The 230,686-nt window shown below is 55.4% G+C and carries 187 protein-coding genes (2 of these 187 only partly in view); 60 read left to right on the top strand and 127 right to left on the bottom strand.

Translation table 11 applies throughout. The features are described 5' to 3' along the window. A protein-coding gene (locus N5923_RS19845) for a glycoside hydrolase family 10 protein (protein WP_267141848.1) crosses the window boundary here: on the top strand, positions 1–292 show its 3' end. The gene continues 977 nt to the left of window position 1, outside the view; only the last 292 of its 1,269 coding nucleotides appear in the window; its start codon lies beyond the left edge, outside the window; its stop codon occupies positions 290–292. A 71-nt stretch (positions 293–363) separates the two neighbouring features. On the opposite strand, the gene N5923_RS19840 is transcribed toward N5923_RS19845, so the two are convergent. The 6 genes from N5923_RS19840 to N5923_RS19815 form a co-directional block, all read right to left on the bottom strand. After that, on the bottom strand, positions 364–1,068 hold the full coding sequence (locus N5923_RS19840) for an oligogalacturonate-specific porin KdgM family protein (RefSeq protein ID WP_267141849.1): 705 nt from the start codon (positions 1,066–1,068) through the stop codon (positions 364–366). A 191-nt stretch (positions 1,069–1,259) separates the two neighbouring features. Then, positions 1,260–2,549, bottom strand: a complete 1,290-nt coding sequence (locus tag N5923_RS19835; RefSeq protein WP_267141850.1) for an ABC transporter substrate-binding protein — start codon at positions 2,547–2,549, stop codon at positions 1,260–1,262. Positions 2,550–2,564: 15 nt separating this feature from the next. After that, positions 2,565–3,692: an ABC transporter ATP-binding protein gene (locus tag N5923_RS19830; RefSeq protein WP_267141851.1), complete on the bottom strand. Its 1,128-nt coding sequence runs from the start codon at positions 3,690–3,692 to the stop codon at positions 2,565–2,567. Between the two features lie 13 nt (positions 3,693–3,705). Next, a complete protein-coding gene (locus tag N5923_RS19825) occupies positions 3,706–4,614 on the bottom strand; it encodes a carbohydrate ABC transporter permease (protein ID WP_267141852.1) in 909 nt (302 codons plus the stop codon). Beyond that, positions 4,607–5,497: a carbohydrate ABC transporter permease gene (locus tag N5923_RS19820; protein WP_267141853.1), complete on the bottom strand. Its 891-nt coding sequence runs from the start codon at positions 5,495–5,497 to the stop codon at positions 4,607–4,609. The genes N5923_RS19825 and N5923_RS19820 overlap by 8 nt, the downstream gene beginning before the upstream one ends. Before the next feature lie 715 nt (positions 5,498–6,212). After that, positions 6,213–6,971, bottom strand: a complete 759-nt coding sequence (locus tag N5923_RS19815; RefSeq protein WP_267141854.1) for a hypothetical protein — start codon at positions 6,969–6,971, stop codon at positions 6,213–6,215. A 142-nt stretch (positions 6,972–7,113) separates the two neighbouring features. On the opposite strand from N5923_RS19815, the gene N5923_RS19810 reads away from it, so the two are divergent. Together N5923_RS19810 and N5923_RS19805 are read left to right on the top strand one after the other, a co-directional pair. Further along, positions 7,114–8,130 carry a lipoate--protein ligase A gene (locus tag N5923_RS19810; protein ID WP_267141855.1) on the top strand — a complete coding sequence of 339 codons (1,017 nt, stop codon included), beginning with the start codon at positions 7,114–7,116 and terminating at the stop codon, positions 8,128–8,130. A gap of 145 nt (positions 8,131–8,275) precedes the next feature. Further along, positions 8,276–8,989, top strand: a complete 714-nt coding sequence (locus N5923_RS19805) for an SDR family oxidoreductase (RefSeq protein WP_267141856.1) — start codon at positions 8,276–8,278, stop codon at positions 8,987–8,989. 130 nt (positions 8,990–9,119) lie between these two features. On the opposite strand, the gene N5923_RS19800 is transcribed toward N5923_RS19805, so the two are convergent. The 7 genes from N5923_RS19800 to ssuD all read right to left on the bottom strand — a co-directional run bounded on the left by N5923_RS19800 (position 9,120) and on the right by ssuD (position 16,997). After that, the gene (locus tag N5923_RS19800) at positions 9,120–9,770 is read right to left on the bottom strand and encodes a methionine ABC transporter permease (RefSeq protein ID WP_267141857.1); all 651 of its coding nucleotides are present in this window, start codon (positions 9,768–9,770) and stop codon (positions 9,120–9,122) included. After that, the gene (locus N5923_RS19795) at positions 9,754–10,854 is read right to left on the bottom strand and encodes a methionine ABC transporter ATP-binding protein (protein ID WP_267141858.1); all 1,101 of its coding nucleotides are present in this window, start codon (positions 10,852–10,854) and stop codon (positions 9,754–9,756) included. Before N5923_RS19795 ends, N5923_RS19800 begins: the two co-directional genes overlap by 17 nt. A 2-nt stretch (positions 10,855–10,856) precedes the next feature. Continuing rightward, positions 10,857–11,657: a MetQ/NlpA family ABC transporter substrate-binding protein gene (locus tag N5923_RS19790; protein ID WP_267141859.1), complete on the bottom strand. Its 801-nt coding sequence runs from the start codon at positions 11,655–11,657 to the stop codon at positions 10,857–10,859. A gap of 9 nt (positions 11,658–11,666) precedes the next feature. Then, positions 11,667–13,043 (bottom strand): LLM class flavin-dependent oxidoreductase, encoded by a 1,377-nt coding sequence (locus tag N5923_RS19785; protein ID WP_267141860.1) that lies wholly within the window; start codon positions 13,041–13,043, stop codon positions 11,667–11,669. Next, positions 13,040–14,248: an SfnB family sulfur acquisition oxidoreductase gene (locus N5923_RS19780; RefSeq protein WP_267141861.1), complete on the bottom strand. Its 1,209-nt coding sequence runs from the start codon at positions 14,246–14,248 to the stop codon at positions 13,040–13,042. Before N5923_RS19780 ends, N5923_RS19785 begins: the two co-directional genes overlap by 4 nt. Before the next feature lie 10 nt (positions 14,249–14,258). Further along, positions 14,259–15,467: an SfnB family sulfur acquisition oxidoreductase gene (locus tag N5923_RS19775; RefSeq protein ID WP_267141862.1), complete on the bottom strand. Its 1,209-nt coding sequence runs from the start codon at positions 15,465–15,467 to the stop codon at positions 14,259–14,261. A 357-nt stretch (positions 15,468–15,824) separates the two neighbouring features. After that, positions 15,825–16,997: an FMNH2-dependent alkanesulfonate monooxygenase gene (gene ssuD / locus N5923_RS19765; protein WP_267141863.1), complete on the bottom strand. Its 1,173-nt coding sequence runs from the start codon at positions 16,995–16,997 to the stop codon at positions 15,825–15,827. Between the two features lie 278 nt (positions 16,998–17,275). Between ssuD and N5923_RS19760 the strand changes: the two genes are divergently transcribed. Both N5923_RS19760 and N5923_RS19755 read left to right on the top strand, forming a co-directional pair. Next, positions 17,276–19,165, top strand: coding sequence for an aliphatic sulfonate ABC transporter substrate-binding protein (locus N5923_RS19760; protein WP_267141864.1), 1,890 nt, complete (start codon positions 17,276–17,278; stop codon positions 19,163–19,165). 118 nt (positions 19,166–19,283) lie between these two features. Beyond that, positions 19,284–20,207, top strand: coding sequence for a sulfonate ABC transporter substrate-binding protein (locus N5923_RS19755; RefSeq protein ID WP_267141876.1), 924 nt, complete (start codon positions 19,284–19,286; stop codon positions 20,205–20,207). A 103-nt stretch (positions 20,208–20,310) separates the two neighbouring features. On the opposite strand, the gene N5923_RS19750 is transcribed toward N5923_RS19755, so the two are convergent. The 7 genes from N5923_RS19750 to N5923_RS19720 are packed head-to-tail and all read right to left on the bottom strand — an operon-like array spanning position 20,311 to position 28,541. Further along, entirely contained in the window at positions 20,311–21,921 is a 1,611-nt protein-coding gene (locus tag N5923_RS19750) for a dipeptide ABC transporter ATP-binding protein (protein WP_267141865.1), read from the bottom strand. Beyond that, positions 21,918–22,751, bottom strand: a complete 834-nt coding sequence (locus N5923_RS19745; RefSeq protein WP_267141866.1) for an ABC transporter permease — start codon at positions 22,749–22,751, stop codon at positions 21,918–21,920. Before N5923_RS19745 ends, N5923_RS19750 begins: the two co-directional genes overlap by 4 nt. Beyond that, positions 22,748–23,731, bottom strand: coding sequence for an ABC transporter permease (locus N5923_RS19740; protein WP_267141867.1), 984 nt, complete (start codon positions 23,729–23,731; stop codon positions 22,748–22,750). Before N5923_RS19740 ends, N5923_RS19745 begins: the two co-directional genes overlap by 4 nt. 4 nt (positions 23,732–23,735) lie before the next feature. Then, the gene (locus tag N5923_RS19735) at positions 23,736–25,328 is read right to left on the bottom strand and encodes an ABC transporter substrate-binding protein (RefSeq protein WP_267141868.1); all 1,593 of its coding nucleotides are present in this window, start codon (positions 25,326–25,328) and stop codon (positions 23,736–23,738) included. Continuing rightward, positions 25,325–26,668 (bottom strand): LLM class flavin-dependent oxidoreductase, encoded by a 1,344-nt coding sequence (locus N5923_RS19730; RefSeq protein ID WP_267141869.1) that lies wholly within the window; start codon positions 26,666–26,668, stop codon positions 25,325–25,327. The genes N5923_RS19735 and N5923_RS19730 overlap by 4 nt, the downstream gene beginning before the upstream one ends. A gap of 13 nt (positions 26,669–26,681) precedes the next feature. Then, positions 26,682–27,731, bottom strand: coding sequence for a PLP-dependent cysteine synthase family protein (locus tag N5923_RS19725; RefSeq protein WP_267141870.1), 1,050 nt, complete (start codon positions 27,729–27,731; stop codon positions 26,682–26,684). An 18-nt stretch (positions 27,732–27,749) separates the two neighbouring features. Continuing rightward, entirely contained in the window at positions 27,750–28,541 is a 792-nt protein-coding gene (locus N5923_RS19720; RefSeq protein WP_267141871.1) for an ABC transporter ATP-binding protein, read from the bottom strand. A 195-nt stretch (positions 28,542–28,736) separates the two neighbouring features. Between N5923_RS19720 and N5923_RS19715 the strand changes: the two genes are divergently transcribed. From N5923_RS19715 to N5923_RS19700, 4 genes are all read left to right on the top strand, one after another. Beyond that, positions 28,737–29,774: an ABC transporter substrate-binding protein gene (locus tag N5923_RS19715; RefSeq protein WP_267141872.1), complete on the top strand. Its 1,038-nt coding sequence runs from the start codon at positions 28,737–28,739 to the stop codon at positions 29,772–29,774. A 12-nt stretch (positions 29,775–29,786) separates the two neighbouring features. Then, positions 29,787–30,800: an ABC transporter permease gene (locus N5923_RS19710; protein ID WP_267145261.1), complete on the top strand. Its 1,014-nt coding sequence runs from the start codon at positions 29,787–29,789 to the stop codon at positions 30,798–30,800. 266 nt (positions 30,801–31,066) lie between these two features. Then, positions 31,067–33,031, top strand: a complete 1,965-nt coding sequence (locus tag N5923_RS19705) for a methyl-accepting chemotaxis protein (RefSeq protein WP_267140571.1) — start codon at positions 31,067–31,069, stop codon at positions 33,029–33,031. 105 nt (positions 33,032–33,136) lie between these two features. Next, positions 33,137–33,490: a hypothetical protein gene (locus tag N5923_RS19700; protein WP_267140570.1), complete on the top strand. Its 354-nt coding sequence runs from the start codon at positions 33,137–33,139 to the stop codon at positions 33,488–33,490. Between the two features lie 35 nt (positions 33,491–33,525). On the opposite strand, the gene N5923_RS19695 is transcribed toward N5923_RS19700, so the two are convergent. Further along, positions 33,526–34,767 carry an MFS transporter gene (locus N5923_RS19695; protein WP_267140569.1) on the bottom strand — a complete coding sequence of 414 codons (1,242 nt, stop codon included), beginning with the start codon at positions 34,765–34,767 and terminating at the stop codon, positions 33,526–33,528. Positions 34,768–35,045: 278 nt separating this feature from the next. Here N5923_RS19695 and N5923_RS19690 point away from each other — a divergent pair, with 278 nt between their 5' ends. After that, positions 35,046–36,887 (top strand): methyl-accepting chemotaxis protein, encoded by a 1,842-nt coding sequence (locus tag N5923_RS19690; protein ID WP_267140568.1) that lies wholly within the window; start codon positions 35,046–35,048, stop codon positions 36,885–36,887. Positions 36,888–37,000: 113 nt separating this feature from the next. Here the strand turns inward: N5923_RS19690 and N5923_RS19685 are convergent, their stop codons facing one another. The 15 genes from N5923_RS19685 to N5923_RS19615 form a co-directional block, all read right to left on the bottom strand. Next, positions 37,001–37,342, bottom strand: a complete 342-nt coding sequence (locus N5923_RS19685; protein ID WP_267144679.1) for a helix-turn-helix domain-containing protein — start codon at positions 37,340–37,342, stop codon at positions 37,001–37,003. Next, a complete protein-coding gene (locus tag N5923_RS19680; RefSeq protein ID WP_267144680.1) occupies positions 37,323–37,703 on the bottom strand; it encodes a type II toxin-antitoxin system RelE/ParE family toxin in 381 nt (126 codons plus the stop codon). The genes N5923_RS19685 and N5923_RS19680 overlap by 20 nt, the downstream gene beginning before the upstream one ends. 115 nt (positions 37,704–37,818) lie before the next feature. After that, a complete protein-coding gene (locus tag N5923_RS19675; RefSeq protein ID WP_267144681.1) occupies positions 37,819–40,941 on the bottom strand; it encodes an efflux RND transporter permease subunit in 3,123 nt (1,040 codons plus the stop codon). Beyond that, the gene (locus N5923_RS19670; RefSeq protein WP_267144682.1) at positions 40,941–42,203 is read right to left on the bottom strand and encodes an efflux RND transporter periplasmic adaptor subunit; all 1,263 of its coding nucleotides are present in this window, start codon (positions 42,201–42,203) and stop codon (positions 40,941–40,943) included. The genes N5923_RS19675 and N5923_RS19670 overlap by 1 nt, the downstream gene beginning before the upstream one ends. Continuing rightward, a complete protein-coding gene (locus N5923_RS19665; RefSeq protein ID WP_267144683.1) occupies positions 42,200–43,435 on the bottom strand; it encodes a TolC family protein in 1,236 nt (411 codons plus the stop codon). Before N5923_RS19665 ends, N5923_RS19670 begins: the two co-directional genes overlap by 4 nt. 57 nt (positions 43,436–43,492) lie before the next feature. After that, on the bottom strand, positions 43,493–43,882 hold the full coding sequence (locus N5923_RS19660) for a hypothetical protein (RefSeq protein ID WP_267144684.1): 390 nt from the start codon (positions 43,880–43,882) through the stop codon (positions 43,493–43,495). Positions 43,883–44,082: 200 nt separating this feature from the next. Further along, positions 44,083–45,393, bottom strand: coding sequence for an aspartate aminotransferase family protein (locus N5923_RS19655; RefSeq protein WP_267144685.1), 1,311 nt, complete (start codon positions 45,391–45,393; stop codon positions 44,083–44,085). A 1-nt stretch (position 45,394) separates the two neighbouring features. Next, positions 45,395–46,468: a phosphotransferase gene (locus N5923_RS19650; RefSeq protein ID WP_267144686.1), complete on the bottom strand. Its 1,074-nt coding sequence runs from the start codon at positions 46,466–46,468 to the stop codon at positions 45,395–45,397. 75 nt (positions 46,469–46,543) lie between these two features. Further along, positions 46,544–47,971 carry an amidase gene (locus N5923_RS19645; protein ID WP_267144687.1) on the bottom strand — a complete coding sequence of 476 codons (1,428 nt, stop codon included), beginning with the start codon at positions 47,969–47,971 and terminating at the stop codon, positions 46,544–46,546. Between the two features lie 15 nt (positions 47,972–47,986). Then, positions 47,987–49,333 (bottom strand): aspartate aminotransferase family protein, encoded by a 1,347-nt coding sequence (locus N5923_RS19640; RefSeq protein WP_267144688.1) that lies wholly within the window; start codon positions 49,331–49,333, stop codon positions 47,987–47,989. Between the two features lie 32 nt (positions 49,334–49,365). Continuing rightward, the gene (locus N5923_RS19635; RefSeq protein ID WP_267145124.1) at positions 49,366–51,036 is read right to left on the bottom strand and encodes an ABC transporter ATP-binding protein; all 1,671 of its coding nucleotides are present in this window, start codon (positions 51,034–51,036) and stop codon (positions 49,366–49,368) included. A 2-nt stretch (positions 51,037–51,038) separates the two neighbouring features. Next, positions 51,039–51,881 carry an ABC transporter permease gene (locus N5923_RS19630; RefSeq protein WP_267144689.1) on the bottom strand — a complete coding sequence of 281 codons (843 nt, stop codon included), beginning with the start codon at positions 51,879–51,881 and terminating at the stop codon, positions 51,039–51,041. Continuing rightward, entirely contained in the window at positions 51,878–52,849 is a 972-nt protein-coding gene (locus tag N5923_RS19625; protein ID WP_267144690.1) for an ABC transporter permease, read from the bottom strand. The genes N5923_RS19630 and N5923_RS19625 overlap by 4 nt, the downstream gene beginning before the upstream one ends. A gap of 44 nt (positions 52,850–52,893) precedes the next feature. Continuing rightward, positions 52,894–54,441 carry an ABC transporter substrate-binding protein gene (locus N5923_RS19620; RefSeq protein ID WP_267144691.1) on the bottom strand — a complete coding sequence of 516 codons (1,548 nt, stop codon included), beginning with the start codon at positions 54,439–54,441 and terminating at the stop codon, positions 52,894–52,896. 148 nt (positions 54,442–54,589) lie between these two features. Then, positions 54,590–56,071 carry an NAD-dependent succinate-semialdehyde dehydrogenase gene (locus N5923_RS19615; RefSeq protein WP_267144692.1) on the bottom strand — a complete coding sequence of 494 codons (1,482 nt, stop codon included), beginning with the start codon at positions 56,069–56,071 and terminating at the stop codon, positions 54,590–54,592. A gap of 91 nt (positions 56,072–56,162) precedes the next feature. Here N5923_RS19615 and N5923_RS19610 point away from each other — a divergent pair, with 91 nt between their 5' ends. Beyond that, positions 56,163–56,825, top strand: coding sequence for a TetR/AcrR family transcriptional regulator (locus tag N5923_RS19610; protein ID WP_267144693.1), 663 nt, complete (start codon positions 56,163–56,165; stop codon positions 56,823–56,825). 507 nt (positions 56,826–57,332) lie between these two features. On the opposite strand, the gene N5923_RS19605 is transcribed toward N5923_RS19610, so the two are convergent. Beyond that, on the bottom strand, positions 57,333–57,491 hold the full coding sequence (locus tag N5923_RS19605) for a hypothetical protein (protein ID WP_267144694.1): 159 nt from the start codon (positions 57,489–57,491) through the stop codon (positions 57,333–57,335). Positions 57,492–57,576: 85 nt separating this feature from the next. After that, positions 57,577–58,551, bottom strand: coding sequence for a LysR family transcriptional regulator (locus tag N5923_RS19600; RefSeq protein ID WP_267144695.1), 975 nt, complete (start codon positions 58,549–58,551; stop codon positions 57,577–57,579). A 96-nt stretch (positions 58,552–58,647) separates the two neighbouring features. Here N5923_RS19600 and N5923_RS19595 point away from each other — a divergent pair, with 96 nt between their 5' ends. Continuing rightward, positions 58,648–59,862, top strand: a complete 1,215-nt coding sequence (locus tag N5923_RS19595) for an MFS transporter (RefSeq protein WP_267144696.1) — start codon at positions 58,648–58,650, stop codon at positions 59,860–59,862. A gap of 28 nt (positions 59,863–59,890) precedes the next feature. Here N5923_RS19595 and N5923_RS19590 read toward each other — a convergent pair whose 3' ends face one another. After that, positions 59,891–60,292: a winged helix-turn-helix transcriptional regulator gene (locus tag N5923_RS19590; RefSeq protein ID WP_267144697.1), complete on the bottom strand. Its 402-nt coding sequence runs from the start codon at positions 60,290–60,292 to the stop codon at positions 59,891–59,893. 148 nt (positions 60,293–60,440) lie between these two features. Between N5923_RS19590 and N5923_RS19585 the strand changes: the two genes are divergently transcribed. Then, the gene (locus tag N5923_RS19585; protein ID WP_267144698.1) at positions 60,441–60,818 is read left to right on the top strand and encodes a cupin domain-containing protein; all 378 of its coding nucleotides are present in this window, start codon (positions 60,441–60,443) and stop codon (positions 60,816–60,818) included. 8 nt (positions 60,819–60,826) lie between these two features. Here N5923_RS19585 and N5923_RS19580 read toward each other — a convergent pair whose 3' ends face one another. The 3 genes from N5923_RS19580 to N5923_RS19570 are packed head-to-tail and all read right to left on the bottom strand — an operon-like array spanning position 60,827 to position 62,976. After that, positions 60,827–61,810: a saccharopine dehydrogenase family protein gene (locus N5923_RS19580; RefSeq protein WP_267144699.1), complete on the bottom strand. Its 984-nt coding sequence runs from the start codon at positions 61,808–61,810 to the stop codon at positions 60,827–60,829. Further along, entirely contained in the window at positions 61,807–62,208 is a 402-nt protein-coding gene (locus N5923_RS19575) for a VOC family protein (protein ID WP_267144700.1), read from the bottom strand. The genes N5923_RS19580 and N5923_RS19575 overlap by 4 nt, the downstream gene beginning before the upstream one ends. 15 nt (positions 62,209–62,223) lie before the next feature. Then, on the bottom strand, positions 62,224–62,976 hold the full coding sequence (locus N5923_RS19570; RefSeq protein ID WP_267144701.1) for an SDR family NAD(P)-dependent oxidoreductase: 753 nt from the start codon (positions 62,974–62,976) through the stop codon (positions 62,224–62,226). A gap of 136 nt (positions 62,977–63,112) precedes the next feature. On the opposite strand from N5923_RS19570, the gene N5923_RS19565 reads away from it, so the two are divergent. Both N5923_RS19565 and N5923_RS19560 read left to right on the top strand, forming a co-directional pair. Beyond that, positions 63,113–64,033, top strand: a complete 921-nt coding sequence (locus N5923_RS19565) for an AraC family transcriptional regulator (RefSeq protein WP_267144702.1) — start codon at positions 63,113–63,115, stop codon at positions 64,031–64,033. 387 nt (positions 64,034–64,420) lie between these two features. Then, positions 64,421–65,221, top strand: coding sequence for a MetQ/NlpA family ABC transporter substrate-binding protein (locus N5923_RS19560; protein WP_267144703.1), 801 nt, complete (start codon positions 64,421–64,423; stop codon positions 65,219–65,221). A gap of 36 nt (positions 65,222–65,257) precedes the next feature. Here N5923_RS19560 and N5923_RS19555 read toward each other — a convergent pair whose 3' ends face one another. Then, positions 65,258–66,688: a DNA cytosine methyltransferase gene (locus N5923_RS19555; RefSeq protein WP_267144704.1), complete on the bottom strand. Its 1,431-nt coding sequence runs from the start codon at positions 66,686–66,688 to the stop codon at positions 65,258–65,260. A 312-nt stretch (positions 66,689–67,000) separates the two neighbouring features. Between N5923_RS19555 and N5923_RS19550 the strand changes: the two genes are divergently transcribed. Genes N5923_RS19550 through N5923_RS19540 form a run of 3 tightly spaced genes read left to right on the top strand, consistent with a single transcriptional unit; the run spans position 67,001 to position 69,273 of the window. Beyond that, the gene (locus N5923_RS19550) at positions 67,001–68,068 is read left to right on the top strand and encodes a phosphotransferase (protein WP_267144705.1); all 1,068 of its coding nucleotides are present in this window, start codon (positions 67,001–67,003) and stop codon (positions 68,066–68,068) included. Positions 68,069–68,087: 19 nt separating this feature from the next. Continuing rightward, entirely contained in the window at positions 68,088–68,582 is a 495-nt protein-coding gene (locus tag N5923_RS19545; RefSeq protein WP_267144706.1) for an aminotransferase class III-fold pyridoxal phosphate-dependent enzyme, read from the top strand. 22 nt (positions 68,583–68,604) lie between these two features. Further along, on the top strand, positions 68,605–69,273 hold the full coding sequence (locus tag N5923_RS19540; RefSeq protein WP_267144707.1) for a GntR family transcriptional regulator: 669 nt from the start codon (positions 68,605–68,607) through the stop codon (positions 69,271–69,273). On the opposite strand, the gene N5923_RS19535 is transcribed toward N5923_RS19540, so the two are convergent. Next, positions 69,270–70,133 (bottom strand): LysR family transcriptional regulator, encoded by an 864-nt coding sequence (locus tag N5923_RS19535; RefSeq protein ID WP_267144708.1) that lies wholly within the window; start codon positions 70,131–70,133, stop codon positions 69,270–69,272. The genes N5923_RS19540 and N5923_RS19535 overlap by 4 nt on opposite strands. 94 nt (positions 70,134–70,227) lie before the next feature. Between N5923_RS19535 and N5923_RS19530 the strand changes: the two genes are divergently transcribed. Beyond that, the gene (locus tag N5923_RS19530) at positions 70,228–71,217 is read left to right on the top strand and encodes a nitrilase family protein (RefSeq protein WP_267144709.1); all 990 of its coding nucleotides are present in this window, start codon (positions 70,228–70,230) and stop codon (positions 71,215–71,217) included. Between the two features lie 44 nt (positions 71,218–71,261). Here N5923_RS19530 and N5923_RS19525 read toward each other — a convergent pair whose 3' ends face one another. The 5 genes from N5923_RS19525 to N5923_RS19505 are packed head-to-tail and all read right to left on the bottom strand — an operon-like array spanning position 71,262 to position 78,275. Further along, positions 71,262–73,283: a CocE/NonD family hydrolase gene (locus N5923_RS19525; RefSeq protein WP_267144710.1), complete on the bottom strand. Its 2,022-nt coding sequence runs from the start codon at positions 73,281–73,283 to the stop codon at positions 71,262–71,264. Beyond that, entirely contained in the window at positions 73,280–74,905 is a 1,626-nt protein-coding gene (locus N5923_RS19520; RefSeq protein WP_267144711.1) for an ABC transporter ATP-binding protein, read from the bottom strand. The genes N5923_RS19525 and N5923_RS19520 overlap by 4 nt, the downstream gene beginning before the upstream one ends. Then, positions 74,905–75,732, bottom strand: a complete 828-nt coding sequence (locus N5923_RS19515) for an ABC transporter permease (RefSeq protein WP_267144712.1) — start codon at positions 75,730–75,732, stop codon at positions 74,905–74,907. The genes N5923_RS19520 and N5923_RS19515 overlap by 1 nt, the downstream gene beginning before the upstream one ends. A 3-nt stretch (positions 75,733–75,735) precedes the next feature. Next, complete coding sequence (locus N5923_RS19510; protein ID WP_267144713.1) at positions 75,736–76,683, bottom strand: ABC transporter permease; 948 nt, start codon at positions 76,681–76,683, stop codon at positions 75,736–75,738. Next, positions 76,683–78,275: an ABC transporter substrate-binding protein gene (locus N5923_RS19505; protein ID WP_267144714.1), complete on the bottom strand. Its 1,593-nt coding sequence runs from the start codon at positions 78,273–78,275 to the stop codon at positions 76,683–76,685. Before N5923_RS19505 ends, N5923_RS19510 begins: the two co-directional genes overlap by 1 nt. Positions 78,276–78,473: 198 nt before the next feature. Here N5923_RS19505 and N5923_RS19500 point away from each other — a divergent pair, with 198 nt between their 5' ends. Then, positions 78,474–78,740, top strand: a complete 267-nt coding sequence (locus N5923_RS19500) for a CBU_0592 family membrane protein (RefSeq protein WP_017802364.1) — start codon at positions 78,474–78,476, stop codon at positions 78,738–78,740. 115 nt (positions 78,741–78,855) lie between these two features. On the opposite strand, the gene N5923_RS19495 is transcribed toward N5923_RS19500, so the two are convergent. Beyond that, positions 78,856–79,755 carry a LysR substrate-binding domain-containing protein gene (locus N5923_RS19495; protein WP_267144715.1) on the bottom strand — a complete coding sequence of 300 codons (900 nt, stop codon included), beginning with the start codon at positions 79,753–79,755 and terminating at the stop codon, positions 78,856–78,858. 87 nt (positions 79,756–79,842) lie between these two features. Then, positions 79,843–80,370 (bottom strand): PadR family transcriptional regulator, encoded by a 528-nt coding sequence (locus N5923_RS19490; RefSeq protein WP_267144716.1) that lies wholly within the window; start codon positions 80,368–80,370, stop codon positions 79,843–79,845. Positions 80,371–80,635: 265 nt separating this feature from the next. Between N5923_RS19490 and N5923_RS19485 the strand changes: the two genes are divergently transcribed. Next, positions 80,636–81,424 (top strand): siderophore-interacting protein, encoded by a 789-nt coding sequence (locus N5923_RS19485; protein ID WP_267144717.1) that lies wholly within the window; start codon positions 80,636–80,638, stop codon positions 81,422–81,424. A gap of 370 nt (positions 81,425–81,794) precedes the next feature. Here the strand turns inward: N5923_RS19485 and N5923_RS19480 are convergent, their stop codons facing one another. Beyond that, positions 81,795–81,980, bottom strand: coding sequence for a hypothetical protein (locus tag N5923_RS19480; protein ID WP_267144718.1), 186 nt, complete (start codon positions 81,978–81,980; stop codon positions 81,795–81,797). 194 nt (positions 81,981–82,174) lie between these two features. Here N5923_RS19480 and N5923_RS19475 point away from each other — a divergent pair, with 194 nt between their 5' ends. Further along, entirely contained in the window at positions 82,175–82,900 is a 726-nt protein-coding gene (locus N5923_RS19475; RefSeq protein WP_267144719.1) for a metallophosphoesterase, read from the top strand. Between the two features lie 72 nt (positions 82,901–82,972). Here N5923_RS19475 and N5923_RS19470 read toward each other — a convergent pair whose 3' ends face one another. From N5923_RS19470 to N5923_RS19460, 3 genes are all read right to left on the bottom strand, one after another. Beyond that, positions 82,973–84,619, bottom strand: coding sequence for a methyl-accepting chemotaxis protein (locus N5923_RS19470; protein ID WP_267144720.1), 1,647 nt, complete (start codon positions 84,617–84,619; stop codon positions 82,973–82,975). A 297-nt stretch (positions 84,620–84,916) separates the two neighbouring features. After that, positions 84,917–87,304, bottom strand: coding sequence for a membrane-bound PQQ-dependent dehydrogenase, glucose/quinate/shikimate family (locus tag N5923_RS19465; protein WP_267144721.1), 2,388 nt, complete (start codon positions 87,302–87,304; stop codon positions 84,917–84,919). A 218-nt stretch (positions 87,305–87,522) separates the two neighbouring features. Continuing rightward, positions 87,523–88,119 carry an NAD(P)H-dependent oxidoreductase gene (locus N5923_RS19460; RefSeq protein ID WP_267144722.1) on the bottom strand — a complete coding sequence of 199 codons (597 nt, stop codon included), beginning with the start codon at positions 88,117–88,119 and terminating at the stop codon, positions 87,523–87,525. A gap of 93 nt (positions 88,120–88,212) precedes the next feature. Here N5923_RS19460 and N5923_RS19455 point away from each other — a divergent pair, with 93 nt between their 5' ends. Then, entirely contained in the window at positions 88,213–88,839 is a 627-nt protein-coding gene (locus N5923_RS19455) for a TetR/AcrR family transcriptional regulator (protein ID WP_267144723.1), read from the top strand. A 12-nt stretch (positions 88,840–88,851) separates the two neighbouring features. Here N5923_RS19455 and N5923_RS19450 read toward each other — a convergent pair whose 3' ends face one another. From N5923_RS19450 to N5923_RS19350, 21 genes are all read right to left on the bottom strand, one after another. Then, positions 88,852–89,631, bottom strand: a complete 780-nt coding sequence (locus tag N5923_RS19450; RefSeq protein ID WP_267144724.1) for an ABC transporter ATP-binding protein — start codon at positions 89,629–89,631, stop codon at positions 88,852–88,854. Positions 89,632–89,643: 12 nt separating this feature from the next. Beyond that, entirely contained in the window at positions 89,644–90,675 is a 1,032-nt protein-coding gene (locus N5923_RS19445; protein ID WP_267144725.1) for a FecCD family ABC transporter permease, read from the bottom strand. Beyond that, positions 90,675–91,658, bottom strand: a complete 984-nt coding sequence (locus N5923_RS19440) for a FecCD family ABC transporter permease (RefSeq protein ID WP_267144726.1) — start codon at positions 91,656–91,658, stop codon at positions 90,675–90,677. Before N5923_RS19440 ends, N5923_RS19445 begins: the two co-directional genes overlap by 1 nt. Then, positions 91,655–92,569, bottom strand: coding sequence for an ABC transporter substrate-binding protein (locus tag N5923_RS19435; RefSeq protein ID WP_267144727.1), 915 nt, complete (start codon positions 92,567–92,569; stop codon positions 91,655–91,657). The genes N5923_RS19440 and N5923_RS19435 overlap by 4 nt, the downstream gene beginning before the upstream one ends. After that, positions 92,569–94,638, bottom strand: coding sequence for a TonB-dependent receptor (locus tag N5923_RS19430; RefSeq protein WP_267144728.1), 2,070 nt, complete (start codon positions 94,636–94,638; stop codon positions 92,569–92,571). The genes N5923_RS19435 and N5923_RS19430 overlap by 1 nt, the downstream gene beginning before the upstream one ends. A 343-nt stretch (positions 94,639–94,981) precedes the next feature. After that, positions 94,982–96,001 carry an ABC transporter substrate-binding protein gene (locus N5923_RS19425; RefSeq protein WP_267144729.1) on the bottom strand — a complete coding sequence of 340 codons (1,020 nt, stop codon included), beginning with the start codon at positions 95,999–96,001 and terminating at the stop codon, positions 94,982–94,984. 10 nt (positions 96,002–96,011) lie between these two features. Beyond that, on the bottom strand, positions 96,012–98,066 hold the full coding sequence (locus N5923_RS19420) for a TonB-dependent receptor (RefSeq protein WP_267144730.1): 2,055 nt from the start codon (positions 98,064–98,066) through the stop codon (positions 96,012–96,014). A 187-nt stretch (positions 98,067–98,253) separates the two neighbouring features. Then, positions 98,254–100,626: a pyrroloquinoline quinone biosynthesis protein PqqF gene (gene pqqF, locus N5923_RS19415; RefSeq protein ID WP_267145260.1), complete on the bottom strand. Its 2,373-nt coding sequence runs from the start codon at positions 100,624–100,626 to the stop codon at positions 98,254–98,256. Then, positions 100,626–101,768, bottom strand: a complete 1,143-nt coding sequence (gene pqqE / locus N5923_RS19410; protein ID WP_267144732.1) for a pyrroloquinoline quinone biosynthesis protein PqqE — start codon at positions 101,766–101,768, stop codon at positions 100,626–100,628. The genes pqqF and pqqE overlap by 1 nt, the downstream gene beginning before the upstream one ends. Beyond that, on the bottom strand, positions 101,755–102,012 hold the full coding sequence (pqqD, locus tag N5923_RS19405) for a pyrroloquinoline quinone biosynthesis peptide chaperone PqqD (RefSeq protein ID WP_267145125.1): 258 nt from the start codon (positions 102,010–102,012) through the stop codon (positions 101,755–101,757). Before pqqD ends, pqqE begins: the two co-directional genes overlap by 14 nt. 26 nt (positions 102,013–102,038) lie before the next feature. Beyond that, on the bottom strand, positions 102,039–102,803 hold the full coding sequence (pqqC, locus tag N5923_RS19400; RefSeq protein ID WP_267144733.1) for a pyrroloquinoline-quinone synthase PqqC: 765 nt from the start codon (positions 102,801–102,803) through the stop codon (positions 102,039–102,041). A 10-nt stretch (positions 102,804–102,813) separates the two neighbouring features. Continuing rightward, on the bottom strand, positions 102,814–103,725 hold the full coding sequence (gene pqqB / locus N5923_RS19395; RefSeq protein ID WP_267144734.1) for a pyrroloquinoline quinone biosynthesis protein PqqB: 912 nt from the start codon (positions 103,723–103,725) through the stop codon (positions 102,814–102,816). Positions 103,726–103,782: 57 nt separating this feature from the next. Further along, on the bottom strand, positions 103,783–103,860 hold the full coding sequence (pqqA, locus tag N5923_RS19390; protein ID WP_038328232.1) for a pyrroloquinoline quinone precursor peptide PqqA: 78 nt from the start codon (positions 103,858–103,860) through the stop codon (positions 103,783–103,785). Positions 103,861–104,020: 160 nt separating this feature from the next. Continuing rightward, positions 104,021–105,067 (bottom strand): dipeptidase, encoded by a 1,047-nt coding sequence (locus tag N5923_RS19385; protein WP_267144735.1) that lies wholly within the window; start codon positions 105,065–105,067, stop codon positions 104,021–104,023. 123 nt (positions 105,068–105,190) lie between these two features. Further along, positions 105,191–105,454: a hypothetical protein gene (locus N5923_RS19380; protein WP_267145259.1), complete on the bottom strand. Its 264-nt coding sequence runs from the start codon at positions 105,452–105,454 to the stop codon at positions 105,191–105,193. Positions 105,455–105,528: 74 nt separating this feature from the next. Then, positions 105,529–107,031 (bottom strand): DHA2 family efflux MFS transporter permease subunit, encoded by a 1,503-nt coding sequence (locus tag N5923_RS19375; protein ID WP_267144737.1) that lies wholly within the window; start codon positions 107,029–107,031, stop codon positions 105,529–105,531. Next, positions 107,012–108,049 carry an HlyD family secretion protein gene (locus N5923_RS19370; RefSeq protein WP_267144738.1) on the bottom strand — a complete coding sequence of 346 codons (1,038 nt, stop codon included), beginning with the start codon at positions 108,047–108,049 and terminating at the stop codon, positions 107,012–107,014. Before N5923_RS19370 ends, N5923_RS19375 begins: the two co-directional genes overlap by 20 nt. Further along, entirely contained in the window at positions 108,046–109,764 is a 1,719-nt protein-coding gene (locus N5923_RS19365) for an ABC transporter ATP-binding protein (protein WP_267144739.1), read from the bottom strand. The genes N5923_RS19370 and N5923_RS19365 overlap by 4 nt, the downstream gene beginning before the upstream one ends. After that, a complete protein-coding gene (locus N5923_RS19360) occupies positions 109,751–111,508 on the bottom strand; it encodes an ABC transporter ATP-binding protein (protein ID WP_267144740.1) in 1,758 nt (585 codons plus the stop codon). The genes N5923_RS19365 and N5923_RS19360 overlap by 14 nt, the downstream gene beginning before the upstream one ends. A 17-nt stretch (positions 111,509–111,525) precedes the next feature. Then, positions 111,526–111,927: a hypothetical protein gene (locus N5923_RS19355; RefSeq protein WP_267144741.1), complete on the bottom strand. Its 402-nt coding sequence runs from the start codon at positions 111,925–111,927 to the stop codon at positions 111,526–111,528. Further along, entirely contained in the window at positions 111,928–117,357 is a 5,430-nt protein-coding gene (locus N5923_RS19350) for a non-ribosomal peptide synthetase (protein WP_267144742.1), read from the bottom strand. A 287-nt stretch (positions 117,358–117,644) separates the two neighbouring features. Between N5923_RS19350 and N5923_RS19345 the strand changes: the two genes are divergently transcribed. The 4 genes from N5923_RS19345 to N5923_RS19330 are packed head-to-tail and all read left to right on the top strand — an operon-like array spanning position 117,645 to position 139,599. After that, positions 117,645–130,034, top strand: a complete 12,390-nt coding sequence (locus N5923_RS19345; protein ID WP_267144743.1) for a non-ribosomal peptide synthetase/type I polyketide synthase — start codon at positions 117,645–117,647, stop codon at positions 130,032–130,034. A 22-nt stretch (positions 130,035–130,056) separates the two neighbouring features. After that, entirely contained in the window at positions 130,057–136,137 is a 6,081-nt protein-coding gene (locus N5923_RS19340; RefSeq protein ID WP_267144744.1) for an SDR family NAD(P)-dependent oxidoreductase, read from the top strand. Then, positions 136,134–137,270: a Gfo/Idh/MocA family oxidoreductase gene (locus tag N5923_RS19335; protein WP_267144745.1), complete on the top strand. Its 1,137-nt coding sequence runs from the start codon at positions 136,134–136,136 to the stop codon at positions 137,268–137,270. The genes N5923_RS19340 and N5923_RS19335 overlap by 4 nt, the downstream gene beginning before the upstream one ends. Beyond that, complete coding sequence (locus N5923_RS19330; protein ID WP_267144746.1) at positions 137,257–139,599, top strand: alpha/beta fold hydrolase; 2,343 nt, start codon at positions 137,257–137,259, stop codon at positions 139,597–139,599. The genes N5923_RS19335 and N5923_RS19330 overlap by 14 nt, the downstream gene beginning before the upstream one ends. Here N5923_RS19330 and N5923_RS19325 read toward each other — a convergent pair. Next, the gene (locus N5923_RS19325) at positions 139,586–140,461 is read right to left on the bottom strand and encodes an AraC family transcriptional regulator (RefSeq protein ID WP_267144747.1); all 876 of its coding nucleotides are present in this window, start codon (positions 140,459–140,461) and stop codon (positions 139,586–139,588) included. The two genes, N5923_RS19330 and N5923_RS19325, sit on opposite strands and share 14 nt — an antisense overlap. Before the next feature lie 122 nt (positions 140,462–140,583). Between N5923_RS19325 and N5923_RS19320 the strand changes: the two genes are divergently transcribed. Then, entirely contained in the window at positions 140,584–142,614 is a 2,031-nt protein-coding gene (locus N5923_RS19320; protein ID WP_267144748.1) for a TonB-dependent siderophore receptor, read from the top strand. 85 nt (positions 142,615–142,699) lie between these two features. On the opposite strand, the gene N5923_RS19315 is transcribed toward N5923_RS19320, so the two are convergent. Beyond that, a complete protein-coding gene (locus N5923_RS19315; protein ID WP_267144749.1) occupies positions 142,700–143,635 on the bottom strand; it encodes a CAAX protease in 936 nt (311 codons plus the stop codon). A 430-nt stretch (positions 143,636–144,065) separates the two neighbouring features. Here N5923_RS19315 and N5923_RS19310 point away from each other — a divergent pair, with 430 nt between their 5' ends. The 9 genes from N5923_RS19310 (at position 144,066) to N5923_RS19270 (ending at position 153,684) form a co-directional block, all read left to right on the top strand. Then, positions 144,066–145,712, top strand: coding sequence for a TIGR04028 family ABC transporter substrate-binding protein (locus N5923_RS19310; protein ID WP_267144750.1), 1,647 nt, complete (start codon positions 144,066–144,068; stop codon positions 145,710–145,712). Positions 145,713–145,727: 15 nt separating this feature from the next. Further along, positions 145,728–146,672, top strand: a complete 945-nt coding sequence (locus N5923_RS19305; RefSeq protein WP_267144751.1) for an ABC transporter permease — start codon at positions 145,728–145,730, stop codon at positions 146,670–146,672. After that, positions 146,669–147,523 (top strand): ABC transporter permease, encoded by an 855-nt coding sequence (locus tag N5923_RS19300; protein ID WP_267144752.1) that lies wholly within the window; start codon positions 146,669–146,671, stop codon positions 147,521–147,523. Before N5923_RS19305 ends, N5923_RS19300 begins: the two co-directional genes overlap by 4 nt. Then, complete coding sequence (locus N5923_RS19295; protein WP_267144753.1) at positions 147,520–149,151, top strand: dipeptide ABC transporter ATP-binding protein; 1,632 nt, start codon at positions 147,520–147,522, stop codon at positions 149,149–149,151. The genes N5923_RS19300 and N5923_RS19295 overlap by 4 nt, the downstream gene beginning before the upstream one ends. Next, the gene (locus N5923_RS19290; protein WP_267144754.1) at positions 149,148–150,179 is read left to right on the top strand and encodes a putative FMN-dependent luciferase-like monooxygenase; all 1,032 of its coding nucleotides are present in this window, start codon (positions 149,148–149,150) and stop codon (positions 150,177–150,179) included. The genes N5923_RS19295 and N5923_RS19290 overlap by 4 nt, the downstream gene beginning before the upstream one ends. Further along, positions 150,176–151,285 carry an alkylhydroperoxidase domain protein gene (locus N5923_RS19285; protein ID WP_267144755.1) on the top strand — a complete coding sequence of 370 codons (1,110 nt, stop codon included), beginning with the start codon at positions 150,176–150,178 and terminating at the stop codon, positions 151,283–151,285. Before N5923_RS19290 ends, N5923_RS19285 begins: the two co-directional genes overlap by 4 nt. Continuing rightward, positions 151,282–152,124 carry a VOC family protein gene (locus N5923_RS19280; protein WP_267144756.1) on the top strand — a complete coding sequence of 281 codons (843 nt, stop codon included), beginning with the start codon at positions 151,282–151,284 and terminating at the stop codon, positions 152,122–152,124. Before N5923_RS19285 ends, N5923_RS19280 begins: the two co-directional genes overlap by 4 nt. A gap of 412 nt (positions 152,125–152,536) precedes the next feature. Next, complete coding sequence (locus tag N5923_RS19275; protein ID WP_267144757.1) at positions 152,537–153,370, top strand: RNase A-like domain-containing protein; 834 nt, start codon at positions 152,537–152,539, stop codon at positions 153,368–153,370. Between the two features lie 2 nt (positions 153,371–153,372). Next, on the top strand, positions 153,373–153,684 hold the full coding sequence (locus tag N5923_RS19270; protein WP_267144758.1) for a contact-dependent growth inhibition system immunity protein: 312 nt from the start codon (positions 153,373–153,375) through the stop codon (positions 153,682–153,684). A 56-nt stretch (positions 153,685–153,740) separates the two neighbouring features. On the opposite strand, the gene N5923_RS19265 is transcribed toward N5923_RS19270, so the two are convergent. The 10 genes from N5923_RS19265 to N5923_RS19220 form a co-directional block, all read right to left on the bottom strand. Continuing rightward, complete coding sequence (locus N5923_RS19265; RefSeq protein WP_267144759.1) at positions 153,741–155,294, bottom strand: class I adenylate-forming enzyme family protein; 1,554 nt, start codon at positions 155,292–155,294, stop codon at positions 153,741–153,743. A gap of 15 nt (positions 155,295–155,309) precedes the next feature. Then, positions 155,310–156,251: an ABC transporter ATP-binding protein gene (locus N5923_RS19260; protein WP_267144760.1), complete on the bottom strand. Its 942-nt coding sequence runs from the start codon at positions 156,249–156,251 to the stop codon at positions 155,310–155,312. Next, positions 156,248–157,261, bottom strand: a complete 1,014-nt coding sequence (locus tag N5923_RS19255; protein ID WP_267144761.1) for an ABC transporter ATP-binding protein — start codon at positions 157,259–157,261, stop codon at positions 156,248–156,250. The genes N5923_RS19260 and N5923_RS19255 overlap by 4 nt, the downstream gene beginning before the upstream one ends. Further along, complete coding sequence (locus N5923_RS19250) at positions 157,258–158,136, bottom strand: ABC transporter permease (protein ID WP_267144762.1); 879 nt, start codon at positions 158,134–158,136, stop codon at positions 157,258–157,260. The genes N5923_RS19255 and N5923_RS19250 overlap by 4 nt, the downstream gene beginning before the upstream one ends. A gap of 2 nt (positions 158,137–158,138) precedes the next feature. After that, positions 158,139–159,104, bottom strand: a complete 966-nt coding sequence (locus tag N5923_RS19245) for an ABC transporter permease (RefSeq protein WP_267144763.1) — start codon at positions 159,102–159,104, stop codon at positions 158,139–158,141. 3 nt (positions 159,105–159,107) lie between these two features. Beyond that, positions 159,108–160,748, bottom strand: coding sequence for an ABC transporter substrate-binding protein (locus N5923_RS19240; protein WP_267144764.1), 1,641 nt, complete (start codon positions 160,746–160,748; stop codon positions 159,108–159,110). After that, on the bottom strand, positions 160,745–161,182 hold the full coding sequence (locus N5923_RS19235) for a PaaI family thioesterase (protein WP_267144765.1): 438 nt from the start codon (positions 161,180–161,182) through the stop codon (positions 160,745–160,747). Before N5923_RS19235 ends, N5923_RS19240 begins: the two co-directional genes overlap by 4 nt. Continuing rightward, entirely contained in the window at positions 161,179–162,192 is a 1,014-nt protein-coding gene (locus N5923_RS19230; protein ID WP_267144766.1) for a quinone oxidoreductase family protein, read from the bottom strand. The genes N5923_RS19235 and N5923_RS19230 overlap by 4 nt, the downstream gene beginning before the upstream one ends. A gap of 52 nt (positions 162,193–162,244) precedes the next feature. After that, positions 162,245–162,778, bottom strand: coding sequence for an OsmC family protein (locus N5923_RS19225; RefSeq protein ID WP_267144767.1), 534 nt, complete (start codon positions 162,776–162,778; stop codon positions 162,245–162,247). 354 nt (positions 162,779–163,132) lie between these two features. Next, entirely contained in the window at positions 163,133–163,579 is a 447-nt protein-coding gene (locus N5923_RS19220; RefSeq protein WP_267144768.1) for a hypothetical protein, read from the bottom strand. 275 nt (positions 163,580–163,854) lie between these two features. On the opposite strand from N5923_RS19220, the gene N5923_RS19215 reads away from it, so the two are divergent. After that, the gene (locus tag N5923_RS19215) at positions 163,855–164,490 is read left to right on the top strand and encodes a two component system response regulator (protein ID WP_267144769.1); all 636 of its coding nucleotides are present in this window, start codon (positions 163,855–163,857) and stop codon (positions 164,488–164,490) included. A 36-nt stretch (positions 164,491–164,526) separates the two neighbouring features. On the opposite strand, the gene N5923_RS19210 is transcribed toward N5923_RS19215, so the two are convergent. Beyond that, a complete protein-coding gene (locus N5923_RS19210) occupies positions 164,527–165,837 on the bottom strand; it encodes a PQQ-dependent sugar dehydrogenase (RefSeq protein WP_267144770.1) in 1,311 nt (436 codons plus the stop codon). 9 nt (positions 165,838–165,846) lie between these two features. Continuing rightward, positions 165,847–166,272 carry a DUF2231 domain-containing protein gene (locus tag N5923_RS19205; protein ID WP_267144771.1) on the bottom strand — a complete coding sequence of 142 codons (426 nt, stop codon included), beginning with the start codon at positions 166,270–166,272 and terminating at the stop codon, positions 165,847–165,849. 189 nt (positions 166,273–166,461) lie between these two features. Here N5923_RS19205 and N5923_RS19200 point away from each other — a divergent pair, with 189 nt between their 5' ends. Then, positions 166,462–166,887 (top strand): nucleotide triphosphate diphosphatase NUDT15, encoded by a 426-nt coding sequence (locus N5923_RS19200; protein ID WP_267144772.1) that lies wholly within the window; start codon positions 166,462–166,464, stop codon positions 166,885–166,887. A gap of 4 nt (positions 166,888–166,891) precedes the next feature. On the opposite strand, the gene N5923_RS19195 is transcribed toward N5923_RS19200, so the two are convergent. Both N5923_RS19195 and N5923_RS19190 read right to left on the bottom strand, forming a co-directional pair. After that, a complete protein-coding gene (locus tag N5923_RS19195) occupies positions 166,892–168,247 on the bottom strand; it encodes a hypothetical protein (protein ID WP_267144773.1) in 1,356 nt (451 codons plus the stop codon). A gap of 230 nt (positions 168,248–168,477) precedes the next feature. Continuing rightward, positions 168,478–169,542, bottom strand: coding sequence for an SDR family oxidoreductase (locus N5923_RS19190; RefSeq protein ID WP_267144774.1), 1,065 nt, complete (start codon positions 169,540–169,542; stop codon positions 168,478–168,480). Positions 169,543–169,641: 99 nt separating this feature from the next. Here N5923_RS19190 and N5923_RS19185 point away from each other — a divergent pair, with 99 nt between their 5' ends. Then, positions 169,642–170,547, top strand: coding sequence for a LysR family transcriptional regulator (locus N5923_RS19185; RefSeq protein ID WP_267144775.1), 906 nt, complete (start codon positions 169,642–169,644; stop codon positions 170,545–170,547). Here N5923_RS19185 and N5923_RS19180 read toward each other — a convergent pair. Further along, on the bottom strand, positions 170,544–171,110 hold the full coding sequence (locus tag N5923_RS19180; protein ID WP_267145126.1) for a helix-turn-helix domain-containing protein: 567 nt from the start codon (positions 171,108–171,110) through the stop codon (positions 170,544–170,546). The genes N5923_RS19185 and N5923_RS19180 overlap by 4 nt on opposite strands. Positions 171,111–171,208: 98 nt before the next feature. Here N5923_RS19180 and N5923_RS19175 point away from each other — a divergent pair, with 98 nt between their 5' ends. Together N5923_RS19175 and N5923_RS19170 are read left to right on the top strand one after the other, a co-directional pair. After that, a complete protein-coding gene (locus N5923_RS19175; protein WP_267144776.1) occupies positions 171,209–172,387 on the top strand; it encodes a benzoate/H(+) symporter BenE family transporter in 1,179 nt (392 codons plus the stop codon). Positions 172,388–172,560: 173 nt separating this feature from the next. Beyond that, entirely contained in the window at positions 172,561–174,504 is a 1,944-nt protein-coding gene (locus N5923_RS19170) for a sigma-54-dependent Fis family transcriptional regulator (RefSeq protein ID WP_267144777.1), read from the top strand. Between the two features lie 34 nt (positions 174,505–174,538). Here N5923_RS19170 and N5923_RS19165 read toward each other — a convergent pair whose 3' ends face one another. Both N5923_RS19165 and N5923_RS19160 read right to left on the bottom strand, forming a co-directional pair. Next, positions 174,539–175,594, bottom strand: coding sequence for a 2,3-butanediol dehydrogenase (locus N5923_RS19165; protein ID WP_267144778.1), 1,056 nt, complete (start codon positions 175,592–175,594; stop codon positions 174,539–174,541). Positions 175,595–176,104: 510 nt separating this feature from the next. Continuing rightward, a complete protein-coding gene (locus N5923_RS19160; protein ID WP_267144779.1) occupies positions 176,105–176,455 on the bottom strand; it encodes a DUF1428 domain-containing protein in 351 nt (116 codons plus the stop codon). A gap of 210 nt (positions 176,456–176,665) precedes the next feature. On the opposite strand from N5923_RS19160, the gene N5923_RS19155 reads away from it, so the two are divergent. Genes N5923_RS19155 through N5923_RS19145 form a run of 3 tightly spaced genes read left to right on the top strand, consistent with a single transcriptional unit; the run spans position 176,666 to position 183,389 of the window. Next, positions 176,666–177,991, top strand: coding sequence for an SrfA family protein (locus tag N5923_RS19155; RefSeq protein ID WP_267144780.1), 1,326 nt, complete (start codon positions 176,666–176,668; stop codon positions 177,989–177,991). A 2-nt stretch (positions 177,992–177,993) separates the two neighbouring features. Continuing rightward, positions 177,994–180,978, top strand: coding sequence for a virulence factor SrfB (locus tag N5923_RS19150; protein ID WP_267144781.1), 2,985 nt, complete (start codon positions 177,994–177,996; stop codon positions 180,976–180,978). Then, complete coding sequence (locus tag N5923_RS19145; protein ID WP_267144782.1) at positions 180,975–183,389, top strand: virulence factor SrfC family protein; 2,415 nt, start codon at positions 180,975–180,977, stop codon at positions 183,387–183,389. The genes N5923_RS19150 and N5923_RS19145 overlap by 4 nt, the downstream gene beginning before the upstream one ends. A 25-nt stretch (positions 183,390–183,414) precedes the next feature. On the opposite strand, the gene N5923_RS19140 is transcribed toward N5923_RS19145, so the two are convergent. From N5923_RS19140 to N5923_RS19130, 3 genes are all read right to left on the bottom strand, one after another. Then, positions 183,415–183,687, bottom strand: a complete 273-nt coding sequence (locus N5923_RS19140; protein WP_267144783.1) for a barstar family protein — start codon at positions 183,685–183,687, stop codon at positions 183,415–183,417. Positions 183,688–183,690: 3 nt separating this feature from the next. Next, complete coding sequence (locus tag N5923_RS19135; RefSeq protein ID WP_267144784.1) at positions 183,691–184,155, bottom strand: ribonuclease domain-containing protein; 465 nt, start codon at positions 184,153–184,155, stop codon at positions 183,691–183,693. 146 nt (positions 184,156–184,301) lie between these two features. Then, complete coding sequence (locus tag N5923_RS19130; RefSeq protein WP_267144785.1) at positions 184,302–184,658, bottom strand: helix-turn-helix domain-containing protein; 357 nt, start codon at positions 184,656–184,658, stop codon at positions 184,302–184,304. A gap of 307 nt (positions 184,659–184,965) precedes the next feature. Between N5923_RS19130 and N5923_RS19125 the strand changes: the two genes are divergently transcribed. Together N5923_RS19125 and oqxB are read left to right on the top strand one after the other, a co-directional pair. Next, positions 184,966–186,153 (top strand): efflux RND transporter periplasmic adaptor subunit, encoded by a 1,188-nt coding sequence (locus N5923_RS19125; protein WP_267144786.1) that lies wholly within the window; start codon positions 184,966–184,968, stop codon positions 186,151–186,153. 23 nt (positions 186,154–186,176) lie between these two features. Beyond that, on the top strand, positions 186,177–189,329 hold the full coding sequence (oqxB, locus tag N5923_RS19120) for a multidrug efflux RND transporter permease subunit OqxB (RefSeq protein WP_267144787.1): 3,153 nt from the start codon (positions 186,177–186,179) through the stop codon (positions 189,327–189,329). 58 nt (positions 189,330–189,387) lie between these two features. Here oqxB and N5923_RS19115 read toward each other — a convergent pair whose 3' ends face one another. The 3 genes from N5923_RS19115 to N5923_RS19105 all read right to left on the bottom strand — a co-directional run bounded on the left by N5923_RS19115 (position 189,388) and on the right by N5923_RS19105 (position 190,855). Continuing rightward, positions 189,388–189,579: a hypothetical protein gene (locus N5923_RS19115; RefSeq protein WP_267144788.1), complete on the bottom strand. Its 192-nt coding sequence runs from the start codon at positions 189,577–189,579 to the stop codon at positions 189,388–189,390. After that, positions 189,554–190,084 (bottom strand): hypothetical protein, encoded by a 531-nt coding sequence (locus N5923_RS19110; protein ID WP_267144789.1) that lies wholly within the window; start codon positions 190,082–190,084, stop codon positions 189,554–189,556. Before N5923_RS19110 ends, N5923_RS19115 begins: the two co-directional genes overlap by 26 nt. A 279-nt stretch (positions 190,085–190,363) precedes the next feature. Continuing rightward, complete coding sequence (locus tag N5923_RS19105; protein WP_267144790.1) at positions 190,364–190,855, bottom strand: RrF2 family transcriptional regulator; 492 nt, start codon at positions 190,853–190,855, stop codon at positions 190,364–190,366. Between the two features lie 338 nt (positions 190,856–191,193). Here N5923_RS19105 and N5923_RS19100 point away from each other — a divergent pair, with 338 nt between their 5' ends. Further along, positions 191,194–191,475 carry a hypothetical protein gene (locus N5923_RS19100; RefSeq protein ID WP_267144791.1) on the top strand — a complete coding sequence of 94 codons (282 nt, stop codon included), beginning with the start codon at positions 191,194–191,196 and terminating at the stop codon, positions 191,473–191,475. A gap of 4 nt (positions 191,476–191,479) precedes the next feature. On the opposite strand, the gene N5923_RS19095 is transcribed toward N5923_RS19100, so the two are convergent. Next, positions 191,480–192,103: a glutathione S-transferase family protein gene (locus N5923_RS19095; RefSeq protein WP_267144792.1), complete on the bottom strand. Its 624-nt coding sequence runs from the start codon at positions 192,101–192,103 to the stop codon at positions 191,480–191,482. Positions 192,104–192,286: 183 nt separating this feature from the next. Between N5923_RS19095 and N5923_RS19090 the strand changes: the two genes are divergently transcribed. After that, entirely contained in the window at positions 192,287–192,976 is a 690-nt protein-coding gene (locus N5923_RS19090; RefSeq protein WP_267144793.1) for a DJ-1/PfpI family protein, read from the top strand. 22 nt (positions 192,977–192,998) lie between these two features. Here the strand turns inward: N5923_RS19090 and N5923_RS19085 are convergent, their stop codons facing one another. Beyond that, positions 192,999–194,111: a hypothetical protein gene (locus N5923_RS19085; RefSeq protein ID WP_267144794.1), complete on the bottom strand. Its 1,113-nt coding sequence runs from the start codon at positions 194,109–194,111 to the stop codon at positions 192,999–193,001. A gap of 318 nt (positions 194,112–194,429) precedes the next feature. On the opposite strand from N5923_RS19085, the gene N5923_RS19080 reads away from it, so the two are divergent. Continuing rightward, on the top strand, positions 194,430–195,095 hold the full coding sequence (locus N5923_RS19080) for a DUF1345 domain-containing protein (protein ID WP_267145258.1): 666 nt from the start codon (positions 194,430–194,432) through the stop codon (positions 195,093–195,095). A gap of 56 nt (positions 195,096–195,151) precedes the next feature. Here N5923_RS19080 and N5923_RS19075 read toward each other — a convergent pair whose 3' ends face one another. Further along, a complete protein-coding gene (locus tag N5923_RS19075) occupies positions 195,152–196,006 on the bottom strand; it encodes a helix-turn-helix transcriptional regulator (protein WP_267144796.1) in 855 nt (284 codons plus the stop codon). Positions 196,007–196,124: 118 nt separating this feature from the next. On the opposite strand from N5923_RS19075, the gene N5923_RS19070 reads away from it, so the two are divergent. The 3 genes from N5923_RS19070 to N5923_RS19060 all read left to right on the top strand — a co-directional run bounded on the left by N5923_RS19070 (position 196,125) and on the right by N5923_RS19060 (position 199,993). Then, a complete protein-coding gene (locus tag N5923_RS19070) occupies positions 196,125–197,537 on the top strand; it encodes an MFS transporter (RefSeq protein ID WP_267145127.1) in 1,413 nt (470 codons plus the stop codon). A 529-nt stretch (positions 197,538–198,066) separates the two neighbouring features. Next, the gene (gene cybB, locus N5923_RS19065; protein ID WP_267144797.1) at positions 198,067–198,603 is read left to right on the top strand and encodes a cytochrome b561; all 537 of its coding nucleotides are present in this window, start codon (positions 198,067–198,069) and stop codon (positions 198,601–198,603) included. Positions 198,604–198,808: 205 nt separating this feature from the next. Further along, on the top strand, positions 198,809–199,993 hold the full coding sequence (locus N5923_RS19060; protein WP_267144798.1) for a sugar transporter: 1,185 nt from the start codon (positions 198,809–198,811) through the stop codon (positions 199,991–199,993). Between the two features lie 62 nt (positions 199,994–200,055). Here N5923_RS19060 and bhsA (N5923_RS19055) read toward each other — a convergent pair whose 3' ends face one another. After that, positions 200,056–200,313, bottom strand: a complete 258-nt coding sequence (gene bhsA / locus N5923_RS19055) for a multiple stress resistance protein BhsA (RefSeq protein ID WP_267144799.1) — start codon at positions 200,311–200,313, stop codon at positions 200,056–200,058. Positions 200,314–200,352: 39 nt separating this feature from the next. Then, positions 200,353–200,610: a multiple stress resistance protein BhsA gene (gene bhsA / locus N5923_RS19050; RefSeq protein ID WP_267144800.1), complete on the bottom strand. Its 258-nt coding sequence runs from the start codon at positions 200,608–200,610 to the stop codon at positions 200,353–200,355. A 317-nt stretch (positions 200,611–200,927) separates the two neighbouring features. On the opposite strand from bhsA (N5923_RS19050), the gene N5923_RS19045 reads away from it, so the two are divergent. Next, entirely contained in the window at positions 200,928–201,572 is a 645-nt protein-coding gene (locus N5923_RS19045) for a TetR/AcrR family transcriptional regulator (protein WP_267144801.1), read from the top strand. Positions 201,573–201,622: 50 nt separating this feature from the next. Here the strand turns inward: N5923_RS19045 and N5923_RS19040 are convergent, their stop codons facing one another. From N5923_RS19040 to rhaB, 5 genes are all read right to left on the bottom strand, one after another. Beyond that, the gene (locus N5923_RS19040; RefSeq protein WP_267144802.1) at positions 201,623–202,456 is read right to left on the bottom strand and encodes an SET domain-containing protein-lysine N-methyltransferase; all 834 of its coding nucleotides are present in this window, start codon (positions 202,454–202,456) and stop codon (positions 201,623–201,625) included. 161 nt (positions 202,457–202,617) lie between these two features. After that, entirely contained in the window at positions 202,618–202,932 is a 315-nt protein-coding gene (rhaM, locus tag N5923_RS19035) for an L-rhamnose mutarotase (RefSeq protein WP_267144803.1), read from the bottom strand. Beyond that, positions 202,922–203,764 (bottom strand): rhamnulose-1-phosphate aldolase, encoded by an 843-nt coding sequence (gene rhaD, locus N5923_RS19030; RefSeq protein WP_267144804.1) that lies wholly within the window; start codon positions 203,762–203,764, stop codon positions 202,922–202,924. Before rhaD ends, rhaM begins: the two co-directional genes overlap by 11 nt. A gap of 9 nt (positions 203,765–203,773) precedes the next feature. Further along, a complete protein-coding gene (locus N5923_RS19025) occupies positions 203,774–205,030 on the bottom strand; it encodes an L-rhamnose isomerase (RefSeq protein ID WP_267144805.1) in 1,257 nt (418 codons plus the stop codon). After that, a complete protein-coding gene (gene rhaB / locus N5923_RS19020) occupies positions 205,027–206,499 on the bottom strand; it encodes a rhamnulokinase (RefSeq protein ID WP_267145128.1) in 1,473 nt (490 codons plus the stop codon). The genes N5923_RS19025 and rhaB overlap by 4 nt, the downstream gene beginning before the upstream one ends. Positions 206,500–206,798: 299 nt before the next feature. Here rhaB and rhaS point away from each other — a divergent pair, with 299 nt between their 5' ends. Next, positions 206,799–207,623 carry an HTH-type transcriptional activator RhaS gene (gene rhaS / locus N5923_RS19015; protein ID WP_267144806.1) on the top strand — a complete coding sequence of 275 codons (825 nt, stop codon included), beginning with the start codon at positions 206,799–206,801 and terminating at the stop codon, positions 207,621–207,623. Positions 207,624–207,635: 12 nt separating this feature from the next. Further along, positions 207,636–208,496 (top strand): HTH-type transcriptional activator RhaR, encoded by an 861-nt coding sequence (gene rhaR / locus N5923_RS19010; RefSeq protein ID WP_267144807.1) that lies wholly within the window; start codon positions 207,636–207,638, stop codon positions 208,494–208,496. A gap of 28 nt (positions 208,497–208,524) precedes the next feature. On the opposite strand, the gene N5923_RS19005 is transcribed toward rhaR, so the two are convergent. From N5923_RS19005 to N5923_RS18960, 10 genes are all read right to left on the bottom strand, one after another. Next, the gene (locus tag N5923_RS19005; RefSeq protein ID WP_267144808.1) at positions 208,525–208,806 is read right to left on the bottom strand and encodes a type II toxin-antitoxin system RelE/ParE family toxin; all 282 of its coding nucleotides are present in this window, start codon (positions 208,804–208,806) and stop codon (positions 208,525–208,527) included. Positions 208,807–208,809: 3 nt separating this feature from the next. Beyond that, positions 208,810–209,073, bottom strand: coding sequence for an antitoxin of toxin-antitoxin stability system (locus tag N5923_RS19000; protein ID WP_267144809.1), 264 nt, complete (start codon positions 209,071–209,073; stop codon positions 208,810–208,812). 135 nt (positions 209,074–209,208) lie between these two features. Next, positions 209,209–210,135, bottom strand: coding sequence for a LacI family DNA-binding transcriptional regulator (locus N5923_RS18995; protein WP_267144810.1), 927 nt, complete (start codon positions 210,133–210,135; stop codon positions 209,209–209,211). A gap of 140 nt (positions 210,136–210,275) precedes the next feature. Continuing rightward, positions 210,276–211,661, bottom strand: a complete 1,386-nt coding sequence (locus tag N5923_RS18990; RefSeq protein WP_267144811.1) for a glycoside hydrolase family 1 protein — start codon at positions 211,659–211,661, stop codon at positions 210,276–210,278. 15 nt (positions 211,662–211,676) lie between these two features. Continuing rightward, a complete protein-coding gene (locus N5923_RS18985) occupies positions 211,677–213,005 on the bottom strand; it encodes a PTS sugar transporter subunit IIC (RefSeq protein ID WP_267144812.1) in 1,329 nt (442 codons plus the stop codon). Then, the gene (locus N5923_RS18980; protein ID WP_267144813.1) at positions 213,005–213,325 is read right to left on the bottom strand and encodes a PTS sugar transporter subunit IIB; all 321 of its coding nucleotides are present in this window, start codon (positions 213,323–213,325) and stop codon (positions 213,005–213,007) included. Before N5923_RS18980 ends, N5923_RS18985 begins: the two co-directional genes overlap by 1 nt. A gap of 192 nt (positions 213,326–213,517) precedes the next feature. Further along, the gene (locus tag N5923_RS18975; RefSeq protein WP_267144814.1) at positions 213,518–215,101 is read right to left on the bottom strand and encodes an amino acid adenylation domain-containing protein; all 1,584 of its coding nucleotides are present in this window, start codon (positions 215,099–215,101) and stop codon (positions 213,518–213,520) included. A gap of 157 nt (positions 215,102–215,258) precedes the next feature. Then, positions 215,259–216,986: a sensor domain-containing diguanylate cyclase gene (locus N5923_RS18970; RefSeq protein ID WP_267144815.1), complete on the bottom strand. Its 1,728-nt coding sequence runs from the start codon at positions 216,984–216,986 to the stop codon at positions 215,259–215,261. A gap of 256 nt (positions 216,987–217,242) precedes the next feature. Further along, positions 217,243–218,520 carry an MFS transporter gene (locus tag N5923_RS18965; protein WP_267144816.1) on the bottom strand — a complete coding sequence of 426 codons (1,278 nt, stop codon included), beginning with the start codon at positions 218,518–218,520 and terminating at the stop codon, positions 217,243–217,245. Continuing rightward, a complete protein-coding gene (locus N5923_RS18960; protein WP_267144817.1) occupies positions 218,517–219,947 on the bottom strand; it encodes a M20 family metallopeptidase in 1,431 nt (476 codons plus the stop codon). Before N5923_RS18960 ends, N5923_RS18965 begins: the two co-directional genes overlap by 4 nt. Before the next feature lie 152 nt (positions 219,948–220,099). Between N5923_RS18960 and N5923_RS18955 the strand changes: the two genes are divergently transcribed. Then, positions 220,100–221,023, top strand: coding sequence for a LysR family transcriptional regulator (locus tag N5923_RS18955; RefSeq protein ID WP_267144818.1), 924 nt, complete (start codon positions 220,100–220,102; stop codon positions 221,021–221,023). A 56-nt stretch (positions 221,024–221,079) separates the two neighbouring features. Here N5923_RS18955 and N5923_RS18950 read toward each other — a convergent pair whose 3' ends face one another. After that, entirely contained in the window at positions 221,080–221,802 is a 723-nt protein-coding gene (locus N5923_RS18950) for a LuxR family transcriptional regulator (RefSeq protein WP_267144819.1), read from the bottom strand. Positions 221,803–222,453: 651 nt separating this feature from the next. Here N5923_RS18950 and N5923_RS18945 point away from each other — a divergent pair. After that, positions 222,454–223,107 carry an acyl-homoserine-lactone synthase gene (locus tag N5923_RS18945; RefSeq protein ID WP_267144820.1) on the top strand — a complete coding sequence of 218 codons (654 nt, stop codon included), beginning with the start codon at positions 222,454–222,456 and terminating at the stop codon, positions 223,105–223,107. On the opposite strand, the gene N5923_RS18940 is transcribed toward N5923_RS18945, so the two are convergent. Then, a complete protein-coding gene (locus tag N5923_RS18940; RefSeq protein WP_267144821.1) occupies positions 223,085–223,822 on the bottom strand; it encodes a LuxR family transcriptional regulator in 738 nt (245 codons plus the stop codon). The two genes, N5923_RS18945 and N5923_RS18940, sit on opposite strands and share 23 nt — an antisense overlap. 381 nt (positions 223,823–224,203) lie before the next feature. Beyond that, the gene (locus N5923_RS18935) at positions 224,204–225,796 is read right to left on the bottom strand and encodes an ABC transporter substrate-binding protein (RefSeq protein ID WP_267144822.1); all 1,593 of its coding nucleotides are present in this window, start codon (positions 225,794–225,796) and stop codon (positions 224,204–224,206) included. A 126-nt stretch (positions 225,797–225,922) separates the two neighbouring features. Here N5923_RS18935 and pepT point away from each other — a divergent pair, with 126 nt between their 5' ends. Then, the gene (gene pepT / locus N5923_RS18930; RefSeq protein ID WP_267144823.1) at positions 225,923–227,161 is read left to right on the top strand and encodes a peptidase T; all 1,239 of its coding nucleotides are present in this window, start codon (positions 225,923–225,925) and stop codon (positions 227,159–227,161) included. Positions 227,162–227,263: 102 nt separating this feature from the next. On the opposite strand, the gene N5923_RS18925 is transcribed toward pepT, so the two are convergent. Continuing rightward, on the bottom strand, positions 227,264–228,040 hold the full coding sequence (locus N5923_RS18925) for an ABC transporter substrate-binding protein (RefSeq protein WP_267144824.1): 777 nt from the start codon (positions 228,038–228,040) through the stop codon (positions 227,264–227,266). A 24-nt stretch (positions 228,041–228,064) separates the two neighbouring features. After that, the gene (locus N5923_RS18920; protein ID WP_267144825.1) at positions 228,065–229,234 is read right to left on the bottom strand and encodes a methionine aminotransferase; all 1,170 of its coding nucleotides are present in this window, start codon (positions 229,232–229,234) and stop codon (positions 228,065–228,067) included. 127 nt (positions 229,235–229,361) lie between these two features. Between N5923_RS18920 and N5923_RS18915 the strand changes: the two genes are divergently transcribed. After that, positions 229,362–230,237, top strand: coding sequence for a LysR substrate-binding domain-containing protein (locus N5923_RS18915; protein ID WP_267144826.1), 876 nt, complete (start codon positions 229,362–229,364; stop codon positions 230,235–230,237). Here N5923_RS18915 and N5923_RS18910 read toward each other — a convergent pair. Then, positions 230,202–230,686, bottom strand: the end of a protein-coding gene (locus N5923_RS18910; protein ID WP_267144827.1) for a methyl-accepting chemotaxis protein. Its footprint extends 1,186 nt past the window's final position; the window shows 485 of its 1,671 coding nt (coding positions 1,187–1,671); its start codon lies beyond the right edge, outside the window; the stop codon is at positions 230,202–230,204. The genes N5923_RS18915 and N5923_RS18910 overlap by 36 nt on opposite strands.

Raw genomic sequence — 230,686 nt, 5'->3', positions numbered from 1 at the left:
CTTCTCCCGGAAAGCGGCCCGTTATGATGTGCTGGCAAAATGGTGGGCGGAAGTGGTGAAACCGACCAGTACGCGTCTGTATATCGGCGTGGCACTGTATAAAGTGGGTGAATCGTCAAAAAATGAACCAGACTGGACGGTAAATGGCGGCGTACCGGAACTGAAAAAACAGCTCGATTTAAATGAGTCCGAACCCAATATTAACGGCACGATTCTGTTCAGAGAGAACTACCTTAATCAACCGCAGACACAGGACGCGGTCAGTTACCTCAGAAGTCGCTGGGGTGGCTGACGAAAAGGGAAAGCTGCCGCGGCACAGGCTTTCCCCATAGATAACAATCAGTGATAACTTACACTGCCGGATCAGAAATTATAGGCCACACCGACGCGAAAACGACTCTGCCGCTCATCAGTGGTGCTGCTGCCAGCAACATTGGCGACCTGCACATAGGGCGTCCAGTTTTTATCCCATTTATAGGCCAGTTTAATATCATGCGACCACTCTTCCTTTTCATTGTTGGATAAGATCACATCCTCAGACTTTTTATATTCCAGCTCATATTCCACCGTATAGCTTTCGAGGAATTTATAGCCCAATACCATGGTCAGCGTATGCCCGTTTTCATCAGTTTTGGTTTCAGCTGGCTGGTTGCGTTTAAAGTATGGACGATAGCGCAATGAGGCTGACAGATCGTCGGTAATATTGACTTTGCCACGTAAATAGGGGCGATAGTTATTTGAATCAGAGGACGACTCCAGCGAGAAACCTGGTTCCAGCGAGAAGGTATTATTGAATTTATACAGATAACTGGCGACCACTTCGGTACCGTTACTGACATGCTCATGGAATGGCTTATTTGGCGTGGTATCAGAGCTGTGCTGACCCCATTTCCCTTCCAGAGATAAACCAAAACCATTGGCAAAACGGTTAGAAAGCAGCAATCGATCTTTATGGTCAGATTTACTGGTATCTTTCATTTCATGCCGATAGTCAATCGTTGTTGCGACTGCATTAAAACTGATTACCGAGGCCACTGCTATTGCCAAAATTTTTAATGTAGATTTCATTTTAATGTCCCAGAGTTATTAACAGGTAAAAAAATTGTACAAATCCCCTGATCGCCAAAGGAAAACTCTGGCGATCTTTTTATCGATGAGCTATTTACATTGCGATGCATTTTTTGCGGGGGTTGTTAAACTAAACCACAGAATTAGTCTGCCGCCGTCTCTGTTTTATTTCTGTTTATATTTTTATGATACTAACGCATGGCTCTTTTCAGTATTCTGTCTCCCTGTTGATTAAAATATTTCGCTGCTTCAGCAACCGTTTTATGGCCGTAATCGATTGACTGCAACACATCGCCAAACAGCGCCACCATCTGCGGGTCATCGAAATAAGGCGAAGTTTTCATCTCATGCGGCAGCTCTGACGCCAGCAGCAAGCCGGATACCGCAGGATCGTCATGATTAATCACCCCATTTTCCCGCAGCTGTTTCACCGCCGCGGCGCTTAATGGCACCCCGCGCTCCAGACCGAGCGCATCAACGCCCTCTTTGCTGTTTAGCAAAAAGTTAATTAACAGCGCACTCTCCTCAGGATATTTGGTGGATTTACCTATCGACAGCATCTGAGCCGGTTTAAAGAACAGTCCCGCATCTTTAGCACCGGTCAGCATAGGATAAGGCCCCAGCTCCAGTTTTGCCGGTTTGGTCAGGTTATCGGAGTATTTGGTAATGGTGGAGTTCCACATATAGGTTCCGCCCCATTCGCCATTAATCCACGGCTTCATCTCATACATATTGCTTTTACCAAATGAGGCGTAATATTTGGTTGATGGCATCACATGATTATCGACCATGGTTTTATACAGGGTGAAAAATTCAACCCACTGCTGCTGGCTCCAGGCGAACTTTTTACTGCTTTCATCGATGACTGGCGCATTATATTTTTGCGTCATATAAGAGCGCAGCAGCGACAGCGTATCCTGATGCTCAAGGATAATCGGATAATACTGATCGCCAAGTTTTTCTTTAAACACCTTACCCGCGGCGTTTAGTTCATCCCAGTTGGTGGGGTATTTTAATCCGGCACGGATCCAGGTCTGGTCATTAAAATAGAACACCCGGGCGGTAACCGAGATCGGAATACCGTTCAGCTTGCCATTTACCGTGGTTTGCTGCAGCTCTTTCGGGTCAAACTGGTTCAGGTCCAGCTGATCTTTCACCTTATAAAGATCATAAAAACCATTGCCGTCTTTGGAGAATATCGGCAACCAGTTCCAGTTGGTTTGCATGACATCGGGTTCAGTATTACCGGCTATCTGAGTGGTCAGGCGGGAGAGGTGGCCATCCCAGCCGGTATATTCGGCTTTAACATGGATATTCGGGTGCTGCTTATGGAATTCTTCCAGCGCTTTAAGCGTCACCTGATGACGTCCATTGCCGCCCCACCATGACATGCGTATATTGACGTCGTCCTGCGCATAGGACTGACAGGATAATATCGCCAGAGTCGAGGCAATCAATGTGCTGAGGATTGCTGTTTTCATAAGGTACTGCTCCTGTTAAAGAGAGATGTTATTTTCTGTTTTTGCATCAAAAATATGGCATTTATCCATATCAAAACGAAAATAGACCGTCTGGTGCAGTCCCCTGGCGATAATGTTTCGCGCTTCATCGGACGGCATACGGCTGGTCAGTTCAAAATCATCGACCTTGATAGTCATAAAAAACTCATGACCCATATTCTCAACGCGTACCAGCTCGCCCTGCGAATGATTACCGCTGAAAGGCGTCAGGGAAATATGGATAAATTCCGGGCGCACGCCAAAGAACACCGGCTGTCCGACACAGGCAGAGACCTTGCTCTGCTGTTGCGGGCTTAAGATCAGGGTGTAATGCCCTACCGTCAGACCGATTTCGCCATCACTGCTGGTCAGCGTGCTGGGCTGGATATTCATCTCCGGCGAACCAATAAAACCGGCGACAAACATATTGTTCGGATAGTGATAAAGATTGTCCGGGGTATCGACCTGCATAATATGCCCCAGCTTCATTACGCAAATTCTGTCGCCCATCGTCATCGCTTCCGTCTGGTCATGAGTAACATAGACGGTGGTCGCCGGTTTGCCGCTGTTCTTCAGATGCTTATGCAGATCGGAAATGCGGACACGCATCGACGCGCGTAGCTTGGCGTCGAGGTTGGAAAGCGGCTCATCAAACAGAAACACATCCGGCTTTTTGACGATAGCGCGCCCTACCGCCACACGCTGCGCCTGTCCACCCGACAGCTGGCGTGGCAGACGATCAAGCAGCTCATCCAGTTCGAGGATTTTTGCGGCTTCAGCAACCTGGGCTTCAATTTCATTTTTCGGCAGTCGGTTTAATTTCAGGCCAAACGCCAGATTTTCACGCACCGTCATATGCGGATATAACGCGTAGTTCTGAAATACCATCGCGATGCCGCGTGATTTTGGCGCCAGATTATTGACCACCCGTTCACCAATCCGCACTTCGCCTTCACTGATGGTCTCCAGCCCCGCCAGCATCCGTAAAGTGGTGGATTTGGCACAGCCGGAAGGGCCGACAATCACCATAAATTCACCATCGCGAATAGTTAAATCGATACCATGTACCGCTTTAAATCCGTTGGAATAGACTTTGCCCAATTTACTAAAAATCACTTCAGCCATGATATATCCTCAATTAACCTTTTATGCCGCTGCTGGTGATGCCCTGAACGAAATAGCGTTGGGCAAGGAAAAACACGATGACCGACGGCATGATTGAGATACTGGCCATCGCCAGAATTTCATTCCACGGCGCGCCTTCAGTGACATCAATCGACATTTTCAGCGCCAGTGCTATCGGGTATTTATCCACGCTGTAGACATAGATCAGCGGACCAATAAAATCGTTCATCGACCACATAAACTGGAACAGCGCCACTGAGATCAGCGCCGGCTTGAGTATCGGCACCACCACATACCACAATACCTGGAATGAGTTACAGCCATCGATTTGCGCCGCTTCCTCCATATCGCGCGGTACACCGCGTAAGAACTGAATCAGCATAAAGACAAAGAAGCCCTGCGTGGCAAAGGCTAGCGGCAGATACAGCGGTAAGTAACTGTTCAGCATGCCCATTTCGCGGAACATAATATATTGTGGGATCAGCAGTACGGTACTCGGCAGCAACATGGTGGTAATCAAGGTGGCAAACCAGAATTTCTTCCACGGAATATCAAAGCGCGCAAAGCCGTAGGCCACGACTGTCGAGGAAATTACCGTCAGTAATACCTTCGGGATCACATATTTAAAGGTATTCACCATATAGTGACCAAAATTGTATTCGGTCCCGGTTTTCCAGCCGTTAACGAAGCCCTCGCGGGTGGCATGTTCCGGCCACAGTCCGAGAGTGGTAAAGATCTCATTATTCGGTTTAAATGCGGCGGAAAACATCCACAGCAACGGATAGAGCATCAGTAAACCGACAATGATCAGGATGGTATAACGGATCGCTGCATTAACTTTCTCTTTACGCAGCGTGCGGTTAATTTCCCTTCCCGCAGTCGTATCACTATTTACCGGTTTATGATTATGGATATCAGTCATTTTTCCCTCCTTTATCGGCGGAGTAAAATACCCAGTATTTCGACGATTTAAAGGCAACAGAGGCAAAAACGGCGACCACCAGGAACAGTATCCATGCCAGTGCGGCGCCATATCCCATATCGAAATATTTAAACGCGGTATCATAGATATAGAGTGAGAACAGATAGGTGTAATGGGTCGGGCCGCCACCGGTAATAATATAAGGCGCGGTAAACTCCTGAAACGCCTGCGTCGTCTGCATAATAAAATTAAAGAAAATCACCGGGGTGATCAGCGGCACCGTGACTTTTAAAAACATCTGCCATTTTGAGGCGCCATCGATCATCGCCGCTTCATACTGCGATTGCGGAACGTTCTGCAATGCCGCAAGGAAAATCACCATTGCTGAACCAAACTGCCATACCCGCAGCAAAGTAACGGATGTCAGCGCCAGCGCCGGTTCTCCCAGCCAGTTAATCGGGTCAAAACCCAGTACGCCGATAAAACCATTCAGCAGCCCATCGATGGCAAATAAGGCGCGCCATAACACCGCGATAGCCACGCTGCTGCCAAGAATTGACGGGATATAAAACGCCGTGCGGAATAAACCTATGCCGCGCAGCTTAAAGTTCAGGACAAAAGCGATTCCCAGCGCAAACGCCAGTTTTAACGGAATAGTCAGAAGAACATAGGCAAATGTCACCCACATCGATTTCCAGAATAAATCATCTTCTAACAACATATGACGATAATTCTCTACCCCGTTAAATACTGGCGGATTCATCAGGTCATAGTCGGTAAAACTTAGAAAAAACGATGATACAAAGGGGAAAGCTGTAAACACTATCAGTCCTAGAATATAGGGCGATATCCAGGCTAACCCGAGCATTCTGTTCTCATTCATCATGCTTACCTGTGTTGACTACATCAGAAATAAATTAATGACATTTAAAAAATGAATGTTATTAGCCTCACATTCATCACTGCCTCCGTTAATTTTGGCGAAATAACCCCCGGCGGTGCTGATAAGCAGAGATAAGCGTTATCGCTGCGGCAGCGCCGTCTTTAATAAATGTTTGCTAAGGAAAAAGTGTTTAGCAGTCGCACCGACCACCTTGCTACTATAAGCGAGCTGTATCACAAACCAGAGATTGTCGCCCCCTGTCAGCCCCACCCTCAACTTTTTCTCCGGGTAAACCAAAACAATGTTTCAGTATATTAGAGCCAGTTTTTGGTGCAGTCATCGACCATTTGATGAAACTGTGATCGATATCGAAACGTTGTTTTAAAATAATCAACTTAACGTTTCATTTACAACTAGCGTTCTAACTATTTGATATAGATCGCAAATTATTGATATGGAATTGCGCATACTGCGAGCCGACTGCCCCTGCGCCTGGCCGCTACCCACGGTGTCCGCCCGCTGCTCTTATCGCTAAGCCGGCCGTATTTACAGCTTTAGTGGTGTGATTCTTAGATAATTAAAAACTTATTTTAACAATTTAAAATATTTTGAATTATCACAAAAAATGATATCTGCCCTGAGGCATAACAAAAAAGGAGCTGGCTTTACGCCAGCTCCTTTGTTTATCTGCTGCAGAGTTTTGATCACGGATCTGTTAACCCTGAGGCGTTTCTGACGTCTCAGCAGATTCGGTTGTTCCGGTGGCCTGGGTTTGTGCTACCTGTGGCTGAGTGGTGGCTGCCTGAGTTTCAGTGGTAGCTGCCGGGGCTTCGGTTGTGGCTGCCTGAGTTTCAGTGGTAGCGGCCGGGGCTTCGGTTGTAGTTGCCTGAGTTTCAGTGGTAACTGCCGGGGCTTCGGTTGTAGTTGCCTGAGTTTCAGTGGTAACTGCCGGGGCTTCGGTTGTGGTTGCCTGCGTCTCAGTAGTGGCTGCCGGGGTCGCGGTTGTGGCCGCCGGAGTCTCCACCTTCGCTGTCTCCGCCTCTGCGACTTGCGGCTGTGGCTCAACGTTGGCGACCGGTGCCTGAGGTAACGGCTCGTCAGGCAACTGGGTAAAGTTCGGCTTGCTCTTGGTTACGGTATAGGCGACATGTTTGGCAGTATTGCCCGAGGTGGTGATCTCCACTGGCGCAATGGTGACACGGCCAATAATCGAACGCGCATAGCCTCCAACCTTATGCTTACCGGCTGGCACATGCAGCTGCATGCTTTCGCCATAAGGCAGCGCACCAGCATCATTGCCATCAACGGTAACAAATACGGTTGCGCCATCTGCGGTGCGGGCGGGAACATGCGTTACGTTAAGCACCGTCGCGCCAGACGCAAAATCGGTCGAAGGTTCGTTGACTGAGTGTTTTGCGCATCCTGTAAGCGCAAAAGCAGCCGCAATGGCGGCAAGAGTGAAACGGTTAATCATAACGCGGTACTTCCTCTGATGCTTTTTGTGATCTTACGCGTAATATAACGGATATCGATATTGAGATGAACGTATCAGATGAGATCTCGGAAGAATCTCTGGTATTGCCTGACGCCGCGTTCATATGGAAATGGAGTCAATAATGTCCTCACTACGTTTGCTGCTGTCTGAATCGTACGATCCCTGGTTTAATCTGGCTGTTGAAGAGTGCATTTTTCGTCAGATGCCCGCGACTCAGCGGGTGCTGTTTTTGTGGCGCAACGCGGAAACGGTGGTGATTGGCCGCGCGCAGAACCCGTGGAAAGAGTGCAATACGCGGCGGATGGCGGAAGATAATGTCAGACTGGCGCGCCGCAGCAGCGGGGGTGGTGCGGTGTTTCACGATTTGGGAAACTGCTGTTTTACCTTTATGGCCGGAAAACCCGAGTACGATAAAAGCGTTTCCACCGGCATTATTCTGCAGGCGCTGGAAAACCTGGGTATTGCCGCGGAAGCCTCTGGTCGCAACGACCTGGTGGTAAATACCGCCGACGGCCTGCGCAAAATTTCCGGCTCCGCCTACCGCGAAACCCCGGACCGCGGTTTCCATCATGGCACCATCCTGTTGAATGCCGATCTTTCCCGGCTGGCTGATTACCTTAACCCGGATGTAAAAAAGCTGCAGGCCAAAGGTATCACCTCAGTGCGTTCACGCGTGGCAAACCTTGAGGAGCTGAAAGCGGGCGTCAGTTATGAAAGTATCTGCGCGGCGGTGACTGACGCATTCTTTGCCCATTTTAATTCGCGTTGTGAACCTGAGCGCATCTCACCGGAAGCGCTGCCTGACCTGCCCGGTTTTAGCCAGCAGTTTGCCAGACAGAGCAGCTGGGAATGGAACTTTGGCAATGCGCCGGATTTCTCGCACCTGCTGGATACGCGTTTTAGCTGGGGCGGCGTGGAGATTCACTTTGATGTCGAGCGCGGAACCATCAGCCGCTGTCAGATTTTTAGCGACAGCCTGAATCCCGCCCCACTGGAAGCGCTGGCATCAAGACTACAAGGTGCAGCCTATCGCCCGGAAGTGCTGGCGCAGCATGTCCGGCAGTTAATCACCGAATTCCCGCAGCAGCAAAGCGACTTGCAGGAGCTTGAGCGTTGGATTCGTGCAGGTGTGAGTTGATATTCAGGGGCGGGCAGCATTACACGGTAGAGATCAAGTCATGTAATCCCATGTTTTAACTAAGCTAAGCGCGATAACTTAGTCGTTATCCCCGTAACGCAGTGATAGCGTGGTTATCCCTGTAACCCTCTGAAGGAGTAGAACAATGGGTCTCTCTTCCGCATTACCTGTCGCGGTTGTCACCGGTGGAACCAGCGGTATCGGTCTCGCCATCGTCCATGATTTAGCGCGTGACCATTATGTCTATGCGCTGGGTCGTAATAAAGAGGCGCTGGAGCAACTGCAGCTGCTGGAAAACGTCGAAGCGGTCGACATTAATCTGCTTGATTTCGCTGCCCAGCAACGTTTTATCGACTCGCTGCCAACGATTAATGCCCTGATCCACTCCGCTGCTATCTCGGAGCGCGCACGAGTGGATAGCGCCAGCGCAGAACTCTGGCAAAAACAGTTCTCAATTAATCTGTTTGCACCTGCCGAACTGACGCGGCTGGCATTGCCTGCGTTGCGCGAAACCCAGGGACAGGTGGTATTTATTAATTCCGGCTCAGGCACTCAGGCATTAGCCGGACATACCGTCTATTCCGCCAGCAAATTTGCGCTTAATGCGCTGGCTCACGGCTTACGCGGCGAAGAGAGTGCTAATGGAGTACGTGTCGCCACGGTATCTCCCGGCCCTACTGATACGCCGATGAATCAAAAAAGTCGTGAACGCGCCGGTGACTTTGCCGCCATCGATCCGCTGGAATACAGCCTTCCCGTCTCGGTTGCCGCTGCGGTGCGGCTGGTGATTAATGCCAGTGAAGAAACCCAGATCACTGATATCAATGTCAGACCGCGCCATGATAAGGCGAAGCGCTAAGAGATGATGGCTGTGCTGCGGGAATTGTGACAATGGTGATTTTACGGGCGGCGAGAACGCCGCCCCTACCTAATCCGGTGAATTTTTGTAGGGGCGGCGTTCTCGCCGCCCATGCAGATGCAGATGCAGGCTAACGATGATTCAGACGCCGTGACAGACGATCGCCAAATAGCTGCAACAGTGTAACCAGCGCCACCAGCACCACAATCACGGTAATCATCACCTGGGTATCAAAACGCTGATAGCCGTAACGATAAGCCAGATCGCCGAGTCCTCCTGCACCAATCGCCCCCGCCATCGCCGAAGCATTAATCATGGTGACCAGCGTAATGGTAAAGCCGCTGACAATTCCCGGGCGCGCTTCCGGCAGCAGTACATGCCAGATAATATGTCGCCGATGGAAACCCATCGCCTGCGCCGCCTCCACCAGCCCTTTATCCACTTCACGCAGGCTGACCTCGGCAATACGGGCAAAAAACGGCGTGGCGGCCAGCGTTAGCGGGACTATCGCCGCCCAGACCCCGTAAGTGGTGCCGACAATCATCCGTGTAAACGGGATCAGCGCCACCATCAGGATCAGAAACGGGATCGAGCGAAACAGATTCACCAGCCAGCCGAGCAGGCGATTCAGCTGCGGACTGGCAAACAGATTTTCCCGGTCGGTAATCACCAGAATCACCGCCAGAGGCAGCCCCAGCAGCAGTGCCGCCAGTGATGAAATACCGACCATCATTAACGTATCCAGCAATCCCTGCCATAAACGGTCAATCTGCAGTGACATAGCCCAGTACCTCCACGCGATCGGCTAATGCTGCCGGAATAATATCTGCCTGAAAGGGCTGTTGACCCGCTGCCGTCAGCAGCAGCAGCTGACCAATCTGTCGATCCTGTACCCACTCCAGCGCACTCTGCACCAGCGTAATATCGCTGCCGAGCAAGTCGCTTAGCTGCGCCAGCTGCGGCACCGCACCCTGTCCGGTATAGCTCAGGCAGATCAGTGGCCTGGCGTCGGCCGCTGCGGGTTGCGCCGTCAGCCGGTTTTTCAGCGGTTCGGGCAGGCTGTTATGCTGCGGATTCAGCAACAACTGGGTGGTTTCATGCTGCGGATCGCCATAAACCTGCCATACCGGCCCGCATTCAATCACCCTTCCCTGTTCCAGCACCGCCACCTGATGACAGAGGTCGTGAATTACCTGCATTTCATGAGTAATCAGCACAATGGTAATCCCCTGCTGGCGATTGATATCGCGCAGCAGCGCGAGGATGGCGCGCGTGGTTTCCGGATCCAGCGCCGAGGTCGCTTCGTCGCACAGCAACAGTTTTGGCTCATGCACCAGCGCGCGGGCAATCCCTACCCGCTGCTTCTGTCCGCCGGAAAGCTGGGCCGGATAGGCGTGCTGACGATCTTCCAGTCCCACCAGCGCCAGCAGCTCATCCACCTTGCGCTGTCGCTGTGCGGGCGCGATCCCCGCCACCCGCATCGGTAAATCGATATTCTCGCGCACGGTTTTCGCCGACAGCAGATTAAAGTGCTGAAAGATCATACCGGTGCCGCGCCGCCACACCACCAGCTCCGTAGATGACAGGCTGCCGATATCCACACCGTCCACCACCACGCTGCCGCTGCCCGGACTCTCCAGCCGGTTCAGACAGCGGATCAGCGACGACTTGCCCGCGCCGCTGCGGCCGATAATGCCGAAGATCTCGCCACGGGCAATCTGCAAATTGATATTCTGCAGCGCATCGACCTGCTGACCGGCATAGCGTTTGTACAACCCGCTGATGGCGATATGCACCGGTCCCGGTTCCGCCAGGCTCAGTTCCGCGCTGCGTTCCTGCACTTCAGGCCACGGCAAACTCACCATGGTTACTGACTCCAGCCCGGCTGATACAGTTTGCCGTAGAATTTATCGAGGCTGGCGCGCACCACCGGTGAGTGCTGATAGATATCGACAAATTTCTTCAGGCGCGGATCGTTCTGATGACCGTCACGGATCACAAACTGAATCACATATTCCGGGTGTTCCAGCCCGTCAAACAGCAGAGCGTTATTCGGGTCAATCACCCCCGAAGAGCGAAGATAGTGCGGATAACCCTGCGCCAGATCCACTTCCTCCAGCGAACGCGACAGCTGTACTGCTTCCACTTCAATAATCTTCAGCTTTTTCGGGTTATCAATAATGTCATCAACGGTGGATTTAAGCCCGGCTCCCGGCTTCAGTTTAATCAGCCCGGCTTTTTGCAGTAACAGCAGGCCGCGTCCGCCGTTAATCGGGTCATTGGCAATCGCCACCGTGCCGCCTTGCGGGATCTGATCCAGGCTGCTGTGCTTTTTCGAATAGAGTCCGACGTTATTGATAATCGCCGGGGCATACTTCACCAGATGGAATCCCCCCTGCTGATTGGCATTATCGAGAAACGGCTGATGCTGGAACAGATTGACGTCAATATCGCCATTTTCCAGACTGACATTAGGCGCCGTCCAGTCGGTAAACTCGATAAGGTCGACATTCAGCCCCTGCTTCTTCGCTTCGGCCACGGCGGTTTCCAGTGGCGGCGCAAACGCTGAAGTGGTGCCGACTTTTAACGGCCCCTGATAATCCGCCGCGGTGGCGACAGCTGAAGCAATGAGCATTCCGGCCAGTAATAAATGTTTGCTTAAAGACATCGTAATTCCTTAGAGGTATTTTCCTGAGGTGTGGTCAGCGACGCGCCAGCGGGCAGCCGGATGGCGTGACGGTAACCGGTCATGATTAAACAATTTTTTTCGCAGTGAACCGGACTGGTAAGCAGTTTTATAGCGGCCGCGCTGTTGCAGTTCCGGCACCACCAAATCAATAAAGTCGATATAGCTTTGCGGATTAACAATGCGCGTCAGATTAAAGCCATCAATCCCGGCTTCATCGATCCAGTTAATTAAGGCTTCGGCCACCTGCGCCGGATTGCCGACAATCAGCGCGTAACGCCCTCCCAGCGCATGCTGCTCCAGCAGCTGACGGCGGGTCCAGCCGTTATAGGCCTGACTTACCGACTCAATCGCCCGGGTGGCGCCGCTGTGAATCGGCTCGTCCAGCCCGAACTGCGCCAGATCGATACCGGTAGAGCTGGAAAAGTGGGCGATTCCGGCTTCCGGGCTGGCGTAACGCAGATATTCCTGATGCTTCTCGCGCGCCTGTTGCTCGGTTGGCGCGACAATCACCGAGACGCCCATAAAGATCTTCAGATCCTCTGGCTGACGTCCGGCATCGCGCGCGGCCTGCCGCAGCTTGTCGGCCTGCGCACGCATCGCCTGCGGCGTACTGCCATTTACAAAGGTGCACTCCGCATGACGGGCGGCAAAGCGGATACCGCGCGCAGAACTGCCCGCCTGAAACAGCAATGGCGTGCGCTGCGGAGACGGTGACGACAGGTGATACCCTTCGACCTGATAAAACTCACCATGATGGCGCACCGGATGAATTTTGCTGGCATCGGCATAGCGCCGCTGCTGACGATCGGCAAGCACCGCATCGTCCTGCCAGCTCCCTTCCCATAGCTTATAGCTGACATCAAGAAACTCATCGGCCTGATCGTAGCGCTGGTCATGTCCCGGCAGCTGGGTCTGTCCGACGGCGCGCGCGGCGCTGTCGAGATAGCCGGTAACAATATTCCAGCCCACCCGTCCTTTAGTCAGATGGTCGAGGGTGGAAAAACGGCGCGCAAAGGGATATGGCGCTTCATAGCTAAGGTTGGCGGTAAGACCAAAGCCAAGATGTTCGGTGACGCTGGCCATTGCTGATACCAGCATCAGCGGATCGTTGACCGGCAGCTGGATCGACTCGCTGGCGGTTAAGCCAATGCCCTGCTGGTAGACATCGTAAACCCCGAGAATATCGGCGATAAACAGGCCATCAAACATACCACGCTCCAGGGTGCGCGCCAGATCCAGCCAGTAATTTAAATCGTTAAACTCTGTGGAGCGGTCCAGCGGATGAGTCCACATGCCGTGATGAATATGGCCGACGCAGTTCATATTAAAGGCGTTCAGCAGGATCGGCTTGCCAGGCTGGCTCATAATGTCCCCCTGCGTGGCGGCAGCACGCCGTTAAGCACATAGTTGCCAATTACCGGATACTTCCAGCGCACCGGATCGTGCAGCGTATGGGTACGGGCATTACGCCAGTGGCGGTCGAGATTATGTTCGCGCAGTGCCGAGCGGGTACCGGAGAGTTCGAACAGCAAATTAGCGGCTTCCAGCGCCACTTCCGTGGTCCAGGCGCGTGCACTGGCTACCTGCACAGATGCCTCTGCCACATGGCTGGCATCAGGATGGCGCTGGGCGGCATCAATGGTTTCCCCCGCCTCTTCCAGCAGCGCATCCCCGGCCTGTAAACGCGCCGCCAGTTGCCCGACCCGATCAATAGTCAGTGGATCCTCGCTGGCGCGATCGACGCCGGAATCCGGCCATGGCCGCGCACGGGTATTAATAAAGTTAAGCATATCGCTGAACGCCGCACGGGCGATGCCCTGATCGATAGCGGCATGCATAATCTGCGCAAACGGCCCGACGGTGCTCGGGCGTTCAAAGGCGCTCTGAAACGGCACGATATCGTCAGCCGTCACGCGTACACGATCAAAAATCACCGTTCCGCTGCCGGTGGTGCGCTGACCAAAGCCTGACCAGTCATCAATAACCGTGACGTTGGCCTGATGACGCGGCACAAACACCAGCTGCTCCTTACCTTCGGCATCACGGGCGGCGGTGGGAATACGGTCAGCAAACAGCGCGCCCGTGGCATAAAACTTTTTGCCCTGTAGCAGATAGCCGTCGCCATCAGGCAAAACCGAGGTGGTACGGTAATGGGCGGCGGCAGAACTAAACTCGGCCAGCGCATTGCCCAGATGGATGCCCTCCAGCACCTCCTGATAGAAACGGCGCTGCTGGGCATCACTGCCGTTCACGCGCAGTACTTCCAGCGCATAGAAATGGTTTTGCGGGATCTGACCAATGGCGGCATCCGCTTCACTGAGGATCGCTATCACCTGCGCCAGCACCGCGGTCGGCACCGCCACGCCACCAAAGTCCTCCGGCACGGTAATGGCGCCAAGGCCGGAAGCAAACAGCGCCTCCAGCTGTTTAAACGGCAGCTGACGCAGACGGTCACGCTGAGCGGACTCAACCCGAAACGCCTGCGCCAGTTCGCGGGCGACGTTCAGCGCCTGCTCCGGCGAGGTAATCACGCTGGCCGGGGTTCTGGCTTTCACCTTGCTGTGGCTCATAGAGGCATCCTTAAATCCAGGCATGACGCGCCGGGAAAATTCCGTTGAGGTAGTAGTTACCGATGGCGTGGTATTTCCAGCGCACCGGATCATGCAGCGTATGGGTGCGGGCATTACGCCAGTGGCGATCAAGACCGTGTTCACTGAGCGTTGCGCGGCTGCCACCCCACTCCAGCAGCTTCTCACTGGCTTTCAGCGCTACCTGGGTAGTCAGCACTTTCGCTTCGGCGACGGCAATCGAGGCGCGCGCGGCGCTTTCCGCATTCAGGCTGGCGACATCGATACCATCAAGGGTGCGGGCGGCACGACGCAGCAGCGCATCGGCGGCGCTCAGCTCAACGTATACCCGGCCAATATCGGCCTGCAGATGGGGATCGTCGGCATTGCGCTCCACCCCGGCATCAATCCACGGGCGTGAATGCTGGCGGACAAATTCACAGGCTTCGTCAAAAGCGCCGCGCGCGATGCCGGCATCAATCGCCGCCTGAATCAGTTGTGAAACCGGACCACGCAGCGAAGGTTTATCCACTGCCGGCAATGGGATCACCAGTCCGGCATCAACGGCGACCTCCTGTAAGCGTACGGTGCCGCTGGCAGTGGTGCGCTGGCCGATACCGGACCAGTCATCGATAATATCCAGCCCTGGCGCGAGACGTGGCACAAAGGTCATGACCGCCTGTCCGCGATCGTCAATCGCGCTGGTGACCACAATGTGGGCAAACAGTGCGCCGGTGGAGTAAAACTTCTCGCCGCTCAGCCGTAAGCCCTGTTCGGTGCTGTGCAGGCGTGCCAGCACTTCACGGCTATGGCGGGTATTTTTCTCCGGGCCGCCATTACCCAGGCGCTGCCCCTCCACTACTGCGGTAAATAGCGTCTGTTGCTGCTGCGGCGAGCCTTCATCGAGCAAAAACTGGATAATGCCGAAGTGGTTTTGCGGGATTTGCCCCAGCGAAGGGTCGGCGGCGGAGATAATTCGGAACACTTCCGCCACCGTGCGATAACTCAGTCCACCGCCACCAAAGGCGCGCGGCACCGAGATACTGCCGAGGCCCGAGCGGCTGAATAACGACAACGCTTCCAGCGGATAGAGGCGTTCGCGGTCGCGAATCACCGCTTCGCTAAGCGCCAGCCCGGCGACCGTATGCGCAGCACGGATCGCCTGCTCATCGCTAAAAATAACCTGTGCGGGTTCGGGTAAAATACTGGCAATATGACTCATCTGTTTCCCTTAATTAACAGGCAGGCAAAACCCGTTATGGCGCAGGCCATTAACCGGGAAAGCTTATTAATTTAATTGATGATAATAATAAACAGCGCGCCTGTCTTATGACATATATGGCATTACATGGCTGTAATATTGCTAAGGCGATATTAATGTCAGTCGATAAATTTCGCCACATTATCAGTACGATAAATGGAAATATTATATCCGGATAATAATCTGCTGACGTATATTATGCGCGCCAGCAGCTTATTAATTTATCCGCCGTTGCCTGTTTGCCAGATAAAGGTTGGCTGATTACCATTAACTTCCCAGTCAGTGACATTCCGCGTTTAATAAATCATCCGCTTCTGTTCAGCTGGCACTGGTGTGATTAACCGGACGACGATCGCCACCAATCGTTTCGCCAAATGGCCCGGTATTGACTGTGCGCTGCCGCCTGGCGGCATTGGCGGCCAGCGGCAGCAACGGCATCACCAGTTCGGCGAAGCGATGCGCTTCTTCCAGGTGTGGATAGCCGGAGAAAATAAAGTTCTCAATCCCCAGCGCCTGATATTCGCGAATACGTTCCGCCACCTGCTGCGGATTACCGACCAGCGCAGTGCCCGCGCCGCCGCGCACCAGGCCGACGCCCGCCCACAGATTGGGGGCGATACGCAGTCCGTCGCGCGAACCGCCATGCAGCGCACTCATGCGCGCCTGGCCGGTGGAGTCCATTCGTGCAAAAATCTTCTGCGCAGCGGCAATGGTGTCGTCATCAAGATGTGCAATCAGCCGGTCTGCTGCGGCCCACGCCTCTTCTTCGGTTTCACGCACGATAACATGCAGACGAATACCATAACTTAGTGTTCGGCCACGTTCTTCGGCGCGTTTTCGCACCACTGCAATTTTTTCCGCTACCTGCGCTACCGGCTCGCCCCAGGTGAGATAGGTATCGATCTGATCGGCGGCCACGTCGATCGCTTCGTCAGACGAACCACCAAAGTAGAGCGGCGGGCCATCTTCCTGCACCGGCGGAAACAGCACTTCCGCTCCTTCGACGCGGATATGCTCGCCGTTAAAATCCACCTTTTCGCCTTTTAGCAGACGCGAATAGACCTCAAGAAATTCGCGCGTTACCTGGTAACGCTCAGCGTGGCTGAGAAAGATGCCATCGCCTTTGTTTTCGACCGGATCACCGCCGGTGACCACATTGATCAGCAGACGACCTTCCGACAGACGATCCAGCGTCGCCGCCATTCGCGCGGCCAGGCTGGGTGGCTGCAATCCGGGACGTACTGCCACCAGATAACGTAATTTTTTGGTAATGGGCGCCAGTGCGGATGCCACCAGCCAGGAGTCTTCGCAGCTTTTACCGGTCGGGATCAGCACGCCGTAGTAGCCAAGGTTGTCCGCCGCCAGTGCAACCTGTTGTAAATAAGGCAGATCCACCGCACGACCACCTTCAGTGGTGCCAAGGTAGCGTCCGTCGCCATGGGTCGGCAGAAACCAGAAGAGGTTAATGTTTTCCTGTGCTGTCTCGCTCATTATCATTTTCCTATATAACGATATATGAATTTATTGGATGGAAAGTAAATCTTTGGTTATAACACTGATAGCAGGAAGTATGCCAGTTGTGAAGTGTGTTTTTTATTGTTAAATATCAATATGATAATTAATAAACTCACTGCCTGGTTTGCTGCAAATGCAGCAGTTGTTGCGCGTGTTGTGCTGCATTTGCAGCAGAAAACCGCGCTGCTCCCTCTCGTCGCTGCCGCCGTCTGGCGCTATTGTGGCGTCAGGTTTTTTTCCATGCAGGTAACGCAATGCAGAATCATGGCCCCACCTTAATCGACCCGGCGTCGATCGCCTTTCAGAGCGTGCTGGATCGGCTGGCGCCAACCGATGCCACCGTGCTGATTGTGGGTGAAACCGGCACCGGCAAAGAGGTGGTGGCGCGCTATCTGCATCATCACAGCCCACGCCGCCAGCAGCCGTTTCTGGCGGTGAACTGTGGCGCGCTGACCGAAAGCCTTGCCGAATCGGAACTGTTTGGCCATGAAAAAGGTGCTTTCACCGGCGCAGCGGAACGTCATCAGGGCTGGTTTGAGGCGGCGGAAGGCGGCACCCTGCTGCTGGATGAGATCGGCGAGCTGAGTTTGCCGTTGCAGGTGAAACTGCTGCGCGTATTACAGGAGCGCGAGGTGACACGCGTTGGATCGCACCGTCCGGTGAAAGTTAACGTGCGGGTGATTGCCGCCACCCATGTCGATCTGGCCCATGCGATTCGTGAACGCCGTTTCCGCGAAGACCTCTATTACCGGCTCAATGTGGCGGCGGTCACCCTGCCGCCACTGCGTCAGCGGCGGGAAGATATTCCGCTGCTGGCCGATCACTTTCTGACGCTGTATGCACGCCGTCTTGGCCGTCCGCAGTTGCGGCTCAGCGAAGATACGCTGGCTACGCTGATGACGTACCCGTGGCCGGGGAATATCCGTGAGCTGGAGAACACGCTGCATAATGCGGTATTGCTGAGCAAAGAGCCGCTGATCACCCCGCGCCAGCTACGGCTCAGTGCGGTGAGTCATGAACGGCTGGCGGCAGGTGATGATGCGCTGGATAACTTTATGCGTCAGCAGCTGCAGAGCAACGACGGCCAGACCTGGCAACGTATCACTGGTGCGCTGGTGCGCAATGCCTTTGAACTGAGTCACGGCAATCAACTGCAGGCGGCGACGCTGCTGGGGATCAGCCGTAACACGCTGCGCACTCAGCTCGGTCATCTGGGGCTGATTAAACCGCGTCGCAGTCTGGCGGGCAGTGTTCCGAGAAGTTCCGGCGACACGGCGCTGCATGAACGTGAGTTGCGCATCGGTTATCAGAAATTTGGCAATCTGGGCATTCTGAAAGCGCGTCAGTCACTGGAAGCTGAATTTGCCGATCGCGGCATTAGCGTACTGTGGAGCGAGTTTCCTGCCGGTCCTCAGCTGCTGCATGCGCTGGCCAATCGCGAGATTGATTTTGGTACTACCGGCGAAGTGCCACCGATATTTTCGCAGGCTGATAAAAATATGCTGTTGTATGTCGCGTGGGAACCCGCCGCACCGCAAAGCGTGGCGCTGCTGGTGGCCAGTAACAGCCCGCTGCATACCATTGCCGATCTGCGCGGCAAGCGGATCGCGGTGAATAAAGGATCAAATGTGCATTATCTGCTGGTGCAGATCCTTGATGAGGCTGGCATGACGCTGGAGGATGTGCGCGTGGTCTATGCGCCACCAAAATATCCGCTGACCCCCAGCGATCACCATGCGGTGGATGCGTGGATGATGTGGGATCCGTTACTCAGCGATGCTGAGCATGGCGATCAGCTGCGGGTGATCGCCAACGGTGTCGGGCGGGTTAATAATCATCAGTTCTATCTTGCTCACCGTGAGTTCGCCGCGCACTCCGGCGATCTGCTGCATGCGCTGCTGGCGGCGCTCGAGCAGACCGGCCGCTATATCGACGCGCATCGTGCCGAGGCCGCCGCGCTGCTGTCTGCGGAACTGGGACTGGCCACTGATTCTCTGTCACATGCGCTGGCGCGCCGCAGTCATCAGACCCGGCGTATGGATCTGACCATTATCCGCCAGCAGCAGGCGATTGCTGACCGTTTCTATGCGCTCGGTTTATTACCGCGGGCGATTAAGATCCGGGATGCAGTGTGGCTGGAATAATTTTTTTAGCTAAGGATATGATTTTTACTCGTTAAGCGCTTTTGGCCCGGTTTGCTATGTTGCGCAGATAACACCGATAACTCAGGGAATCACAATGAAAAAATTACTCATCAGCGGCATGGTGGCCGCGGCTATGCTTGGCTCACTGCATAATGCACTGGCGGAAACCGCGCCGAAAACTGTCAATATCGGCTATCAGAAAGCCAATATTTTCGCCCTGCTGAAATACCGCGGTACCCTTGATGCACAGTTCAAAAAACAGGGGATTGCCGTGCGCTGGGTCGAATTCCCGGCTGGCCCGCAGATGCTGGAAGGATTAAATATTGGCAGTATCGATCTGGCGGCGACCGGCGATGCGCCGCCGACTTTTGCCCAGGCTGCGCAGGCCGAACTGGTCTATCTCGCTCACTCGCCTGCTAACCCGAAAACCGAAGCGATTGTGGTGCCGGAGAATTCGCCAATTAAAAGCGTCGCCGATCTGAAAGGCAAACGGGTGGCGCTGAATAAAGGCTCGGATGTCAACTATCTGCTGGTCAGTGCGCTGGAAGATGCCGGACTCAGTTATAAAGATATTACCCCGGTCTATTTGCCGCCCGCCGATGCGCGCGCCGCTTTCCAGCGTGGTGCGGTGGATGCATGGGTGATCTGGGATCCTTACTACGCCGAAGTGGAAACCAACGCGAAAGCCAGACTGGTGAAAAATGCCGAAGGGTTAGTGCCGCATTACACCTTCTATCTTGCCAGTCGCAAGTTTGCTGATACTTATCCGCAGACCGCAAAACAGGTGGTGGATGAGCTGGGTACGCTAAGCGACTGGGCGAATAAAAACCCGCAAGCGGCGGCGAAAATCCTGTCGGATTCTACCGGTTTGCCACAACCTGTCTGGCAACGGGCACTGGCCAGAATGCCCTATGGCGCCGAGCGGATGACACCGGAAGTATTTAAGCAACAGCAGGCGCTGGCGGATAAATTTAGCCAAATCGGGCTGCTGCCGGTGAAAGTGGACGTCAGCAGCGCGACCTGGTCGCTGGATAAGAAGTAATAAAAACGGAGCCGCTGGCCTAATCATCGCTAATGCAAATGGATAACGCCTGTGACAGGCAACCGCAGGCGGACCATAGCACTGGCGATGAAGATTAGCCTCCCTAAGCACTCCGATACAATGCCATTTTCTGCCCAAATGTCCCCGGAATATGCGCCAGTAACTGGCGGGTATAGGCGGAAGAAGGCGTGGTGAAAATGGATGCCACCTCCCCCTGCTCAACCACTTTGCCCTGCTGCATAATCACCACATAATCTGATATCTGCCGTACCACCGCCAGGTCATGCGAAATAAACAGATAAGTCAGGCCATGTTCACGCTGTAAGCGATCGAGCAGGGCCAGGATCTGCGCCTGCACCGCCACATCCAGCGCGGAAACCGGCTCATCAAGAATCAGCAATTCAGGTGAGATGGCCAGCGCGCGCGCAATCGCCACTCGCTGGCGCTGGCCGCCGGAAAGCGCTGAAGGCCGCACGGTGAGCAAATTAACCGGTAACTCCACGGCCGCCAGCAGTTCCGCTGCGCGCTCACGCTGAGTCTGCTTATTGCCGAGACGAAACGCCCGTAACGGCTCGGTGATAATCGCTTCGAGGGTCATCTTCGGGTTTAACGACGCATAAGGGTTCTGATACACCATCTGCACCCGGCGGCGAAATTCTGCGCTGCGGCCAGCGGATAACAGCGTGCCATCAAACTCGATCTGTCCGCCATCCGGGTGTTCCAGTCCGGCGAGCATGCGTACCGTGGTCGATTTCCCCGATCCCGACTCGCCTGCCAGACTGGTGGTGCCGCCGCGTATTAGCGGAAAAGAGACCTGATCTACCGCGTTAAAGGTTGCGCCACCGGCTAAAACAAACTGTTTGCTTAGCTCTTTTACCTGCATCAGCGGCAACCCCGCATCGGGCGGCTGGCGGTAAGGCACGGTTAAAAAGGCCGGTGATGCTTCCAGCAGCAGACGGGTATAAGGATGACGGGTCTGACGCAGCAGACTGGCAGGCGTGCCGCTCTCGACCAGCTGGCCTTCATGCATCACCAGCACCCGGTCTGCCCGCTCAAGCGCCACATTCAGATCGTGGGTGATCAGAATCAGCGCAATATTTTTATTCGCCACTACCGCCGCCAGCGCATCCAGCACCTGTTTCTGCACGCTGACATCCAGCGCGCTGGTCGGTTCGTCGGCGATAATCAGTTGTGGCTGATGGCACATCGCCATCGCCAGCAGCACCCGCTGGCGCATCCCGCCGGAGAGCTGATGCGGATAGCTGGCCAGCACGCGCTGGCTGTCATTTAATCCGACCTCGGCCAGTAACGCGGGCAGACGCGCGGCGGCGATTTTTTTTGGCACATTATGCAGCGTCAGCGCTTCCTGCATCTGTTTCGCAATGGTCTGGATAGGATTAAGCGCCTGCGCCGGATCCTGCGGCACAAAACCGATATCCAGCCCGCGCAGCTGTTGCCACTGCCGCTGGCTGGCGTTTTCCAGCGCCTGACCATTAAACGCAATACTTCCTGCCCGCCGTAGCGCCTGACGGCTGAGTAAGCCCACCAGAGCCGCCGCAGTGGTTGATTTTCCAGAACCCGATCCACCGACCAGCGCCACCACCTCGCCGGGATTAACCCTGAAGCTGAGGGATTTCACCGCCTGCACGGCGCCGCCCTGCTTATGGCGGTAATCGATAGTCAGTTGATCAACCGCTAACAGCGCTGTGGTCATAAATCCTCCGCATAATCCTGAATAAATCCGGCTACCCGGTTGGTAGCCAGTACGGCCAGCACGATCATCATTCCTGGCAGCGTGGTGTACCACCAGGCGGCGGCGATATAGTTACGCCCTTCGGCAATCAGCAGTCCCCATTCCGGCTGCGGTGGCGGTGCGCCAAAACCAAGAAAACTCAGCGCCGAGACGGATAACAACGCAAAGCCCAGCTCCAGCGCCGCCAGCGACAGTACCGGCGCCAGCGCATGCGGCAGGATATGCTGGCGAATAATCGCCAGATGGCTGACGCCGCTGGCTCGGGCAGCTTCAACAAACAGATGGGTGCGGCTGCGCAGCACTTCACCACGTGACAGACGGGCAAAGGTGGCTACCGAAGAGAGACCCACCGCCACCGCAATATGCAGGGTGCCAAATCCCAGCACGGTGATAATCGCCATCGCCAGCAGCAAATTAGGCACCGCCATTAAAATATCGATAATGCGCATAAACAGGCTGTCGACCCTGCCGCCGATATAACCGGCCAGCACGCCAATTAACGAGCCGAGAAAAAAAGCGATAGCCACGGAAAAAATGGTTGCCTGTAGCGTCAGTGCGGTGCCATGCACGCTGCGGCTGTAAATATCGCGGCCGAGATGGTCGGTGCCAAACCAGTGGGCGGCAGAGGGAGCCTGTAACGCCTGTAAGGCCTCCCCGGCCAGCGGATCCTGATGGCTGAACCAGCCAGGAAACAGCGCCCATAACGCCACCATCAGCAACAGCGCAATACTCAGCCACAGGGTCAGCGCCAGTGGCCGACGCGGAGGTTTATCCAGCAACAGCAGGCTCATCGTTTTTCTCCTGCGCCAATGCGCGGATCCAGCAGTGGATAGAGCGCATCAGTGATAAAGTTGACCAGCACAAACACCACCGCCGTAGTCAGTACTACCCCCTGAACCACCGGAATATCCTGCGCAGAAACCGCCCCTTCGGCCAGCCGCCCGATGCCTTCACGGGAAAAGATGGTTTCAGTAATCACCGAGCCAGCCAGTAAATTGCCGAAAATCATGCCGGAGAGTGTCAGTAACGGGATCGCCGCATTCGGCAGCACATGGCGCCACAGCAGATGGGTATTGCCCGCGCCCTTCAGACGCAGTGCATCAATAAACGGCCGCCGCCACACTTCTGACAACGAGCGGTTCATCACCTGCGCAATCATCGCGGCGGTCGGCACCGCCAGCGCCAGCGTCGGTAACACCAGCGACTGCCAGCCCTGATTGCCCATCGCCGGAAACCATGGCAGGCTGAAGGAGAAAGCCTGCAACAACAGCAGCCCCAGCCAGAAGGTCGGTAAGGCGGCGCCGAGGGAAGGCAGCGCCAGCAGCGCCGATTTCACCCGCCCCGACGCCAGCAGACTAACGCCCGCCGCCAGTCCGCCGCCAATAATCAGTGCAGCCATCAGCGCACAGAGCGCCAGCAACAGCGTCGATGGCAGCGCCTGCCAGATTAGAGAGGTGACGTTGTCACCACTGATAATTGACTGCCCAAGATTGAGATGCAGCAGATCCCAGAACGCCAGCCCGTACTGCTGATAAACCGGTAAATCAAGATGATACTGCGCCTTTAGCGCCGCCACCTGCGCCGGATCAACCATACTCTGCTCGCCCTGATTCAGCATAATGGTGACCGGATCTGACGGCAGAATATACAGTACGGCAAAGGTCAGGCTCCACGCCGCCCACAACACGATAATGCCCTGCAATGCGCGCCGCCACACTCTGGCGATACCATAACGTGGCAGGCGGCCTGCTGACAGGGTGGCATCGACCATCAGATCACTCCTTTGGCTTCAGCCAGGTATCATACAGCTGGAAACGCGACGAGGCGTCGAAATGGAAACCCTGAACGTGCTGACCGGTGGCAATCACCGTCGCCAGCTCGACCAGCGGAATCGCATTACCCTGACCGATCAACAAATCCGCTGCCTGAGTAACATATTGCTGACGCTCGGTCTTATCGAGCGTTTCACTGGACTGCAACAACAGCTTGTCGACCTCCTGCGGCTGACGATGGTTAACATTGCGCCCTCTGGCATCAAAAACGGTGCGTAACACATCCGGGTCGGAACGGGTCAGATTATAAAACTCCACCGCCAGACTGCCGCTGGCCTGACGCGCGGATACCTGACTGATCGGCGCTTTTTCCAGCTGCATATCGATGCCCACCTTTTTCAGCTGCTGCTGCACCACCTCGATAAACGGCGCCGACTGCCAGTAGCTGATGCGGAAACTGAGTCGCTGACCGTCTTTGCTGCGAATACCATCCGCCCCCTTCTGCCAGCCATTCTCCTCCAGCAGCTTTTCGGCGGCCTGCGGGTCATATTTCAGTTCGCTGCTGCGGTCCTGATACAGCGGTGTGGTCTTCGCCAGTACCGAGGTCGCTGCGGACTGGTAGCGCGACAGCACCGGCTTGAGCGCCGGACGATCGATCGCCAGATTCAGCGCCTGACGCAGCGGCAACGAAGCCAGCAGCGGCGTCGACTGATTCGGGAACAGGCTGTAGACCAGCCCCGGATTGGTGCGTGCAATCAGGTTAATATTCTTCGCCAGCAGCAGCGCTTCATCCTGCGGTGTGACGCCAACATTCACGTCCAGCTGACCGGAAATCAGGCTGCCAAAACGCACGCCACTCTCCGGGATCACCCGATACTCGACACTCTCCAGATAGCTTTCGCCCTGATGGCTGGCCAGCGAGGAAGGCCACTGATAGCCATCACGTCGTGCCAGATCCACTTTCTGGTTATGCACAAACGACTTCAGCACAAAGGGACCGGTGCCGACCAGTTCCCCCTGGCAGCGCGCTTCGGCGCTGGCCGCCACCGTTTTGCCGGCAAAAAAGCCGAGGCTCATGGTGGAGGTCGCCTGTAAAAATTGCGCGTTGGGCTGACTGAAAGTCACCACCACGGTGTGATCGTCCGGGGTGTCGATCTGCTTCAGCCCTTTAAGATAAGTTGATGCCAGCGAGGCGCGGGCGCCGAGCTTAACAATCGCCTGAAAGTTATCTTTCACTGCCTGCGCATTAAACGGCGTACCGTCACTGAAACTGACGCCATCACGCAGGGTAAAGGTAAAGCGGCGATTGCCCTCCTCTGACTGCCATTTGGTGGCCAGCCATGGCACGATTTCACCGCTTTGCGGATCCTGATCGGTCAGTGAATCAGTCAGCTGGCGGCCAATATTCAGTGAGTTGTTATTGCCTGCCTGCTGCGGGTCAATGCAGTTTGGATCGGTATCAATCGCGATCAGCAGTTTGCCGCCGGATTGTGGCGTGGCCTGCGCCTGCGCCGGGGATTTGTCGCTGGCCTCAGGTTGATCGCAACCGGTCAGCGTTGCGGCAATCAGCAGGGCCAGCGTTGCAGTACGCATCATTTGCCGACCAGCACGGCAGTACGGCGTACTGGCTGCTCCTGCGCCGCATAGCGATTGGTTTTAAACGGAATATTAAGCCGTCCACGCAATGTGGTTTCGGTTGAAGGCCGCCAGTAACCGCGTGCGGCGAGGATCGGCAGCACATGCTCGGTAATATCCGCCAGCGCCTCGACCAGTACCGGTCCGCTGATAATAAAGCCGCTGGCGCCACCCTCTTCGACCCAGCGGATAAAGGTGTCGGCCACCTGCTCCGGGGTGCCGAAGAACTCGCCGCGCGGCAGCGTGGTTTCAAAGGCAATCTGGCGCAGCGTCAGTTGCTGCTCTCTGGCGCGCCGTTTAATGCTGTCGGTGGTGGAGCGGAAAGTATTTTGCCCCAGATCGCCGAGTTCCGGGAACGGGCCATCCAGCGGGTACTGGCTGAAATCATGGTGGTCAAAGAAGCGTCCCAGATAGGCCAGCGCATCATCCACTGACAGCAACGACAACAGATGCTGGTATTTCGCTTCGGCTTCTTCCGCCGTTTTACCGACGATCGGGCTGATTCCGGGGAAGATCCCCACCGCTTCACGGCCATTTTTCGCCACTTCCGCCTGCAGTTTAGCGGTATAGCTCTGCGCCTCTTCCAGCGTGCGGGCATTGGTAAACACCGCATCGGCTGATTTTCCCGCCAGGCCAATACCGGTATCAGAAGCGCCCGCCTGGAAGATCACTGGTTGTCCCTGCGCCGAACGCTGGATATTTAACGGCCCTTCCACCGCAAAGAATTTGCCCTGATGGTTCAGTTTGTGCAGCTTCGCCGCATCAAAGAACACCCCGCTGTCGCGGTCGCGTACAAAGGCGTCATCTTCCCAGGAATCCCACAATCCCTGCACTACGCCGATATACTCTTCGGCGATTTGATAACGCAGCGCATGCTCCGGGTGCTCTTTACCGAAATTACGCGACGATCCGGCCAGCGGTGAAGTGACCACATTCCAGCCCGCGCGGCCATTACTGATGTTATCCAGTGAAGCGAGCTGGCGGGCAACGGTAAAGGGATCGCTGTAAGAGGTGGAGATGGTGCCGGCGAGGCCAATACGGTCAGTGACCGCCGCCAGCGCCGACAGCAGCGCAATCGGCTCAAAGCGGTTCAGGAAATGCGGCAGTGACTTTTCATTGATATGCAGACCATCGGCGACAAACAGAAAATCAAACTGCGCCGATTCGGCGCGTTGCGCCAGTTCGGTGAAATAACGGAAGTTAACGCTGGCATCGGCCGGGGCTTTGCGGTGGCGCCATGAATTCATATGACCGCCCGCACCATGCAACATCAGACCGAGTTTAATATTGGCTTTGCTCATCGGGTTTCCTTACTTAAAGAGTGGGTTCTGCCGCCAGCTGGCGTAGCAGAGCGGCGGCCTTGATCTGGCCAATGCTTTGTTGTGGATCGAACAGTCCGGTGGAGAGGTAGGTCAGGCCGCTGTCGGCAAGGATCACTACCATGCGTTTGCCGGCATTTTCCGGGCGGCGGGCGATTTCACGCGCGGCATACAGCACCGCGCCGGAAGACTCACCCACCAGGATGCCGTCTGTCGCCGCCACTTCGCGCGCGGTCTGGATCGCCTGCCAGCTCTCGACGGCAAATGCCTCATCACAGAGCGTACGGTCCAGCGTCAGTGGCACCCGCTCCGGCAATACGCTGCTAAACGCATGCACCCCGGTGATTTCACGCGTCTCCGGGTTATCGTTATCAGGAATCGAGAACTCGCCCGGCTCCACGCCAATCAGCCGGATGGCCGGATTTTGCTGCTTCAGATAGCGCCCGACCCCCGACAACGTGCCGCCGGTGCCCACCGAGGCGATCAGCAGATCCAGCTGGCCGTCGGTCTGCTGCCAGATCTCCGGGCCGGTACTGTTGAAATGGGCGGCGGGATTGGCCGGGTTTTCCAGCTGACAGGTAAAGCAGATATTGGCTTCTTTCAGAATCACATTGTCCGCCAGCCAGCGCGCAGCGGCGACAAAATCGCCATCACTGTCGGCCATCACCTGCTCGAAACCCGGCACCTGACTGAAGGGAATAATTTCCGCACCAAAGGCGTTAAGGATGGCGAAGCGTTCAGCGCTGAGTTTGTCATGCAGGTAGACGCGAAACTTATAGCCTTTCGCCGCCGCAATCGCCGCGAGGCCAATACCGGTATTGCCGCTGGTGGTATCAACCAGCGTCATGCCTGGCTTTAATTTGCCGCTGCGCTCGGCCTCTTCAATCATCGCCAGCGCAATGCGATCTTTAATACTGTGATTGGGATTGAAATATTCCAGTTTGGCAACCAGCTCCGCATTCAGCTGAAATTGCTGGCTGAAGCGGCTCAGCCTTAATAGCGGCGTCTGACCAACCAGCTCAGTGATGCCGTTGTGAATTGTCATAGGATGCTCCGGAGTCTGTCAGGCGGTGGGGGCTTCTGCCCCAAGCAGATGCAGCGCCCGGGTGCGCAGCTGGATCAGCCGGGGATCGTCACGACGTCGCGGCCAGGGCAGCGTGACATCGATAGTTTCAATAATCCGTGCCGGGCGTGGGCTGAATATCACCACCCGACTGGCCATTAACAGCGCCTCTTCGACATCGTGGGTCACCATCAGCGTGCTGAACTGCTGTTCGCGCCATAGCGCCACTAACTCCTGCTGCATACGGATCCGCGTCAGGGAGTCGAGTTTGCCCAGCGGTTCATCAAGGATCAGCAGACGTGGATGATTGACCAGCGCCCTTGCCAGCGCCGCGCGTTGCGCCATGCCGCCAGACAGCTGATGCGGCCAGGCACTGGCAAACTGCGTCAGGCCGACTTTTGCGAGGATATCGTCAACCCGCTTGCGCCCTTCGCTGGTCAGTTTGCTGCGCGTCTCCAGCCCGAGGGCGACATTGCGCCACACGCTGCGCCACGGATAAAGCGTCGGATCCTGAAACACCACCACCCGACTGGGGTCCGGCCCCTGCAACGGCGCGCCGTCCTCAATAATCTCCCCGCTGCCGGGGCCTTCCAGACCGGCGACCAGCCGTAACAGCGTTGATTTGCCACAGCCCGATGGCCCCAGCAACGCAACGAACTCACCCGGCTCAACCGTCAGAGAAACATCATCCAGCACCGGCAGCGTTTTGCCCTGCAGATAAAACGCATGGCTGACATTATTAATATTGAGCGCCAGTCCGGTGGCGGGATTTATCGTTTCGGCCAGTGACATTATTCATCCTTTATTTGGCGGAGTTCTGGCTTAAATATTCCGCTTTAAATCCTGAAGGTAAATAAACAATTACGGCATAGTTAATCTGCAATCCGTATAAGCCGGGAGTGGAAATATTAATGCACTATTGTTATTTCCCCGCCAGATTGAAGCCTGTAACAGTTAAGGAATAATTCATCCAGCAGGGAGATCATCATGGCCGGGTATTCCGACTTTTCACGTCGTTCTTTTATACAAAAAATGGGGTTAATGGGCGCAGGACTAAGCCTCTCTTCCGCGCTGCCGGTCTGGGCGGCTGCACCTGACGGTCAGCTGACCACGGTAAAACTCGCCTGGGGGCAGACGGCAGTCTGTCAGGCACCGATTTCCGTGGCGCTGAAACAGGGGTTCTTTAAAAAATATGGCCTGAATGTGGAGCCGGTAAATTTTAGCGGCCCGACCGATGCGCTGTTGCAGGCGATCGCCACCGGTCAGGCCGATGGCGGCATTGGTATGGCGCTGCGCTGGCTGAAGCCGCTGGAACAGGGTTTTGATGTCGATCTGACCGTTGGCACCCATGGCGGCTGTATGCGTCTGCTGGCGCCAAAAGATTCCGGCATTAACAGTGTGCGCGACCTGGTGGGCAAAAGCGTGGCGGTGACTGACCAGGCCAGTCCGATCCGTAACTTCTTCGCTATTCAGTTAGCCAAACTCGGCATCGATCCGGATAAGCAGGTGAACTGGGTACAGTATCCGGCCGATCTGTTTGGTGAAGCGCTGCGTAAAGGTGAAGTGCAGGCGCTGGCTACCGACGATCCGCAAGGCTGGCTGATTAAACATCATGATGGTCTGGTCGAAGTTGATAACAATCTGAAGGGCGAATACGCCAACCTCACCTGCTGTGTGCTCGGCCTGCGCGGCTCGCTGGTGCGTGATAATCCCAAAGTCGCCCAGGCGATCAGTCAGGCGATTGTGGATGCGCAGCAGTGGACTGCCGACCATCCGGCGGAAACTGCCAAAATCTTCGCACCTTTTGTGCCGGGCCAGGTGCCGATCGACGATATCACCGCCATGCTCAGCGAACATACGCATCACCATCACTCCACCGGTGAGCAGCTGCGCAAAGAGGTGGCGCTGTATGTCAACGAACTGAAAATTATTAACGTCATCCGCCCTGATACTGATGCCCTGCGCTTTGCCGAGCACTATGTGCCGGATCTGTTACCGGCCACTCAGCATCATCATATGGCCTGATAAGGAGGCGTGATGTCCAGTGATACGCTTGAACGTCTGAATCCGGCCACCCGTCGCGCGACTGCTGCCCTGACGCCTGCGCTGCTGCTGGCGGTGGTTGCCTGGTGGGCGCTGGCGGCGCTAATGATTGTCTGGCCGGATAAACCGGTGGGCTTTGCGCCGCCGCGCTTTGTCAGCGAAACTCATCAGCTGTTTATTCTGCTCGCCGCGGCGCTAACTGTCGCAGCGCTGATCGGCAGAGTGCTGAGCTGGCGTCTGCTGCTGGAGCCATTGCAGCAGGCAGCGCGCTGGTTAGTTGCACTGGCGCTGCTGATTGGCCTGTGGGAAACAGTGACCGCCAAACTGGCGCTGCTGCCGGTGCCGTTCTTTGCGCCGCCGCGGGCGCTGGTTGAGGCTTATGCCACCGACTGGTTCCGTCTCGGCGACAGCGTGCTGAACTCGTTGCGCCTGCTGGCGCTGGGCTTTCTGTTTGGCAGTATCAGCGGTTTTGTTACCGGGGTGGCGATTGGCTGGTCACGCGGACTGGGCTACTGGGTGCATCCGGTGCTGCGCTTCCTCGGGCCGGTTCCCTCTACCGCCCTGTTGCCGCTGTCGCTCTATTTCTTTCCTTCCAGCTTCTCCGCCGCTATTTTCCTGATCGCGCTGGCGACCTGGTTCCCGGTGACAGTGCTGACCTGGTCTGGCGTCAGCAGCGTCGATAACCGCTATTACGATGTGGCCCGCACCCTTGGCGCCAGCAATCTGTTTCTGATTCTGCGCGTCGCGGTGCCCGCTTCATTACCGCATGTGTTCGTCGGTCTGTTTATGGGACTCGGCGCCTCATTTTCGGTGCTGGTCGCCGCAGAAATGATGGGGGTAAAGTCCGGGCTGGGCTGGTATCTGCAGTGGGCTCAGGGATGGGCGGCCTATGCCAATATGTATGGCGCGCTGATTGTGATGGCGCTGCTGTTCTCGTCACTGATTACACTGCTGTTTGCGGTACGGGATCGGCTGCTGAAATGGCAGCAAAACGCGGTTAAATGGTAGTTTCTGATGCCGGGTGGAACATCCACCCGCTTTTTTAGCTTCTGTCAACATTCTCTCTCCCCTCCCGCCCTCCCTGCGTTTTTGATTGACGCTTCCTGTTACAACAATCGTTAAAGCTTTTTGCCACGCGGGCGATAACGCTGAAATAAGCAATTTAATGTCCCCAATATCGTAGCAAATCGCGTAAGGCTCAGGGTTTCAGCCCTCCTGTTATCCATCAGACTATTTCGCTGTTAATTAACTCGATACAAAACAAAGGTATAATTATGTCTTTATTAATGGCGATAAAAAATATTTTGCCAGCTTCGCTGACGCGCAGCAAAAATCGCCCCGCCAATGGCATCTATGATTGCCAGAATCTGCCGGATTCATTGTCGGCAGCGGGCCTGAGTAATAAAGCATCCGGTATTCTGATGACCTTTGTTCCTCCTTATGGCGATTTTGCACGCGTCAGCCAGGCATGGCAGCGTTTTACTTCTGCTGATTTAACCGTGCTCACGCTGTCGTCTAACGGCGCGCTGAGCAGCAGTGGTCGTGATACCACTTATTGTGATGGTGCCGGTCAGCAAGGCAGCTGGCTGTTTCTACCGGACAGCCTGATAGCGCAGCACGAAGTACATATTGTCGATCTGCATGTTCGCGATACCCACAGCGCAGCCGATCGCATCCAGGCGATTCAGCGCGAACTGCAAACCCTGCAACTGCGGATGCCGCTGTCATCGGATCGCTCTTTTGCCATGATCTACTGTGATGGCCTGTCAGCTTCCGAGGGCTTCCTGATGCAGGCCTGGTATAACAGCGGTCGCTTCCCCTGCCTGGCGATTGGCGGGTCTGCGGGGGGTAAGATTGAGTTTGATGGCACCTGGATGAGCGTCGGCGGGAAAATCCTGCAGGGCAAAGCGGTCATTGTCTTTTGCCAGATGGCGGCGGGTAAATCCTTTGCGCCGTTTAAAAGCCAGAACTTTACGCCACGGGATACCAGCTGGCTGATTGCCGAAGCCGATCCGGTGGCGCGTAGCGTGACCTCGGTGTTTAATCAGCAGGGACAGCAGCAGCCGTTTACCGCTGCGCTGGCGGAATATCTCGGCTGTGATCAGCAGCAGCTGACGGAACGTCTGCAGGGATTAACCTTTGGCGTTAAAGTCGGTGCGGAATATTTTATTCGCTCGATTGCCAAAATCGAAGGTGGCTGCGTCCAGTTTTACTGCGATCTGGAGTTTGGCGACCGCCTGTATCTGCTGGAAGAAAACGATTTTAAACAAAGTACTTATCAGGACTGGCAACGCTTTATCGCCCGGCGCGGCAAACCCGCGGCGATTCTGATGAATGACTGTATTCTGCGCCGCGTCGGTAATGACGGCCAGCTGCATAACGCGCACTTCTTTAAAGGTCTGCCCGCCGCCGGTTTCTCTAGCTTTGGTGAAATCCTTGGCGTGCCGATTAACCAGACACTGTCGGCGCTGGTGTTTTTCGATCACGATGTGAAAGCGATGGTCAATTTCCCGGTGGAGTACGCCGGTTATGCCGGACACTACGCCCAGCGCGCCCTGCGTCGATGGGAGACGCTGAATGCGTTTCAGACCCGCGTGCTGAATCGCATTGTCTCCTATCAGCAGGAGCTGGCGCCGCTGATGGAGGCGCTGCCGATGCTGGAAAGCGCGACGCAGAGTCAGAATGAAACCCTTGGCATGGCGGAAAACAGTATTCGCTCAATCAGTGATATCGCCATCCAGAGCCAGCAGGCGCAGAACCGCCTGGTGGAAGGGCTGGACGATCTGGAGAATATTTCGGCTGGTATTAATGATATTACCAGTGGCATCAGCAATATCGCCTTCCAGACCAACCTGCTGTCGCTGAATGCGGCGGTCGAAGCAGCACGCGCTGGTGAGGCCGGACGTGGTTTTGCGGTGGTGGCGGCAGAAGTGCGTCGGCTGGCGCACTCCTCGAAAGAGCAGGCGGATGCCACCGCAGGCAATATCAGTGAGGCGGTAAGTACCATTTCCCGCATCCGCACGGTTGCCAGCGATACGGTGCAGACGGCAACCAATATGGCGCAGCACAGTATTTCCGCTGCTGATGCGATTGCCGCAATGGGGCATAAAACCAACAGCGAGCGGGAAAGTATCGCCAGGCATCTGGGCAGCCTGCGCACGCTGACTGCCGGTATGGATGCGATGCAGGACGCCGTAGCGCAGTTAACGGTATTGCAGCAACTTTCCGGTGGGAAATAGTGCGCAGTCACGCCCTTGTTTAAGGGCGTGACTTTCTGCCCTAAAGCTTCCGCAATGCAGGCCGATAGTCAGTTAATTCCCGACTATTATGATGCGCCGAGGTTTATGATGAAATTCATCTGTATCACTCTTTTGACCGCCAGCTGTGCGTTGCTCACAGCCTGCGGATCCAGCAGCAAACAACCTGACAGCTTTGCATATGTAAATCGTGCGGCGACGCAATGCACCACGCAATTACAGATCGAAAATCAGTATGTCACCGGTAAAAAAACGCTGGCGCCGATTTTTTATGTAAACCGTCAGTTTAGCCAGACAGCGGAAAACAGAGCCGCTGAGTCCCATGTTCGCGCCATTCCTTATTTCGAAGCCAGCGCTTTGGATAAAGGCTCGCCTGGCAGCGCCTGGCGTACCTGTATGGCGCGTCGTGATGCGAAAATGGCTTCGGCATCGGTGAGCTAATGCTGTCTTCAGGCCGCAACGATGCGGCCTGAAGACTATTCAGCCACCGTTTCACTCTCCAGACGCTGACGACGGCGCAAATGGGGAAATAGCTTCATCCAGACCGCAACCACTACCAGTGTACCCACCCCGCCCAATACCGCCGCGGGCACCGCGCCCATTAATGCCGCCAGCAGACCCGACTCAAACTCACCCAGCTGGTTAGAGGTATTAATAAAGATGCCATTCACCGCATTGACGCGTCCGCGCATATCATCGGGTGTATCCAGCTGTACCAGTGCGCCGCGGATTACCATACTAATCATATCGAATCCGCCCAGCGCCGCCAGCGCCAGCATCGACAGCCACAGCTGGTTCGACAGCGCAAAGATTAATGTCGCAACGCCAAATCCGGCCACCGAGCCAAACATAATCATGCCGACATTTTTTTCCAGCTTGTTACGGCTTAGCCAGATGCCAACCAGCAACGCGCCGACTGAGGGTGCGCCGCGTAACATACCCAGCCCCCATGGACCGGTATGCAAAATATCTTTAGCGAAAATCGGCAGCAGCGCGGTGGCGCCGCCCAACAGCACGGCAAACAGATCGAGCGAAATCACGCCCAGCACATCGCGGCGCGCGCGAATAAAACCGATGCCGGCAAACAGGGTTTTTAAGCTGGCAGGCAGACGTGGTTGCGGTGGCCGCTCGTAACGAATACGGCTGACCATAATTATCGACAGCAGATAAAACGCCGCGGCCACGCCATATACCACATCTGGTCCGGCAACATATAAAAAGCCGCCAATGGTCGGGCCAACGATAACCGCCGCCTGCCCCCCGACTGCATTAGCTGCCGTGGCGCGCGCCAGAATACCTGGCGGAACCAGCGAAGGCAGCATCGACTGCATCGCCGGTCCCTCCAGCGCTTTCGCCAGCGCAATCAGAAACACCAGACCCCAGAGCGCATTTTTATCTGACCACTGAAAAACCGTCAGCAGGATCAGCGCGACCAGTGCGCCCCATTCGAGGATCTGCCCGCATAACACGATGCGGCGGCGATCGTACTGATCCGCCAGATGACCGGCCGGTAACGCCAGCAGCACCGAAGGGAGAAATTGCATTAAACCAATCATACCCAGCGCCATCGCGCTGTTGGTCAGGGCGTAAATTTGCCAGCTGACCGCCACTGAAAACATCTGAAAGCCAAATGAAGAGCAGGTGCGCGCCAGCCAGAAAGCGACAAACGCGCGGTGTCGCAGCAACGAACTGTCCGTTGCTGTTGCCAGTAAACCCATATGCCATCCCTATAATTTTTATTGTCCGGCGGTATTGCGCCAGCGTCGGCAGTAAGCCAGACGATTATTGACGACCTGAGGTCGTTATTTATTTCTTGCCGCCTACAGGTTGCGTGATTTTGTGCAGAGTGACAACGACAAAGTGTGCGCTATATCTCATTACCGCCCAAATTAACCCGCTGATCTGGCTAAATTAAACCGTAATTCTGCCGATAACCAACTCGGTCGATTACGTATTCACTCCTTCATCCACAACGGGTAACGCAGGGGAATAAATAATGATAACAAGTCTGGTATCCCGATTACGCAATAGCAGAATTTCTTATAAGCTTTCTCTCGGCTTTGGCGTAGTTCTGCTGCTGGTGGCGCTGGCTACGGCGCTCAGTGTTGTAAGATTTAACGCCATTCGCCATATTTATGAAAAAACCAACCTGGTCTATGACATCAATATTGAGGTGTTTCAGGCCAAAATTAACCGGCTGAAATATCTGTATAACGGCGATGAGAAGTCCGGTAAGGTCATGTCCGGTTTTGTTACCCACGCCTCGCAGTTAACCCAACAGGCTAATCAGCTCGACTGGGCTGGCGAACAGAAGCAGATTATTAACGATATTGCCGCCCATCTCGACAGCTTTCAGAGCAGCATCACCGCGATGACCGCCGCCACACAAAAATTAGCCGCCCTGCGCACTCAGCTTAATAGCAACAACAGTAAAGATCTCTCCGCCAGTTATACGCTGCTTATTGGCTCACCGCTTGCCGACCAGGCGATCACCAGTGCGCTGTTTACGCAACTGCTGGCTATCAGCCAGATCCGTGAAGAAGCTTATGTCCTGACCTTTAGCGCCAGTGATGCGTTACGCCAGTCATTAAACAGCCATTTTGCCAGCGCGCAGAGTGCGATGGCGGACCTGATGGCGCAACTGCCGGTTGAAAGCCAGCGTGCACTACAAAGCCTGTGGAATGATGCCGTCAGCTACAAGCAGCTAAGTGAGGAGTATCAGGCCAGTTATGCGCAGTTACGGGCCGCAGAAGATTCAGTCAAAACCGCAGGCGATAAGAGCAGCGCCTCGATTAAGCAAATTATGACGCTGGTCAAAGCCGAAGATGACAGCCTGACCTTTGGTTCTGCACGCATTATGTTAATGATGGGCGCGCTGGCGATCCTGTTTGGCATTCTGGTGGCCTGGTCGATTATCCGCCAGATTACCCGACCGGTGAGGCAGAATCTGGCGCTGGCAGAGCGTATCGCCAGTGGCGATCTCAGTTCTGAATTCCATACCGACCGTGATGACGAATTAGGCCAGTTAACGGCGGCGATGGGACGGATGAACCAGCGTCTGCGCACGGTGATTGGCGATGTGCGTGACAGCGTGATCACCGTGGCGCACGCTTCCAGCAGTATCAACAGCGGCAATACCGACCTGTCGACCCGAACTGAACAGCAGGCCGCGGCGGTAGTAGAGACGGCGGCCAGCATGGAGCAACTGACCTCGACGGTCAAAAACAACGCCGATAACGCCCGTCATGCCAGCCAGATTGCCGCTCAGGCATCAAAAACCGCCATTGATGGCGGTGCTGCAGTGCGCGATGTGGTGAAAACCATGGGTGATATCTCTGCCAGTTCAAAGAAAATTGCTGATATCACCGCGGTGATTAACAGCATCGCATTCCAGACCAATATTCTGGCGCTGAATGCCGCCGTGGAGGCCGCCCGTGCGGGCGAACAGGGACGCGGTTTTGCCGTGGTGGCCAGTGAAGTGCGTAATCTGTCGCAGCGCAGTTCGCAGGCGGCGAAAGATATCGCTCAGCTGATCAGCGAATCGGAGTCGCGCATTGATAACGGTAACCTGCAGGTGGCCCGTGCCGGCGACACTATGGAAAATGTGGTCAGCGCAATTACGCGGGTTAACGATATTATGGGTGAGATTTCATCCGCGTCCGAAGAGCAGAGCCGGGGCATTGAGCAGATCGCCCGCGCGGTCAGCGAACTGGATACCACCACGCAGCAGAATGCCTCACTGGTGTCAGCCTCTTCGATTTCAGCTAACGCGCTGGAGGAACAGGCGGTATTGCTGGAGAATCTGGTGAATCATTTCCGTCTGGAAAGGCGTGCATAACTTGCGACACGGGCGGCGAAAACGCCGCCCCTACATACTCCTGTGATTTTTCCGTAGGGGCGGCGTTTTCGCCGCCCGTAAAAACCACTAATTTCATTTGGCACTCAGAACATTCAACCCGCCACATTCGCCAGAGTTAAATGTCCGGTCTGGAACAGAGTAGGCTTAATAACAATCTCAATATCACAGCCTAACCGGTTCAGACAATCCATCAGTTTACGCTCGGACAAATTAGCGAAATCGCCGCGAAACAGGTTAGAGACTTTAGCCTGACTGATCCCCATTCGTTTACCGGCCTCTGCCTGAGTTAAATTCAGCCGCCGGATGGACTTGATAATTTCAATGGCGAGGCCCGATTTGATTTTATGTTTTTCTGCATCGCGAAAGCCCAGGTCGGCAAACACATTACCGGAACCCTGTTCTACCGGGATATCGTTAATGATTTTCTCTTTCATTTCTTATCTCCAGAGCCATTTGTGCAGCCACTTTCAATCGTTTGCGGATGAGCTCCATATCTTCTTTCGGTGTCACAATACCCTGCTTACTTTTTTTCTGAAAAGCATGCAAAACGAATACAGCCTCGGCAAATTTCACTGTATACACCGCACGATATGTGCCACCTGCATTGTCTTCCACGACTTCCAGTACGCCCGCGCTACCAAATCCTTTCAATACTTTGGCGTCGTCATGCTTTTCACCCCGCTGGGCGAAATCCAGTGCAAAGCCAAAGAAGCGCTGCACCCCCTTCGGCAGTGACAACAAATCCTTTTTACTGCTACCAATCCACAGCAGCGGTCTTTCTCCATATGTCTCCATCCCTGATATACCTTTTCTGGTATTGACCAGATCAATATACCGTAAAGGGTATAAATAGCAATACTAAAGTCAGCAGGTACGGGCAGCAAACAGGCTGCCCTGACAAAAAACATCACTATTTCCGCGCCCGATGGCTGAGCAGATACACCGCCGGGATCACCAGCATCGACAGCAGTGGCGCACTGACCATACCGCCAATCATCGGCGCTGCGATGCGCTGCATCACCTCGGATCCACTGCCGCCGCCCCACATAATCGGTAACAGCCCGGCCATAATGGTGGCGACAGTCATCGCTTTTGGCCGTACACGCAGCACCGCTCCGCGATGGATAGCCCGATGCAGCGCCTCTGACGATAACGGCTGACCATTTTTCTGCTCTCCGGCAATCGCCTGGTTAAGGTACAGCAGCATAATAACGCCAAACTCCGCCGCCACACCGGACAGCGCAATAAAGCCCACCGCCGCCGCCACCGACAGGTTATAGCCCAGCAGATATAACAGCCAGACGCCGCCAATCAGCGCAAAAGGTAAGGTGGCCATAATCAGCAATGCATCCCTGATGCTGGAGAACGTCACATACAGCAGGAGAAAGATAATTGCCAGCGTCAGCGGCACCACCACCTGCAGTGTTGCCGTCGCACGTTCCAGATATTCAAACTGCCCTGACCAGCTAAGCGACACCCCTTGCGGCAGTTTCACCTGCTGCTCAACCGCGTTCTGCATCTCTGTCACCGCAGATTTCAGATCACGCCCGCGCAGGTCAACATAGATCCAGTCGGAAAGACGGGCGTTCTCACTTTTTAGCATCGGCGGGCCGTCGCTGATACTGATGTCCGCCAGCTGTTGCAGGGTGACCTGAGCACCGCTGGCGGTGAATACCGGCAACTCGCGCAATTTATCCAGTGAATCTCTGATCTCACGCGGATATCTGACGCTAATCGGATAGCGTTCCCGTCCCTCCAGCGTTTCACCAATATTGTCACCCCCAATCACCGCCGCGACGATCGATTGCAGCTCAGCGACCGGCACGCCATAGCGCGCCGCTTTGCGCCGATCAATATCGATATCAATATAGCGCCCACCCGCCAGCCGTTCGGCCAGTGCCGACGTCACGCCGGGTACTTTTTTCACTACCAGCTCGATCTGCTGCGCCACCTGCTCTATCGCGGCAATATTATTACCGTTCACCTTAATGCCGACCGGACTCTTAATCCCGGTAGCCAGCATATCCAGCCGGTTTCTGATCGGCGGTACCCAGACATTGGCGATACCCGGCACGCTGACAATGCTGTCGAGTTCGCTGACCAGCTTGTCCATGGTCATACCGTCACGCCATTGATCGCGCGGTTTAAAACGGATGGTGGTTTCCAGCATGGTCAGCGGCGCAGGATCGGTGGCACTGTCAGCGCGACCCGCTTTGCCGAATACTGAAGCCACTTCCGGCACCGTTTTGATTAGCCGGTCAGTCTGCTGCAACAGGCGCGATGCTTCCCTGACTGAGATGCCGGGCAATGTCGACGGCATATACAGCAGGTCGCCCTCGTCCAGCGCGGGCATAAATTCGCTGCCAAGCTGACTGAGTGGCCAGGCGGTGGCGGTAAGTAACAGGCTGGCAATCAGCAGCGTGATTTTCGGCCACGCCAGCACCCGCGTTAATAGCGGCTGATAGACGCGGATAAGTACGCGATTTAACGGATTGCTCTGCTCGGCGGGGATCTTGCCGCGAATAAAATAGCCCATCAGCACCGGCACCAGCGTAATTCCCAGCCCGGCGGCGACGGCCATCGCCCAGCTTTTGGTAAACGCCAGCGGCGCGAACATTTTTCCTTCCTGCGCCTCAAGGGAAAATACCGGTATAAACGACAGCGTAATAATCAGCAGGCAACAGAACAGCGCAGGCCCAACTTCCACCGCCGCTTTTTCCGTCATTTGCCAGTATTGCGCCGCGCTGGGTGTGCTGTCGGGATGTTTATGCCGCCACTGTTCCAGCACTTTATGCATATTCTCAATCATCACAATGGCGGCATCGACCATCGCACCAATAGCGATGGCGATGCCGCCCAGCGACATAATATTGGCGTTGACGCCCTGATAATGCATCACAATAAAAGCGCCAAGAATGCCGAGCGGTAGCGAAATAATCGCCACCAATGCCGAGCGAAAATGGAACAGAAACAGCGCACAGATCAGCGCCACCACCACAAATTCCTCAAGCAATTTGTGTGACAGTGTCACTATGGCCCGTTCAATCAGCTGCGAGCGGTCATACACTTCGACAATTTCCACCCCGGCAGGCAGTGATTTCTGCAACTGGCTTAGCCTGGCTTTCACCGCATTGATGGTTTCCAGCGCATTTTTACCACTGCGCATCACAATAATGCCGCCAGCCACTTCGCCTTCACCATTCAGTTCCGCGACGCCGCGCCGCATTTCCGGCCCGATGCGGATTGTCGCCACATCCGAAAGTAAAATCGGGATGCCGTCGCGCGTGTCAATCAGCACATTATTGAAATCCTCAGTGCTGCGCAGATAGCCGGCGCTTCTGACCATATATTCCGCTTCGCCCAGCTCCAGCACCGAACCGCCACCACTCTGATTGGCATTCTGCACGGCGGTGATCACCTGCTGATGCGTGATATTACGCGCACGCAGTCGATCCGGATCGAGGATCAGCTGATACTGTTTCACCATGCCGCCAACGCTGGCAACTTCCGCCACATTGGCTACGGTTTTCAGCTCATATTTCAGCATCCAGTCCTGAATCGCGCGCAGATCCGCCAGGCCGTGTTTGCCGCTTTTGTCGGTCAACACATACTCATATACCCAGCCGACGCCGGTGGCATCCGGCCCGAGGGAAGCACGGGCTTCAGCTGGCAGTATCGCCTGCGCCTGGCTGAGATATTCCAGCACCCGCGAGCGCGCCCAGTAAGGATCGGTGCCGTCGGCAAACAGCACATAAACCCAGGCATCACCAAACATCGAATAACCGCGCACGGTTTTCGCCCCGGGCACCGACAGCATGGTGCTGGTCAGCGGCCAGGTGACCTGATCCTCAACCAGCTGCGGGGCTTTGCCAGGATAACTGACGCGGATAATCACCTGCACATCCGACAGGTCCGGCAGCGCATCCAGCGGCGCTTTCTGTAGCGACCAGATCCCCCATGCCGCCATAAACAGCGCCGCCAGCAACACCATTAGTCGATTACGCAGCGACCAGCGAATAACGGAAGCAATCATCAGTGATGCTCCTTATGCTGCGCTGCATCTGCTGGCGCTGAAGCGGATTCTGGCGCCTGCATCTGCGCTAACCCGCTGCGCAGACTGGCTTCTGAATCGATCAAAAATTGCCCGGACGTCACCACCCGCTGGCCAGGCTGTAATCCACTGCTGATTTCCGTCCAGCCATGCTGTGAACGGCCAGTGGTTACCGCTACCGGCCTGAAAAAGCCATTATCCTCTGCCAGCAGCACACGGTTATCGCTACCACTGCTGATCAGCGCTTCCTGCGGAATCGCGATAACCTGCTGCGGCGCAGCATCCGCCGCAATGGTGGCGGAGAGCGTCATACCTGGTTTCAGCTGCAAATCGTGGTTACTTAGCGTGACTCTGGCCTGCAATGTGCGGCTGCTGCTGTCGAGACTGGGCAGCAGCTCAGTGACTTCGCCGTAAAACTGCTTACCCGGCCAGCCGTCGGCGCTGACGGTGACCAGACGGCCTGTTTTCACGTTGTCGGCGTTGCTGGCGGGATAGTCGATAACAATCCATAACTGATCGAGGCTGGCGAGTTCAAACAGCGCCTGCATACTGGCAACCTGCGCGCCTTTGCGCACCTCCAGCTTACTGATATAGCCATTTTCCGGCGCGCGGATCACCACACGCGGCTGTGGTTTGCCGCTGCGCTCAACTTCACGAATAATCTCCTGCGGCATAAACAGCAGTGCCAGACGCTGGCGCGCAGCAGCGTTAAGCGCACTGTCTCGCAGCTGGCGCACCGCCAGATACTCCTGCTGTGCGGCGGCCCACTCCGGGATCCATAAACGCGCCAGCGGCTGGCCTTTATGAACACTTTGCTGTGGCGCGCTGACATACAGTTCTTCTATCAGCCCGCCAGCGCGGGCGGCAATAATCTGCATATTGCGCTGATTGTTCTGTACCGTGGCAAAGGCGTGAGTCTGCACATCTAACGTTTTTTGTATGACTTCAGCGGTTCTGACACCAAGGTTTTGTTGCTGTCGGGCAGTTATCGTCACCCCGCTCTGCTCCGCGTCCGCCTCGGCATAACGCGGCACCAGATCCATATCCATAAATGGCGATTTGCCCGGTTTAGTAAAATGCTGATCCGGGCTCATCGGATCGTACCAGTAGAGCACTCGCTTTTCGGCAGCCGGGCTTTGTGGCACGGCCGCAGGCTGCACGGCTTTGCCGGCAAAATAGCCAGCCGCTATCGCGCCAGTAAGCAGCAGTGCGCCAGCGATAATGTTGGTCTGTGTTTTCATCATGATACGTCCTGCGGGTTGAGATAGCGGATAGCAGCCCACAGCATGGCCATCTCTTTTTCCGCACTGATTTTGTCGATTTCGCTGCTCAGTAATGCCCTGCGCGCGTCGAGTACCGCCGCCAGATCGGATTTCCCGGCCAGATACTGTGCGTTAAGGATGCGTACCCGGCTCTGTTGCAGCGGGATGATGGTTTCGGCCTGTCGCCGCCATAGCGAATGTGCCGCCTGATATTGCGCCAGCAGCGTATCCAGTTGCGCCTGATGCGCGCGCCGCTGAAGCGTCAGGGCATCGTTCGCCTGCCAGGCGCGGGCGACATCGGCGGCATACGCTTTATCCTGACGACGAGCGGTAAAGATTGGCAGATCTACCGTCACCATGACGCCAGCCATATCGTCGTAGTTATCGGCGCGCCTGGCGTAATACAGCTCGACACCGATATCCGGAATCGCCGCCACCGCTGACTGCGCTGTTTTTGCCTGCGCGGTTTCGCTTTCGCGCCGCGCCTGGATAATTTCCGGGTGGCTGTCGATGCGCTGTTGCAGGCTCTGCTCGCTGGCGGGCAGCTGTTGATAACGTGGCAGTTCGCCGCTTACGCCTTCGACCTGCTGCCCGGTCAGCTGGCGCAGTTTGTATCGCGCCATCGCCACATCACGCGCCGCGTTATCCTGTTGATCCTGCATCGCCGACAGTGTCAGTCGGCTGTCCAGCAGATTGCTGGCGTCAGTATTGCCTGCACTGTTGCGGATAGCGATCTGCCGGCTGCTTTCCGTCACCAGCCGGTTTACCGCGGCATAGCCCTGCAGTGACAGCGCTAATGCCAGCCATGCCTGGGCGGTTTCCCGTTGCAGACTGGCGACAATCACCGCCTGACCGGCAGCGGTTTGCTGCGCTTCGGCGCGAATCACCGCCGATTTTTTCTCGCGTTTCGTGCTGCTGATATAATCCTGCATAACGCCCACGCGCTGCATAGTCATACCTTCGCGCGTCAGGCGATGCGCATTGCTGCCGCCCAGTGGCAGATTTTCAATGCCGAATTTAAGTTGAGGATCGGGCAGTTCCATGGCGGAATCGGCCATGTTATTCAGGGCGTTGACCTGATGATGATTCGCGGACAGTTCGGCTGAAAAGCGTTGCGCCAGCCTGAGGGATTGTTCCAGTGACAGATCCGCAGACCAGACCACCGGCGCAACCACGGCAAAAAGTATCCCGAACAGGATTTTTGCGTGATGCATAGATTATCTCCAGAAAAAGTAAGTTGGTTAAAAACTGCTTAACTCACTGATTTCTGGTTATTCTCTGAAACGACAGAAGCGTATTTCGGCGGGCGGGCCGGTGACCGGCGGACGCAGCCAGTCGAAGTGGAATTTTTTTGCCACCACATCGCTCACCGCCAGCCGTAGCCCCGGATCGGCAGCAATCGCCACCACATGCAGTGAAGCATGGTCATCCTGCAACGGATCGGGCGCGCAGTGTTTATCACACAGTGACGCCTGCGCCAGCATCTGCTGACTGTGCTGCTGGCTGGCACCGGGCATGCAGCTAAAAGCCAGGCTGCACTCATGGGACGCCAGCGCTAACTGGGCGCTAAAAAACAGCCAGCACGATACGCAAAGCAGTATCAGTCGTCGCTGCTTTCTGCGTATCAGTGATATGCCAATATTGATTAAGCGCCTGAACATGCTTATTCACCTGCTTAAAACACCGGTGAATTATAGACACAATAATTTTTTGAAATAAAGACGAAGGCCGGTAATTATTTATAAATTTAGGGTTTAAAAACAACAACCTGAGTCGCGATAATTTTTTACATTAGCGCCTGAATGTTAATATCAGACGCCAGAATAACGCAGCTGGTTTACTTTATTTTAATAAACAGCGGCTAATTTAACTTATCCAGTACCTCATCCAGCACGCGCAGGAAAATATCGGCGTGTTCGCGGTTAAACGGTAACGGCGGACGGATTTTGATAATATTGGCGGCCGGGCCTGCGCTACTGACCAGCACCCCATTCTCACGCATCAGATTCACCACTGCGCTGGCTATTTCACCATCCGGTGTTTGCTGGCCGTCATCCTGCACCAGTTCAAGGCCGAGGAACAGTCCGGCGCCACGTACATCACCGATCACGCGGTACTTCTGTTGCAGGCTGCGCATTCCGGCCAGCATATACTCGCCGGTGCGGGCAGCGTTCTCCATCAGCTGCTCTTCTTCGATGATATCCAGCACCGCAGCCGCCGCGGCAATCGAGATATGGTTGGCGCCGAAGGTATTAAAGTAGCGCGCGCTTTCACCGAATTTACGCTGTATCTCCTCTTTAAACAGCGTGGCGGCAATCGGCAGACCATTGCCCATCGGCTTACCGATCACCACCATATCCGGCACAATGCCGTGGCGCTGGAAGCCCCACATATGCGAGCCGGTTCGCCCAAAACCGGGCTGCACTTCGTCGGCGATATAGAGCGCACCGTGGCGGTGCACTACCTCAAGAGTTTGCTGCAAAAACCCTGCCGGTTCGGCAAAAATGCCGTCGCTGGAAAAGATGCCATCGGCAATAAAAGCCGCAGGCTTGATGCCGTGACGGCGCAGATAAGCAAAAGCGTCAGCGACATCGGCCGCCAGCTGTTTACCCACATCCCCACCTGCTGCCCGGTAGCTGTCAGGCGCGGGCACGGTGACCACATGCTGGCCCAGCGCCACATTTTCGCCCAGCGAGGGGGAAATCTCCGCCGCTGCCGCCGTTACGCCATGATAGGCGTTTGCCGTAATTACAATACCGCTGCCGCCAGTGTGACTGCGGGCGATGCGCAACGCCAGATCCACCGCTTCACTGCCGGTACAGGTGTACATAATACGGTTGATTGCCGCCGGAAAGGTCGCCAGCAGACGTTCAGAATAGTTAAGCACCTGCTCGCCGAGATAGCGGGTATGGGTATTCAGCTGCGCCGCCTGCGCGGAGATCGCCGCCACCACTTTCGGGTGGCAGTGTCCGACCGATGGCACATTGTTATAGGCATCAAGCAGTGCATTGCCGGCATCATCATACAGCCAGACGCCTTCTGCCCGTACCGGGTGCAGCGGCTGCTGGTAAAACAGACGATAAGACGGACCGAGCAGCGCCTGACGGCGTGCGACCAGCTCGCGGGTTTTCGCCGATGGCTCACCAGCGGTGACAGTAATGGTTTGCTTCATCTTAGTTTGCTCCTGTGCAGGCTGCGGTAAAACGCGCAAGGATCGCTTGCGGGGCAATTGCTTCAAGTTGCGCCAGCTGGTTCCCGACCAGCTGATTATGCCGGGTCAGACGCGCATGGTGCTCGGGAAACAGCGTGGCGCGCCACTGCGTAATGGTTAAGCGCATCACCATGCGCATCACAATGGCCGGATACAGCAGACCGATCTCGGTGGCGCTCAGGGTTCTCAGGCTGGCGTAGCCCGCCAGAAAATCGCAGATATCACTCAGCGCATTTTCACCCGGCCCAATCTGATAGGAGGCGGCGATGGCGACATCAAACAGCACCGGCGCATGCACCATATCGCCGAAATCGATAATGCCGCTGATCTGTTCCGGCTGTTCAGCGTCAGTGAGAATGTTTTCTACATTGAAATCGTTATGGATCACCTGCACTGGCAACGTCGCCATCACTGGCAACACCTGCTGTTCAAAGCGTTCAATCGCGCACTCAAGGCTGTGACGTGAAGCGGCATCGCCAAAGGAAGGCAGTAACTCACGCATCGCACTGGCATGTGACATATCCCAGGTAATACGGTGATGCGCCGCCGGATGGTGAAAACTTTGCAGGGCATTTTGCAGCCGCGCCAGCATCACGCCGACGTTGTAGCGTTGCGCTGCCGAGGGTGGTGCCCGGCGCTGTGCAATGCCGGGCAGGAAAGTGACTAAACGCACGCTGCGCTGCTGGCCTGATTCATCGGTAATCAGATGATTGGCGTCACCCTCCAGCGTGGCGATCACCCGCTGCACAGGAATACCGTTATCCACCTGCGCCACATGCTGTAAGGCGGCGCTGTGCATCGCCGAAACCGCCGGATCTTCCGCCGGGCTGAGAATTTTCAGCAGGTATTCGCTGCCCTGTTGCAGGGTTAAACGGTAATTGGAATCCTTCTCCCCCCATAACCATTCAGCACGGCCATCAAGACCATAGACTCTGCGGGCAATCGCCTCGGCTTCAGCGGCCTGCACAATCGCCGCACTGGTTGTCAGCTCGGCTCCCATCGCCGCGCCCCGGTCCGGGGTTGTCGCTGCTGTCATTGGGCTATCTCCTGTTATTTTTAGCACGAGTCTGGCCGTCCCTTAGCAAAAAAGGGATCGTGCCAGACCGGGAAATTAGTTGTGCAGCGGCGTGCTGATAAAGGCTTCCGGCCAGGCCGCCTGATACGCGGCAGCCAGTTTCAGCACAATATCGTCACGATAACGTGCGCCGACAAATTGCAGACCAATCGGTAAGCCGGATTGATCGAATCCGCAGGAGACAGAGACCGCAGGTTGCCCTGTCATATTAAAAGGATAGGTAAACGGCGACCAGTCAGACCAGTCCTTCCCTTCCACGCCGCCCGGGAAATCCACACCCGCTTCGAGGGCGGTTAGCGGCATGGTCGGTAGCATCAGCGCGTCATATTTCTCGTGGAACAGCGCCATGGTGACCTTCAGATCGGCGCGCACCTGTTCGGCGGCGATATAGTCGCGGGTGCCCAGCGCCTTCGCCTTTTCACAGATGGTCAGCAGACCCGGATCCATTAAGCTTTTCTGCTGCTCCGTCAGATTTAGCTGTTCAAGGGTATAAGCCTCGGCGGCATACCATAGCGCCAGCATCGCATCCTGCGGATCGCTAAAGCCCGGATCGACCTCTTCAACAATCGCCCCCATTTCACTCAGGCGATGCGCCGCGCGTTCCACTGCCGCCGCCACATCCGGCTGCACGCGGGCAAAGCCGAGATTGCGGCTGTAGCCGATACGCATCCCTTTTACCGATGCGTTTTTAATCGCCGCCACCCAGTCGGGTACCTGATCCGGGCAGGAGCCATAACGGGCTGATGGCGTTGGTCCGGTGGTGGCATTCAGAAACAGCGCCGCATCTTCAACGGTACGGGTTAACGGCCCGCGGTGCGCCAGCTCCATCAGGGGCGTAACGGTATCCGCCGGGATCCAGCCGTAGGTCGGTTTAATGCCAAAGATGCCGCAAAACGACGCCGGAATGCGGATCGATCCCGCGCCATCCGAACCTTCGTGCAGCACCCCCATATTCAGCGCCGCCGCCACTGCCGCGCCGCCGGAAGAGCCGCCGGAGGCGCGATCGGTACGCCACGGATTCAGCGTATTACCAAACGCCGGGCCATGAGTCACCCCTTTCCAGCCAAACTCCGGTGAGGCGGTAGTACCCAGAATGGTGACGCCAGCAGCGCGCAGGCGCTGCATAATCAGAAACTCTTTCTCCGCCGGTTGCGTCGAACCGAGCGCCGAGCCACGTCGCCACGGGATGCCCTTCACCGGCGTTAACTCTTTAATGGTGGTCGGCGCGCCATCCAGCGGACTTAACTGCTGGTCTTTATGCCAGCGCGCTTCGGACGCTTTCGCCTCTGCCAGCGCCAGCTCCGGCACCACATACGCAAAGGCGTTTACCTGCGGGTTAAAACGTTCAATACGATCCAGTGCGGCCTGGGCGGCCTCTACCGGCGAGGCTTTACCACTGGCAAACAGAGCCGACAGCTCGGCGGCGGTCATTTCACCCAGATCGGTTTTTCCACTTGTGCTCATAACGGGCTGCTCCTGTTAGTGTGATTCAGCAAGACGATTAAGCGCGCGGCCAACGCCGTCGAACATCTCGCTAATCTGTTGTTCAGTGATAATCAATGGCGGGCAAAAACAGATCGCCTCGCCGATATTGCGTACCATCACCCCTTCTGCCTGGCAGGCTGTTTTCAGCGCGGCGGCGGCCATACCGGCTCCGCCGGACCAGGGGTTGAGTTCCAGCGCGCCAATCAAACCGACGCCACGTGACGAATGCGCCAGTGGATGTTCGGCAAGGGCGCTGAGTCCGGCGAGGAAATGGCGCTCCATACGCGCCGCATGGCCCACCAGATCGCGTTCGAGAATAATATTGATATTTTCCAGCCCGACAGCGGTGGCCACCGGATGACCGGAAGCAGTAAAGCCATGGCCAAAGGTACCCTGTCGCACGGATTCATCAGCAATCGGCTGATAGACGGCGTCATTCAGCAGCACCGCTGACAGCGGCATATAGGAGGAGGAGATCTGCTTGGAGAGCACCATCATATCCGGTTCGATGCCCCAGGTTTCACAGGCGAACAGTTTGCCGGTGCGGCCAAAACCGGTAATCACCTCATCGGCGACAAACAGGATGTCGTATTTACGCAGAATCGCCTGCACGCCCTGCCAGTAACCCACAGGCGGCATCAGCACCCCGCCCGCGCCCATTACCGGTTCGCCCCAGAAGGCGGCAATGGTGTCGGCGCCCTCTTCGAGGATCAGGTTCTCCAGGTCGTTCAGCATGCGTACGGTAAAGCTGGCCTCACTCTCCCCCGGCTCAGCAAAATGCACATATGACGGGCAGGAGGTGTGGATCATGCGATCCAGCGGTAAATCGAAACTCTGATGGTTGCGAGCGATGCCGGTAATCGAAGCGGCGGCAATGGTGACGCCGTGGTAGCCCTTGATACGTCCGATGATTTTCTTTTTTGCCGGTTTACCCAGCGCATTCGAACGATACCAGACCATCTTGCAGGCAAGGTCATTGGCTTCCGAGCCGGAAGAGGTGAAATGCACTTTAGACATTGGCACCGGCGCCAGGCTGATCAGCAGTTCAGCCAGATCGACCGACGGACCGTGGGTTTTGTCATTAAAAGTATGATAATACGGCAGTAAGGCCATCTGCTTTGCCGCCGCTGCCACCAGGCGTGGCTCGCTAAAGCCCAGCGCTACTGACCACAGGCCCGCCATCGCTTCGATATAACGTTTACCCTGATTATCGGTGACATAGATACCGTCACCGCTCTCGATAACCAGACCGCCGGTCTGTTCGTACTGGCGTAAATCCGTATTCTGGTGCATCTGAAAAGCGATATCGCGACCTTCAATCGAATCTGCGGAAAATGTCATTAATTACTACTCCGGGTTGAGAATTGTGCCAGTCAGCTGGCCATCAGCGCTTCTTTGGCGCGTCCGGGGATCGCCGCAATCAGTTTTTGCGTATAGGGATGGGTCGGCGCATTAAAGATATTGCTGCCGCTGCCCAGCTCAACCACCTGTCCCTGCTGCATCACCATCACCCGGTCACAGATTTGTGCCGCTACCCGCAGGTCGTGGGTAATAAACACCAGCGAAAGATTCAGTTCGGCTTTCAGCCGCGCCAGCAGCTCCAGTACCTGCGCCTGAATGGAAACATCCAGCGCGGAGACCGCTTCGTCGGCAATAATAATTTCCGGATCCAGCGCCAGCGCGCGGGCTATACCGATACGCTGCCGCTGACCACCGGAAAATTCATGCGGAAAACGGTTTGCGCCACGTGCATCAAGTCCTACCATCTCCATCAGTTCGGCGGCGCGCTTCATCGCCAGCTTCGGGTCTTCACCGTAAGCTATCGGCCCCGAGGCGATAATACGGCCCACTTTTTCGCGCGGATTCAGTGACGAAAAGGGATCCTGGAAGATCATCTGAATACGGCGTCGCACTGCGCGCAGCGTGTCGCCTTTCAGGTGCGCCATATCGTTGTCGTTCAGCAACACCCGGCCGCTGTCCGGATCCTGTAGCCGCACCAGACAACGCCCTACCGAGGATTTGCCGGAACCGCTTTCGCCGACAATGCCCAGCGTTTCGCCGCGCCCCAGCGTAAAGCTGACATCCCTGACCGCATGGACCGACTTCGCTTTGGCAAATATGCCGTCTTTGATGTGATAAGTTTTATTCAGCTGTTCGACCCTGAGGATGGTTTCGCGCTCGACGCTCTGCGTAACGCCGCTGGCCGGACGCGGGATCGCGGCAATCAGCTTTTTGGTATAGGGATGGCCGGGCGACAACAGCACCTCATCGGCGGTACCCTGCTCGACGATGCGCCCCAGCTGCATTACGGTGACAAAATCGGCAATTTCCGCCACCACGCCAAAGTCATGGGTGATAAACATCACCGCCATATTGCGCTTTAGCTGCAGATCACGGATTAAGTGCAGGATCTGCGCCTGGGTAGTGACGTCCAGCGCGGTAGTCGGCTCATCGGCGACTAATACCTGCGGTTCCAGCGCCAGCGCCATTGCAATCACCACCCGCTGACGCTGGCCGCCGGATAACTGGAAGGGATAAGAGACCGCCGCGCGTTGCGGATCCGGCAGCCCGACTTCGGTTAGCAGCTCAAGCGCTTTCTGTTTGCGCTGTTTCGCCGTCAGCAGGCCGTGAGCCTCGAATACCTCTTCGATTTGCGCCGAGATTTTCATTAACGGATTCAGCGCTGACATCGGCTCCTGGAAAATCATCGCCACCCGACGGCCACGTACCGCGTACATCGCCTCCGCTGGCAGCGTCAGCAGGTCGGCCTGCTCGAGCAGAATACGCCCCTGCGCCACCCGCACCGTATCCGGCAGCAGGCCCATTAGCGCATTGGCTGACATCGACTTGCCAGAGCCACTTTCGCCGACCACGCATAGCATTTCACCGGGATGGATTTTAAAGCTGACGCGATCGACGGCGTACAGGCGGTCAGCGCCTTCGGGTAACGCGATACTCAGGCGGTCAATATGCACAACCGGCGTGCCGCGATCGGTGAGTGCGCCGGGATGCATCACCGGCTCATTAGCGTGTTGGATGCTCATCATTATTTCCGCCCTTTACGTGTCAGTCGTGGATTCAGCGCGTCGTTCAGCCCTTCGCCGACCAGATTCAGGGCTAATACCGTCAGCAGAATGGCGATGCCCGGAAACACGCTGATCCACCAGGCCTGGCGGATAACAGTGCGGCCAGCGCCGATGATATAGCCCCACGACATAATGTTGCGGTCGCCAAGACCAAGGAACGACAGCGCGCTTTCAATCAGAATCGCCGCCGCCACCATCATTGAAGCCAGCACAATAATCGGTGAAAGCGTATTAGGCAGGATCTGACGCCAGATAATGGTGCGACTGGTCTGCCCGGAGAGGATTGCCGCCTCGATAAACTCACGTGAACGCAACGACATCACTTCGCCGCGCAGCAGGCGCGCTACCGGCGGCCACGAGACAATGGCGATCGCAATCACAATTGAGGTAATGGATGGCTGGAAGATCGCTACCAGCACTATCGCCAGCGCAAAGCTCGGCACACTCTGGAAGAACTCGGTAAAGCGCATCAGCACATCATCGACCCAGCCGCCGAAGTAACCCGCCATCGCGCCAACCGGAATACCGATGAGCAGCGAAACCACGGTGGAGATCAGCCCGATTAACAGCGAAACGCGTGCGCCATAGGCCAGACCGGCCGCCAGATCGCGCCCCAGCGGATCGGTGCCGAGAAAGTACTGTCCGACGGTAAAGGGCGGCAGAAACGGTCGCTGCACCATCGCCCACGGCGACTTTTCATACAGAAACGGCGCGGCGATGGATAACACAATCACCAGCAGCAGAATAAGCAGGCCAATCACCGCGCCGCGGTTTTGCGAAAAACGTTGCCAGAAATCTTTCATGAAGCCACCCGGATTCGAGGATCAACCAGCCGGTAAAGGATGTCGGTGATCAGATTGAAAAACAGCACAATCGCCGCGGAAACCACAAACACGCCAAGCAGCAGGTTGTAGTCACGCTGGGTCAGCGCATCAAACATCAGGCGGCCAATACCTGGCCAGGCGAATACCGTCTCAATCAGCACCCCGCCGCCGACCAGCTGGCCGGCCTGCAATCCGGCCAGCGTGACTACCGGTAGCATCGCATTACGCAATATGTGACGGCGCTGAATCTGCCCCGGACGCAGTCCTTTGGCTTTGGCGGTTTTAACAAAGTCCATCTGATTGACCTCCAGCATCGATGCGCGCGTCATACGGGCATATACCGCCATAAAGAACAGGCCAAGGGTGCCCGCCGGTAAAATCAGATGCTTCAGCACGTCAGTCGCATACGCCAGACCGGTGAAATCACTGCCAACGGTGCTGTAGCCAAAACCCGGCAACCAGTTCAGCTGGACGGAAAACAGCAGCACCGCCATCAGCGCCAGCCAGAACAGCGGCGTGGCATAGAAAATCAGCGCGACAAACGAGATCAGCGAATCTGACCAGCGCCCCTGACGCGCCGAGGCCACGCTGCCGCCAAGGATCCCCAGTCCGAGGGAAATCACAAAGGCGGTAAACGACAGCAATAAAGTGGCCGGCAGCCGATCGAGAATCAGCTGCAACACCGGCAGGCCCTGACGATACGAAAAGCCAAGATCCAGATGAATAACCGACGACAGATAGATAAACAGCTGCATATACAGCGGCTGATTAAGCCCAAAGCGTTCCCGCAGCTGATCGAGGAACAGCTGATCGCTGTCCCCGGCTTCACCGGCCATTACCATCGCCGGATCGCCCGGCGCCATATGGATCAGGAAAAAATTTAAGATGGTAATACAGATAAGTATCATCACTGCTTTCAGGAGCCGAACAGCAATAAATCGGATCATGAGTGTCTCCGGCGTTAATAATTATAAAAAAACAGTCAGCCGCGTTATTGCTTAATCCAGGTGTCACGCAGTGAATCGGAGAGACCGTTAGCGGTAGTGATTAAGTCCTGATATTTACAGTTGTAAATGGTCGGGAATCCCAGATCCAGTAACCAGGCAACCGGTACATCGTCACGTAATTTCGCCTGAACCTGCGTATACAGTTTCTGACGTTCTGAAGAGGGAAATGCCATCGCTGCCTGTTTAAATAACTGATCAACTTCCGGGTCAGAATAACCTTCAACATTATTCCATGGATTGCCTTTGGCGATTTGCGCAGAGATATAGTTACGCTCTACGCCAATTGCCGGATCGCCATTCTGGAACATATAAGTAAAGGCAATATCATAATCCCATGACGAGACACGCTGATTCCAGCCCGCCACATCAGCCGATTCAATGGTCACCGGAATACCGACTTCCGCCAGATTCTGTTTTACCGCTTCTGCCCAGCGCTGCCAGGTTTCGCCATAAGGCAGAGGCAGCAGACGTAATGTTTTACCGTTATAACCAATCTCTTTTAACAGTGCTTTGGCCTTTGCCGGGTTATGCTCATATTTCGCGCCGACATCCGCATAAAACGGTAATTTGGCGGAGAACGGACCGGTCGCCACTTTGCCATAACCGTTCCATAATGCATCTTTGGCAAAATCCCGATCCAGCGCATACATAATTGCCTGGCGGAATTTAACGTTATTCATCGGTGCGACACGATTATTGAGCCACAGAAAAGAGAGTGGAGAAGTATATTCCCAGCCCTTTTCAGTGGTACAGGTGTCAGCCAGGGCGGATAAGCGTGGAATATCGTAGTTTTCCACTGACCCACCGGGCAAAATATCTACCGTGCCGGTTTCATAGGAAACTGCGCGCGAAGCACCATCCGGGATAATATGGTATAACACCGCGTCAAGATATGGCCGACCTTTCAGATAGTAGTCAGGGTTTTTTACCAGTTTAATAAAGTTACCGCGTTGCCACTCTGCGAATTTAAACGGACCGGTGCCAATCGGTTTTTCATTTGCCGGATTGGTCGTATAGTCGGTATCCTTATAAATATGTTCAGGCACAATGGGCATCGCACTGAAGCTGAAACTGCGGATAAACGGCTCATACGGATGTTTTAGCTTGATTATGATAGTGTTAGCATCTGGAGCAGTAACGCTGCTGACATGTTCCATGGTGCTGCGATGGCGCGGCTGGGTTTTCATCAGAAAATCATTAAGCGTAAACAGCACATCTTCCGAGGTCATAGGCTGACCATCGTGGAATAACACATGCTCCTGCAAATGAAAGGTATAAGTTAATCCATCCGCTGAAATTTCCCAGGATTTCGCCAGTGAAGGTTGCGGTTGCAAGTTACCGTCATAGCGCAATAAACCTTCATAAATATTGCCACCAACCAGTTGGCTGGGGCTATTTGTCGTCACCCCCAGCATTAATCCTGTGGGTTCAGGTTGCACAATCAGATTTGCCGTTCCGCCGGACTGAGGGGCAGCATTAACACCACTGGCAAGCATAACCGAAATAAATAACGCCGAGAAAACACTTTTCATAAAGCGGCCCTTATTAGTTGCTTTGGATTTTTAATGGCTTCCTGAAACAAATAATAGTGTATTGCTGTTTTACTTAATTAAGTAATATTAAAAACCTATATTACTCATTTAATGAAAGTGATTTCTTATGGCGTTTAATTCAATCAGGTTACCATACCTGTGCGGCAATAAATTTTGTCACCAGATACTCTTCTAATCCTTCAATTCCCCCTTCACGCCCAAAGCCGGAATCTTTTATCCCGCCAAACGGTGCGTCCGGCAAGGCTATTGGCTGGCCATTCACTGAAATCATTCCTGATTCAATAGCATCAGTCAGTCTGCGGGTGCGTGAATAAGAGGTAGTATATAAATACGCTGCCAGTCCATAAGGTAGACGATTAGCTTCCGCAATCGCTTCTTCTTCCTGATTAAAACTATTAATAATCGCAACCGGGCCAAAAGGTTCTTCATTCATAATGCGTGCAGATAAAGGAACATTACACAGAATAGTGGGCGCAAAGAAATAACCGTCTCGTTCAATTCTTTTACCGCCACTGACTAAGGTTGCGCCTTTTTCCACTGCATCTTCGACCAGTGCAGTGATTGCCTGCAGATGACGCTGGTGAATTAATGGCCCCATATCCGTCTCCTGATGCAAACCATTCCCCACGCTGATATTTTCTGTTGCGGTTTTAAATGCCGCGGTAAATTCAGTGAAAATGCTTTTTTCTACCAGAATTCGGGTGGGAGAAACACATACCTGACCTGAATTGCGATATTTCGCGGGAACCAGAGAAGCGATAACTTTATTTACTGGCGCATCAGCAAATACCAGCACCGGTGCATGGCCGCCCAGTTCCATGGTGGAGTACTTCAGATGATTACCAGCGGCCGAGGCCAGCAGACGGCCAACGGGCACCGAGCCGGTAAATGACACTTTGCGAATTTGCGGCCGGGCAATAAGAACTTCCGAAATCATCGCCGGATTGCCATACAGCAGTTGTAACACTGGCGCTGGCACACCGGCATCAATAAACGCCTGCAGCAGGTCTGTGCCGCAGAACGGGGTATCTTCCGCACCTTTCAGAATCACCGAACAACCGGCAGCCAGTGCTGCGCCCAGTTTGCGCGATGATTGCGACAGCGGAAAATTCCATGGCGTAAAGGCGGCGACCGGGCCAATCGGCTCTTTACGTACCACCAGATCGGTCGCGGCGTCTGCGCCTGGCAGCACGCGGCCATAGATGCGACCGGCTTCCTGTCCGTACCATTCAATATTATCGGCGCTACGCAGCACTTCGGCGCGCGCTTCCGCCAGCGGTTTGCCATTCTCGCGCGTCAGGGTATGCGCCATGGTTTCACAGCGTGCCCTGATTAATGCAGCGGCTTCGATCAGAATACGACCTCGCTCGGTAGCAGCGGTTTTACGCCATATCTGAAACCCCTCTTCTGCCACCGCCACTGCCTGCAATATCGTCGCTTTGTCGGCGATGGCGTAGTGGCCCAGCAGCTTTTCACTGGCCGGATCCAGTACGTCTCCCTGCGACAAACCCGCGCTTAACCACGCTCCGGCCACATACAGCGGTGCGCGCAACAGTGAATCAGCATGTTCGGTGGTACGGCAATTCTCAACCTGGTTTGGCTTAGTCATCGTCAAGGTTTCAGTTTTATTGTGCAGGATTTCACCATATCATCAATCAACTTGCTTGCAAGAAAAACTTTTATTGGATATAAACTTTTACATGAATAAAGAAAATACTCCCGCAAAAGCCCCCGGGCTAAGAGAACGTCAGCGTGCTGCGCGTCGTCAGGGTATCCTGTTCGCAGCCGGTGACCTGTTTGAAATCAATGGTTTTGAGGCAACCAGCCTGGAAGATGTGGCGGTTAAGGCAGAGTTATCGATCCCCACTATCTACAGCTTCTTTAAGTCGAAACAGGATCTGCTGCTCGGTCTTATTGAGGAAGATCGCTACCTGTCGGTGCCCAAACTGGAAGCGTTACTGGAGGAACTCTCTGACGATCCGGTAGCGGTGTTTGTTGAGTTCGGCAGGATTATGTTTATGCATGGCTACGACTTTCGTCATAAGAAGGTGTGGCGTGAGATTATGGCGGCGTCTTTCCGCGTCTCGGAAGATCAGAACCGTTACCGGGAAATGCAGCAGGTTAATGGCCAGTATATTCGTGCCGCCATTGATAAGCTCTGCGACAAAGGCAGCCTGCGCGCGGATCTTAATCGGGACAGCGCCCTGCGTCTGTTACAGAATAATTTAAGCCGGGTTTTCCAGCTCTATATCTTAAACGAAGAGATGAGCGTGGAAGAGATGATGGCGATGCTGCAACAGGATCTGTCCACGCTGATGAGTGGGATGAGGAAGTATGCTGGTGATAAGGCCGACTGGCTATGACTGACGGGAAAGTTTAATACGACTCAGGACACCGCTACAAATGCGCGCCATATTAATTTTGTCTTTTTTAGCTACACCTATACGTCCGATATATTGATCATGGTTCAGCATAAACTCAATGACTAATACTGGGTGCGCTTCAGGGGAAAAATTATTTGGCTGGAATGTAAGAACCAGTAAGGGATCTTGCGCCCGTCTCTTTTGTTCGCGGGTAATGCACTGACTGTCGTTGAGAACTCGGGTATGGAACAGATCTGCATACAGGGCAATGTAGTTACCATTACCATCAGTATCTGAGGCTTTTACCCGACCCCAGGTACGCTCCCTTTCGATCTCATAAACCTCTACATAACCCTGCTCATTCTACAAGTCGATGAGATCAAGGATTTCATCGACGTAAAGAAACGCTTTCGCCGCATTAAAGCCGAAATATGAACTGTTTTTATCAAACAGGCTTGATCTGTCGGCGCATGAAATATACTGTCTTTTCACTGGCTTGAGTTCCTTTCAATGCCAGCCATTCTCATCTAATCCCCAGGTATCGCGCAGGAAATTAGCCCGACGTTCTTCACGGGTCAATCCGGTGATCCGTTTATGCCCCGCTTCGCGAGACTCTGCAATCATCTCACTTATACGCTCAGAATTCTCAGGCACAAGAGTTTTCATTAAAAACCTCCTGGTTAATTACCAGACAATTATAACGCAATTAAAGATGGCGCAAAGAGTAAGGCCACCACGGGAAATGGATAAATTATGCCGAACCCGAAATTGATTTGAATGGCTTACTGCGCTTCTCAGGCAATTGCGTCCCGCTCAGGCCGGGCATCACCGCTTTCATCAGCTCAAGAAATTTGCGCAGTCGCGCCGGATAGTAACTCGCCCAGGGATACAGCAGATAAATCGGCAGCGGCGCGGCCTGCCATTGCGGCAAAAGCTGCTGTAAATGCCCCTGCTGCAGATCATCCTGCACCACCCAGGCGGAAACCATCGCCGCGCCCATGCCTTCCAGCGCCGCTTTACGCACCGCGTAGAGACTATCGGTACTTAAGCGTGGCGCAATGGCAAAACGGTAAGCCTGATCGCTGTTAATATGGTTAAGCGTGACCTCATTGCGGTAAAAGCTGTTTAGCGCCAGCCACGGAAATTGCGCCAGGTCCGCAACCTCGTTGACTGCGGCATAGCGCGCAAGCAGCGACGGCGCCGCCACCACAATCCGCGGCACTTCCGCCAGCAGCACCGCTACGACCCCGGGATCGGTTGCAGCGCCAACATGGATCGCGCAATCAACCCCTTCGGCGATAAAGTCCGGTGAATGGTCATTCAGCGTCCACTCCACACTGACCTGCGGATAGCGTTGCAGATAGTCGGCCAGCGGCGCAATCAGCTGATCCTGACCAAATGCATGCGGCGCGCGCACCCGCAAAACGCCGACCGGTTCATCGCGCACCGCACTGACTTCATCTTCCATAAACTGCCAGTGTTCGATCAGCTTATACGCCTGGCGATAGCAGCGTTCGCCATCATCGGTCAGCTTCATAGTATGGGTAGTGCGCTGAATCAGCTTTACGCCCAGCAGCTGTTCCAGGCTTTGCAAACGACGGCTGATGGTCGGCTGCGAGGTACCGATCTGGCTGGCGGCGGCCGAGAGACTGCCGCTCTCGACGATACGCACGAAAGTCTGCAACAGTGATATACGGTCGATAGTGAGTGCTGGATTCTTATTCATACGTATCATGTATAACAGTTTTACCTGTAACAGGGCTACAGTTTGTCCTCTTAAGCGGCAAAAATAGCGCCACTGTTACTTCTTTCGGAACTTACCATGAGCCAGGTTTTATCCGCAGATAAAGATGCTGCCCGCGCTGAATCGTCGCTATCAACCAAAATTGTTTTCCTGCTGGCGGCTGGCGCCGGGTTGAGCGTGGCCTCCATTTACTACAGCCAGCCGATGCTGAGCATTATCGGCGGCGCCTTTCACAGCAACGTCAGTGATACCGGTATGGTGCCGACGTTAACGCAAATCGGTTATGCGCTTGGCATTCTGCTGCTGGCGCCACTGGGTGATCGTCATGACCGGCGCAAAATTATTCTGCTTAAAGGCGTGCTGCTGGCAGTCACGCTACTGTTATGTGGGTTCTCCGCCTCTTTTCCGTTGCTGCTGTTAAGCAGTCTGGCGATTGGACTGATGGCTACCGTCGCGCAGGATATTATTCCGGCAGCGGCCACCCTGGCGTCAGACAGTCAGCGCGGAAAAATGGTCGGTATGGTGATGACCGGGTTACTGGCCGGCATCCTGCTGTCGCGGGTATTTAGCGGCATCGTGGCGGAGTATTTTGGCTGGCGCGCAGTGTATGCGCTGGCGGCGGCGGGCGTATTGCTGATTACGCTGGCGATCTGGCGGGTACTGCCCGCGTTTAAAGTGCAGACCGCGTTAAGTTATCCGGCGCTGCTGCGCTCGTTAGGAAAATTATGGCGCGACCATGCCGAATTGCGTCATGCGGCGCTGGCGCAGGGGTTGCTGTCGGTAGGTTTTAGCGCTTTCTGGTCAACACTGGCGCTGATGCTGGCCGAACGTTACCAGCTGGGCAGCGCGGTGGCCGGATCCTTCGGCCTGGCCGGTGCGGCCGGTGCGCTGGCGGCTCCGCTGGCGGGAATGCTGGCCGATCGTCACGGTGCCAACTATGTTACCCGCACAGGCGCGGCGATTGTGGTGCTGTCATTTGCGCTGATGTTTTTCCTGCCGCTGCTGCCCTTACCTGCGCAGCTGGCGCTGATTGTGCTCAGTGCGGTCGGTTTTGACCTTGGCGTGCAGGCGACGCTGGTTGCGCATCAGACCATTATCTATGCGATTAATCCGGCAGCACGCAGCCGTCTGAACGCGATTATGTTTACCGTGGTCTTTATCGGTATGGCCTCTGGTGCGGCACTGGGCAGTAAAGCACTGGAAAGCTTTGGCTGGCCAGGTGTGGTCGCGCTGGCAACGCTGGCCGCAACCGGCGGTCTGATGATTCGACTCTTTGAACATGCCCGTCAATAAGCCTGACGGCGTAATATCAGCGGAAGTTTTATTCCGCATTATTGCGCCGATCAAAGACATCTCTGGCTTCGTCGATTGCCAGCCGGTGATCACGTACCCACGCCATCAGGTACTCAACGGGGCCTATGAGTGAGATACCCAGTAGCGTCAGCTCGTATTCTACTTTTGGCGGAATGGTTGGAAAAGCCCGTCTTTCAACCAGACCGTCACGTTCAAGACCGCGCAACGTTAATGTTAATACCCGATGCGAGAGTCCTTCAATGGAACGTTGAATCGCATTAAAACGCATCGGACCTTCAGTCAATATTCCCATGACAATTATCGTCCATTTATTCCCTACCCGATCAAGTAATTGCATCACCGCCGGGCAATTATTATGATCATTTTCGCTGAACATTGGTTTTAACTGTCTAATCATGACATTAGCCATTACCCACCTCATTAAAACTGATTACCTTCTGGATTGTTACGTACATTAATGTGCGTAACGCAGATATTTTTGCGTTCTTGTGGCGCGATAAAAAAGCCTTTAAATTGCTTTAACGCTTTATTTCCCACAGTAAAAAATGGACGCTAATATGAATAACGAAGTTATTATTGAGACATTTGAAAACTCAGAATGGAAATCATTCCCTGGTGTGCCTGAAATTCAGTATATTGATGTTGAAGGTACAATATTTACTGCAGGACCATTTGTAGCCAGAGTGAAACTCCCTGCCGGCAGCGACACGCCTGCGCATATTCACCACTCCCCCTTTGTTGACAGAAGTACGGTGATTTCCGGCACGCTGTTTGTGGGTATCGGGCCTGAGCTCGATAAATCCAATGGCATCGCGCTAAAGCCCGGCAGTATTGCCTTTATACCGCCGGGCGTCTCACACTACGCATGGACAGAAGAAGAAACTGTGATTCATGTTCACGGTGAAGGCCCGTGGCTGTCTGGACAGAGTGCCTGATTCCGCTATTACAGCAGAGTAACACGCGTGCCTGGGATGGTTTCGGCAAAGCCGTCACCGAACAGGCGCGCAGGTGTTTCAAAGCCGGGGCGATGTTCACCGGCCAGCACCCGACGTGCCGCTTCTACCGCTGCCAGCGGCGTAAAGGAGTAGCCGTTTACCGTTTCAATCACCGCACGCGCGATACTGCCATCTGCACCACTCACCTCTGCCACCGCAAAGGCGCGATGGGCATCACGCTCTGCGGCGCTCGGACCATCCGGCAACAGTGACAAATCGCCCTCAGGAAAAGCATCGCCAGTCACATGGACAAACATCGCGATATTGGCAATTGCGGTTGAGCGCCAGGCAGTAACCAGATCGCCAAAAGAGAGCGGATAACAGTCAACCGCGCCATTGCCAAAATCGAAACGGGCGGGCTGTGCGTCAGGCGTGGCGACCAGTTCGCCATCTACCCGACTCAGCAGTCCGGCGCCAATTATCTCCCCGGCGCTGACTGCCGAACCGCGCGACATCGATCCTGAGACCTGCAACGCAATGCGCAACGACTGCGGTTGTTCAACAAGGCGCGCCAGCTGCATCGCCAGGCAATCGGTCGGCACCACATCCCAGCCGACACCTGGTAACAGCATCACGTTAGCCGCAGCGGCTTCCTCGCCTAAATATTGCGCCAGCCGGTAGACGTTAATCTCGGCGGTGATATCCAGATAGTGCGCGCCAGTTTCGATGCAGGCGAGCATCAAAGGCTCGGCGGTATGGGCGAAAGGACCGGCAAAGTTCAGCACCACTGCAACATCGTTTAACGCCTCAGCGACATCACGGTGGTTATCCAGTGCAAAAGCGCGATACTCAGCGCCCAGTTCGGCAGAAAGCGCCGCCAGCTTTTGCACATCGCGTCCGGCAAGAATGGTATCCAGCCCTGCCGCCTGCGCCCTTTCCGCGGCCATCCGGCCGGTATAGCCGCTGGCACCGTAGATCATTAAGCGGCTCATGACGCGTGCTGCCATGATTTATAGACAAACTCAATACTGTAACCGTCCGGATCGAGGATATTAGCGGCGTAGTAGCGCGGATCGTAGTGCAGCCGGGCGCCAGGCGCACCGTTATCGGTCGCGCCGTTCGCCATCGCGGCGGCGTATGCCGCATCAACTTCACTGCTGCTGGCAGCGACAAAACCGATATGCGCCGCCTGCCCTTCGACTACGCCTTTGCGCAGCCAGAAAAAAACGCGACCTTTCGCGCCAAATCCTTTCAGATCGGGATGTCCCTGCGGGCCATCTTTGCCGTCGTAATCATGACGGTCGCGGATGCCGAGCGGCGCCAGCGCCGCAGTGTAAAAGGTAATCGAGCGTTCAATATCGCTCACTGACAGAAAAATATGGTCCAGCATAAAACTCTCCGGTAATCAGATAATGTAGCCGCCGCCAACTTCAATGTTCTGCGCGTTGATCCAGCCATTGTCGTCGGACAGCAGACTGGCGATAACCCGGCCGACGTCGTCTGGCTCGCCGATACGGCCAAGCGCGGTTTGCGATGACAGTAGTTCAACAAATTCCGGGCTCTGGTCGAATGCGCCGTTGGTCATATCGGTACGGATTGCGCCAGGTGAAATCGAGTTGGCGCGGATATTGCGCGGGCCAAACTCTTTCGCCATATAGCGCGTCAGCACTTCCAGCCCGCCCTTAAAGGCGGCGTAAGGCGCGGCGCCAGGGGTGGCCACGCGGGTGGTTGCGCTGGTCATATTGATAATCTGTCCGCCGTCAGCGATTAAGGGTAGCAGTGCCTGGGTGAGAAAGAACGGTCCTTTCAGGTGGACATTTAACAGACCATCGAACTCGGCCTCGGTCAGTGCCTCAATCGCCGCGAAGTTACCGAACCCGGCATTATTGACCAGGCCGTGGATGCGATCGCTGTTCCAGTGGGTCTCCAGCGCCGCTGCGACGTCACTGGCGAACCCGGCGAAGGAAGCCACATTACTGACATTCAGCGCCAGCGCCACCGCTTTACCGCCCGCCGCTTTAATCTTGCTGACTATGGCTTCCGCTTCTTGCGGGTGGCTGTTGTACGTCAGGATAACGCCCGTCCCGCGGCTGGCGATCTGGAGGGCGGCGCTGGCGCCTATGCCCCGGCTACCGCCAGTAATAACGATTACGCTCATAGTTAACTCCGTGCTGATTAAGGTGTGTAGCTATCATAGGCAGCACGCCTGGCAACAGCCTGCCTATTCCTGCCTGAAATCAGCCCATTTCTACTGTATGCTGGCCAAAGCCTTATCTGCGGATTAGACAGAACTCATGAATAACCAATTGCACGAACTCAGGCGCTTAGCCGCAAAAGCCGAAAACCGGCTAACCGAAACCGGTATCCCACGCGTGGCGATGGTTCAGGGCGTGATCCCTGAACACGAGCTGGCGGCGGTGTATGCGCCGATGGTGAATCTGATATTGCAGGGCAGTAAATCGATGACGGTGGGCGACAGTACGCTGCACTACTGTCCGGCTAACTATTTCCTGATGTCGGTGGCGCTACCCGCGGTAGGCACGATCTGGCCGGCGACCACCGGTGAGCCCTACCTTGCCGTTGCCCTGACGCTGGATCCGGCGGTGGTGGCCGACCTGCTGGCGGATCTGCCGGACTATACGCAGAGCGCTGCGGAAACCGCCGCCTTTTCGGTCGCTGAAGTGACGCCGGAACTGATGGATGCCTGGGTACGCATGCTGCGGCTGATGGAACGCCCGTCCGATATCGCCGCGCTGGCGCCGGTCTATGAGCGCGAAATCCTCTACCGCGTGTTGCAGGGGCCGCATGGTCAGATGTTGCGCGATATTGCGCTGCCTGACAGCGCCGTGGCGCGGGTCAGTCTGGCGATTCAGATGATCCGTCGCGACTATGCGAAACCGTTACGTATGGAAGAGCTGGCAGAGAAAGCGGCGATGAGCGTCTCCGCTTTCCATCGCCACTTTAAGGCGGTCACCACCCTAAGCCCGCTGCAATTTCAGAAGCGTATCCGCTTGCTACAGGCACGTATGCTGTTGCTGATCAGCGGCAAAAATGTCACCTCGGCCGCGCTGGATGTTGGCTATGAAAGCACCACGCAGTTCAGTCGCGAATATGCACGCGCCTTTGGTCTGCCGCCGACCCGCGACGCCACAAAAATACTCGCCAGTATCCGTAATATGAGCACCGATCATCGCTCTGATATCAGTGTGCCGTAACCAAGCTCTCACCCTTTCGGTGGTTCAGGCCCTGATTCAAGCCACCATCAAGCAATGCTATTGAAAGCGTGTTTTCCTGCCGATATTAAAGAGGATGAGTTAAAGAGAATCTATCAGAGCGGCATTGTTCATTTTATCGGCACGGGGTTAAATAGCAGGCAAAAAAAAACCTCCCTCAGGGAGGTTGAAAAAAAATCGTTACAGTGAGATATCACTAAACAGTTAGTCAGCTTAGTAACTGAAAAGTTCATGCCAGCTGCATTTTTTTTAATAATTAAGCTTATTTGCCCGATTTTTAATCGGCTTTATCGATATTACCCATACCTGTCCCCTGTCGCAGGGTTATAATAACTGCCTGCCATTCCAAACCATCTGAAGGATCCTGTTGTGAATAAAGTGTTTTCCTCGCTGTTAATAGCCACCTCTGCGCTGTTGTTATCCGCCTGTTCCCCTGATAATGAGAATAAAGTCAAGGTGGCGATTAATACCGGGCCGGACCAGGCGATCTGGGAAGTGGCGCAGAAAGTGGCAAAAGAAAAGTATAACTTAGATCTGGAAGTTATATCGTTTAACGATTATGTCCTGCCAAATGAAGCGCTGCAGAATAAAGATGTCGACGCAAATGCCTTCCAGAGCCTGCCTTATCTTGAAGACCAGTCGAAAGAGCGTGGTTATAAATTTGCCATTATCAGCAAAACCTTTATTTTCCCGATTGCTGCATATTCCCACAAAATCAAAAATATCAGTGAGTTGAAAGATGGCGCAACGGTCACCATCTCTAATGAAGCCACCACGCTGGGACGCAGTTTATTACTGTTACAGGCGCAGGGCTTAATTAAGCTGAAAGAGGGCGTCGGCTATTTGCCAACCACGCTGGATATCACGGCCAATCCGAAAAATCTGAAACTGGTTGAAGTGGATACGCCACAATTAACCCGTACGCTTGATGATCCTGATGTGACTCTCTCCGTTATCAATACTAACTTCTCCGCTCAGGCGGGATTATCGGCTTCCCGTGACGGATTATTTATGGAAGGCGCAGCCTCACCCTATGTTAATGCACTGGTATCGCGCGAAGATAATAAAGACAGCGAAAAGCTACAGAAGTTAAAACAGGCTTTCCAGTCGAAGGAAGTGGAAGAGAAAGCGATCGAAGTTTATAAAGGTGATGCAATTAAAGGCTGGTAATCAGTTTGATGGCGGCGTTAAGCCGCCATTTACCGGTCAGACTTCTTCCGTCACTTTTTTCAACGCCACGGCCTGCTCAATATAAGGCTGGAGCAAACTGGCTACGGCGGCAAATACCGGCACCACCACGCTGTTACCAAACTGTTTGTAGGATTGCGTATCCGAGACCGGGATGTTAAAACGCTTCTCCCCCGGCTGCTCAAAGCCCATCAGTCTGGCGCATTCACGCGGCGTCAGGCGGCGCGGGCGGTTTTGCTGATTATCAGCGTTTGCAAAATCCTGTTCACCCAGCGCCATATCCCAGCCGCGATCGATCAAAATCTCGGAACCATCTTTGTGATAGCGCGCGGACAGAGTACGTGCCACCGCGTTTTTATTCTGCGGATTCACCAGACCAAAGCCAAAGCCATTGCCTTTTGCCTGATGCTTTTTGGCGTAGTTATACAGATATTCCCACAGTTTCGGCGTAAGGATATATTTGGCTTCTGGCGGCACATCCAGCAGATCGGCGATCGCCGGGCGCGAAGCGGGATAGAATTGCGCAATATCACGCAGCGTAAAGCCGTGATGAATATCCAGATCGCGGCGGAAACCCACCAGCACAATACGCTCGCGATGCTGCGGCAGAAAATGTTTACCATCCACCACCTTTGGGTCGTCTTTGCCCGTCCCGGCAGCATCCGCGACTTCGTAGCCCAGTTCGTCAAGGGTCTGCATAATCACGCGGAAGGTGTTGCCCTTGTCATGGCTTTTTAAATTCTTCACGTTTTCCAGCACAAATACCGCTGGCTGTTTGGCGGCAATAATGCGCGCCACATCAAAGAACAGCGTGCCCTGCGTATCACACTCAAAGCCATGTTTTCTGCCAAGAGAGTTCTTTTTACTGACGCCCGCTACACTGAAGGGCTGGCAGGGAAAACCGGCCAGCAGTACATCGTGATCGGGAATCGTGCTGTCGATATGGCGATAGGCTTTTTCTTCACTGATCTCCGGCGACGCGCTAAGGGTGACATCGCGGATATCGCGGTTAAAAATATGCCGGCCGGGCTCATTGTACCAGTTAGCTTTATAGGTTCTTACCGCTTCCGGATTCCACTCGCTGGTAAATACGCACTGGCCGCCAATCGCGTCAAAGCCCTTACGAATACCGCCAATCCCGGCAAACAGATCAATAAAGCGAAAGCGGTAGTTGCCAGATTTTTCCGGCGCCGCAGGCAGCATTTTATGCAGCAATGTCTCTTCCGCATGGGTGAGGCGTTTTGGCTGGCATTTGCCCTTAACCCAGCGGTTGATACCTTCGCGGGTCCACTCGGTGTGACTCACCTTGCGCAGTAGTTCAGCGACATATTTCTGTCCGTAAATTTCCAGCACACGCTGAATCAGCGCCAGATCCTTTTGCTTTTTATCTTCCATTTCTACACTGGCCTGGAGCGCCAGCTGTTCAGCGATTTGCGACAGATCGGACATTCTTAGTCTCTGGGTTAAGTATGTGATGGCTTGTCACTTATCATATACCTGTCAGCCTGATGAGACCATAAATAGCGACTAATCAGCATCATAATGCACGGCTCTGGCGATAAGCCTGAATTATGCATCTCCCATATAGCCATACGAATAACCAATGGCTGAAAGGCATTCAAATGTTATTGTTGATAATAATCAGTTGGTTGAGTTAATCCGCGCACGCCTGTGGCGATAAAAAAGCAATTTTGATGCATCAAATATCATGTAGATTAACTTCAGCGTTTGCGCGATGACTCAGCCTGGCAGGAACCGGATATGACTTCACAGCCTCTTCAGATGGACACCTTTTTAACCAGCGGTATGCTGACCTCACCGCCGCCGCTAATTTCCGTTGCCATGGCTGAACGCATCGCGCATCAGCAGTATGGCCTGACCGGGAAAATAACGTTACTGAGCGGCGAGCGGGATAAAAATTTTCGTGTGCAGAGTTCGTCAGATGCAGCCTGGGTAATGAAATTTTATAACCGCTGCGATGATGCCATTACCCGCGATTTTCAGGAGCAGGTCTTACTCCATATTGCACAGCGTGCGCCATCACTGCCGGTGCCACGCTTAATCCACACCCAGAGCGGCGATTGTGAGTTTGTCTGTTATGACGAGGCTGGCAACCCGGTGTATGGCGTGTTAATCACCCTGCTGGCAGGCAGAACGCCTGAACCTGCAGATAACAGTGCGTCGCTGCTCTCCAGCCTGGGCAATATTATGGCGCAGCTCGACCTGGCGATCAGTGATTTTTCCCATCCGGCGCAGCAGCGCACCATTCTCTGGGATCTAATGCATACCGGCAGGCTGCTGACGGCGACCGGCTATCTGCCCGCCGGCGCACGCCGTGACTGGATAATGCAGTTTATCTCGCACTTCACCAGCCAGCTGCTTCCGCAACTGAATGCGCTGCGCAAACAGGTGATCCACAACGATCTTAGCGGCAGCAATATTCTGCTTGATCGCCAGCATCCTGCCACAGTGAGCGGCATTCTTGATTTTGGCGATATGGTCTGTGCGCCGCTGATTAATGAGATCGCCACCGCAGCTTCCTATTATATGCAACCCGACGTCCGTAACCCGTTAACGGCAGTGGCGCAGATCGTTAACGGCTACCAGCAGCGGATGCCGTTACAGCAACAGGAACTGATGCTGCTGTATGAGCTGATTCTGGCGCGCCTGACGATCAGGGTGCTGATTACCGAATGGCGTTCAGTGTTGTTTCCCGAAAACCGGGACTATATTTTGCGCCACAATCCGATGGCCTGGGCGCTGCTGGATCATTTTCGCACCCAGCCGCTGACAGCAGGTCGCGACCAGCTGATGGCACTTTGTTGTTAATTTAACGGGAGATTTAACGATGAACGCGGATACCGCAACCCTGATGCAACGTCGCGCCGCCCTGATCGCCAGACCAGCGTTGCTGGCAGAATTTGGCGCCCGCACCCGCTACTTTAATACCTTTGGCGGTAACCCGGTCTCCGCCGCCGTGGGTCTGGCGGTATTGCAGGTGATTGAAGATGAACAGCTGCAACAGAACGCCTTAACCACTGGCGCTTACCTGATGGATGGCTTACGCAGCATTGCCGCCGACTATCCGTTAATTGGCGATGTGCGCGGTGCGGGTCTGTATGCCGGGCTGGAGATTGTCAGTAATCCGGCAGTAAAAACGCCGGATAGCGGTATGGCAGCGCGGCTGGTCAACCAGCTGGCGGAAAACGGCGTGTTAGTCGGTGCCAGCGGCAGCCATGGCCAGGTGATTAAAGTGCGTCCGCCGCTGCCGTTTAAACCCGCCGATGCCGACCATTTTCTTGAGATATTGCGTCATACTTTGCAAACGCTGACATCCCGTTAATCGCAAATTACCAGGGCGAACCATGACTTATCCACTTAGCTCGATCAATCACTCCTCGCTGGGCACCACGGTCTATGACATGCTGCGCCAGGCGTTGATTTGCGGGCAGTTCAGGCCCAACGATCGGCTGAAAATCCGTGATATTGCGCTGCAGGTTGATACCAGCGTTACGCCGGTCAGAGATGCTATTTTGCAACTGGCTAAAGAGCAGGCGCTGGAGATGCGTACGCCGAAGGATATTCGCGTGCCACAGCTGGATACCCGGCAGTACGATGAAATCCGCACGCTGCGGCTTGAACTGGAGGGGTTTGGTGCGGAAAAAGCCGCTGAACTGATTACCCCGGCGGGCCTGCATGCCATTGAGTGCAATATCGCCGAGAGTATGCAGGTGATTTCCGTGGGTAATATGTCGCAGGCGCTGCGTCTGAACAGTGAATTTCATCTGCTGCTGGCGCGCAGTGCGCAAATGCCGTTATTAAGCCACTTTATCAATTCACTGTGGATGCGCACCGGACCGCTGGTGGCCGAGGCCTGGGAGTACTTCTCCCAGCGCATGGCGATCGAGCATCATCACGATATTCTTCAGGCGCTGAAAAATCGCGACGGCCAGGCGGCACGGCGCGCGATTCAGGAGGATATTCTTGATGGTAACCAGAAAATGGTGGAGTTTTTGAGTGCCAGTCGCGGCTAATCTGCGGGCAACATTGCCAGGAATTTATCGCGCAGCACATCCTGTATCGCCGGGTTCCATGCAATCCCCACCTGCCAGCGACTGTATTCTCCTGACAGTGGCACCAGCTTGATTCCGGCTGGCATAATATGGCGCACAGCGGCGGGCAGCAGTGCCACGCCATTTCTCGCCGCTACAAATGCCAGTAAGGTTTGAATATCATCCGCAACCGCGACGGCTCTGGCGCTAAGCTTATGCCGGTTAAGAAAACTGACGGCTTGATCCGCCAGCCCGCGACCACGGTGCGGGCTGATTTGCAGCAGCTGATGCTGTTCAAGCACCGGCTGGATATTTTCAGCATCCACTGTAACGTCTGCAGGTATGGCAAGAACCAGCGCTTCATCAAGTAATATCCGGGTTTTCAACGGTTCTGGCGCTGGCAGGCGGATAAATCCTGCCTGCAGTGTTCCTTCCAGCAGCATGCGACACTGCACGTCGGAAGGAATATCGTTTAGCGATACCTCGACATTCGGATACTGTTGCCGAAAAGCAATCACCTGCGTCGGCGCGAGCTGAAAAGATGATATGCCAAAGCCCAGCGTCAGCTTACCGGCTCTGCCCTGCTGTATCTCACGCGCATAATCGCGAAACTGGTCGTAGTGACTGAGCAACTCGCAGGCGGCGGAATAGAGCTGCTGCCCGGCATCGGTCATTTTTGCCCCCTGACGACCTCGCAGAAACAGCGTCACGCCCATCAGGTGCTCCAGTGTCTGGATTTGCTTAGTCAAAGCCGGTTGTGTCAGGCACAGAATATCCGCAGCAGCGTGAAAACGCCCCTGCTGAGCTAAGGTCACAAAGGCCCGCAACAGCTTTATATCCATTCCTGATGGTTATCAACGTTGGAAAAAGAGTGATTATACAACCTCGCCTGCGTCTGGTGAACTTGCCAGTAGTTTCCAGTTGAGGAGTGATAATATGAAAAAAAATTTGCGGGTCGCGACAGTACAGTTCTGGCATCGGGCCAGCGATAAAGAGTATAACCTGGCGCAAATTGAAGCCTTTATTTATCAGGCTGCGCGTCAGGAGGTGAAAATCCTCGCCTTTCCAGAGATGTGTATCACCGGTTACTGGCATGTGCCGAATCTGGCTGACGACGAAGTGATGGCGCTGGCGGAAAAAATTGATGGCAGTCCCTCACTGGCGCGCATCATTCCCCTGGCTAAAAAATATCAGATGGCAATCGCCGTCGGGCTGATTGAACTGGGCGAGGACGGACAGTTATATAACAGTTATGCGGTCTGTATGCCGGACGCTACTGTGCATGTGCATCGTAAGCTGCACGCTTTTGAGCATCCGACCATCGCCCGGGGCGACCGCTATACCGTTTTTGATACCCCATGGGGTGTGCGGGTTGGCGTGCTGATCTGCTGGGATAACAATCTGGTTGAGAATGCGCGGGCAACAGCGTTGCTCGGCGCGGATATTCTGCTGGCGCCACACCAGACCGGCGGCACGAACTCCCGTAGCCCTTATGGTATGAAAGTCATTCCGGCCACCCTGTGGGAAAACAGAGAGAGCGATCCGCAGGCGCTGGAAGCGGCCTTTCAAGGTGAACACGCCCGTGGCTGGCTGATGCGCTGGCTGCCTGCCCGCGCCCATGACAACGGACTCTTTATCCTGTTCAGCAATGGTGTCGGGCTGGATCACGATGAGGTGCGTTCGGGTAACGCGATGATCCTCGATCCCTATGGCCGCGTGGTTAAAGAAACCGGTTCTTTCGAGGATAAGATGGTCTCTGCTGATCTCGATTTAAGTCTGCTTGCTATGTCGACTGGCAGAAGATGGATCCACGGACGTCGGCCTGAACTTTACGGCCTGCTGTGTGAAACTCAGGGTTATGAGCGTGATTCCCGTAGCGCCAGATTTTCCACCGATATTCCTGTCTTTGACAAACCTGTCGAGTAGCCGCTGGAACTGCACCGCCACCCTGCATGGCGGTGCATACTCATTCAGCGGGCGATACGCTGGTTCCACACTTTATCGGCCACCGCTTCACCATTAAACGTCACTTTCATGGTGCCGCTGACGATAAAGTGCGTCAGATCGCTGCGCATCTCCAGCACAATATCAGCTTCCGTCCACCAGCCTTCGCGACCGATTTTCATTGTCTGCGTCAGCAGATAGTGCGCAGAAAGCGGATCCTGATTGCTGACGCTCAGCTGACGCCGCAGACTGTGATCAACCGTGGTGTCGATATCATCAAACAGGTACACCCCTTCACCAAAAACGCCGCCAATCCCTTCGGTCACGCTGGTCCAGCTGTCGCTCAGCACATCGTAATGCAGGCTACGCTCAACGCGTCCCGGTGATAACAGCGTGAGTGGTGTATTCGCCGCCGTTGCCGGCTGCGGGTCTGGCCCGGCAATAGCCTGCGGATTCGCGCAAACCGGCAACGTCAGGCTGGCGCTGGCCAGGTCGAGGGTTAAGGTCGCCTGCTCCGCCATCGGCCAGATCATTGGCCAGAACGTGGTGGCAACCGATACCCGCATGCGGTGACCGGCGGCAAAGCGCCAGGCGATGCCATCCAGCTGCACCTTTACCTTCACCGCTACGCCCGGCGTCAGCGGCACATTTTTATCCTGCCCCTGTAAATGAGCCAGGTTCACCCAGCCGTGCGTGACGCGGTTAACCGCACCGTCCGGTGAGACGTCGGAGAGGCGCACATACAGCATTGCCGCCGGTTTATCGCTTTTCAGCAGCACCTCAAACTGCGGGAAGCCGAAGAACGCCAGCGGTTCGGCCAGCGGTTCACCGTCAAAAATTTCCGCCTGACCATCGTCAATACGCTGATCCGGCGGACTTTCACCCAGCACGCCAGCGCCCATCCACTCACCGCCCATCAGGCCGTGGTTCTGCGGTGAACAGACGCTGTACCAGCTGGCATCAGGATTCGCGACACGGTTAAGCTGTCCGCGATCCAGATACCAGCGGCGATCGGCCACATTATCGGCGCTGCCGCTATTAAAACCGACCCACTCGCCGCGCACAGTTGGCCGCTGTGAAGAAGGTGGCTGGCTGTCATTCAGCCATGCCTGCACGCGTGGTCCAGCCATCGCGTCATTGTCCGCACCTTTCAGCCAGTGATCCCACCAGCTCACGCCCTCCTGCAGAAAACCAATCGCCGGTTCCGGCGTGCCATCCTGCGGATAGATATGCGCCCAGGGGCCAATAATTGCCCGGCTCGGCACCTGAAGGTTATCCATCAGACGGAATACCGCATTACTGTAAGCATCCGCCCAGCCGCCAATCGCCAGCACCGGGCACTGAATCGCCGACCAGTCCTCACATACCGAACCCTGCTGCCAGTAGGCGTCACGCAGCGGATGTTCCATCCACAGCGCCGGGAAGAACGGCATATTATCCAGCCGCGCCTGCCACTCTTCACGCCACTGCCCGCCAGTCAGTTGCGGATCCTGCGGACGACTCTGATAGGCCAGCATAATGCCGCCCCACCACAGATTGTCATTCAGCAGGCAGCCGCCTTTATAGTGAATATCATCGTTGTAGCGATCGTCGGTGGAGCAGACAGTAATAATCGCCTTCAGCGCCGCAGGACGGCGCGCTGCCAGTTGCAGGCAGTTAAAACCGCCCCACGATTTACCCATCATGCCGACCGCGCCATTGCACCAGTGCTGACGGCTGATCCAGTCGATCACCTCCAGCGCATCTTCCTGCTCCTGCAACAGATATTCATCGGCCAGCAAGCCATCGGACTCACCGCTACCGCGCATATCAACCCGCAGCACGGCATAGCCGTGGCCGGAAAAATAGCCATGCATCGGCTCATCGCGCGTACGGGTGCCGTCACGTTTGCGATAAGGAATATATTCGAGGATCGCCGGAACCGGCGTGCTGCTGGCGGAATCCGGCAACCACATGCGCACCGCCAGGCGGGTGCCATCGCGCAGGGTAATCCACAGGTGTTCGGTCACGGTCACCGCATGGGGAAAATCACTGATGATCTGTTTCATAATGCTCCTGTTGATAACGTTGGCGCCCGTTTACTCAGTACTTCATCCAGCCAGCCTGAATGCATTTCCGGTACTGAGTTCAGCAATGTCTCGGTGTAGCTGTGCATCGGCTGGCTGAACACCTGTCCGGTCGGCCCCTGCGCGACGATACGGCCCTGATACATCACCGCGACATCATGGGCAATACGCCGCACGGTGCCGAGATCGTGAGTGATAAACAGATAGGACAGCCCCAGCTGTTGTTGCAGGCGGCGTAGCAGATTCAGCACCCCTTCTGCTACCAGCGGATCCAGCGCCGAAGTGGCTTCGTCACAGACAATCAGATCCGGCTGAGCGGCCAGCGCACGGGCGATACAGACACGCTGCTTCTGGCCGCCGGACAGCTCGCGGGGAAGGCGATCAAGCAGGTTAAGCGGCAGCTCAGTAAGCTGCATCAGCTCAACCACGCGCTGGCGCACCTGCTGCGGGTGATGACCAAAATAGAAGGCAACCGGGCGACCAATCAGCTCGAAAATGGTTTGCCGCGGATTAAGTGCCACATCCGGCAACTGGTAGATCATCTGGATGCGGCGCAGGGACTCCTTTTCCCGCCGCTGATAACGTTTATCCAGCGGTCTGCCTTCAAACAGCATCTCGCCTTCAGTATCCGCCAGCAGGCCGGTCAGCGCCCGCGCCAGCGTACTTTTACCACTGCCCGATTCGCCTATTATCGCCAGCGTCTGACCGCGACGCAGTGACAGACTGACGTTATGCACCACGCGCTGGCGATTGTAGCCGGTTGACAGCTGGTTAATCGCCAGCAGCGGTGCGGCCTGCGCATCGACGCTCTCTTTTTCCAGCTCAAAGCTGTGCACCCGTTCAGCAACCAGCTGACGGGTATACGCCTGTTGCGGCTGTTGCAGAATTGCCTCAGTGGTATTGGTTTCCACCTCTTTGCCCTGTCGCAACACCATAATACGGTCTGCCAGCTGGGCGACCACCGCCAGGTCGTGGGTGATATACAGCGCCGCCGTATTAAACTTGCGCACCAGATCGCGTAGCATCACCAGCACTTCAATCTGGGTGGTGACATCCAGCGCGGTGGTCGGCTCATCCATCACCAACAGGTCCGGCTTGCAGGACATCGCCATCGCCGCCATCGCGCGCTGCAACTGGCCACCTGAGAGCTGGTGCGGATAGCGCTTGCCGATATTGTCCGGATCCGGCAGATCCAGCGCGCGAAACAGCGTTACCGCCCATTCCTGCGCCTGCGCCTTGTTCATTAATCCATGCCGCAACGGCCCTTCACACACCTGTTTACCGATGGTCAGCGCCGGATTAAACGCCGCCGCCGCGCTCTGCGCCACATAGGCTACTTTTTTGCCGCGCAGCGCGCGCCGTTGCGCCGATGGCAGTTGCATAATATCTTCGCCATCCAGCAGGATCTCGCCGTGACTGATACGGCAGCCCTGACGTGCATAGCCCAGCGCCGCCAGCCCGATGGTCGATTTCCCGGCGCCTGATTCACCAATCAGCCCCAGCACTTCACCTCGTTTTAACGTCAGCGAGATATCCTGCACCAGTGGCGCACCCTGCAGGGTGGCGATCGCCAGATGGCGCATTTCCAGAATGTAGTCACTCATTATTCATCCCCCAGGGAGTGGTTATTGCGCACCAACAGCCAGTCCACCACCAGGTTGACGCCAATGGTTAACAGTGCAATTGCCAGAGCGGGATAAAGCGGCGCCATCTGCCCGAAGTTAATCGCCTGGGCGTTATCGCGCACCATGCTGCCCCAGTCGGCGTATGGCGGCTGAATGCCGAGGCCAAGGAAGCTGAGACCGGCGATAAACAGGAAGGTGAAGCAGAAGCGCATACCAAACTCAGCCAGCAGTGGCGGGATGGCATTCGGCAGGATCTCCTTACGCAGGATCCACAGCATCCCTTCGCCGCGCAGACGCGCCGCCTCAACATACTCAAGGCAGACAATCCCTTGCGCCACCAGACGCGCCAGACGATAGACGCGCGTGGCATCCAGTAAGGCGATGGTCGCCACCAGCACCGGAACAGAGGTGCCCATCACCGACAGCACAATCAGCGCCAGAATCAGCACCGGAATCGACATCAGCGTATCGACAATGCGCGTTAATACCACATCCACCCACCTGCCACAGATGGCGGCGGTAAAGCCGGTAATAATGCCAATCACAAATGAGCTAAAGGTGATGGTCAGGGCAATTGCGATAGTGGTGCGTGCGCCAAACAGAATACGCGACAGCATATCGCGCCCGAGGTTATCGGTGCCTAATGGCATCTGCAGCGATGGCAGCATCCAGATATCCCCTACCTGATCGGTTTCAGTATGCGGGGCAATCCAGGGTGCAAACAGGGCGCCAAGCAGATTGATGGCGATAATCAGCAGGCCAAGAATGGCGGTAAACGGCAGCGCGGTGCCTTTGATTCGTTTCATGGCTTACCTCGCATGCCGTAGTCGTGGGTTACACCAGATAGCCAGCAGGTCGGCGACGGTATTCAGCAGAATATAGGTGCCGCCAAACAGCAGTCCGCACGCCTGTACTACCGGTAAATCGCGTTTGGTAACCGCATCAACCATCAGCTGACCAATTCCCGGATAGACAAACACCACCTCAACCAGAATCACGCCCACTACCAGGTATGCCAGGTTAAAGGCGACCACATTGATAATCGGTGCCAGCGCGTTAGGCAACGCGTGACCCAGCACAATGCGCCATTTCGGGATCCCTTTCAGTACCGCCGTTTCGATATAGCTGCTCGACATCACCGCCCCGACCGAGGCGCGCGTCATGCGCAGCATATGGGCCAGCACCACCAGAACCAGCGTCAGCATCGGCAGCGTGCAGTTATACAGCTGCTCGCTCAGGCTGGCATCCGGGTCGACCAGCGCCAGGCTTGGGAACCACGTCAGGCGAATGGCAAAGAAGATCACCAGCAGATAACCGACAAAAAACTCCGGTACCGAAATGCTCAGCAGCGTCAGGGTATTGGCCAGCCGATCAAACCAGGATCCGCGCCAGATAGCGGAAGCGATACCCAGCGTGACCGCCAGCGGGATGGCAATCACTGCCGCATAGGTGGCGAGAAACAGGGTATTAGCCAGACGGGGCAGTAACTCATCGCTGATTGGACGACCGCTGGCCAGCGAGTTGCCAAGATCACCCTGCATCACACCCGCCAGCCAGCTCAGATAGCGCTGGAAGGCGGGCTGATCAAGCCCCAGTTGAGTGCGCAGCGCGGCGATGGTTTCCGGGGTGCCATTCTGTCCGAGGATGGCGCTGGCGACATCACCCGGCAGCAGCTCGGTGCCGGCGAAAATCAGCACCGACACCAGAAACAGCGTTAACACCCCCAGCAGCAGGCGGTGCAAAATATGCTTTCTCATTATGACTCCAGCCAGACACGTTCAGCCAGGCGGCCTCCCATAAAGTTAAACATCGGGTGAGGCTTTACACCGCCGACTTTTTTGCTGGCAGCATCAAGATAGTCGCCAAACAGTGGGATCATCGCGCCGCCGTTGTCGGAGACAATGCTCTGCATCTCGCCGTACAGCTGCGCGCGCTGGCCTTCATCCAGCAGCGAACGCGCCTGCAATAACAGGGCGTCAAACTTTTCGTCCTTCCAGTGAGAATCGTTCCATTTAGCGGTGGACATATACGCGGTGGAAAACATCTGGTCGGCCGTCGGACGGCCGCCCCAATAGCCCATCGAGAATGGCGCTTTCATCCACACATCGTCCCAGTAACTGTCGGCTGGCTGGCGCTTAATCGCCACCTGAATCCCGGCTTTGCTGGCCTGGCCCTGGAACAATGCCGCGGCATCCAGCGCACCGGTAAAGGCGGCATCGGATGAGGAGAGTTCCAGCGACAGTTTGTCCAGACCGGCTTTCTTCAGATAAAACTTCGCCTTATCCGGATCGTAGCTGCGCTGCGCCAGCTGATGATTGAAGAAGCGATCGGTTTTCGGAATCGGATGGTCATTACCCAGTGAGCCGTAGCCACGCAGAACTGTAGCCAGTAGTTTCTCACGGTCGATACCGTGTTTAATCGCCATCCGCACATCGTTGTTGTTGAACGGCGCGATGCGACAGTCCATCAGGAAAGTGAAGTGCTGACCACCGGCGGAGCGGATAATCTGTAGCGCCGGGCTGCGCTTGAGGAAATCGACGGTTTTAAAATCAACCCGGTTGATGGCGTGAACCTGGCCGGAAATCAGCGCATTGGTGCGAGCGGTTGGATCGTTGATCACCAGCACTTCTACCGCATCCACCCAGGCGCGGTCCGGCTTCCAGTAGTTGGGGTTGCGCTTAAACAGCGAACGCACGCCCGGCTCATTATGTTCAAAAACAAAGCCGCCGGTGCCAATCGGATGTGACCAGTCGGTAAAGCCGTCAGGCACTACCACCAGGTGGTAATCAGCCAGCAGGAATGGCAGATCCGCGTTGCCGCTGTCCAGCGTCAGGCTAATCTGGTCGTTGCCGCTCTTCTCCAGCGAAGTGATGGCATCCAGCTGGGTTTTAATCGCGCTACGCGATTTATCACCGCGATGCAGATTTATCGAGTAGATAATATCGTCAGCATCGAGGGTTTTACCGTTATGAAAAGTGACGCCCTGACGCACTTTAAACAGCCACTGTTTCGCGCCTGGTTTGGCTTCCCAGCTTTCCAGCAGTTCCGGTTGCGCCTGGTTGTTTTCATCGATTTCCACCAGACCATTCATCAGCATATAGGCCTGATTCAGCGGTACCCAGTCGCTGTACAGCGTGGGATCAAGGGTATCGCTGGTATTACCGCCGGACATGCCCAGCTTCAGTGTGCCACCCTTTTTCGGCGCCGTGGTCTGCGCAGCGAAAGCGGACAATGGTGAGAGCGATAAACCGGAGGAAACCCCTAATAATGCGGCAGCCGTAATAAAATCACGCCGATTAATCCGCCCATCCTGAAATAATGTGCTTGTCGGTATTTTATCGTTCTTCATTTATTTTCTCCATAGTGTCATACCCGGTCCGCCCGGTAATTAGCTCACTTGCCGTAAAAGCGGTAAGCATGATTTATATCAAAACGGCATGTTGTGTTTGTATGAGTATTTAGCATGATAGTATGCAAAAAATGCGCGGCAAAACACCCCTGAAAGCGATACTTTTCCGGATATCGACTTTTGGCAAGGAATTAACACGTGGAAGTGCACACTTTTGTGGGCTTAATTGGGGTATTCTGCTACCTGCTGGCATATGCACTGGTGCAGATGAGGAAATTACTAATCAGCTCAGACAGTTATGCTGTTCTCAATATTATTGGCGGCGTATTTGGCTTGTATTCTCTGAGTCATGACTTCAATCTTGCGGCTTGTATTTCACAAACCATGTGGCTAATTTTCACACTAATTGGTATGCATGCTTCGAGAAAACGACGTTATGCTGAAAAAAATACCCATCAGTTTTAAATGGCTTTAACACTATTTTGCCGCTGGCTGGCAAAATATATCCCGGCAATGATCTGATCTCCCGCTAAATAATGAGCGGAAATTATCGCGGGGATTAGCATATGATTTTCTTATATCACTCTTTTAGTGATAACTGCAGCCAGTCTGCCACCCGACGAATCACCGGGCGGGTAAATCTTTCCTGTGGGATTAGCAAATAACATTTACCATCAACCGCCAGTTTATCCACATGGGCAGGCACCAGTTCACCGCGGTTAATATAATCCTGCACCAGCCCTTCCCAGCCGAGCAAAATGCCGTCCCCCTGCACCGCCGCCTGCACCAGAAATGGATAGTTATTGGCTCGCCATGTCAGACGCGGGAAAAAGGTCGCCACGCCCTGTGCGCCAAACCAGTCGCGCCAGCCGGTCCACTCCCGCTGCGGATCGTCCTGAATCAGCAGAGTATGGTTTAGCAACTGTTCAGCATCGGCAAAGGGGTTATCAGTGGCAAGGTAGCCGGGGGCACACATCGGGTAACAGACTTCGTCAAACAGCGGAATGGCCTGGTAGCCGGGCGGCGATGTACGCAGATAATAGATTGCCAGGTCAAACTCCGAGGATTTCAGTTCGGCAAAACTGTCGGAGATTTTCATCCGGATTTGCAGTTCAGGCATCTGGCGTCGCATGGCGGATAAACGCGGCGAAAGCCATAACGATCCCATTGCGCTGGTACAGGCCAGCGTGACCTGCGGTAAACCATTCCAGCCCATCACTTCAGCGGTGGCCTGCGAAATCTCCGCCAGCTGTTTGCGGATCTGCGCCGCATAGGCTTCGCCGCGTGGCGTCAGGATTACCCGGCGCTGGGTGCGCTGAAACAGTTTACAGCCCAGCACCTCCTCCAGCTGAATAATCTGGCGACTGATGGCGCTCTGCGTCAGGCTGAGCTCGTCCGCCGCACGGGAAAAGCTGCAATAGCGGGCGACACACTCGAAAGCGATCAGGGTGTTTAACGGCGGTAGTGGTTCTGTCTGCATAAAAGTGACACTCAGGACACGGTAAGCATGGGAGGATTATCATGCCGTGAACGGTGACGGCCAGCAATTCACATTTGCATAACATCCTCACTCGTCGCTGAGTTTCTCACTCTCCAGCATGGCAATCTCTTCTGCCGCCCGGTTAAGGATGGTGATAATTTGCTCAAGCGTGCGGTCGCTGGCGTTTTCACGGTTTACCTTCTGGTCCAGCATCCCTTTCAGCTGATCCAGCGCCTGTTTCATCGCCGGATTTTTACGCAACTCATGACCCACCGTACGCGCTTTGATGCGCTGTTTAATCTGCTGCAACGCTGCGTGCTGCTCATCAAGCCAGAAGCGGCCATTATCAGTAATGGCGATCTCTTTGCGCCCCTGCTCCCCTTCGTTAACCGTAATAAAATTCTGTTCACGCAGGAAATCGAGCGTTGGATAGATCACCCCGGGGCTGGGGGTATAGTGACCAAAGGTCAGTGCCTCTATCGCTTTGATCAATTCATAGCCATGGCTGCCATTGTGACTCAGGATATCCAGCACCAGCAGGCGTAGATCGCCATGGGCAAACAGCCGCTGACGCGGTGGGCGCGGCTCGCGATGGCTATGCGCATGATGTGACATAAAACTTACCTCGTATTCTGTAACTGACTGTAACCTGGCAGTAGCAGCAAAACTTCTGAAGATTAATGATTTTCGTTCTCATCTTCGCCGCGATTGACCCTGTCGCGCTGACGTGCAGTTTAGCTTATCCAGCGAGATCGAACCCCCGCATTGAAATATTATGTAACCTTTGCTTTCCTCTGAATACATGATTTAGATATATCGTTTTTTCTATTGCGCGTGGGTTGCCACTCCCCTCTCCACTTTACGATTCGAGGTAGCAGTAATGACAGCAGAACTCTCTGGCAGCAGTGCCAGCCTGAAATATCCTCAGCGGCTGCGTAATGAACTGCGCTTTCGTACACTAACTGTGCAGCGCTGTGAGCGTATTGCCAGCCATTTTCAACGGGTGGTATTGAGCGGTGACGATCTTGCCGGTTTCGTCTCGGCAGGCTTTGATGATCATACCAAACTGTTTTTCCCGCAGGCTGGCGTGCCGTATCTGGCGCCCGGCGTCAGCGATGAGGGCATTGTCTGGCCGGGGAATGCCCGTCCGCTGGCTCGCGACTATACCCCGCTGTTTAACGCGGCACGTAATGAGCTTACCTTTGACTTCTATATTCATCAGGCCGGTGTCGCCAGCGACTGGGCGTTACAGGCTAAAACGGGCGACACGCTGATTATCGGCGGCCCGCGAGGTTCACTGGTGGTGCCGGAAGATTATCACTGGCAGCTGTATGTTTGTGATGAAACCGGGATGCCTGCGCTGCTGCGTCGTCTGGAGGCGCTAAGCGGCCTGTCTACGCCAGTGGAAGTGATGGCGCTGATTGCAGTAGAGGATGCTGCCAGCAAAGCCTATTTCGATCATCTGAACGAATTTAAGCTGGAGTGGTATATCGGTGATGAGCGTGAGCAGATTGCTCAGCGTCTGCAGCAGTTAACCGTTCCGGCAGACGATTACTTTTTATGGCTGACGGGCGAAGGCGAAACGGTTAAACAGTACAGCAGCTATTTTGCTAACGCGACTATCAATCCTCTGCTGCTGCGTGCAGCTGCGTATTGGCACCGGAAATAAACTGATCGCCATCCTCTTTCAACCCGGTGCGGAATATCCGGATTTTGGCACTATCGCGCTCACCGAAACCATAAAACAGATAATCGAGGACAATATTAACGGAAACGCGAATACGTCCTCCTGCCTGAGAGGATTCTCCAGATCAAAGATGATCACCACAAAAAACAGGCTGGTGGCAAACGTTGATGATGAACACACCGTGCTCATCTTATATTGCAGATTGACCAGCGAAAATGGCGGCGTTACCGTTGAAAGTACATCCCAGATAATATGCACCAGCAGATATACAATGCAGATTATAAAATAGAATTTTGTTAGCTCAGCATTGGTTTGCGGCAGATACCAATGGGTTTCGGCTAGTAACGGCACTTTATTTTACCATCCCTTTTAACACCAACACTGCCGCCAGTATCGCGCCTGCTGTGGCGCAGAAATAAGCCATTTCAGTGGTGACGTTTAGTGAAGGGATGACCATCGACACGCCCCCCAACAGCGCAAAGCCTAAACCGGCTCCGCCGACCACTGACTTAGTTAGCATAATAATATCAAGACTCATTATAACCCCCTGAATATTAGTAAGAAGTCATCCAGACAACACACGAATCTTACGCAAATTTTGACCATTTTCAATAGTGGATCCGATGAAAAGATGTGTAAATATCCGTCACTAAGAATTCGATTTCTGTGGCGCTGATTTAAAGCTACCCTTATCAGTTTCGGGAACGTCAACCCGTCGCTCAGGGGTAAACCATGCTTATTGCACAACTAACCGATATCCATGCGGCGCCAGATAATGACAATATGGCGCGTTTGCACCAGGTAATAAACTGGCTAATCACCGTTAAACCCGATCTTTTGGTCGTCACCGGCGACCTGACCGACAACGGATGGTATGAAGGATATCGGGCAATTGAAACAGAGTTACAGCGCGTGAAATGCCGTTATCTGGTGCTGCCGGGCAACTCTGATAATAAGCAAATGATGCGCGATTGCCTGCAAGAAGCGATGCACTGGCGCTCAGATGCCGCGCTGCATTTTAGTGAGATCGTGAACGGTATTCCGGTTATCGGTATTGATACCACCATCGAGGGCGAAGCCCGTGGCGATATTACCCGGCACCTGAAATGGCTGGCAACAGAACTGGATAAATCCCCTCAACCCGCGCTGCTGTTTATGCATCACCCTATTTTCCGCTGTGGCATCGCGCCGCTTGACGATTTTAACTGTGAAGGCGCAACAGCGCTTGGCCAGTTAATTGCCAGCAGCACGCCGCCGTTAGCCATATGTAGCGGCCATGTCCATCGCAGTATGGCGGCGATGATAGCCGGGGTGCCATCCTATATTTGCGGTTCAGTTTGCCCGGCAAATCCATTAATCCTGGATAATCAACGTATTCCACCGGTAACCGATCCAGCCGCGCTGATGATGCATGATTTACGCAGGGGCTATCTGGCCAGCAGCCATATCAGTGTTTAAATCCGCTTAAAACCGGCGCGAAAAAAAAGCGCTTAGCTGGGTACTAAGCGCTTAGCGGATTAATTTAACAGATTAAAATGAACTCCAGTTTTCACCTGAATCAGCCAGTACCAGATTTTTCTTTGGCGCTAACTTTGCGGTACTCACCACTGCAGCCGGACGGGTAACAGCGCTATCGCCCTGCACCTTAAATGCGCTGACCAGATTACTCAACGTCGCCGCCTGTTCCTGCAGAGACTGAGAGGCAGCAGAAGCCTCTTCAACCAGCGCGGCGTTTTGCTGGGTCACAGAATCCATCTGTCCAACTGCCAGATGAACCTGTTCAATCCCCTGGCTCTGTTCTGCCGTTGCCGCCGCCATTTCGCCGACAATATCGGCCACCTGGCGAATCGAACCCTGCACTTTGGACATATTCTCGCCAACGTCAGCCGCCTGCACTGAACCACTGGCCACCAGTTGCGAAGAGGTAATAATCAGATCCTTAATCTCTTTCGCGGCGGTGGACGATCGCTGCGCCAGATTGCGCACCTCACTGGCCACCACAGCAAAACCACGCCCTTGCTCACCAGCGCGCGCGGCTTCTACTGCCGCGTTCAGCGCCAGAATATTGGTCTGGAATGCGATCCCTTCAATCAGGCCGGTAATATCGGAAATTTTTGCCGAACTGCTTCTGATATTTTCCATGGTGCCGACCATCGCCGCTACCGAGTTACCGCTGCTCAGCGCCAGTTCATTGGCGCTGCTTGCCAGCATGCTGGCCTGTCTGGCGTTTTCGGCATTCAGTTTCACGGTGTCGTTCAGCGTACTCATACTGGCTGAAGTCTGCTCCAGTGATGCCGCCTGCTCTTCGGTACGCGCGGAAAGATCTTCGTTACCCGCAGCGATTTGCGTCGACGCAGAACTGACCGACTGGGCTGACGAGGTCACTGCCGCCAGCACGCCGGACACGCGCGAGGTCAGGTGGTTAAATGCTGCAGCCGTTTTACCGATCTCATCCTGGCGGGCAGTGTTCGCCAGCAGGGTAAGATCAAGAGTTTCACTGGCATTTTCCATCACACGCTGAATACTGTTAAGGCTGTTACGCACGTTGAAAATAGTTCTGAACGCCAGTGCGCCAACCAGCAAAATCACCAGCACCGCAGCGGCCAACATACTCCAAAATACCGACGAATAGATGGCGGCATTTTGCTTACGCAGCTCATCACCAATATCAATATTCAGCTGGATCTGGCGATTAAATTCATCGACCGTTTTCCGCACCGCAGCACCGACGCCATTATCACTTTTAATAGTATCCAGGCTGGCAACATCATCGTGCGCGCGGGAAGCGGCGATAAAATTGGGCAATGCAGCCTCAACAGCGGCGATATTTTTAAACGCATCTTCCGTCATGGTTTTATCCAGATCGCTGGAGATATCATGCGCCATATAATATTCGGTGAGCGATTTTAACTGACCAATCAGATCGGTAATGCGTTTTTCAATATCGGCCTGCATACCATTGTCAGCCGTACCTTTATGCTCATAGATCGCCACTCTCAGCTGATTACTGGTGCTGATAGACTTGTTCAGATCTTTAATACTCGGAATTGCATTCGCCTGCACATATTCAAATCTGTCCTGAAAACCGGTAATCACATACAGTGAAACCGCTGTCAGGGTGCAGAGAGACAGTGCCAGCAAGGTAAAAATTAAAAACAGTCTTTTTGTAATTGTCATGCTAACCCTCGATTCTTATATAGTTTTTGGACGCGAGCGATCGCGTTATCCCTGGCTTATTATTCGGAAGACTTAACATATGGGTCGGATACAGGCCGGTAATCACCTCGGTAAACTTTCACTTATGGTGAGTTATCGGTAGAGATGATGCAGGGCTTTAAGCATTAATTTTTACTGGCAGGACTTGCTAATTTTATTGTGTGCAGACTCTGAGGGTTATAGCGAAATTAGCGGCTTTTTTTAAAAAAAAAGCCCGGACGATGCCGGGCTTTGCAGAGCATTCGCTAACGTCAGCGTTTATTTTTTCAGGCGGAAAGCGACAACCGCATCACCGGCGGTGGTGCCCAGCGAACCATGACCACCGGCAGCGATCACCACATACTGCTGGTTATCCGCACCCAGATAAGTCGACGGCGTAGCCTGGCCACCGGCTGGCAGCTCGGTTTGCCACAGCATTTCGCCGCTGTTGATATCGTAAGCACGGAAGAAGTTATCCGCCGTCGCGCCGTGGAATACCACATCACCGGCAGTGACTAACGGCCCACCATGCGCCACCATCCCCATCGGGAAGCCAATCGGGAAGCGACCCGGCAGGAAGGTGGTTTTCAGGTTTTTGGTGTTACCGACGCGGCGCAGCCATTCGGTTTTACCGGTCGTCAGGTCGACACCCACCATGCGGCCCCACGGTGGCGCAATGCAGGGAATACCCAGGCCGGAAGCCAGCTGCTGAATATGAATGGCATAATCGCCTTCAAAGTTTTCATTCCAGTAAGGCGTGCCATCTTTAGTAAACAGACGCTTGTCAGCGGTTTCAGGCGTACGTTTGATCAGATTGTACTTGTATGCCAGGCGTACCGGCGAGGCGATCAGAATCTGACGCTCCGGGTCGATAGCCACTGAGCCCCAGTTAAACACCCCGATATTGCCCGGGAAGATAATCGAGCCCTGTTCGGTTGCCGGAGTCCATGGATTACCGTCATAACGCAGAGATTTAAAGTCAATACGGCAGGCCATCTGATCAAACGGCGTCAGGCCCCACATCGATTTTTCACTGAGCGGATCAGGAATAAAGTTCAGTTTTGACACCGGCTGCGTGGCGGAAAATTTCTCGCCCTTCACGCCACCTTCTGTCGAAACATCCACCTGATTAATCGGATAGACCGCCTGACCGGTCAGACGATTCAGCACAAACAGGTTACCGGTCTTGGTCGGTAAAATAACCACCGGTTGTTTGCTGCCCTGATAATCGATATCCAGCAGTGAGGGTTGTGACGGGTTATCACGGTCCCAGAGATCGTGTTTCGATGACTGGAAGCGCCATTTAAAGGTGCCGGTATTCAGATCCAGCGCGACCAGCGTATCGCGGAACTTTTCGGTATTGCTTTCCGGGTTACGCTCAATTCCCAGTTCATCCGGGGAAGCATTACCAAATGGCACATACACCAGGCCATTTTTCACATCCGCGCTCAGGGTGCCCCATGCAACTGGCGTATCCTGCGGATAGCTCTGATCAGCCGCAATCGGCTGGGTTTTATCCGGATTCGCCGGATCAAAATTCCATACCAGACGACCTGTCGTCGCGTCATAAGCGCGGATTACACCTGATGGGTTACCGGCGTTGTAGCCGTTATCCATCACGGAACCACCGACGATCACCAGATTACCGGCCACCAGTGGTGCAGCAGTCTGCATCAGCGCATGCGGGCGAATGGTGCCCATATTGGCGCGTAAATCCACCACGCCATTATTGCCGAAATCTGCGCAAAGCTTGCCGCTATCAGCATCCAGCGCAATCAGTTTAGCATCGGTGCTGGCGTTGAAAATACGTTTGCGGCACAGCGCCGGGCTCTGCAATGCTGGCTGGCTGTTAGCTTCAGCGGAAGGCGCGGCAGCCGGAGCCTGATAGTAGCTGACGCCACGGCAGGTCTGGTGCTGTTGCAGATACGAACGGTCTTTTTCCGGCTGATATTTCCATTTCAGTTCGCCTGTTTCCGGATTCAGCGCATGCACTTCATTATGCGGCGTACATAAATAGACGGTATCGTTCACCTTAAGCGGCGTGGCTTCAAAGGTATATTCGGTCGCATCTTTATCCGCATCGCGCACATCACCGGTATGATAAGTCCAGGCCACTTCCAGATTATTAACATTATCTTTAGTAATCTGCTTTAACCCGGAGAAACGCAAACCGTTAGTGGTGCCGCCGTAAGCGGTCCAGTCATTCTGCGCAACTTCAGTATCAGTCGCGTTGCGTTGCGTAGTGATATCCCCTTTCTGTGGCAAGGGATCGTAGAACATCAGACCAATCACCACCGCAACAATAATAATGACGGTGCCACCGAGGAAAGGATGGAATTTACGCTTTTCCGTTTTATATAGCGGACGCACCACCCATGGCATCGCCAGCCAGACGCCGATAACACCAATCAGGTCGCCACGCGGGATCCATTGCCATTTATCGAAACCAACTTCATAGATCATCCATGCCAGCACGATCCACATCAGCACCGCATAGATTGTTAAAGCCACTCTCTTGTTTTTAAACAGGAAAATAGCGGTAATCAGTAAACCGATTGCCATAATGGCGTAAAATGGTGTCCCGCCAATCAGCAACAGCTGTCCACCCATGTAAAGTATAGCGATACCAATAATCGCTATAACAATACTCGTTAATTTGTTAATCATCTTATTCTCTCAATGTGTACAAACGGGCAAAGTTCACCCTTACGAAACATTACATTTCAACAACGTAAATTTAACGAAAATACGATTGAAAAAAAATACTATTTAATTTATGTATTTAGCGAAACTATTACGGTTAGTTAATAGTTTCGCTGTAAATTGTTTCAGTTAGTAAAGAGAGGGAGTAATGTGATGAGTGTAGCTGCGGTTGGCAAATCCGGTTAGCTGGCGTTAGCGCGATGGCTCGTGAACAGCTGAGTGCCAAGGGTTTGTGCGGTTTGCAGATGATTTTCTACCTGCTCCTGTAACAACAAAGTTGAGCTTTTTACCGGTGCGCCACAATAATCAAAGATGCCATGATCGACCTGAGTGTGCATCGCAACATCGTAACCATGACGCTGCCAGGTGCCGTGGTCGGCCGCACCAATTGCCACAAGATGCACCGGCAGATGTTGCAGTTTTTTAATTACCCGGCCATCAGCATCTTCATAAGCCCAGCCGTTATTAAATACCCGATCAATCCATCCTTTCATTAATGCAGGCATTGACCACCAGTAAACCGGATAAACCAGCACCAGCGCATCAGCGGCGTCAACGCGCTGCTGCTCGGCGATAACATCTGCCGGAAAGGCGGCTTGCAGGTTAAATGCGGCAATATCGGCCTTGCCGAAACGTGGATCGAATCCGTCAGCAGCCAGATCGGCAATTTCAGCACTGTTATCTGCGCCGGACTGGCTGACGCCAGCGGCGATCTGCGCCGCCACGGCATGTGTAAGCGAATCAGTAAGTGGATGAGCAACAACAATAAGTGCGTGCATGGACCTGGCTCCTGCTTGCTTGTGAGGGACTACCGGGGTAGCCTGTATACCAACAGTAGATTACCTTTAGTAACTTACCTTTGGTATATAACCATGTCAACCCGTGAACCCCATAAGGCCGTTAAAGGCAATCAACCGCGTATTCGTTTAGCACGAGAAGAACGGTTCCAGCAGCTACTGGAAGTGGCCTGGCAACTGATCCGCGCCGAAGGCAGCGAAGCCCTGACCCTGGGTCGGCTGGCGACGCAGGCTGGTGTCACCAAGCCAGTGGTGTATGACCATTTTGGTACCCGCTCCGGGCTGTTTGCCGTTCTTTATCAGCAATACGACGCCAGTCAGACCGCGTTAATGGATGCGGCCTTTGCCCGCAGTGAAGCCACGCTGGCTGCCAGAGCCACCGTGATCGCCTCTTCTTATGTCGACTGTGTAGTGCACCAGGGACGTGAAATTCAGGGGGTGATCGCCGCATTAACCGGTACGCCGGAGCTGGAAAAGCTGAAGTATGAGTATCAGAAACTGTTTATCGACAAATGCCATGTGATTCTCGCCCCGTTTACCCATGGTGCCACCCTTCCCCCGGCCGCGCTGTGGGCGATGCTTGGCGCGGCAGAATCCCTCTCCTGGGCCGCCGCCAGTGGCGAGATTAGCGCCGGGCAGGCAAAAGATGAGCTGTTTGCCAGCATTGTCGCGATGGTCGACAGAAACGCCGCAGCGAATTGATCGCTGCAGCCGCTAGCGGCCAAAGGGAATGCAGAGCGGCGTGGCAAAAAAGGGATCGGCAATAATCCGGCAGTTCAGACCGAACACCGTGTTGACCAGCTGTTCGGTAAGAATCTCCCCGGGTGCGCCCTGCGCATATACCGTACGGTTATGAATGGCAACCAGATGGTCGGCATAGCGGCAGGCCAGATTAAGATCATGCAGCACCATTACTATGGTCTTCTGCTGGTTACGATTGAGATCACGCAACAGATCCAGCACTTCCATCTGATGCGCCAGATCGAGAAAGGTGGTTGGCTCATCCAGCAGCACAATACCGGTATCCTGCGCCAGCGTCATGGCGATCCACGCCCGCTGCCGTTGTCCGCCCGAGAGTGCATCGACCGGCCGAGCCGCAAGGCTCTCCATCCCGGTCTGCTGCAGCGCGCGATTGACCTGCTCTTCATCCTGCGCCGACCACTGTTGTAGCCAGTTCTGATACGGATAGCGACCAAGACTAACCAGTTGCCGCACCGTTATCCCTTCCGGCGCGCTGGGCATTTGTGGCAGGATTGCCAGCTCACGCGCTACCGTGGCGGTCGGCTTTTGCCGGATATCGCTGCCATTCAGGATCACCTTTCCCTGTTGCGGTTGCAGCAGACGGGCGAACGATTTCAGCAAGGTGCTTTTACCGCTGCCGTTACTGCCGATCAGCACCGACACTTTGGCAGGCGGCAGACTGAGATCCAGTCCGTCGATAATGGTCTGACGCTGGTAACTCAGGGTCAGTGAATCAGTCGCAATCGACGCCATAGTTCAGCTTCCTTAATGACGCTGTTTAATCAGTAAATATAAAAAGAACGGCGTTCCCAGCGCGGCGACAAAAATCCCGGCGGGCAGATCGGCGGGTAAAAACAACACCCTGCCGGCCAGATCCGCCAGCATCACCAGCATCGCGCCACACAACGCGGCCATTACCGCCTGACTGGCAAAGCCAGACGCCACCAGACGCCTGGCAATATGCGGCGCAATCAGGCCCACAAATGCCATTGCACCGCCCCACGCGATGGCCGCACCGGCCAGCGCGACGCTGGCCAGCAACAATCCGACGCGCAGCCATTCAACACGCACACCAATCCCGATTGCCAGCCCGTCATCCAGCTGTTGCACCATCACCTGACGGCTTAGCGCTATCAGCAAAGGCAGACAAGCCAGCAGCCAGCAGGCCAGCGAGGTGGTTTCACGCCAGCTGGCACCGTAAACGCTGCCGGTCAGCCAGACGTATGCCGATAAGGTGGTGGTCAGCGGGCTAAACACCAGTAAAAAGGTGGTAATTGCGCTAAGTAATGCCGAGACGCCGACGCCAATCAGCACCAGCCGTAACGGTGATGCACCCTGTTGCCACGCCAGACCATAGACCAGCAGCACCGCAATCCCGGCGCCGCAGATTGCCGCCAGCGGCAGATACTGTGCGCCGAATGTCATACTGAGGAAGGAGAGATAGAGTACCGCCGCCGCGCCAGCGCCGCTGGTGATCCCCAGCAGATCCGGTGAAGCCAGCGGGTTACGAATAATGGATTGCAGAATCAGCCCGGAAACACTTAACGCCGCGCCGACCTGGGCGGCCAGCAGAATGCGCGGTAAGCGCAGCTGTTCAACAATAAAGCTCAGGCTGGCATCCTGTTGAGAAAACAGGATGCGCAACAGCGTGACAGGTGACATTGTCACCTTGCCCGACATCAGCGAAATAGTCACCACCAGTAAGCTGGCAAGCGCAGCCAGCAGCAAGCGCGCCAAAGTTGCCAGATTGATCTGGCGCGAAAAACGGCGGGAACGCAGATTGATAAGGTGCGCCATTACCCCCTCCCGCGCCGCGCCAGCATAATAAAGAATGGCGCACCAAACAGCGCGGTCATCACACCCACCGGCACCTCCTGCGGCAGAATCACCACCCGCGCCAGACTGTCCGCCAGCAGCAGCAAACTCGCCCCGGCCAGCGCACTTCCCGGCACTAACCAGCGGTGATCGATCGATAACCCTTTGCGCACCATATGCGGCACCACCAGGCCAATAAAACCAATGCTGCCCGCCATTGCTACCGCGCTACCGGCCAGCACGATAATCACCACGCTTATCAGCAGGCGAATCAGACCAGTACGCTGACCCAGACCAGTGGCAATTTCATCGCCTGCATTCAGCACATTCACCTGTCCGGCAAGCGCGGTTGCCGCCGTTATCCCTGTCAGGCAGAGCAACAGCAGCGGCAGAGCCTGTTGCAGGCTACGTTCACTTAGCGAGCCAGCCAGCCAGAACAGCACGGTATCCAGTCCTTCCTGATCAATAACCAGCATTGCCTGACTGAAGGCGGTGAACAGCGCGGTAATCGATGCACCGGCCAGCACAATGCGTAACGGACTGAGACTACCGCGCCCCATATTACCGATCAGCCATACCAGCCCACCGGCAATCGCCGCGCCGATAAACGCCAGCCATAGCCAGGCATGCAGTGAGGTAAGGGAAAACAGTGAGCTACCGACAATCACGGCGAAGGTCGCGCCAGCATTGACGCCAAACAGGCCTGGCGATGCCAGCGGATTGCGGGTCAGCGCCTGCATTAAAACCCCCGCCACCGCCAGACTGGCTCCGACCGCCACCGCCACCAGAGTGCGCGAAAGCCGCGTACTGGTCACCAGAATATGGCTGACATTCAGCGGTTCAGGATACAGAAACGCGGCACTCACCTGTGACAGGGGGATCCAGCGCGCCCCGCTCATCAGACTGATAAAGATTGCCAGCAGCAGCACGCCAGCGGCACACAGCAATTTCAGCCCCTGGCTCATCGGCTGACACCCGCCAGCATCTGACCTTCAATATCATCCAGCATCAGGTTCGCGCCAAGAATCCCACCGGAGAGACTCCAGGCGACACCATCCACCTGCCAGACCTGATGCTGGCGTGGCGCGCGCAGCTGCTGCCAGAGCGGATGCTGTTGCAGGCTGTGGTAATGCTGTTGTACTGCGGCTTTATCGGCGCGCAGAAAAACAAAAAAGATATCGGCGTTGACCACTGGCAGGCTCTCTTTACCGTTGAGTTTGATCGATACGCCGCTGGCGGCTTTGGCTTCAGCGCTCCAGGCGAAGCCCAGTTCACTCAGTACCGAGCCGGGAAAACTGACGGGAAGATAACTGCGCAGATGATCTTCACGGATATCCAAAACTGACACCGTGGGTGGCCAGCGATCGGCGAATTTCTGTTGTAGCCGCTGCCGTAAATTCGCCACCCGCAGCTGCCACTGGTTGAGTAAATGTGCTGCCATCTGCTGCTGGTTAAGCGCCATCGCAGTTACCCGCAGCGTTTTCTTAAATTCAAATACCGTATCCAGCATCACCAGCGGCGCAATCTGTTGCAATAACGGCGCGATGGCCTGATGACGAAAGCGTGAGGCGATAATCACATCCGGGCGCAGCAGCACGATATCTTCGAGGCTGGGTTGCGTCTCCAGCCCGACATGCGCCACGCCCTGTAATGCCGGACGTAAATAGCGATAGTCAGGTTTTTCACTCCAGGCCTCCACCACTGCGCAGGGGATCACCCCCAGCGCCACCGCACTGTCGGTTGCGCCCTGAAATAGCGTGATCACCCGTAATGGTGAAGATGACAATGCTGCGCGACCCGGCATTATCTGGGTGCTGGCGAACAGGCCTGCCGCCAGCTGCAATAGCCTGCGCCTTGAGCGGTCATGATTACGCATCAGAAATCAACGTTATAGCCCAGCGTCAGCGTACGGCCACGACCGGCAAAATAGCGATCCGGTTCGACCAGCGCACTCTGCGAGTAATAAGTGATGTACTGTTTATCCAGCAGGTTCGACACCGCGAGGTTCAGGCGACCACGCGGCAACGTGTAACCGACCGCCGCATCAATCAGGGCATAACCGCTAAACTCTTTATCCTCTTCGTCGAAACTGCGGCTTAATGCCCAGTTGCCCTGGATAAAGGTCGACCACTGCGGTGTCCAGTTAGCTGACCAGCTGGCGATAATGCGGTCCGGCGAAACGTTCAGGCCATCCATTTTAGCGTCGAGGCTGCCATTATCATCACTGTCATAGCGACCACGCATATGGGAATAGCCCAGCTTCAGCTTCTGGTTTTCCGTCACCGCATAACCCACTGCGGTTTCAATGCCGTCAATCTCGGTTTTCTCACGGCGGGTAACATACATATCACCGACCCGATCCACCCGGCTGCCCAGTTTGGAGGTTGATTTGTAGTAGCTGACTTCCAGATCAAACGGCTGCTGCTGGAAGCGGAAACCGACCTCGGTATTATTGGTGACAATCGGTTGCAGATTAAGGAAGCTGTCGACACTCATCCCCGGCGTATTAATCCCGCGCAGCACGCGTCCGACATCCGGCATGGTAAAGCCCTGCGAGTAGTTGGCGAACAGGCTCAGCTGTTCAACCGGTGTCCATACTGCGCCAACGTTATACAGGGTCTTATCAAAACTTGGCTTGCCACCACCCACCGTTACGCTGTTGGCGGAAGCGATTGTCTGATAACTGTCGATATCCAGCCGCGCATATTCATAACGCACACCGCCAAACAGTTTAACTGACTCCACAGGCGCCACTTCCAGCTGCATAAATGGCGACAAATCGGTGTATTTCACCTCTGGTACATAGGTGCGATGGGTGCCCCACAGATCCTGTTTTGATGAATCAAACAGGGTATCGAAGCCCAGCGTGACCTTCAGATAGTCATCCCACAGATCATCTTTGGTCAGCGACATTTTGCTGCCGTATTTAGAGGTTACCGCGCGCGACTGATCATATAACGTGCCGACCGGCGCAATCGCCGGATCCTGGAAGGAACCGGAGATAGTTGAACCAAACAGCGCTTCATATTGCTGATAAAACGCCAGCGCATTCAGTTTCATGCCGGCCAGGTTGTAGTTATCGTAGGTAATGCCGGTAGTCCAGACACTGTTAAATGGCGCTTCGCCTTGCGGCGTGCCCTTTACCGAACCGGTGGGTATGCCCTGTTCGCGGTCGCCGGTAACGCTGAGGTATTGGTTCCTGCCTTTCAGCTGGTAGCGATTAACGCTCAGCTGAATACGTTGATCGTCATCCAGCCAGTAACCGACTTTACCGAGAATATCGTAAGCGCGTGAATCCATCAGGTCGCCCTGGGTGTTATCCACGCCGACCGGTTTATGATTACCGTCGAGAAACAGCCCCTGATCCTCATAGCTGACGGCAAACATATAATCGAGATACTCTTCGCGGCCATCGACCGCATACGTGGTTTTGTAGCTCATGGTTTCGCTGTTCAGCTGCGAGGTCGGCGTGGTGGCTTCGACGCTAAAGTGCTGATTAAACGATCCGGGTTCCGGGCGGCGGGTAATCAGGTTGATTACCCCGCCCGAGGCGCCGATGCCGTTACTGGCGTTGGCGCCATGAATCACCTCGATCCTTTCGATCATCGATGCATCGATGGTGTGCATCTCCCGCCCGGTAGGCCGCAGCGGGTTGGACTGCGGAATACCGTCCACCAGCACCAGCGGAATACGGCCACGGAAAGTTTCGCCGCTACCGCTCATTTTCTGGCGGCTGGGTGAAAATGCCGGTAACAGATTGCTGAGGATCTGCGAGGTATCAGAGGTAAGCTGCCGCTGCTGTTCAATCTGCTGTTTGCTGATAATGGTCACCACCTGCGGAGAGTCTTTTTTCTCCGTTGCGGTGCGGCTGGCGCTGACCACCATCTCGTTATTATTGTCGTCGGCCGCTTCCGCTTGCAGCGGAAAAACCAGCAGCAGTGGCATCAGTGAAGCGAGCGTCCTGATCCTGATGCCGCGAACGCTGGAGGGGAAACGGGAAAGATCAGGGGAACGCAACACATTGATAAACATCATTTGAGCCGGTAATTGATAATGAGAACGGAATTATTATCATTATCAACAATTAGTAACAAGCTGAAAATAGTTGATATACCCGGTTACGCATTGCTAACCAAAACCTTACAGTTTATGGCGGACTTATCCCAATAAGTTGAAATTATTAGGTTAATAATGATTTTATAGAAAAAATTCCCGCTGCCCGTAACTGACAGCGGAAATGGCGATTTGTGACAGAGATCACCAACTACCAATCTGCCGCGCTGCGCGTTTAGCCCGGGGGCAGCGCTTGCAGGATCCGTTTAGCATCCGATGCAGTCAGTTGATAATCAAAAAAGCGCTGATAGAAATCCTGCGTCGCTTGCACCATATTCAGGTCGGCAAACAGCTCAGGATGCAGAGTGGCGGCGGCCCACTGAATCTGCAATGCCGCTTCCGTGCCGTAGCGATCCCACGGAAACACCCCGGCCGGATTTTGCCATACCTGATGATTTTTCACCGCCTTCAGGTTGCTGAACAGCGAGGCGTAATCGGAACCGGCAATACTGCCCGCACCGGCGCCAATAATAATCACATCAGGTTGCCAGAACAGCACGTTCTCGGCAGAGGTTTCTTTCATATTGCCATCAACTTCCGCTGCCGCATTGCGCCCGCCAGCCAGCCGGATCCAGCTGTCGATTAAGGTGTTGCGACCATCAACTTTTAACGGATGCAGCGACTGAATATGCAGCACGCGCGGGCGTTGCTGTTCGCTAAGCTTATCGGTGCGCGCAGCAATTCGCGTCACTTGCTGATCAAGGTAAGCGTTGTACGCCTTCGCCCGCTGACGCGCCCGATCGGTACCCACCACCTCGGCGGTGGTCAGTAATGAATGCTTCATTGACGGGAAATCATCAAAACGCATCACCAGCGTCGGCAAACCGGCCTGACGATAAGCCGCGGCATCGCCATCTTCCGCCGCAACAAACACCGTATCGACTTTACGCACCAGCAGAGTTTCGCTGTTAAAACTGCGTCCCGGCACCGACAGCGCCTGATGCAGCGACGGCTGGATCTTAAACATCCATGGCCGATCTCTGGCATGGTTGACGGTGGCGACAATGCGATCCCCTGCCCCCAGCGTCATCAGCAGTGAGTGATGGGCATACCAGCCATCCGCAATGCGCAATGCCTGCGGTGCCACCTCCACTTGATTGCCCGCATCATCCGTCACTGTATGCGCAACGGCAAAATGGCTGGTTATTGCCAGACCGAGTGCCGTCAGCAGCGGCAGTACCAGGCGCTTATTCATTCTCACCTCATCAGAAATTAAGTTGCATGGAAACCTGCACCATTCGCGGCTCACCGAGCTGAGCGCTGGCGTAACCCGCGCCGCTATAGCCATTCAGGCCACCCGGTACGATATTGGTCCAGTAGTGGCGGTTGGTCAGATTGGTCATATCCAGGCGAAACGTGGTGTCAGTATTAAACAGCCGGGTGCGGTAAGCGGTTCCGGCATCGAAAGTGGTATAGCTGCCCACCCAGCCATCATTGCTGTTATCCGTGCTGCGACGTCCGACGTAGCGCATGCCTGCATGCAAATCGGTACCGCTGAACAACGGCAGATCATAAGCGGCAAACAGACTGGCGGTGTAGCGTGGCAGACCGACAATCTGCTTATCGCGCGTGCTGGCACTGGCCGTGTCGCGCAGCCGTGGATCCAGCCAGGTCATACCGCCATACAGATGCAGATTACGCGTCAGATCGCCGTCGGCCATTAACTCAAGCCCGCGGTTACGCTGATTGCCATCGACCGCGTAGTCGTCGTCACTGTTGGTATAAGCAAAGGGACGATCGATCTGGAAAAGTGCCGCAGTCAGCAACATCCTGCCCACCGCCAGCTTGCTGCCCACTTCCACTTGCTGGCTGCGATAAGGCGCCAGGATATTACCGGCATTCTTCGCCCCGGTCGGCGCGGTATCGCCCTGCTGTAAACTGTCAGCCCAGGTGACATACAACGTCAGCGGATCCACGGGCTTGTACATCAGGCTGGCGGATCCGCTAAAACCGCTGTTATCGGATTCGCTGGTGCGGCTACCGCTTTTACTGTAGCTGGCAGAGGTCAGGAAGCTCTGACTTCCGGCCAGCAGCAAACTCCATTGCGGCGAAAAGCTCAGGGTATCGCTCAGCAACAGCGCCTGCTGCGTGGCGGTGGCGGAGTGATAGCGACGGGTGAAGTCGGGATAATCCGGCCGGTCAAACGCTTGCGTATCGGCCAGTGAAGCGCTGCCCAGCGTCGAGGTACCGCCATCAATCGGATTCTCATTCTTCCAGACAAACCCGCGAATACCGGTGGAGAGCTGATGATGTAACCAGCCGGTGTCAATCTCACCGTTCAGATTGGCCATATAACTGTTGATGGTAAAACGGCTGGCGGTAGCGGATGAGGTGGTGGTTTTGTAATGACCGGCGTTATCGGTAAACGTATTGGTGACCGCCGTGGATTCACGGTCAGCAATCTGCCGCAGTACCCCCACTTCACCCTGCCAGTTGCCATCAAAATCGTGTTTCAGATGCAGGCTGGCGGTCAGGGTATGGTTATTCTCTCCGGCATAGTACTGGCCCAGATTAGCGCGCTTCGGATCGGGCGCCGCCGGCAGACTGAGTCCGCTTCCCAGCGCAAACTTACCCGGCAACCCCCGGGTGTAAAAATGGTAGTAGCTGAAATTACTTTCCAGCACCGTCTGGTCGCTCAGATTGGCGTCCAGCGCCAGACTGAACAGCTGGCGGCGTTTTTTACTGCCGCTGACATAGCCACTGCCTTGGTCATCAAGGATATTGGCGCGGTAACGCAGACGGTCATTATCATCCAGTGGGCCGCTAAAATCGCCGGAAACCAGACGACTGAGGCCCGTGCCGACGCCAACCGTCAGACTGTGTTGTGCGATATCGGCAGGACGTTTGGCGACAAAATTAAACAGCCCGGCCGGATTTGCCGGGCCGTACAGGGAACCGGCAAGGCCATTTAACACGGAGATATGGTCAAACTGCTCAGCGGCGTAATCGGTGGTGGATACCACGTTCAGCCCGTCGATCATGCTGTTCTGCACCACGCTGCCCTGCATACCGCGCGTTTGTGGCCGCGCGCCATCGCCCTGCACGGACGGCATATAACGATAGATATCGCTGACGCTTTTCAGCTGTTGATGTTTCATTAGCGAGGGGGAAACCACCTGCACTGACCAGGGGGTGTTACGTACCTCCTGCTTACCGAGATTGCCAAGGGTAGCCTGCTTATTAACCGCCTCGGCTTCTGCTGCTGGCGCGCTGGCGGTAACATTCAGCGTTTGTTCGGCGGCCTGAACCGGTAAAGCCATGATTATCAGGGGGTAAAGCACACTTACCCCCGCAACACGGGGTTGTTTTTCCACTGCCATTTTAAGGTTAAATCCTGAAGAGACGGCGACCACTCGTCTGGCGATCTGCACGGGATACTGCATAGAAGAGTGTGAAGTGTATCACATCGTTATGTATTTCAGTATATAGCGAAACGCGAAGAAAAATTTAACCTTCGATGATCCACCACCCCGCCCGCTGTTGCACCAGGCGCTGATAATACTGATACAGTCGCGCCGGAGTCAGCTGGTTAATGGCGGCAGCATTGAGCGGCTCAGCATAACCCTGCTGCGTCAGCCACTGCTCACGACAGCCCTCGTCAGCATCCTGATTGTGTGCAGTCAGGCTGGCATACAAGCGCTGACGGTGCTCAGCAAACCACTGTGGGTCCACGGTAGCGATGGTGTTATCCATCTGCATAATAAATTCATTAATATGCGCAAGGATCGAAGCGTTTGAATGGGTCGGTGACTGCACGGCAAACAGCAGCCCGCTGACACCGCTTAGCGACTGGAAACGGCAGCTGACCACATAACCGAGATTTTTTTCACCGCGCAACTGGCGGAAAAACAGCGGCTCAAACAGGGCTGCCAGCATTCGCCACGCCGCCAGGCAGCTGGCGCTCTGCTCAACCAGCGGACAGAACAGCAGCAGCGCCGCATCTTCACCATTGGTTGGCAGCGTATAACGGGCCTGAGCGGGCTGTGGTACGGCTGGCTCAGGGCGTTCGGCATTAACCGATGCCGGAAAACGGGTTAACAACCGCGCCAGTTGCTGATGCAAATGGTTATCCCCACCATACAGCGCCGCGCACCATGCGCTCGCTGACTGACCGCTGTCGCCGTTAATCAGCAACGGTAATTGGCTTAACAAAGCACGTACCGCAATCTCCGACTGCCAGTTTTGTTGCAATTGCCGGTATTGCCGCTCTCCCTGCGCATTGAGAGTTAGCGGCATCAGCAGCAGGATACGATCAACAGTGGCAAGCATTACTGCATTATCCGCACGTAGCTGCAGCAGCCAGCGCCCCTGATAACAGGCAAAACTGAGACTGCCGCCCGCATGGGCGCACTCAGCAATGATCAATCGCAGGCTGGCCTGAATCGTCACTCCCCAGCGCAGGGACAGTGGATCGTCAATGGCTGGCGAGATCAGCAATACTCCCTGTTTACCGCCAGCAAGATGCGGCAAATCAATCTGCTGCGACGGTAACTCAGGGGCGGATAATGGTGAGTTTTGCGGATAAAACTGCCACTGTGCGGGTGGAGCGTCGGCCGCCAGCGCTGGCCAGCTGGCTGTGGATAGCTGCAGGGTAAATCCCTGAGACTGGCGCGGTTCAGCCGCTAAACCCGCCGCAACCCGCAGCCGCGTCAGATTTTTAACCTTGAGCTGCGCCAGCAAACGATGCCACTGCGTATAAAAATCCGCGTCCAGCGCTTCTGGCGGCGGAAAAGTAAAAGCGCGCGCCCGCAGCTGGTCAACCGGCGTCTGGCGGGCAAACTGCTGTTGCGCCAGTCTGGCGTAATGTTGCAATTGCCGCGCACCAGTTTGCGTCAGCTGTTGCAGCCAGCTGAAAAACAGGGCTTCCAGCTGCGCGCAGATTGCCACGTCTGCGCTACACAACAGAAATTCAATACTGAGAATACTCTCTCGATCGCTGCAATAAGGCAGCAACAGCTGCACGCCGTCGCTCCAGTTTTGCGCCCGTAACGTCGCCATCAAGCTGAACGGCGCTTCATCGCTTAAAAACTGACGCAACAGGGTCACCTGCTGACGCTGCGGTTCACCGCTGTCGCTCAGGCAGAAAGAGAGGCGCAGGCGCGAGTCGCCATCACTGCGCAGGCCAAAATGCCGTGTGGGCTGCAAACTTAACCCTGGCGAAGATTTCTGCGGGGGAATGCCTGGCGCAAAACACGTGGCGTAAGTTTCAGCCAGTACCGCCAGCTGATCCAGCGACTGTGGCCCCTGTAACCAGAGCGTCAGCTTGCCGCCACAGAAATGCTGCTGATGATAGTCGCGCAGCGCCTGCTGCAATGCCTGCAGGTCAGCGCCAAAATAGTGCGCATTACCGACATGAAACGCCTGTAACGCGGTGGGTGAAGCAAAACCGATACGCATCGCAGCGGCACAAAGTGTGTCACTGTCGCTGGCCAGCATGCGGTATTCAGCATCAATCACCGCCACTTCCTGGCCGATCGCCTCCAGCGTCAGCAACGGATGCGCCAGCATATCAACCAGTCGCGCCACTCCCTGCTCAAGCAGATCGGCGCTGACATCAAAAAACCAGGCGGTGCAGGTATCGCCCGTGGTCGCGTTCAGCCGGGCGCCCTGGCTTTGCGCCCATGCCATCAGCCGCGCATCGCCCGGATAATCGCGACTACCGGCAAACACCAGATGTTCCAGCAGATGCGCCAGACCGGGCCATGCTGACGGCGCATCGTGGCTGCCCGCCGTCAGCTGGATCAGCGCCGCCGCACGCGTGGCCTGCGGGTCATGCAGCAGATTAACCTGCACGCCATTGGCCAGCGTCAGCTGCTGCATCAGGAAGGCTGTCCTTTAAAGATCAGCTGTGAGTTTGCGCGATTGCGGAACTGCAACTGGCTAATCTGCATATTGGTGCAGTTCGCCTGCTCACGCGCCGCCAGAATCTTCCCGTGGTGCGGAGATTTGCTGCAGACCGGATCGGCATTATCAGCGTTACCGGTCAGCATAAAGGCCTGACAGCGGCAACCGCCATAATCTTTCTCTTTTTCTGAACAGGAACGGCAAGGCTCCGGCATCCAGTCAAAGCCGCGATACTTATTAAAGCCAAAAGAGTCATACCAGATATGTTGCAGGTCATGCTCCAGCACAGACGGGAACTGCACCGGTAACTGACGGGCGCTGTGGCAAGGCAGCGCCATCCCTTCCGGCGTTACGCTTAGAAAAATCGCGCCCCAGCCACCCATGCAGCCTTTCGGCCGCTCTTCATAGTAATCCGGGGTGACAAACAGCAGATTCGCCAGGTTACCCTTATCGGCCATCTTCTCGCGGTAGTGATGCACCACCTCTTCGGCACGGGCAATCTGTTCGCGCGTCGGCAACAATCCCTCACGGTTGAGCTGCGCCCAGCCATAAAACTGGCAGGTCGCCAGCTCGACATCATCGGCTTCCAGCTCAATGCTGAGTTCAATAATGCGGTCAATCTGATCGATATTATGGCGGTGCAGCACAAAGTTCAGCACCATCGGGTAGCCGTGGGCTTTTACCGCTTTCGCCATCGCCAGCTTCTGCTGGAAAGCTTTGGCGGAACCCGCCAGCGCCGCATTCAGCGTTTCATCACTGGCCTGGAAGCTGATCTGGATATGATCCAGTCCGGCTTCAGCAAAGGCATCAATCTTCTTCTCGGTCAGTCCGATGCCAGAGGTAATCAGATTGGTGTAAAAGCCGAGATCGCGCGCCGCGCGGATCAGCTCAGGCAAATCTTTGCGTACCAGCGGCTCACCGCCGGAGAAGCCCAGCTGAACCGCCCCCATCTGCCGCGCCTGTTCAAACACCTTAATCCACTGTGCCGTCGTCAGCTCCTGCTCCTGCTTCGCAAAATCCAGCGGATTTGAGCAGTACGGACACTGTAACGGGCAGCGGTAAGTCAGTTCCGCCAGTAGCCAGAGCGGCGGCTTAACCGCAGGTTTAAGCAGGTTCACGGAAAATTATCCACTTCTGTTCATAAGCCTGGGCGAAGAATTCGTTCACATCGTCATCAACGCCACCGGCTTCGGGAAAACGCTGATTCAGTTCAGCGGCAATGGCGGCAAGCGAAATTTTGCCATCGACCTGTTGCAGGATCATCGCGGCGCTTTCGTTAAGTTGCGCCATTCCTTCCGGATAAAGGATCACATGGCAGTTCTGCGTCGGCTCCCATTGCAGACGAAAACCACGGCGAAACATCGGCACCTGTTGCGGGTTAATTTCAATCACAGTAAGTGTCCCTGATGCCACACCGCGTCCTGCGTCACGCTATGGTACGGCGGGCGTTTAAGTTCATAGGCCATGGTCATCGCATCCAGCATGGTCCACAGGATATCCAGTTTAAACTGCAGGATTTCCAGCATCCGCTGCTGTTTTTCCACCGTATCGCACCAGGCCAGCGCCAGTTCCAGACCATGCTCGACATCGCGTCGCGCCTGGCTCAGACGGCCACGGAAATAGTCATAGCCCGCTGCTTCGATCCACGGATAGTGCTGTGGCCAGCTATCGAGGCGTGACTGGTGAATTTGTGGCGCGAACAGTTCGGTAAGTGAGCTACAGGCGGCTTCCTGCCAGACGGCGCGGCGCGCAAAACTGACATAAGCATCAACGGCGAAACGCACGCCAGGCAGCACATGCTGTTCTGAGAGCAGCGCTGCGCGATCCAGCCCCACCGCTTCGCCAAGACGTAACCAGGCTTCAATGCCCCCTTCGCTGCCGTCATAACCATCATGGTCGAGAATACGCTGCACCCATTTACGGCGGGTATCGGCATCCGGGCAGTTAGCCATAATCGCCGCGTCTTTCAGCGGAATGCTGGTCTGATAATAGAAGCGGTTCGCCACCCAGCCCTGAATCTGCTCGCGCGTCGCCTGACCATTATGCATCGCAATATGGTACGGATGATGGATATGATAAAACGCGCCTTTTGCCCGCAGCGCCTGTTCAAACTCAGATGCGGTCATCAATACGGCGCAAGTCGTGCCACTCATCGGGATTCCCCTAAATTTCAATACGCATACCATCCCAACTGACCTCAATGCCCTGCTCAGTCAGCGCCTGCCGTTCGGCAGAAGATTCATCCAGAATCGGGTTGGTATTATTAATATGGATAAGGATCTTACGTTTTGCCGGCAACGAGGCGAGCAGCGCCATCAGCCCCTGTTTTTCCGCCAGCGCCAGATGGCCCATATCCTTACCGGTATTACGTCCGACGCCGGTATTCGCCAGCTCATTATCGCGCCACAGGGTGCCGTCGATCAGCAGGCAGTCGGCGCGGTTTAACCATGCCATTAAGGCTTCATCTGGCTCACCGAGTCCTGGCGCATACAGCAGCGATTTTCCGCTGCGGCTGTCCTCGATAAACAGCGCGACGTTATGGCCGGGCAGCGGTTTGCCGCGATATTGTGAATAGGGCGGCGCATTGCTTAACAGTGGAATGGCGGTAAATTTCAGCGCCGGACAGACGGCGACGGAAAACGGCGCGTCAGGCTGAATCGCATGATGGATCAGGCCACCATTCCAGTGGGACAGCATCGGAAACACCGGGAAACCGGTCGACAGGTCCTGATGGACTTCAGGTGTGCACCACACCTGGTGCGGGCAACCTTCACGTAAATTGAGCAAGCCTGCGCTGTGGTCAATCTGGCTGTCAGTAAGAATAATCGAACCGATCGCCGTACCGCGTAATACGCCGTGCCTGGTCAATGCAGGTGTGGCTGCAATCTGCTGCGCAATATCCGGTGAGGCATTGCACAGCACCCAGTCAATACCGTCATCGCTAATCGCAATCGAGGATTGGGTGCGCGCCGTGGTCTTTATCGTACCGTTACGTACGCCCTGGCAGTTATTGCAGTTACAGTTCCACTGAGGGAAACCACCGCCCGCTGCGGAACCAAGAACATTAATCTGCATGTGTAAACCAGCAAAAGGAGAAGAAAAAATGCCCACAGCAGGCTGCGGGCATCGGCATCAACGGTTAGAAATGTACAGCGTAACTTCTAAGCCCAGGCGTAAATCAACAAATTTAGGTTTAGTCCAGGTGGTCATAGTTAACTCCTCTTATGGTGGTTTAAAACAATACCGCAGTACTATGATTGCGGCAGACAGGATGCTTATTGTCAAATTTTGGCAATCCGGCGGCGCAGATGTTGCTCCCGACGCCGGGGGATATCAACCCTGTATGCAGCAGGGAATTAGCGGACACCCGTCAGCTGCCCCAGGTTTTCTTTAATATTGTTAACCAGTTACGCCAGGCGATTTTCTCGATCAATGCACGATCGTAGCCCGCGCGCTGCATCGCCTCAATCAATAATGGCAGCCCGGTAACATCACCCAGCGCCGCGGGTACGCCGATGCCGTCGAAGTCGGAACCAAAGCCCACCCCCTCTTCGCCCAGTTTTTCCAGCAGATAATCGAGATGTCTGACGATCTGTGACAGCGGCGTGTCCGCGTCCCGTTTACCATCGGCACGTAAAAAGGCATTGCCAAAATTAACCCCGACAAAACCGTTACGCTCGGCAATTGCCGCCAGTTGTTTATCAGTCAGATTACGTGGCTGCGGACAGAGCGCATGAACATTTGAGTGACTGGCAACCAGCGGCGCATCACTGTGCTGCGCGGTTTGCCAGAACGCTTTCTCATTCATATGCGAAACATCAATCAGGATCTGGCGCTGATTACAGGCGCGGATTAACGCCAGCCCGGCCGCGGTTAAACCTTCGCCGCTATCCGGTGAACCAGGAAAATCACCGGTAACGCCATAACCAAACTGGTTTGGCAGATTCCACAACGGCCCGATACTGCGTAATCCGGCATGATAAAACTCATCAAGCTGACTGAGCGAGGCGTCGATGGCCTCTGCACCTTCAATATGCAATACCAGCGCCAGCACACCCTGCTGCATACAACTTTCAATCTCAGCCACGGTGCGGCAGATTTTTGCCCTGCCGCCAGAACGGGTTTCAAGCTGCTGCAACAATAAAATTTGGGCGCGGCTAATCGCCAGCGGATCGTGCGGCTGTGGCGCTGCCTGTGGTTTCAGCTGCGGCATATAGGAAGCGGGCGGAATAAATACGGCAAACAGGCCACCGGCAAAACCACCGCGCCGGATGCGCGTCAGATCCAGATGTCCCTCAAGCGCGCCATCAAGAAATCGCGCGGTTGCGTCTTGTGCATCATCCAGCCACAGACGTAACAGCAGATCATTATGACCATCAAAGATTGGGGTGGAGCAGGAAATCGGGCTGTCAGTCATATCACTCAGCAGGTTGTATCGCTAAAATCAGGAAAAAATTGATGCAGCGATGTTACCTGATTGTTGTCGATTATTTCCTGCTAAAAAATGCTAAAGCGGACGCGATGGCAACCGCATTAACGTTTAACGTCGCGAGATAATATGCACGACAGGATAACAATGGCCGCGAATCGGCTCAAAAGGAAACGGTTGCCACTTTTTCAGGCTGCCAGGTAACAGCGTGCCTGTATCCCAGGGAATAAAACCATTAATGCCCGTGGCCTTCTCTCCCAACTCTTCAACATATTTCTGAGTGGATGAGTTGTAGATATCAACACGCCCGATATTGCGCATAGTGACAGCCCATAGCAGCGCACCATAAACCGTCTGACTGTTATCACAAATCATCTACGTCAGGCTATACGCTTTATCAAACATTTTAGCGGCCATTATCCCGGCCGTTGCAGGATTTCAGAGCCATTTCACTTTTCCCTGAAAAACAACGGCAACAGCATTACCGACAGCGCTACCAGCGCCATAATGGTGTAAATATCGAGATAACTTAGCATCCGCGCCTGCTGATATAACGCCTGCGCCAGCGACTTTAACATCGCCGCAGGTGTATTGGCGGCGGTAATATGTTCGCCAAGCCGCTCATAATGCAGATGCGTGCGCTGATGCAGTAAATTAACCACCCAGGCGATACCTATACTGCCGCCAAGATTGCGCAATAAGGTCGACATCGCCGAAGCCTCATTGCTTTTATTTGCCGCCAGGCCACGATACGAGAGCGCCGCAACCGGGATTAAAATCATTGGCAGGCCGATCATCTGCAATACCCGCGCCCACATCAGGGTGGCGAAATCCACCTGCAACGACAATTTGCTGAAATGCCACATGGCGAACGCGGTAAACCCCAGCCCCGCCACGACCAGAAAACGCTGTGACGTTAGCTTGCTGGCGATTGCGCCGGTCACCATCATCGCCAGCATAATACACAGACCGCCAGCGCCGAGGGTTAATCCCGCCGTCCAGGCGTCATAGCCCATCAGTTCCTGCGTCATTTGCGGTAACAGCTGGGTGGTGCTGACCACCAGAAAACCCACCAAAAACATCAGCAGCGAGCCGATGGCAAAGTTGGGTTGCAGAAACAGCCGCACATCCAGCATTGGCCGCGGATGAAATCCTTCCCACAGCGGCAGAAAAGTCAGGCACACGCCGGCAATCACCGCGCAGATCACAATAAACTGCGAGGCAAAACCATCATAAAGATCAAAACGATCGAGGCAGAGTTGCAGCGCGCTGAAACCCAGTACAATCAGCAACAGGCCGATATAATCGATACGGATACCGTCGGCCAGCCGCTGTTTACGTTCAGCGACCATCAGCGGCGGTTCATCAATCAGGTAGTAACAGAGCAGCAGTGACAGCAAACCGACCGGCACATTAATCAGAAACACCCAGTGCCACGACAGCGCATCAGTCAGCCCGCCGCCGACCAGCGGGCCGATGGCGGGCGCCAGCAGTACCGCCACGCCATACAGGGCAAACGCCTGCGGACGCTGTTTCTCGCTAAAAGAGTCAACAAGGATGGACTGCTCAACCGGCGCCAGTCCCCCGCCGCCAATTCCCTGAAGCACGCGCGCCAGGATCAGCCACTCCAGCGTCGGCGCGATGCTGCAAAGCAACGACGCGAGGGTAAACAGCGCGACACTGATCATATAGTAGCGCTTGCGGCCAAGGGTATTGGCCAGCCAGCCGCTGACCGGCAGGATCAACGCATTGGCGACGATATAGCTGGTGATTACCCACAGCGCTTCGTTATAGCTTACGCCCATGCTGGAGGCGATATGATAGAGCGAAACGCTGGCCACCGTGGTATCCAGCACCTCCATAAAGGTGGCGATCGACGCCACCACCGCCACCAGCCAGGGATTGTAGCGTCCGGCGGCCGAACGCGGTAACTCAGGGTTTAACGTTGACATAAGGCACAACCGACATCCCTGGCGACAGCGCATAGTGCGCGATATCCGCATCGGTAAAAACGATTTTGACCGGTACGCGCTGCACGATTTTCACATAGTTTCCGGTGGCGTTCTCTGCCGGCAGCAGGCTGAATACCGAACCGGTGGCGCGCTGAATACTGTCGACCCGCGCCTTAAAGCGCTGACGGGGCCAGGCGTCGACGCGCACTTCGACACGCTGGCCCGGACGCATCGCTGCCAGCTGATTCTCTTTAAAATTGGCGGTGACCCACACATGGCTATCGATAACGACCATCAGCACGCTACCGGCGCTGACGGTATTACCCGCTTCCGCCGTGCGCTTCGTGACATAGCCATCGCCAGGGGCGGTGATACGCGTATAACTGAGCAACAGACGTGCACTGGCGATTTCCGCGTCATCCTGTTGCAGGGTCGCCTGATTTTCAACCAGCGCGGCGCGCGCTTTCAGTAATTGCGCCTTGCTGTAACTGATATTTTTACGTTGCGCCAGCAGCGTGGCGGCGCTGGTTTTGGCGCTGGCGGCTTTGGCATCCAGTTCGCTATGGCTGACCGCACTACCAGACTGGCGATAGCGCAGATACTGTTTCTCATCGCGCTGATACTCCGCTTCCGCCAGCTGTACATTGGCCTCAACCTGCCCGAGACTCGCCTCCAGCGCTGTCAGTTCCGCCACGCTCTGGCCGATTTTCGCCTGCGTAATGCTGCGCGCCGCCAGCGCTTTATCGAGCGCAATCTGCCGATCGCGCGGATCCAGTTCAATCAGCAGATCGCCGCGCTTCACCATCTGATTATCCTCTACCGCAATACGTTCCACGCGTCCGGCGATTTGCGCGGAAATCTGCGACAGATGACCATCAATAAACGCATCGTCCGTGCTTTCCACCGCGCGCAGGAAAAACCACCACCAGCCAACCAGCAGCAGCGCGGCAGCCAGTATTAACAGGGCAAACAGGGTAAAGACGCGTCGCTTCTGGCGTTGCTGATTCACTTCACTCATTGCGGCGCATCCCCGCCTTCCTGCGCCTGCCACAGCCGCCGATACATCCCCGGCTGCGCCAGCAGCTGCTGGTGCGTGCCGCGCGCCACAATCTCACCGTTATCCAGCAGCAGAATCTGTTCGGCAAACTCCACGGTACGCAGGCGATGGGCGATCATTAACACCGTTTTGCCCACCGCCAGCCGCGACAGCGCCAGCTGAATCTCCGACTGGGTTAGCGGGTCGAGCAGTGCGGTGGCTTCATCAAGTAAAATCACCGCCGGATCTTTCAGCATCATGCGCGCAATCGACAGGCGCTGGCGTTCACCGCCGGAGAGCCGGCCCGCACCTTCGCCCAGCGGCGTGTGATAGCCTTGTGGCAGCTGCTGCACAAAGCTGGCGCAGCAGGCGTCTTCACAGGCTTTGATCACCTGTTCGTCACTGGCGTCAGGGCGACCGATCCGCACATTATCCAGCACCGAGCCGTCAAACAACTGCACATCCTGAAACACATAGCCGATACGCTGATACAGCTGTTCGCTGCCCAGCTGTGCAATCGCTACGCCGCCCAGCGTAATCTCGCCCTGCTGCGCCTCCCAGAAACGCCCGAGCAGATGCAGAATGGTGCTTTTGCCGCTGCCGGACGCGCCAACCAGCGCGGTTACCGAGCCTTCGGGCAGCAGGAAACTGACATCTTTCAGCACCGGTTGCTGCTCATAAGCAAAACTGACGTGGTTAAAGGCAATCTCATTACCCGGCGGTAAAGGGATATCACTCTGTTCCGCCTGCTCCGGTTCCGCCATCAGCGCATTGAGTCGCTGCGCCGACTGGCGCATCACGCTCATTAAGGTGAACCAGGCTGCCGCATCCAGCAGCGGATCGATCACTTTAAACGCCACCAGGATAAACAGCAGCCAGGTGAAAGGATCGAGTGCATTGTCCAGCGCCAGCGCGCTGGCGCAGATAAACAGCGCCACCAGTCCCAGCTCGGCGCAAAGGCGGAACAGCTGCACCCCGCCGCCGCCCCACGCCTCGATGCCCATGCTGGCCTGCCTGATAGCGGCAAAATTGCGCTCGATCTGCTGCATCATGCCCTGATGACGGTTAAACAGACGCAGGGTTTTGATGCCGCCAATAAACTCCAGCAGCAAGCCGGAAGCCAATGCAAAACGATCGCCCTGCAGGCGGGTGGCGCGCAACATAAAGCGCGACATTATCCACAGCAACAATAACCCCAGCGGTAAAGTACAGAGCAGCGCCAGCGTCAGCGGTATATTGATGGTCAGCAGCACGACAACAAAAATCAGCGGCGCACTCAGGCCAACGATCACTTCCGGCAGCAGATGAGAGAAGATCTCTTCAACGCGGCGCATATGGTCGGTCAGCAGTGCACTGGTTTCTCCCAGCCGGTGACGCTGAAAGTAGCCCAGCGGGATTTTGCGCAGATGATCGGCGACAATCTGGCGGTAGCGCAGCATCATGTCATAACTGCCAAGGAAGCAGCCCAGCTGACCAAAATGGGAACAGATGAGCTGAGCGACAAAACAGAGCAGCAGCGCCAGCGTCAGCTGCGGCCAGTAGTCCCAGCCGCCCTGCTGCAATGCCAGATTCTGCAACGCCAGCCAGGCGATAAAAAATGGCGCAATGGCAAATATCTGCGCCACTATCCGCAGCGCAATGCCGAGGCTGATACGACGCACACCCTTGCCGCCTGCGAGCTGATTAAGCATCGACATCGGTACACTCCTGTGAACGAATATGCCAGTGTTGCAGCTGATACTGACTGTGCCAGAGCCGCTGATAGAGGGCGTTATCCGCCATTAACTGCTGATGCGTACCGCTGGCGACCAGATGTCCCTGATCCATTAACAGCAGCACATCCGCCTGCTGCACCGCAAACAGCCGGTGAGCAATGGTCAGCACGCAGGTTTGTGGACGCGCCCGCCGCAAGGCCTGATAAAAGGCGGCTTCGGTCAGCGCATCGGCAAAGGCGGTGGCTTCATCGAGGATTAACACTGGCGTATCCGCCAGCAGTGCGCGGGCGATGGCGATACGCTGGCGCTCGCCGCCGGAGAGACGCAGGCCGCGTTCGTGCAACGGGGTCTCGATCCCCTGCGGCAGCGCGCTGACAAACGCCTGCGCCTGCGCAATCGTCAGTGCGGCCGCGATTTGCCCGTCAGTCGCCTGCGGATTGCCGATGCGCAGGTTATCCGCCAGCGTGCCTTTGAACAGAAACACATCCTGACTGACCACCGCCAGCAACGCCGCGCGCGTGCTGTCATCCAGCTGATTCAGCGGCGTATCACCGATACGCACTTCCCCTTTATCAGGCGGCAGCAATCCGGCCAGCAGCCAGGCCAGCGTTGATTTACCGGCGCCGGAAGGCCCCACCAGTGCGCAAAAATCACCGGGGTGTAATAGCAGCGACACATCGGTGACAACGTCACGACCTTCATAACCAAAACTGAGGTTTTCGGCAATCAGTTCGCGACCCGCCGGCGCTTTTTGGTCACTTTCCCGCGCCGGTTCCGACGCCAGAAACGGCTGGATACGCGCCATTCCGGCAAGAATTTCGCGCATCAGAGTGCCAAGAAAAGTGACGCGCAGCAGCGGCTTCAGCAGACCACTACCGAGCATCAGAATCAGCACCAGCTCACTGATAGTCAGCGTGCCCGCGCTGATACGCCAGATCCCCAGCGGCAGCAGAATAAAGATATTGGCATTCAGCAGCACCACAAACAGCGACCACGACGGCACTGCGCGGCGGGTAAACCCCTCGACCAGCTGATGATATTGCGTCAGGCTGTTATGCAGCAGACGGAAAGATTGCGCCGTCTGGCGATAAGCTTTCATCACCGGAATGCCACGCACAAACTCAGTGATCGCGCCATTCAGCTGCCCGGTGGCCTGGTGATAAGCCCGGGTACGTTCCGCCATGCCGCGCGAAAACAGCTTTTGCGCTGCGATCGCCAGCGGCACGGTAATCAGCGCCGCCAGCGCCATTTTCCAGTCGAGCCAGAACAGAAACAGCGCAGCCGTCAGCGGACTGACCAGCGCCGCAATCAGATCGACGCTGTGATGGGCGATAAAGCTCTCCAGCCGCTCAACATCATTAATAATAATTTTGCGCAGGCTGCCGGAACTGTAAGGTGCCAGCTGCATTAATGGCAGCCGGGTCAGCGCGCGGGCAATCCGCAGGCGCAGCTGATACAGCAGGCGAAATGCCGCCAGATGGCTAAAGTAACCGGCCAGTAACAGCAGCAACGTTTTCAGCACCAGCGCCAGCGCTAACCAGCCCGCCAGGGGCAGCAAGCGATCCTCTGCCAGTCGATCCACCGCCAGCCAGAGAATAGTGTAAGGGATCAGCTCCAGCAGTACTGACAGAGCAGCCAGCATCAGCGCCCATCTCAGCGCGCGTTTCTCGCTGCTCACCAGCGCCAGCAATGCGCGTAGCGGTGAGACTTGTTGTGGTGATGACATCGGTACCCGACCTTAGGTTAAAATGTGTCCTGCAACCAGCATTGCGCCTGCTGTTCGGCTTCAGCGTGGCTGGCGACCACTTTATAGGGATAGGGAATGGTGCGGGTGGTCAGATAGCGCAACGCCTGACGCCAGAACGATCGTCGTTTAGCCTCATCCGGCTCCACACGTACCGCACCACGGCAGTATCGCTGCTGCGCTTCACGCGTACGGCTGCCCCAGGCTTTATACAGGCGGAAAAAAAGCGCGGAGTTCTTCGGCAGCTCAACGCCGCTGAAGATCAGCACAAACGGCTGCTGGCGATCGAGCACCGCCTGTAAGGCGGCAATATGGTGTTCCGCCAGCGAATCTGGCACCGATTCGGGCATCACATAGTGCACCAGCGGCCAGCCGCTGGTATCAATGATCTGTTCTGACATTCACTGTTTTCCTTGTGTAATTTGTTGCAGCGCGGCAAACAGTTGCGGCTGCGTAATGATATTCAGATGGTTGCTGTTACCGATGGTGCTGCGCTGCGGCGTCACGCTAAACCACTGCTCCAGCACTCTGCTGCCATCGCCCCAGCTCAGGTCACGCTCGCTGGCGGTAATAATCTCTGCCGCGACAGTCAGCGGACGACAAGGCGCACTGACCATCGCCTGTACGTTGGCGCGGATTACCGCAATCAGTCGTGTTAATGCCTGATCTTCTATCAGCAGATCCGGCGGCAGTACCTCGCGCCAGCGGGCCAGCTTCTCTTCGCTGCATAATGCGGCAAAAGTGGTCAGCTGACTGGCCACAGATTCGCCCGCCATTGAGCGCCAGAGCGCATATTCACTGGCGGCGCAGGCGGCCATCGCCTGTTGCGGCGCCGGATCGATCAGGATTAATGACGCCACCTGTTCACCCTGCTGTTGCAGCCGCCGCGCCATTTCCATCGCCAGATACGCCCCCATCGACCAGCCCGCCAGATGCCAGGGGCCGCTAAATCCCTGCTGGCGCAGCGCATCCAGCGTGCGTTGCGCCTGACTGTCCAGATTGCTGAGCGGAGTTTCATCCATCAGCAAACCACTGGCCTGCACGCCGATACACTGCACGCTGTCGCTAAGCGCCGCGGCCAGCCGCTGATACGGCGTGGCAAAACCATCACTGCCGTGCAGGCAGATCAGCTGCTGTGGACGCGTGGCACTCAGCTCCACTAACGGCAGCGCCAGCGTTGGCGCCACGACAGCCTCCAGCGCCGTCGCCATTTTATGTAATACGGCATCGGTAAAGATCAGGCGAATTGGCACGCGCACGCCCCACTCGCTGCTTAAGCGACTGGCCAGCCGCGTGGCTAACAGGCTGTCGCCGCCAGCACTAAAGAAATCCTGTTCGCGCCCCACCTGCTCAACCTGCAATAACTCACACCAGATCGCCGCCAGCCGCTGTTCAGCATCGGTTTGTGGCGCAGCGTAGTGCTGTTGCTGCGCGCCGCTCAGTTGGGCAATTTTCGGCAGCTGCTGGCGATCTATTTTGCCGTTAGCACTCAGTGGCAGTTTTGCCACGCTAATCAGATGATCGGGCAGCATATAAGCCGGCAAACGCTGCGCCAGGCTTTGCTGTACCTGCTGCAGGGTCGTCGCCTGCTGCGGACGGCGGGCAAGGAACAGCTGCTGCCCGGCAAACGCCAGCGGCGTGGCGGCGTACGGCCAGACGTCAATCAGTTCAAATCCGGCGCGCAGCAGCGCGCTGCGCCACTGCGACTCGCTCAGCAACGGCGAATCGCCCGCACTGTCGCCGCCTTCGGCTGCATGCTCCAGCACCGCGGCAGCGGTAACCCATTGCAGCTGTTTATCTTCAGTGGCTTCCAGCATCAGCAGGCTGCCGCCCGGCTTCAGCATTAACCAGATTTCACTCAAAGTGGCATCAGGCTGATGGGCGTTGTGCAACACATTGGCGGCAAGAATCGCGTCCATCGTCGCGGGTGCATAGTGCTGTTCTGCCGCCGTCTGGTTGATATCGTAACGGCCGGTGCGCAGCGCAGGATAGCCGCCAAAACGTTGCGTGGCGTAGTGAGAGAACCACGGGCTGACATCGGTATGGTGATATTCACCCTGCTCAGTCAGCGCGGCGAAAGCAGGCAAGGTGCTGGCCGTCAGGCCGCCAATACCGGCGCCGATCTCCATCACCTGTGGCGCGGGATGGCCGTTAACCAGTTGCGGCAGCAGGCTGGCGGCAATCGCCCCAAGGTAATCGGCGATAATATTGCCCTGATACAGCGCTTCCGATGCGCGGCTGTCGCCATCAGGGAACAGCAGTGAACTCGCCAGCTGCGGCTCTTTCAGCACCGTCTCAATCGCCGTGCTGCTGGCAAACAGCCAGTCGGCGAACAGGTCGCCCTCATTCAGCCAGCTGAGGAACTGACGCAGACGATGTCTGCCGTCATCAAGCCGCTGCGCCAGCGCCTGCTCTGCTGGTGCGCAATCGGCGCAAAACCACTGGCCCCCCTCTTCGTTCAGCAGACCTTCCTGCTGCAGAATCTGGTGCCAGCGCGTCAGTAAACGGCTAAAACGCGCATCAAGACGCAACTCGCTCATCCGCGCGGCAATGCGCCAGCCCGGCGGCTGGCAAAATTCCAGCTGCTGTAATATCTGCAACATCATCAGCGGCGCCAGTGACTCACTTTCCGCCTGGAACGCCGACAACGAGGCGATACGGCTGCTTGCCGGCAGGCAGGCCGCAGCCTGTTGGCCGGTGGCGATAAGCTGAGCAGCATCCTGCGCCAGCGGCTTAATCACCAGCCAGGCGGCCAGCTGTTGCGCGCCGGATGGCGTGGTAACCACATCGGCCACTGCGGACTGTACCTGTTCCGTCGCCTGCAATGCGGCTTCGATTTCACCCAGTTCAATGCGATGACCACCGACTTTAACCTGCGCATCACGCCGGCCAAGGAATTCGATGCACCCCTGCGGGTCATAACGCGCCAGATCGCCGGTACGGTACAGACGTTCGCCACTGAGCGGATGGGTGATAAAAGCAGCGTCGGTGCGCGCTGTATCACGCCAGTAGCCTGCCGCCAGCCCGACGCCGCCGATAAACAGTTCACCGGCCACCCCCGCAGGACGATCGCGTCCCTGCGCATCCAGCACATAATAGCGCTGGTTGGCTAACGGCCAGCCATAGGGCACCGCATACCAGTGGGGATCGACACTCTCCACTTCAAACCAGTTTGACCAGATCGCCGCTTCGGTGGCGCCGCCCAGCGCAATCAGCCGCGCGGCTGGCGCCAGTGGCGCAATACTGGCGGCCAGATCGCGGCCGATCCAGTCGCCGGACAACATCACCGCCCGCAGAGCAGGCAGGCTTTCACCGCTGGCACGCGCATATTCAACCAGCATCGCCATCAGCGAAGGCACCGAATTCCAGCAGCTGACCTGATGCTGTTGCAGCAACTGCATCCAGTGCGCCGCATCGCGCATCCCCTGCTGCTGCGGCAGCACCAGCGTGGCGCCAGCGGCCAGCGTGGCAAACAGATCAAAAATCGCCAGATCGAAACTTAATGATGACAGGCCAAATACCCGGTCATCCGGCGTTAACTGCAAGCGCGCGCTGATATCAGACAGCGTATTGGCGGTGGCGGCGTGCTGCATCGCCACCCCTTTCGGTTTACCGGTTGAGCCGGAGGTGTAGATGATATAGGCGGTCTGCGAGAGCGGCGGCAGCTGCACCTCAGCGCCTTGCGGCGGCAGCTGTTGCAGGGTAAATGCCGTTGTTTGCGAGCACTGCGCGACACCGTCGTCATCGCTAATCAGCGCCTGCGCCCCGGCCTGATCAAGCACCTCATGCAGACGCGCCAGCGGCCAGTCGCGCGCTACCGGCACCAGAATCGCGCCAGCGGCCATCACCCCGAGCGCGGCGATAATCTGCCCGGCGCCTTTCGGCAGCGACACCACCACCGGCTGATTGCGGCACTCCAGCTGATTAAGACGCGCCGCTACCCGCAACGCTAGCTGCGCCAGCTGCTGATACTGCCACTGCTGACCTTCGGCAATCAGCGCTGTCGCCGTGGGCTGCTGGCGGGCACGGGCAAAGAAACCGGCATGCAGCGGCGTCAGCGGCAGCATCAGTTCGGTGCGATTAACCGCCGTACGGATCGCGCGCTGCTTATCCGGAAGTGGCAGGGCCAGCGGCTGCTGCCAGAGCTGACTGTCATCGGTAAGCCGATCCAGCAACTCGCCGTAAGCGGCAAACATGCTGTCGATCATGCCGTCGGGGAACAGGTTATCGATCACAATCCAGTTATATTCAAGACTGCCTTTGCGCACCATCACCTGATGATCCAGCCACACCTGCGGCGTGGCGGTATACAGATACGCCGGTTCACCCAGCAGATCGGCGCCTTCCACCAGGGTATCGAGATCCATCCCCAGCAGGCTGGTAAAGACAATCGGCATCGCGCTGCTGTCGGCCATGCCCTGACGTTTCGCCAGTTCTCGCAATACATCCACACCGCCAAACTGGCTGTGCGCCAGCCGTTCCCACAACGTCTGTTGCAGATCGGCGGCACGCTGGCGGAAAGGCTGGCGCGTACTGCAATCGACACTCAGCAGCAATACCGAGGTGAAATCGCCAACCAGCTGCGCCACATCCGCATGGTGCGGGCGGCGGTTAAAATGGGTCAGGTTGAGGCTGAAGCGCGGCTCTTCACACCACAGCGTCAGCAGCTCGCTAAAGGCGGCCAGCAGCATCGCCGACGGGGTCACGCCCGCCTGCGAAGCATGTTGTGACAAGCGCTGCCAGCGTTCGGGTTCAACGCGACGTTGCAGACGGCGGAACTTTGGCTGCGCCACCTCGGATGGCTGACAGCGCAGCGGCAGCTGAGGCGCCGGATGTAACTGATCGAGCCGCGCCAGCCACCAGTCGCGATCGCTGGCCCAGCCGCTGCTGTGGCGCGCCTGCATTTCCGCCAGCTGATAGTCGCGGAAGCTGTAACGGATTTCCGCTAGCGACAGCTGCGGCTGATGGTAAAAACGCGCCAGTTCCGCCAGCACGATATGGAAACTCTGCACGTCGAAGGTTAACAGGTCGAGATCGAGGTGCACGCGGCAATCCTGCTCACTCTCCAGACTGGCGCGCAGCTCAAACAGCGGCCACTGGCTGGCCTCCAGCACCTGTTGCGACATGCGTTCACGGGTCGCCGCCAGCTGCCGATCGCGCAGTTGATCGGGCAACGCGCGCAGATCGTCGCAGGCAATGGCGTAGTGCGGCACGCTGGCAAGAATCCGTTGCTGACCGTTGTCATCAACACAGGCGCGCATCATACCGTGACGGGCAATCACCCGGTTCCACGCCGCTTCAAAGCGAGCGATATCAAAATCGCTGATACGCCACTCAAAATAGACATGACAGGAGACGCCGCCCAGCGCCAGCGACTGGCTGCGGCCAATCCAGTATGCGTGCTGAATATCGGTCAGCGGGAACGGCGGCGAAGCCTCCGTCTGCGGCTGCCAGCGCTGCCACTGTCGGTCATTGCCGGCGATCAGCCAGCCGCCGGGTTTCAGCAGTTCATACCACAGGGCCGGTTCGGCAGGCGCAGCGCTGAGCAACACCAGGTCAAAACCGGGCTGGCTGAAACGGCGACGCGACAGCGCATTGCTGATATCCAGATGCTGCCAGTCGATATCCGGCTGGTTCTTGCGTCGCGTTATCTGCTCCAGCCGCGAGCCTACCGCTGCGGTATAACGCACGGTCCGCTGACGCAGCTGACGCCGTAAATCACACTCTCCCTGTTGCGCCATATTCATGTCGAGCACGTGGTACTGCTCGCTATCCGCCTGCGCCATGACCTCAGTCAGCAGCGCATTAAGCTGAGTGTTTTCTGAATTCACCGTGGCTCCTGTTGTGTGAAAAACGACGTCCCTTATCCGCTGGCAGTGAGCCAAATGGCCGCATGCTTATTATGCTTAAATCAACTATTTACCAAACGATATTGCAAATGATAATTATTTTTATTACGGTGGCAAGCGAAAGTTTGATGAAAAAAACAGCACAAAAGATAGTGTTTTTCACTACCGCGGAATTGTGTGCAGAGATGGCAAGGTTGCTTTGAAATATTTCTGGACGTCGTGAGCGATGCTTAATTTCACCTGGACTTAACTGTTTGAGGTTTAAGTAAATGGCATCGCATTACCCTTTGTTAAATCGTTTTTCCACGCTGGTTGCGGGCATTGAATTTTATGCCGGTTTGCAGTGTGATTCTCCTGCGTTACGTTTCCATGCCCTCGATGGCACGGAACAGGTGGTTACCTTTGGGATGGTCGCGCGGCGTGCGCGGGCTTTAGCGGCAAGATTGCAGCAACATACTGCGCCAGGCGCTACCGCGCTGATCCTCTATCCGTCCGGCGTGGAGTATGTCACCACCCTGCTGGCCTGTTTTTATGCTGGCGTGATTGGCGTGCCGGTTAACTTATCCGGCCCGGCGCGCGTCAAACGCGTGCTGAGCAAACTGGATGCGATCGCCGACGATTGTCAGCCGTCGCTGATCCTCACCGGCGCGGAGATTATCGCCCTCTCAGGGGAAGATCTGCGCCATTTTGCCGCGAAGCATCAGCTGACGGTGCTGGACACCGCCACCGCTGACGAAGAGAGCTGGCAGCAGCGCTGGCAGGCGCCGGTGATTGATGGCAACACTATCGCCTTTTTGCAGTACACCTCCGGTTCGACCGGTCTGCCAAAAGGGGTAATTAATCGTCACCACAATCTGCTGGCGAACCTCGATTTTCTCGCCTGCCTGACGCTGCCGACGCCAGACAGCGTAGTGGTCAGCTGGCTGCCGCTGTATCACGATCTCGGTCTGATTATGGGCATTCTGTCGCCATTACTGTCGGGTAATACGGCGGTCTATCTGCCACCGGCAACCTTTGTCAGAGATCCGCTGCGCTGGCTGGAGCTGGCGAGTCAGCAGCGCGGCACCGTGCTGCCCTGTCCGAACTTTGCCCTGCAACGCTGCACCGACGCCGCCAGCCAGCAACCGGAGCGCATCGCCAGCTGGGATCTGTCGTCGGTGGTCAGCCTGGTGCCTTCCGCTGAACCGGTCTCGGCGCAGCAGCTGGAAGCGTTCTGGCACTGCTTTAAAGCCTGCGGTTTACGCCGTGAGGCGCTAAAACCCTCGTACGGGCTGGCGGAAGCGACGCTGATTGCGGCCGGTAACAGCGCCAGCGAACCGGTCTATCTGGATATCGATAAAAACGCGTTGCTGCGTAATCAGGTGCAGATCGCAGAGCATGCCAGCAATCACACCCGGCGCTATGTTGGTTGCGGCAATGAGTTTGGCGGTCAGGATGTGCAGATTGTTAATAGCGACACGCATCAGCCGGTTGACGCCGGACACACCGGGGAAATCTGGATCAGTGGCAATGCGGTGGCGCAGGGTTACTGGCGGCGCGAGCAGGAAAGCGCCGCAACCTTTGGCGCCACGCTGGCGGATGCTGCTGACGGCCGCCGCTATATGCGTACCGGCGATCTCGGTTTTGTCCATCAGGGACAGCTGTTTATCACCGGCCGCCTGAAAGATATCCTGATTGTGCGCGGCCAGTGCCACTACCCAAATGATATCGAAGCCACCGCCATTGCCGCGCATCCGCTGGCTGTGGCCGATGGCGCGGCGGCGTTTGCCTGTCAGCACAATGATGAAGAGCAACTGGTGGTGGTGCTGGAAACGCAGCGCGCCGATCAGGACGCCTTGCAACAGCTGGTCGCCGCGGTCAGACAGGCGATTGCCGAACAGCATCAGCTGGCGGTATGGCGGGTAGTGCCGATCCGTAAAGGCACCCTGCTGCGCACCACCAGTGGCAAAGTGCGTCGGCGCGCGCTGAGTGAAGCGTGGCAACAGCAGCAGCTGCATCTTTTATGGGATGAAAGCGCGCCGCAGCCGGTCAGCACCGCTGGCAGCAGTGAACAGATAAGCTGGATCTGCCAGCAGGCCGCTGAGCTGCTGGGCAATGTCACCGCACGTAATATCGATCCACGCCAGTCGCTGTTTAGCTATGGCCTTGATTCGGTTGGCGCCGCCACCCTGCTGGCCCGCATCCGCCAGCATTTCCGTATTGATCTGCCAGAAAGCGCGCTGTTTGACAGCCCGAGCGCCAGTGCGCTGGCGACGCGTCTTAACGCCTTACAGCAGCCAGCGGCCGCAGCGCCGCACAGCCGCAGCCGCAGCAGCAGCGATGAGCCGGTGGCGATTATCGGCATGGCTTTCCGCCTGCCCGCCGCCGACGGCGAAGAGGCGCAAACCGACGCCGAATTCTGGCAACTGCTGCTGGATGGCGGTTCAGCGATCCGCCCGATGCCTGCCGACCGCTTCCGCAGTAATGACGAGATCCCCGGCTTCGGCGCTTTTCTTAATCGTCCGGCGGATTTTGACGCCGCCTTCTTTGGTATGTCACCGCGCGAAGCGATTAACACCGATCCGCAGCAGCGCATGTTGCTGGAAGTCAGCTGGCATACGCTGGAGGATGCCGGGATTCCGCCTTCCCGCTTGCAGGGCGGCGATGTCGGGGTGTATGTCGGCATTGGTACGGGCGACTATGCGCATATTCCGTTTATTACCGGCGACAGTGCGCATCTCGATGCTTACTACGGCACCGGCAACTCGTTTGCCGCCGCCTGTGGTCGTCTCTCCTACTTTTATGGCTGGGAAGGCCCGTCGGTGGCGGTGGATACCGCCTGCTCCTCGGCCCACAGTGCGCTGCATATGGCCTGCCAGGCGATACGCCTTGGTGAGTGCGATATGGCGCTGGCCGCCGGAGTGAAACTGCAACTGCTGCCGGAAGTCGATCAGGTGCTGCATAAAGCGGGCATGCTGGCGCCGGACGGCCAGTGTAAAACCTTTGACGCCAGCGCCGATGGCTATGTGCGCGGTGAAGGCTGTGTCGCCTTCCTGTTAAAACCGCTGTCGCAGGCGCAGGCCGATGGCGATGATATTCGGGCGGTGATCCGTGGCAGCCTGGTGCGTCAGGATGGCGCCAGCAGCAGCCTGTCGGCCCCCAACGGCGAGGCGCAACGCCGTTTACTGCAACGGGTGTTGCAGCGCGCCGGTCTGCAACCGGATGATATTGACTATCTGGAGCTGCACGGCACCGGCACCCGACTTGGCGACCCGATTGAATATCAGTCGGTGGCCGAGGTGTTTAGTGGCCGCCAGACACCGGATCCGCTGTGGCTCGGTTCGGTAAAAACCAATATCGGCCACCTTGAAGCCGCCGCCGGGGCTTCCGGTATGGTAAAAGCGATTCTGGCGCTGGAGCATGGCGTGATCCCGCCGCATATTGGCCTTAATCAGCTTAACCCGCTGATCGATCTGGATCGGATCCCGGCGCGTTTACCGGCTCAGGCGCAAGCCTGGCCGCAGCGCGATCGGCCGCGCCGCGCCGGGGTCACCTCCTACGGTTTTGCCGGCACCCTCGCCCATATTGTGCTGGAACAGGCGCCGCCGAAAATGGCCACGCCTGTGGTCGATAACAGCCAGCCGCAGCTGTTAATGTTCTCCGCGCAATCCGCTGAATCTTTACAGCAATTAACTCAGCAGTGGCGGCAACAGCTGGACAGCGCGCTGCCGCTGGCGGCCATCGCCGCCAGCCTCGCGCGTCAGCGCGAACACCACAGTGTGCGTCTGGCGCTGGTCGTCAGTGATATCAGCGAACTGGATGCGGCCCTCAGTCAGGCCAGCGATGCAGTGGCGGTGAACAAAGCGCCACGCGTCGGCTTTCTGTTTACCGGTCAGGGTGCGCAGTATGCCGGGATGGCCGCCGGGTTATACCAGGCGGAACCGGCATTTCGCGCAGCGCTGGACGAAGCCGAAGCCGCTATCACGCCGTGGCTGGGAGAATCGCTGCTGGCGCTGATCTTTGCCAGTGATAGCGAACGTTTAAATCAAACCGCCATGACTCAACCGGCGCTATTTGCCGTCGGTTATGCGCTGGCGCGCCTGTGGCAAAGCTATGGTGTGCAGCCGGTGGTGATGCTCGGTCACTCAATTGGCGAATTTGCCGCGCTGGTGATTGCCGGTTCATTAAGCCTGGCCGATGCTGCGCAACTGATTGTCCGTCGTGGCGCGCTGATGCAGGCGCTGCCTGCCGGTGGCGGCATGCTGGCGGTACGTTTAAGCGCCGATGCCCTGCAACAGCGTCTGGATCAGCTGCCGCCAGCGGAGGCGGCGCAGGTGGCGATTGCCGCGCTGAACGGCGAAGAGGACAGCGTACTGGCTGGTGCGCTGCCGGTGCTGGATCAGCTGCGAGTACAGCTGGAACAGCAGAGTATCAGCGCGCGTGCGCTGACCGTGTCCCATGCTTTCCACTCGCCGCTGCTGGATCCGATGCTCGCGGAATGGCAGCAGTGTGGCGAGTCAGTCACTACCCGGCCGCCTGCCATTAACCTGATCTCCACCCTGAGCGGTGAAGCCCTGACGCAGGCGCCGGATGGCGACTATTGGCGTCAGCATGCACGCCAGGCAGTACGCTTCCACCAGGCGCTGTCAGTCGCGGCGCAGCAGTGCGATCTGTTAGTGGAGATCGGCCCGCACGCCATTCTGACTGCGCTGGCGCAGCGCCATCTGCTCAGCAACCCGGTGGCGCATCCGCTGACGGTGGTCGCCAGCCAGCGGCGCGGTACACCACAACTGACCAGCTGGCGTGAAGCGCTGCGCGACCTGTATCTTTGCGGGGTTAACTTCGCCTGGGAAAATCCGCACTGCGCCACATTTAATGGTCCGCTGCTGTCGCCGCGCCAGCTGCCGCGCTATCCGTTCCATCGTCAGACTTACTGGCTGGATTATGATAGCGATGCGCCACGCGAGCCGCTGCCGTTGCAGCCATTGCCACTGCACAGCAGCGTGGAATCCGTCCCGCTGTATACCCAGCAGTGGGAAGTTATCTCTGCGCCACCCACCACCACGCACGAGCACCGCTACTGGCTGCTGGGCGATGAAGATAGCTGCCATCATCTCGCCGACACTTTTGCCGCGCAGAGTGTCGGCGCGGTTTATTGCACCGATCCGCAACAGCTGGTCAGTGAATGGCAGCCGGATGATGTGGCGCTGTATTTACCGCCAGCCGACGACGCCGTCTGGCCGCTGATTGAGTTACTGCAGCAGATCCAGCAGTTGAAAGGTGCCATCCGCCTGATGCTGATCACCCGCCAGGCGCAGACACCGGATCCGCAAGCCTGCGATGCCGATCAGGCCGCACTCTGGGGCGCCGCCCGCGCGCTGGCGATTGAATATCCGGCCTGCAAATGGCTGATGCTGGATATCGCCAGCGAAACCGGTATCTGGCAGCTGGCGAATGCGGTGCTGCGTGCCGCCAGCTGCTTTGGCGAGGAAGATGCGCTCTGCCTGCGCGACCAGCAGTGGTTACATCCCTGCCTGACGCCGGTGGATCACGCGGCACTGACGCCACAGCAGCGCTTTAGCATTGATGGCGAATCAGCAGTGCTGGTCGCTGGCGCCTGGGGCGCACTGGGTCGCCATATCAGCGAGTGGCTGATCCGCAATGGCGCCCGGCACCTGGTGCTGACCGGTCGTCAGGCGCCGCGCCGCAATGTCCTGCCATGGTTACAACACTGGCGCAGCCGTGGCATTACCCTGACCTGTGTGACCACCGATATCACGGATCCGGCCTCGGTCGCCGACTTGTTTAGTCAGATTGCCGCCGCAGGCCGTCCGCTGGCCGGCGTATTCCACTGTGCCGGCGTCGGACGCTTTAACCCGCTCGATACCATTACCCGCGAGGATTACCAGGCGGTGGCGACGGCAAAAGTCACCGGCACCCGCCTGCTGCATCACTATACGCAACAGCTGCCGTTGCAGTGGTTTGTCTGCTTTACCTCGATCTCCGGCGTCTGGGGTTCACGTCTGCAAATTCATTATGGCGCAGCCAATGCCTGGCAGGATGCGCTGATGCGCGAACGCCGTCATCAGGGCTTGCCGGGACTGAGCATCTCATGGGGGCCATGGAGCGGCGGCAGCGGGATGTCGGAAGTGGACGATTCTCTGCTGCAATATCTGCGTATGGCCGGGATCCAGCGCCAGCCGCCAGCCCGTTATCTGGCGACGCTGGATAAGCTATTTGCCGCCGATATGACCGCCGCCGGTTTCCCGGCGGTATGGCTGGCGGCAGAAATCGACTGGCAGAAATTTGTCCCGCTGTTTGCCCTTTACAGCCCGGTGCATCTGTTTAACCGCTGCGTATCTCAACAGCCACAGAGCCCGGCAGCAGGCAAGGATTTACAGGCGCGTAATCTGCATCAGCTCAGCCGCAGCGAGCAGCAACAGGTGATCCATGACTTTGTGCGCAATGAACTGGCGCGCACCCTGCGCGTCGCGCCACACAGTATTCAGCCCGACAGTGAACTGCTGGCGCTGGGAATGGATTCAATTCTGATTATGGACTTCTCGCGCCGCTGCGACAGCGAGCTGGGGATTGTCTGTCCACTGAAAGCGTTGTTTGAACACAGCACGCCAGCACGGCTGATCGCCTGGCTGAGCGAACAGCTTGACAGCTGCGTACCGACGGCCACCGCCAGCAGCGAAATGACCATCAGCCATCAGGCGGCGCAACGCTATGCGCCATTCCCGCTGACCGAACTGCAATATGCCTACTGGATTGGTCGTCAGGATCACTACGCGCTGGGCGGGATTGCCTGTCATGCCTGTCTGGAAGCCGATGCACCGCAGAGGCTGGATCCCGCCCGCTTACAACGCTGCTGGAACCAGCTGATTGCCCGCCACGATGCGCTGCGCCTGATTATCGCCGAAGATGGCCGCCAGCAGGTGCTGGCCGATGTGCCGGAGTATCAGATTGCGGTTGCCGATTTACAGCACGCCACTGCGCAACAGGCGCGGCAACACTGCGAACACTGGCGTGACACCTTGTCGCATCAGGTATTGCCGACCGATCGCTGGCCGCTGTTTGATCTGCGCGTAACGCTTCTGCCCGCGGGTGGCAGTCGTCTGCATATCAGTATCGATATGCTGATTAATGACGCCACCAGTAGCCAGATTTTGTGGGATGAGCTGGTAGCGCTGTATCGCGCCGACGGTGATCTGGCGCAGGCCGGGCTGCAACCCTTTAGCATTGGTTTCCGCGACTATGTCATTGCAAAGCAAAACCGTGAAGGCGCGCGTCTGCAACAGTGGCAACAGGACCGCGACTACTGGTTACAGCGCCTGCCGACGCTGCCTGCCGCACCGCAGCTGCCGCTGATTGCCGAGAACCTGAGCCGCGTCCATCCGCAGTTCAGCCGTCGCCAGCGCACGCTGCCTGCTGATGCCTGGCAAATCCTGCGCGAACGCGCAGGACGTTATGGCGTCACTCCTGCTTCGCTGTTAATTGCCGCTTTCTCTGAAGTGCTGGCCAGCTGGAGCAGTGAACCCACCTTCAGCCTCAACCTGACGATCTTTGATCGCCTGCCGTGGCACGAAGATGTGCCACGAATGGTCGGCGACTTTACCGCCGTGACCCTGCTGGCGCTTGATCATCAGCAGCCGCTGAGCTTTGCCGAACGCGCGGCGCAGGTCAATGGTGAAGTGCTGGAGAGCCTGCAATATCGCAGTTTTAGCGCGGTTGATGTATTGCGTGAGTGGAACCGCGGACGCGAGCAGCAGGCACTGGTCGGTATGCCGGTGGTGTTTACCAGTCAGCTGGGGGTCAATGACCCGACCAAAGGCGCGGCAGAAAGCCCGCTTGGGGAGATTATTTACGGCATCAGCCAGACGCCACAGGTCTGGCTCGATCACCAGGCCAGCGAGCAGGATGGCGCACTGGTATATAACTGGGATGCGGTCGACGAGCTGTTCCAGCCCGGGGTGCTGGATGCGATGTTTAACACTTATGCCACGCTGCTGGAGCAGCTGGCTGCCGATGATCGGTTGTGGCAACAGCCGCTGCCGCCGCTGCTGCCGGCCACACAACAGGCGGTGCGCCAGCAAATTAACGCCACTGCCGCGCCGTTAAGCGAACAGACCCTCGACGGCCTGTTCTTCAGCCGCGCCGCCAGCCAGCCACAGGCCACCGCGCTGATCGCTGCCGAAGGGCGCTGGAGCTATCAGCAACTGGCGGAATGGAGCCTTGGCGTGGCCAGTCAGCTGCTGGCCGCTGGCGTTACGCCGGGCGATCGCGTCGCGGTTGTGATGCATAAAGGTGCTGCGCAGGTGGCAGGCTGCCTGGCGATACAGGCGGTGGGCGCGGCTTATGTGCCGCTTGCCGCCGATACCCCTGCCGCGCGTCTGCAAACTGTCCTGCACGGCAGTAGTATCACAGTGCTGCTGACCCAGCCGCACTATCTCAGCGATCTGCACCACTTTGGCCACACCATCGTGGTCGATGCGTTGCAACCGCAGTATGGCAGCCAGCTGCCGCACGTTGCGCGTCAGGTCAGCGATGCGGCCTATGTGATCTACACCTCCGGCTCGACCGGTGTGCCAAAAGGGGTACTGATCGATCATCGCGGTGCGGTAAATACCGTGCTGGATATCAATCAGCGCTTTGCGCTAAGCACCGGGGATGTGGTGCTGGGACTCTCCGCGCTATGGTTTGATCTGTCGGTATGGGACATCTTTGGCACCTTAGCCGCAGGCGGCACGCTGCTGCTGCCGGAAGCGGAAGCCACGCGCGATCCGGCACGCTGGCTGGCACTGATTAAAAGTGACAATGTCACTATATGGAACTCAGTCCCTGCCTTGCTCGACCTGTTGCTGGCGGAAGCGGATTACCATCAGCAGGCGCTTAGCGGCCTGCGCCACGTATTCCTGAGCGGCGACTGGATCCCGTTATCACTGCCGCAACGGCTGAAAAACCATGCGCCGCACGCCACGCTGGTGGCGATGGGCGGCGCGACCGAGGCATCAATCTGGTCCAACTGGTTTGTGGTTGATGGTGTCGAAAGCCACTGGAAAAGCATTCCTTATGGCTGGCCGTTAACCAATCAGCGCTATCAGGTGCTCGACAGCCAGCTACGCGCCTGCCCGGATTATGTCACCGGCGACCTGTGGATTGGCGGTCACGGAGTGGCGCTGGGTTATGAAAATGACCCGCAACGCACCGCCGCCAGTTTTATTGAACATCAGGGCGAACGGCTGTATCGCACCGGCGATCTGGCGCGCTACTGGCCGGACGGTACGCTGGAGTTCCTGGGCCGCAGCGACCATCAGGTTAAAATCGCCGGTAACCGCATTGAGCTGGGCGAAATTGAAGCGGCATTACAGCTGCACCCCGCGATTCGCGATGCGGTGGTTGATACGCTGGGCAATCCGCGTGGCGAAAAACGGCTCGCAGCCTGGCTGGTGCTGGATGCCGACGCGCAATCCCTTAGCCAGCAGTTAAACGCCGAACCGGCGCTGGCGAACGGCGCGCAACTTATCGACCTCGCCCGTACTGAACTGGCGCAGCAAATCGCGCAACCGGATAACTCTCAGCTGCAACAGTTCTGGTCACTGATCGACAACCTTGGCGCGCGGGCGATTGCCGATACGCTGATGATGACGGCGGATGCGCCACTTAATCCGGCGGCGGAGTTTGTTGCTCTCGCCGCGCAGTGGCAGCAGCACGCTCAGCAACCGCTGCCAGAGTGGGAAACATTGCTGTCACAGGCCGCCAGCTTCGCATTGCCGCGTGAAGCGCTGCTGCGCCTGCAAAGCGGCGCCGGTGACCGTCTGCGGGTGTTACGCGGCGAGGCCAGCGCGCTGGAGCTGTTCTACAGTGACGATGATGCACTCTCGCCGGAACAGCTGACGCAGGCGAATCCGCTCAGTGCGCCAACCAGCAAGGCACTGGCTGCGCTGATTCGCCAGCTGGCGACGCAGCTGGGGCGTGCGCCGCGTATTCTGGAACTCGGCGGCCGCAGCGGTGTGGCTACGCAGTCGCTGTTAAACCAGCTTGACGATCTGGCGCTGGATTATCACTTTACTGATGCTTCCCGGTTGCTAGTCCAGCAGGCGAAAATCCGTTTAGCCGATCACCAGTTGCAGTTCAGCGTGCTGGATAGCGAACAACCGCTGGCTGGGCAGGAGATCAGCACTTATCACTATGACCTGGTGCTGGCGTTTAATGCCCTGCATCGCAGCCATCATATCCCGCGCCTGTTGCAGCGTATCGCCACCCTGCTGCGTCCCGGCGGCTGGCTGCTGGCGCCGGAAATGACCCGCAACAGCACCTTCCAGCTGGCCACCGTGGCACTGCTGGAGGCCGGTTACAGTCAGCTGGATGACCTGCGGGCGGAACTGGCGCTGCCACTGCTGGATGCCACACAGTGGCAACAGCAATTGCAACAACAGGGCTGGCAGCAATGCGCGGCGTTGACGCTGCCGCAACTCAGCGACAGTGGTCTGCATCTGTTAATGGCACAGATGCCGGACAGCCTGTGGCAGTTTGCGCCAGCCAGAGTCAGCGACTATCTCGCCACGCTGTTGCCAGGCTATATGGTGCCGCAAACGCTGATTACGCTGGATGCACTACCGCTGAGTGCCACCGGCAAAGTGGCGCGCGCGCTGCTGCCGCGTCCGCAACTGCAGGCGAAAACGCAGTCCGCGCAACCGGCTCCCGCCTGGCAGGGAGCCGATGCCAGCCTCGCCACGCTGTGGGCGGCGCTGCTGGGTGGTGAAGTTCCGGCTGCTGATGCTCATTTCTTTGAAGCCGGTGGCGACAGCCTGACGGCGGTGCGGCTGGTGGAAAAGATTCGTCATCAGTTGCAGCGTCAGGTTGCGCTGCGCGATCTGTTTGTCACTCCGCGCTTTAGCGAGTTTGCGGCAAAAGTGGCGGCTGCGCCGTTATGGCAGGAGGCGCAGCAGCAGTGGGTCGCCGACGACGCTCAGCGTTATCAGCCCTTCCCGCTGACCGACGTGCAACAGGCTTACTGGATTGGGCGTCAGAGCGGACTCAATCTGAGTGGCGTCTCAACCCATCTGTATGTCGAGATCGATGTCGATCATCTCACTCATGCGGCGCTGCAAAGCGCCTGGCAGCAGCTGATCATGCGCCATGAGATGCTGCGTGCGGTGATTGATGACGCCGGTTATCAGCGCGTGCTGGCGCAGGTGCCGGACTATCTTATCCGGTGTCAGGATCTGCGAACCGCCAGCGCCAGCCAGCATCAGCAGTGGCAGCAGCAGACCCGCGCGGATCTGAGCCATGAAGTCCATGATACGCGCCAGTGGCCGCTGTTTACCGTGCGCGCCGCTCAGCTCAGCGACACCTGCGTCCGGCTGTGCATCAGCCTCGATAACCTGATTTGTGATGGTCGTTCAATGGTGATGTTGCTGTCCGAATGGGCGCAGCTGGCGCGTCAGCCGGACACCCTGCTGCCGCCTGTTGATATTCACTTCCGCGACTATGTGCTGGCGCAGGAGAAATGGCCACAGCGCGCCAGCTGGCAGACGGCGCTTAACTACTGGCTGGACCGGCTGGATGCCCTGCCTGCCGGCCCGCAGCTGCCGCTGGTGAGCAGCGAACAGCTGGCGGCGCCGCAATTTATCCGTCGCGAATCCCGGCTGAATGCCAGCCAGTGGACCGCACTGCGCAACCAGGCTGCCGATGCCGGCATCACGCCAAATGCCTTGCTGCTGACCGTCTGGAGTACGGTGCTGGCTAACTGGAGCCGCGAAGCCTGCTTCACCCTCAATCTGACACTGTTCCAGCGCCCGGATATTCATCCGCAATTACCGCTGCTGGTCGGTGACTTCACCTCGCTCAGTCTGCTGGCCTGCGATATGCGCGGCGCGGCAGACTTCACTACCCGCGCAGCCAGCCTGCAACAACAGCTGTGGGAAGACCTTGGTTACAGCGAAGTGTCGGCGGTACGCGTGTTGCGTGAAGCGGCACGACGCCGTGGGCGTATCGACGCGGTTGCCATGCCGGTGGTGTTTACCAGCGGTCTCGGCGTGGATGCCAGCGGCAGCGACGGTAGCGTGGCCGCCGACTGGCTGGGAGAGTTTGGCTGGAGCGTCAGCCAGACGCCGCAGGTATGGATCGACCATCAGGTGGTGGAACGCCGTGGTGAGCTGGTCTTCAGCTGGGACTGTGTCGATGCGCTGTTCCCCGCCGATCTGCCGCAGCAGATGTTCGATCACTACTGCCAGCTGTTAGTCGCTCTGGCGCAAAGCAGCGATCTCTGGCAGCAGGATCTTGCCACCCTGTTGCCGCACTATCAGTGGCAGCAGGCGGCCCTGCCGCAGCCGGTCGTCACCGCGTCGGTGGAGGCGTCGCAGCAAGGCAGTGACGTCATCGCCGCCATCATTTGCCAGCAGTTGCAGCGTATTGCCGGACTGGAGGCGGTGCCGCAGCACAGCAACTTCTTTGAAGCGGGCGCCACCTCGCTGCATCTGATTCGCCTGCGGCAGGCGCTACAGCAGAAGCTGGCAGTGGATCTGCCGGTCGTGGAACTGTTTAACCGTCCCAATGCACGGGCGCTGGCCAGCTGGCTGGCGCGTCAGGATGAAACGGTTAGCGAACAAACCAGTGATATCAGCGAACGACGTCAGGCGCTTCAGCGCCGCCGTCAGCAACGTCAACGTTAATGCAGGGATGGAAAGTAAGCGAATGAACCCATTAGATAGCGAGCAGTTTACCCGCCAGTATGGCGACACTTTACCGATCGCCATTATCGGCGCGGGCTGTCGTTTCCCACGTGCGGCATCTGTTTTTGAGTTCTGGCGGCGCATTGCCGATGGCGAAGAGTTAACTTCCCGGTTTGATGCTGAGGCACTGCAACGTGCGGGCGTCGATGCGGCGCTGCTACAGCGTGCTGACTATGTGCCCGCCGCCGCAGTGGTGGAAGATGCCGACCGCTTTGAGTGGGGCTTTTTTGGTTATTCCCGCCAGGAGGCGGAGAGCATCGATCCGCAGCAGCGGCTGTTTCTGATGTGCGCCTGGGAAGCGCTGGAGATGGCCGGTTATCCCCCTGCCACCCTTAGCGCACGTACCGGGGTGATCGGCTCCACCCGGATGAGCACTTATCAGCTGGCGCAGCGCCAGGATGCGCAGCAGATTGTTTCGCCGCAGGTGTTTCAGAAGCTGATGGGTAACGACAAAGATTATCTGGCGACGCGCGTGGCGTATAAACTCGGCCTGCGCGGCCCGGCGTATACCGTGCAGACCGCCTGCTCCAGTTCACTGATTGCCACCCATCTGGCCTGCGAGGCCATTGCCAGCGGCGATGCCGAAATGATGCTGGCGGGGGGCGCCAGTCTTAGCTTCCCGCAGCAGGCAGGTTATTTCTATCGTGAAGGGATGATTTTCTCCGCCGATGGTCACTGCCGCCCGTTTGATGCCGACGCCAATGGCACGCTGGTTGGCAATGGCGTGGCAGTGGTGCTGCTGAAGCGCCTTGATCGCGCGCTGGAAGCGGGTGACCCGATTCTGTCAGTGATCCGTGGCACCGCCATCAATAACGATGGCAATGATAAAGCCGGTTTTACCGCGCCGTCATTGAGCGGGCAGCGCGACGTGATCCGCGATGCGCTGGCGATGGCCGATGTAGCCGCCGACACCATCGGTCTGGTGGAAGCCCATGGCACCGCCACGCCACTGGGCGATCCGCTGGAGATCAGCGCGCTCACCGAAGCCTGGTCGCCGTGGACGCCGCAGCCGCAGCAGGCGGCGATCGGTTCGCTGAAAAGCAATGTCGGTCATCTTGATACCGCTGCGGGTATCGCCAGCCTGCTTAAAGCCGGACTGGCGACCTGGCAGCGACAGATCCCGCCCAGTATCAATTTCTCGCGCCCGAACCCGGCGATTAACTTCGCCGGTTCCCCCTTTTATGTCCCACAGCAGCTGCAACCCTGGCTGCCGGGCGACACGCCGCTGCGCGCCGCGGTCAGTTCGTTTGGCATTGGCGGCAGTAACGCCCACGCTATTCTGGAAGCGCCGCCACTGACCACCGTGCCGGATGACAGCGGTCAGCCGTTGCAGCTGTTGCTTAGCGCGCGCAGCCTGCACGGCCTGCGAGCACTGGCGCAGCAGCATCTGTTACGCCTTAGCGATCGTGAGGCCGGTTTCGATGCCCATGCCTATGGCGCCACCAGTTTTTATCACCGCACGCTGTTTAGCCATCGTCTGCTGCTCAGCGCCAGCGATATCGACGGCTGGATTGGCCTGCTGCTGGATATCACTGAGCAGGATCTGCATCTGCAAGCCGCTGAATCGGGCATCAGCACGGCGGTGTTCAGCAACGGTACCGAGATTGCCGGGACGCTGTTAAACCAGCTGGTGCAGGCGACGCCTGCGTGGAGCGGCCTGATTATGCCGCCTGCGCGTCGGGCGTTGCTGCCGGTCACGCCATTTGACGGCGAACGCTGCTGGCAGGAGACGCAAAATGCCGCGCCACAGCCCGCCGATAGCTGGCAGGCGTTATGCCAGCGCGCGCAACAAACCGCCAGCGAACGCGGCGCTGAACTCGATCTTGCGCTGCTCGATGAAGAAGATCGCTGCATTGATGCACTGCATCAGCACTATGTCAGTCAGATGCTGCAACAGATGCAGTTACTGCAACAGCCGCAGCAGTTCCTGAATGTGACGCAACTGATGCAGGCGGCCAGTATTCCGGCACGCTATAGCGACCTGATGCAACGCCTGTTGCGCGATCTGGTAGCCTGCGGCGCGCTGCAACAGCGCCAGCAGGATGGCGAATTGTGGTATGGCGAACTGCGTCCGGCGTCAGTGGATGCTGAAGACTGGCTGGAACGCATGCGTGCCGCAGGCTATCAGCATCTGGCGCAGCTGATTGCGCGTACCGGCCCGCAGCTGGGGGCGATGCTGCGTGGCGATATCGATCCGGTCAGCGTGGTCTTTCCGGCGGCCTCGACTACCGATGTCGAGCATATGTATCAGGAACAGCCGTGGTCGCGCTATTTCAATCAGATAGCTGCGCAGGCAATGGCTGCGCTGGCGCAGCACAGCGCGCAGCCGCTGGCGATTCTGGAGATTGGCGGCGGCACCGGCGGCACCACACAGGATCTGCTGCGTGCTTTGCCAGACGGTAAATGCGAACACTACAGCTTTACCGACCTCGGCACTCTGTTCCTGCAACGGGCGCGCGACAAGTTTGCCGCTTACCCGTTTATTGACTATCTGCCGTTTGATATGGAGCAGCCCGCCAGCCAGCAAGGATTACCACGCCAGCAGTATGACGCGATTGTCGCCGCCAACGTGCTGCACAATGCGGCGGACTTACGGCAGATGCTGCGCAATCTGGCCAGCGTGCTGAAACCGGGCGGCGTGCTGCTGATGCGTGAAATCACCGCACCGAAAAAACTGTTCGACTTTGTATTTGGCGCACTGGTGCCGCCGATTGGCGATACCGCGCTGCGCCATGGCGAACTGTTTGCCTCGCAACAGGACTGGCAGTCGGCGCTGCATGATGCGGGCTTTGTACAGTGCACCGCCTGTCCGGCCGCCTATCAACCGGCTGCCGCACTGGGTGAGCAGATTATTATGGCGCGCGTGGCGGATGAAACCACGGCACTGCCCGCAGCGGCGGCGCGGCAGATTACCCTCGCCGCCAGCAGCTCAGATCAGGCGCTGCTTGATGCCGCTTACCAGGCGCTGTCAGCGGATACGCCCTGCCGTCTGTCGCAGGTGGTATGGCATTGCGATCCGCAAGGCGCCAGCGATCCACTTACCATCACCCTCTCCCTGCAACAACAGCAGCTGGAGGCGTTTATTGGCGAGACGCCACTATTCAGCGCCCGCTTTGCGCCAGCACGGGTGGCGGGTGTTGAAGCCAGTCCGCGTACGGGCTGGCTGCCGCAACCCTGGCGGCAGCATGGCGCACTCTATCACTGGCAGTGGCATCCGGTTGCGTTACCGCAGCCGGATGCCGCCTGCCGCTGGCAGCCACTGACGATAACCAACGATCCGGCGGCTCAGCCTGCACTGTTTAACCAGTTACAGCAGTTGCTGGCGAGTGGCGATGACCTGTTACTGACTGCTGGCGGCATGCTGCATCACACGGGTGACCAGCATGCCGCCAGCTGGCTGCCCGGTTTACTGGCGGTGGCGCGCCACGAATATCCGCGCAGCCGCATTGCGCTGATCGATACGCAGGGACTGACAGCACCGCTCGATCAGCTGCTGTGTCAGCGCCTGCTTGCCTGCGAAGCCGATCAGTTGCGCTGGCAGGATAGCAGCTGGCACAGCCCCCGCCTGACGCGCACGACACTGAGTACAGCAACGGTAAGCCGTGAGGGCTGCCATCTGTTGACCGGTGGCCTGTCGCCGCTGGGCCTTGCGCTTGCCGGGCAGCTGGCCGACCAGGGCGCCAGTAAACTGATCTTTTTTGCGCGCCGCGCCCCCCATCCTCATCAACTGGCGCAGCTGGATACTCTGCGTCAGCGCGGTATTGAGGTGGTGATTGACAGCGCCGTGGATATGGCTGACGAAACCTCGCTGAACCAGGCGCTGGAACGACTGATGGAACAGCAATTGCCGATTGCCACCCTCTGGCATCTGGCTGGCGTGGTCAATGATGCCCCGCTGGCCCAGCTAAGCTGGTCAACTCTGCAACAGACGCTGGCGACCCGGCTTCGTTCAGCGCAGCTGCTGGACCGCTGGCAGTCGCGCCTGCAACCGGCGCAGACGGTCTACTTCTCTTCCGCCGCCACCCTGTTTGGTCCGCAGGGTCAGGCAGCTCACGCAGCCGCCTGTGGCGCGCTGGAAAACCTGGCCCGGCAGCGTTGCGCACGCGGTGAAGATACGCTCGCCGTTGCCTGGGGTTACTGGCAGATCACTGAATCCGCCGCACCACAGCTGGCGGAGCGCATCGCCGCCGGCGGTATGGCGGCACTGAACACCGATACGGCATTGCGACTGTTACAGGCGGCACGCGCGGCTATCCAGCCGGTGGTGGCGGCAATGGATGTTGACTGGCAGATCCTTGCCGCATCGCAGCCCGATACCGGTGATCGCTGGCGCTTTGCGCCGTTTCTGACGTCAGTGGCCGCCGCCACGCAGACCAGCACGCCGGAGCAACCGCAGGAAGCGTTGCAGCTGGAGCACTATCTGCGTGAAACCCTTGCGCGTCAGCTGAACTGTCCGCCAGAACTGATCAGCGCCGACAGTAATCTGGTGCAGCTGGGTCTCGACTCCCTGCTGTTCCTCGACCTTAATGAAACGCTGGGCCGCGATCTCGGTGTAAAACTGAATGCTGAAAATGTGTTCCGCGCCGCCAGCGTTAAAGAGCTGATTGCCGCGCTGCAACAGGAGATGGTGCAACAGCCGGAGAGTGTTTCACTGCTGCGTCAGGCGCTGGATGAGCTGGAAGCCACACAACCGGGCTGGCTCGATCCGCGCGGCGATATTGCGCGCCAGGCTCCCGCCAGCACCGCGCTGCCGCTAACACCGTTACAGCGCCTGCGCTGGCAGCAACATCCGCACTCGCCGCGCTTACTGTATGTGGAATACGACAAACCGCATGATTTCCCGCTGGAGGCCTTTGAACAGGGCTGGCAGCGCCTGCTGACACGCCATCCGATGTTACGCGCGGCAATCACCGCTGAGGGCAATATCGCCGTGGCACAGCAGATACCCGCCCTGACAATGCAGCGTCACCCCTGGCGCGAACTGACGCCGGACGCCCTGCTGGAACGGCAGCTGGCATTGCGTGAAACCCTGTCGCAGCACCAGTTTGACCTGCAACAGCCGCCACAGATTGTGCTGGCGGTCAGCGACAGCGCGCAAGGCTATCGCCTGCATCTGGTACTGAATACGCTGTTGGTGGATATCGAGAGCTTCCGCGTGCTGCTGCGCGAGCTGGATAGCGCGATCCACCATCCTGATACGCCGCTGCCACAGCTGGCGTTTAGTCCGCAGGACTACCATCACAGCCTGCTGGCACTGGCGCAGACGCAGGCCGCGCACTACCCGCAGGCGCGACTGCCTGCGTCTCCGGCGCTGCCATGGCAGACCCGCACCACACCTGCCGAATTCGCTATCTGGCGCGCCGCGCTGCCTGCGGAGCAGTGGTTACCGCTGAAACAGGCAGCCGAACAACAGGGCATCAGCGGCACCGATCTGCTGCTGGCCGCCTGGGGGCTGGTATTACGCGACTGGTCAGCGACGGATGCCTTTACCCTGCGTCTCGACTTTACCGATCGCCTGCCGCTGCACCCGCATGCCTCCCAGTTGATTGCCGATGCCACCACGGTCGCACCAGTGCCGCTGGATCTGCGCGCGGCCAGCAGTTTCGCCGCGCTGGCGCAGCAGGTGGCGCAGCAACGTCAGCAGCATCTGGCGCGCCATCTGCCTGGCGGCGCGGTGGAAAGCAGCTGGCAACAGTCACTGCCGGTGGCCTTTACCAGCCTGCTTGGTGTGCGTCAGGCGTATTCGATTGCGGAAACCTCAGATCCGCTACTCGGTATGCCAGCTTATGAATATGCCGCGCAGCCCCTGACGCCGCTGCATTTGCAGGCGCTGGAGGAAGAGAGCGCGCTGCTGTTCAATATCGATCTGCAACGCGGCGTGCTGCCTGAGGAACTGGGTGAGATCGCCCTGATGACTCTGCATCAGTTGCTGGAAACCCTGTCTGCCGTCACAGAAGCCTGGCAGGCACCGCTTAATGAACTGTTGCCGGTCGATACGCAGGTTGTTGCGCTGGCGCAGCAGGCCAGCGGGGAGGCGCCATGAGCAATAAAATTCGTGTCGTGGTGTGCGGCACGCGCTTTGGGGAACACTATCTGGCGGCAATCAGTGGTCATAACAGCGAATTTGAGCTGGCGGGAATTGTAGCCCGCGGCAGCGAACGCTCGCGCCTGCTGGCGGAAAAATTGCAGGTGCCACTGTGGCAGCAGGTTGATCAGCTGCCGGATAATATTGATGCCGCCTGTGTGGCGATCCGTAGCCGGATTGTTGGCGGCGAAGGTTCTGCAATCGCGGAGCAACTGTTACAGCGCGGTATTGCGGTGTTGCAGGAGCATCCGGTGCATCTCAGTGATATCCGCCGCTTGCAGGATCTGGCGCAGCAGCACGGCACCCGTTATCACATCAATACGCTCTATCCGGCGCTGCCTGCGGCAGCTTGTTTTATCGATTACGCGCGCCAGAGCGCCAGCCGTCAGAAGCCGGCATTTATTGAACTGACCACCAGTCTGCAACTGCTCTTTTCATCGCTGGATATTATTGGCCGCGCACTGGGCGGCCTTTCACCGATGAGTTGCAGCACCCCGCAACTCCCTGCCCGTCCGGCGGGCGCAGCGCCCTGGCCATTCCGCCAGATGCAGGGAGAGTTTGCCGGCATACCGATGTGCATTAATCTGCAAACCACTCTCGATCCGCGCGATCCGGATCATCACAGTCTGGTGATGCACCGCATCTCCATTGGCGGCAGCGAGGGCAATGTCTGCCTGACCAGCAGTTTTGGTCCGGTCGTATGGAGCCACGCGATCTATGCGCCTGATTACCAGCAGGATGGCGTTGCCGCTTCATGGCTGCTGTCACCGCAACTGCATCAGCAGTCACACTATAATCAGCAGCCTGCCGCCATCGTCTTTGGCAGCCCGCAGGCGCCTAATCTGATTGAAGCGACGCAGCATGATTTCCCGCTGGCGATCCTGAGCGCACTGCGTGAGCTGGTCGCCCACGAAGCGCCATGGTGGCAACAGCCCGGATGGTGGCAGCAGCACGGCGAAAGCTGGATCACCCTGATGCGCAATGCCGGCGTGCCGCAATTAAGCCAGTTTACTGCACCGCCAAAACCTTTCCCCGACCCACGGGATTACGCTGCAAATATTGTTACGGATAACCACTATGTCAAACCATGATGACGCTTACCGCCAGCTTGGCGAACTGCTCGATGCCGCCGGTCTGGCTGAACATGCGCTGTTTCTTAACTGGGGCTTTCAGCCTGCCGACGGCCCGGCGCTGCCGCCAGGTGATGCACAGCGCCAGCTGGTGTTGCAGCTGATTGGCGATCATCCGGTTGATGGTCGTCATATTCTTGATGTCGGCTGCGGACGCGGCGGTACGGCAGCGCTGCTGGTGGAGAAATGGCGACCGCTCAGTGTTACCGGCGTCGATCTCAGCAGCAGCAATATTCACTTCTGCCGCCAGCGTCACCGTCAGCCGCGTCTGCGCTTTCAGCTGGCGGATGCCTGTCAGTTGCCGCAAGCGGACAACAGTGTCGATATGGTGCTGAATATCGAATCTTCTGGCGCTTACCCGGATCTCACTGCCTTTTTCCGCCAGGTGTGGCGGGTACTGAAGCCCGGCGGCGACTTTTTCTATAGCGATATTTTTGCCCGTCAGACGCGGGATGACGTGCAGACGGCCATCAGTCAGCTCGGTTTTCAGGCGGTTAATAGCTACTCGATCCGTCAGGCGGTGCTGGCCGCGCGGCGCAGCGCCGGGGAAAAAGTGATAGAGCGGCTGCTGGCGGCACGTCAGCCGCAACATGCGCAGCTGGATATCGCCGAACTGCGCAACTATTTTGCCCTGCCCGGTACGCCGATTTATCAGGCGCTGGAGAACGGTCAGGCGGATTATTACTGCTTCCACTGGCGTAAACCGGCCTCTGCGCAGCAGAGTCAGCCACTTCCCGAGGCGCTGCTGTCGGCACTTAACCAGCGCAGCCAGCGGCTCGATCAGGCAGTCAACGGCAGCGACAGCGCGGTGTTTCCGCTGGGAAAGCCACACCCGCAGGCGGCGCTTAATCTGTTTGCTTTACCCTATGCCGGTGGCGGCGCGTCTGTTTATCGCGACTGGGGTCAGACGGACGGCTGGCCGGACGACTGGCGCTTTTGCGCCATGCAGTTGGCCGGACGCGAAAACCGTATTGATGACGCGCCGCAGCGCCGCATGGAGAACCTGGTGGCGGAGCTGGCGCAGCAGATTGAGCCTTACAGCCATCGCCCGTGGGCGCTGCTGGGCTGTAGCCTCGGCTGCAAGGTGGCGTTTGAGCTGGCGCGCTATTTCAGCCAGCGCCACCGTGCGCCGCGCCTGCTGTTTCTGATGGCCTGTCCGGCGCCGGATATTGCGCTGGGGCAACGCATCTCCGAGTGCAGTGACGCCGAGTTCTGCGCCGAAGTTCGCCGGCTGGGCGGTACGCCTGACTCGGTACTGCTTGATCAGGAGATGATGCAGACGGTGGGTAAAGCACTGCGCGCTGACTGTGCGCTGGCCGAAAACTATCAGGCCGCAACGCAGAGCAAACTGGCGGTGCCTGCGCTGCTGGTACTGGCGGAAGATGATGCGCTGGTGCCGGTCGCCAGTATGCTGCGCTGGCAGCAACATCTGACCGCCAGCACCAGTATTAAACGCGTCCGCGGCGGCCATTTCTTCCTGCGTCAGCAGCGCGCGACCCTGCAACAATGGCTGGTGCAGGCGCTACGGCAATCCCTACCGGCTGCCAGCGAATCCGCCGCGCGCTGGCTGCCTTTCGGTCTGCCGCAGACTGGTGCCGGACTGCCGCTATTCTGCTTCCATCATGCCGGTGGCAACGCCGCCAGCTGGCGCGACTGGATAACCGCGGCCAGCGCGCTGGGGATGCAGCTCTGTCCGATTGAGTTGCCCGGCCGCGCCAGCCGTTTTGCCGAGACGCCACGCAGCGATCTGAATGCCTTGCTGGCGGAACTGTGTGCTGCGCTGACGCCGCTCTGCCAGCAGCCCTTTGCATTGCTGGGCCATAGCCTCGGCGCACTGATGGCCTTTGAACTGGCGCAGCAGCTCCCGGCCACGCAGTTACAGGGGGTATTTGTTTCGGGACGGCGGCCGCCACACCATCCGACACCGCAGCCGCTGCGGCATCTGATGAATGATAATGAACTGACGCAGCAGTTAAAGGGGCTGGAGGGCACACCAGCGGATGTGCTGCAACATCAGGAGTTACTGGCGCTGTTTTTACCCGCGCTGCGCGCCGACTTTACCCTGACCGAGCGCTACAACTGGCAGCAGACAACGCGCCGGTTATCGTTACCGTTACAGGCATTTTGTGGCGATAGCGATGCCGAGGTCAGCCTGACGGCAATGCAGGAGTGGCTGGAGTATGGTGACCGTCACAGCCAGCTGCACCGCTTTGCCGGGGGGCATTTCTATCTGCACCATCACCGCGATGCGCTGTTACAGGCGATAGCTGCCAGGCTTAATCTGCGCTGAGGCTCTGCTCGCAGGTGCTGCGATAGCGTCCCGGCGTCTGACCAAACTGGCGCTGGAAAAAACGCGTCATATGGCTGGCGTGGGCAAAACCGCAACGCAGTGCAATATCATTTAACGGCAGCGGACTGCTCTCCAGCAGCCGCTGTGCTTCACGCAGCCGACACTCAATCACATAATTCCACGGCGTAACGCCAAACATTGCGCGAAAGCCGCGCTTCAGCGCCATCTGGCTTAATCCGGCATGCAGCGCCAGATCCTCAATGGTCAGCGGTTGCGCCGCGTGCTGGCGGATGTAATCGCGTGCAGCGATCAGACGCCGACGTTCACGATGATAAACCCGCGTCACCGGAGCAATGTTCAGCGCCTGTTGCTGCTGTTGCAACTGACTTAACGCCAGCCACAGCGCCTCCAGCGCCATACTTTCCAGATGCAGTAAACCGACAGGCGAACGATCGTGCAGTCCCTGCTGCATACGCTGCATCTGTCGGCTCATCTCGTCGCTTAACGTCGCCGACAGCACCCAGGCATCTTCATCCGGCGCGACCAGTCCGCAGGCGGCCACCTGCGCAATCTGCTCGGCGGAAAACTCAATCATCAGCAGGTGATAGAAATGGTGGCGCGGAAAAAAATCATAGCCGCTACAGGGCCCCTGCGCGCATGACAGCCAGAATGAGTGTGGCCGGTAGTGCTGCAGATTTTGCTGGTTGAGCATAAAGTGTCCGGCGCCCTCCTGCATCATCACCAGTGTCAGGTGTGCGCCATATTCGCCTTTAAACACCTGGTCCTGCTCAAGCGTGGTCTGCACGAAGCGCAAACTGATGCGCGGCGTCAGCTGCAGATTCCCGACCAGGTTGTGATCCATCAAAACCCCTCCAATGATAATGATTTTTATTTAGCTTTATCGTGCAGTTTCCGACCTTATGGTGCAACAACTTTCGTTAACTGATGACATAGACTCGGCTTTTATGATTCAGGGACGCACATATGCATATTAATAAACTTACCCCTCTGATTATCAGCAGCCTGCTGCTGACGGCGCACAGCTATGCGGCCGAAACCACAGCAAACAGTGATCACGAAGAGACGCTGCTGGTCACCGCCAGTAAACAGTCACCCCTTTCCGCTTCGGCACGTAACGTCTCCTCGGTAAAAGTCAGCGCGCCAGAATTAAGCGACGCCAATGTTACCCGCACCGATCAGCTTCCACGCGTGTTGCCGGGCCTGACCATGGGCGACAGCGGCAGCCTGCTGTTCCAGTCGGTATCACTGCGCGGCATCTCATCAGCGCAGGATTTCTACAACCCGGCCACCACGCTGTATATCGATGGCGTGCCACAACTCTCCACCTATGCGGTGCAGAATCTGGGGGATGTGGAGAGCGTCGAGATGCTGCGTGGCCCGCAGGGTACGCTGTACGGCAAAAGCGCTCAGGGCGGCATTATCAATATCGTCACGCAGAAACCGGACAGCACCGCGCGTGGCTATGTTGAAGGCGGTATCAGCAGCCGCGACAGCTATCGCAGCAAGATCAATCTGAGCGGTCCGATTCAGGACGGCTTACTGTATGGTAGCGCCACCCTGTTGCGTGATGTGAATAACGGCGCGATGACCAATCCGGCCACCGGTTCAGATAAACTGGGCGGTTCACGTAATAACCTCGGCACAGTACGACTACGTCTGGCACCAGACCAGCAACCATGGGAAGCCAATGTGGCGGTCACCGAGGAGTGCACCCACGCGACGCAGGATACTTACGTGCCTTTTGCTGATGTGAAAAGTCGTACGCTGGATATCAGCGCGGGCGGCGGCGATCCTTACTTGCGCCGCTGCACGCACAGCCAGTCGCTGACCGGCCTCTATCATACCGATAACTGGGTATTTAGCGCGATGAGCGCCTGGCAGCAACAGAGTTTCAGCCGTCAGTTCCCCTACAGCGGCTATGACGCTAACTTTGCCGAGCGCTGGAATCAGGATGTGCAGGAGCTGCGTGCGGCCACCCAGGGCGCGAATCATCCGGTGGATATGGTGTCTGGCGTATATCGCCAGAATACCCGTCAGAAACTCGGCTCTTCCTATCAATATGCCGGTACCCCTCTGACGGCGGTGAACGCTAATACGACGGCGGAAACCCTTGCGGCTTACAGCGATCTGACCTGGCATGTTACCGATCAGTTTGATCTCGGCGGCGGTCTGCGTTATTCCCATGATAAAGCCAGCAGCGGTTATAACGGCGACAGTATGGGCTTTAAAGCGGGCGGCAACGGCAATACCCGTGACGATCAGGTGTTAGGCCAGATATCAGCCGGTTACCAGTTTACGCCGGCATTGCGTGTTTACAGCCGTATTGCCCAGGGTTACAAACCCACCGGCTATAACTTCGCGCCCACTAATGGGGTTTCGGTTACGCCATACGATGCCGAGAAATCGATCAGTTATGAGGTGGGCACCCGCTATGAACAAGGCGCCAATCAATTGCAGGGGGCGGTATTCCACACCCATACTAAAAATCTGCAACTCTATTCCGGCCCGGTGGGTTACCAGACTATCAGCAACGCTGGCGCCGCCGATGCCAGCGGCATCGAGCTGAGCAACCGCTGGCAGTTTAGCGAAGGCTGGTCATGGAATATCAACGGTAATTACGTGCGCTCGACGTTCGCCAGCGACAGCGAGCTGTATCAGGATAAACGCGTACCCTTTGTACCGCGTTACGGCGCAGGCACCAGCGTAACCGGCACCATCGATACCGCATGGGGCGCGCTGATGCCGCGACTGGCGCTGAATGTGGTCGGCCCGCACTACTTTGATGGCGACAATACTCTGCGCCAGGGCAGCTACACCACTAGCGATCTGCGTGTCGGCTGGCAGGCCACTGACCGCATCAATATTGCGGCTTATATCGATAATATGTTTGACCGTCGCTATCGCACCTATGGTTTTGTCAGCGGTGCCAGCGCGCTGGCGCAAGTCAATGCTGGCCGCACTGCCGGTGTCGATGTGCGCGTCGACCTGTTCTGAAAATAATGCAGACACCCTCGGGCGTGGATACTGGTGACGGTATCTGCGCTTTTTTCTGCGATTGATATCCCCACGGCTCTACTGTTTAACGCATCTGGTAGAAGATACACGCAGTCTTATTAACCATCAGGGGTACAGAGTGTCTGGTGCCATCAGTCATCCCCAGATAGCGATCAAATACCGGAAGTTCATTGGTGGATGGAACGGTATAATTCAGGTTGGTGTATATATTGAGTTCCTGGACTGAGCAGACTCTGCGAGCATGAGCAAAAATGCCCCATTTACTGAGCGCTGACACCGTCGAAGGACTTATCGCGAATAATACTTTTTCAATAAGGTTAATTTTTTCCCTAATGGAATCAATTGCTGTACGGGTGTCCACTGATTTAGATTTAATCCAGATACAATCGTGATGAAAAAGACGGTTACGATACTCTCTGAGTTCATTTATCAGGTTAATAATTTCTTTGCGGGCTTTCGTCGGATTATTATTGATTACATCAAGCCGGCGAAATGTTTTTGACAGAGATAATGGCCATAGGAATTCACTTTTAAGGTTTTTTATATCGGTATTATAGGCATCGACCAAAATAGCCTCCCATGTATGTAAATCAGCAGAAGCGACAATGTCGTCGTGAGTAAAGGCAGGTGCTTTAATCCTGACAGAATTTGTAAGCCCGGGTTGTATCCTTTCACTTCTCTTCCATCTTTTTTTTAGCTTATTTTTTGCCTTGTTTATATTTCCAATGAAATTATCAGCGTTCTCTTTGGTTTTGTCGTACAGAATTTTATCCCACCAGTAATCGCCAAAGCGGCTTCTTGCCGCATTATCAATCGAGTTTCTGAGTACCAGCTCCAGTTGCTGTACCAGCGGATAAAGCGCGGCCGCAGCATGTTGCAACCAGATACTGAATCCATATTTTTCTATATCACTGTGTAGATCAAATATGACAGGGACAGAAGCAAGCCGTGCAGTAGAGAGCAATGACATAACGGGAGGGTAATTTATACTCTTTGGCATGATATCTTCCTTATTACCAGCCGGTGAAGAGAAACAAAATTTCATCATCAGACGTTGACGATTTCGCCAGCCTGCGTTAATCTTCCTGAGCAACGTTGGCCAGTACCGGATTCTTCCCCCATGTTGCATGGGTTCTAGTGATGGTACATAAAGGCAAAAGTTTTGGATACCCCGGCTCTGCTGGGGTTTTCTTTTTTCAGGATTAGAAAAGATATTTTATCTTATTTCACCCCAATATCTGACCCTTTTTATACCTGTGATTTCATTCCTTTCCGCACTCTCCCTTCCGTCTTCGTTTATATTTCCCATCCCATAGCCCGCTAAAGATTATTTCCAGAAATCATTAGCACATTTCCTTGCTTCTCTCCGTCCGCATCTGGTCAGAAGATAACTCAACAGCTCAGACTCGTTGATAATAAAGGAATTCACCATGCACACTCTTTTTCGTCTGAATGCGCTTCAGCGTTCGCTGGCCTCAGGCGCACTTTTCCTGTCGCTCGCCGGGGTCAATACCGTGTATGCCGCAGATGCGGCAGTGAAAGGCGGCACGCTGATCTATCTGGAACAGCAGGCGCATACTAACCTCTATCCGCCCGCCGGTGGTTTTTATCCCAACGGCGGCTTGCTTAATCAGATTACCGATAAGCTGACCTGGCAGAACCCGAAAACTCTGCAGGTGGAACCGTGGATTGCCGAGAGCTGGAGCACCAACGCCGATAAAACCGAGTACACCTTTAAACTGCGTCCGGGCGTCACCTTCTCCGACGGTACGCCGCTGGATGCCAATGCGGTGGCAAAAAACTTTGATACCTATGGACTCGGTAATAAGCAGAACCGTCTGCCGGTTTCGGAAGTGATTAACAATTATCAGCGCAGCGAAGTTATCGATCCGCTGACGGTGAAGTTCTATTTTAAAAAATCGTCACCGGGCTTTTTACAGGGCACCGCCACTATTGGCTCCGGTCTGGTATCACTCAGCACACTGGCGCGCAGCTTTGATGCCCTTGGCGATGCCCGCCATATTATCGGCTCCGGTCCGTTTGTGGTGAAAGATGAGAAGCTGGGACGCGAAGTCGATCTGGTCGCGCGTAAAGATTACCAGTGGGGACCGAAGAACCTTACACAGCAGGGTCCGGCCAACCTTGATGGCATCAAAATTATCGTTACGCCAGAAGATAGCGTGCGTATTGGCGCGCTGCTGGCCGGTCAGGCGGATGTGATTCGTCAGGTGCAGGCTTATGATGAAAAGCAGGCCAGCGACCAGAAATTCCCGATTTATGCGGCCCCGACGCGCGGCATAAACGACAGCATCAGTTTCCGCCCGGATAATCCGCTGGTCGCTGATATTAACGTGCGCCAGGCGCTGCTGCACGCCACCTATGCGCGTCAGGTGGTCGATACCCTGTTCTCCCCTAACTATCCGCAGGCGACCTCGGTAGTGGCGAAATCCGCCGCGGGTTATGTTGATTTATCCGACAAGCTGAAATATGACCCGGAATACGCGAAGCAACTGCTGGATAAAGCGGGCTGGAAAGCGGGCAGCGACGGTATCCGCCAGAAAGAGGGCCAGCGTCTGGTGCTGAATATTTATGAATCCCTGCCGCAGCCGCAAAACAAAGAGGTGTTACAGCTGATCGCCCAGCAGTGGAAACAGGTTGGCGTCGCTCTGACGGTGCGCGCCGGTGATGCCGGCAGCAAAACTCTCGACAGCCTCGACCCAATTAAAACCCCGCTTACCGTGTCGGAAGTCGGTCGTGCTGACCCGGATGTCATCAAAAGCCAGTTCTACCCTGCCAACCGCGACGCACTACTGCAAAAAGGCGGCTCCAGCGACAAGGTGCAAAACTTTCGGGACGACAAGCTGAACCAGCTGCTGGTCGATATCTCGGCCGCCACCGATCCGCAGCAGCGTCTGAAACTGGCCGGTGATGCGCAACGCTATCTGCTGGATAACGCCTATGTGATCCCGATATTTGAAGAACCGCAGGTGTTTGCCGCCGCGCCCTGGCTGAAAGGCATTAATTTTGAAGCCGTTGGACGTCCGAGTTTCTACGGCGCCTGGCTGGAAAAACACTAGGCCTGAGGAGAAACGATGAAACGCTATCTTACACAGCGTGTCGGTCAGGCCCTGCTGGTACTGTGGGCGGCGTTTAGCGTCTCCTTTGTGCTGTTGCAGGTGCTGCCCGGCGATGCGATTCTGATTAAATTCCAGAATCCCGATCTGGGTCTTAGCCCGGCGCAGATTGCCGAAATGCGTGAGGCCTATGGGGTCGACAGCCCCATCTGGCAGCAGTATCTGCACACCCTGCTGGCGATGCTGCGCGGTGACTTTGGCTATTCAGTGCAGGCAGGCGTGCCGGTCAGCGAACTGATTGCCAGTAATTTCCCCGATACTTTACGCCTCGCGCTGCCCGGTTTTGCGCTGGCGGTGCTGATTGCCGCGGTGCTGGCTTTTGCCTCTAATCTGGTGGGCTTCCGCTGGCTGAAAAATGCCCTGCAAAGCCTGCCGTCGCTGTTTATCTCGATTCCCACTTTCTGGCTGGGTATCGCGCTGATTCAGCTGTTCTCCTTCCAGCTGCGCTGGATCCCGGTGATTAACCCTGGCCCGCTGCAGGGTCTGATCCTGCCGATTATTACGCTGGCGGTGCCGATTTCCGCACCGCTGGCGCAAATTCTGATCCGCAGTCTGGATCAGGTGCAAACCCAGCCCTTTGTCGCCGTCGCACGTGCCAAAGGCGCCAGCTACAGCGGTGTGTTATGGCGTCATGTCACGCTGAATGCGTTGCTGCCGGTATTAACCGTCGCCGGTTTGCTGCTGGGTGAATTGATCGCCGGTGCGCTGATTACCGAAACCGTATTCGGCCTTAGCGGCCTCGGGCAGCTGACCCAGCAGGCGGTAAATAATCAGGATGTGGCGGTGTTACAGGCGATTGTGATGATTTCGGCAACAGGTTTTGTCGTCATCAACCTGCTGGTTGACCTGATTACCCCACTGCTGGATCCACGGCTGCAAACCTGGAGCGGAGTGACATCATGAGCCTTGTTGATCATCTGAGTCGCGCTAAAACCACGCCAGTGCGCCGTTCGCCAGGTTATCGCTGGCAGGCTGGCGCGCTGCTTGCCTGGCTGGTGTTGCTGACGGCGATTCTCGCCGCCATTGCACCGGGACTGTTTACCAGCTTCAGCGCCACCGAAGGTATCGCCGGGGCGCAGCGCCTTGCGCCGCAGGCCGGACACTGGCTTGGCACCGATCAGCTGGGACGCGACCTCTATGCCCGTATTGTCTATGGCGCTTCGCACTCGCTCTCCGGCGCGCTGGTTGCGGTCGCGCTGGGTCTGGTGATTGGCACGCTGCTGGGCGTGCTGGCTGGCGCCACCGGTGGCAAAACCGAAAGCGTAGTGATGCGGATTATCGATGTGCTGCTGTCAATTCCAGGCCTGCTGCTGTCGCTTAGCGTGATTATTCTGCTGGGTTTTGGCACCGTCAATGCAGCGATTGCCGTTGGTATCACGTCGGTCGCCAACTTTGCCCGCCTGGCGCGCGCCGAAGTGGTGCGGGTGCGACACAGCGATTATGTTGAAGCGGCTTATGGCAGCGGCGGCACCTTCTTCGCGGTGTTATGGCGGCATATTCTGCCCAACTCGCTGACTTCGGTAATCGCTTTCTCCGCGCTGCAGTTTGGTAATGCCATTCTGGCGCTGTCGACCCTTAGCTTTCTCGGTTATGGCACCCCGCCGCCAACCCCGGAATGGGGACTGTTAATCGCTGAGGGACGTAATTACATCTCAACCGCCTGGTGGCTGACCACCTTTCCTGGTCTGGTGGTGATCGCCGTGGTATTAGCGGCCAACCGTGTCAGCCGTCAATTTTCAGGAGCACGCCGATGAGTACTGCAACCCCACCGCCGCTACTGGCACTGGAAAATCTCAGCTTAAGCTACCGTCGCGGTCATCAGCAGCATCAGGTGGTGCATAACGTCTCATTCCAGCTTCAGGCGGGCGAAATGCTGGCGTTAGTCGGTGAATCTGGTTCTGGTAAAACCACCACCGCGCAGGCGATTATCGGTCTGTTGCCGGAGAATGGCGTACGCGAATCCGGCCGTATTCTGCTTAATGGCGTCGATATCAGCGACTGGTCGCAGCGGCGACTGGATAGCCTGCGTGGCGCCAGCATCAGTCTGATTCCGCAGGATCCGGGCAGTTCGCTAAATCCGGTTAAAACCATTGGTGAACAGGTAGCGGAAATCCTGACGCTGCATCAGCGCCTCAGCCGCAGCGAACGCGACCAGCGGGTTATCGCCCTGTTAACCCGCGTGGGATTAAGCCATCCGCAGCAGCGCGCGCAGCAATATCCGCATCAGTTATCAGGCGGCATGAAGCAGCGGGTGCTGATCGCCATTGCCATTGCACTGCAACCGGCATTAATTATTGCTGATGAGCCGACCAGCGCGCTGGATGTGACGGTGCAAAAACGCATTCTCGATTTGATCGATGAACTGCGTCAGGAGTCTGGCACCGCGGTGCTGTTTGTCACTCACGACCTTGCGCTGGCCGCACAGCGCGCCGATCGGCTGCTGGTGTTTCGTGACGGTGAAATTCAGGAACAGGGCGACACTCAGACGGTGATCAACGCACCGGCCAGTTCCTATACCCGCCAGCTGTTTGCCGATCTCAGCTCACTGGCGCCGCCCACCGTAATCAGTACAGCGGCACGCTTCTCGTCACCGGCGATTACAGTGCGCAATCTCAGCAAAACCTTCGCTCTGGGCAATCGCCATGCGGCGCAGCTGCGCGCGCTGGACGATATCTCCTTCAGCGTCACACGCGGTACCACCCATGCGCTGGTCGGCGAGTCCGGTTCCGGTAAAACCACTCTTGCGCGTATTTTGCTCGGTTTTCAGCGTGCTGACAGCGGCCAGCTGCTGCTCGACGATATCGATGTCACTGAACTGCGCGGCGAAGCGCTGCGCCAGCTGCGGCAAAAAATTCAGCTGGTGTATCAGAACCCCTTTGCTTCACTCGATCCGACACAAACCCTGTTCGATATTATCGCCGAGCCGCTGCTGAACTTTGCGCCACTGAGTAAAGCTGAGCGCCAGCAGCGGGTTGAGGAAGTGACGCAACGCGTCGCCCTGCCGCTGACGCTGCTGACACGCAAAGCGCGCGAGCTGTCCGGCGGTCAGCGTCAGCGCGTGGCGATAGCCCGGGCGCTGGTGTTACAGCCCGATATTCTGGTGCTGGACGAAGCGACCTCGGCGCTCGACGTTACGGTGCAGGCGCAGATCCTCGGTCTGCTGCAACAGCTACAACAACAGCTGGGGCTGACCTATCTGTTTATTTCACATGATCTCGCCACCGTGCGCCGTATCGCACACACCGTGACCGTCCTGCGCGCCGGTCAGGTAGTCGATCAGGGCGATGTCGCTACCCTGTTCAGCCAGCCTGCCAGCGACTATACGCAGGAGCTGATTAACGCCATTCCTTTACTTGCCGAACCACAGAAGGAGTTCGCATGAGCCAGAAACGCTTAGGCTTCTTTACCCGCTTGCTGGATAAAACCGGGCCACAACAGCGCTATCGTCTGGCGCTGGAACAGATTCAACATGCCGAACGTCACGGGTTTGATACCGCGTGGATCGCCCAGCACCATTTCCATGAAAATGAAGGCGGCCTGCCTTCGCCGCTGGTGTTTCTGGCGTATGCGGCGGCGCAAACTCGCCGTATCCGTCTTGGCACCGCGATTATTACCCTGCCGCTGGAGAATGCGCTGCGCGTCGCCGAAGATGCGGCAGTGCTCGATTTACTGGCGCAGGGACGGCTGGAGATTGGCCTCGGTTCCGGCGGCACGCCGAGCTCATTTCTGCCTTTTGGCCTCAATATTGACGAACGCGGGCCGGTATTCGCTGAACATCTGCAGCGGCTGCTGGATGCGTGGAACGGCGATACCTTAGGTCATGCCGATAACCGTCTTTATCCACCGGCGCCACAACTGGCTTCGCGGGTGTGGATCGCCACCTTTTCGGTTGAAGGCGCCGCACGCGCGGGCAAGGCGGGGCAAGGCCTGATGCTGTCCCGCACGCAACCGCGTCCACAGGGTCAGCCGCGGCTGCCGCTGGATGCCATTCAGAATCCGATGATCGATGCCTATCTGGCGGCGTTGCCGCCGGACGTGGCGCCGCGCATTCTCGCCTCACGCACCGCTTTTGTCAGCGACAGCCGTCAGCAGGCACGTACGCTGGCGCTGCCGGGATTAAGCGCGCAGGCGCAGAACCATCGCGCGGCGGGCCATCAGGTGGAGGGTGATACGCTGGATGACTATATTGCCGCTTTTGATGTGCATCTCGGTACGCCGCAGGAGGTCAGCGCATCGCTGGCGACGGACAGCACGTTGTTGCGTGCCACCGATATCTCCTTCCAGGTGCACTCCATCGATCCCCCGCATCAGGAGATCCTGCGTTCGATCGAACTGATTGCCAGTGAAGTAGCCCCCACTCTTGGCTGGAGTGCTTCACTCCCGGCCGTTGCACAAGGAACACCTGCATGACTCAGACTACCGATTTACTCGCCGGACTGGCCGAAATCGATCCCGCTTCGGCGCTGGCCGCCGCCCGTGAGCAGCGTGAGGCTGCCACGACGCACAGCCAGGGCAGTTATCTCGCGCTGTTCAGCGAGGATGATGCTGATTTCCCGCGTGATGAACGTTTTATTCTCGCCGCGCAGGTCGCGCTCTGGCATCAGGACAGCATCCTCAGCGCGCATTATGCGCAGCAAGCGGGTAACACGCCGCCGGGCGAGCGTCTGCAACTGGCGCTGGATCATGCCGAACGGCTGACCTTTCAGCCGGTAACCGCTACCGCTGCCCATCTGGGCGCGCTGCAACAGGCGGGCTGGACGCTGAGTGCTATCGTGACACTGTCACAACTGGTCGCTTTTGTCAGCTTCCAGAGCCGCGTATTGCATGGCCTGCGTTTACTGGCCGACCGGCCGGTGGCCGCGCATGGCAACCCGGCAGTCACCGCTGGCGTCTGGCATACCCAGCCATTCAGCCACAGTGGGAAAACCGCGCCGGTGGCCTTTACTCAGCGCGAACTGGAGTGGGAACCGTGGATTGCCGCCAAACCGCTGGCCGAATTTGATCCGCAGCAGCAGCAGACGCTGGCGCGCTTCGGCCACAGCGATTCCGATTACTTCCGCCTGCTGGCACGCAATCTGCCACTGCTTGAACAGCGAACCCTGACCGATAAAGGCATCTTCTTTACCTCCGGCGGCCTGCCGCGCGCCGAGCGGGAGCTGGCCGCCACTGTCGCCAGCAAAGTCAATGGCTGCATCTACTGCGCCTCGGTGCATGCGCGTAAAGCCGCGCAACTGTCAAAACAGCCGGAGATCATTCAGCAGCTGCTGGATGTCGCGCCTGGCAAAGTGCTGAGTGAACACCAGTCGCCGCGCTGGCAGGCTGAAATCGAGTTTGCGGCGGCGATCTCCGCCACCCCGACCAGTGCCGCGCCGCAGCATATACAGGCGTTGCGCGATCAGGGTTTAAGTGAGCTGGAACTGCTCGATTTATTACAGTCCACGGCCTTTTTTGCCTGGGCCAACCGCCTGATGCTGACACTGGGCGAACCCTATATCGCAGAGGAGAAAACACTATGAGCCAGTTAACCCCGGTAGTCGACCATGTGGTGATTAACGTTGCCGATCGGCTGGATGAAGCCAGTGAACTGTTTCGCCGTCTGGGTTTTCAGCTCAGCGAACGCGGTCACCATTCGCTGGGATCCAGTAACCATCTGGCGATTTTTGGCGAGAACTATCTGGAGCTGCTTGGCTATGAGCCGGAGCGCGGCAACGTGCGCCAGGAGTTATGGCAGTCTCCGCTCGGCCTGAGCGGACTGGTATGGAAAACCCAGGATGCCGACGCCGTGTTCCGGCACCTGCAACAGCAGCAGCTGGCGGGCGATCCCCCGGCATCATTCTTCCGGCCGGTTACGCTACCGGATGGCAGTGAGCAGCAGGCGCGCTTTCGCACCACCCGACTGCGCGCCGATAGCGTGCCGAATGGCCGCAGCTTTTTCTGCCAGCATCTGACGCCGGAAGCGGTATGGCAGCCCGCCTGGCAAGTGCATCGCAATGGCGTCACCAATATCACTGAATTTGTGATTGCCGCGGATCATCCGGCGGCAGCGGCGGAAGTGTATGGCCAGCTGTTTACCGCCGCGCAGATTGTCGCTGCGGAAAACGGCAGCCTGCAATTACAGGCGGGAGAAACGCGCGTCCGCTTTATTAGCGGCGATCAGGCGCGCAGCGAGCTGGGCGATTTGCCGCAGGATTATGATGGTACGCCGCGCATGGTGGCGCTGGGCTTCCACACCACTTCACTGGATCAGGTGAGACAGAGTCTGCTGGCGGGAAATATTCGCTTTAGCGAGCAGCCACAGCGCATTGCCGTCAGCGCCGCTGATGGCTTTAATCTGGCTCTGGTGTTTCGTGGTTAAACGGTAATGGGTGATTAAGGGGCGGCGAGAACGCCGCCCCTACAAAAATTCACAGGCTTATGTAGGGGATCCGTTTTCGGCCCCCGTAATAACCAATGCCACATTCGCTATGGTGCAAATCCGCGTCACCGGCGCCGGGAAACTAACGCTCTCTCATAGCCTTCAACTGGTGCCTCCATGCGCTGACGCGCATAAGGAAATGGGGTTCCGTCTGCAGCTTGTCATTCTTTTAGCAGGGCCTGACGACGCATTTGTTGATATGATCGCGGTAAATTCAGGAAGAAAGAAGCATCATATGGATAATGAAAGCAGATCGTGTTAACCATGTTATCAGTTAAGATGGCACCGACGTTCTGGATGTCATAGACGTTCTGGATGTCATATAAAAATCTACGGAAATGGATTAATGCAGATGGATTCTGATGAAGGTATGAAAATTATTTTGTCCCCAGTACAACTTGCGGCACTTTTATCTGATCAAAGCGTCAGCGAGGGAGAAAGCATGAGCAACCGGCTTTACGGTGGTCTGGGAATTGCTGGAGGAATTGTCGAGATGTTTGGGGCTGGCGCAATGTGCGTTGTACCCGAACCAACAATGCTGACTAAAGCCGGGTGCGTGATTGTAGGCACACACAGTCTTGACACCTTACAAGCCTCACTCCGTCAGGTCTGGACCGGGCGCGATACCCGCAGTGACACGTATAACTCCGCGGTCTCACTGGCCGAGTCTCTTGGGGCAGACAAGAAAACGGCAATGAAAGTAGGATTTACGGTCGATCTGGCGATCCCAGTTGCTTTCTCATTCGCAATTGGTGCCGAGCGAGTTGTTGCGATCAGAAGTGGCCGGATAAAGCTGTTGACGCATGAAGCCCCTTCCGGAAGCAGGGTGGCTGGTCATACCATTGATAAACACGTTGGTAAAACGACAGAAGAGTTATTTGCCCGACTGGAATCGTCCCCACGTCTTATGCAGTCGAGTAGTTTTATATCCACACAGGATGCAGAAATCCTTATTTCGAAGGTACTGAGGAACAATAAGAATCAAATTGCTATTTTGGCTAAAAATGTCCCCTCCGGACAAAATCTTAAAATGGTATTTAATGGGAGTTTTGGCAGAAAGACTGGTATTTCAGTCAGTAGGGGTTCCAGAAAAGCTCAGGATTGTTATAAGATTCGGGTAATTCTGAAATTTGAATACTGGCATGGAAAGCCATATTTCCTCCTGACATCTTTTCCAATGGTTTAGCTATGAAAAATATAAATACGTTCGGGCTGGACAGTCTGATAGCAATTTATTTTGGACAAGATTACGATTTGTTTGGTAGCGGTGAAAGTGTCAGCGCTCAGATTGACGCCTGGATTGCTGACACGCCGGTTGCCTTCAGAGAAGGAATGATTGGTGATATAGACCAGTTTTATCAGGAATGTGACAATTTCGATCAAGATTTTCAGGCACGATATGGTGATGATTTTTCGACTGAATTGTGGGAGACGACGCCGGGCGATTTCCTTGAATTACTCAGGGAAAAAGTAAAAGCATCGCTACCTGACCCATCGTGAGAGCGCGCACAGTTTAAAGCATACTAAAATGAAGCCCCGAAAGGGGCTTTTAGTTTTTAGCGATAGCCCGCCACCGCGATATCGCTGTTCAGCCAGCCGTTTTGCTGCTCCAGCTGACGGGCATAGTTCAGCAAAGCATTGCGATCAACCTTGTTGGTACCCGCCCACGGCAACTCACTGACAAAAGCGATGCGGCGCGGATGCTGATAAGCGGGTGCCAGCCGCAGCGCATGCTGTTTCAGCTCTTCGACACTCAGCTGGCTGCCCGGCTGCAACACCACAAAGGCCACCGGCACCTGACTGCGCTCTTCATCCGGCAGCGGCACCACACACACCTGGCGCACCAGCGGATGCGCTTCCAGTGTTTTCTCTACTTCGACCGGATAAATATTCTCGCCGGAGCAGACAAACATATCGTCAGCGCGACCAACAAAGTAGTAGAACCCCTGCTCATCGCGGCGCATCACATCGCCACTGTTGTACCAGCCATGCTCCAGCACCTGAGCGCTCTTTGCCGCCAGGCGATGGTAACCCGGCGTCACCGCCGGATTACGCATCCGCAGCACGCCGCTGAGCGGCGCGTCATCGCCGATTAATTCCACCTCACCCTGCGCCAGCGGATAGCCGAGCGCCAGCGGTGGCGTCGGGATACCTTGCGGATGTGGACCAAATACCGCCGGACCGGCTTCGGTAGTGCCGTAGCCGTGGCTGATCTGAATCGCCGGGAACGCGGTTTTGATACGGTCCAGCAGCGCCAGCGTCATCGGCGCGGAACCGAGCATCACTTTTCTGAGCGCGCTAAAGTCATACTGCGCCAGTAAACCCGGATCACGCAGCAGACGGGCAAACATGGTCGGTACGGCGGTGACGATATTAATGCGGTAGTCCGACAGCGCGCGCAGATAGCTGTCAATATTGAACGCTGGCAGCACCACCAGTAAACCATTGGCGGCAAATACCCGTTTGGTCAGAAACAGACCATTCATATGGAACAGCGGCTGCGCCACCAGATAACGATCCTGTGCGCCATCAACCTCGACGCCGCCAAAGCGGGTGGCTTCCAGCGCCCAGCGCTGTCCGGCATGGGTTAATGGCACCCCTTTTGGCCGCCCGGTCGAGCCGGAGGTATACAGCATCATCGCCAGTTCGTTCGCCTGCGGTTCGACGCTGGCAAAGTCCTGCGGCTGAATCCGTTGCGCAAAGCCGCCGGCATCGGTCTGATCAAAATTGATCAGCGGCACCACTCCGGCCAGTAATGCCTGGCGTTCATGATCGACAAAGGCGAGCTGGATGCTGGCATCGGCAATAAAATAGTGCAGCGTATCCACCGGCACTTTGATATTCAGCGGAACCGCCACCAGCCCGGCACGCATAATGCCAAAGTAAGTGGCGATATATTCCGCCCGGTTCAGTGAGGCAATCGCGATGCTGCTGCCACGCGGATAGCCCTGCTGTTGCAGGTAATGCGCCACCCCGCCCGCCAGCTGGTCAATTTGCTGATGCGTGTAGCTGCGCGGCTGCGCCGGATTCAGCAGGTCAATAATCGCCGGGCGATCCAGCGGTAAACGCCGGTCAATCAGATCGCCAAGGTTAATCTGTGGTGTTGTCATGGTGTTGCTCCGAATTCAGCTCAGGTGAAAGTGACAGGCCACCTGTCGCTCAGATGTAACAGGGGTTAAGGGCGGACGTTGCTGGCGACAGATAGCCTGCGCATGGGGGCAACGAGTATGGAATGCACAGCCGTCAGGCGGTGAAAGCGGGCTGGGTAGCTCGCCCTGCAACAGCGGCTGCATGCGCGGCTGGCGCGGATCGGCAACCGGCGCCGCCGCCAGCAATGCGCGGGTATACGGGTGCGCCGGTTGCCGCCAGATATCGGCGGTCGGCCCGCTCTCGACAATGCGTCCGAGATACATCACCAGCACCCGATGAGCGAGATACTCCACCACCGATAAATCGTGGGAGATAAACAGATACGCCACGCCCATACGCTGCTGGATATCACGCATCAGATTGATCACCTGCGCGCGCACCGACACATCCAGCGCTGATACCGGTTCATCACAGATCACCACCTGCGGCTCCAGCGCCAGCGCGCGGGCAATGCCGATCCGCTGACGCTGACCGCCGGAAAATTCGTGCGGGTAGCGTTGTGCCGCTGACGCCGGTAAGCCAACCTGTTCCAGCAGTTGCGCCACCCGCGGCTCAATTTCGGCGCGCTTCCAGCCCGCCACCTGCAACGGACGGGCAATACTGGTGCCCACCCGCTGACGTGGATTAAGCGATCCCTGCGGATCCTGAAACATCATCTGTACCTGGCGACGAAACGGCAGCAGCTGTTTACCGCTGAGTTCGCTGACATTGCGCCCCTCGAGATGAATTTCCCCTTCGGCCGGAATCAGTCGCATCAGCGCTTTACCCAGCGTCGATTTACCGCATCCCGATTCACCCACCAGCCCAACGGTTTCCCCGGCATTAAGCGCCAGATTGATGCCTGACAGGGCAAACACCTCGCCGTCGGCGCTGGGATAGCGCACTGTCAGCTCACGCGCTTCAAGTAATCTGCTCATAAATATCCTCCGGCCGCAGCGACACGCGGTAGCGGTTGTACCTGCTGCTGCGCGACAAAACAGGCGGCGATATGCTGCGGATAGAGACTGACCAGCTGCGGCTGCTGCTGGCGGCACTGTGGCTGGGCCAGCGGACAGCGATCGTGAAAGGCGCAGCCCGGCGGCAATTCCGCCAGCTGCGGTACGCGCCCAGGAATATCAATCAGTCGCTCGCCCGGTCGTCCGGAGGTTGGCGTCGCGCGCAGTAAGCCCTGGGTGTAGGGATGTTGCGGCTGGTCGAACAGCGGCAACACCGGCGCTTCTTCCACTTTTCTGCCGGCATACATCACCGCCACCCGCTGCGCCATCGCCGCTACAACGCCAAGGTCGTGGGTGATAAGCATCAGCGCCATGCCACTCTGTTGCTGCAACTCGCGCAACAGCGCGAGGATTTGCGCCTGGATGGTGACATCCAGCGCGGTGGTGGGCTCGTCGGCTATCAGCAGCACCGGCTCGCAGGCAATCGCCATCGCAATCATCACGCGCTGCGACATGCCGCCCGACAGACGATGCGGATACTCACGCATGCGCCGCACCGGGTCCGGGATATGCACGCGCTTTAGCAGTTCTACGGCGCGATCCCAGGCCGCCTGCCGCCCGAGTCCGAGATGCAGACGCAGCACCTCAGTGAGCTGCTGGCCAACGGTTTTCACCGGATTCAGTGAACTCATCGGATCCTGAAATATCATCGAAATACGCCGTCCGCGCAGCCGCTGCCACTCACGCTCGCGCAGGTTGACGAGGTTTTGTCCTTCAAACAGGATCTCACCGCCGGTAATGCTGGCCACCGGATCAGGCAACAGCCCCATTAGCGCCAGCGCGGTAAGCGATTTGCCACAACCTGACTCGCCGACGACCGCGAGGGTTTCACCGGGCCAGATCGACAGAGACAGGGAATTCAGCGCCGTCACCCGTGAATGGCGGCTGCGCAGCTCAACGTTAAGCTGCTGTACTTCCAGCAAAGGCTTCATCCGCGCTCCCTCAGTTTCGGGTTAAGGGCATCATTCAGGCCGTCGCCAATCAGATTCAGCGCCAGAACCGCCAGCATAATCGCCACGCCGGGGATGGCGCAGATATACCAGGATGAGCGGATCAGCGTGCGTCCTTCACCGACCAGTCGTCCCCAGCTGGCAAGATTGGGATCGCCAAGACCAAGAAACGAGATCACCGATTCATACAGAATGGCGCCAGCCACCACCAGCGAGGCCAGCACAATCACCGGCGGCAGCACGTTGGGCAGAATTTCGCTGATCACCGTGCGACTGTTACTCATACCGCAAGCGCGACAGGCCAGCACAAATTCACGCTGTTTAAAGGATAAAAACTCAGCGCGGGTTAAGCGGGCGATGGGCTGCCAGGAAACAAGACCGACCGCAATAATGATATTGACCATCTGCGGCCCGAGCACCGAGACAATGGTCAGCACAAACACTACGTTAGGGATAATCTGGAACAGTTCAGCGATACGCATCAGCAGCTCATCCACCCAGCCGCCAAACCAGGCGGCACAGGCGCCGACGGTGACGCCGAGCGTAGTGGCGGCAACGCTGGCCACCACTCCAATCAGCAGGGTGGCGCGCGCGCCATGCACAATCAGCGCGGCAATATCACGTCCCAGTGAATCGGTGCCCAGCGGATAGTGGCTGTCGGTAAAGGGCCAGATCTCCGGCATCGCCACAATCCGTAACGGATCGGTGGGATAGAGCCAGCCGGCGCTTAGCGCGGCAATAACAATCAGCAGAATAATCAGCGCGCCAATAACCGCGCCGCTATGACGGGAAAAACGGCGTAACCCGGCAAACAGGTCACGCGACGATTTCCCCTGACTAACAGGGATAACCGACATGTTTAGTTCCTTATGCGCGGATCGAGACGGGAGTAGATCACATCCACCACAATATTGGTCAGGATCACCAGTAACGAACTCAGCACCAGTACTCCCAGCACCACCGGATAGTTGCGACTCATCACGCTGTCGAACAGCACCTGACCAATGCCCGGCCAGCTGAATACCGCTTCAATCACTATGCTGCCGCCCAGTACCGTGCCCAGCTGCAAACCGAGCAGCGTCACCACCGGCAACAGCGCATTGCGCAGCGTATGGCCGATAATCACCTGTGCGCGTCCCAGCCCCTTAGCGCGGGCGGTGCGGACAAAGTCCATCTGCCACACTTCCAGCATTGAAGCGCGCATCACGCGGGCATAGGTCGCGGCATAGAACAGCCCTAACGCCAGCGCGGGCAGCACCAGATGATGCAGAATATCCAGCGCCCGCCCCCATGGCGTTAAGTTGCTGCCAATGGTTTCCATCCCTCCCACCGGGAACCAGCCCAGTTTGACGGCAAACAGAATGATCATCATGATCCCCAGCCAGAAACTGGGAGCGGCAAAACAGAGCACCGCCAGCGCCGAGATCAGCGTGTCCCAGACACTGTTGACTTTAATCGCCGCCAGCACACCAGCACTGACGCCAACCATCACCGCCAGCGCAATGCTGGCCAGCATCAGAATCAGCGTGGCGGGCAGATGCGCCAGAATCACATCCAGCACCGGCATGTTCTGGCGGTATGAGAAGCCGAGATCGAGCCGCAACACCGAGCCGAGATAATTCAGCAACTGCATCAGCGCGGACTGGTCGAGGCCATACAGCTGACGTAAGCGTTCAATCATCGCTGGATCGGTCACCTGCTGTTCCGCGCTCATCACATCCAGCAGACTGCCCGGCACCGATTTAATCAGGGCAAAGTTGATAATGATCACCCCAAACATCAGCGGGATCCCCTGCAATAAACGTCGAATAATCAAACGCAGCATGGTTTACTCCGCCAGCCAGACATCATTCAGCGCCGTCCCCTGCACATTGGCGTCGGTGGTGAAGCTACGTACATTGCTGCGCGCCAGGGTAAAGGATTGCATCTCCACCAGCGGCACAATCGGCACTTCGCTGCTGGCCAGCTGAGCAAACTGGTGCACTAAACTTTTGCGTTTGGCTTCGTCGGTTTCAATGGTGATCGCCGCCACCAGCTGATCCATTGCCGGCAGGCTAAAGCCGGTGGCATTGCGGAACGCGCCGCCTTTAACGATGCCGTCAGTGGTAAAAAACTGCGTGACGGTCGGCACCGGTTCAATTGGCGCGGTAAAGTTGGAGATGGCAATATCGTAGTCATAATCGCTGTAGATGCGTTTTAACGCGGTCGCGCGATCGACCGAATCGAGCCGCACGCCAATACCGACATCTTCCAGCGCCTGTTTCAGGTACTGCCCCAGTTTGGCGTTCTCCTCAAACCAGGCTGCCGCCAGCAGGTTAACCGTAAAGCGTGTATCGCCCTTTAACGGCAACCCGGCCTGATCGAGCAACTGGCGTGCTTTATCCGGGTTAAAATCATAGGTGGGCACATCGGCAGTGAAAAACAGGGAGTTACTGCTAAAGATCGGCGAAACCGCCGCCTTGCCGCGACCAAAATAGATGGTGTTAATAATAAACTGGCGATCAATGGCATGCAGAATCGCCTGCCGGACCTCACGGCGTTTCACATGCTCACGGCGCTGGTTAAATTCCGCGGTCACCGTCCAGGCGGAGTTTTCATAGCCGCGCGTATCCAGCACCACTTTGCCGGTTTTTACCAGACGATCGATCTCGCGCGCCGGCACCGGATTGGAGTAACCCACGCTCAGTTCGCCGGTTTCCAGTGCAGCGGAACGGGAGGCGGCATCACCCCACCAGCGCACTATCAGCTTGTCGAGCCAGGGTTGCCCGGCGGACCAGTAAGCGTCATTGCGCGTATACTCCACATGGCTGCCGCGCACCCAGTTACCATATTTCCACGGGCCGGTACCGACCGGGCGATTGTTGACCGGGTTGGTCAGCAGATCTTTGCCCGCATACAGATGTTTTGGCAGCACTAACTGATACTGTCCGGCGAGGGTCGATTTCAGGAAGAACTCCGGCACCGGCACGGAAAAACTGAGTTTTACCGTATGCGGATCCAGCGCTTCCGCCGCTTGCAATGATTTCAGCGCAATACCGGCTGAGATCGCTTTCCAGTGTTCCAGCGCGTTAAACACCACATCTTCCGCGCTAAACTCATTGCCGTCATGCCACTTCACCCCTTTTCTCAGGGTAATGGTGTAACTTTTAAAATCTGCGGCTGGCGTGACCTGCTCCGCCAGCGCTGGCTGGAATTGCAGGTTATTATCCAGTTTCAGCAGGCGTTCAAGGATTTTGGTTGAGGTCTGAAACGGCGCGGAACCGCCGCCGCCGGGCACATACAGCGCCTGCGGTTCCAGCCCGCCCCACGAGATCACCAGCGTGCCGCCTTTTCGCGGTACGGCGGCGCTGACCGCTGCCGCGCTGGCGGGACTGAGCAGAGAGAAGGCGCTGAACTTACCGGCAGCCGCCAGTCCGGATCCTATAGCCGCCACCGTCAGTAAACGACGACGTGAATGATTGATAGTCATGATTTTTTCTCACCGGAAATAACAGTGGTGGCATAGCTGGCGCGACCAATAGCCAGTAACTGCCCCTGCTGATTAAACACATCCACATCCGCGACCCCGACGCTGCGGCCAAGACGCCGCACGCGCGCCACCACCTGCAAATCGGTATCAATCGCCGGACGCAGGTAGTCGACACGAAAGTTAATGGTCGGCAGCCCCTGCCCCAGTAACATGCCGAGTGCGAAATCGCCGACGGTATCGATAATCGAAGCCAGCGGGCCGCCATGCCACTGCCCGCTGCCCGCTTTGCGCTCAAATTCCGCGCGCATCGGCGCGGTGACCGTGAGGGTTTCGGCGGCGTAATTGACTTCATCAACACGCAGGTTAAGCCAGTGAATAAACGGAGAGTTTTGGAAAATAGTGTCGATTTGTGCGACGGTTAGCTGCTGGCTCATACCACCACCACCTTGCCAAACACCTGGCGTTGTTCCAGCGCTGCCAGCGCTTCAGCGCCCTGCTCCAGCGGCCACTGGCGATCAATCACCACTTCCAGCTGTTTATCCGCCACCAGCTGCAGTAGCCTGTGCAAATCTTCGCGCTCCCAGCCATTAGAGCCACGGATCTGCAGTTCATAGGTCCAGATGTAGCGCAGATCTTCCTGTGGCGCAAAGCCCGCCGTCGCGCCACAGGTCAGCAGGCGCCCGCCGACGCGCAGCACGCGCAGCGACTTCACCCAGCTATCGCCGCCGGTAAAATTGACCACCACGTCAACGCCGCCCGGCTGCGCCGCACCGCGTCGCCGCGCCGGTTTACCGTGACGGGCAAAAATCGTCTTCATAAAATCTTCATCGCGATACAGAATCACTTCGTCAGCGCCCAGTTCGCGCAGACGGCTGGCTTTCTCTTCGCTGCCGGCACAGGCAATCACATAAGCGCCAGCCAGTTTCGCCAGCTGTACGCTACAGACGCCGACACCACCGCTGGCGCCAAGAATCAGCACTTTTTCGCCCGGCTGAATCTGGCCGATACGCTGCATCATGCGATAAGCGGTGCCGTAAGCCACCGGCAGCGCAGCGGCGGCGGCATAAGACACGGTTTCCGGTAAGGCAATCAGCTGATGCGCGGGCACCAGACAGCGCTCGGCCAGTCCACCGTGGGTGGTTTCACCAATCAGACCGCCGTCGATACGATTAACAGGATCGGCTAACACACGATCGCCAGCTTTCCACTCAGTGACCGCTTCGCCGGTGGCAATAATTTCACCGGCAACGTCCAGACCGATAATTACCGGAAAGGGTAAATTGATCCCGGGCATACCACGGCGGGTAAAGATATCGTGATAATTAAGGGAGGAGGCTTTGACGGCGATAATAACGTCATCTTTGCCCGGTTGCGGATCCGGAAAATCATTTTCAAGGCGTAACCGATCGTTATCACCATGTTCTCTTAATACAATGGCTTTCATTTTTTCCCCGATTAAAAAATTACATCAATAGTTTGCAACTCGCACCAGCGGCTTATTTAGCGGTCTGGCGATAAACCAGCCTGCCGGTCAGCGACTGTGGGTTTTTAATTAAATTCAGTACCGGACACCACTGCTCCACCGCTTCATGCAGTGCACTGATTTCCGCTTCACTGACATCGCTTTCCAGCTCCACCGTATAACGAATGTTATAGGGAAAGAACGGTACGTTCTCATAACCAGCGACTTTGCCGCCGCGTGGATCAATTTCGGCCTGCACTTCCACTTCGAGCTTGCTTAGCGGGATCTGGCGGTCGGCCGCATGTATAAGAAAGATATGGGTCAGACAGCTGGAAAGCGAACCAAGAAAGATTTCAGGTGAGGCCGGGCCAAGATCGTAACCGGCAAAATCGGGCGGACTGTCGCTGATAATATGGTGATCGCGGATACGAATATGACGGATGCCGCTACGACCTTCGGCAGTCGCACGCGCTTTTAACGTTACCGGCTTAATGCTGCTCGGATCCACTGCATTACGCGCCAGCAAAGCAGTCCGTTTCTCAATTAAATATTCAGCTAAATTACTCATTATTCCTCTTTATTAATCGGCCACCGCCGGGGAAATAGCCACTATTACCCGTGCGTTATTAATTTAGAAATCAGGAACATCGCTCCTGTGATTGACGCTGATAACAGCTTTACCATCCCCCACAGGCTGTGTGGAAATGAAATAATAAGCTAAGCTAAGTTCGAAAATGGCAATCAGGCTGGCTGCTGCTGGCATCGGTAAAACAACGAATAAATCTGTATTTATGCTAAGCAAAGGTCTTTTAATGCTAATCAACCGTGCAGATAACAATCCTGCTCTGGGTATTTGTCAGCGCAATGGGGTGAACGCCACCCCATTAGTGATACTATCGGTAGCAGGAAAGATAATTGAAACTTATAGCTTAATAATGCAGACAGGTGTCATTCTGCCGGCAAAGGCGTCGGTAACATTATCCCTGCCGGACATCAGATGATGTAATTCCAGCATTAATTCATTTTGTCGCGCCTGTAATTTTTCTAACTGGCGCATCAGCATTTGCTGCCGAAATGTCAGTTGCTGCTGCTGGAGATATATTCTTGCCAGTTTTTGCTTCTGAATCCGCAGTTCAGACGGTGTCAGTTTGCCCGACCACACCAGCATTTTTTCCATCAGCATGCCAAGCGCATTACTGCGTGCAAGACACTGTTGCTGCGCCTGTAGCGTTAGCAGATATTGCTTTTTCAGTTCCGCCAGCCGAAAGCCGAGCCGCCCTTCGCGACGCGGTGTTAATGGCAATATATGATGCGCTTTTACCTCTCCCCCTGGCGCTCCACTACTTCCTGTTGCTGCCCGACGTCGCATGATTTGTCTCCTGTGTTGCGGTTCGCAAATGGTCACTTTCTGAAAAATAGCGATTAAATTAATAGAGAAAAAAAGAACATGACAAATAAATAATAATTTCGGTTTTATCAGGACGGTTTATATTGCATTCAGACTGACTAAGCCACTATCAGTAAAAACACTGATATGTCGATTATCACAAGCATTGTTTGGTTAATTATTATTAAACTCACCATTAAGCATATTATTTATTTTCGTCAGGCCGGACGGCGGTGATTTTTACAAGGAATCAGAATATGACCGATCAAAAATTGTTACTGGTGGATGATCATCAGCTTATTGCTAATGGCATTATCAGCATGTTAGCCCCACACCCCTGTTTCAGGATTGTGGCGTATATTAACGACGGGCTGGCAGTATATAACGCCTGCCGACGATACCAGCCGGATATCCTTCTGCTCGACAGCAGTCTGCCGGGTATAAATGGCCTGGATATACTGCCAACGTTGCATCAGCGCTGGCCACAGATGCGGATTGTGGTCTATTCAGACAGTAATGAAGAGCATCTGGCCATACGCGCGCTCTGCGCAGGCGCGCTGGCTTATGTGCTGAAAAGCAGTTGTCAGCAGGTTCTGCTGACGGGGTTGCAGTGCGTGGCGCTGAATAAAGAGTATATCGACCCGGCGCTTAATCGCGCAGCGATCCACAATGCAATACGCAAGGATCTGCAACCGCGTCAGCTGCTGACGCCACGCGAGCGCCAGATCCTGCAAATGATTGCTGAAGGTCACAGTAACCGGCTGATTGCCGAACAACTCTGCATTAGCGTCAAAACCGTGGAGACGCATCGACTGAATATTATGAGCAAACTCAATGTGCATAAGGTTACGCAGTTGCTGAGCTGTTCACGACGTCTTGGTTTAACGCTGTAGTCGGTGCCTGCCCTGAGCGGCAGGCACTATTAATGTTTAAGGCTGCGCAGCGGTGACACGCCAGACGGTATCACCAGCATCATCGGCAATTAATAAACCGCCCTGCTGATCCATCGCGAGGCCAACGGGCAGTCCTCTGACCTGTTTCTGATCGTCAGTAAGAAATCCGCTCACCACCGTTTTAGGCTGACCAACCGGTTTACCATCTTTAAATGCCACCCACGCCACCCGATAACCATTTAGTGGTTTACGGTTCCAGCTACCGTGTTCACTGATAAACGCGCCGCCACGATATTCAGCCGGCAGATTGGTGCCGGTGTAGAACCACAGGCCAAGCGGCGCAACATGCGAACTGAGCGCATAATCGGGTTTAAGCGCTTTGGCGACTAAATCCGGGCGCGGCGGCTGTACGCGCTGATCGATATGCTGACCGAAATAGCTGTATGGCCAGCCATAAAAACCCCCTTCCTGCACCGAGGTCAGATAATCCGGCACCAGATCTGCACCGATTTCATCGCGCTCATTAACCACTGCCCACAATTTTCCGCTTTGCGGTTCCCATTGCAGACCGGTTGGATTACGCAAGCCACTGGCGTAAATCCGGCTGGCGCCACTCCTGGTGTCCACTTCCAGAATCGCGGCCCGGCGATATTCGGCGCCGATACCGTTCTCAGTAATATTACTGTTAGAACCGACCCCGACATACAGCTTGCTGCCATCCGGGCTGGCCAGCAGCGACTTAGTCCAGTGATGATTAATGGGGCCGCCCGGCAGTTCGGTCAGTTCGGTGCCAGGATCGCTGATTTCCGTCGCCCCGCTCTGATAATGATATTTCATCAGCCCGTCAGCATTTGCCACATACAACGTATCGCCGATTAGCTGCACGCCGAACGGCGAATGGAGATGTTGCAGGAAAACATGTTTTTCCCAGCTTTTGCCATCGCCGTTGCTGTTACGCAGCAGAGTAATGCGGTCGCCGCCTTTACCGCCTTTACCGGAGGCCTTCTGTACCACGCCCATAATCAGCTGTTTTGGCCGGGTGGTCGGTTTGGCCGGGCCGTTGGCTTCAACCACCAGAATATCGTTATTCGGCAACACATAGAGCTGACGTGGATGCAGGAAACCGTCAGCTACCTTTTCAATTTTCAAGCCATCGGCGACCTTCGGCGTTTCTCCCTGCTTCCATGGCGTGCCTTCCGGCACCTGCATCGGTGGCAGCAGAAAGTTTTGTGCTTCCGGCAGAACCGGACTGGCGCCTGTCTGTTGTTCCGGCGCAACTTTTGCACCGTCATCGCAAGCCGTCAGCAGCAGTGGCAGGGTTAAGATCACACCTGTGATTCGATTCATAACATCTCCTTAAGCTGTGCGCTGACGCAGGGCGAGTTGCAGATTGGCAAGGCTGAGCAGAACCACCACCAGGGTGGAAAGCGTAACCCCTGATGGCACCGCCGCCCATGCATCACGGCTATGAATAAAGGCGTTAACGATCGCCAGCACCACTGCCAGCGCATTAGCCCAGAAATGCACTCTGGCGCCAGCCTGCGGCAGGATGCTGCGGGTGATCCATAACTGCACCAGATTAATCAGCCGCGGAATTATCGCCAGCAATAAACCGAAAACAATCAGCCAGCTGGCGCCCTGGATCCAGAATATTTCATAGCTATAGAGATAAATAATATCGAATATCCAGCCAGCGACAAAAAAGCCGAGTGGCAGCGGGTTTAACAGTTCATAAATCGCGACGGCCAGCGCCGATTGTTGCCTGTTACCATTGGCCTTCATTTACAGACTCCTTAGTCATTATCAGTACGCCTGCCAGCGGGAAGGTCGCCAGCAGGCTCTTCGCCACAGGTAATATATTAGTAAAATTAATCAGATTGCGTAAATTAAAAGCGCAAACAGATTAAGCGCGTTGACCCGCCAGTCACTATCCTTCAGCATACTGACGCATACAGTTAACAGGAGCAGGCTATGCAATATCCGCGAGTGGGGGTCGGTGTACTGATTTTTCGCCAGGGAAAGCTACTGCTGGGTTGCCGCAAAGGCAGCCATGGCGCAGAAAGCTGGTCTGCGCCAGGCGGGCATCTGGAGTTTGGCGAGTCGGTGGAACAGTGCGCGCGGCGCGAAGTGCTGGAAGAGACCGGTTTACAGCTGGCGACTATTGAGCGCGGCCCGGTGACCAATGATATTTTTGCTGATGAACAGAAACACTATATCACCCTGTTTGCGCTGGCTTATGCACCCGCTGGCGAGCCACGGCTGTGCGAACCTGATAAATGCAGCGGCTGGCAGTGGTTTGCTGTTGATGCACTGCCCGCTCCGCTGTTTTTACCGCTGCAGAATCTGCTGTTACAGTATGGCGCGAATACGCTTAGCCGCCTGGCGCACCCTGACTAATCGGTCAGCGTCCGCCTTCACTATCCCGCTGCGCGCCAGGCTGTGGCGCCGCAGCCTGGGCGTGACAATAGAAGAACGGAATATAACCGGCACCCAGCATCAGTCCAATCATCATGCTTTTAAACACATCGGCAAAGGGCACCGCATTCACCCCTGAATACACGGAACTGAACTGCGATGCCCGCGCGGCCACCGTCGTCAGCAGCCGGTCGGTGGCGGTCTGATAGTTGATCTCCGGCAACGGACGCAAGCGGAGATCAAAGCTGACGGCAGAATTATGCTGTGCCTGAGCAGTCAGACCGCGGTAAGTCATTTCATCGGCCGTCTCGCCAATGGTATTAATGATCGCCTTGCCTAACATATTGGCGATCGCCGCCCCCAGTAACGGTTCCAGCGCTCTGGACAGCAGGGTCATGCCTTCTGATACCAGCATCTGATTGCCACTGTAGGCAATGGCAGATTTACCACAGGCTTCCAGACTGAGCCCCGGCTTACTGTTGTCCGATAATTGCAGAAAATACTGGGCGATATCGCGTAGCGGGACATAAATAAATACCGCAGCGATAAGCGCATTAGCGGCTAAGGTAATCCCGGCGGTAGCCACCAGTGCAGAACCCGCACCGGTTATTAACGCAATATTAGCCAGCCGCGCGCTGAGGCTGGCGGCTGTCTGCGTTCCCGCGTGCAGATCGCGGGCAATGCCAGCCAGTTGTAACGCAATCGGCATCGCAATAGCAATCGCCCCCAGGGTGACCGAAGCAGAGACCGGCGCATTTTTTAATAATACCGGTAATACATTTTTTGCCACATATTCACGCAGCGTAGTGGGTATGGCCACTGACACCAGATTACGGCTGAGCACTAAACCGACATTTCTGCCATGGCGCTGCAAAAAATCCAGCCTGCGGACGTAGGAGGTCGGGGGGGAATAATTAAGGTTCTGTGCATACTTACTGATGACACTTTCAGGAATATCAATGCAGATCTCGTCACGCACTACTGCCCCGTTCGCATGGAGATAATTATTATTCCCCTCTGCCTTTGGCGCTAACGGATTAATATCGGACGGCATATTAATCACACTATAATCAGCATGTTCTTTATTTACCCCGTTCAGCTGAACTTCTTCCGGGGAATATGTCTGCTGCCGCGTAATATTTTTGGTCAGGGTCAGCGCATTGGCCAGCGCAGGATAACATAAAGGGTCGGCTGACTGTGGGGTGAAGGGTAACAGTTTGTCAGATACCGACAGCGTACGTCGCAGTTCCACAAGGAAGTGTTTCGCCCCGGGTGATGTGGATAAATCCGGCATACTCAGATAATGATCGGCAAGATATTTATTGTTGTTGTCAGTAATCACTTAACACTCCTTGGTATTTATAAGGAGAAATTAAACACCCTTTTTCTCCCCTGAATGTTAAGCGTAGAGGGCAAAACCTGACAGACTTATAAAAAAAGCTCATTGTGATATCAATCACACCATAGGAAATACTTATATTTCGCCCACCACGTAATAATCAATTGTTTATAGTTAAGAGCAGAAATTGTAAATTCTTCTGCTCTTAGTATTTCCGGGCGGACGAAAAGCGGTTACGGAATCAGTTTTTCCGCACGCAGTTTATCAAACAGATCGATAAAGGCATCGCGGGTACACTGATAACCATTAAAGCCTGCTTTGCGGCTTTTACTGATATCGGTAATCACTTCCATTGGACGCCCCAGATCGGCATCGGTATGCCACCATGACGCCAGCTTCGTGATATCCGTCTGCTGTAAACCATACTGCTCAGCAATTTTCTGCCACTGCGCAGCGGCATTCTGCATGCGCCCTTCCAGCGGTTGCATCTCGCCGCTAAAGGGCATCGCTTCAATACCAAAGTAATCGGCAATCTGCGACCACATCCACTGCCAGCGGAAAACATCGCCGTTGACCACATTAAAATCTTCGTTTGCCGCCTGTTCACTGTCAGCTGCCCACAGCAGCTGACTGGCCAGCAGTCGCGCATCGGTCATATCAGTGACGCCGGACCACTGCTGAGCCGATCCCGGAAAGACAAACGGTTGTCCGCTCTGTTTGCACAGGGTGGCGTATACCGCCAGAGTCTGTCCCATATTCATCGCATTACCCAGCGCATAACCGATGATGGTATGCGGACGATGTACGCTCCAGCTGAACGCGTATTTTTTTGCCGCAGCAAACACTTCATCTTCCTGCGCGTAATAGAAATTCTCAACTGGCTGACGTCCCTGCTCTTCGCGGAACGGGGTCTGCGGCACTTCACCTTTACCGTACGCATCGAACGGGCCAAGGTAGTGTTTCAGACCGGTGACCAGCGCCACATGGCCGCCCTGCAATTTTTCACCGAGCGCCGCAAGCACATGGCGCACCATAGCGCCGTTGACGCGGATATTCTGCTGTTCATTTTCCTGACGCGCCCAGACGCTGAAAAATACCTTATCAACTGTAATATTTTGCAGCGCCTGGTTGACCGCCGTTTCAGAAGTCAGATCGGCAGTCAGTGCGATACAACCTTCCGGCACCGGCGTATTGCCGCGCGACAGGCCATAAACCTGCCAGCCTTCTGCCAGTAAACGTGTCGCCAGCGCGCTGCCCACAACGCCGCTGACCCCCACTATCAATGCACGTGATTTCATTTTTTTGCTCCTGTAAGTGATAACAGAAAGCTTAATATGGAATTAAATTCCCATCTCGGGTATAAATTCATAAATTTCACGACAAAAATTCATCAATCTATGATTTCCAGCGACCGCCTGAAAGGCATCACCCCATTTGTAATCAGTGTAGAAACCGGCAGTTTTACCGCCGCGGCGGAGAAGCTGCATCTGAGCAACTCGGCGGTCAGTAAGAGTATCGCCAGACTGGAGGAGCGGCTTGGCTCGCGTCTGTTTGACCGCACCACACGTAGCCTGATGCTGACCGACGCCGGTCAGGCGTTCTATCAGACCTGCAGTCGGGTGCTGGATGAGCTGGCGGAAGCAGAATCGGTGCTGGCGGCACAGCGCAACCGCCCGGCGGGACGCCTGCGCATCGCCCTGCCGCACTCCTTCGGCCGTCTGCAGGTGCTGCCGCTGCTTAACCGTTTCTGCCGTGAATATCCTGACGTACAACTCAATATTACCTTTACCGATCGTTTTATTGACCTGATTGAAGATGGCATTGATATCGCGGTACGTATCGGCGGCCCTGCCGATTACCCGGCGTCACTGGGCTATCACTATCTTGGCAGTGAACAACTGATATTTTGCGCCGCGCCGGACTATCTGCATCAGCATGGTGCGCCCCTATCCGCCGATCAACTCAGTGCCCATCGCTGCGTCGCCTATGCCCGTCATGATGGCAGCACCACGCCCTGGACATTTACCGCCGCCGACGGGCGCAGCATGACGCGTGAGATTTCACATGCCATGGCGCTGGGCGATGGCGAAGCCTTGCTGACGGCGGTTGTGGACGGTATGGGGGTGGCGCAGATCGCCAGCTGGCTGGCGCGTGAACCGCTGGCGCGAGGCGAACTGACGCCACTGCTGGAACCGCTGGTGGTGGAAGGGTTGCCGCTGTATCTGCTATGGCCACAGAAAAAGCAGCTGACACCAAAGGTCGATGCACTGTTGCAGGCGCTAAAGCAGCTTAAAATCGATTAGCGCGCCAGCGGATAGTGAATAAGATCGTGCAGACGTACATTCTCAGTGGTGGCATTACGATAGGTATGGGCGCAGTCGGCCTGGAAGCGCAGCGCATCACCGGCCGCCAGCTGATGCCAGCTATCATTGACCATCAGCTCCAGCTGACCTTCAATCACGATAACATGCTCAATCACGCCCGGTTGATGGGGTGAAGAGGCGCTGACCGCGCCGGGCGCCAGATCGACGACAAACATATCAAAGCCGAGCTGATGGTCGAAGGGAAACAGCGGTACCACGCGCATCCCGACACTGGCCTGACTGAAGGCCGCCAGATCGCGATAACGCTGCACGGTGACCGGAGCGGGCGTCAGCACCGGTTCAATAAAAGCGGAAAAGGCAACATTAAAACCGGTGGCGATTTTCCACAGGGTCGCCACCGTCGGACTGGATTCCGCGCGCTCAATCTGGCCAAGCATCGCCTTACTGACGCCGGTGCGCGCCGCCGCCTCGGTTAAACTCCACTGACGTTCCGCGCGCAATTGCTTAAGCGTTAACGCCAGTTGCTGATTAAGTTGTTGCATCATACTCCTCACTTTTCTGCCCGCCAGTATAGCGACTTGTGCGTTATAACGCACGGTGCTATGTTGTGCGCTATAACGCACTAGCAGGATTAAGAGCCATGCGCGCAGCGATCTCAGAATCTCAATTCACCCCGGCGATTATCGCCGGTTTTGTCGCGGTACTGGTTGGTTACAGCAGTTCGGCGGCGATTATCTTTCAGGCCGCAGCAGCGGCTGGCGCCACACCGCTGCAAATTGGCGGCTGGCTCACCGTGCTGGGGCTGGGACAGGGCATCACCTCGATCGGTCTCTCCTGGTATTACCGTATGCCGATCCTCGCCGCCTGGTCGACGCCCGGCGCAGCACTGCTGGTCACCAGCCTGCCTGGCGTATCGCTCAATGAAGCCATTGGCATCTTTATTTTTGCCTCAGCGCTAATCCTGCTGTGCGGCGTGACCGGACTGTTCGCCCGCCTGATGAACCATATTCCTCTGGCCATCTCCGCCGCCATGCTGGCCGGGATTTTACTGCGTTTTGGCCTCGATGCTTTCGGCGCGCTGCAGGTTAATTTTGTCCTGAGCGGCACGATGTGTCTGGTATGGCTGCTGGCGCGACGGTTCGTCGCACGCTACACCATTATGCTGACGCTGCTGGCGGGTCTGCTGGTGGCGATATTACAGGGCACCATTCATTTCCCGCAGCAGCCGGTGCATTTTGCCTGGCCGCAGTTTATCGCCCCGCACTTTACTCTGGCTACTCTGCTGGGGATTGGCGTGCCCTATTTTATGGTGACCATGGCATCACAGAATGCGCCAGGCATCGCTACCTTAAAAGCAGCAGGCTATCCGGCGCCGGTATCGCCACTGATTAGCTGGACGTCGCTGACCTCACTGCTGCTGGCGCCTTTTGGTGGCTTTTCAGTCTGTATCTCGGCGATCACCGCGGCGATCTGTATGGGTTCTGATGTGCACCCCAATCCGCAACGCCGCTATATCGCCGCGATGGCCGGGGGGGCATTTTATCTGCTGGCTGGCGTATTCGGCGGCGCCATCGGTATGCTGTTTAGCGCCCTGCCCGCGGCGCTGATTCATACCATTGCCGGCCTGGCGCTGTTGGGTACGCTTTCCGGCAGCCTGCATCAGGCGCTGAGTGACAGCAAGCAGCGCGATGCGGCGATCATTACTTTTCTGATTACGGCCTCTGGCGTCACGCTGCTGGGCGTCGGCGCCGCCTTCTGGGGCTTAATCGGCGGTGTGCTGGCCCATCTGATTTTATCGCTGCCGCAACGGACGCGATAAGCGGTTATCTGTGATAAATACTATTCTGTCACTCCGGGACTGGCGTATCGCTTTTAAGCGGCGTCAGCGATAAAATAGCCTGATTTTTTGCGGCGTTACCATCTGCGCTCGCCGCACCAGGAGTATTGACGTCTGCGGTTTAGCAGAGGCAAGGACAGAGGAGAGACAGATCGGTGAATCAGCTTCAGCGTACACATATTGCTACGGTGGTTGAATCCATCTATGGCAAAACCGGCGGTATGGCAGTGCCAGAGGTGGATCCGCTGATCCGCGACTCATGGCAACGCTGTGTAGATTCTCACGGTCTTGATCCCTTTCGTATGCAGCAGGCGCAGATTTTGTCTGCCGCTGAACTGCATGCGCATCGCGAACCGCTCGACGAGTTTCGCCGTTTTGCCTGGCACGGGATGACGCAGCTGTGGCAACAAGTAGCGCCAGCTGGCTATATGGTATTGCTGACCAATGCGCAGGGCGTCACTGTTGATTATATCGGCGATAAACATGCGGCGATCCGTTTGCGCCGCGCGGGTCTGTTTGCCGGCGCGCAGTGGACTGAAGCCAGTGCGGGAACCTGTGCCGTCGGCACCGCGCTGGCGACCGGTTTGCCGCTGACCGTTCATCAGCATGATCATTTTGACGCCACCCATATTCCGCTCACCTGCAGTGCAGTACCGCTGTTTGACCCCACCGGCCCGCTAAAAGCGGTTCTGGATATTTCAGCGCTGCGCTCGCCGCAGCCGAAAGAGAGCCAGCATCTGACGCTGCAAATTGCGCAGATGGCGGCGTGGCAAATCGAACAGGCCTGGTTTAACCATCATCACCAGTATGACTGGGTGCTGAAGCTGAGTCTTACCTCCTCATTTGTCGATATCAACCCTGACTTCCTGCTGGCGTTTGACGCCGCTGGTCGTCTGGTGGGCCATAACCACCGCGCGCAGCGCATGCTGGAAGCGGAAATGGGTTTTATCCGCGCGGAGTTAACCGCTGTCAGTGCGCTGATCGGCTTGCGCTTTGAGCAAATTTTTCAGCAAAGTTTTGATCAGTTGCCGGGCTATCTCCACACTGGTAGTCAGCGCCCGGCGCTAATCGCCCTGCTCGATAGTGGTCGCGCGCTCTGCCTGAGCGTCGTCGCTCCGCCGCCGCGTCCGCGCGCAGCCTTATCGTCCGGCGACCGATCCCTGCCTGACCCCCTGGCGGCGCTAAATGGTGGCGATGCGACGCTGCAACGGCAGTTACTGCGTGCCGCTAAGTTACTGAACAGCCCGATCAATCTGGTGGTACAGGGGGAAACCGGCAGCGGTAAAGAGTATTTTGCCAAAGCCTTTCATCATGCCAGCGATCGCGCAAACGCGCCTTTTATCGCGGTGAACTGCGCCGCGATCCCCGCCACGCTGATTGAAAGCGAACTGTTTGGCGCGATGCCTGGCAGTTTTTCCGGCGCCAGCAGCAAACCTAAACGCGGCCTGATCCAGGAAGCCAGTGGCGGCACCCTGTTCCTCGATGAAATTGGCGATATGCCGCTGGAGATGCAGTCGCGTCTGTTACGTGTGCTGTCGGAGCATGAAGTGTTGCCGGTTGGCGCATCGCGGCCAGTGGCAGTCGATATCAGGGTGATCTGTGCCTCTCACTATCAGCTGGAGCAGCGCGTCGCTGCCGGTCATTTCCGTGCTGACCTCTATTATCGCCTCAATGGCGCGCAGATCATCCTGCCGCCCCTGCGCCAGCGCAGCGATCTTGAAGTGGTGATTGAGCGGATGCTGGACGGGAAATCGGGCTTAACCCGCGCCGCGCGCCAGCGGCTGCTACAGCATAGCTGGCCAGGAAACCTGCGCGAATTGCGCAATGCGCTTGACTATGCTCAGCAGATGGCCGGACAGCACCCGATTGCGCCTGAAGATCTGCCGGACAGTTTCCAGCAGCCCGCCGCTTTGCCCGCTGAACCCGCGAGCCTGCACTCTCCTTCCACTGATATTGAGGCGCTAAGGCTGATTCAGTTACTGACGGCGACACAGTGGAACCGCACGGCGGTGGCGCGCCAGCTCGGCATCAGCCGGATGACGCTTTACCGTCATATGCGTCGTCTGGGGATCCGCTCCCCGCTGAGCGGGGAACAGTGATGACAAGCCGGGTCATCGCACCCGGCTTAAACGTTTATTGCGGTGGACGAACCAGAATTTTAACCTGCTGCTTTTCACGCACCAGCGCATCAAAACCTTCCGCCACGATATCGTCCAGCTCGATTCTTTTGGTGACCAGCTTATCTGCCTGGAAATAGCCCTGGGTCATCAGTTCCATTACTGCCGGGAAGATATTGCGATAGGCGATAATGCCTTTCACTGAGCGCTCTTTCAGAACCAGCGTATTTGGATTGAACGCCGCTTCACCTTCCCAGATCGACACCACAATCGTCTCACCTTCATAACGGGTGCTGTTAATGCACTGTTTCAGCACCGCCGGTACGCCGGTGACTTCAAAGGCGACGTCCACACCGCCGTCAGTCAGCTGGCGGATCACTGTAACTGCATCTTCTTTAGTTGGGTCGATTACCCGACGCGCGCCCAGCTCCAGCGCTTTGGCGGAGCGCTGTGGCGACAGCTCAACCACATAGATCTCTGCAGCTCCGGCCGCGCGTAGCGCTTCTATCAGCAACAGGCCAATCGGACCCGCGCCGAACACCGCCGCTTTGCCGCCAACTTTCAGGGTGCTCATCCGCACTGCATGCAGCGCCACCGCGGCAGGTTCCACCAGCGCGCCCTGCTCGAAGGAGAGCGCATCCGGCATGCGGTGAACCATATGCTCCTGCACCACGGTAAACGAGGCAAAACCCCCGCCGCCACCGGATAAACCGTGAAAACCCATCCCTTCGCACAGATTGTATTTCTTCTCGCGACAGGGTTCACATTCACCGCATGAGAGGATCGGCTCAACCACCACGCGGTCACCGGCTTTCACTTTGCTGACGCCCGCGCCAACTTCCACCACTTCACCGGAAAATTCATGGCCCATCACAATCGGCGCAATATCGCCGCTGATCGGATGTGGTTTTTCTACCGGCACAAAAATCGGCCCGGCGAGATATTCATGTAAGTCACTGCCGCAGATCCCGGTCCAGGCGACTTTGATTTTGACCTTTCCGGCGGAAACCTGCGGTTCATTAATCTCTTCAACTTTAATATCGCGTACCTGATGCCAACGTGCAGCTTTCATCAACTTCTCCATTACGACAGAAATAAATCATCCCTCACCGGCGTAATCAGTGCAGGTAAAGGTGTCCCTGTTGCATATAGCGAAATCTGTGCCAGCTTTTGCAGGTGATATTAGCAACGGGAAGATGAGAAATAGATCTATGTTTCATAAGGTTAAGATTTACAGCAATGAACAGAACATTTATTTTTATCCACGCTGTTACAACAGTAACGGGTTACAGTTGTAACAGTGAAACGATGGAGTGTTACTGACTAATGCGCAGGGCGGCTCTGTTTCCAGCACGCAGTGGGTCGAAGCCAATGCGTGAACAATATAACGTAGAGATTATGTTGTTCCGCAAATTTGTTAAATCCGGAGTGTATTAAGACATTATTATCACTGAATAAGGACATTCAGATGAGTAAGAGATCGGATATTATCGATGGTTCACAGGCTGCTTTTCCTGACAGAGAATAGTGCTTCAGTGTTACAGCGGTAACCAGTTACCGCTGTAACACCATACACACACTACTATTCGTCCAGCAATGGGGCAAAGCCGCCATAAATCATCCTCTGGCCATCAAATGGCATTTCACCCATCTCTTTTATGCGTGGATCCGCCATCATCTTGTGATTCGCCTCATCGCGAACCTGTTTTGACGGATACTCGATCCAGCTAAATACCACCACTTCATCCTCCTGCGCTTTTACCGCACCACGGAAATCGGTGAATTTACCCTCTGGCACATCATCTCCCCAGCACTCGACAACGCGAATGGCGCCATACTCTTTTAGCAGCGGGGCGAATCTGGTGGTCATCTGGCGGTAAGCCTCCTTATTGACGGCAGGTACCGCTAATACAAAACCATCGACATAGTTCATCTGGTAACTCCCTGACTCAGGTTGGGGAGCGGGCTGAAACTAACCCGCTCTGGCTTAATTTTAGTCGTTCAACCATCGATGCCACAGAGAGTTGCCACTTTTAGCGCTTATTCCGGCGTTTGATTTGTCATTATCAGAACTAAAGTAATCATAATCTTGGATAACACATTATTTTCTGCCTCAGGCATCGTCACATAAGGGCCCTTATACGTGGCAAAATCATTTTTACGCAGCGGAAACCTGGATGCAGTACTGGCGTTAGGGGAAAATGGACAACCGGTTTATGCCTCCGCCCTGCAACTTCGTGAGACTCTGCGCCTCAGAAAACAACCAAAGATTGCTGACTGTCTGGCTATTCCCCAGGCCAATGAGAGCGGTGACCGTATCGACTGGTATGCGCCATTCAGCGGAAGGGTGAAATCCTGGATTGCCGCCAGCGACAGCGAACGCGCCTCCGCCATCAACCTGCTGGAAAGCTGTCAGAACGGCGTCAATGAGATCAGTCAACGCGCGCAGAGTGCCGGGAAACCGGCGATGCAGCTGTTTGGCGTGTTGCTGAGTAAAGCCTTTCAGTTCCCCGATCAGAACTATATCTATCTGGTAGATGGCAAACCGGTGATTACCTTCTGGGGTTTTGTCGATCTCGATAAAAAATCCCGCGCCGATGCGCTCGACTGCCTGCGCGCCACGCTGCAGGTTAACCTGCCGCCGATTGTGCCGGTCTGTGTCGAACCACCAGTGGTAGTGACGCCAGTTGCTGCCCCACTGCCAGAACCTGAACTCCCAGTCGCCGAAATCGCGGTGCCTGCGCCTGCGCCCGCTGCAGTGCCTCCCGTTAAAAAAGCACCTGCCTCATGGCGCCGTTTCTGGTGGTTATTACCGCCGCTGGCAATTGCCGGGGCTTTTGCTGTGCAGCAGCAACAGCGTGCTGAGCCGGTGGAACTGCCCGCAGCAGAAACTGCCGCCAGGCCTGCGCCGCTCAGTGAAGTGCAGCCCGCACCGGTGGCCGCCGTAGCGCCCGCGCCACAGGCAGAGGAGAAAACCACTCTGCCGCTGGCACCTGCCACGCATGATGAAACCCTACCGGTAGCAGCCCCTGCGGTTGAGCCGCCAGTTGAAGCCGCCGCCGCAGAACCTGCGGCCCCGGTCGCTAAAGATGCGCTGGTGATGCCTGCTGACGCGGTGAAAATTGGATCGACTAAATTCCTCAACGGTAGCTGGCGTGTCACGCTGGATGTGAAAAATCTGCCGACCGGCAAGCCGCCGAGCCTGAAATATCAGCTGAAAAATGGCAAAGGTACGGCGCGGATTGTTCAGGGCGATGGCATTAGCTGTAAAGCCGATATTACTGCCGGTTTAATGAGTTCCGGTAATCTGGTGATTAACAGCCGTTATACCGCGCGTTGCAGCGACAGCAGCCGCTATAAAATGCCGGAAATCACCTGTAAACAGGGTGCGACGGGCGCAGCGGTTTGTGAAGCAAGCTATGGTAATGATACGGTCTTTCCGATGACGATTAAACGCGAGAACAAGTAACTATGCTGGCGACCCTTACCGATTTTAATCAAAAAGTGACTCTGATTCAGGATAGCGGTATCCAGTTCCTTGATTTCGCCATCAAAGCCACCATCGACCCGGAAATGCCGGGCAAGTTTGTGCGGCAGACCGCGAATGGCCCGCTGCTGTTGCTCGAACATGAGGCAAAAAGCGGTAAATATCTGCTGCGGATGACCAGCGGCCAGCCGCCTGAAGTGGTCAAACCGGAGCTGAGCATTGCACTTGAGCAGTCACTGGCGCTGCTGGAAAATATCTGGTTGCCACTGCCGGTGCTGCGCTGTACCCCACCGCGTAACTTTATTGGCGGCCCGGAAAACTGGGCGCGCATGCAGATCTGCAAGCTGGATACCCCGGACCAGGAAGGCCATACCCACCGTGTCTGCCTGGCGTTCGACACCCAGAGCTGGCCGGAAGGTGATGAAATGGAGCATCTGGCGCTCAGCGCCAGCGATGCCAATAACGGCGTAAACTTTGCGCTGGCCTGGCGTAACCATGAGCTAAGCGAGTTTCTCGATCTCACCTGGATTGACGGCTGGCTGCGGGAAGTGTTTACCCAGCAGGCAACTGAGCGCGAACAGCGCCACGCCGGCAGTCTGAAAATCGCCCTGAAAGAGTTTGAATATCAGGCGCACTATCTCAATCTGCTGAATTTGCTGGGCAGCCAGCTGCAACTGAATGAAATTAAAATTCATACCGCCACGCTGCAGGAGCCGGTAGTCAATGTCGATCTGATCCTTGATGTCGGCAACTCACACACCTGCGGCATTCTGGTGGAAGATCATGCCGATGAGAGTAACGGCCTGAAGCAGACCTATGAGCTGCAACTGCGCGATATCGCGCAACCGCACCATGTCTATAACGAGATGTTTGAAAGCCGTGTCGAGTTTGCGCAGGCCCGCTTTGGCAAACAGAACTTTTCGCTGGAGAGTGGCCGTGAAAACAGCTTTGTCTGGCCGTCACTGATCCGTACTGGCCGCGAAGCCAGCCGCATGGCGCTGCAACGTCTGGGAACCGAAGGCGCCACCGGTATCTCCAGCCCGCGCCGTTATCTGTGGGATGAAGAGAGCTGGCAGCCGGGCTGGCGCTTTAATCAGGCCGCCGGTATCACCAGTGATGAAACACCCGCCACCGCAGCGCCATTGATGAATCTGCTGAATGACGACGGCCAGCCACTGTATGCGCTGCCGGTCGACGATCGTCTGCCGGTATTTTCGCCGCACTACAGCCGCAGTTCGCTGATGAGTTTTATGCTGTCCGAACTGCTGGCGCAGGCGCTGATGCAGATTAACAGCGCGGCGCAGCGTATGAAGATGCCACACAGCAATGCGCCGCGTCAGCTGCGTAATATCATTCTGACGCTGCCTTCGGCGATGCCGAAACCGGAGCGCGAGATTTTCCGGCGCCGCATGATTGAAGCTATCGCGCTGGTATGGAAAGCGATGGGCTGGCATCCGGCTGATGAAGCGTTCAGCAGCGCCAGTGATAAAGCGAAAAGCGTCAAGCCGGTGCCGGAAGTGCAGATGGAGTGGGATGAAGCCACCTGCGGACAGATGGTCTACCTGTTTAATGAAACCCAGGTGAATTTTGCCGGTCGTGCCGAAGACTTTTTCGCCAGCATGGCGCGTCCCGATCGCCAGCGCGGCCCGGATGAAGCGCCGGGCAAAACCCTGCGTATCGCCTCGATCGATATTGGAGGCGGCACCACCGACCTTGCTATCACCCAGTACGCGCTGGATGACGGTATCGGTCATAATGTGAAAATTAACCCGCGCCTGCTGTTCCGCGAAGGCTTTAAGGTGGCGGGCGACGATATTTTACTCGATGTGATCCAGCTATATGTGTTGCCTGCCTTGCAGGATGCGCTGAAAAAAGCCGGACTGGTCAATCCTGATGTGCTGATGGCGAAACTGTTTGGCCATGACGGGCGTATTGATGCCCAGTCCACCCTGCGTCAGCAGGTGACATTGCAGATCTTTATGCCAGTGGCGCGCGCCATTCTGGAGAACTACGAGCGCTTTGACCCGCTGGACAGCAGCGCAGAGATTGATGCCACTTTTGCCGAACTGTTGCAGCAGGTGCCTACCAGCAAAGTGCTGGAATATATTAATGGCGAACTGCAACGCGCCCTGAGTGCGGAAATCAGTTTCGATATTCTGCAGGTGCCGTTGATTCTGAAAATGAGCAAGCTGCATGGCGAATTTTTATCCAACCGCATGACCATTGTGCAGACCCTGCGCTCGATGGCCGAAGTGGTTTCGCTGTATACCTGCGATGTGTTGCTGCTAACCGGACGCCCGTCGCGTTTTCCGGGTGTGCAGGCGCTGTTCCGCCACCTGCAACCGCTGCCAAACAGCCGTATTCTGTCGCTGGAAGGTTATCACACCAGTGACTGGTATCCGTTTAATAAGCTGGGGCGAATCGACAATCCCAAGTCGACCGCGGCCGTCGGCGCGATGCTGTGCCTGCTGGCGCTCGACCTGCGTCTCTCCAGCTTCTATTTCAAAGCCGGCGATTTCCAGCCTTACTCCACCATCCGCTATCTGGGGATGCTGGATGCCGATAATGTGCTGAGCAGCAGCAATGTCTACTACAGTGATATCGACCTTGATGAGCCGGAATTTACCCTCGACCGCAAGTCCAGCTTCCAGATCCGCGGCGGATTATGCCTCGGTTTCCGTCAGCTGGATAACGACCGCTGGCCCGCTTCGCCGCTCTACAGTCTGTCGATTACCGACCAGACGCTGGCGCGCAAAATCGCCGGTGACAGCGTCTTGCGCGTTAAGCTGGCAGTCGCGCCAGGTGAAGATCCGCGCAGCCCGGAGCGTTTTGAGATTGCCGATGCACGGCTTGCTGACGGCAGCCGGGTTCCGCTGCACCATTTACGCCTGAGCCTGAACACCTTATCCGGCAGTGGCAACAGCACGGCACAATACTGGATCGACAGTGGGAGCGTATTTAAGAAATGAGAGCCATGACGCCTAAACAGTTAGTCAGCCAGCAGAGCAAACAGTTGCTGGCGATCAATGAAGGGATCGACATGGCGCTGACGTGGCTGGACAGCAGCCGTAACAGCGCATTGCGTCTGGATATGGAAGCGGACGGGGTGAAAACCAAACTGCGCCGCTGCCGTAACCAGGCGCGTCATCTTAACGCCACGGCGGCTACGGCCAGCACCCTCGCCTTCTATGGCCTGTCGCAACCGGGTAAAGCCTGGCTGCTGACCTCGATGGTCGCCGATGCCAGTCAGCGGCTGGAAACGGTCATGGCGGGTAAGACGCTGGATTACTTTACCCATATTAATCCAGGTAATCAGGATTGCGGCATTGTCACGCGCTTCAGCCGTCAGGCGGAAGTGAAAAACAAAAGCTGGCCCTTTGAACTGACGCTGTTTAACGAAGCGGATATGACCTGCATGGTGCTGAGCGCCGCGATGCAGCAAGCGAAGCCCGGTTTTGATGAAGCGCAGCTGCTACAGCAGCTGAGTAATCTGCAACGCCACCGTCAGCCGGAAGCGGTGGATGGCATCACCAGCGATCAGATGGTGGCGATTTGGGACTTTATGCAGCGGCACGATGCGCCACGTCAGAAACTGCTGGCTACGCATTTCTGGCCGGTGGCCTGTGAACTGGCGCCATGGCTGACCATTGACGATCGCGCGCGCTTGTTCTCACTGCTGTGGGATGGCGATACCATCCTGACCAGCCTGTGGCGCCAGCTGGCGCATACGCTGCAAAATCTGGCCGGCGCCAGCAAGGTGCTGGGACCGCTAAGCCTGTTAATCGACGAGGCGCAACTGCCCGCCGACGCGCTGTTTAATCCGGCCGCAATCAGCAGCCTGAATATGGCCGATGACCGCTATGTGCAGGTCAGCCCGCGTATTGGTGGCCGCGCAGGCAAAGCCGTCGATATCTCCCTCGCCGAGCTGGCGCTGTTAACCGTTGAACTGCTGCTGCCGCTCCACTCCACACCGCTGGAAGCGCTGTTTGAGCAGACGGATGTACTGGATATTCCGGGTAACGGTGAACCGCTGGATGAGTCACAACGCCAGGAAGCGCAGCGCGCGCGGCAGCAAAACCCACTGGCGGCCCGACTGTTACAGGCCAAGCGTGGTTATCTGCTGGAGTATTACAGCGATCGCCAGGCGATTAATTTACTGATGGTGTGCAGCGCTGCGGGGAGTCGCTCAGAGGTCAAAGCGGTCAGTAAATCACTTGATTACTGGGTAAAACAGACCCAGGGTGAAAGCGCGGAAATGCGCAGCGGACGTAAACCCGGTCTGATCTGGGCGATTACCCCGCACGATCAGCGCCATTTTCAGCAACAGAATCACGATGAAGCGGTTCAGCGCCGCGTCGGTAATCCCGGTGATATGTGGGGTTCGATGCTGGCGCTCGATCGTGGTGGTATTCAGCGCATGGCGGGCTGGCTGGAGAACGAGGTCCGTCGCGAAGTGAAAACCGCGCGTATCGGCCAGCAGCTGCATGAGTTACAGCGCGAGGTAGCAGAAAACCTGCTGGGCAGCTGGCATCAGGTTGACAGCGATGCCGGACAGACGCAGAAAAAACAGCAGATCGCCGAAACGCTGTTAAAAGCGCTGCAAACCCGCACCGGCCTGCATGGTGAACTGCTGGAACGCCTGCAACCTTCGCGTGACGAACTGCGTCGCCTCTATCTGCAACAGCCGCAGCAAAGCACCGAGAACCCGGCGCTGACCAGTAATAACAGTCATTTTGGCATCGGTATTGAGATCGATCTGTTTAGCGAGCTGCCGGATGCCCCGCTTAACGAAGCGCCAATTAGCAGCCAGGCAGATGATGACAGCCAGTTTGCGCGCCAGGTTCAGCGCTATTGGGTGAATCATCTGCGTAATCTGCCGGAAAATGCTTCGCTGCTGGAGCTGCTGGATATCAGTAAAGCCACGCTGCAGATGCTGGTTGAAGAGCTGATAGTGGCCAGTTTCCGCCTGAATATCGGCGCAGCGTTGCGTAAAATGTTAACCGAGAGCGAAGCCAGCAGCGCCAGTCGTGAAGGTAAAACCGATCGTCAGGTATCGCGCGCACTGACCGTGTTGGGTGACTTTGTCGCCTGGCTGGGTTTCCTGCAACAGAACAGTGATGAGCGTCCTGAAAGCCGTATCAACCGCGGTCAGAAGATCTTCGCCCAACCGGCCACGCCGGCGGTCAGCTTTGGTCACTCTCAGCGTCTTACGCGACTGTCAGCGGCACCCGCTAATACCACGGCGTTTTATATCTATGACTGGCTGGTGGGACTGAATGCGCTGATTGTGCAGAACAGTGGCTATTCAGCGGCCAGCGAATTAAAACCGGCCCAGCGTAAACAGCTGGCGGAAATCGTTGCGCTTATCAAAGCCTCGTGAACTGACGGGGCAAAGGTCTGCCCCGTTAAGGTTCTATGGTTAATTGCAGTTCTCCGGCTAACGCTTTTTCAGCCTGTTGCAGGGTGGCGATAATCGCCGCGAACTGCGCGCTATCCGCGTGCTGCGACAAATGGCGTATGCGGATGCGCGCCGGCAACGCCATTTCGCCGGTGACGCTGTCCCACAGCGCATCGAGATTGGCGCCAAAGGCCGTATTTAGCTGACATTTAGCGGCAAACTGGCGGTAAAAGTCCGCCGTGTTGCGGATATGGCGAAAATCGAACGTCACGTTTAGCATCGCTTAATCCACCTGATTAAAGCTGCGGTAATGATCTTTAGTGACAAAGATCAGCCCATCGCTGGAGTACAGCAGACGGTCGGCGCTACGATGACCACACTGGTAATTCACATCCGCTTCATACCACTGACGTCCCTGCCGCTGCGGTAAGCGCCCTTCCCGGTTAGCAAAGTGGTCGCCGCCAATCGCCTTGCCCGGCAGCCTGTCACACAGATTGCCTTGCTGTGGTTGCCAGCCCTGACGTCGGGCCTGACTTTTAGTGAGGTAGTAATCGGGTAAACGCTGATGCTGTTGCAGATAACTGGCAACCCGGCGTTCAGCAGTCAGCGAAGTGATATCGGCGTGTGCTGTCGACTGCTGGTGTCGGGCGGTCGGTGATTCGGAATTTGCCGGATGGGTTCCCGGTCTTAATCCCGCTACCGCAGCCACAACGGCCAGCGCCAGCGCGATCCACAATCTTTTATTCATAATTCTGCCTGCGTAATGTCTGCGAACAGTACTATACCTGAGTAATCAGCATTGCAGGAAGGCGGGGATCTTTTGCGTGGCGAGGTGATGGTCAGCAGCAAGCTGGAAAAGGTCGCGGGCCGGATGTTACCGGCCCTGGCGCTGAATTAACTGTGCATGCACTCCGCTTGCTGTGTGTGACTGACGGTTCTGCGCCATGCGCCCGGCGCCTGACCATACTGGCGTTTAAAACTGCGGTTAAACGACTGCTGTGAATCAAAACCAAGCGAAATTGCCACGTTCAGGATCGGCTCATCACTATTGGTCAGCCTGTCGGCGGATTTCTTTAACTTTTCGGCGCGAATATATTCGCCCAGCGGCAGGCCGGTATGCTCTTTAAACATGCGTTGCAGGTGCCATTTGGAGTAGCCCGCACGTTCAGAAACGGTGTTGAGATCCAGTCGCCCTTCGATATGGTTGTCGATCCAGTTAAGCAGATCGTGAATGAATGCATCACTTCTCATTGTTCTCTCCCGTCACGCTGACGAATAGTAATAATATCTAGTACACTTTAATGCTGAGCGATCCTTAGACTAAATGCAAGTTTTATTATTGCATTTAAAACCCTGCTACATGCAGGGTTTTGTAAGCCAGACAGCCTTGCTCTCTGCCCGATCAAAACAGCACATAAAGTGTATCAGTAATTCTTGCAGATAATTTAGCAGCTCCCTACAATCGCCCGAATAAGTGTATCTGTCATCGATACGTTATTTATGGCATTGGACAATCTGTCAGGCGGCTTAAACCGCCTTATTAACCGGGAATATAATAATGTTAAGCCTGCAAAAACCTTGGGTTACCTATGGGCAGCGACTGTTGGGGTCAGCGCTGCTTATCACCCTGCTGAATGGCTGTGATAACAGCGTGGCGCAGAACGCCGCGCCGCCAGCCCCTGCGGTCAGCGCGGCGGATGTGGTGATTAAACCGGTCAGCCAGTGGGATGCCTTTAATGGCCGCATCGAAGCGGTGCAGAGTGTCCAGCTGCGTCCGCGCGTATCGGGCTATATCAATAAAGTGAACTATCGCGAAGGTCAGGAGGTAAAAAAAGATCAGCTGCTGTTCACCATTGATGACCGTACCTATCGCGCAGCGCTGGAGCAGGCGCAGGCAGAGCTGGTGCGGGCGCGTACCGAAGCGAATCTGGCGCGCAGTGAATCAGGCCGCACGGAGAAGCTGATTAACAGCCAGGCAGTATCGAAAGAGATGTGGGAACAGCGCCGTTCGGCCGCCTCGCAGGCGCAAGCCGATGTGCTGGCCGCGCAGGCCGCCGTCGATATGGCACAGCTAAACCTCGACTTCACCCGCGTCACCGCGCCGATTGACGGTCGCGCCAGTCGCGCGATGATCACCGAAGGTAATCTGGTTACCGCCGGGGACAGCGCCAGCGTGCTGACCACGCTAGTCTCGCAGAATACCGTCTATGTCTATTTCGATATTGATGAAGCCACTTTCCTGCGTTACCAGCATCTGGCACGCGACGGTCAGGCCGCCAGCGCGGAGAACAGTGCCCTGCCGGTCGAAATGGGACTGGTCGGCGAGCAAGGCTATCCGCACCAGGGCAAAGTGGATTTTATGGATAACCAGCTGACGCCAGGCACCGGCACCATCCGCATGCGCGCCCTGTTCGATAACCATGAACGTCAGTTTACACCGGGGCTGTTTGCCCGCGTGCGCCTGCCGGGCAGCGCTGAGTTCAATGCGATGCTGGTCGACGATAAGGCGATACTGACCGATCAGGATCGTAAATTTGTTTATGTGGTGGATGCCGAAGGTAAAGCGCAACGTCGTGATATCGAAATCGGTCGTCTGGCAGAAGGTCTGCGCATCGTGCAGAAAGGCCTGAAAGCAGGCGACAAAGTGATTATTGACGGCATGCAAAAAATCTTTATGCCGGGAATGCCGGTAAAAGCGCAACCCGTGGCGATGACTGCCCGCTCCGGCACACCTGCCGTTAACTGATGCCAACCAGAGAATCCTGACTGATGGACTTTTCCCGCTTTTTTATCGACCGACCGATCTTCGCGGCGGTGCTGTCGATCCTGATCTTTGTCACCGGGCTAATCTCGATTCCGCTGCTGCCGATCAGTGAATATCCCGATGTGGTGCCACCGAGCGTACAGGTTCGCGCCGAATACCCGGGCGCTAACCCGAAAGTGATTGCCGAAACGGTGGCGACACCGCTGGAAGAAGCCATTAACGGCGTCGAAGGCATGATGTATATGAAATCGATCGCAGGCTCCGATGGCGTGATGGTGACCACCGTCACCTTCCGTCCGGGCACCGATGCTGACCAGGCTCAGGTCCAGGTGCAGAACCGCGTGGCGCAAGCCGAGGCGCGACTGCCGGAAGATGTACGCCGTCTTGGCGTCACGACCCAGAAGCAGTCATCGACCATGACCCTGGTCGTGCATCTCTCCTCGCCTTCCGGTAAGTACAACTCACTGTATCTGCGTAACTACGCCACGCTGAAGGTCAAGGACGAGTTAGCCCGTTTGCCGGGCGTCGGCCAGATCCAGATTTTCGGTGCGGGCGAGTATGCGATGCGTGTCTGGCTGGATCCCAATAAGGTGGCGTCACGCGGTCTGACCGCCTCGGACGTGGTTACCGCCATGCAGGAACAGAATGTGCAGGTGTCTGCCGGGCAGCTGGGTGCAGAGCCGATGCCTAATCAGAGTGATTTCCTGCTGTCGATTAATGCCCAGGGCCGCCTGCTGGATGAAGAGCAGTTTGGCAATATCATCCTGAAAACCACCAACGATGGTTCAATTGTGCGCCTGCGCGATGTGGCGCGTATTGAAATGGGATCCGGTAGTTATGCGCTGCGTTCACAGCTGAATAATGAGGATGCTGTGGGTATCGGCATCTTCCAGGCGCCAGGCGCCAATGCCATCGACCTGTCCAATGCGGTACGTGGCAAAATGGATGAACTGGCGACCCGCTTCCCTGAGGGCATGCAGTGGCAGGCTCCTTACGATCCAACGGTCTTTGTGCGTGACTCAATTAAGGCTGTGGTTCAGACCCTGCTGGAAGCGGTGCTGCTGGTGGTGCTGGTGGTCATTCTGTTTCTGCAAACCTGGCGCGCCTCCATTATTCCGTTACTGGCCGTACCGGTATCGGTAATTGGTACTTTTAGCGTGCTCTATCTGCTCGGCTTCTCGCTGAATACGCTGAGCCTGTTTGGTCTGGTGCTGGCGATAGGGATTGTCGTCGATGACGCCATTGTGGTGGTGGAGAACGTTGAGAGGAATATTCAGGAAGGCCTGACGCCGCTGGCCGCTGCCCACCAGGCGATGCGCGAAGTGTCCGGCCCGATTATCGCCATTGCGCTGGTGCTGTGTGCGGTGTTTGTGCCAATGGCATTCCTTTCTGGGGTTACCGGCCAGTTTTACAAACAGTTTGCGGTTACCATTGCCATCTCGACGGTGATCTCGGCGATTAACTCGCTGACCTTATCCCCGGCACTGGCGGCGCTGTTGCTGAAACCGCATGATGCCAGCAAAGATCTGCCGACGCGCATCATCGACCGTCTGTTCGGCTGGCTGTTCCGCCCGTTCAACCGCTTTTTCCATAGCAGCTCGGAGGCTTATCAGCATAAGGTTTCGCAGATCCTCGGACGGCGCGGGGCGGTGTTTGCGGTCTATCTGCTTTTACTGGTTGGTGCCGGCGTGATGTTCAAAGCGGTGCCAGGTGGCTTTATCCCTGTTCAGGATAAGCTGTATCTGATTGGTGGCGTTAAGATGCCGGAAGGCTCGTCGCTGGCTCGTACCGATGCCATGGTTCGGCTTATTAGCAAGATAGGGATGGAGACTGAAGGCGTATCGTATGCGGTCTCCTTCCCGGGGCTGAACGCACTGCAGTTTACCAATACCCCGAATACCGGCACGGTGTTTTTTGTCCTGAAACCCATTGAGGAACGTAAGCGCAACGCGGCGGAAATTAACGCGGAGATTAATGCCAAAATCAGCCAGATTCAGCAGGGTTTTGCCTTCTCCATTTTGCCGCCACCGATCCTCGGTCTCGGTCAGGGTTCCGGTTACTCTCTGTATGTGCAGGATCGTGACGGACTGGGCTATGGCGCGCTGCAAACCGCCGTTAACACCCTGTCCGGCGCGATAATGCAGACCCCAGGCATGCACTTCCCGATCTCCACTTACCAGGCCAATGTGCCGCAGCTGGATGCGCAGATCGATCGTGATAAAGCTAAATCCCAGGGTGTGCCGCTGAATGAGCTGTTCAGCACCTTGCAGACCTATCTCGGCTCGTCTTACGTCAACGACTTCAACCGCTTTGGCCGTACGTGGAAAGTGATGGCGCAGGCTGATGGTCAGTTCCGTGACAGCGTGGAAGATATTGCCAATCTGCGCACCCGTAACGATCAGGGCGAAATGGTGCCGATTGGCAGTATGGTGCATATCACCACTACCTATGGCCCGGATCCGGTGATTCGTTATAACGGCTATCCTGCAGCCGATCTGATTGGCGACGCCGACCCGCGCGTGTTGTCATCCGGGGAAGCGATGGAGAAAGTCAGTGGCATGGCGGCAAATCTGTTGCCCAATGGTATGAATATCGAATGGACTGACCTGAGCTATCAGCAGTCAACCCAGGGTAATGCGGCGCTGATTGTCTTCCCGGTGGCGGTGCTGCTGGCGTTTCTGGTGCTGGCGGCGTTGTATGAGAGCTGGACATTGCCGCTGGCGGTGATACTGATTGTACCGATGACCATGCTATCTGCGCTGTTTGGCGTCTGGCTGACCGGAGGCGATAACAATGTGTTTGTTCAGGTAGGACTGGTGGTGCTGATGGGGCTGGCATGTAAGAACGCCATCCTGATTGTCGAATTTGCCCGCGAGCTGGAGTTACAGGGTAAAGGCATTGTTGAGGCGGCGCTGGAGGCTTGTCATCTGCGTCTGCGCCCTATCGTGATGACATCCATCGCTTTTATCGCCGGTACCATTCCGTTGATTCTTGGCCATGGCGCCGGTGCGGAAGTCCGTGGCGTCACCGGTATCACTGTGTTCTCAGGCATGCTGGGAGTCACGCTGTTTGGTCTGTTCCTGACACCAGTTTTCTATGTTGCACTGCGGAAGCTGGTTACGCGTAATAAGGTGGTTGCCGAAACACAAACGGCCTGATGCGATCTCAGACCGTGAATAAGGTAGCGATAAATAAGGCCCGTAAGGGCCTTATTTATTACCAAACTGAACCAGGGGTACGCGGAAGCTCTGGTGTTGGTTTAAAATTTTTACCTGGAATCACTTTACCATCTTTTCGCTCCAGCCAACCCGTTTCCAGCCAGTGATCAACAGCTTCCTGCACAACCAGCTGCAAAATACGCAGTTTCTCCGGCGTCAGCGGATTACAGTCCTGAACAGATAATGACATATCCCCTCCCATCTCCACATAATCCATTGTAGATCCTCCAGTCTGCCGGTATATATTTATACGCAAACTTGCCATTTCTTTTTACTTTCAAACCTAATAGTTGATCGTATACGTTTTTTAAATCGGTCACTCTGTTATCAGAACTTCGTGCCGCGTAGAATAAATAACCACCAGGTTTTCGCACAGTGTAATGAAGTTTTATTATTCTGACAACTTTCTTTAGGGTTAGCGGAATGACGTCCAACAAAGATATATGGCGAAAAGAACCAAAGTTATTTATTCCATGGTCAATAATATCAAAATAAAGCTCTACCATACCATTTTCAGGGAAGTCGATGGCTGGCAAATCAATATGATACTGTTTTGTACGCATCTCCTCTACGGTAAGGATATCGTTAAACACCAGGGTAAATGATACATCACCGACTTTAAACACCGCGGTGATATAAGGTTTTCCATAATTTAAGTGGATTCTGAATTCATGTGGAGAATCTATATTCTCCATTTATCACTGCTTCCCTGCATTTATTACCTGAATATATAACAGGAATCATTCCTGTATTAACTTAACAGCGTCGCAGGACACCGTATAAAACATTCACATCGCAGAAAAATAGCATAACAGACTGCTTATTTCCCTGCCCGGTAGTCAGGTTTTCGAGTGTGATTCAGAGAAAAAATAGTGGGTGACAGTACGTTAAGCCGCTTTTGTGATATATGCCGCAAAAGGAGAACGCTGGACGTCGAAAGCATAGAATAACGAAGGGGGTAACCGACCGTAAGATTAACGGCCGGCTTTTTTGCACTCATTCAGTACGGCATCAGGTTCCAGCAGATCCATACAACCGCTGGTATCGCCTTCTCGTAGTGCAGCTAACGCATCGGCGACGGTGCGGCCAGCCAGCACATTCAGCGAAGCTTGCTCAGCTTCATCAACAATTGATTTAAAGTACCAGCAGGCATTAGCGCTGACCACGCAACGTGCGGCCACTTCCGGGCGTGCCGCCCAGATACGCTTGTCTTCAATCACCGAGCTGTAAATATCGCGCAGGGTTATCTCTTCAGCCGGACGGCCAAGATGGATTGAGCCGGTACGACCAAGGGTGGAAAGAATAATGCCATCGCGGGTCAGCGGTACCATCAGTTTCCGGATAAAGCTTGGGTTAGCTTCCAGACCATAGGCCAGAATGGCGCTGGTCGAACGTTTACCCAATTGCTCCGCCATCGCTACGCTGAGAACCATCTGCAAAGCTGTCGGGAAGCGATAATCTAACATACAGTCATCCTGGTTCGGCGAATCTTCTTTTTGTTGGCGCCGTTGCTGTGAATAATCAATAAGCAATAATATAACAAACACAGGTGCTTTTTAGAAGTAAGCCCTGTTGCGCAAGGCACATATTCACCATTTCACCCCCCGCCCGGGGGCGCGGTTTTACTGCCGCTCAATCCTGCAATCGTCACGCCCCTGTGAAGATTATACTTAATTTAGTTCTTAAATTAACAATACGCCCGTCGCCGCTTTGATTGTTGATTGTGGTCAATATCCGAACGATTTATGCGCGTATATTGTGCGCACCTTCACCAGGAAATAGCCACAAAAGGCATAAAAATAAGATGAAATCAGCAAAATCACTCTATAGCGCAGCCTCGGCCTGCGTACTCGCTTCTGCCGCACTGATAATCTGCTGTGGTGCGGTTTACCAGCGTCTGCTCAGCGGTGCAACGCTGTCATGGTCGCAAGCGATAAGCAATCATATCCCCTGGGGTGTGGCGTTTGTTGTTCTCTATGTCGCCAGTATTGCTTTCAGCTTACTGATTGCCAGAACCTTTTTTGCCGAATCGCTTATCAGCAGCCCCTTGTCTGCTGAGTCTGCCGGCCTGCTGGAGACCGAGTAACGGCTTACAATTCATTGCGGACAATAATCGGCTTGATGTTTTCCAGTTCGCGTACCTGCTGCGCAATGGCCATGATTTTTGGCGTATGTTCAGCAAACCACGCCTTCTGTGGTCGCCAGGCAACCATCACCGCCAGATAAGCATCCAGTAAAGAAATTTTTGCGCCAAACAAGTATGGGCCCGGCGACGTAATCTGACTTTCCAGCCATAACCATAACTGCTGACGATAGCGTTCGGTGGAGTCCAGCAGCTCGCGCTCACCCAGCAGCGTCCAGCGTGACGTGATATCACCATAAGTAAAGGTTGGATAGACATTGGCCACCAGCCAGATCAGCAGATGGTAAAAACGTGTCCGATCGGCCGGAGCCAGCTGCGGATGACGATCCAGCAGTTGCAGAGCGATGGCGGCGCTTTCCGTCATCACCCGCCCATCGGGTAGTTGCAATGCTGGCACCTGCGCCAGCGGATTGACTTGCAATAACCGGTTGCGGGCGCTGCCGGGTTCTTCAAAGCCGTTGACGTCGATAAGCTGATAAGGCTCCCCGGCTAAGGTATAGATGATTTCAATAATCGCTGAACCATATCCTGTGGCGCCATATAACTGCGTAACAGGCTGTATATCATTCATATTATCACCTCATTCTGTGTTAGCGCGCGCTTGCCATAGCCTGTCGTGCCATAAGTAACACTCCGCACAACTTATCGTTTAGTCACCCCTCTGACAACCCGACTTATTGCACAAAAGTCGTTGAACTTCCGCCTTATAAGTAACAATCTGCAGAGATATAATTTGTTTAGCAGGAGATTTCTTATGTCTGATACGCAACCTGTTTCCTTTGGTTTACTGCTGTTTCCAGATCTGACGCAACTTGATCTTACCGGCCCGTTTGAAGTCTTTGCGCGCGCGCCACAGGCGCGAGTGCATCTGATCTGGAAAACCCTTGCGCCGGTGACCTCCGATCGTGGCCTGGCGATGCTGCCCACGACGACGTTCGCCGACTGTCCACCGCTGGATATTATCTGTGTGCCGGGAGGGCCGGGACAAATCGCCCTGATGGAAGATGATGAAACGCTGGCATTTTTGCGCCAGGCCGCCGCCAGGGCGCAACTGATCACATCAGTCTGCACCGGCTCGCTGGTACTTGGCGCCGCCGGATTACTGCAAGGATACCAGGCAACCTCGCACTGGTCTTCACTGGACCAACTGAAGTTATTCGGCGCACAACCACTACAGCAGCGCGTGGTGCGTGACCGCAACCGTATTACTGGCGCGGGCGTCACCTCAGGCATCGATTTTGCGCTAACGCTGGTCGCCGATCTGTATGGCGCCGAAGTGGCGCAGAATATTCAGTTGCAAATGGAGTACGACCCGCAGCCGCCATTTAATAGCGGTTCACCGCTGACAGCTGCCGCGGCGTTAGTGGAGCAAGCCCGTAATATCAGCGCCAGTTTTATTGCCAAAAGACGTGAGGCCAGCCAGCGCGCAGCGTCACGCCTTTAGCAGCAGGCGTAACCGCTGCCCCCTACTGTCGATAAAAAACACTGTTGCCATGGTCTTCATGGTAAATTTTTTGTTTTCTTGCTTCTAATCGGGAACACTGTTCCCGTTCTTCTTCGCGGGTAAGTTGCAATGCCTTTACTTTTTCGTGAGTTAAAACTTTAGTGATATCAACTTCAGCAGTAATAAGTGCCATTGTTGAAAGCCGGGCAGTATCCTTGTTTACTTTTCGGGCAATGACGTCATTAAACGCCTCTTCTGTGCAAACGATAATTGTCAATTTACGCTCTAAGTCCGCCTTTTCAGCCCCATCAAGATTATTGGTTTTTTCAAGGAGTGTATAAACATATTCCATATTAACGTTATAACCCATATCGATCTGTTCCAGCAGATCGGATTTTATTTTTTTAAATGTTTCCTTAACCATGATTTCCCGATGACCTGCATACTTTGACTGAAGTTCCAGTCTCGACTGCGCGGCATCTGCTGGATTCTGCCTCCGACGTAGTTTGTTGGCAGACTGCTGGACAACCGGCTTAATCTGATGCGAAGTATCAGGGACCATATTACGTATCTTAATTGAAAACTCTAAACAGTTAATCGCCAGACGGATACGACTCAGCGGGCACTCAGCGACAAATGCACGTAAGACATTATAATTATTATTCTCTTCTTTTAGATTCATTCCGGTGCAGTCCAGGGATTCTTTAAGTTTTTTAATCCAGACGCCGTTACTGAAAGTATGCTTTTTATATTCACGATCCATTGCATCAATGAATGCTTTTTTATTAGCCACATCTTCAAGGCTAAAATCCGGAGAAAAACCACCCGCAATTACTTTTTCTGTCAGGATCACCTCAGCAACCTGGTTTAGTGAAGCCTCTTGCATTTCACGCCATAATTTATGTTTACAGTACGGAGGGTAATCCTCGATCAAAAATTTTATTTTTTTTACCGTAAGTGATCTTATCTGCTCCGTCTGCGATAGCGGTTCTCGCTTATACGACTGGCCGGGCATTCCTGCAAGTACATGGGGTGTATTGCTGACTTTGGCAATATCAGGAAACCGTTTATATATCTCTTTAGAATAGCCTTCTGGTATGCTTAAACTATTTTTTGACGCAGTACCTATATTCATCAGATTATCTCCTTTAGCTGATTAAAAAAAGATAATTAACTTATATCGATGCGGGAGCGTAAATCACCGTCACTAACGCCATCCAGACACGATAAAACAGTTCCATTGACCCACAGATTTTTATCTGTATCAGTAATCTGAATCACAGAATGAGGTGTTGTCGTCAAAAACGGGTTATCCGGGATTAACCCGGGTTCAGCGGGAAAGGTGCTGCATAGCTTAAGCGCCGGGTCGACAATCCCCTTTATCATTCCTTCCAGCAAATCGCGATTGCCGTCTACAGTTAAGTGACCATTCACCGAACCGAAACTGCAAGAAATGAAGCTGTTAGCGCCCTTTAAGCATTATTATCAGGCACGTCCCCGACTGCTTGTCGCCCTGCTGATAGCCATCGGCAGCTTTCTCTTCCTGCCTGCGACCCAGCCACTCGAGCAGCGCCTGTTAATCAGCTGGAACCTGCTGGCCTGGCTATATTTGTTTTCTCTCTGGTGGATGATGATGAAAACGCCTGCAGCGGGGATTGCGCCAATCGCCCGTGCCGAGGACGAAAGTGCCGCTACCGTACTGGCGCTGGTCTGTATCACCTGTCTGGTGAGCATTCTGGCCATTCTGCTTGAGCTGGGAGCGGTAAAACATCTTTCGGGAGCGGACAAGGCTCAGCATATTGCCCTGACCGTCGCCACGCTGATGGTTTCCTGGTCTTTACTGCCTACCGCTTTCGCCATGCACTACGCGCATATGTACTATCTGGTCAGTGACAAAGCAAAAAAAACGCTGATTTTTCCCGATCAGCTCCCTGATCCAGGCTACTGGGATTTTTTATATTTTTCTTTCACTATCGTCGTAGCGGCGCAAACGGCGGATGTGGCCACCGGCAGCACTGCGGTCAGGCGTATCACCTTATTACAGGCAGTATTGTCGTTTATTTTCAATCTGGCGATTCTGGGGCTTTCCATTAACGTCGGCGCGGGTTTGCTAAGCTGATGAGAATTTATACGCCAACATCCGGGTCATAACCTGCGGTCGCGCGCGCCCGCCATTCAGGCCGTCAGCTTTGCCAGTGCGGCGGCGCTCTGTTCGTCATCCGGCACATACACCAGCAGACGATCGCCATTACGCGGTGTCGACCACCAGTTATTCTGCCGCAACGCCATTTTGCCGACTTCCGGGCGCCAGAAATGTTTGATGCGATTTTCAAAACCTTTAAGCTCATAGCGCTGCCAGGTCTGGCGGAATTCTGCTGAGCTGGCCATCAGCCGTGCCAGCATCTCTTCCCACGCCGGATCGCCGAGATGTTCTCCCATCTGGGCACGAAACAGCGCCACCATATGCGGCATCACTTCGTCCCAGTCGGCCATGGTGTTACGCCACGCCTGATTATTAAACGCCAGCCAGATGCAGTTACGCTCTTCCGCCGGAATGGTGCTTAAATCAATCCCCATCAGACGGCACCAGGCAGGATTCCAGGCAAGAACATCAAAACGCTGGTTTTCAATAATTGCCGGTAACGGATCGAGTGCGTCCAGCATAATCTGGCTATGCGCCGAGACTTTAGCGCAGGCTTTGGCGGCAGTCAGCGTCGGATGCTGATAGCCCGCCAGTCGCAACAGATGGCCGGTTTCGGTTTCGTTACACTGTAACGCCAGCGCGATTGCCGCCAGAGTTTTCGCCGACGCTTTAATATCGCGTCCCTGCTCCAGCCAGGTGTACCAGGTCACGCCAACATCGGCCAGCTGCGCGACTTCTTCACGCCGTAATCCGGGGGTGCGGCGGTTACGCATCCGCGGTAATCCCAGACGACCCGGATCGAGGCTTTCGCGACGCTGACGCAAAAAGGCACCGAGCTGTAGCCGGTTACTTTTTTCCGTCAGGGTAAAGTCAATGATTAACGACATCCGCAGGTGCTCCAAAGCCAGACAGGTAGTTCTTATACCATGATAAGCAAGAACTGGTACCCGTTTAAAAGATATCTGATGCTATGCCCCGTCACCATTAAATACAAGGTTAAGTATGATGAACTCCACTACGCTGCAGCGTTCCGGATTGCTGGTTTTGCTGGCGGGGCAATTATTGCCAATGATTGATTTTTCGATTGTGAATGTCGCGCTGGAATCAATGGCAGCTTCGTTGCACGCCACGCCCTTACAACTGGAGCTGATTGTCGCGGTGTATGGCATCGCTTTTGCGGTTTGTCTGGCAATGGGCGGTCGTTTTGGCGATAACCTCGGACGGCGGCGGATTTTTACCCTTGGCGTACTGTTATTTGCGCTGGCATCGCTGCTGTGTGGCGTAGCCAACAGTGTCGGGCTGATGCTGGTAGCCCGCGCATTGCAGGGTATCGGCGCTGCGCTGATTGTGCCGCAAATTCTCGCCACCCTGCATGTCTGCCTGCATGGCCGTGAACATGCGCGCGCAATTGGCCTCTACGGCGGTATTGGCGGGCTGGCGTTTATTATTGGTCAGGTGCTGGGCGGTTTTCTGGTCGGCGCTGATATCGGCGGCTATGGCTGGCGTAGTGTATTTCTGATTAATATCCCAATCTGTCTGTTGATCCTGGTGCTGGTTCGCCGTGTGGTGCCAGAAACCCGTAATGCAGAGCGCGTCGGTATCGATTTAGCCGGCACCAGCCTGCTGGGGGCGGCAATTGCCAGCCTGCTGATTGCCTTGTCGCTCGGTCCGTTGCTGCACTGGTCATGGCCCTGCCTGCTATTACTGGCGCTGTTTCCACTTTTACTGAAACGGTTATGGCAGGTGGAACTGCGTCTTGAAGCACGTCAGGGGGTACCGCTGCTGCCACCCAGCCTGTTACGGCTTTCCGCGGTTAAATTTGCGATTGGTATGGCGGTGCTGTTCTTCTCCAGCTGGAGCGGATTTATGTTTGCGGTGGCCTTAACGCTGCAAACCGGCCTTGGCCTGACGGCATTTCAGTCCGGTAACGCCTTTATTGCGCTGGGTGTCGCCTATTTTCTCGCATCCCTGCTGACCAGCGGCATGATTGAGCGGCGTGGCAGACTGACCACGCTGTTGACCGGCTGTGCCATCCAGATGAGTGGTTTAGTGCTGCTGATGCTGACCTTCCGTTTCGCCTGGGGTCATACCGGCGTTGTGCAGTTGATTCCGTCCACTGCGCTGATCGGTTTTGGTCAGGCATTTATCGTGGGCTGTTTTTACCGCATCGGTCTGGCGGAAGTCCCCAAAAACCAGGCTGGCGCGGGCAGCGCGATGCTCTCTACCGTGCAACAAGCGGCGTTTGGCCTTGGCCCCATGTTATTAGGGTCAATATTTAGCCAGGTACTGCAATATCAGGGCAGTTATCAGCATGCAGTGGTTGCCGCACTGGCAGCTGAATGGTTGATTATGCTGTTACTGGTAGTCTACACACTGTTAACACGCCGCCAGTTCCAGCCACAGCCTGACTGCGAATAATTTCTTCTGTCTCCGTTCAGGGCCGCTACTGGCTGGCCCTGGACCCCTCCTCAGTTTACCTCTCCGATTTTTGCTGGTCTTATTTCCATACAAAATTAGCGCCATTAGAAAATATGGCTCAATTATTGACTATATTTTGATCATAAGACCTTGTTGATTTTTTGTTAATTTTTCACACAGCAAACAGGAGTTGTAATGAGCCATTACTATTATGTCGATACCAACCATAGCTATAATGATGCACACGTAGTCCATACTTCAGGCTGCAAGTACCTGCCCGCCGTCAGAGACCGCCGGTTTCTGGGCACCTTCTACACCACCGCAGACGCTCTGCTACAGGCGAGGAAATATCACCGTAACGTTTACGGATGCAATGACTGTTGTCCGCAGCCAAGGGAAAAAAAAACCTCTGCCCGCAGGAAAAATCTGGACCTGCGACCTTTACAGTAAATCTTAATTTGCTATCCTGGCTTTCTGATAAGCGGGTAATAATCAGAAAGCCAGTGCGCATTATCTGATGGATCTGATCATGAAAAAGTATGCGCCTTCGCAGATCACCCTGCACTGGCTGGTAGTGATATTGCTGATAGTGACTTATGCCACTATTGAATTACGGGGTTTTGCTGAACGTGGCTCTCTGCTGCGTAGTGCGATGATGGCTACCCACTTTAGCTGTGGCACCACAATTCTGCTGCTGATGCTGGCGCGGATCTTCCTGCGCTATCGCCACGCTACACCGCCAATTGCGCCACTGCCGCCGTTATGGCAGCGCGGGCTGGCGCACCTGCTGCACATCATTATCTATCTGCTGTTTATCTCATTGCCGATTCTTGGCCTCAGTTCACGCTATCTGCGCGGCAACGACTGGGTTATGTTTGGCCTTTCGATGCCGGTTGCCAGCCCGCCCAACCGCGAACTGGCAAGTCAGCTGATCGATCTGCACGAAACACTGGCACCGCTTGGCTATTATCTGATTGCCCTGCACAGTATCGCCGCCCTGTTCCATCACTATCTGCTGAAAGACAATACGCTGTTGCGTATGATGCCGGTTAAGCGCCAGAAATAGCGCTATTTTGCTGCACTCATCCGCTGACTGTTGAACCGGGCGGGGTAAACCACAAAAAAACTGCCAGTTTTAATAATTTTCTGGTTTAACTCATCGCATAAATAAAACACAATAGCCGTTCTAAACGTGATGGGCGTCACTTTTTTGCGTCCCTGCGGATTTCGCCGAGTCGAAATGAACTTACCTCTGACATTCTGTTAATCCAATGCAATCAACCACAGTTTCACGTAAAACGGCCTGGCTACGCGTCGTTCTGCTTTCCATTGCGGCATTTATCTTTAATACCACCGAATTCGTGCCGGTTGGCCTGTTATCGGATATTGCCAGCAGCTTCGGCATGAACAGTCCCGACGTCGGGATTATGCTGACTATCTATGCATGGGTGGTGGCGCTGATGTCGCTACCGTTGATGCTGGCCACGCGGCAGGTGGAACGCCGCCTGCTGCTGATGGGGATTTTCGCGCTATTTATTGTCAGCCATGTGCTGTCGGTGATGGCGTGGGATTTCCGCTCACTGGTGGTTTCACGGATTGGCATTGCGCTGTCCCATGCGATTTTCTGGTCAATCACTGCCTCACTGGCGATTCGTGTTGCCCCGGCGGGTAAGAAAACCCAGGCGTTAAGCATGCTGGCGACCGGTACGGCGCTGGCGATGGTGCTGGGCGTGCCGATGGGCCGCATTATCGGCCAGTATCTTGGCTGGCGTATGACCTTTGGCATGATTGGCATTTCCGCACTGGTACTGGTGCTGATTCTGGTAAAACTGCTGCCAAAACTGCCAAGCGAGCATACCGGATCGCTTAGCAGTGTGCCGATGTTGTTTAAACGCCCGGCGCTGGTCAGCCTTTACCTGCTAACCACACTGGTGGTCACCGCCCACTACACCGCATACAGCTATATCGAGCCGTTTATGCAGGTGGTGGCGGCAATGGGTGAAAACTTCACGACCTTCCTGCTGCTGATTTTTGGCGCTGCCGGGATTCTTGGCAGTGTCATCTTCAGCGTATTTGGCAATAAATTCCCTTCCGCGCTGGTGATAAGTGCTATCAGCCTGATCACATTATGTATGGGGTTGCTGCTGTTTGCCGCCATTCACCCACAGGCGATTTCGCTGCTGTGCATAATCTGGGGCATGGCGATGATGATGATTGGCCTGGCGATGCAGGTGCGGGTATTGTCGCTGGCGCCGGATGCCACCGATGTGGCGATGTCGCTGTTTTCCGGCATTTACAACATCGGTATTGGCGCCGGAGCGCTGCTGGGTAATCAGGTCAGTATCCATCTGAAGATGTCTGACGTTGGCAATACCGGCGCGCTGCTGGGGCTGATTTCGCTGTTCTGGTGTGTATTTATCTTCCGCCGCTATCCGCAACTGCGCAGCAACGGTTAATAACAGAAAAGGCTTCGTCAGTCATTAGTGACTGGCGAAGCCCTTGTCCTGCGGAGTCAACGTTAGTTATAGATTACTGCGGTGCCATGCAACTTGTTCTGACCAGAGGTCGAAGTGATGCGGAAAGACTTTGCGCCTGCGGCCGCGGCTTTCGCTGATAACTGGTTTTCCAGTGAGGTCAGGTTCGAACTACCGGTAGCACTTACCACTCCCACTTTCTGCTGATCGGCAGGCGAAATATCAACTTGTTGCGCGGCAACACCGGCAAATGAAACGCTGCTAAGAACCAGCGCGGCGACTGCATATTTGATGTTTTTCATTACGATACCTTTAATTTAAATTTGTGGTTAAACGACGACTTACTGATAGATCACGGCGGTGCCGTGCAGGTTGTTCTGACCTGAAGTCGAGGTAATACGGAAAGATTTGGCACCGGCAGCGCTGGCTTTCTCATTCAGCTGCGCTTCCAGTGACGCCAGGTTGCTGCCACCGGTGGCGGAAATCACACCAATCTGTTGCTGCTGCTGCGGTTCACTGTTAACCAGCTCAGCGGCGAAGCTGCCAAATGACAAAGTGGACAGCGCGATAGCGATAACTGCAGTTTTAACGTTTTTCATAATCTTCTCTCTCGGATTCGGGTTGTTTCATGTTGGCGTCGTTATTAAGTTAACGATCGATAACTAAATGCTAAACCTCTGCCCCACCTGTCGTCAACACTATTTTTTAATGATCGTTAATTTAATAAGCATGCCGCTGATTTTCAAGTGATTAAACCCTGAAAAAAATTTTCTCAGTACAGACCTCCGCTGGCAACGCACAGGATGTTAAGCAGGTTGTGTTGATTAAAATCTCTGTTCGACAAGCGGGACTTGATTATTTTTATAATGATCGGTAATTTAATTGAACAGGTTGTAAGCAGGTTAAGTGAGGAGTTATGAGTAGTAATGAGGAACTCTGTGTAAAAAAAGGTCGCGGACGACCAAAACTGTTTGATCGCGAAAGCGCGCTTGATAAAGCGCTGGCGCTGTTCTGGGCGCATGGTTATGAAGCGACATCTTTAGCCGATTTAGTGCAGGCAACCGGCGCGAAAGCCCCGACGCTGTATGCTGAATTTGAGAATAAAGAGGGTCTGTTTCGTGCCGTGATGGATCGCTATATCGAGAAGTTTGCCGAACAGCGGAAAGCCGCCCTTGCCTGCCCGGAACGTACCGTGGCGCAGGGCATTGAAAACTATTTCCGCTCCACCGCCGCTTGTTTTACCGATGGCGATAAGCCCGCAGGCTGTTTCTTTATCTGTACTTCAACAGCGCTTTCTGCGGATTCCGCTGAAGTGGCGGAGATGCTGCGCGCACGTCATGATTTGCAGGAAGCCACGCTGCTGGAGTTTTTACAGCAACGCCAGCAACAGGGCGAAATCGCAGCCGAGCGCGATGTGAATCAGATTGCCAGCTATCTCTCCTGCGTATTGCAGGGCATGTCAGTGCGTGCCCGTGAAGGCGCCAGCCGTCAGCAGCTGGATGGGATTATCGATACGATGATGCAGCTTTGGCCGACGCTGGCAGGAAGAGCCGGGAACTGATTGTTATTAATACTATGGAGAGACATTTATCTCAGATTCATGTCTCTCTTTTAATCTTTTTTGTCAGCGTTATTTTTTGGATTATATCCCGCCATCATTTTACTAACCTGCTTATTACTATATCCATATTCTATTCTCAACTCTTCGCCAGGGTTGATACTGGCTATAGCGAAAACACAGGGTAATAATAAATCTTCACCAATATTTGTTATTGCCGGTACGTTCGCAAAACAGACGTTAACACTTGACTTTTCTTCATACCATCCTCGTTCATGGTCATGACTGAATATCCCATTAATTCTGGATAAAGCGCCATCCCCGACTATTACTGTTTTAGCTCTTTCACCGTTCCTGCAGATTCTGAACTCTGTACTATAAGTATTAATCTGCTCGCTGGTGAATTCACTCTCATTATCATCGTTTATCACTTCGCCAGAATACGCGCCAATACATGTACCTGGGCTTATCTCAACTTTAGCAAATACAGCAAGTTGCCCGACAAGATGCACTTCTGCCTGCTGGCGAGCAAGTGACCATACATATCGCCTGTCATTTTCAGTAAACTCTCTCACTTCCAGGGTATTATCATAATAACTTTTCCTTTCTAAAGAGGATATATCGGTAGCAAAAAACTTCTCAGCACTCTTAAAATCTAATTTAATACCATGCATTGTTATTGGGATGCCGAAACTGGATTCGCCCACACCTATCGGCGACAGATACTTTGGTTCACCATTTACCCTGCAAGGATAAAGTCCGTCATTATGTGGATTGTAATTAAAGTCGTAAATATCTTCTGCTTTACAATCTTCGCGACGAACTATGTTAATTTTTGCTTGAGTATTTTGTGAAGAAGAGAATGTTGCTCCAATGCCATTGACCATTTTAATCACTCCCTGTGATTTTAAGTAAAAATATCTTAACTGCCGGGCATGATAAATTAGGTGATATTAATCACGGATTTGATTAAAGATATCTTATGGTTATAGCGACATTTTATCCGCCTGCTATAAGGTGTAACGGACAGTTTCCCGCCCGTTACGCTTTATTGCAGATAAAATACCGCCGTTAACGCTTCACTAACCGGACTGTTATCCGTATTGGACGGCATCAGCTCGCGCATCGATTGCCACCAGCGCTGACAAACGTCGGTTTGCGCCACCGCCGCCCAGCGCGCCTCGGACTCAATCTCGACATAAGCAAACAGCAGATTGCGGCCAGCATCAAGAAAGATGCTGTAGTTATGGGCGCCATGCTGCTTAAGCGTAGCTTCCAGCTCGGGCCAGATCGGCGCGTGACGTTGCTGGTAAGCCACATGCGCCTGCGGGTAAACCTGCATCACAAACGCTTTACGCAACATTGCGTTTCCCCACGTCCAGCGCCGCCTGCCATGGCCGTACGCCAAACCGCTCACCCAGTGCAATCAGTTCAGCGGTGGAGATGGTCTGCTTCATCCCCCCCATGGAAATCACTTTTACCAGCACTTCGGAGGATTTTTCGGCGGTATCGATCAGGCCAAACGCTTCATCCAGCGACGGACCGGCAGCAAAAATACCGTGGAACGGCCAGAGCACCAGACTGTGCGATTTCATCTGCTCCGCAGTTTTACTGCCAATGCCGTCAGTGCCTGGCACCATCCACGGCACAATACCCACGCCATCCGGGAATACCACCAGACATTCGGTACTGCCTTCCCATAGCTGGCGGGTAAAACGCGCGGCATCCAGCTCCAGCACATAGCTTAGCGCGATAAAATTGGTGGCGTGGCAGTGCATAATCACCCGGTCGCTGCCATGGGTCAGCTGCTTGCGTACCGAGTGCGACTGGAAATGCGACGCCAGCTCGGAAGTGGGCACGCCGCCATTCACCAGCCCCCAGTGAATGCGGAATGACAGCCCATCGGCGCTAACCTGCAACAGCACCAGGCTGTCCGCCGGATCAAGCTGCACATTACGGAAAAACTTGCCGGAACCGGTGACCAGGAACCAGCAGTCAGCCAGTGCTGGCGCCGGTTGGCTTAGCGTAATATAGCGGGGTTCGGCGACAAAATCGGCGGCGAAGGGTTTCACCTCTTCCTCAAGCAGACGCAGACTGATGTTGCCACCGTTGCGCTCATCCCAGCCTTTTAACCACATATCACTGGTGGCTTTGACCATTCCCTGCACAAACCACGAAGAAAGAATGCCTGACATAGTAGATCCTTAGCGTTGACTCAGTATTTGTTGTTCGTAGTTGCGCACATCACCCAGCCAGCTGGCATCCGCAGGCACGTCATGTCGCAAGCAGTAGCGTTCCCATACCGCCTGCCACGGCAGTGATTTCTGCTCTTCCAGCAGCGCCAGCCGGGCGGTAAAGTCCCCTTCCAGCTCCAGCTTGCGCAGTTGATCAACCGGCTCCAGCAGCGCGCGCAGCAATGCTTTTTTCGCGTTGCGGGTTCCGATCACCCAGGCGGCAATACGGTTAATTGAGGCGTCGAAGAAATCGAGACCAATATGCACTTTGTCAAACAGACGCTGACGCACAATCTCGCTGGCAATCGCCTGGGTTTCGTCATCCAGCAGCACCACATGGTCGCTGTCCCAGCGCACCGGACGACTGACATGCAGCAGCAGGCGCGGCACATACAGCATGGCGGCGGAGATCTTATCGGAGATCACTTCCGTCGGATGGAAATGACCGGCATCCAGCGTCAGCGCAGTCTGGCGACTGGCGGCATAACCGAGGCAAAACTCACTGGAACCAACGGTGTAGCTTTCAGCGCCGATACCAAACAATTTACTTTCCACCGCATCAATATGATGAGCCGGATTCAGCTTCTCTTTGATAATTTCATCCAGCGAGTTCATCAGCCGCTGGCGCGGCGCCAGACGATCCACCGTCAGATCTTTCATGCCATCCGGCACCCAGATATTCATAACCGATGGTGTCCCCAGCTGCTCGCCAAAGTAAGCGGAAACTTTACGGCTCGCCTGGCAGTGCTCGATCCAGAACTGACGCACCGCAGCATCGTGGTGTGCGAGGGTAAAGCCGTCGGCGCTCAGCGGGTGGGAGAAGCAGGTTGGATTAAAATCGAGCCCCAGCTGGTTGCGCTTTGCCCACGCCACCCAGCTGGCGAAATGCTCGGGCAAAATCGCGTTGCGCTCTACCGGCTGTTCGCTCTCCAGATAGATGGCATGCAGATTCAGCCGCTTCGGCCCCGGGATCAGCGCCATCGCCTGATCGAGATCGGCGCGCAGTTCGCTGGCGCTGCGCGCTTTGCCGGGATAGTTTCCGGTAGCCTGAATACCACCGGTCAGCGCGCCCTGCGGGTTTTCAAATCCGCGTACATCATCGCCCTGCCAGCAGTGCATCGAGATCGGTAGCCGATCCAGTTGCGCCATCGCCGCATCGACATCAATACCGATGGCGGAAAAACGCTGTTGCGCCAGTTCGTAAGCCTGTTCGATTAGCCTGGTCATAAGCAAAGCTCCTTAGTGGGTTGACTGAGCGACTGAAAACGCGACCAGCAGGCCGTGAAAGCGCTATCGTGATAAGGCTGAATAAGATGCTGCGGAAAGTTCTGCACCACCCGCTGGCGGAACTGCTGTACATCAGCCACCTCGCCCAGCGCAATCAGCTGGCAGCCAATATTGCCGAGGGTGGATGCCTCTACCGGTCCGGCGCTAACCGGTACGTTGCAGGCATTGGCGCAGAGCTGATTCAGGAAATGGTTCTGACTGCCGCCACCGACAATATGCAGCCGGGTAAATGGCTTGCCGCGCAGCTGCGCCAGCTCGCCCATCACCTGACGATAGAGCAGCGCCAGACTGTCAAAAATGCAGCGCGCCAGCTCGCTGGCGGATTGCGGGATCGCCATGCCCTGCCCGGCACAGGCATCCTGAATTTCACGCACCATACTGGCGGGATTAATAAACCGTTCGTCATTGGGATAAAAAAACGATTTGCAGGCGGGCAGTTGTGCCGCCTCGTCAATCAGCTGACAGAGATCGTCAATCTGTAACTCCTCACAGACCCGCTGTAGCAGCCATAGCCCCATAATATTTTTCAGCACCCGGTAGCGCCCTTCCGCACCGCCTTCATTGGTAATATTGGCCTGCAACGCATCACTGCCGTTATAAGGCTGCCGACTCTCAAAACCCATCAGTGACCAGGTGCCAGAACTGAGATAAGCGCTGTCGCTATCGGATAATGGCGTAGCGAGAATTGCGCTGGCGGTATCATGGGTGGCAACGGCGATTACCGGCACCGCAACCCCTTGTGCATTAAGCCATGCGCCAACCACCTTTCCCGGCGGTGTCGGACGGCCAAACCAGCTGGCTTGCGCCCCGGCCCACTGCAACAGCGTCTTATCCCATTCGCCGCTGTGCAGATTCAGCAACTGGGTGGTGGTGGCATTGGTGTACTCCCAGTTCAGCTGACCGGTCAGGCGGTAGTGCAGATAATCGGGAATTAGCAGCGCATGGGCGACACGATCCACCCGCTCAGGGTTAGCATCGCTAAAGGCGCGCAGCTGATAGAGAGTATTAAAGGGTAAAAACTGAATACCGCTGCGCTGCCAGATCGTCTCCTTACCCAGCTCGCACTGCGCTTTTTGCATCATGCCGTGGGTACGCGGATCGCGATAAGAGACCGGCAGACCAACGCACTCACCGTGCGCATCCAGCAGAACGATATCAACTCCCCAGGTATCAATGCCGATGCTGTCGGGCACAATACCCTCGTTATCCAGCTGCGCCAGACCGGCGCGAATTTCTGTTTCCAGCGCCAGCAGATCCCAGCAGTCATAGCCGGAGATAATGCGTCGCTGATTGCCAAACCGGCGGACTTCACGCAACGTCAGGTTGCCATCGTCAGGGCGATAATCCCCCAGCATAATGCGCCCGCTTGAGGCGCCAAGGTCGATGGCAACGATATGGCGAATGGTCATGGCGTAAGCTTCCTGGTGATCCAATGCCACCAGTGTAAAATCCGTCATATTTGCCACCTTCCTGACACTGCCAGTGGTGACAGCGCGCTGGCAATGCCGCAAAGATGAACGTGAATCAGCTCACAGTTTCCACTTTCCCTCCCGCTGCTGGCAGATGTGACGCATTACGCATTTCTGATTTTTTCCCGAACATTCTTGAAAAATTAGCCCGTTAAGCGAGTTTCCGCGTACAAAATTCAAGGTAAGGTTGGCAGGCGCTGATTAGTATCGGTTACGGGCTTGTTACCAGAGGATTAATCATGACCGTATTGCACAGCGTTGATTTTTTCCCGGCAGGCGGCCTGCCGATTGCTATTGAGCCACGCGTGCCACAGGCGGCGTTTCCTGAGCATCATCATGATTTCCATGAAATTGTGCTGGTGGAGCAAGGTTCAGGTATTCATGTGTTTAACGGTCAGCCGCAGACCCTGTGCGGTGGCTGCGTCTGCTTTGTGCGCGATCACGATCGCCATCTGTATGAGCAGACGGAGAATCTCTGTCTGACCAATGTGCTGTACCGCGGCCCCGATGCTTTTCGTTTTTTAACCGGGCTGCGCGATCTGCTGCCACAGGAGCAGGATGGTGTTTATCCGTCGCACTGGCGCATCGGTAATAAGCTGATGGCGCAGGCTAAAGCGGTGATTTATCAGCTGGAGAATCTGCCTGCGGCGGAGTCGCTTCAGCAGCAGGCAGAGCAGGAGCTGCATTTTATGCAGCTGCTGATGCTGTTACGTCAGGGACGCTGCGAGCAGCATTGCGACGATCAGGATGGTCGTCTGCGCCGCATGCTTGACTGGCTGAACGATCACTACAGCGAGGAAATTGACTGGGATCGACTGGCGGAGGGGTTCTCTCTCTCGCTGCGTACCCTGCATCGTCAGATGAAACAGCAGACCGGCAGTACACCGCAACGCTACCTGAACCGGCTGCGTCTGTTGCAGGCTCGCCACCTGCTGCGCCACAGCGAAAGCAGAATTACCGATATCGCCTTTCAGTGCGGTTTCGGCGACAGCAACCACTTTTCGACACTGTTTAAACGGGAGTTTGGCTGCGCACCGCGCGCCGAACGTCAGCAATCGCAGTAACAGGAAGTAAAAATGACCCTTGTGCTGGCCAGAGCGGACTATTTACCTTCGGATGCGATGCCGGTAGCGGTGGCTGACCGCGCGCCGCAGCCCTCGTTTCCGCCGCACCGTCACGAGTTTTATGAAATCGTTATCGTCTGGCGTGGCAATGGCCTGCATGTGCTGAACGATCGGCCATGGCCGATCACCTGTGGGGATATTTTTTATATTAAGGATGGCGATTGCCACAGCTATGAGTCGGTTAACGACCTGGTGCTGGATAATATTATTTACTGCCCGGAACGCTTTAAGCTCGGGCTGGACTGGTCACAGCTGCTGCCGATGGATGATCCGCATCATCCGCCCTGCTGGCGACTGACCACGCGCGGAATGGCACTGGCGCGCAATGTTATCGCCCAGCTTGAGCAGGAGAGTCGCAAAACCGATCTGCTGTCACTGCAACTGACTGAGGCGCTGTTTCTGCAACTGGCGCTGATCCTGCGGCGCTATCGTTATGCTATTGATCGGGCATGGCAACTGCCGGAAGGTGAACAGCTGGATCTGCTGATGGCCGCAATTCAGGCCGACAGCGAAACCCCTTTCGACCTCGCGCTATTTTGCCAGCACAACCATCTGTCCGAACGGGCATTAAAGCAGCTGTTCCGTCAGCAAACCGGCATGACCATCAGCCACTATTTGCGTCAGTTACAGCTGTGCCGGGCGAAATATCTGCTGCGCGCCAGTGACTGCCTGATTAGCCAGGTCGCGGCGCGTTGCGGCTTCGACGACAGCAACTATTTCTCGGTGGTGTTTACCCGCGAAACCGGTATGACCCCCAGCGCCTGGCGCCTGCAGTTTGAACATCCGGCGCGGGCGTTGATAAAAACGGTCTGATTGTCGGGTTAAATACGATCCTGCGTTTTTATAACGGGGGCGGCCACAGTTGTGATGTATGGACTAATGCTAATATCCAGACGCTATCTGAATGGATTTCGTAAATCAGTCGATAGTTTTCATGAGGATAAACTTCCCGTGTTCCGCTAATAAGTCCCTCATGCCCCATATAAGGGAATTCAGCCAGCCTGTCGGCAGCGGATTCAAATAATTCATCCATCTTTATCGCAGCTACAGGGTTTCTCTCAACAAGATATTCCCAAATCTGCTCACTATCATTAAGTGCTTGTTCTGCCCAATGAACTCTCATGCCTTACCTGGCCTTAATTCTCGCTCTGCGCGCAGCAAAAAGCGCTTTCGCATCCTTGTGATCAATACTGTTATCTTCTTCTACCGATTGACGGGCAGCATCGACCTTTTCTTGTAAAAAACGTTGATATGCCAGCTGCTCAATATACTGGCGCATAAGTTCACGAAGAACCTGTGATGCAGGACGATGTTCTGATTCTGCAGCAGCCATAAAACTATCGCGAAGCTCAGTTTCCAGCTTCATGGTAAAAACAGCCTGTTTACTCATCGCGTGATCCTTTCAGGGGGTACTAATAAAGTATATACCTTATTAGTACCCTTAGTGAAGTCACCACCGTTGTAACTCATCACCGATACCGGGGCAGTCCTCTGCATAAACCGCAAACACGTCGATGCAATCCGCTTAATAAGGCGTCAGCAAGTTCCCGCGCAGCAGCGGGAAGTCGCTGGCGCCACCGCTAAGCAGTTTGATTGCCCGTTGTGCAAGGGTTTCCAGCGGGTAAGCGATCAGCGGCAGATGCGGCTGACCAAAAATGGCGGCGGAGCCGTCGAGGCTGAACACCATTACCTCCTGCGGCACTGCACGCTGATAGCGTTTCAGCAGTTCCGCCACTTCCAGCCCCTGATAGTAGTCAGTCACCAGCAGCGCATCAAAAGCGATATGGCGATTGATCAATCCCTGTAGCGCCACACTCGCCGACGACTCCCCGGCAATAACCAGCTGGCGATTAAACGGCAGCGCCATACTTTCCAGCGCACTGCAATAGCCTTGCAGCACCTGATCCGCGGCTTCACCGGGATAAAAATTAAACAGAGCGATTTTGCGGCGCTGTTGTGTCAGCAGATAGTGGGTAGCAGTCTGGCTGGCAAACTCATAATCAATGCCGACCTGCTGTTCGCCGCTGGCATCCAGGCAATCAATCAGCACCGCCTGCTGCGCCGCCTCTGGTAGCGGAAAGCGTGCGCCCACCACCATAATCGCATCGCATAAACCGGTGCTGAGTTCGCCGCAGGCTTGCGCCACTGCGCTGCTGTTATTTGCAAAGCGCAGCAGCAGATGCTTTTGATGCAGCCTGAGTTGTTTCTCCAGCGCCTGCAGGTAGCCGGTGGCCTGCTGAATATGCTCCGTGGCGCAGATTACGCCAATACAATGGGTAGTCTGACTGCTAAGCGATTGCGCAATAGCATTGGGCTTGTAGTTAAGGATTTCCGCCGCACGCAGAACCGCATCGCGACTCTGCTCTGTCACCCCACGACTGCCACTAAGCACCCGTGATACGGTAGCTTTTGATACCTGCGCCAGACGCGATACATCATTAATACTCGCCATCGTTCTCTCTTATCCGCGTCATACTTCAGGCTGCATCTTTGTTGGCTGCGTTCACTCACCCGAATCACGTAGATTACTACGCTCATCGGGATTCGTTCAGTTGCCGCCTTGATGCAGCCCGAATTATTTAGGGGAATATGTTAACCGAAAAACCCATTTTCAGCGGCGGTACGGGCAAACCATTCACCGCTTTTTTTTATGCTGCGCCGCTGGCTTGCCAGATCGAGCTGCACAAAACCGTAGCGGTTTTTATAAGCATTACACCATGACCAGTTATCGATAAAGGTCCACATATGGTAACCCAGACAGTTACTGCCTTCGGCAATGCCGCGATGCAGCCACTGCAAATGCTCACGCACAAAATCGATACGGTAATCATCCTGAATCTGGCCGTGGTGATCAAAACGCTGTTCGTTCTCCACGCCCATACCGTTTTCTGAAATAAAGCAGCGTGGATTACCGTAGTTCTCACGCAGCAGCGTTAAAATGTCATAAATCCCCGGCTCATAGATTTCCCAGCCGCGATAAGGATTCATTTTTCTGCCCGGCATTTCATAGTGATCGAAAAACCACTCCGGCATAAACGGGCTCTCAGGATTGACCAGTGCATCGCGGCACTTAATGCGTCGTGGCTGGTAATAGTTAATCCCCAGCAGATCGACCACTCCCGCCGCCAGCAGTTCGCTGTCGCCGGACTGGCATTGCGGCAGCTGCTGATGCTGTTTCAGCAGCGCTATCAGCTCAGGCGGATAGCTGCCCCGCAGCGCCGGATCGAGAAAGCTGCGGTTAAACATCAAATCGGCAATATTGGCCGCCTTTTTATCCGCCGGATGTTCTGAACGCGCATAGGATGGCGTCAGATTGAGGATAATGCCAATTTCGCCACCCTGCTGGCGTTGACGATAGTTTTTTACCGCCAGGGCATGCGCCAGCATAGTGTGATACGCCACTGTCGCCGCACGACGGAAATCGACCACATTCGGATAATGGAAATCATACAGATAACCACCTTCAACCGGCACGATCGGCTCGTTAAAGGTAAACCAGTGTTTAACCCGATCGCCAAACAGCTGAAAACAGCAATCGGCATAGCGCGCATAGGCATTCACGACTTCGCGGTTCTCCCACCCGCCCGCCTGCTGCATCTCCAGCGGCATATCAAAATGAAACAGATTGAGAAAAGGGGTAATGCCCTGCGCCAGCAGCTCATCGATCATTTGATTATAAAAACTCACCGCCTGCGGATTGACCGCGCCACTGCCATCGGGGATCAGCCGCGCCCAGGAGATTGAGGTACGAAAACTGTTGTGGTTCAGCTGCTTCAGCAGCGCGATATCTTCGCGCCAGTGCTGGTAAAATCCCGAGGTCTCAGCCGGGCCGATCTGCTGGTGAAAGCGCGACGGTTGTTGCTGGTACCAGTGGTCCCAGATGGTGGCGCTTTTGCCACCGTTAAGACTGTCACCTTCGGTTTGCGGCGCCGAGCTGGCGCTGCCCCACCAGAAATTAAGCGGAAACTGATACTTCATAACACTGGCTCCTTATTAACGGGCGCTGATCTCTGCGCCCTGCGCAGCGACATCGGTGGACTTTTCGGCTTCCTGCTGCAGCAGACTGCGCTCATAAACCCGCAGGAAAGGCAGATACATCAGCGCCGACATCAGCATACAGAACAGACACATCACCACCGGGCTGAATGCCCAGTTCGCCGCCCATGAGGCACCAATCGGCCCCGGTGTAGTCCATGGCGCCATCGACACCACCTGCGCCACCCAGCCCAGTTTGGTGGCGGTCCAGGCGATAACGGCGTTGATCATTGGCACGCAGATAAACGGCAGGAAAAACAGCGGATTCATAATAATCGGCATACCGAACAGGATCGGTTCATTAATATTAAAGAAGCTCGGCACCACCCCCATTTTGCCGATGGAGCGCAGATGCGCGGTGCGGCTGCGCAGCAGCAGAAAAGCCAGCGGCAGGGTGGAACCGACACCACCGATCAGCAGATAAAAATCCCAGAATCCCATCAGATAGGTATGCGGTAAGGTGCTGCCTGCTTCCAGCGCGGCCTGATTAGCGGCAAGGTTGGTCAGCCAGAACGGATTCATGATACCGGTGACAATCAGTGCACCGTGAATACCGGCAAACCACAGCACCTGGCACACCAGCACCGAGAGCAGCACCGCAGGCAGCGAGTCCGATGCGGAGACCAGCGGTTCCAGCAGATGCATAATCGCCTGCGGAATAATCATCCCGGTCCAGGACTCAATCAGCAGATTGAGCGGATGCAGTGTGGCGACAATCACAATCACCGGGATCAGAATTTCAAATGAGCGCGCCACGCCGGTCGGCACCTCTTTCGGCAGGCGGATAGTGATTTTATGACGCTTCAGCCAGGCATACACTTCGCTGGTATACAGCGCGGTAATAATAGCGGTGAAAATCCCCTGCCCGGAGAAATATTCGGTGGAGATTTTACCGTCCTGATACGGTGCGGCCACCAGCAGAAACCCCATAAACGCCAGCAGACCGGTCATAACCGGATCAAGTTTATGGTGTTTACCCATACTGGCGCCGATGCCAACCGAAATAAAAAAGGTCATCACCCCCATGCTGAGGTAATACGGTAGCATCAGCTGTTGCCGGTGATTCAGCGAGAAGTCGAGCCAGGCGCGGGCAAAGCGCCAGCTGGTATCCGGAGAAAACGGCGGAAAGATAAATACCAGCATAAAGGAGCCGATAATCATAAACGGCAGTGCACTGACAAAGCCATCGCGGATGGCGATAACATGGCGCTGCTGCCCGACTGCCCCGGCCATTGGCGTGATATGGCGTTCGATGACAGTGACCAATACCTGATAGACAGAGCTCATTACGCCGCTCCTTTGCTGACAATCAGCTCAAGGGCGAAATCGAGCACTTTATCCCCGCGCTGCATGCCGTAATCCATCATATTGATCACCGCGACCGGGATGCCCTGTTCCGCGCCCTTCGCCGCCAGGTTATCAAGCATATATTTGATCTGCGGGCCTAATAACACGACCTGATAGTCGGCAAAATGGTCGCCAAACTCGGTGGCGCTACAGGCGGTAATCTCCACCTCCAGCCCACGCTGGTCGGCTTGTTCCAGCATCTTACGCACCAGTAAACTGGTCGACATCCCGGCGGAACAACAAAGCATAATCTTGTGCATGGTGTTTACTCCCTGTCGCTGAACCAGTCCTGAGTGGAAACGATATGGAAACCGGTTTCCATACAAACAGCTTAATTATGCGAGCGGCTTCAAGAAATGCCGCCACTCACCGTGACAGGATGTGAAATACATCACGAAGACTAATGTGATCAGGCGCCAGCAAAACCGCTGGCGCCCGTTAACGGCATCGAATTACCAGGGCGCACCGCAATTTTTCCCGGCCAGCTCGGACAGCAGGCACAGACGATCAATTTTGCCATTTGGCGTTAATGGCAGCTGACTAACCACCTGCATGCGCGGCAGCATATAGTCAGGTAAGCGCTGTATGATCCACCGCTCAATGTCCGTTTTACTGAACCCATCAGGGCAATCAGGGACAATAAAAGCCACCAGCTGCGGTTCCGCCCCGGTTTTTTTCACCACGCAGACCGCAGCAGCCTGTAACAACCGGCTTTCCAGCAGCTGAAACTCAACCTCTTCAATTTCGACACGGTAGCCACGAATCTTGATCTGGTTATCGCTGCGCCCGGCAAACATAAATACCCCGTCACTGCGCTGCCAGCCAAGATCGCCGCTGTCATACAGCCGCAGCGATTGCCCGCTGCTCGCAATATCAGCGATGATAAATTTCCGCATATTAATTTCCGGCCGCTGCCAGTAGCCACGCGCCAGCCCTTCACCGCCCAGCCAGATACGACCAGTAGCGCCAGGTGCGACGGGTTGCAGCTGATTATCCAGAATAAAAGCACTGGTGTTATTAACCGGCAGGCCTAATGGTACTTCGCCTGTTAGTGGCGCGGAGTGCGTCAGATCGTGATACAGAGCAAATACTGTGCACTCTGTCGGGCCGTATACCGCCAGCAGGCGGCGCGGTGAGCCCGCCTCCAGCACTTTATTAAGCGTCGCCGGATTGATGACTTCCCCCCCAACCAGCAGGGTGTTCATATAACGAAACGCGCGTGGGCAGGTGGCGGTGAGCAAAGTGAACCGCGCGGTGGTGATAAACATAATGCTGACCGAATATTGCTGAAGTGCGGTTTCAAAACGCCAGGGATCACCGATCGTCTCTTTTGCGATCAGCACCATGGCGGCACCATTCAGCAAAGCGCCCCAGATTTCAAACAGTGAGGCATCAAAAGAGGGGTTAGCAATCGCAGCCATCCGATCATTAGCGGTAATAACGACATACTGGCTATCAACCACCAGACGAATAATTCCTCTGGCTTCAATTTCCACCGCTTTTGCCTGCCCGGTGGAACCCGAGGTAAATAACAGATACGCGCGATGAGTGAGCTGTCCGTCATCACATCGTAATAACGGGCTGTCGGTTGAGTGGTCAGGGATATTTTCCAGCAATAGCGACTCGGCAGTAAACCAGGCTTGCTGCGATTGACGGTTGGTAATGATCAGACTGATATGCAGATCCTGCAGCATATAACGCAGCCGTTGCTCAGGAAGCGTGGGATCCAGCGGAACGCAGCTGCCACCCGCCCATAAAATAGCAATCTGGCAAATAATTTGCTCAATACCTGGCGGTAATAAAATCGCCACCGGCTGTTCAGCGCGCAGATTTTTTTCACGCAATCCAGCCGCCAGCGCATGGGCGCGCCGCGCCAGTTCAGAATAACTTATCGTCTGATCTGCGGTGATGATCGCAGGATGTTGCGGATTAATATCAACCTGTTGCAAGAAAAGCGCAATCAGGCCCGTATCATGGGGATAGTGGGATGAATGGCCAATATTAACGCTGTCCGCAGGGACATAAAACTGTTCCATAATAAATCACCTCAGCACTCCAATGTGAAGAGGCAGTATAAGGTAATTTTATCGCTGCAAAAGCCCTTGTTGATTATTTTTTGCACGATTTAAGTTTTGCGCAAAATATTCAGAATCGCTTAATCATTCAGCCGTCAGTATGTACCTTCCGGCACAATTAATTTTCGCGCTGTTGCCAGAGCAACCAGCCTTCGACCTGTACCGAGGGCAAAGGTCGGGAATAGTAGAAACCTTGTGCTTCATCACAGCCGTAAGCGCGCAGAGAATTAGCCGTCTCTTTATCTTCCACCCCTTCAGCCAGCACCACATAATCCAGCTCTTTCAGCATGCTGATGACACTGCGGGCAATAATACGGCTGGCGGTGTCGCTCGACAGCCTGTCGATTAAAGATCGATCCAGCTTGATAACATCCATCGGGATACGTCGCAGGTAACTGATATTGCTGTAACCGGCGCCAAAATCATCCAGCGAAATGCGAAATCCGCGTAATTTCAGCATATCCAGCCCGTTTAACGCCGCACTGCTTTCCAGTACTTTTTCCGTTTCCAGGCATTCAATACCCAGATCGTCGGGCTGAAGCCCCATGCGCAGCATTTTCTCTTCCAGCATATCGGCAAAACCTGGACGTGAGAAATCACTGACGGTGACATTTATCGACACCGGAATGCGTATTCCTTTATTTTTCCACTGCTGCAGCTGTTTCAGCGTGTTATCAATCACCCAGTCGGTCAGTTCGCTCATCAGGCTGGTCTTTTCCACCAGCGGAATAAATTTCGCCGGTGAAAGCTCACCCAATAACGGATGCAGCCAGCGAATCAGCGCCTCAAGCCCAACAGTTTTCCCGCTTTGCAGATTCACCTTCGGCTGATAAACCAGATACAATCCGCTGTTATTCTGTAGTGCAGCGGCCAGGTCGTTCATCAATAAGTAATCCTCATTATGCTGATTGTCGACCACCGCGTTATATTCAAGGAAGTTCTGCCGGCTGCTGATGGCTTCATGCAATGCACTGACCGCCCTTCTTAATGCTTCAGTAGCGTTGATTTCGCCGGCAGTGAAACGCACCATGCCGGTAAACACATCAAGGCTGACTGAAATATCATCGGTTATTTGCGCGCGAATGCCTTCCAGCCTGCTGCTGACACTGCTGCCGGTAAGCGGACTGCCCTCGCTGACCAGCAAGGCAAAGCGACCGGTCGCCGCCGTATACAGCACATCACTCTGTTTCAGACGCAGCCGCAGGCGCAACAGCATCGCGATATCGCGCAGTAATGCCTCAACGGCATTCATCCCCAGCGTTCTCGCCATCTCGTAAGCGCGCGGCATATCGATGCAGTCGATTAATATCAGCTGTTGCGGCGACGGTTTGTCGCTTGCGGCAAGCAATTCAATATCGCGTAACAGGCGCTGACGGTTTGGCAGCAGCGTGACAACATCGATATAGCCGGTTTTATACCACGCCTGCAGATAGCCCGTGACAAGGCTGCCCAGCAGTTCCAGCGTTTCCATATCCTGCGCAGAGAATTGATGCGGTTTGGTATCAGTGACACAGAAAGTACCTATCACCGCCCCTTCTGCCGTGCGTAACGGCACGCCGGCGTAAAAACGGATCCAGGGTGCGCCCAGCGTAAGCGGATTACGGCAAAAACGCTCATCGGTTAGCGTGTCAAAACAGACGGTGACTTTTCCCGACTCGGCGGTATGGCGGCAAAATGCATCTTTAATCGAACTTTCGAGCAGGTCGAAATTTTGCGAAACCCGAATATACTGACGTTCATCATCAATGACCGAAACAAAACTGCCAGGAATATCAAGAATTTCACTGGCCAGCCGGATGAATTTTTGCAAAATGTCGTCACGGGTGCTGTCTGTGGATTTCAGCATTTCCAGTGCGGCTATACGCTTTATTTCTTTGTTGTTCTCAATAACCATCTTGTGCATCACCGAAAATTACCAGGAATTAGGATTATTCCCACAGACAGGCCACATTCAGGCCGCGGCCAGCAATAGTAACCTTTCGTAAGCAAATAGCGAGAGTTATTGCTAACAGGATTCTGTAATTTTTCAGCTAAGGGGCAAAATAGCGGGATTGAACAAGTGGTGGTGGAAGCAGTATCGCTTCCACCTGGAGGGAAAAAGCTTACGACAGGCGTCGCTGGCTACGCAATAATGCCCAGCCACTCAATAGTGCGAGGATCATCAGATAATAGCTCGGCGCGAGGCTGGTGCCGGTCGCGGTAATCAGCAAACTACACACCAGTGGCGCAAAACCACCAAAGACCGTGACGGCGATGTTATAGCTGATTGCCATCCCGCTGGCGCGGGTTTCCATCGGAAACAGATCGGCCATTAACGAAGGCACGGTGGAGAAGTAGATCGATTTCAGTAACGCCATCCAGCCAACCAGCAGCATCAGCGTCAGCGGCGTGGTGTGATTCACTACCAGCATAAACGCCGGCCAGATGGTGATAATCAGCAGGATCAGCGAGCACCACATCAGCGGAATACGCCCGATTTTCTCCGCCCATAATCCCATAAGTGGCGTCACCACCGTCAGAATCACCCCCGCCAGCAGCGTGGCGCCAAACGCCACCGAGCCCGGCAGATGCAGGTTTTTTGTCGCATAGGTCGGTACATAGTTCAGCATATAGTTAATGGCCGTGGAGATTACCATCAGACCAATTGCCAGCAACAGCAGCTCTTTCTGGCGCCCGACCAGGGTTTTCAGCGGCGCAGCATGCTTCTCCGCCGGTTTAAAGCTGGCGGGTTCATGCAAATGACGACGAATATAGAGACCGACCGGACCGATAATCAGGCCAAAGGCAAATGGAATGCGCCAGCCCCATTCCTGGATTTGCGCTTCAGTTAACCACGCGGTTAAGCCGAGGCCAAATGCTGAGGCCATCAGGGTACTTGCGCCCTGAGTGGCAAACTGCCAGCTGGCGATAAAAGCTTTGCGCTCAGGAAAGTGCTCAACTAAAAACGCGGTTGAACTGCCAAACTCTCCCCCTGCCGAGAAACCCTGAATCAGTCGCGCCAGCAAAATCATAATCGGTGCGGCAACGCCAATGGTGGCATAAGACGGCATAAAGGTGATGATCGCGCCACCCAGCAACATCAGGCTGATGGAAACCAGTAACGCTTTTTTGCGGCCAACACGATCCGCATAGTTACCCAGCACTATCGCGCCAAGCGGGCGAATCAGAAAAGAGACGCCAAAACTGCCCAGCGCCAGCAGCAGTGATACTGAAGGATCCTGGCTGGGGAAAAAAGCATGGGCTATGTAGCTGGCAAAGAAACCGTATACCGCAATATCAAACCACTCCAGCGCGTTACCAATGCAGGTAGCAAACAGGGTTTTATGCAGATTCGGTTTTACCGCGCTGGCGACTGGCGCACGCTGGCTCAATTCGCTCATGATTTTTCTCCTGATCGCGCCTGATGCGCCTGATGCCGGGCGATTAACTGCGCGCCCTGCTCACCCAGATCCCACAACAGCGCCGTCATCATCTGTAAACCTTCACGGGCAATCGACTTCAGCATATGTTCATCCACCGCATGCTGACCGCAGGCCGGATAGGAGTGAGGGATCCATAATGTCGGCAGGCCAAGAATGTCGGAGAACACTTCGTTCGGCAGCGAACCACCCAGATTAGGCAATAGTGCCGGTTTTTTACCACTGCTGGCTTCCATCACCTCCAGCGCCCAGGACACCAGGGGATCGGTCGGATCGAGTCGCGTCGCGGGCGTGCCGCGGATCACCTCAACATCAACATAGTCAAAACCGTGCTGGCACAGGTGCGCGCTGATATGGCTTGCCAGATTTTCCCAGTCGGTTTCTACCACAAAGCGTAACTGACATACCGCAGTGGCTTTGCCCGGGATGGCATTCATTGGGCGTGCCGGATTGCCGGTGAGAAACGCCAGCACTTCCAGCGTATTCCAGCCATACAGACGCTCGGCGCCGCTCAGTCCCGCTTCACCCCACTGGCTATCAATCTCCGGATCGCTATCATTGCCGCCCACATCAATATCGCTAAGAATCGCGCGCACCTGATCGCTGATTGCCGGCGGTTTCAGCGCGGCAACCTGTAACTGGCCCTGCGCATTCACCAGACAGGCAATGGCACTGGCCAGCTGAGTGCCAGGGTTGCTTAGCAGTCCCCCCCAGTTGCCGGAGTGATAATCTTTTGCGCGCGCATTGATGCTCAGACGGAAATTGACGCAGCCGCGTGAGCCAAGAAACAGCGTCGGGCGTACCGCATTGAGACGTGGGCCATCCGAGGCAATAAACAGATCGGCACGCAGTAGTTCAGGTTGCTGACGGCAAATTTCCGCCAGACCCGGCGAGCTGATCTCTTCGCCCATCTCAAACAGAAATGTGCAGTTAAAACCCAGTTTGCCGCCGCGCGCCTGATAAACCTGTTCCAGCGCCGCAATATTGACGCTGTGCTGACCTTTATTATCCGCGCTGCCGCGCGCATACCAGCGATCACCCTCTTCAACCAGTTGCCATGGCGTCAGGCCAGGGCGCCAGTTTTCATCGTCGCCAAACACCACATCGCCATGGCCGTAACACAGCATGGTCGGAAGTTGCGGATCTTCAATACGAGTGGCAATCAGAAACGGGCGGTTTTTCGCCTGCGGATTGTCAAACTGATGCAGGGCAAAGCCCAGCGCGCTGAGTGCCGGCGCGATCTCTTCATCAAGATAGCGTTGCAGCAGCAGATCGCGATCATCACGCTGGCTTTCGGTGGCCAGCGCCACACGCCGGGCCAGAACCCGCTTAAATTCCCCACTGTCGAAATACGCTGTTGCCAGCGCGACTGCCTGTTCACCTGTCATAGTCTGTCCGTTGTGTTTATCTGTTTTGTTATCGGATTTATCTAAGCTAAAATCACGCTTTGCCACAATTGTTAATTTGGTAAACTAGCGTTGCATAAAAAGCAAGGCTGACTTGCCCGATAACAAGGCATGCACCGTAACGAGGCAGCACTATGCACAGCAGTGAAATTCGCTATTTTCTCGCAGTGGTCAATACCGGTTCGCTAAGCGCTGCCAGCGAGCAGCTGTTTGTCGCCGTCTCAGCGATTAGCCGTCAGATTCAGCGGCTGGAAACACGGATCGGCGTGCCGCTGTTTGAACGTCATGCACGCGGTATGATCCTGAATGAAGCCGGACAGATTTTTGAAAACCATGTGCGCAAAAGCCTGATGGATATGGAGCATGCGATGGCTGAAATTAAGGGGCTGAACGCGGTGCGGCGCACGTTAATTCGGGTTGCCTGCACGGATGGTATGGCATTTTATCTGCTGCCCTCTCTGTTTGCCGGTTTTCGCCAGCTGAATCCGGCAGTGACTTTTAGCCTGCGGGTGCTGAGCGGGAAACAGGTGGCGGAAGCCGTTCGCGATGGCGACTGTGATGTGGCATTCCAGTTTAGTTTGCACCCGGAACGCGGCGTGGAGGTGATCTCCTCTTATGCTGCGCCAGTGCTGATGGTAATGAAAAACGATCATCCACTGGCCGGGCAGCAGGTGACGCTGAACGATTTAAGTCATTATCCGCTGGCGTTGCCGGAACCTGGCACGACGGTACGTCAGCTGTTTGATCTTGCCTGCAGGATGAACGGCACTTTTATTGAGCCGGTGCTGACCTGTAACTTCTTTTCCAGTCACTACAATTTTCTGCTGCATTCGCCACAGGCAATCACCCTGTGCAGCCATTTTACCGTGATGTATCAGGCGCAGGAGCAGGGTCTGATGCTTAAAACCTTCGGCGTCGATCAGCTGACACAACGCTCACTACAGATACAGGCGCCACCGGGTCGCCAGCGCAGCGCAGCGTTGAATCTGTTTCTGCAATTTGCCAGCGAACAAATGCAGCTACAGAGTGAACAGGTCCGGCAGGTATTTGGCTTTTGATTGATTCGTAAAGGCAGAACACTATAAGCAGACGCAGCTGTTGCCCTGTAACAATCCTAGGGCATCACTTTCCTGATCACCTCTAATTCAATACCAATACTGATAGCATGTTTTGCATTTTTAACGCCGAATTTACGTACCACATTGGCCATATGGAATTTTACCGTACTTGGCGTGATAGCAAGAATGATGGCGATTTCCTGATAGGTTTTCCCGGTGCTGGCCCAATGTAATATTTGATTTTCCCGCACCGATAATGCTTCGCGATGCGGACGCTGCTGATTATGAAAATCATCACAAAGCGTATGCATTTTTTCATGTGTCTGGATTAACAACATCTGCATCGCCTGAATTTCTTCAGGTTTATCATTAAAGGCGCACTGGCTTTCATTACCCATCATAAATGACAACACCGCCAGGTTATGTTGCTGATCATGTAATACAAAGGTATAGCCATTAGCAATATTATACTCTCTGGCCATATCGAGTACTGTAAGCGGCGGTTTCAGATAGGATTGCAACATACTGTTTTTATCCCAATAAAACGGGGACACACGATGTGATGCGGTCAGCATCACAGGGTCAATCAGGTGATATTTATTTTCGTCATACACTTCAAACCAGCGGTTATTATTTGAAATCGCAATAAACTCGGCCGGATTTTTTTTATTCATTATCGCGTATGCAAAATTGACCTCATTAAAGATACCGAGACAATTCTCCAGGTAGCACTTTATTGTGGAGTTAATGAGGTTATTTTCATAAAATATCTCAGCCATTACCCCTCCGGGACCAACAGAATAAAACACTATAAAAAAATAAAAAACCAGAATAAAATTACACTTAGTACAGAGTTACTTCAACTTGATAAATATTCGTATATTTTTAAGATAACCAACCCAATAATAACACGATTCTTTCTTATTGCACTTCAATCCCATCTGTATGTTTGAATTATCTAAGCCAACAATACTATCCTGATGATTGTAAAGGTGTTTATATATATAGTTTCTGTCTCAGGATGCAGCCTGTTTAATCATAAAGTAACGGTAATTATAATTTCATGCTGGTATCAGATCGCCCTGCCAGGTATCCTTGCTTATTGCTAATATATATTTATAGTAAGGTATTAAATTAAAAGTTTTATTATAATTGAAGGTTAAGAATGTCACCGTATTGATGATAATGGAACTGATATCTTCTGCATAAAAGCAATGAAACGGCCAAAAATAGCGCAAGAAAGAACATCATGTTTCATCGCACGTGTGAACAACATCAAAATAGTTTGACTCAGCAGGATTTATTTGATCAAATTTTGATCAGGCTGTTGTATGGGTAAATAAATACAATAATAAGCTAGAAAATTATTTGCTAAATAAGTAAAATAAATCATCCCCTATGTGAGTAGAAACGTTTTTTCAGGAGGCAGTATGTTAGAAATCTTTGACGTTAGTTTTGATATGATTTCGAATAATAAAATGGATGAAATGTTCACGCTAAGAAAAGGGACATTTAAAGACCGACTAAACTGGGCCGTTAAATGTACGGGAGAGATGGAGTTCGATGAATATGATGGTCAGCACACCCATTATCTGCTGGGCATTAAAGATGAAAATTTGATTTGCAGCGTGCGTTTTATCGAAATGCAATATCCGAATATGATCGATGGTACTTTTGCTTCGTTTTTCAAGGATGTTAAACTACCGCAAGGAAACTATATCGAATCAAGTCGCTTTTTTGTTGACCGTGCCAGGGCAAAAAATCTTTACCCCGGTAAAAATCCCGTTGCCATTATGCTGTTTCTGGCGATGGTTAATTACGCCCGAAATTATCACTATGATGGCATACTGACCATTGTCAGCCACCCGATGCTGACCATTTTAAAACGTTCCGGCTGGGGCATTAGCGTTATCTCTCAGGGAATTTCCGAGAAAGACAAGCCGGTGTACTTATTGCATCTACCGGTTGATAAGGAAAATCAGCAAATCCTGATTGACCGTATCAATCAGCATGATCGCAGCGGGTCAGGCACGTTTAATAAGTGGCCATTAACTTTACCACTTATAAAGGCGCGGGCTGAATAAGTTGCAGTTCTACCCCCAGCCGTATTGCATGTTTAGCGTTAAGCACGCCTAATTTTTTCACAACGTTACCAATATGAAATTTTACCGTGCTTATTTTAATCCCCAGAATCACCGCGATTTCCGGATAGGTTTTACCAATACTGGCCCAGTACAGGATTTCATTTTCTCGTTGTGAAAAAATTTCCTTTTTAGTTACTGCTTTGTTTTTTTCACTTTCAATCAGATCTTTATAAAGCATGATAATTTTTTCATGTACTTCTATCAGTAACATTTGTAATTTATTTTTGTTACTCTTTATAACCTCTTCAATACTGCTGCTATCATGCTCATCAAACATCAAAGATAGCATCGCCAGATTATGATTATTATCATGCAGAACAAAGGTATAGCCATTAACAATATTATACTGCTTTGACAGATTAAAAATCCGTGAAAACTTAAGTCTTGAATTCACTACCTGGTTATCATCCCAGGAAAATGGTGATATTTTATTTATCGCTGTCAGAATAACCGGATCAATATGCTGATAATTATTTTCTAAATAGGTATCCACCCACTGCCGGGGATAGTTGGAAATAATAACCACTTCGGATGGGTTTTTTTTATTCATTATCATATAGGCATATTTCAAATTGCCATGCAATTCTAACTGCCTGTTAAGGTATTCATTTACGGTGCTATTAATATCTTCGTCATTCGAGAAAAGCGCTGACATTTATCTGACCTCAACCTTACTGTGACATCCGCAAAACAGTGCTGGATGAATGCTTAGTACCAACCTGTACCTTAGTCTAACTAGCGCAGTCAGCTAAAATAACTTACTGTTTCCGGCACCAGCAGCATCTCAGAAACGCTAACGACTGCTGTAACGCGTTGAATTGGCTAAACCTGACATCGGTCAGAACAGGTTATCATCCAGCCTTCACCAGGGAAACTAGTACAGTATTATCTTTTGTCTTTTCAGGTAGTCAAGTGCTTTTGCCATAAGGCGTCTTAACGCCAGCGACTCGAAAGCACTTGACTATCTGACATCCTGCACCGCACTAACCCTTTGCTTCTTAAATGGCCCCTCCCGTCACAGGAAGAGCCGCCCCACTTACCTGATATCCACCTGATAGAAAATATGCTTGCCAAATGGATCGATCTCATACCCTGAGACCTCTTTGCGCACCGGTTCAAAAATGGTGGAATGCGCAATCATCACCGCTGGCGCCTGGTCGTGCATCACCTGCTGCGCCTGCTGGTATAAAGCGATACGCTTATTATGGTCCTGCTCAGCGCGCGCCGCGGTAATCAGCTTCTCAAACGGCTGGTAGCACCATTTCGCAGAGTTTGAGCCGCCGGCAGCTGAAGTACAGCTGAATAGTGGTCCAAAGAAGTTATCCGGATCGCCAGTAGCCGTTGTCCAGCCCATCAGTGCGGCCTGATGCTCGCCATTACGTACTCGCTTCAGATACTCGCCCCACTCGAAGCTAACAATATTGGCTTTGATCCCCACCTGCGCCCAGTCTGACTGAATCATCTCCGCCATACGTCGCGCATTCGGGTTATAAGGACGCTGCACCGGCATCGCCCACAGATCGATAGTGGTGCCCGCCGGTAAACCTGCCTCTTGCAGTAAAGCTTTCGCTTTCTGCGGATCGTAGTCGTAATCTTTTAGCGACTGATCGGCGCTCCATACACCTGGGGGCAGCAGATTTTTCGCCACCGTGCCGGTTCCCTGGAAGATGGCATTGATAATCGCCGGTTTATTAATCGCCATGGTTAGCGCCTGACGCACTTTGACATTGTCGAGCGGCGCTTTTTGCGTGTTAAAGGCGAGGAAACCGGTGTTCAGTCCCGCCTTCTGCATCAGCGTAATATCTTTATTCTGCTCCATCCGTTTCAGATCGGCCGGATTCGGGAACGGCAGCACCTGACACTCATTTTTTTCCAGCTTGGCATAGCGCACTGAAGCGTCGGGTGTAATCGAAAACACAATGCGATCCAGCTTCGCTTTACCCTGCCAGTAATCCGGAAAAGCTTTATATAAAATGCGCGAATCTTTCTGATACTGCACCAGCTGGAATGGGCCGGTGCCAATCGGATCCATATCGACTTTTTCCGGGGTGCCCGCTTTCAGCATCGCATCGGCATACTCAGCCGAGTGAATTGAGGCAAAATACCACGCCAGATCGGCAAGAAACGGTGCTTCAGCATGGGCGAGAGTAAAGCGAACGCTGTGATCGTCCACTTTCTCAATTGACGTGATCAGCGTACCAAACTCCAGGCTGTCGAAATTGGCATAGGTGCCGCCAGAGACTTTATGGTAGGGATTACTGGCATCTTTCTGACGCATAAACGAGAACAGCACATCGTCGGCATTAAAGTCACGGGTTGGGGTGAACAGCTTATTGCTGTGAAACTTAACGCCTTTACGCAGATGGAAGGTATAAACCTTGCCATCAGCACTGATATCCCAGCTTTCCGCCAGGCTGGGAACCAGTTCGGTGGTGCCCACTTTGAAATCCACCAGACGGTTAAATACCGGTACAGCGCTGGCGTCAACGCTGGTGCCTGAGGTGTAAATCTGTGGGTTAAAATTTTCCGGCGATCCTTCCGAACAGAAAACCAGCGTTTTGGCGGATACCGTCGCCGATAACGCCAGCGTTAATGCCGCCAGCGCGAACCTTGTCACCGTTTGTTTCATCCACAACCTCGCTTTTTGTTGACTTACCTGGGCTAAAATGAGTACAACCAATTCACATCTGTTTAATAAATAACATGATTTGGCACCATACCGAACATAAATCCTTTCAATAAATAAGGAAACGTGATGAACCAGGATTTGGCCAACCAGTTAAGCCGCCGCTTTTACCGTTATCTGGCGGTCAGCAGCCAGAGTGATGCAAAAGCCACAGTACTACCGAGTACCGCCTCGCAGCATGATATGGCAAAGCTGCTGGCCACAGAGTTGCGCCAGCTTGGTTTACAGAATGTGGTGATCGACGAGTTCGCTACCGTCACCGCGGTTAAACCGGGCAATTGCCCTGCCGCGCCGCGTATCGGCTTTATTACGCATATCGATACAGTCGATGTCGGCTTATCCCCCGATATCCATCCGCAAACCCTGCGGTTTACCGGCAGCGATCTCTGTCTTAATCAGCAACAAGATATCTGGCTGCGTACCGCCGAACACCCGGAAATTCTCGCCTACCAGGGGCAGGATATTATTTTTAGTGATGGCACCAGCGTTCTGGGGGCAGATAATAAAGCGGCGGTCACCGTGGTGATGACGCTGATGGAGAACCTTAGCGGCGATCATGGCGATATCGTGGTGGCCTTTGTGCCTGACGAAGAGATCGGTTTGCGCGGCGCCAAAGCACTGGATCTGCAAAGCCGTTTTGACGTTGATTTCGCGTATACCATCGACTGTTGTGAATTGGGTGAAGTGGTGTATGAAAACTTTAATGCCGCCGCCGCTGAAATCGTACTGACCGGGGTAAGCGCTCATCCGATGTCCGGCAAAGGGGTACTGGTCAATCCGCTGTTAATGGCCCATGACTTTATCAGCCACTTTGACCGCCAGCAGACGCCGGAACATACCGAAGGACGCGAAGGCTATATCTGGTTTAACGACATTAATGCCAACGCCCATCAGGCGCGCCTGAAAGCTTCCATTCGTGATTTTGATCTGGCGAATTTTGAGCAACGTAAGCAGCAGATTGCCGATGTGGCGGCCAAGATTGCCGCGCAGTATCCGACTGGCCAGGTGGAGTTCACCATTAGCGATACTTACAGCAATATCAGCAATGCGATCACTGAAGATCGTCGGGCGATCGATCTGATTTTCGCCGCGCTGCAACAGCTGGATATTGCAGCGAAAGTGATACCGATGCGCGGCGGCACTGATGGTGCAGCGCTGTCGGCGAAAGGTTTACTCACGCCGAACTTCTTTACCGGCGCACATAATTTCCACTCAAAATTTGAGTTTCTGCCGGTGCCGTCATTTGTGAAGTCTTATCTGGTGGCTGAAAAGCTCTGTCTGCTGGCCGCTGAAAACGCGGTGAAATAGCTCTGAATTTACAAACATGGGCGGCGAGAACGCCGCCCTTACAGATAAATCAGAGAGTTATGTAGGGGCGGCGTTCTCGCCGCCCGGAAATACCGGCCTGAATTACTTCACCGAGACATCAATACCCGGGAAGAATTTCTTCGCCAGCGTCGCCACAGTGCCATCCTGCTGCAGCTTAACGATCGCCGCATCCAGCTGGGTTTTTAGCGCAACATCATCTTTGCGCAGACCAAAACCGATCCCTTTACCCAGAATCGTTTCGTCTTCCACCGCGTTGCCCACAAAGGCAAAGCCCTTGCCCTGTGGCTTATTCAGGAAGCCAGACTGACCGGCGGCAGACATCACCAGCGTAGCGTCAACACGGCCTGCGACCATATCGTTATACACCTGATTCTGGTCCTGATACGAGGTCACGGTAACGCCTTTGGCTTCCCAGTGCTGTTTCGCATAGGTTTCCTGTACCGACCCCTGAAGCACGCCAATGTTTTTGCCTTTCAGGCTCCCGGCAGTTGGCTGCAGATTAGAACCTTCATGGGCCACCAGCTGACTCGGAATACGGTAGACCGGCGTGGTAAAACCAATGTTCTTCATGCGCTGCTCAGTGATATTCATCGCCGAGTTAATCGCATCAAATTTTTTCGCCGCCAGTCCCGGGATCAGCGCATCAAAACTGCTCTCCACCCAGCTACATTTCAGATTGGCGGTTTTACAGATAGCGTTACCCAGTTCGATATCAAAACCTTCCAGTTCGCCCTGCGCGTTACGACTTTCAAACGGCGGGTATTGCGACTCGAGACCATAGCGCAGCGTGTCCTGAGCCATTGCCGATACAGAAGACAGCATCCCTACCGCGACCAACAGAGCATTCAATTTCTTCATCAACTTCCCCTCAGGATGGTTATTTTAGCGAGGCTTAACCTGGCAGAGTGCATCGGCACCCGCCTGCAAAGTGGCCTCGTCTTTTGCGAACGAAAGGCGGATCAATTTATTGTCAGTACCATCGGTATAAAACGCCGACAGCGGAATGGTAGCCACACCGTGATCGACAATCAGACGTTTTACCATTTCGCTGTCTGATTCGTCACTGAAATGACCGTAACTGGCAAGCATAAAGAAGGAACCCGCCGAAGGCAGCAGCCTGAACGGCGAATCCTGCAACAACGTCGCCAGCATATCGCGTTTGCGCTGATAGAAACCGCCCAGCGACAAATAGTTTTGCGGCGTGCGCAGATATTCAGCAAAAGCGATCTGCATCGGCGTGTCGGCGGAGAACATCATAAACTGATGCACCTTCACCACCTCTTCCATTAATGCCGCCGGCGCCAGGCAATAGCCCACACGCCAGCCGGTAACGTGGAAGGTTTTACCAAATGACGAGACAATCACGCTGCGCTGCGCCAGCTCCGGATGCGTTGCCATTCCCAGGTGCTGGCGACCATCAAATAGAATATGCTCATACACTTCATCGGAGAGCACCACGATATCGGTATTGCGGGTGATTGCCACCAGTTGTGCTAAATCATCGGCGCTCAGCACCTGTGAACTCGGATTATGGGGAGTATTGATAATAATCATGCGCGTGCGTGGGGTTATCGCGGCACGTACTTCATCCCAGTTAATGGCGAACTCCGGTACCTGCAACTTTAAGCCGATGGCTTTTGCACCCTGCAAGCGCACAATTGGCGCATAACTGTCAAACGCCGGTTCAAAGAAAATCACTTCATCACCGGCGTGCACCAGACCGGCAATCGCCGCATACAGTCCTTCACTGGCGCTGGCGGTGATCAACACTTCACTGCCGACCGCATAGTGCTGACCGTACAGCGTGGCGACCTTCTCCACCAGCGCCTCTTTCAGCGCATAGTGGCCAGTCATCGGCGCATACTGGTTATGTCCCTGCTGCATCGCCAGGCTTACTGCGTTGACCAGAGCAGGATCGCAGGGAAAGTTCGGCGCGCCCTGCGATAAATTGATCGCATTATGTTCGGCGGACAGCTGGCCGATCACACTAAAGATAGTGGTGCCCACATCAGGTAATTTTGAGCGCTGTTGCACCGTTGAGGCGATAGTCATGAACACTCCAGTATCAGCATAACAAATTAAAAAAAGCAGATTTCTATTCAACGCGCTGGCGCTTGAGCCGACAAGGGAAATGTTGTCATAATAGCCATGCATAAAAATCATAGCTCAGAGGCTCACTATGTCACGGCGATCGCTGCCATTAAATGCCATTCACGCTTTTATCGTTACCGCGCGCCATCTGAATCTGACTCATGCGGCGGCCGAATTGTGTATTACGCAGGGCGCGGTGAGCCGTAAGATTGCCGCGCTGGAGTCATGGCTGGGTTTTCCCTTATTCGATCGCCATGCCCGTGGTCTGACGCTGACGCCACAGGGTGCGGCGCTGTTGCCAGCGTTAAAAAGTGGCTTTGATCAGATGGTGCACGCTACCGAGAAAGCCAGCAAATCAAACCGTTCAGTACGCCTGAAGGCGCCGACCTGCGCGATGCGCTGGCTGTTACCGAAGCTGGTTGAGCTGGAGCAGTTGCGGCCTGATATCCATATTTCCCTTACCACTACCGTTGAGCACAGCAGCCAGTTGGATAATTTCGATGCGGCGATTGTTTACGGCGCGCCGCTGGAGAAAGGTTATCGTTTGTTTGATGAAGCGCTGACGCCGGTAATGTCCGCCAGCCTGCTTAAGCAGCAACAGCTGATGCCAGAAGATCTTGCGCACTTTACTTTTTTGCATCCCACTGCCGACAGCACCGACTGGCAGTTATGGCTGCGCGCGCAGCAGGTGGAGCTGGTGATGAAGCGTAATCAGCATTTCGCCACCATGGATTTAGCCATCAGCGCCGCGATTCAGGGTTACGGGATTACGGTTGCCGATGTCACGCTGATTCAGGCGGACTTAGCAATGCAGCGACTGGTAGCGCCGTTTAGCAACAGCGTAAAAACCGGGGCGGTTTACAGTTTACTGCAACGACCAGAGAATGATGCGCCACCATTCCTTACGGAACTGGTGGCGTGGTTATGCTTAGAAAGAGATCCACTCATCAGCAGCGCCGGCTGAAGCGGCGGCTGGCTGTTTTAAGCTGGCAGTTTTCAGCGGTAAGGCTTTGGCTGCTGACTTAGCCGCAGCTGCGCTGTCATTCTGCGACAAACGGAATTTCGCTACGGAACTCTGTAGCTCTTCGGTCTGACGTTCCAGTGCGCTGGCCGCCGCAGAGACTTGCTCAACCAGCGAGGCGTTCTGCTGGGTGACGCTGTCCATTTCAGAAATGGCGATGCCGACCTGTGAGATGCCTTTGCTCTGCTCTTCCGATGCCGCAGCAATCTGCTTCATAATATCCGTAACATCGGTCACTGCTTTCAGGATCTCACTCATCGTAGTCCCGGCTTCGTTAACCAGGCGCGAGCCGTTGTCGACGCGCAGCACAGAATCGGCAATCAGCCCTTCAATCTCTTTCGCTGCGCCAGCACTGCGCTGCGCGAGGTTACGCACTTCACTGGCCACCACGG

The sequence above is a fragment of the Winslowiella arboricola genome (genome assembly GCF_025527015.1).
Classification (GTDB): Bacteria; Pseudomonadota; Gammaproteobacteria; order Enterobacterales; family Enterobacteriaceae; genus Erwinia; species Erwinia arboricola.
Note: the sequence above shows the minus strand (reverse complement) of the source record. Positions and strands in the feature narration are given on the sequence as shown.

Bases quoted from the DNA above. Each gene is read 5' to 3' on its own strand.
- N5923_RS18925 (WP_267144824.1), bottom strand. From the start codon at position 228,040: ATGAAGAAATTGAATGCTCTGTTGGTCGCGGTAGGGATGCTGTCTTCT.
- N5923_RS19750 (WP_267141865.1), bottom strand. From the start codon at position 21,921: ATGACCACAGCGCTGTTAGCGGTTGATCAACTGACTATCGATTACCGC.
- N5923_RS19690 (WP_267140568.1), top strand. From the start codon at position 35,046: ATGATAACAAGTCTGGTATCCCGATTACGCAATAGCAGAATTTCTTAT.
- N5923_RS19440 (WP_267144726.1), bottom strand. From the start codon at position 91,658: ATGAGCCAGGGGCTGAAATTGCTGTGTGCCGCTGGCGTGCTGCTGCTG.
- N5923_RS19270 (WP_267144758.1), top strand. From the start codon at position 153,373: ATGAAAAATATAAATACGTTCGGGCTGGACAGTCTGATAGCAATTTAT.
- N5923_RS19510 (WP_267144713.1), bottom strand. From the start codon at position 76,683: ATGAGAAAGCATATTTTGCACCGCCTGCTGCTGGGGGTGTTAACGCTG.
- N5923_RS19025 (WP_267144805.1), bottom strand. From the start codon at position 205,030: ATGACCAGGCTAATCGAACAGGCTTACGAACTGGCGCAACAGCGTTTT.
- N5923_RS19115 (WP_267144788.1), bottom strand. From the start codon at position 189,579: ATGTCATTATCTGTTCAGGACTGTAATCCGCTGACGCCGGAGAAACTG.
- cybB (WP_267144797.1), top strand. From the start codon at position 198,067: ATGAAAAAGTATGCGCCTTCGCAGATCACCCTGCACTGGCTGGTAGTG.
- N5923_RS19130 (WP_267144785.1), bottom strand. From the start codon at position 184,658: ATGAGAAGTGATGCATTCATTCACGATCTGCTTAACTGGATCGACAAC.
- rhaM (WP_267144803.1), bottom strand. From the start codon at position 202,932: ATGTTGCGTAAAGCGTTTGTGATGCAGGTTTACCCGCAGGCGCATGTG.
- N5923_RS19250 (WP_267144762.1), bottom strand. From the start codon at position 158,136: ATGTCGGTTATCCCTGTTAGTCAGGGGAAATCGTCGCGTGACCTGTTT.
- N5923_RS19535 (WP_267144708.1), bottom strand. From the start codon at position 70,133: ATGGATATAAAGCTGTTGCGGGCCTTTGTGACCTTAGCTCAGCAGGGG.
- rhaR (WP_267144807.1), top strand. From the start codon at position 207,636: ATGACCCTTGTGCTGGCCAGAGCGGACTATTTACCTTCGGATGCGATG.
- N5923_RS19275 (WP_267144757.1), top strand. From the start codon at position 152,537: ATGGATTCTGATGAAGGTATGAAAATTATTTTGTCCCCAGTACAACTT.
- N5923_RS18980 (WP_267144813.1), bottom strand. From the start codon at position 213,325: ATGCACAAGATTATGCTTTGTTGTTCCGCCGGGATGTCGACCAGTTTA.
- N5923_RS19740 (WP_267141867.1), bottom strand. From the start codon at position 23,731: ATGGTCGATGCCACCCTGTCAGCAGGCCGCCTGCCACGTTATGGTATC.
- N5923_RS19445 (WP_267144725.1), bottom strand. From the start codon at position 90,675: ATGGCGCACCTTATCAATCTGCGTTCCCGCCGTTTTTCGCGCCAGATC.
- N5923_RS19180 (WP_267145126.1), bottom strand. From the start codon at position 171,110: ATGCAACAACTTAATCAGCAACTGGCGTTAACGCTTAAGCAATTGCGC.
- N5923_RS19515 (WP_267144712.1), bottom strand. From the start codon at position 75,732: ATGAAACGAATCAAAGGCACCGCGCTGCCGTTTACCGCCATTCTTGGC.
- N5923_RS18915 (WP_267144826.1), top strand. From the start codon at position 229,362: ATGTCACGGCGATCGCTGCCATTAAATGCCATTCACGCTTTTATCGTT.
- N5923_RS19295 (WP_267144753.1), top strand. From the start codon at position 147,520: ATGAGTACTGCAACCCCACCGCCGCTACTGGCACTGGAAAATCTCAGC.
- N5923_RS19785 (WP_267141860.1), bottom strand. From the start codon at position 13,043: ATGAGCCAGCCTGGCAAGCCGATCCTGCTGAACGCCTTTAATATGAAC.
- N5923_RS19580 (WP_267144699.1), bottom strand. From the start codon at position 61,810: ATGAGCCGCTTAATGATCTACGGTGCCAGCGGCTATACCGGCCGGATG.
- N5923_RS19330 (WP_267144746.1), top strand. From the start codon at position 137,257: ATGTCAAACCATGATGACGCTTACCGCCAGCTTGGCGAACTGCTCGAT.
- N5923_RS19235 (WP_267144765.1), bottom strand. From the start codon at position 161,182: ATGAGCCAGCAGCTAACCGTCGCACAAATCGACACTATTTTCCAAAAC.
- N5923_RS19465 (WP_267144721.1), bottom strand. From the start codon at position 87,304: ATGATTAACAAATTAACGAGTATTGTTATAGCGATTATTGGTATCGCT.
- N5923_RS19365 (WP_267144739.1), bottom strand. From the start codon at position 109,764: ATGTCGATGCTTAATCAGCTCGCAGGCGGCAAGGGTGTGCGTCGTATC.
- N5923_RS19435 (WP_267144727.1), bottom strand. From the start codon at position 92,569: ATGCGTAATCATGACCGCTCAAGGCGCAGGCTATTGCAGCTGGCGGCA.
- N5923_RS18975 (WP_267144814.1), bottom strand. From the start codon at position 215,101: ATGGAACAGTTTTATGTCCCTGCGGACAGCGTTAATATTGGCCATTCA.
- N5923_RS18990 (WP_267144811.1), bottom strand. From the start codon at position 211,661: ATGAAGTATCAGTTTCCGCTTAATTTCTGGTGGGGCAGCGCCAGCTCG.
- N5923_RS19660 (WP_267144684.1), bottom strand. From the start codon at position 43,882: ATGTTCAGGCGCTTAATCAATATTGGCATATCACTGATACGCAGAAAG.
- N5923_RS19310 (WP_267144750.1), top strand. From the start codon at position 144,066: ATGCACACTCTTTTTCGTCTGAATGCGCTTCAGCGTTCGCTGGCCTCA.
- bhsA (WP_267144800.1), bottom strand. From the start codon at position 200,610: ATGAAAAACGTTAAAACTGCAGTTATCGCTATCGCGCTGTCCACTTTG.
- N5923_RS19255 (WP_267144761.1), bottom strand. From the start codon at position 157,261: ATGAAGCCTTTGCTGGAAGTACAGCAGCTTAACGTTGAGCTGCGCAGC.
- rhaS (WP_267144806.1), top strand. From the start codon at position 206,799: ATGACCGTATTGCACAGCGTTGATTTTTTCCCGGCAGGCGGCCTGCCG.
- N5923_RS19105 (WP_267144790.1), bottom strand. From the start codon at position 190,855: ATGTTAGATTATCGCTTCCCGACAGCTTTGCAGATGGTTCTCAGCGTA.
- N5923_RS19645 (WP_267144687.1), bottom strand. From the start codon at position 47,971: ATGAGCACAAGTGGAAAAACCGATCTGGGTGAAATGACCGCCGCCGAG.
- N5923_RS19175 (WP_267144776.1), top strand. From the start codon at position 171,209: ATGCGCGCAGCGATCTCAGAATCTCAATTCACCCCGGCGATTATCGCC.
- N5923_RS19110 (WP_267144789.1), bottom strand. From the start codon at position 190,084: ATGGAGAATATAGATTCTCCACATGAATTCAGAATCCACTTAAATTAT.
- N5923_RS19715 (WP_267141872.1), top strand. From the start codon at position 28,737: ATGGCCGGGTATTCCGACTTTTCACGTCGTTCTTTTATACAAAAAATG.
- N5923_RS19655 (WP_267144685.1), bottom strand. From the start codon at position 45,393: ATGAAGCAAACCATTACTGTCACCGCTGGTGAGCCATCGGCGAAAACC.
- N5923_RS18945 (WP_267144820.1), top strand. From the start codon at position 222,454: ATGTTAGAAATCTTTGACGTTAGTTTTGATATGATTTCGAATAATAAA.
- N5923_RS19520 (WP_267144711.1), bottom strand. From the start codon at position 74,905: ATGAGTGACTACATTCTGGAAATGCGCCATCTGGCGATCGCCACCCTG.
- pqqD (WP_267145125.1), bottom strand. From the start codon at position 102,012: ATGTTTCGCCGTGGTTTTCGTCTGCAATGGGAGCCGACGCAGAACTGC.
- N5923_RS19805 (WP_267141856.1), top strand. From the start codon at position 8,276: ATGGGTCTCTCTTCCGCATTACCTGTCGCGGTTGTCACCGGTGGAACC.
- N5923_RS18960 (WP_267144817.1), bottom strand. From the start codon at position 219,947: ATGACAGGTGAACAGGCAGTCGCGCTGGCAACAGCGTATTTCGACAGT.
- N5923_RS19570 (WP_267144701.1), bottom strand. From the start codon at position 62,976: ATGAGCGTAATCGTTATTACTGGCGGTAGCCGGGGCATAGGCGCCAGC.
- N5923_RS19705 (WP_267140571.1), top strand. From the start codon at position 31,067: ATGTCTTTATTAATGGCGATAAAAAATATTTTGCCAGCTTCGCTGACG.
- N5923_RS19480 (WP_267144718.1), bottom strand. From the start codon at position 81,980: ATGAGTCTTGATATTATTATGCTAACTAAGTCAGTGGTCGGCGGAGCC.
- N5923_RS19635 (WP_267145124.1), bottom strand. From the start codon at position 51,036: ATGAGCATCCAACACGCTAATGAGCCGGTGATGCATCCCGGCGCACTC.
- N5923_RS19260 (WP_267144760.1), bottom strand. From the start codon at position 156,251: ATGAGCAGATTACTTGAAGCGCGTGAGCTGACAGTGCGCTATCCCAGC.
- N5923_RS19540 (WP_267144707.1), top strand. From the start codon at position 68,605: ATGACTTATCCACTTAGCTCGATCAATCACTCCTCGCTGGGCACCACG.
- N5923_RS19005 (WP_267144808.1), bottom strand. From the start codon at position 208,806: ATGAGAGTTCATTGGGCAGAACAAGCACTTAATGATAGTGAGCAGATT.
- N5923_RS19625 (WP_267144690.1), bottom strand. From the start codon at position 52,849: ATGATCCGATTTATTGCTGTTCGGCTCCTGAAAGCAGTGATGATACTT.
- N5923_RS19530 (WP_267144709.1), top strand. From the start codon at position 70,228: ATGAAAAAAAATTTGCGGGTCGCGACAGTACAGTTCTGGCATCGGGCC.
- N5923_RS19475 (WP_267144719.1), top strand. From the start codon at position 82,175: ATGCTTATTGCACAACTAACCGATATCCATGCGGCGCCAGATAATGAC.
- N5923_RS19680 (WP_267144680.1), bottom strand. From the start codon at position 37,703: ATGGAGACATATGGAGAAAGACCGCTGCTGTGGATTGGTAGCAGTAAA.
- N5923_RS19775 (WP_267141862.1), bottom strand. From the start codon at position 15,467: ATGAGTCATATTGCCAGTATTTTACCCGAACCCGCACAGGTTATTTTT.
- N5923_RS19300 (WP_267144752.1), top strand. From the start codon at position 146,669: ATGAGCCTTGTTGATCATCTGAGTCGCGCTAAAACCACGCCAGTGCGC.
- N5923_RS19375 (WP_267144737.1), bottom strand. From the start codon at position 107,031: ATGTCAACGTTAAACCCTGAGTTACCGCGTTCGGCCGCCGGACGCTAC.
- oqxB (WP_267144787.1), top strand. From the start codon at position 186,177: ATGGACTTTTCCCGCTTTTTTATCGACCGACCGATCTTCGCGGCGGTG.
- N5923_RS18970 (WP_267144815.1), bottom strand. From the start codon at position 216,986: ATGCTGAAATCCACAGACAGCACCCGTGACGACATTTTGCAAAAATTC.
- N5923_RS19075 (WP_267144796.1), bottom strand. From the start codon at position 196,006: ATGTCGTTAATCATTGACTTTACCCTGACGGAAAAAAGTAACCGGCTA.
- N5923_RS19780 (WP_267141861.1), bottom strand. From the start codon at position 14,248: ATGAGCCACAGCAAGGTGAAAGCCAGAACCCCGGCCAGCGTGATTACC.
- N5923_RS19315 (WP_267144749.1), bottom strand. From the start codon at position 143,635: ATGCCAAAGAGTATAAATTACCCTCCCGTTATGTCATTGCTCTCTACT.
- N5923_RS19505 (WP_267144714.1), bottom strand. From the start codon at position 78,275: ATGAAGAACGATAAAATACCGACAAGCACATTATTTCAGGATGGGCGG.
- pqqB (WP_267144734.1), bottom strand. From the start codon at position 103,725: ATGCAGATTAATGTTCTTGGTTCCGCAGCGGGCGGTGGTTTCCCTCAG.
- N5923_RS19140 (WP_267144783.1), bottom strand. From the start codon at position 183,687: ATGCTAAACGTGACGTTCGATTTTCGCCATATCCGCAACACGGCGGAC.
- N5923_RS19610 (WP_267144693.1), top strand. From the start codon at position 56,163: ATGAATAAAGAAAATACTCCCGCAAAAGCCCCCGGGCTAAGAGAACGT.
- N5923_RS19265 (WP_267144759.1), bottom strand. From the start codon at position 155,294: ATGACAACACCACAGATTAACCTTGGCGATCTGATTGACCGGCGTTTA.
- N5923_RS19600 (WP_267144695.1), bottom strand. From the start codon at position 58,551: ATGAATAAGAATCCAGCACTCACTATCGACCGTATATCACTGTTGCAG.
- N5923_RS18965 (WP_267144816.1), bottom strand. From the start codon at position 218,520: ATGAGCGAATTGAGCCAGCGTGCGCCAGTCGCCAGCGCGGTAAAACCG.
- N5923_RS19220 (WP_267144768.1), bottom strand. From the start codon at position 163,579: ATGCGACGTCGGGCAGCAACAGGAAGTAGTGGAGCGCCAGGGGGAGAG.
- N5923_RS19215 (WP_267144769.1), top strand. From the start codon at position 163,855: ATGACCGATCAAAAATTGTTACTGGTGGATGATCATCAGCTTATTGCT.
- N5923_RS19550 (WP_267144705.1), top strand. From the start codon at position 67,001: ATGACTTCACAGCCTCTTCAGATGGACACCTTTTTAACCAGCGGTATG.
- N5923_RS19735 (WP_267141868.1), bottom strand. From the start codon at position 25,328: ATGATGCGTACTGCAACGCTGGCCCTGCTGATTGCCGCAACGCTGACC.
- N5923_RS19700 (WP_267140570.1), top strand. From the start codon at position 33,137: ATGATGAAATTCATCTGTATCACTCTTTTGACCGCCAGCTGTGCGTTG.
- N5923_RS19100 (WP_267144791.1), top strand. From the start codon at position 191,194: ATGAAATCAGCAAAATCACTCTATAGCGCAGCCTCGGCCTGCGTACTC.
- N5923_RS19455 (WP_267144723.1), top strand. From the start codon at position 88,213: ATGTCAACCCGTGAACCCCATAAGGCCGTTAAAGGCAATCAACCGCGT.
- N5923_RS19830 (WP_267141851.1), bottom strand. From the start codon at position 3,692: ATGGCTGAAGTGATTTTTAGTAAATTGGGCAAAGTCTATTCCAACGGA.
- N5923_RS19230 (WP_267144766.1), bottom strand. From the start codon at position 162,192: ATGAAAGCCATTGTATTAAGAGAACATGGTGATAACGATCGGTTACGC.
- N5923_RS19045 (WP_267144801.1), top strand. From the start codon at position 200,928: ATGAGTAGTAATGAGGAACTCTGTGTAAAAAAAGGTCGCGGACGACCA.
- N5923_RS19840 (WP_267141849.1), bottom strand. From the start codon at position 1,068: ATGAAATCTACATTAAAAATTTTGGCAATAGCAGTGGCCTCGGTAATC.
- N5923_RS19585 (WP_267144698.1), top strand. From the start codon at position 60,441: ATGAATAACGAAGTTATTATTGAGACATTTGAAAACTCAGAATGGAAA.
- N5923_RS19090 (WP_267144793.1), top strand. From the start codon at position 192,287: ATGTCTGATACGCAACCTGTTTCCTTTGGTTTACTGCTGTTTCCAGAT.
- N5923_RS19665 (WP_267144683.1), bottom strand. From the start codon at position 43,435: ATGCATCACGCAAAAATCCTGTTCGGGATACTTTTTGCCGTGGTTGCG.
- N5923_RS19125 (WP_267144786.1), top strand. From the start codon at position 184,966: ATGTTAAGCCTGCAAAAACCTTGGGTTACCTATGGGCAGCGACTGTTG.
- N5923_RS19340 (WP_267144744.1), top strand. From the start codon at position 130,057: ATGAACCCATTAGATAGCGAGCAGTTTACCCGCCAGTATGGCGACACT.
- N5923_RS18920 (WP_267144825.1), bottom strand. From the start codon at position 229,234: ATGACTATCGCCTCAACGGTGCAACAGCGCTCAAAATTACCTGATGTG.
- N5923_RS19370 (WP_267144738.1), bottom strand. From the start codon at position 108,049: ATGAGTGAAGTGAATCAGCAACGCCAGAAGCGACGCGTCTTTACCCTG.
- N5923_RS18940 (WP_267144821.1), bottom strand. From the start codon at position 223,822: ATGTCAGCGCTTTTCTCGAATGACGAAGATATTAATAGCACCGTAAAT.
- pqqF (WP_267145260.1), bottom strand. From the start codon at position 100,626: ATGCAGCAGCTGACGCTGGCCAATGGCGTGCAGGTTAATCTGCTGCAT.
- N5923_RS19825 (WP_267141852.1), bottom strand. From the start codon at position 4,614: ATGACTGATATCCATAATCATAAACCGGTAAATAGTGATACGACTGCG.
- N5923_RS19615 (WP_267144692.1), bottom strand. From the start codon at position 56,071: ATGACTAAGCCAAACCAGGTTGAGAATTGCCGTACCACCGAACATGCT.
- N5923_RS19695 (WP_267140569.1), bottom strand. From the start codon at position 34,767: ATGGGTTTACTGGCAACAGCAACGGACAGTTCGTTGCTGCGACACCGC.
- pqqA (WP_038328232.1), bottom strand. From the start codon at position 103,860: ATGACCACCTGGACTAAACCTAAATTTGTTGATTTACGCCTGGGCTTA.
- N5923_RS19460 (WP_267144722.1), bottom strand. From the start codon at position 88,119: ATGCACGCACTTATTGTTGTTGCTCATCCACTTACTGATTCGCTTACA.
- N5923_RS19565 (WP_267144702.1), top strand. From the start codon at position 63,113: ATGAATAACCAATTGCACGAACTCAGGCGCTTAGCCGCAAAAGCCGAA.
- N5923_RS19815 (WP_267141854.1), bottom strand. From the start codon at position 6,971: ATGATTAACCGTTTCACTCTTGCCGCCATTGCGGCTGCTTTTGCGCTT.
- ssuD (WP_267141863.1), bottom strand. From the start codon at position 16,997: ATGAGCGAGACAGCACAGGAAAACATTAACCTCTTCTGGTTTCTGCCG.
- pqqC (WP_267144733.1), bottom strand. From the start codon at position 102,803: ATGAGTGGCACGACTTGCGCCGTATTGATGACCGCATCTGAGTTTGAA.
- N5923_RS19280 (WP_267144756.1), top strand. From the start codon at position 151,282: ATGAGCCAGTTAACCCCGGTAGTCGACCATGTGGTGATTAACGTTGCC.
- N5923_RS18995 (WP_267144810.1), bottom strand. From the start codon at position 210,135: ATGGCGAGTATTAATGATGTATCGCGTCTGGCGCAGGTATCAAAAGCT.
- N5923_RS19725 (WP_267141870.1), bottom strand. From the start codon at position 27,731: ATGACAATTCACAACGGCATCACTGAGCTGGTTGGTCAGACGCCGCTA.
- N5923_RS19720 (WP_267141871.1), bottom strand. From the start codon at position 28,541: ATGTCACTGGCCGAAACGATAAATCCCGCCACCGGACTGGCGCTCAAT.
- N5923_RS19795 (WP_267141858.1), bottom strand. From the start codon at position 10,854: ATGGTGAGTTTGCCGTGGCCTGAAGTGCAGGAACGCAGCGCGGAACTG.
- N5923_RS19360 (WP_267144740.1), bottom strand. From the start codon at position 111,508: ATGTCATCACCACAACAAGTCTCACCGCTACGCGCATTGCTGGCGCTG.
- N5923_RS19345 (WP_267144743.1), top strand. From the start codon at position 117,645: ATGGCATCGCATTACCCTTTGTTAAATCGTTTTTCCACGCTGGTTGCG.
- N5923_RS19745 (WP_267141866.1), bottom strand. From the start codon at position 22,751: ATGAGCCTGCTGTTGCTGGATAAACCTCCGCGTCGGCCACTGGCGCTG.
- N5923_RS19290 (WP_267144754.1), top strand. From the start codon at position 149,148: ATGAGCCAGAAACGCTTAGGCTTCTTTACCCGCTTGCTGGATAAAACC.
- N5923_RS19810 (WP_267141855.1), top strand. From the start codon at position 7,114: ATGTCCTCACTACGTTTGCTGCTGTCTGAATCGTACGATCCCTGGTTT.
- N5923_RS19200 (WP_267144772.1), top strand. From the start codon at position 166,462: ATGCAATATCCGCGAGTGGGGGTCGGTGTACTGATTTTTCGCCAGGGA.
- N5923_RS19490 (WP_267144716.1), bottom strand. From the start codon at position 80,370: ATGTCACATCATGCGCATAGCCATCGCGAGCCGCGCCCACCGCGTCAG.
- rhaD (WP_267144804.1), bottom strand. From the start codon at position 203,764: ATGTCAGGCATTCTTTCTTCGTGGTTTGTGCAGGGAATGGTCAAAGCC.
- N5923_RS19485 (WP_267144717.1), top strand. From the start codon at position 80,636: ATGACAGCAGAACTCTCTGGCAGCAGTGCCAGCCTGAAATATCCTCAG.
- bhsA (WP_267144799.1), bottom strand. From the start codon at position 200,313: ATGAAAAACATCAAATATGCAGTCGCCGCGCTGGTTCTTAGCAGCGTT.
- N5923_RS19040 (WP_267144802.1), bottom strand. From the start codon at position 202,456: ATGGTCAATGGCATTGGAGCAACATTCTCTTCTTCACAAAATACTCAA.
- N5923_RS18955 (WP_267144818.1), top strand. From the start codon at position 220,100: ATGCACAGCAGTGAAATTCGCTATTTTCTCGCAGTGGTCAATACCGGT.
- N5923_RS18950 (WP_267144819.1), bottom strand. From the start codon at position 221,802: ATGGCTGAGATATTTTATGAAAATAACCTCATTAACTCCACAATAAAG.
- N5923_RS19430 (WP_267144728.1), bottom strand. From the start codon at position 94,638: ATGCCACTGCTGCTGGTTTTTCCGCTGCAAGCGGAAGCGGCCGACGAC.
- N5923_RS18985 (WP_267144812.1), bottom strand. From the start codon at position 213,005: ATGAGCTCTGTCTATCAGGTATTGGTCACTGTCATCGAACGCCATATC.
- N5923_RS19225 (WP_267144767.1), bottom strand. From the start codon at position 162,778: ATGAGTAATTTAGCTGAATATTTAATTGAGAAACGGACTGCTTTGCTG.
- N5923_RS19495 (WP_267144715.1), bottom strand. From the start codon at position 79,755: ATGCAGACAGAACCACTACCGCCGTTAAACACCCTGATCGCTTTCGAG.
- N5923_RS19670 (WP_267144682.1), bottom strand. From the start codon at position 42,203: ATGATGAAAACACAGACCAACATTATCGCTGGCGCACTGCTGCTTACT.
- N5923_RS19320 (WP_267144748.1), top strand. From the start codon at position 140,584: ATGCATATTAATAAACTTACCCCTCTGATTATCAGCAGCCTGCTGCTG.
- N5923_RS19675 (WP_267144681.1), bottom strand. From the start codon at position 40,941: ATGATTGCTTCCGTTATTCGCTGGTCGCTGCGTAATCGACTAATGGTG.
- N5923_RS19080 (WP_267145258.1), top strand. From the start codon at position 194,430: ATGAAGCTGTTAGCGCCCTTTAAGCATTATTATCAGGCACGTCCCCGA.
- rhaB (WP_267145128.1), bottom strand. From the start codon at position 206,499: ATGACCATTCGCCATATCGTTGCCATCGACCTTGGCGCCTCAAGCGGG.
- N5923_RS19070 (WP_267145127.1), top strand. From the start codon at position 196,125: ATGAACTCCACTACGCTGCAGCGTTCCGGATTGCTGGTTTTGCTGGCG.
- N5923_RS19285 (WP_267144755.1), top strand. From the start codon at position 150,176: ATGACTCAGACTACCGATTTACTCGCCGGACTGGCCGAAATCGATCCC.
- N5923_RS19630 (WP_267144689.1), bottom strand. From the start codon at position 51,881: ATGAAAGATTTCTGGCAACGTTTTTCGCAAAACCGCGGCGCGGTGATT.
- N5923_RS19590 (WP_267144697.1), bottom strand. From the start codon at position 60,292: ATGGCTAATGTCATGATTAGACAGTTAAAACCAATGTTCAGCGAAAAT.
- N5923_RS19150 (WP_267144781.1), top strand. From the start codon at position 177,994: ATGCTGGCGACCCTTACCGATTTTAATCAAAAAGTGACTCTGATTCAG.
- N5923_RS19650 (WP_267144686.1), bottom strand. From the start codon at position 46,468: ATGACAGCAGCGACAACCCCGGACCGGGGCGCGGCGATGGGAGCCGAG.
- N5923_RS19165 (WP_267144778.1), bottom strand. From the start codon at position 175,594: ATGAAAGCTGCACGTTGGCATCAGGTACGCGATATTAAAGTTGAAGAG.
- N5923_RS19245 (WP_267144763.1), bottom strand. From the start codon at position 159,104: ATGCTGCGTTTGATTATTCGACGTTTATTGCAGGGGATCCCGCTGATG.
- N5923_RS19305 (WP_267144751.1), top strand. From the start codon at position 145,728: ATGAAACGCTATCTTACACAGCGTGTCGGTCAGGCCCTGCTGGTACTG.
- N5923_RS19595 (WP_267144696.1), top strand. From the start codon at position 58,648: ATGAGCCAGGTTTTATCCGCAGATAAAGATGCTGCCCGCGCTGAATCG.
- N5923_RS19145 (WP_267144782.1), top strand. From the start codon at position 180,975: ATGAGAGCCATGACGCCTAAACAGTTAGTCAGCCAGCAGAGCAAACAG.
- N5923_RS19425 (WP_267144729.1), bottom strand. From the start codon at position 96,001: ATGAATAAGCGCCTGGTACTGCCGCTGCTGACGGCACTCGGTCTGGCA.
- N5923_RS19385 (WP_267144735.1), bottom strand. From the start codon at position 105,067: ATGACTGACAGCCCGATTTCCTGCTCCACCCCAATCTTTGATGGTCAT.
- N5923_RS19355 (WP_267144741.1), bottom strand. From the start codon at position 111,927: ATGTCAGAACAGATCATTGATACCAGCGGCTGGCCGCTGGTGCACTAT.
- N5923_RS19185 (WP_267144775.1), top strand. From the start codon at position 169,642: ATGATTTCCAGCGACCGCCTGAAAGGCATCACCCCATTTGTAATCAGT.
- pepT (WP_267144823.1), top strand. From the start codon at position 225,923: ATGAACCAGGATTTGGCCAACCAGTTAAGCCGCCGCTTTTACCGTTAT.
- N5923_RS19820 (WP_267141853.1), bottom strand. From the start codon at position 5,497: ATGAATGAGAACAGAATGCTCGGGTTAGCCTGGATATCGCCCTATATT.
- N5923_RS19525 (WP_267144710.1), bottom strand. From the start codon at position 73,283: ATGAAACAGATCATCAGTGATTTTCCCCATGCGGTGACCGTGACCGAA.
- N5923_RS19605 (WP_267144694.1), bottom strand. From the start codon at position 57,491: ATGAAAACTCTTGTGCCTGAGAATTCTGAGCGTATAAGTGAGATGATT.
- N5923_RS19060 (WP_267144798.1), top strand. From the start codon at position 198,809: ATGCAATCAACCACAGTTTCACGTAAAACGGCCTGGCTACGCGTCGTT.
- N5923_RS19450 (WP_267144724.1), bottom strand. From the start codon at position 89,631: ATGGCGTCGATTGCGACTGATTCACTGACCCTGAGTTACCAGCGTCAG.
- N5923_RS19420 (WP_267144730.1), bottom strand. From the start codon at position 98,066: ATGGCTTTACCGGTTCAGGCCGCCGAACAAACGCTGAATGTTACCGCC.
- N5923_RS19685 (WP_267144679.1), bottom strand. From the start codon at position 37,342: ATGAAAGAGAAAATCATTAACGATATCCCGGTAGAACAGGGTTCCGGT.
- N5923_RS19085 (WP_267144794.1), bottom strand. From the start codon at position 194,111: ATGAATATAGGTACTGCGTCAAAAAATAGTTTAAGCATACCAGAAGGC.
- N5923_RS19640 (WP_267144688.1), bottom strand. From the start codon at position 49,333: ATGACATTTTCCGCAGATTCGATTGAAGGTCGCGATATCGCTTTTCAG.
- N5923_RS19620 (WP_267144691.1), bottom strand. From the start codon at position 54,441: ATGAAAAGTGTTTTCTCGGCGTTATTTATTTCGGTTATGCTTGCCAGT.
- N5923_RS19095 (WP_267144792.1), bottom strand. From the start codon at position 192,103: ATGAATGATATACAGCCTGTTACGCAGTTATATGGCGCCACAGGATAT.
- N5923_RS19710 (WP_267145261.1), top strand. From the start codon at position 29,787: ATGTCCAGTGATACGCTTGAACGTCTGAATCCGGCCACCCGTCGCGCG.
- N5923_RS19210 (WP_267144770.1), bottom strand. From the start codon at position 165,837: ATGAATCGAATCACAGGTGTGATCTTAACCCTGCCACTGCTGCTGACG.
- N5923_RS19730 (WP_267141869.1), bottom strand. From the start codon at position 26,668: ATGAGCAAAGCCAATATTAAACTCGGTCTGATGTTGCATGGTGCGGGC.
- N5923_RS19760 (WP_267141864.1), top strand. From the start codon at position 17,276: ATGCAGAATCATGGCCCCACCTTAATCGACCCGGCGTCGATCGCCTTT.
- N5923_RS19000 (WP_267144809.1), bottom strand. From the start codon at position 209,073: ATGAGTAAACAGGCTGTTTTTACCATGAAGCTGGAAACTGAGCTTCGC.
- N5923_RS19555 (WP_267144704.1), bottom strand. From the start codon at position 66,688: ATGTCCGATCTGTCGCAAATCGCTGAACAGCTGGCGCTCCAGGCCAGT.
- N5923_RS19190 (WP_267144774.1), bottom strand. From the start codon at position 169,542: ATGAAATCACGTGCATTGATAGTGGGGGTCAGCGGCGTTGTGGGCAGC.
- N5923_RS19575 (WP_267144700.1), bottom strand. From the start codon at position 62,208: ATGCTGGACCATATTTTTCTGTCAGTGAGCGATATTGAACGCTCGATT.
- N5923_RS19380 (WP_267145259.1), bottom strand. From the start codon at position 105,454: ATGATTTGTGATAACAGTCAGACGGTTTATGGTGCGCTGCTATGGGCT.
- N5923_RS19470 (WP_267144720.1), bottom strand. From the start codon at position 84,619: ATGACAATTACAAAAAGACTGTTTTTAATTTTTACCTTGCTGGCACTG.
- N5923_RS19835 (WP_267141850.1), bottom strand. From the start codon at position 2,549: ATGAAAACAGCAATCCTCAGCACATTGATTGCCTCGACTCTGGCGATA.
- N5923_RS18935 (WP_267144822.1), bottom strand. From the start codon at position 225,796: ATGAAACAAACGGTGACAAGGTTCGCGCTGGCGGCATTAACGCTGGCG.
- N5923_RS19755 (WP_267141876.1), top strand. From the start codon at position 19,284: ATGGTGGCCGCGGCTATGCTTGGCTCACTGCATAATGCACTGGCGGAA.
- N5923_RS19790 (WP_267141859.1), bottom strand. From the start codon at position 11,657: ATGTCTTTAAGCAAACATTTATTACTGGCCGGAATGCTCATTGCTTCA.
- N5923_RS19545 (WP_267144706.1), top strand. From the start codon at position 68,088: ATGAACGCGGATACCGCAACCCTGATGCAACGTCGCGCCGCCCTGATC.
- N5923_RS19240 (WP_267144764.1), bottom strand. From the start codon at position 160,748: ATGACTATCAATCATTCACGTCGTCGTTTACTGACGGTGGCGGCTATA.
- N5923_RS19160 (WP_267144779.1), bottom strand. From the start codon at position 176,455: ATGAACTATGTCGATGGTTTTGTATTAGCGGTACCTGCCGTCAATAAG.
- N5923_RS19135 (WP_267144784.1), bottom strand. From the start codon at position 184,155: ATGAATAAAAGATTGTGGATCGCGCTGGCGCTGGCCGTTGTGGCTGCG.
- N5923_RS19325 (WP_267144747.1), bottom strand. From the start codon at position 140,461: ATGGATCACAACCTGGTCGGGAATCTGCAGCTGACGCCGCGCATCAGT.
- N5923_RS19800 (WP_267141857.1), bottom strand. From the start codon at position 9,770: ATGTCACTGCAGATTGACCGTTTATGGCAGGGATTGCTGGATACGTTA.
- N5923_RS19205 (WP_267144771.1), bottom strand. From the start codon at position 166,272: ATGAAGGCCAATGGTAACAGGCAACAATCGGCGCTGGCCGTCGCGATT.
- N5923_RS19335 (WP_267144745.1), top strand. From the start codon at position 136,134: ATGAGCAATAAAATTCGTGTCGTGGTGTGCGGCACGCGCTTTGGGGAA.